The organism is Streptomyces sp. NPDC048560, assembly GCF_040650955.1.
Classification (GTDB): Bacteria; Actinomycetota; Actinomycetes; order Streptomycetales; family Streptomycetaceae; genus Streptomyces.
The window spans coordinates 90,229-318,264 of record NZ_JBEZIJ010000004.1; the positions used below are offsets into that span (position 1 = coordinate 90,229).

Here is a 228,036-nt window from a genome sequence, read left to right on the forward strand (position 1 = left end):
CAGTGCCCGCAGGAACGCGGGCCCCTGCCCGTACCGCTCCCAGCTGCCCGCCTCGGGCGGGGCGGGCGGCGGCAGGGGCTCCGGTGACGGCTTGGACTCCGCTCTGCCGTTCCTGGGCGGCACGGCGAGCTGGAGGACGTCGGCGAGACTGCCGGCGTACCGGTCGGCGACGGCGCGTGAGAGCGCGAGCAGTTCCGGGCCGAGCACCGGTTCCGGCGAGACGACGTACGCGAGGGCGGCGAGCGCGCCCTGGTAGTCGGATTCGGCGCGCCGCTCGATGAGGAAGCCGTCGATCAGACCGCCGCCCTCGCGGCGGCCGCCCCGGACGTTGCGCCCCCCGGCGCCGAACCGCACCCGCACCCGCACACCGGGCTGGGCCTCGGCGTCGAGCTCCTCGGGGACGGCGTAGTCGAAGTACTGGTCGAGATGGAGCACGCCCTTGTTGACCAGGACGCGGGCGACGGGCAGCTCCTTGGCCAGCGCGGCCCCGCGCCAGGTGCGCGGCTTGGCCCGCGGCACCTGCGCCTTGCGCACGGTCTCCCGGATCAGCGCGAGCTGCTCCGGCGCCCCTGCGTCGGGTTCGGCGGGTCGCTCGTCGTCGCTGCTCACAGCCAAATTCCTACCAGACGGCACTGACAGCGGCGCCGGACGTCACGACGCCGGGGCCCGGACACCGTGGTCGGTGTCCGGGCCCCGGTGCGAGCCGGACGGCTGCGGGCGGTCGTTACAGGCCCGCGGCCCTGCGCAGTGCTTCCACGCGGTCGGTGCGCTCCCAGGTGAAGTCGGGGAGCTCGCGGCCGAAGTGGCCGTACGCCGCGGTCTGCGCGTAGATCGGGCGCAGCAGGTCGAGGTCGCGGATGATCGCTGCGGGGCGCAGGTCGAAGACCTCACCGATCGCGTGCTCGATCTTCTCCGTGTCGACGGTGGCGGTGCCGAAGGTCTCGACGAAGAGGCCGACCGGCTCGGCCTTGCCGATCGCGTAGGCCACCTGGACCTCGCAGCGGGCGGCGAGCCCGGCCGCGACGACGTTCTTCGCGACCCAGCGCATCGCGTACGCCGCCGAGCGGTCGACCTTCGACGGGTCCTTGCCCGAGAAGGCGCCACCGCCGTGGCGGGCCATGCCGCCGTAGGTGTCGATGATGATCTTGCGGCCGGTGAGGCCGGCGTCGCCCATCGGGCCGCCGATCTCGAAGCGGCCGGTCGGGTTCACCAGGAGGCGGTAGCCCTCGGTGTCGAGCTTGATGCCGTCCTCGATGAGCTGCGCCAGGACGTGCTCGACGACGAACTCACGGATGTCCGGGGCGAGCAGCGAGTCCAGGTCGATGTCCGACGCGTGCTGCGAGGAGACGACGACCGTGTCGAGGCGGACGGCCTTGTCGCCGTCGTACTCGATGGTGACCTGCGTCTTGCCGTCGGGGCGCAGGTACGGGATGGTCCCGTTCTTGCGGACCTCGGACAGGCGGCGCGAGAGCCGGTGCGCGATGTGGATCGGGAGGGGCATCAGCTCGGGCGTCTCGTCGCACGCGTAGCCGAACATCAGGCCCTGGTCGCCGGCACCCTGCTTGTCGAGCTCGTCCTCGTCGCCCTCGACGCGCTGCTCGTACGCCGTGTCGACACCCTGCGCGATGTCCGGGGACTGCGCGCCGATGGATACCGACACGCCGCAGGAGGCGCCGTCGAAGCCCTTCTTGGAGGAGTCGTATCCGATCTCCAGGACCTTGTTGCGCACGAGGGTGGGGATGTCGGCGTAGGCCTTGGTCGTGACCTCACCCGCGACATGCACCAGACCGGTGGTGATCAAGGTCTCGACGGCGACGCGCGAGGAAGGGTCGTCGCGCAGGAGCGCATCGAGAATGGTGTCGCTGATCTGGTCAGCGATCTTGTCGGGGTGACCCTCGGTGACGGACTCCGAGGTGAAGAGACGGCGGGACACATCGCTCCCTGAGGTTGCAGCGGCTGCTGGCTGATCATTGATGGAACGTCCGGGAGCTGCGCCCGGCACATTCCGTCGGCCAGTTTATCGGTCGCTCCCGGTGGTTGGGCCACGCGTCTCGCCCCTTGGGAGTTCTGTGACATGCGGCACTGATGACACCAGTGTGACAATCCCTCCCGCTGAGCGGCGTAAACACCCACTTTCAGACACTTTCAGCCACCCGGAAGGGGGAATCCGAAATCTATCCGAAACGGGCCGCCACCAGGTCCCAGACCGTGTCGGCGAGGGCCTCCTTGGGTCCGTAAGGCACCGGGGTCTCGCCGCCGTCGGCCGCCAGCACGACGGCTTCGTTCTCCTCGGAGCCGAACGTCTTGCGCTCCCCCACCTCGTTGACGACCAGCAGGTCACAGCCCTTCCGACGGAGCTTCTCGCGGCCGTTGGACAGCACGTCGTCCGTCTCGGCCGCGAATCCGACGACGATCTGACCGGGCCGGGCCCGTTCGGCCGAGATCTCGGCGAGGACGTCCGGGTTGCGGACCAGGGCCACCGGCTCGGGCTCGTGTCCGTCCTTCTTCTTGATCTTGCCCGTCGCGTAGACGGCGGGGCGGAAGTCGGCGACGGCCGCGGCCATCACCACCACGTCGGCGTCGGCCGCGGCCTTCAGCACGGCCTCGCGCAGCTGCACGGCCGTCCCCACCCGCAGGACGTCGGCGCCCGCCGGGTCCGGCAGACCCGTGTTCGCCTCGACGAGGGTGACGCGGGCACCCCGGGCCACCGCCGTGCGGGCCAGGGCGTAGCCCTGCTTCCCGGAGGAGCGGTTGCCGAGGTAGCGGACGGGGTCGAGCGGCTCGCGCGTGCCGCCCGCGCTGATGACCACATGGCGGCCCGCCAGGTCGGGGGCGGCGGTCCCCCTGGCGAGGATCCGGCGGCAGACCTCGAAGATCTCGCCCGGGTCGGGCAGCCGGCCCTTGCCGGTGTCGGCCCCGGTGAGCCGGCCGACGGCCGGTTCGACGACGACGGCCCCGCGCCTGCGCAGCGTGGCGACGTTCTCCTGGGTGGCGGGGTGTTCCCACATCTCGGTGTGCATGGCGGGCGCGAAGACCACCGGACAGCGAGCCGTGAGCAGAGTGTTGGTCAGCAGGTCGTCGGCGAGGCCGTGGGCGGCCTTGGCCAGCATGTCGGCGGTCGCGGGTGCCACGACGACGAGGTCGGCGGCCTGTCCGGTGCGGACGTGCGGGACCTCATGGACGTCCGTCCAGACCTCGCTCGACACGGGGTGGCCGGAAAGCGCCGACCAGGTGGCGGCTCCTACGAAGTGCAGCGACGCCTCGGTCGGGACGACCCGGACATCGTGACCGGACTCGGTCAGCCGGCGCAGCAACTCGCACGCCTTGTAGGCGGCGATGCCTCCGCTGACCCCCAGGACGACCTTCGGCTTGTCCACTGCCTCTCCCCGCACTCGTGATCCCGGCGCACCCGGCTGCGTACGCACCGTTCCATAAGACACCACAGGCCCGGCGGTGGGACCGCCGGGCCTGTGGTGAAGGTGCTCTGTCCTGCCTACTGCGCGGGGCCCTCGATGGCCTCGGAGGTCAGCAGTCCCGCGTTGATCTCGCGGAGCGCGATCGAGAGCGGCTTCTCGTGCACGTGGGTGTCGACGAGCGGACCGACGTACTCGAGGAGACCTTCACCGAGCTGCGAGTAGTACGCGTTGATCTGGCGCGCGCGCTTGGCGGCGTAGATCACGAGGCTGTACTTCGAGTCGGTGGCCTCGAGGAGCTCATCAATCGGCGGGTTGATGATGCCCTCGGGCGTGGAAATGGAAGAGGACACTCTCTGCCTTCCGAAGGGGGTGGAGACCAAAGAGATCTTTGATCGCGCGGTTCCGTGATGTTCGTGCTTCGTGTCAGTCGCTGCTGCCACGGAGGCCGGAAGCCTGCAGCATCAAGGTTAGCAGCTCACGTGCTACGTCCTCGACTGAGGTGTTGACGAGCGTCGTATCGAACTCGGCCTCGGCGGCCAGCTCGATCTTGGCGGCCGCGAGCCTGCGCTCGATCACGTCGGGCGCCTCGGTCCCGCGGCCGGTGAGCCGGCGCACCAGTTCGTCCCAGCTCGGAGGGGCCAGGAAGACCAGCTGGGCGTCGGGCATCGACTCACGGACGAGCCGGGCACCCTGGAGATCGATCTCCAGCAGCACCGGTTCACCCGCCTCCAGGCGGTCGAGGACGGCGCGCCGCGGCGTGCCGTAGCGGTTGCCCGCGAACTCGGCCCACTCGAGCAGCTCACCGTTGGCGACGAGCTTGTCGAACTCCTCGTTCTCCACGAAGAAGTAGTGGACGCCGTTGCGTTCGCCGGGTCGGGGCTTGCGGGTCGTGGCGGATACGGAGAGCCAGACCTCGGGGTGGACCTTGCGCATATGCGCGACGACCGTGCTCTTGCCGACACCCGAAGGGCCGGAGAGCACGGTCAGCCGCGGACGTACGTCCGGGGGTACGGGGGACGTCCCCCGGGATGTTGCAGCCATGGAGCGATTATCCAGGTTCTCAGGAGTGCCTGAGAACGTCAGGCGGCGCTGCCGCCGAACTCACGCTCCAGAGATGCGATCTGGTTGGAGCCGAGACCCCGCACCCGGCGGCTCTCGGAGATGCCGAGCCGCTCCATGATCTGCTTGGCGCGGACCTTGCCCACGCCGGGCAGGGACTCCAGGAGCGCGGAGACCTTCATCTTGCCGATGACGTCGTTCTCCTGGCCCGTCTTGATCACCTCATGGAGCGAGGCGCCGGAGTGCTTGAGTCGATTCTTGACCTCGGCCCGCTCCCGGCGAGCCGCGGCGGCCTTTTCGAGCGCGGCTGCGCGCTGTTCAGGGGTAAGGGGCGGAAGAGCCACGCCTACGTCACCTCGGATGTCGATCTGTCGGATACGGACCGGTGAGGAACCTAGTCGCCCCACACCTCGTGAGCAACGGACAACCTGTGCTCGTTGACTCTCGACGGAGACTAGCGGCCAAGGGCGCCCGAGTCAGCGAGAACGACGGAAAAGTCCTGGTCAGCCTCAGCCTACCGGGACTTTTCCGGCATATTGACCCTGATTTTGGTCAGGAATTCGTCAACGCGCTGTTACGTGGCATGGTCAGCCTTCCGAGACGGCCGCACGGACCTCGTCCGCGAACCGCCCGGCGGCTTCGCGCAGCCCTGAAACGTCCGGACCGTGGCGCAGCACTCCCCGGCTCACGCTGGGCACCACGTTGCCCACCGCGGCGCCGAACACCCCGGGCAGGTCCGCCGGGGTCGCGCCCTGGGCGCCGATGCCGGGGGCGAGCAGCGGACCGTTGATCGCGAGATCCACCCCGGCGTCGCCGAGCGTCGCGCCGACCACGGCACCGACCGAGCCGAGCGGCGTGACTCCCTCGTTCTCCACGGCCATGTGGTCGAGCATCACCTGGGCCAGCGACCGGCCGTCGGCCGCGGTCGCGCGCTGCACCTCCGCGCCCTCGGGGTTCGAGGTGAGCGCGAGCACGAAGACGCCGGCGCCGGAGACCGCCGCCGCGTCGAGCGCCGGGCGCAGCGAACCGAAGCCCAGGTACGGCGAGACGGTGACCGCGTCCGAGAACAGCGGAGAGTCCTTGTCCAGGTACGTCGCCGCGTAGGCGCCCATCGTGGAGCCGATGTCGCCGCGCTTGGCGTCCATCAGGACCAGGGCGCCGGCCGCCCGCGCCTCCGCGACGGCCTTCTCCAGGACGGCGACGCCCCGGGAACCGAAGCGCTCGAAGAACGCGGACTGCGGCTTGAGCACCGCGACCCGGTCGGCCAGCGCCTCGACGACGGTACGGGTGAAGCGCTCCAGGCCCGCGATGTCGTCGTTCAGGCCCCAGGAGGTGAGCAGCGAGGCGTGCGGGTCGATGCCCACGCAGAGCGGCCCGCGGGTGTCCATGGCGTGGCGCAGACGTGCGCCGAAGGGTTCGGGGGTCACTTCCCGGCCTTCCTGGTCTCGGCGCCGACGGCTTCGGCGAGGGTCGTGTACGGGGAGGCGGCCAGGCGTGCGGCCAGGCCCTTGTGGATCGCGCGGGCGTAGAACGGACCCTCGTAGATGAAGGCGCTGTAGCCCTGGATGAGCGTGGCACCTGCGAGAACGCGCTGCCAGGCGTCCTCGGCGTTCTCGATGCCCCCGACGCCGACGAGCGTGAGCCGGTCGCCCACGCGGGCGTACAGACGGCTCAGGACCTCCAGGGAGCGGTCCTTGAGGGGCGCGCCGGAGAGGCCGCCGGTCTCCGCGGCCAGCGACGGCGAGGACTTCAGGCCGAGGCTGTCACGGGCGATGGTGGTGTTGGTGGCGATGATGCCGTCCAGGCCGAGCTCCACCGCGAGGTCGGCGACCGCGTCGACGTCCTCGTCGGCGAGGTCGGGGGCGATCTTGACGAGGAGCGGGACCCGGCGGTCCGTGACGGTGCGGTCGGCGGCCTCGCGCACCGCCGAGAGCAGCGGGCGCAGCGCCTCGGTCGCCTGGAGGTTGCGCAGGCCGGGCGTGTTGGGCGAGGAGACGTTCACGACGAGGTAGTCGGCGTGGGCGGCGAGGCGCTCGGTCGACTTCACGTAGTCGCCTGTCGCCTCGTCCTCGGGCACGGCCTTGGTCTTGCCGATGTTGACGCCGACGGTGGTGCGGAAGACGGGGTTACGGGCCGCCAGCCGCTCGGCCACGGCCGCGGAGCCCTCGTTGTTGAACCCCATGCGGTTGATCAGCGCACGGTCCTCGACGAGGCGGAACAGGCGCTTCTTGGGGTTACCGGGCTGGGGCTCGCCGGTGACCGTGCCGATCTCGATGTGGTCGAAGCCGAGCATCGACATGCCGTCGATCGCGACGGCGTTCTTGTCGAAGCCCGCCGCGAGCCCGAACGGGCCGTGCATCCGCAGGCCGAGCGCCTCGGTGCGCAGTTCCTTGTGCCGGGGCGCGAACACGGCGGCGACGAAGGTGCGCAGGCCGGGGACGCCGGCGGCCAGCCGGATCCAGCGGAAGGCGAGGTGGTGGGCCTGTTCCGGGTCCATGCGCTTGAAGACCAGCCGGAAGAAGAGTTTGTACATCAGAGGTGTCCTCATGAAGAGGGGGACACCGTTTCCGGTGTCCCCCTGCTGGGCTTCTTAGTCGCGGGCCGCGGTCAGATGTTCCGCGTGTTCCTGGAGGGAACGTACGCCGACGTCGCCGTGGTTGAGCGCGTCGATGCCCTGGACGGCGGCGGCGAGCGCCTGAACCGTCGTCAGGCAGGGTACGGAACGGGCCACCGCGGCGGTGCGGATCTCGTAGCCGTCGAGCCGGCCGCCGGTGCCGTACGGCGTGTTGACGATGAGGTCGACCTCGCCGTCGTGGATGAGCTGGACGATGGTCCGCTCGCCGTCCGGGCCCTCACCCTCGGACTGCTTGCGCACGACCTTGGCGTTGATGCCGTTGCGCTTGAGCACCTCGGCCGTACCGGACGTGGCGAGCAACTCGAAGCCGTGGGCGACCAGTTCACGGGCCGGGAAGATCATCGAGCGCTTGTCGCGGTTGGCGACGGAGATGAACGCGCGTCCCTCGGTGGGCAGCGGACCGTACGCGCCGGCCTGCGACTTGGCGTACGCCGTGCCGAAGACCGAGTCGATGCCCATGACCTCGCCCGTCGAGCGCATCTCCGGGCCGAGGACCGTGTCGACGCCGCGGCCGTGGATGTCGCGGAAGCGCGACCACGGCATCACGGCCTCCTTGACGGAGATCGGCGCGTCGAGCGGCAGGGTGCCGCCGTCACCGGTCTTCGGGAGCAGGCCCTCCTCGCGGAGCTCGGCGATGCTCGCGCCGAGCGAGATCCGGGCCGCGGCCTTGGCCAGCGGGACCGCGGTCGCCTTCGAGGTGAAGGGAACGGTGCGGGAGGCACGCGGGTTGGCTTCCAGGACGTACAGGATGTCGCCGGAGAGCGCGAACTGGATGTTGATCAGACCGCGTACGCCGACGCCCTTGGCGATGCCCTCGGTGGAGGCGCGCAGCCGCTTGATGTCGTAGCCGCCGAGTGTGATCGGGGGCAGTGCGCAGGCGGAGTCGCCGGAGTGGATACCGGCCTCCTCGATGTGCTCCATGACGCCGCCGAGGTAGAGCTCGGTGCCGTCGTAGAGCGCGTCGACGTCGATCTCGATCGCGTCGTCGAGGAAGCGGTCGACCAGGACCGGCCGGGTGGGGCTGATCTCGGTGGACTCCGCGATGTACGAGGAGAGGCGGGTCTCGTCGTAGACGATCTCCATGCCACGGCCGCCGAGCACGTACGACGGGCGCACGAGGACGGGGTAGCCGATCTCGTCGGCGATGGCCTTGGCCTCGGAGAAGGTGGTGGCGGTGCCGTGCTTCGGGGCCGGGAGACCGGCCTCGGCGAGGACGCGGCCGAAGGCGCCGCGGTCCTCGGCGGCGTGGATCGCCTCCGGGGGCGTTCCGACGATGGGCACCCCGTTGTCCTTGAGCGCCTGCGCCAGGCCCAGCGGGGTCTGGCCGCCGAGCTGGACGATGACCCCGGCGATCGGGCCCGCGAGGGACTCGGCGTGCACGATCTCCAGCACGTCCTCGAGCGTCAGCGGCTCGAAGTACAGGCGGTCGGAGGTGTCGTAGTCGGTGGAGACGGTCTCCGGGTTGCAGTTGACCATCACGGTCTCGTAGCCCGCGTCGCTCAGGGCGAAGGAGGCGTGGACGCAGGAGTAGTCGAACTCGATGCCCTGGCCGATGCGGTTGGGACCGGAGCCCAGGATGATGACCGCGGGCTTGGTGCGGGACGCGACCTCGCTCTCCTCGTCGTACGAGGAGTAGAAGTACGGCGTGTTCGCGGCGAACTCGGCGGCGCAGGTGTCGACCGTCTTGTAGACCGGGCGGATGCCGAGCGCGTGCCGGACCTCGCGTACGACGTCCTCGCGCAGACCGCGGATCTCACCGATCTGGGTGTCGGAGAAACCGTGGCGCTTGGCTTCGGCGATCAGGTCGGCGTCGAGGCGCTCGGCGCCGGCCAGCTCGTCCGCGATCTCCTTGATCAGGAAGAGCTGGTCGACGAACCAGGGGTCGATCTTCGTGGCGTCGAAGACCTCTTCCTGGGTGGCGCCGGCGCGGATCGCCTGCATGACGGTGTTGATCCGGCCGTCGGTCGGGCGGACGGCCTCGGCCAGCAGCTCGGCCTTGTCGCCGGGCTCGCCCACGAAGGTGAACTGCGAGCCCTTCTTCTCCAGGGAGCGCAGGGCCTTCTGGAGGGCCTCGGTGAAGTTCCGGCCGATCGCCATGGCCTCGCCCACCGACTTCATGGTGGTGGTGAGGGTGGAGTCGGCGGAGGGGAACTTCTCGAAGGCGAAGCGCGGGGCCTTCACGACGACGTAGTCGAGCGTCGGCTCGAAGGAGGCCGGGGTCTTCTCGGTGATGTCGTTGGGGATCTCGTCGAGCGTGTAGCCGACGGCCAGCTTCGCGGCGATCTTGGCGATCGGGAAGCCGGTGGCCTTCGACGCGAGCGCCGAGGAACGCGAGACCCTGGGGTTCATCTCGATCACGATGACGCGGCCGTCGACCGGGTCGATGGCGAACTGGATGTTGCAGCCGCCGGTGTCGACGCCGACCTCGCGGATGATCGCGATGCCGATGTCGCGGAGCCGCTGGTACTCGCGGTCGGTGAGGGTCATCGACGGGGCGACGGTGATCGAGTCACCGGTGTGCACGCCCATCGGGTCGAAGTTCTCGATGGAGCAGACGACCACGACGTTGTCGTTCTTGTCGCGCATCAGCTCCAGCTCGTACTCCTTCCAGCCGAGGATGGACTCCTCCAGGAGCACCTCGGTGGTCGGGGAGAGCGTCAGGCCCTGTCCGGCGATGCGGCGCAGCTCCTCCTCGTCGTGGGCGAAGCCGGAGCCGGCGCCGCCCATGGTGAAGGAGGGACGGACGACGACGGGGTAGCCGCCGAGGGTGTCGACGCCCTTGATGATGTCGTCCATCGTGTGGCAGATGACCGAGCGGGCGGACTCGCCGTAACCGATCTTCGCCTTGACGGCCTCGACGACGCCCTTGAAGAGGTCGCGGTCCTCGCCCTTGTTGATGGCCTCGACGTTGGCGCCGATGAGCTCGACGCCGTACTTCTCCAGGACGCCGTTCTCGTGCATGGAGATCGCGGTGTTGAGCGCGGTCTGGCCGCCCAGCGTCGGGAGCAGCGCGTCAGGGCGCTCCTTGGCGATGATCTTCTCGACGAACTCGGGCGTGATCGGCTCGACGTACGTGGCGTCGGCGATCTCCGGGTCGGTCATGATCGTCGCCGGGTTGGAGTTCACCAGGATGACGCGCAGGCCCTCGGCCTTGAGGACGCGGCACGCCTGGGTGCCTGAGTAGTCGAACTCGGCGGCCTGCCCGATGACGATCGGACCGGAGCCGATGACCAGGACGGACTGGATATCGGAGCGCTTAGGCACGCTGGCCCTCCATCAGGGAAACGAAGCGGTCGAAGAGGTACGCGGCGTCGTGCGGGCCGGCGGCCGCTTCGGGGTGGTACTGGACGCTGAACGCCGGCTGGTCGAGGAGCTGAAGGCCCTCGACGACCTGGTCGTTCAGGCAGACGTGGGAGACCTCGGCGCGGCCGAACGGCGTCTCGGAGACCTTGTCGAGCGGGGCGTCGACGGCGAAGCCGTGGTTGTGCGCGGTGACCTCGACCTTGCCGGTCGTGCGGTCCTGCACGGGCTGGTTGATGCCGCGGTGGCCGTACTTCAGCTTGTACGTGCCGAAGCCGAGGGCGCGGCCCAGGATCTGGTTGCCGAAGCAGATGCCGAAGAGGGGCGTCTTGCGCGCCAGTACGGCCTGGACGACGGTGAGGTCGACGGTGGAGGGGTCGCCGGGCCCGTTGGACAGGAAGAACCCGTCGGGGTTGACGGCGTAGACGTCCTCGACGCTCGCCGTCGCGGGCAGCACGTGCACCTCGATGCCGCGCTCGGCCATCCGGTGCGGCGTCATGCCCTTGATGCCCAGGTCCAGGGCGGCGACGGTGAACTTCTTCTCACCGATCGCGGGGACGACGTATGCCTCCGTGGTGGTCACCTGGTCCGACAGGCTCGCGCCCGTCATCTCGGGGGCCTGGCGCACCTTGGCGAGCAGCATTCCCTCGTCGGCGATGGCGTTGCCGGAGAAGATGCCGACGCGCATCGCGCCGCGCTCACGCAGGTGGCGGGTGAGCGCGCGGGTGTCGATGCCGCTGATGCCGACGACGCCCTGGCTCACGAGCTCCACGTCCAGCGAGCGCCTGGAGCGCCAGTTGGAGGGCACCCGGGCGGGGTCGCGGACGACGTACCCGGCGACCCAGATCCGCTTCGACTCGGCGTCCTCGTCGTTCACACCCGTGTTGCCGACGTGCGGGGACGTCATCACGACCACCTGCTTGTGGTACGAGGGGTCGGTCAGCGTCTCCTGGTAACCACTCATGCCGGTGTTGAAGACGGCCTCACCGAAGGTCTCCCCCACGGCCCCGTAGGCACGGCCGCGGAACACGCGGCCGTCCTCCAGGACGAGTACGGCGGGAGACACCTTTTTCCCCTTCGAGGCATTCCCCGGGTTGGAGATCGTCATCGTGCGGTGCCTTCCGTAGTGCTGTTCAGATGGTTGATCGCGTCGACCCACGCGCGGTGTTCGGCCGCGTGGTCGGAGCGGAAGCCTGAGTCGATCAGCTTGTCGCCGTGCGCCCAGGTGATGACGAGCAGGCCGCCCTCGGGGAGGACCTTGCCGGCCAGCGCCTTGTCGAGCCTGGCCTCACGCAGGGCCTCGGCCGGTACGAAGAAGTCCGCTGCTCCGGGGCGTACGACATCCAGTCCCTGCTCGCCGAGCGTGAGCTCGACACGGCTGCGGGTACCGAGCCCGTGGGCGACGATCCGGTCGAGCCACTGCCCGGCGGTCGTCGAGGCGTGGTAGCGGCCGGAGAGTGTGAGCAGTGTCCCGCCGTCCCCGAAGCCCTCCGGGGTGGTGGGCAGCTCGGGCAGGTCGGACTGGAGCTGTCCTCGCCACTTCCATCCCTGGCGCATCAGCCAGTAGACGAGGGCGATGAGGACGGCCAGTCCGAGGACCCAGCTGATCCGGGCGGACCAGTCGGTCACCTCGGCCGACTTCTGGTCGGCGGCCAGCAGGTACAGGGGGGTCAGTGTTGTCACGCGAGCTTCCCGTCGACGACCGTGGCACGGCCCCGCAGGAAGGTGTGGGTCACTCGACCCGGCAGCTCGCGACCCTCGTAGGGAGTGTTGCGGCTGCGGGACGCGAAGCCCGCGGGGTCCACGACTCCACGGTATGCCGGATCGACGAGGGTCAGGTTGGCGGGCTCGCCTGCCGAGACGGGCCGGCCATGGCCGTCGAGCCTGCCGATGGCCGCGGGGCGGAACGACATGCGGTCGGCGACACCCGCCCAGTCGATGAGGCCGGTGTCGACCATCGTCTGCTGGACGACGGAGAGCGCGGTCTCCAGGCCCACCATGCCCATGGCGGCCGCGGCCCACTCGCAGTCCTTGTCCTCGTGCGGGTGCGGGGCGTGGTCCGTGGCGACGCAGTCGATGGTGCCGTCGGCCAGCGCCTCGCGCAGGGCCATAACGTCGGCCTCGGTGCGCAGCGGCGGGTTCACCTTGTAGACCGGGTTGTACGACCGTACGAGCTCGTCCGTGAGGAGCAGGTGGTGCGGGGTGACCTCGGCGGTGACGTTCCAGCCCTTGGACTTGGCCCAGCGGACGATCTCGACGGAACCGGCGGTCGACAGGTGGCAGATGTGCACCCGGGAGCCGACGTGGGCGGCGAGGAGGACGTCGCGGGCGATGATCGACTCCTCGGCGACTGCGGGCCAGCCGCCGAGGCCGAGCTCGGCGGAGACGACGCCCTCGTTCATCTGGGCGCCCTCGGTGAGCCGCGGCTCCTGGGCGTGCTGGGCGACGACGCCGTCGAACGCCTTCACGTACTCCAGCGCGCGCCGCATGATCACGGCGTCGTCGACGCACTTGCCGTCGTCGGAGAAGACCTTCACTCCGGCGGCGGAGTCGTGCATGGCGCCGAGTTCGGCGAGCTGCCTGCCCTCGAGTCCGACCGTGACGGCGCCGATGGGCTGCACGTCGCAGTAGCCGGACTCCCTGCCGAGCCGCCAGACCTGCTCGACGACGCCCGCGGTGTCGGCGACCGGGAAGGTGTTGGCCATGGCGTGCACGGCGGTGAAGCCACCCACCGCGGCGGCCTTCGTGCCGGTGAGCACGGTCTCGGAGTCCTCGCGGCCCGGCTCACGCAGATGGGTGTGGAGGTCGACGAGGCCGGGGAGCAGGACCTGGCCCGCCGCCTCGACGACGGTGGCGTCGCCTGCCTCGATGTCCGTGCCGACCCGCTCGATGGTCTCGCCGTCGATCAGGACGTCCTGCGGCTCGCCACCGAGGATCTTCGCGCCGCGAATAAGGATCTTGCTCATGGTTACTTGTTCTCCTCGGTACGGGCGGGGGTGGCGGACTCGTTGCCGCCGAGCAGCAGGTAGAGCACGGCCATGCGGATCGAGACACCGTTGGCGACCTGCTCGACGACCGTGCAGCGGTCGGAGTCGGCCACGTCGGCGGTGATCTCCATACCCCGGACCATCGGCCCCGGGTGCATGACGATGGCGTGCCCGGGCATCTTGGCCATGCGCGAGCCGTCCAGGCCGTAGCGGCGGGAGTACTCGCGCTCGGTCGGGAAGTAGGCGGCGTTCATCCGTTCACGCTGCACACGAAGCATCATCACCGCGTCCGACTCCGGCAGCACCTCGTCGAGGCTGTAGCTGACGTCGCACGGCCACTGCTCGACGCCGACCGGGACGAGCGTCGGCGGGGCCACCAGCGTGACGTGCGCGCCGAGCGTGGTGAGCAGGTGGACGTTGGAGCGGGCCACCCGGCTGTGCAGGATGTCGCCGACGATCGTGATGCGGCGGCCTTCGAGGTCCTTGCCGAGGCCGGCGTCGGCTCCCACGAGCCTGCGCCGCATCGTGAAGGCGTCCAGCAGGGCCTGGGTGGGGTGCTCGTGCGTGCCGTCACCCGCGTTGACCACGGCGCCGTCGATCCAGCCGGACGTGGCCAGCCGGTACGGGGCACCCGAAGCGCCGTGCCGGATGACGACGGCGTCGGCGCCCATCGCCTCCAGGGTCAGCGCGGTGTCCTTGAGCGACTCGCCCTTGGAGACGGACGAGCCCTTCGCGGAGAAGTTGATGACATCGGCGGACAGGCGCTTGGCGGCGGCCTCGAAGGAGATGCGGGTGCGCGTCGAGTCCTCGAAGAAGAGGTTGACGACGGTACGTCCGCGCAGGGTGGGGAGCTTCTTGATCGGCCGGTCCGCGACCCGGGCCATCTCCTCGGCGGTGTCGAGGATCTGGACGGCGTCGTCGCGGGTGAGGTCGGCGGCCGAGATGAGGTGGCGCTTCATCTGGGGGTTCTCCGTGGTTGCTGAAGGGAGGGTGCGGGCACGCGGGCGTGCGGAAGCCGCTGTCCGGCCTGAATGGCGGTGTACGGGCCGGACAGCTACTTCTCTACCGCCGGGGCCGTCTGCTGGACGCCGAGCAGCACGGCGTCGCGGCCGTCCTCCTCGGCGAGCTGGACCTTGACCGTCTCCCGCAGCGACGTGGGGAGGTTCTTGCCGACGTAGTCGGCACGGATGGGAAGTTCTCGGTGACCGCGGTCGACGAGGACCGCGAGCTGCACCGCACGGGGGCGTCCGATGTCGCCGAGCGCGTCGAGTGCGGCGCGGATCGTGCGGCCGGAGAAGAGCACGTCGTCGACGAGGACGACGAGGCGGCCCTCGATGCCCTCGCCGGGGATGTCGGTACGGGCCAGAGCGCGCGCCGGGCGCAGCCTCAGGTCGTCGCGGTACATCGTGATGTCGAGCGATCCGACCGGCATTTTCCGGCCGGTGATCTCTTCGAGCTTGTCGGCGAGCCGACGGGCGAGGAAGACGCCTCGCGTCGGGATGCCGAGGAGCACCACGTCGTCGGCGCCCTTGGCGCGTTCGACGATCTCGTGGGCGATCCGGGTCAGTACCCGGGCGATGTCGGGAGCCTCGAGTACGGGGCGCGCCGCATTGCCGATGTCGTCGTGCTGTGTGTCCATAAGAAACGGACCTCCTTCTCCGCCTCACTGGACGGACGTTAAAGGACGTCGAAATTGCGTCACCCACGTTACCAGGGCTTGCACGAGCCGCTGGTCCTACCCCCGGGAGGCACCGGTCCGGACCATTCAGCTTGACGCATCCAAGTAACGCTGCGTAACCTCACAGTGAGTTACCAGCCACGCGGCGGAGCCGCAAAATGTTCCAGCGTCCGGGGAGCCTTATGTCCAGCGAATACGCAAAACAGCTCGGGGCCAAGCTCCGCGCCATCCGCACCCAGCAGGGCCTCTCCCTCCATGGCGTGGAAGAGAAGTCCCAGGGCCGCTGGAAGGCCGTCGTGGTCGGTTCGTACGAGCGTGGCGACCGCGCCGTGACCGTTCAGCGCCTCGCCGAGCTGGCCGACTTCTACGGGGTCCCGGTGCAGGAGCTGCTGCCCGGTACGACGCCGGGCGGGGCCGCCGAGCCGCCGCCCAAGCTCGTCCTGGACCTGGAGCGCCTCGCCCACGTCCCGCCGGAGAAGGCAGGCCCGCTGCAGCGTTACGCCGCGACGATCCAGAGCCAGCGCGGTGACTACAACGGCAAGGTGCTCTCGATCCGCCAGGACGACCTGCGCACCCTGGCCGTGATCTACGACCAGTCGCCGTCCGTACTCACGGAGCAGCTGATCAGCTGGGGCGTCCTGGACGCGGACGCGCGGCGCGCGGTCTCCCACGACGAGGGCTGATTCTTCCGCAGCAGAAACGTACCGCCGGGTGGGCGGGGGCCCTGGCTCCCGCCCACCCGGCGTTTGCGTACCCGCTCGCGCGGGGGTCGCGTACGCGCCTCCGCGGGGGTCGCGTGCCCGGTTCCAGCCTGTCCGGCGAGGACGAAGCCGAAGGGCCCACGGTCAGCGACCGTGGGCCCTTCGTGGCGAACGCCGTCGAGAGCTACTGCTCCCGGCGGAGGTTCGGCTTGAGGTCCTTGAAACGGGCCAGCAGCCCGTTCACGAACGACGGGGAGTCATCGGTGGAGAACTCCTTGGCGAGCTGCACCGCCTCGTCGATCGCGACGGCGTCCGGCGTCCCGTCCATCCAGATCAGCTCATAGGCACCGAGCCGCAGGATGCTCCGGTCGACGACCGGCATACGGTCGATCTCCCAGTCCACGGCATAGGTGACGATGAGGTCGTCGATGCGGTCCGCATACTGCGCGTACCCCTCGACGAGCTCCATCGTGAATTCGCCGACCGCAGGCTGTCGGTCGTCGGTCCGCGAGAGCCGCACCCAGTCCGCGAGGACCGTCTGCACGGACTCACCGCGCTGGTCGGCCTCGAAGAGGATCTGGAAGGCGCGCTTGCGGGCCTTGTTCCGGGCAGCCACGGTTAGCTGTTCACCCGGCCGAGGTAGTCGCCCGTACGGGTGTCGACCTTGATCTTCTCGCCGGTGGTGATGAAGAGCGGGACACCGATCTCGTAGCCGGTCTCCAGGGTGGCGGGCTTGCTGCCACCGGTGGAGCGGTCACCCTGGACACCCGGGTCGGTGTGCTGGATGGTCAGCTCGACGGCGGCCGGCAGCTCGACGTAGAGCACCTCGCCCTCGTGCTGGGCGACGGAGGCGGTGAAGCCCTCGATCAGGAAGTTGGCGGCGTTGCCGACAGCCTTGCGGTCGACCATCAGCTGGTCGTACGTGTTCATGTCCATGAAGACGAAGTACTCGCCGTCCATGTACGAGAACTGCATGTCGCGGCGGTCAATGGTGGCCGTCTCGACCTTCACGCCGGCGTTGAACGTCTTGTCGACGACCTTGCCGGAGAGAACGTTCTTGAGCTTGGTGCGCACGAAGGCCGGGCCCTTGCCGGGCTTGACGTGCTGAAACTCGACGACGGACCAGAGCTGGCCCCCGTCGAGCTTGAGCACCAGGCCGTTCTTGAGGTCGTTCGTGGAAGCCACGGTTGCGGAATCTCCTGGACTGAAGCTGGTGGACGACCGAGGATGCGCGCTAGAGCGCGAGCAGCTCCTTGGTCGTAATGGTGAGTAGCTCGGGTCCGCCGTCCGCCTCAGGGCGCACGACGAGCGTGTCATCGATCCGGACACCGCCCCGGCCCGGGAGGTGGACCCCCGGTTCGACGGTGACCGGCACACAAGCGTCCAGTTTACCCATGGCTGTCGGTGCCAGCTGCGGGTCCTCGTCGATTTCGAGCCCGACCCCGTGCCCGGTCCAGGGTGCGAGACCCTCCCCGTAGCCCGCCGAGACCAGCAGATGACGGGCCGCGTGGTCCACGTCACGGTAGGCAGCGCCAGGCACAAGTGCCTCCCGTCCAGCCCTCTGAGCGGCGAAAACGAGGTCGTAGAGCTCGATCTGCCAGTCCGCGGGAGTCGTCCCGATGACGAACGTCCGGCCGATCTCGCAGCGGTAGCCGCGATAGTTGGCGCCCAGGCAGACCGAGAGGAAATCGCCTTCCTCGACCCGTCGGTCAGTGGGTCTGTGGCGGCCCTGGCCCGCATGGGGGCCGGTGGCGACGGAGGTCGCGAAGGCGGGGCCGTCGGCGCCGTGGTCCACGAGGCGGCGTTCCAGTTCCAGGGCCAGGTGCCGCTCGGTGCGGCCCACGAGGATAGATTCGAGCAGTTCACCGAGGGCCTGGTCGGTGATCTCGGCGGCGATCCGCAGACAGGCGATCTCCTCCTCGTCCTTGACGATCCGCAGCTGTTCCACGGCGGAACCGAGGTCGGCCAGCCGCAGCCGGGGCGCGACGGAGCCCATGGCGCGGTGCCGGGCGACGGTCAGGTCGTGTTCCTCGACCGCCAGGGACTCCGCGTCCAGGGACGTGGCCAGATCGGCGGCCGCGACCACGGGGTCGCCGTCCGGCAGGGGAAGCACCTTCTGGCGCAGTGCCTCGTCGGGGCGCCCTTCGGCAGGGTCCCCGGTGGGGGCGCGTGGGCAGAGCAGGACATCCTCGGCGGGTCCGAGCAGCAGGACGGCCCCGAGGGGGGCTCCGCCCGCGAGATAGCGGACGTTGGCGGGGCGGGAGACCAGGGCGGCCGCGGACCCCGCGGCGGCGCACCGGTCGCGGAGCAGGCCACGGCGGACGGCGTACACCTCTGACATGCTCCGAGCCTACGAGCGGGCTGCCGGGACCGCCCGGCCAGCGCATCCGACCGGGGGGCCCTGCCGGGGAGCTACCAGGTCGGAGGACTGGCGATGGAGCGCGCCAGGACGTCGTCCAGGACCCGGGCCGTCGTCTCCACGTCGTAGGTGGAGTTGTCGATGATGGGCAGTCCCGAGCCGTACCAGCCAGCCATCCGGCCGTGGATGCGGGCCACTTCCTCGTCGGACAGCCGCCGGTTGCCGCTGCGGGCCGCGTTGCGCTCCAGGACGACCTCCAGGCCGGGCAGGAGGACGACGGGCAGGAGTCCGGGGCCGACGTGGCGCTTCCAGCCCCCGAGGCCCACGACGGGGCGGTCGGGGAACACGGCGTCGTCGAGGATGCAGGAGATGCCGTTGGCCAGGAAGTTACGGGCGGCGAAGCCGCAGGTGCGCCTGGCCAGGCGGTACTGGGCCTCGGAGTGGTCGTTCCACCCGGCCTGCGGGTCGGCGAATCCGGCGCAGACCCATTCGCGTACGTCGTCGAGGGAGACGTGGGCGGTGGGGACGCGCCGGCGGGCGGCCCAGAGCCGGGCCACGGTGGTCTTCCCGGCGCCTGCGGGGCCGATCAGGAGCACGGCGAGGGTCGCCGCACCCGTGCCGGGCTCGGCGGGAGCGGGCAGCGGGACGGGGCCGCCGGGGGGCAGCTGCACGTGCCCGGTGGTCTCGCGCGACGGCGGGACCGGGGCGTGCCGGGGCGCGGGGCCGGTCCAGCTCTGGCCCGGGGGCGGGGGTGGTATCGGCGGCCGTCCCGGGTGACCCGGAGGGCCGGGGTGCTGGGCCTGGTGCGACCATCCGGCAGGTCCGTTTCCGGGCCCTTGGGGCGGCGGCAGCGGGGCCCCCACTGCGTGCTGCATCCGGTGCCACTCCGTCTCGTACAGGCAACTGGCGCTGGTGGAACGGCAACCGTACCGTCCCCGGCCGCCGCGAGGTGAACGGACGGGGACGGCCTGGAGTGCCCGTCGGGCCGGGTGGCCGACGGATCAGACGTCGAGCTCGTCGGCCAGCGCCCGCAGGGCGAGGCGGTAGGAGCCGATACCGAATCCGGCCACGGTGCCGGTGGCCACGGGCGCGACCACCGACGTGTGGCGGAATTCCTCCCGTGCGTACGGATTCGAGATGTGGACCTCGATCAGGGGGGCGGTCCGCTGGGCGGCCGCGTCCCGCATCCCGTAGGAGTAGTGCGTGAAGGCACCCGGGTTGAGAACGACCGGAATTGAACCGTCCGCCGCGTCGTGGAGCCAGCGGATCATCTGGCCCTCGTCGTTGGTCTCGCGCACGTCGACGTCGAAGCCGAGCTCCTTGCCGAGCGCCTGGCAGGTCTCGATGAGCCCGGCGTAGGAGGTCGCGCCGTACACGTCGGGCTCTCGGGAGCCCAGGCGGCCGAGGTTCGGCCCGTTGAGCACGAGGACCTTACGGGTCACGCGGAGACCTCCCCGTACGCGGCGAGCAGGATGGCCGGGTCGGGTCCCTCCAGGACAGTGGGCTTGCCCAGGCCGTCGAGGACGATGAAGCGCAGGAGGTCGCCGCGGGACTTCTTGTCGACCTTCATGTTCTCCAGCAGCTTGGGCCACTGGTCGCCGCGGTAGGTGAGCGGCAGCCCGACGGATTCGAGAATGGCGCGGTGCCGGTCGGCGGTGGCGTCGTCGAGCCGGCCCGCGAGCCGGCCCAGCTCGGCGGCGAAGACCATGCCGACCGAGACGGCCGCGCCGTGACGCCACTTGTAGCGCTCGTTCTTCTCGATCGCGTGCGCGAGGGTGTGCCCGTAGTTGAGGATCTCCCGCAGGCCGGACTCCTTGAGGTCGCTGGACACGACCTCCGCCTTGACCCGGATCGACCGCTCGATCAGCTCGGCCGTGTGCTGTCCGGCGGGCGTACGGGCGCCTTCGGGGTCGGCCTCGACCAGGTCGAGGATGGCCGGGTCGGCGATGAAACCGGCCTTGATGATCTCGGCCATGCCCGACACGTAGTCGTTGACCGGCAGCGAGTCGAGGGCGGCGAGGTCGCACAGGACCCCGGCGGGCGGGTGGAACGCGCCCACGAGGTTCTTGCCCTCGGCCGTGTTGATGCCGGTCTTGCCGCCGACGGCCGCGTCGACCATGCCGAGCACGGTGGTGGGTACCGCGATCCAGCGGACGCCGCGCAGCCAGCTGGCGGCGACGAAGCCGGCCACGTCGGTGGTGGCGCCGCCACCGATGCCGATGATGACGTCGGTGCGGGTGAAGCCCGTCTGGCCGAGCGCCTTCCAGCAGTACGCCGCGACCTCGACGGTCTTGGCCTCCTCGGCGTTCGGGAGCTGGATGGCGATGGCCTCGTAGCCCTGGGAGGCGAGGTCCTCCCGGACCGCCTCGCCGGTCTCGGCGAGCGCCTCGGGGTGCAGCACGGCCACCCGCTTGGCGCGGTTGCCGATGAGAGTGGGCAGTTCGCCGAGCAACTGGCGGCCGACCAGTACCTCGTACGGGTCGGTGCCCGCGGTGCCCGCGACCTGGATGCGAGTGGGTGCCTGCTCCGTCATGCGTGTGTTCTCCCGGCCGTGCGGTGCGGGGCCGTCGCCCGTCCGCTCCGGCAGTTCCAGTGCGTCGATGATCGCCTGTGCGACCTCGTCGGGGGTGCGGTCGTCGGTGGCGACGGTCGTACGGGCCACCTCGTCGTAGAGGTGGCGGCGGGCTTCCATCAGCTCGCGCCACTGCCGGCGCGGGTTGACGGCGAGCAGCGGCCGGGCGGTGTTGAGCCCGACCCGCTTGACCGCCTCGTCGACGTCCATCGAGAGGTAGACGACGGCGTGGTCCGCGAGGAGTTCACGGGTCGTCCCGTCGAGGACGGCTCCGCCGCCGAGGGAGAGGACACCCGTGTGCTCGGCGACGGCGGCCCGTACGGCCTGCCGCTCCAGCGCACGGAATTGGTCCTCGCCCTCGTCGTAGAAGATCTCCGGGATCGGCTTGCCCGCGGCGTCCACGATGTCCGCGTCGGTGTCCCGGTAGGTGGTGCCCAGGCGGTCGGCGAGCAGCTCGCCGACCGTGGACTTGCCGACGCCCATGGGGCCGACGAGGACGACCAGGGGGCCACTCATCGGATCTGCAGGTGGTCGAGGTACGACCGCACGTTGCGGTGGGTCTCGGGGACGCTGTCGCCGCCGAACTTCTCCGCGACCGCGTCGGCCAGCACCAGGGCGACCATCGCCTCGGCGACGATTCCCGCGGCCGGCACGGCACAGACATCGGAGCGCTGGTGGTGGGCCTTCGCGGGCTCACCCGTCACGACGTCGACGGTGGCGAGGGCGCGGGGCACCGTGGCGATGGGCTTCATCGCCGCGCGGACCCGCAGGAGCTCACCGGTGGTCAGACCGCCCTCGGTGCCGCCGGCCCGCCCCGAGGCGCGCTTGATGCCGTCGTCGGTGACCAGGATTTCGTCGTGCGCCTTGGAGCCGGGCACGCGGGCCAGGTCGAAGCCGTCGCCGACCTCGACGCCCTTGATGGCCTGGATGCCCATCAGTGCGGCGGCGAGCCGGGCGTCGAGACGACGGTCCCAGTGCACGTGCGATCCGAGGCCGACCGGCACTCCGTAGGCGAGCACCTCGACGACTCCGCCGAGCGTGTCACCGTCCTTGTGGGCCTGGTCGATCTCGGCGACCATCGCCTTCGACGCGTCGGCGTCCAGGCAGCGCACGGGGTCGGCGTCGAGCTTCTCGACATCGGCGGGCGTGGGGTAGACACCGTACGGCGCCTTCGCGGCGGCCAGCTCGACGACGTGGCTGACGATCTCGATGCCCGCCGTCTCCTTGAGGTACGAGCGGGCGACCGCACCGAGCGCGACGCGGGCCGCGGTCTCGCGGGCGCTGGCGCGCTCCAGGATCGGACGGGCCTCGTCGAAGCCGTACTTCTGCATCCCCGCGAGGTCGGCGTGGCCGGGGCGGGGGCGGGTCAGCGGGGCGTTACGGGCCAGCTTGGCCAGCTCTTCGGGGTCCACGGGGTCGGCCGACATGACCTGTTCCCACTTGGGCCACTCGGTGTTGCCGACCATGACGGCGACGGGCGACCCCATGGTGAGGCCGTGCCGGACACCGCCCAGGAACGTGACCTCGTCCTTCTCGAACTTCATCCGCGCACCGCGGCCGTAACCGAGCCGCCGCCGGGCGAGCGCGTCCGCCACCATCTCCGTGGTGATCGGGACACCGGCGGGAAGACCCTCCAGCGTCGCCACGAGTGCGGGGCCGTGCGACTCCCCCGCGGTCAGCCAGCGCAACCTGCTCAACGGTGCTCCTCATGCTCGCGCCTGAAAATCCAACGGCGCGACCGGGTGCGCGGCCCTGGCCCGCCACCCCCGATCCTCCCACGACCGGGGCCGCGAACCGGCCGCCGGTCCAGCAGACGGACGGCCGGGCCGGCCCGGAGGAGGACTCAGCGGGCCGCGAGCGCCTGTTCTCCCGCGTGTCTCATGGCGGCGAGAGGAGCCGGAGCACGGCCGGTCATCAGCTCGACCTGCAGGACGGCCTGGTGCACGAGGAGGTCGAGACCTCCGACGACTGCACCCTGGCGAGCCGACCAGGCCGCTGCGAGCGCCGTCGGCCAGGGCTCGTAGAGCACGTCGAACAGTGTGCCCGGAGCCTCGGGTACGGCCGCGGCCAGCGCGTCCGTGCTCCCGGCCGGCGTGGTGGCGATGACCAGCGGGGCCCGCAGCGCCTGGGCACCGTCGGCCCAGGCGGCGATCCGCACGTCAACGGCGAGACGCTCGCCCCAGGCGCGCATCTCCTCGGCCCGTTCCGGGCTGCGGACGTAGGCCGTGACCGGTCCCGTGCAGATCTCGGCGAGGGCGGCGAGGGCGGAGGACGCGGTGGCCCCGGCGCCGAGGACGGCGGCCGACTCCACCTTCTCCACACCGCGCTCGCGAAGGGCCGCGATCATTCCGGGGATGTCCGTGTTGTCGCCGAAGCGCCGGCCGTCCTCGGTGAGGACCACGGTGTTGACCGCCTCGACCGCGGCCGCGGTCCCGCTGATCTCGTCCAGCAGAGGGATGATCGCGCGCTTGAGCGGCATGGTCAGCGAGAGCCCGGCCCAGGAGCGGTCGAGCCCCTCGATGAATCCGGGCAGCGCGGCCTCGTCCACCTCGAAGCGGTCGTACGACCAGTGGTCGAGGCCGAGCTCCGCGTACGCCGCCCGGTGCAGGACCGGGGAGAGCGAGTGGGCGATGGGCGAGCCGAGGACGGCGGCCCTGCGGGGGATGCTCACTGGCCGGCCTTCTCGTCCTCGTACTTCTGCCGGTTGCGCTCGTGCTCCTCGTTCGTCACGGCGAACACCGTCTTGTCCTCGGTCACGGAGACGAAGTAGTACCAGGGACCGGAAGCCGGATTCATCGCCGAATGCAGTGCGTCCGCGCCCGGATTGCTGATCGGACCCGCCGGAAGCCCCTTGATCTTGTACGTGTTGTAGGGGTCGTCGATCCTCCGGAGTCCGTCCACGGGGCCGAGGTCCAGTGTGCTCTGGCCCTTGATGTAGTTGACCGTGGAGTCGAATTCGAGCCGGCCGACCGTTTCGGTGTTCCCGGGCTTGAGGCGGTTGTAGACCACCCTCGCGACCTTGTCGAAGTCGTGCTTGTACTTGCCCTCGACCTGCACGAGGCTCGCGACGGTGATGAGCTGCCAAGGGTTCTTGAGGCCCAGCTTGGTGGCCTTCTCCTCGACCTGCGCCTTCCCGTACTCCTCGTTGGCGCGGGAGACCATCCGCTTCAGCGTGTCCTCGGGCTTCGACCCCTTGGAAACCGGGTAGGCGGCCGGGTAGAGGAATCCTTCCAGCGGATCCTTGACCTCGGGATTGTCCTCGGCCCAGTCCGGGAGCCCCAGACTCTCCGCATTCGTCTCGGCGACCTTGGCCGTGCTGCCCTTTTTGAGCGCGAGCCGTTTGTCGATCATGGCGTAGACCGTGACGTTCTTCGTTCCCTCAGGAATGACGAGGGGATTCTGGCTCTTCGGGTCCAGCATCATTTTCACGGCGTTGTCCGCTGACATCTCCGCCTTGAGGAGATAGACGCCGGCCTGAATGAATTTGCCGCGAGGATTGGCATTCTGTGCCGAAACAAAGGCGTCGACTGATTTGACCACGCCCTTGCTCTTGAGGATGTTCGCGATCTCACCGCCGAGCGCGCCCTTGGGGATCTCCACCTCGACCTCGCCGGAGCCGCCGCCCGCGTAGTCGGGCGCCGCGCCGAACTGGTCCTGGAAGTAGGAGTAGCCCAGGTACGCCACTCCCCCGAGGCCCCCGACGAGGACCACCGAGACGACCAGGCAGGCGCAGCCGCTGCGGTTCTTCTTCTTGCCCTTGCCCCGGCGTTCGCCTCCGCCGCGTCCGCCACGGCGGGACGCGCGCGAGTCGTCGTCCTCGTCGTCGTACTCGTCGTCCCTGGTGTCACGGCTGTCGGCCGGCTCGTCGGCGCCCGTGAAGAAGGGGTGCGTCTCCTCCTCGGGCACGTCCGGATTCCAGTCCGGCGCCTGCTGCTCGGGCACGGCCTCCCGGCGGCCGGGGGGCTGCGGCGGGGGGTAGGCCTCGGGCGTACGGTAGTAGTCCTGCTGTTCGCCGTAGCCCGCCGACTGCTGCCCGTACGGATCCTGGGGCTGCCCGCCGTACGGCATGGCGGCCTGCTGGCCGGTGTCCCATCCGCCGTTGTACTGGGGCTGCTGGGGCTGCGCGTACGGGTCCTGCTGAGTGCCGTACTGCTGCTGCGGGTACTGCTGCTGGCCCTGCGGGTACTGCTGCTGGTACTGGTCCTGCTGCGGGTACTGCTGCTGCTGGGCGTACGGGTCCTGGGGGTAGGGCTGCTGTTGCTGGCCGCCGTACTGGTTCTGGCCGGGGGCAGCCTGCTGGCCGTCCCATCCCTGGGCCCCGTACGAGGGGTCCTCGGGATGCCACGGTTCGGAGCCGGGGCCCCGGCCATACTCAGTCATCGATCCCCTAGTGCCGCGAGACGACGTTCCGCCTCTTTGCTGTGCGGTGTTTGTTCGAACACTGCCGCATCGCGCGGAACGTTACCGTATCGCGATCAGACAACCACTTCGACGCCCTCGCCCGGAGCTGTGCCTGACGCCCGTTCGGACTCCAGAGCGTTCTGAAGGATCACCACAGCGGCAGCCTGGTCGATGACAGACCGGCCCTTCTTGGACTTCACGCCCGAGGCGCGCAGTCCCTGAGTGGCCGTCACTGTGGTCATCCTCTCGTCCACCAATCGCACCGGAATGGGTGCGACCGCGCGGGCGAACACGTCGGCGAACGCCCGCACCTTGGCGGCTGCGGGGCCCTCGCCGCCGCCGAGCGAGCGAGGCAGACCGATGATGACCTCGATCGGCTCGTACTCCTCGACGATCTGCCCCAGCCGCCGGTGGGCGGCCGGGACGTCACGTCCCGGCACGGTCTCCACCGGCGTGGCGAGGATCCCGTCGGGGTCGCACGAGGCGACCCCGATCCGGGCGTCCCCGACATCGACCGCCAGTCGGCGACCACGGCGCATCTGCGGCATGTCCGGCGTCATGCCGTCTCGGTGACGAGGCGTTCGACAGCGGCGACGGCGTCACCGATGGCGTCCGGGTTCGTGCCGCCGCCCTGGGCGACGTCCGGCTTGCCGCCGCCACCGCCGCCGAGGGTCTTGGCAGCCGTACGGACCAGGTCACCGGCCTTGAGGCCGCGCTCGCGGGCCGCCTCGTTGGTGGCGATGACCGTCAGCGGGCGGCCGTTGGCCGTGGTGAACAGGGCGACGACGGCCGGGCGGCCCCCCTGGATGCGTCCGCGGACGTCCAGGACGAGCCTGCGCAGGTCGTCGGCGGACGTGCCGTCCGGGACCTGGCCGGTGACCAGGGCGACGCCCCGGACGTCCTTGGCGGACTCGACCAGACCGGCGGCGGCCTGGAGGACCTTCTCCGCGCGGAACTTCTCGATCTCCTTCTCGGCGTCCTTCAGCTTGCCGAGCATGGAGGCGATCTTCTCCGGGAGCTCCTCGGAGCGGCCCTTGACCAGCTCCTGGAGCTGGGCGACGACCGTGTGCTCCTTGGCGAGGAAGTTGTACGCGTCGACGCCGACGAGGGCCTCGATGCGGCGCACCCCGGAACCGATCGATGACTCACCGAGGAGCTTCACCAGACCCAGCTGGGCCGTGTTGTGGACGTGCGTACCGCCGCACAGCTCCTTGGAGAAGTCGCCGATGGTGACGACACGGACCCGCTCTCCGTACTTCTCGCCGAACTCCGCGATGGCGCCCTGCTTCTTGGCGTCGTCGATGGACATGACCTCGGCCTGGACGTCGAGTTCGCGGGCCAGGACCTCGTTGATCTTCTGCTCGACGTCGACGAGGACCGTGCCGGGCACGGCGGCGGGAGAGCCGAAGTCGAAGCGGAAGCGCCCGGGCGAGTTCTCCGAACCGGCCTGGGCGGCCGTCGGGCCGAGGGCGTCGCGCAGCGCCTGGTGCGTGAGGTGCGTGGCGCTGTGGGCTCGGGCGATGGCGCGACGGCGGGTGTTGTCGATGGAGGCGTAGGCAGCAGCGCCGACCGTGACCTCACCGACCTGGACGGAGCCCTTGTGGACGGAGACACCCGGGACCGGCTGCTGTACGTCGCGGATCTGGACGACGGCCCCGGTGTCGAGCCGGATCCGGCCCTGGTCGGCCAGCTGGCCGCCGCCCTCGGCGTAGAACGGGGTGCGGTCGAGGACGATCTCGACCTCGTCGCCCTCGGAGGCGGCGGGCGAGGGGACGCCGTCGACGAGCAGGCCGACGATCGTCGACTCGCCCTCGGTGCTGGTGTAGCCGGTGAACTCGGTGGTACCCGAGGAGTCGGCGACCGCGCGGTAGGCGGAGAGGTCGGCGTGGCCGGTCTTCTTGGCCTTGGCGTCGGCCTTGGCCTTGTCCCGCTGCTCCTGCATGAGGCGGCGGAAGCCGTCCTCGTCCACGGAGAGGCCCTGTTCGGCGGCCATCTCCAGGGTGAGGTCGATCGGGAAGCCCCAGGTGTCGTGGAGCAGGAACGCCTTGTCGCCGGCCAGGACCTGGCCGCCGGCGGCCTTGGTCTCGGTGACGGCGGTCTCGAGGATGTTGGTGCCGCCCTTGAGGGCCTTGAGGAACGCGGCCTCCTCGGCGAGGGCGACCGTCTCGACGCGCTTGCGGTCGGTGATCAGCTCCGGGTACTGCTGCCCCATCGTGTTGATCACGACATCGACCAGCTCACCGGCGACGGAGCCGGTGGCGCCCATCAGCCGCATGTTGCGGATGGCGCGGCGCATGATGCGGCGCAGGACGTAGCCGCGGCCCTCGTTGCCGGGGGTGACTCCGTCCCCGATGAGCATCACGGACGTGCGGATGTGGTCGGCGACGACGCGGAGCGAGACGTCCGTGCCGTGCTCGGCGCCGTACCGCACGCCGGTGAGCTCGGTGGCCTTGTCCATGACGACGCGCAGGGTGTCGGTCTCGTACATGTTCTGCACGCCCTGCAGGATCATCGCGAGGCGTTCGAGGCCGAGACCCGTGTCGATGTTCTGCGACGGCAGGTCGCCGAGGATCGGGAAGTCCTCCTTGCCGTCGCCGGCGCCCCGCTCGTACTGCATGAAGACCAGGTTCCAGATCTCCACGTACCGCTCGTCGTTGACGGCCGGGCCGCCCTCGACGCCGAACTCCGGGCCGCGGTCGTAGTTGATCTCGGAACAGGGGCCGCAGGGGCCCGGAACGCCCATGGACCAGAAGTTGTCCTTCTTGCCCAGGCGCTGGATGCGCTCGGCGGGGACGCCGATCTTGTCGCGCCAGATCTGCTCGGCCTCGTCGTCGTCGAGGTAGACCGTGATCCACAGACGCTCGGGGTCGAGTCCGAAGCCGCCGTCGGCGACGGAGTTGGTCAGGGCCTCCCAGGCGTACTGGATGGCCCCTTCCTTGAAGTAGTCACCGAAGGAGAAGTTGCCGCACATCTGGAAGAACGTGCCGTGCCGGGTGGTCTTGCCGACCTCTTCGATGTCCGGCGTGCGGACGCACTTCTGCACGCTGGTGACGCGGGGGGCGGGCGGCTTGACCTCGCCGAGGAAGTACGGCTTGAAGGGAACCATGCCCGCGGGGACCAGCAGCAGAGTCGGGTCGTCCGCGATGAGCGACGCCGAAGGGACGACGGTGTGACCGCGCTCCTCGAAGAAGCTCAGCCAGCGGCGGCGAATTTCAGCCGACTCCATTAGTGGTCCTCATTCCGGTTGTACGACGTGTAGGGGAGCGTGCGGTGTGGGGCGGCGGAGTCCGCCGTCTCGACGGCGAAGTGCTGCCGTACGGGGAGTTCGGGGTCGACCGGTGCCTCCAGGCCCAGCGCCCCGCCCAGTTCGGCCTCGCGCCGGACCATGCCCTCGCGCACGTCGAGGGCGAAGTCCTTGAGCTTGTGACCGGTTTCGATCGCCTTGTTCGCGGCCTGCGCCGCGAGGCTCTCGGGGGTCAGCTGCTTGATCTTGCGGTTGACCTTGGTGGTGGCCCAGACACCGGCTGCGGCGCCGGCTGTGAACCAGAACGTACGGCGGAACATCGCTGCGTCAGTCCTTCTGTCCGCGGGAACTTCGGCCGTTCCGCTTCTTGCCTCGGGCGGATGGCACTGTACGGCCGACGATCACCGTACGACGGGAGGGGCGGCGGGCCGGCTCCGGTTCGGGGGCGGACCTGCGGCCGATCGCCTGCCGTACCCCGTAGCCGAAGGCGGCGACCTTGACGAGCGGGCCGCCGAAGGTCGATGCGACGGTGGTCGAGAGCGCGGAGGCGTTGGAGGTGACCTCCTGGACGTCCGCCGCGATCGCGTCGACCTTGTCGAGCTGGGTCTGCGCGGAGCGGACCGTCGCGGACGCGTCGGCGAGCAGCGGGACTGCCTGTTCGGTCACGTCCGCCACGAGCTTCGTGGTCGCCCTGAGCGTCTGGGCCAGCCTCACCAGCACCACGGCGAGGAACGAAACCAGGATCGCCCAGAAGACGGCTACCAGGATCCCGGCCACCTCTCCACCGGACACAGTGCACCGCTCTCTGCTCGTCGCCTTCCCCGTTCGGGGCTTGTCCCTGCTCGGCCGACGATGCCCGTCATCACAGGCAATCGTCGTCCCACGAGCCTATCGCGCCGGGCGTCAGCCCCTGTACCGCATTACCGGGGGGCGGGGCAGGCGTTGCCGGGGAGAGATTGTACGGAGAGCTTCCGAGCCCGTACTCTGCGTGTTTTATGCGACGCCCTCAGCGCCCCTGCTCCGCACCCGACGACTCGGGCCCCCACTCCGCCGCCGCCCTGGGCAATCTGCCCGCGGAACTGAACAGATTCGTGGGCCGTGAAGACGAGCTGGCCGAACTGGCGCAGCTGCTGGAGGAGTCCAGGCTGGTGACGGTCGCGGGGGTGGCGGGGGCGGGCAAGACCCGCTGCGTGTCCCGGGTCGCAGCCCTGCTGGAGAAACGGTACTGCGATGGCGTCTGGATCGCGGAGCTGTCCGCCGTCCACGATCCGGGGCTGCTCGAACACGCGCTGGTCGAAGTGCTCGGGCTCACCGACCACACCAGCAGACCGCCGCGCACCACGCTCGTCGAACATCTTGCCGCTCGTCAACTCCTGCTCGTTCTGGACGGCTTCGAGCAGATGACCGAGGCGGTGGCCGACCTCGTACGGGACCTTCTTCGCCGCGCGCCCCGGCTCCGCGTCCTGGCGGCCGGGCGGCGGCCGCTCCGCGTGGACGGCGAGGTGACCTTTCCGCTGACGCCGATGAGCGAGCGGGACGCGGTGGAACTGTTCGCCGAGCGGGCCCGGTCGGTGCGGCCGGACTTCCGGCTGACGGACGGCAACCGGAGCACGGTGCGCGAGCTGTGCCGCCGCCTCGACGGGATTCCGCTGGCGCTCGAACTGGCGGCGGGACGGCTGCGCGCCCTGTCGGTGGAACAGATCCTGCTCCGCCTCGACGACCGGTTCCGGCTGCTGACCGGCGGGAGCCGGGGCGCTCCGGTCCGCCACCAGACGCTCCGTACGGCCATCGGCTGGAGCCACGAGCTGTGCGCACCGCAGCAGCGGCTGCTGTGGGCACGCCTCTCGGTCTTCGCCGGACAGTTCGACCTGGAGGCCGTCGAGTACGTCTGCAGCGGTCCCGACCTGCCGGCCGACTCGGTGCTCGACGTGCTCGACGAGCTCCTGTCGCAGTCCGTCGTGGTGCGCGAGGACGCGGCCGCCGGCTGCCGCTACCGGCTGCTGGACACCGTGCGCGAGTACGGCGCCGAGTGGCTGACCGCCACCGGGGACACGGAGCGGCTGCGCCGGCGGCACCGGGACTGGTTCCTGGGGCTCGCGACCTGGTGCGAGCTGGACTGGTTCAGCCCCCGCCAGAGCGAGGTGGCAGCCCGCATCGACAGTGAACTGCCCAATCTGCGGCGGGCGATGGAGTGCTCCATGGAGAGCCCCGACGAGGTTCATCTCGCCCAGTACCTGGCGGGCACGCTCTGGTTCTACTGGGTCGGCTGCGGCCGTCTCGCGGAGGGGCGGCACTGGCTGGAGCACGTGCTGGAGGAGGAGTCGCCGTACGACGCATCCCGGCTGAAGGCGCTGTGGGTGCTCGGGTACGTGGCCGTGCTCCAGGGGGACGCCGTGGCCGCCGTGTCCGCGCTCCAGGAGTGCCGTGAGGAGGCCGAGCAGGCGGGCGACGCGTCGGCTCTTGCGTACGCGGTGCACCGGATGGGATGCCTGGCGCTCGTCACGGACGACATGGCGCGGGCCGAGGAGCTGCTGCGCGACGCGCTGGCGCGCTACCGGGAGGCCGGTGAGCTCAACAGCAACGTGCTGATGGGGCAGGTCGAGCTGGCGATGGCGGTGGCCTTTCTCGGGGACCTCGACAGCGCCGTCGGGATCTGCGAGGAGGTGAGGGAGATCTGCGAGGACCACGGGGAACGGTGGGCGCTCGCCTACGCGCAGTACGTGCTGGCGTACGCGGCCCTGCAGCGGGGGGAGACTCCGCTGGCCCGTCGGATGCTCGTCGAGTGTCTGGGCATCGGCCGGACCTTCCACGATCTGCTCGCGACCGTGCTGACCCTGGAGCTGCTGGCCCTGGTCACCGCGGTCGACGGGGACGCGGACGAGGCCGCCGTGCTGCAGGGGGCCGCCGGACGGATCTGGCCTTCGGTGGGCCTGCCGCTGTTCGGCTCGGCCTATTACGGGCAGCCCCGGGCCCAGTGCGAGGAGCGCGCCCGCGCGGAGCTGGGCGAGGAGAGGTACGAGGCGCGGCGGCGTGCGGGTGAGCGGCTGGGCCTGGACGCGGCCGTGTCGAGGGCGCTGTCCGGGCAGCCGCCGGCCGGCCCGGCGGGGACCGGCATCTTCCCGGCGCCTGGGGAAAAGCGAAGGCCCGCCGCCTCCCGGACAACAGGGAGGGGCGGGCCCGAGCTCGGTTGAGTGAGCTACGCCTGGATCAGCGGGCGTAGTACTCGACGACGAGCTGCTCGTCGCAGATGACCGGGATTTCCTTGCGGTTCGGGTCCCGGTCCAGGCGGAAGGCCAGGGCCTTCAGGTTCACCTGGAGGTAGCGCGGGGTCTCACCGTCGGTGTCGTAACCACCCTCGCGGGCCACCTGGAAGGGGACCTTGGAGCGGCTGCGCTCGCGGACCATCACGACGTCGTCGGGACGGACGCGGAACGACGGCTTGTCGACCTTGCCACCGTTGACCTCGATGTGGCCGTGAACGACCATCTGGCGGGCCTGGTAGATGGTGCGGGCGATGCCCGAACGCAGGACCAGGGCGTCGAGGCGACGCTCGAGCTCGACGACCAGCGCCTCGCCCGTCTTGCCTTCGGCCTTCTTGGCACGGTCGTAGGCGCGCGCCATCTGGCGCTCGCTGATGTCGTACTGCGCGCGGAGGCGCTGCTTCTCGAGCAGACGGACCTTGTAGTCCGAGTTCTGCTTGCGGCCACGGCCGTGCTCGCCCGGCGGGTACGGACGAGCTTCGAAGTACTTGACAGCCTTCGGCGTCAGAGCGATGCCGAGGGCACGCGACTTCTTGACCTTGGGACGCGACTGGTTAGGCACGTTCTCCAGACCTCCGTTGTAGGTTAAGTTAGGTAAGGCTTACCTTACTCAAGGAGATCGCATGTCTCGCCCTGGGAACACCACAGACGTCACGGACAACACAGACAGCGGCGGCGCGCACGAGGGCGCCGCTACGACGGAAGGCCGATCTGATCGTGGTCAGCCGCGTCCCAGCGGGCTTGATAACACTCGGATGCCGTCAGCAGCCGAGCGCACACGAACTCTCGTACAGAGTACCTGCTCCGCGGCACTCGTCGTACCGGGGCTCGATGTGCCCTGCCCCGACCACCTGGTGCCCAGCTCCCGCGGCGTGGGCGCCGACGGGGATCTGTTCCTCGAATTCCCCGACGGTTCCCCGGCCGTACGGGCCGCCACGCGCGCTCAGGGCGACGAGCTCACCGCCGTGCTGGAGCTCACCGACGTCGCACCGGTCTCGGTCCCGCACCGCATCCGCGGCCGCGCCTGGATCTCCGGCTGGCTCACCGCCGTACCGGGACTCGCGCAGCCCGGCCGGATGATGCTGCGGCTGGAGACGGCGGAGGCGTACGTCGACGATCTGTGGGGCGCGCAGGACGTCGAACCCGACGCCTTCCGCGACGCGGGCCCCGACCCGCTCGTGGAGCACGAGGCGGAGCTCCTCCAGCATCTGCACGCGGCGCACAGCGACCAGATGGGGATGCTGCGCGCGCTGCTGGGCGAGCGCGCCACCTGTGAATGCGCCGCCCACCGGCCCTCCGCCGTCCCGGTGGCACTGGACCGCTTCGGTCTGCGGGTGCGCTTCGTCGAGGCACAGGGCTCGTGCTTCGACGCGCGTTTCGAGTTTCCCGAGCCGGTGCGGGACGTCGTCGAGCTGCGGCGGGCGATGTACACCCTCTTCGAGGCGGCGTCCTGCTGACCGGACCTTCGGTCAGCCCGGACCCTGGCTCCCGGCCGTGCCCTCGGAGCCGGCCCGGCCCAGTCGCTCCCTGACCCGGTCGGCCACATCCGCGTACCGCGCCTCGGCGCCGTACCGCGTGGGTGTGTAGTACCGCTTGTCCGCCACGGCGTCCGGCGCGTACTGCTGGGCGGCGATGCCGCCGGGGACGTCATGCGGGTAGACGTATCCCTGGGCGTGGCCGAGCTTGGCCGCGCCCTTGTAGTGGCCGTCGCGCAGATGGGCCGGAACGGGACCCGCGAGGCCCTTCCGCACGTCCTCCTGTGCGGCGGAGATCGCCAGCGTCGCCGCGTTCGACTTCGGGGCCAGCGCCAGCGCGATGGTGGCGTGGCTCAGGGTCAGCGCCGCCTCCGGGAAGCCGATCATGGCCACCGCCTGGGCCGCGGCGACCGCCGTCGGCAGCGCGGTCGGGTCGGCCAGACCGATGTCCTCGCTGGCGGAGATCATCAGGCGCCGGGCGATGAAACGGGGGTCCTCCCCCGCCTCGATCATGCGCGCCAGATAGTGCAGCGCCGCGTCCACGTCCGAGCCACGGATCGACTTGATGAGGGCGCTCGCCACGTCGTAGTGCTGGTCGCCGTCCCTGTCGTACTTCACGGCTGCCCGGTCGACGGTGTCCTCGACGGTCTGGAGGCTGATCTCCTGTTCGTGCGTGGCCAGGGCGGCACCGGCCGCCGCTTCCAGCGCCGTCAGTGCACGCCGGGCGTCGCCTCCCGCGATGCGCAGCAGATGCGCGTGCGCGTCCTCGGCCAGCGTCACCGCCCCACCGAGCCCGCGCTCGTCGGTCAGGGCGCGGGTGAGCAGCGCCGTCAGATCGCCGTCGGTCAGCGGTTCCAGGGTGAGCAGCAGGGAGCGCGAGAGCAGGGGGGAGATGATCGAGAAGTACGGGTTCTCGGTCGTGGCCGCGATGAGCGTCACCCAGCGGTTCTCCACAGCCGGGAGGAGCGAGTCCTGCTGGGCCTTGGAGAAGCGGTGGATCTCGTCGAGGAAGAGGACGGTCTCCTTGCCGTAACCGCCGGTGGCGCGGCGCGCGCCCTCGATGACCGCGCGGACCTCCTTGACGCCCGCGGTGATCGCCGAGAGCTCCACGAAGCGCTTGTTGGTCGCCTTGCTGACCACGTACGCCAAGGTCGTCTTGCCGGTGCCCGGCGGGCCCCAGAGGATCACCGAGGACGGTCCGGCGGGCCCGCCGGAGCCCTCCCCCACCAGGCGGCGCAGGGGTGAGCCCGGCTTGAGCAGGTGCTGCTGTCCGACGACCTCGTCGACCGTACGGGGACGCATCCGCACAGCGAGCGGGCTGGCGGACGGGTCCTTCTCCTGGCGGTCTTCGGCGGCTGCGGTAAAGAGATCGGGCTCCACGTCGTGAAGCCTATGTCACCCCACTGACAACGCCGCCGGGCCCGTCAGCTGGTCCAGAAGTCCCACCAGCGCGTCAGGATCAGCATCCCGATGATGCCGATCCAGAGCACCGGGGGCACCCAGTGGAACTCCAGCAGGCTGTTCCGCAGCCAGCTGGGAGCGGGCAGGACACCGTGCTTGATGTTGTGCGTGGTGACGTAGCAGAACATGACGATCGTGGCGACCCAGGCGAGGCAGCACCACAGGCAGAGCGAGTTGATGTTGTAGAGCGACTGGTACTGCAGCCAGGTGCAGAAGCCGACGCCGAACAGCGTGCCCGCGTTGAGGCCGAGCCAGAACCAGGGCCGGAAGCGGGCACCCGCGAGGAGCCCCATGCCGATGCAGACCACCATCGCGTACGTGACGAGCCCGAGCATCGGGTTGGGGAAGCCGAAGGCGGACGCCTGGTCGCTCTTCATGATGTTGCCGCACGCGACGACCGGGTTGAGGCTGCACCCGGGGGTGAAGCTGGGGTCCTCGAGCAGCTTGAACTTGTCGATGGTGATGACCCAGGCGGAGAGCAGTCCGGCCGCACCCGTGATCACCAGGAGCAGTGCCAGCGCGCGACTGCCCCCGATGGTCCTCTTCCCACCGTCCTCTGCCTGGCCCGAGGAGGGATGATCTACCGCTGCAGTCGTCATATCGCCGTTCCGTCACTGAGTAGCCAGCTGGGCACGGTCATTGTGCCGCACCACCCGTGCTGTCAGCTGTTCGATGGACACACGTATGTCCGCACGGCCGGCGTGGAACGCGCGGCCGCGCGGGGCGCCCGGTGCGTGACGGAACTCGCTGCCGAAGGTCACGGACCGCGCGGGCGCGACGGCCCCGTGACCGCGGTGGACGGCCTGGATCAGCGGATCATGCCTGGTGGGGTGTCCGGGATTCGCGGGCCGGACGGGGCGGGGAGGAGCGCCACGGCCGAGCTCCTCCGGGGCCACCGGAGCGGGGACGGGGGAACCGCGCCGGTCCTGGGCGCCGACGCGGCCGCGGCGGGCCGCCGTCATCGTTCCCGGTTCGGCGCCGTCCGGCAGGATGAACCGGCGCCCCGCCGAGTTGACGTCCGCCGGACGTGACGCCCGGTGTGAGGAGCCGCAGCGACGGATGACGGCCCGTTCCGCGCCGACGCGCGAGGGGCCCGGCACGTGATGTGCCGGGCCCCTCTCTCGTACCGTGGCGCTCCCGCGCCTACGCCAGGCGCGAGCGGATCACCTTGGTCACGTCCGCCAGGGCGACGGCTTCCTGGTCGCCCGACTCCATGTCCTTGAGCTGGACGTTGCCCTCGGCCAGGTCCCGCTCGCCCGCGACGAGCGTGAAGCGCGCGCCCGAGCGGTTCGCGCTCTTCATCGCACCCTTCAGGCCGCGGCCGCCGAACGCGAAGTCCGTCGCCACGCCTTCGCGCCGCAGCTGCGTGACGAGACCGAAGAGCACCCGGCGTGCCTCCTCGCCGAGCGGTACCGCGTACACGCTGGTGGCGGCGGGGATCGGCAGTTCGACGCCTTCGGCCTCCAGGGCGAGAACCGTACGGTCCACGCCGAGGGCCCAGCCGACGGACGGCAGCGCGGGGCCGCCGATCATCTCGGACAGACCGTCGTAGCGGCCTCCGCCGCCCACCGCCGACTGCGAGCCCAGACCGTCGTGGACGAACTCGAAGGTCGTGCGCGTGTAGTAGTCGAGGCCGCGGACGAGCTTCTCGTCGTCCTCGTACACCACACCGGCCGCCGTCAGCAGGCCGCGGACCTCCTCGTGGTACGCCTTGCAGGCGTCGCAGAGGTAGTCGCGCAGCATCGGGGCGCCGACGAGCTGCTTCTGGACGTCGGCCCGCTTGTCGTCGAGCACCCGGAGCGGGTTGATCTCGATGCGCCGACGCGTCTCCTCGTCGAGATCGAGGTCGCGGAGGAAGCCCTGGAGCGCCTCGCGGTACACGGGGCGGCACTCCTTGTCGCCGAGCGAGTTCAGCAGGATGCGGAACTGCGTGAGGCCCAGCGAGCGGTACGCCTGGTCGGCCAGGATGATCAGCTCGGCGTCGAGTGCCGGGTCCTCGGTGCCGATGGCCTCGGCACCGACCTGGGAGAAGTGGCGGTAGCGGCCCGCCTGCGGCCGCTCGTAGCGGTAGTACGAGCCGGAGTACCAGAGCTTGACGGGGAGGTTGCCCGCCTTGTGGAGGTTGGCCTCCAGCGCGGCGCGCAGCACCGATGCGGTGCCCTCCGGGCGCAGCGCGAGCTTGTCGCCGCCCTTGGTCTCGAAGGCGTACATCTCCTTGGACACGATGTCGGTGGACTCGCCGACGCCGCGGGCGAAGAGGTTCACGTCCTCGAAACCGGGTGTCTCGATGTAGCCGTATCCGGAGTTGCGCAGCGGTGCGGAGATCGCCTCGCGCACCGCCAGGAACTTCGCGGAGCGCGGCGGGGTCAGGTCGTACGTGCCCTTGGGGGCCTGGAAGGTACTCACGTGCTTCTCTCTCGTCACATTCCTCGGCGGGGCGCGTCCATACCGTGCAGATACGGATTGGAGGCGCGCTCACGGCCGATGGTCGTCTGGGGGCCGTGGCCCGACAGCACCACGGTCGAGTCGTCGAGCGGCAGGCACACACGGGCCAGCGACTCGAGCAGCTCGGCGTGGCTGCCGCCGGGCAGGTCGGTGCGTCCGACGGAGCCGGCGAAGAGCAGGTCGCCCGAGAAGAGGACCTGCGGAACATCCGCGGCCTCGGGCATCCTGAACGTCACCGACCCCTTGGTATGGCCGGGCGCATGCGCGACACCGAACTCCAGACCGGCCAGCTTCAGCACGGCGCCGTCGGTCAGTTCCTTGACGTCGTCCGGCTCGCCCACGGTGAGTTCGCCCATGAGAGGCATACCGAAGGAGCGGCCGAGGGCCTTCTCCGGGTCGCTCATCATGTACCTGTCCTCGGGGTGGATCCAGGCGGGGACGTCGTGCGCGCCGCACACGGGGACGACCGAGGCGACATGGTCGATGTGGCCATGGGTGAGCACGACGGCGACGGGCTTGAGCCGATGCTTCTTCAGCGTCTCCTCGACGCCCTGGGCGGCCTGGTGCCCGGGATCGATGATCACGCACTCCTCGCCTGCGGCGGGGGCGACCAGATAGCAGTTGGTCCCCCAGGCCCCGGCGGGGAACCCGGCAATGAGCACGATCGTCCTTAATGTTCGTCCGACGGGAGAGGGGTGGAGACAGATCCGGCAGATGAGAGCCTACCGGCGCTCCTCATCCCACAGCTAACCCATATACGGTACGGGGCAACCCAGGCCGGTCACACGACGTACAAGGAGATCACCCGGTGGTCAGCAGCGATCAGCGGCGGCGTCAGCTCGCCCGCGAGAAGTTCGAGCGGCAGCAGCAGCGCCGGGAGGAAGCCCGCCGGAGGACCAGGCGCCTGACCGCGGTCATCGCGTCGGCGCTCGCCGTGGTGGCGGTCATCGGCGCAGGTGCGTACATCTCCGTCGGCGACGACGACGACAAGAAGAACGACAAGGCCGACACGGCGGCGAGCCAGAGCCCCTCGGCCACGCCCTCCGCGAGCGAGAGCGCCGCTCCGGAGCCCGCGATGAAGATCGACAAGAAGGCGTCGTACGCGATGTCGCTCAAGACCAGCCAGGGCGACATAGCGTTCACGATGGACGCGGCGAAGACTCCGCACACGACGAACTCCTTCAAGGCCCTCGCGGACAAGGGGTACTTCGACGCCACGAAGTGTCACCGGCTGACCACGGAGGGCATTTTCGTTCTCCAGTGCGGCGACCCCAAGGGCGACGGCACCGGTGGTCCCGGTTACAACATCCCGGACGAGAACCTGACGGCGCTGGGCAAGGCGGGCACGGACGGCACCGTCACCTTCCCGGCGGGCACGGTGGCGATGGCCAACACCGGCCAGCCGGGGACCGGCGGCAGCCAGTTCTTCCTCGTGTACAAGGACACCAAACTCCCGCCCACCTACACGCCGTTCGGCACCATGGACGACGCCGGGCTGAAGACCGTCAAGAAGGTCGCCGAGGCGGGCGTCGCCGGCGGCGCGGGCGACGGTGCGCCGAAGAAGACCGTCACCGTGGAGAAGGCCACGGTCGACAAGGCCTGACCCGGCCGGGCGGCCGGCCCACCCTCGCGCGCGGACCGAAGAATTTCAGCCGCGCTGAGTGCGGACAGCCGGGTGGCCGGTCGCCTAGATTGACGTTGTGCAGGGCGGGCGATGCCCGCCCCAGGAAACTGTGGACGATGCCCGGGGGGCGAACCCCCTCGCAGGCATCAGGTGGAGGAGGCGCTGTGAGCAGCGACCCGTGGGGCCGTGTCGACGAGACAGGCACCGTGTACGTGCGTACAGCCGATGGCGAGCAGGTCGTCGGATCGTGGCAGGCCGGGACTCCCGAGGAGGCTCTGGCCTACTTCGAGCGCAAGTACGAGGGCTTGGTGGTCGAGATCGGCCTCCTCGAACGGCGGGTGAAGACCACCGATCTCTCGTCCAAGGACGCGATGGCCGCGATCGATCACCTGCGCACGCAGGTTGACGAGCATCACGCCGTCGGCGACCTCGCCGCGCTGCGCACCCGGCTGGACGCGCTCGTCGCGACGGTCGACTCGCGGCGCGAGGAGCGCAAGGTCCAGAAGGCGAAGCAGACCGACGAGGCGCGTCACGCCAAGGAGGCGCTCGTCGTCGAGGCCGAGGAGCTGGCGCAGAGCGAGCAGTGGCGCTCGGCGGGCGAGCGGCTGCGTGCGCTCGTCGACACGTGGAAGGGGCTTCCGCGCCTCGACCGCAAGTCGGACGACGAGCTGTGGCACCGCTTCTCCCACGCCCGTTCGGCGTTCTCCAAGCGTCGCAAGGCCCACTTCGCGGCGCTGGACGCTCAGCGCGAGGACGCCCGCAAGGCCAAGGAGAGGCTGGTCGCCGAGGCCGAGGCGCTCTCCGGTTCCACGGACTGGGGCACGACGGCCGCCCGGTACCGCGACCTGATGACCGAGTGGAAGGCCGCGGGCCGTGCGCAGCGCGAGTCCGAGGACGAGCTGTGGAACCGCTTCCGCGGTGCGCAGGACGTCTTCTTCGCGGCTCGCAGCGGTGTCTTCGCCGAGCGTGACGCGGAGCAGGGCGAGAACCTCAAGCTCAAGGAGGAGCTCGCGACCGAGGCCGAGAAGCTGGTGCCGGTGAAGGACCTGAAGACGGCCAGGGCCGCCTTCCGTGCCCTCAACGAGCGCTGGGAGGCCATCGGTCACGTACCCCGTGACGCCCGCCCGAAGGTCGAGGGGCGGATGCAGGCGGTGGAGCGTGCGCTCCAGGAGGCCGAGGAGAACGAGTGGCGCCGCTCGAACCCGGAGGCGCGGGCCCGCGCCGAGGGTCTGACGGGTCAGCTCCAGGCGGCTGTCGACAAGCTGCACAAGCAGATCGACACGGCGCGCGCCTCGGGCAACAACGCAAGGGCCGACAAGCTGGCCAAGGAGCTGGAGGGCCGGCAGGCACTGCTGGACCAGGCGCTGAAGGGCCTGGAGGAGTTCAGCGGCTGAATTCCGGCCACCGCGTGCGCGGTCGCAGCAGTCGTACGGAAGGGAGAGGGCCCCCGCACTTCGTGTGCGGGGGCCCTCTCCTGTGCTGTGCCGTGGCTCGCGGCTACGGCCTGCGGGCCGAGGTCACCCGGTACACGTCGTAGACGCCCTCCACGCCCCGCACGGCCTTCAGTACATGGCCGAGGTGCTTCGGGTCGCCCATCTCGAAGGTGAAGCGTGAGGTGGCCACCCGGTCCCTGGACGTCTGGACGGCCGCCGACAGGATGTTCACGTGCTGGTCGGACAGGACGCGGGTGACGTCGGAGAGCAGCCGGGAACGGTCCAGGGCCTCGACCTGGATGGCGACCAGGAAGACCGAGGACTGGGTGGGCGCCCACTCGACCTCGAGGATGCGCTCCGGCTGCTGGGACAGCGAGTCGACGTTGACGCAGTCGGCGCGGTGCACCGAGACGCCGCTGCCCCGCGTGACGAAGCCGATGATCGGGTCGCCGGGCACGGGGGTGCAGCAGCGGGCCAGCTTGACCCAGACGTCCTCGACGCCCTTGACGACCACACCGGGATCGGCGTTGGCACGGCGCTTGCTGCGTCCGCGCGAGGGCGGGGCGCTCTCGACGAGGTCCTCGTTGGCCGCGTCCTCGCCGCCGAGGGCCTGGACGAGCTTCTGGACGACGCCGGCGGCGGCGACATGGCCCTCGCCGATCGCCGCGTACAGCGAGGAGATGTCGGGGTAGCGCATCTCGTGGGCGAGCGTGACCAGCGAGTCCCCGGTCAGGATCCGCTGGATCGGCAGGTTCTGCTTGCGCATCGCGCGGGCGATGGAGTCCTTGCCCTGCTCGATCGCCTCGTCGCGGCGCTCCTTGGAGAACCAGGCGCGGATCTTGTTCCGGGCACGGGGTGACTTGACGAAGCCGAGCCAGTCCCGGGAAGGTCCGGCGCCGGTCGCCTTGGACGTGAAGACCTCGACGAGATCGCCGTTGTCCAGCGTCGATTCGAGCGGTACGAGGCGCCCGTTGACGCGCGCCCCTATCGTCCGGTGGCCGACCTCCGTGTGGACCGCGTAGGCGAAGTCGACGGGGGTGGCACCGGCGGGCAGCGCTATGACGTCGCCCTTGGGTGTGAAGACGAAGACCTCGTTGCGCGAGAGGTCGAAGCGCAGGGACTCCAGGAACTCGCTGGGGTCCTCGGTCTCCTTCTGCCAGTCCAGCAGCTGGCGCAGCCACGCCATGTCGTTGACGGTGTCCTGGCCGCGGCCGGTGTTCTTGGGTACGTCCGTGCGCACCTTGGAGGCGCCCGCGGACGGCTCCTGCTTGTACTTCCAGTGCGCGGCGATGCCGTACTCGGCGCGGCGGTGCATGTCGAACGTACGGATCTGGAGCTCGACGGGCTTGCCGCTGGGGCCGATCACCGTGGTGTGCAGTGACTGGTACATGTTGAACTTCGGCATCGCGATGTAGTCCTTGAACCGGCCGGGGACCGGATTCCATCGCGCGTGCACGGTGCCGAGGGCCGCGTAACAGTCGCGGACCGTGTCGACCAGGACACGGATGCCCACCAGGTCGTAGATCTCGGCGAAGTCCCGGCCTCGCACGATCATCTTCTGGTAGACGCTGTAGTAGTGCTTCGGCCGTCCCGTGACGGTGGCCTTGATGCGGGCGGCCCTCAGGTCGGACTGGACCTCGTCGGTCACTATGGCGAGGTACTCGTCGCGCTTGGGGGCCCGCTCGGCGACGAGCCGGACGATCTCGTCGTACATCTTGGGGTAGAGGATCGCGAAGGCGAGGTCCTCCAGCTCCCACTTGATGGTGTTCATGCCCAGGCGGTGGGCCAGGGGCGCGTAGATCTCAAGGGTCTCGCGGGCCTTCTTCTCCTGCTTCTCCCGCTTGAGATAGCGCATGGTGCGCATGTTGTGCAGCCGGTCGGCGAGCTTGATGACCAGGACCCGGGGGTCCTTGGCCATGGCGACGACCATCTTGCGTACGGTCTCGGCCTGCGCGGCCTCGCCGAACTTGACCTTGTCGAGCTTGGTGACGCCGTCGACCAGCAGCGCGACCTGGTCCCCGAAGTCCTTGCGCAGGGTGTCCAGGCCGTACTCGGTGTCCTCGACCGTGTCGTGCAGCAGCCCGGCCATCAGCGTGGCGGGGTCCATGCCGAGTTCGGCGAGGATCGTCGTGACCGCGAGCGGGTGCGTGATGTACGGGTCGCCGCTCTTGCGCTTCTGCCCGCGGTGCCAGCGCTCGGCGACCTGGTAGGCGCGCTCGATCTGGCGCAGCGTCGCCGACTCGATCTTGGGGTCGTTGGAGCGGACGGTCCGCAGTAGCGGTTCCAGTACGGGGTTGTACGGGCTGGAGCGCTGGACGCCGAGGCGGGCCAGGCGGGCCCGGACGCGGTTGGAGGAGCCGCCGGAGCGGGGCACCGCACCTGCCGGGACGACGGGCTTGGCGGCGGGCTTCGCCGCCTGTGCCGCCGGGGGCGTGGGGGCCGCGGGAGCGGCGGCCTCGGTGGGCTCGGCAGCCTTCGCGGGCTCGGCCGGTGGCTCGGCCGCGGGCTCGGGCGGCTGGGCGGAGCCGGGGGCCGGCTCGGTGTTCGCGGGGTCCGGGGCCTTCGGGCCGGCCGCGGACTCTCGCGCGGCAGGCTTCGGCGTGCCCGTCGGCTGCGCCTTCTCGGGCGTGGCTTGGTCCGCCGCGGGCTTGTCGGGCTGCGGGGCGGCGACTGGCTGGGCCTCGTCTGGCAAGAGCGCTCCTCGTGCGGAACCGGGGTACCCGGAAAGCCCATGGTATCGACCCCGTGGCTGATCGACGCCCGGGGACCGTGGGACCGCTCACAACGCGGGACGGGCACCCGGATGTTCCCGGGTGCCCGTCCTGTGTGCGGCTGTCCTGCGCCGGCTCGTCCCGCCGTCGGTCAGACGGTGATCAGGGCCTCCAGCGGGGCGCCTCGCAGCGCCGGCTCCAGGCGTGCGCGGCCCGGGAGGAAACCGAGCTCCATGAGGACCGCGACGCCCGTGACCTGGGCGCCGGCCCGCCGGATGAGCTCCAGCGAGGCCTCGGCGGTGCCACCGGTGGCGAGGACGTCGTCGATGACCATGATGCGGTCGTCGGGCGAGAGGTCCTCCGCGTGGATCTCGATCTCGGCGGTACCGTACTCCAGCTCGTACGCCTGGCTGAGCGTGGCTCCGGGCAGCTTGCCGGCCTTGCGGACCGGTACGAAGCCGAGGCCCGCCCGGACCGCGACCGGTGCCGCGAGGATGAAGCCGCGCGCCTCCAGACCGACGATCTTGGTAGCGCCGTGTCGTACGCACAGCTCCGCGAGGGTGTCGGTCAGCAGCGTGAACGCCACCGGGTCCGCGAGCAGCGGCGTGATGTCCTTGAACATCACGCCGGGCTTCGGATAGTCGGCGACATCGCGGATGCGACTGAGCAGCAGCTCGCGGGTGGATCCCGTGGTGCTGGTCATCGACGGTGCCCCTGAGTGCGGCCGTGGCCCCTGCGCTGACCCGCGACGGCACCCGCGGTCTCGGCCTCGTCGGCGTAGTCGTCCTGCGGCTGGTCGTCACCCTCGTCCTCGACGGACTCGCCCTTGGCGGCGGCTGCCGCGCGCTTGGCGAGGATCCGCTTCTTCAGCGCCTTCATCTGCGGCTCGCGTTCCTTGAGGTCGGCGACCAGCGGAGTGGCGATGAAGATCGAGGAGTACGCGCCGGCGGCCAGGCCGACGAAGAGCGACAGCGAGATGTCGTTCAGCATGCCCGCGCCGAGGACACCGCCACCGATGAACAGCAGACCGGCGACGGGCAGCAGCGCGACGACGGTGGTGTTGATCGAGCGGACCAGGGTGCTGTTGATCGAGCGGTTCGCGACCTCGCTGTAGGTCCAGCGGGTCTGCTTGGTGATCCCCTTCTGGCCCTCCTTGAGGCTGTCGAAGACGACGACCGTGTCGTAGAGGGAGTAACCGAGGATCGTCAGCAGACCGATCACGGTGCCCGGGGTGACCTCGAAGCCCACCAGGGCGTAGATGCCGACCGTGATCGTGATGTCGTGGATCAGCGCGACCAGGGCCGCGATGGCCATGCGCCACTCGAAGGCGATGGCGAGGTAGATGACCACGAGGATCATGAAGATCCCCAGACCGGTCCACGCCTTGTTCGCGATCTGCTCACCCCAGCTGGGGCCGACCAGGTCCGCGTTGATCTTCGCCTCCGGCACTCCGAGGTCCTCGGAGAGCTGGGTCTTGATCTGGTTGGCCTTCTCGGTCCCGACCTCGGTGATCTGGATCCGCATGTTGCCGTTGCCGAGCTCCTGCACGATCGCCTCGTGGCCGGAGGCCTCGACCGCGCTCTCGTGGGCCTGGGAGACGGAGACCTTGGGCTTCTCGTCGGTCGTGAAGACCGCGCCGCCCTTGAACTCGATACCCATGTTGAGGCCGCTGACCGCCAGGCCGACGATGGCCGTGATGGTGATCAGTATCGAGACGCCGTACCAGATCTTGCGCTTGCCGATGAAGTCGTAACCGACCTCGCCACGGTAGAGCCGGGCGCCGAGATTGCCGAGTCGCGACATCTCACGCCTCCTTCGGGTGGTCGGTGGGGACGTTGATCCGGCGCGAGCGGCGCAGCGGCGGCTTGGCACCGAGACGCTTCGGGTCCAGCCCGGACCACGGATGCCCGCTCGAGAAGAACTTCGTGCGGCCCATCAGCGTCATGAGGGGCTTGGTGAAGAGGAACACCACGACGACGTCGAGCAGGGTGGTCAGGCCGAGCGTGAACGCGAAGCCCTGGACCTTGCCGACCGTCACGAGGAAGAGCACCGCGGCGGCGAGGAACGACACGAAGTCGGAGACCAGGATCGTGCGCCGGGCACGGGGCCAGGCGCGCTCGATGGCCGGCCGCAGGGTGCGGCCCTCACGGATCTCGTCACGGACGCGCTCGAAGTACACGATGAACGAGTCCGCCGTGATACCGATCGCCACGATCGCTCCGCAGACCGCGGGCAGGTTCAGCGCGAAGCCGATGGCCGGGCCGAGCAGGGCCATGATCGTGTACGTCAGGATGCCGGACACCGCGAGGCTGAGGAGCGCGATGAGCGCCAGGCCGCGGTAGTAGGCGACCAGGTAGATGACGACCAGGGCGAGACCGATGGCGCCGGCGATGAGACCGGCCTTCAGCTGCTCGTCACCGAGGGCGGCGGTCACCGTGGTGACGCTCTGCTGCTCGAAGGAGAGCGGAAGGGCACCGTAGGACAGCACGTTGGCCAGGTCCTCGGCGGACTGCTGGGTGAAGCTGCCGGAGATCTCGGCGCTGCCGCTGAGGGTCTCGTTCACCTGGGGTGCCGAGACGACCTCACCGTCGAGGGAGATCGCGAACTGGTTCTGCGGCGACTGCTGGGCCGACAGCTTCTGGGTGATCGTCTGGAACTTCTTGGAGCCCTTGTCGGTGAACTCCATGGAGACGAGCCAGATGCCCCGCTGCTGGTCGAACTGGGCCTTGGCGTCATCGACGTCCGTACCGGAGACCTCGGCCGGGCCGAGGATGTACTTCGCGTCACCCTCGGCGCTGCACGCGACCGTGGGGTCCTCGGGCTTGACTCCCTCACCCGCCTTCACGCGGGCCGCGGCGTCGGTGCAGTCGAGCTCGGTGAACTTCTTCTGCAACGCGGCGGTGGCCGGGTCGGGCGTCTCCGCGGCGGGCGGCTCCGTCGACGCCGGGGCGTCCGTGGTGCTCGCGCCGGGGGTGGGCGTCTTGTCCTTCTTCAGGCCGTCGGTGACCGCACGGCCCTGGGAGGTGGCGCTCGCCGAGGGAGTGGCCTTCGAGCCGGAAGCGGTCTCGTCGTCGCCTGCCTTCGCGCTGGGCGTGGCCTTGGGCGTGCTCGAACCGGTCGCCGAGGGGCTCTCGGAACCCGTGGGCGTAGGCGTTCCGGCGGTGACCGTGACCACGGGCCGGAAGTAGAGCTGGGCGGTCGTGCCGACCTGGTCCTGCGCCTGCTTGGAGTTCGTCCCCTTGGGGATGTTGACGATGATGTTGCGCTCGCCCTGCGTCTGGACCTCGGCCTCGGAGACACCCAGACCATTGACACGGCGCTCGATGATGCTGACCGCGGTGTCCATGTTGGTCTTGTTGATCGCGTTCGGCTTGCCGGGCTGGTTCTTGGCCTCGAGCGTGATCGATGTCCCGCCGGCCAGGTCGATACCCAGCCGGGGGGTGGTGTGACCGGACAGGAACGTCCCGCCAGTGAGCGCGACCATGGCGATCAGGATCAGAACCAGGGCACGCCCCGGCCTGCTCTGACCGCCCGCCGGCCCTCGGCCCTTCTTCGGTGCTGCCACCTTCTCGTTTCTCCCTGTCCAACCGCCCCGCGCCGGGTACGCGCCCGAGCGGCCACGAAGTGATGTGGGGACCTGCCCCCGCAGAAGACCGCACGCTCCGTGGGACGCCGCGTACCTGTGGGCGCGCGCCGTCCCCGGATCGTGAACTACTTCGTGTCGCCCTCGCCGTCGGCCTTGGCGTCCTTCGGGTCGACGTCCTTCTCCTCGGCGTCGCCGGCCTCGGCCTTCTTGCCGAGGTCGATCTTGGCGTCCGAGGCGTCGACGTCGGAGTCCGTGGTGAGCGAGGAGGCGTCGTCGGGCACGATCGTGCCCTCGGCCTTCAGGTCCTCGTCGTCGCCGTGGACGATGCGGTTGTACTCCGCGTCGTCGAGGACGGCACCGATCGAGTTCTTGGCGTAGACGGCGTGGACGCCGGGCGCGACCTCAAGGAGGACCGTGTCGTCGTGAAGCTCCTTGACGGTGGCGTACATGCCCCCGATCGTCCGGACGCCGGTGCCGGGCTGCATGTCGTTACGCATCTGCGCAGCCGCCGCCTGCTTCTTCTTGGCGGACCGGGTCATCAGGAACATGGCCCCGATGAGCACGATGAAGGGGAGGAGAGTCACGATATTCACGGGACGGAAATTCCTTCGCACGACCGCGTTGGGATGCGGCCTGGTCTACGGGGGTGGGTACGCCGCCTGTACGGGCGGCATCGGCGGAGTCTAAGCGAGTCCGCATCGTTGGAACAACGCCCAGCATCGCACCCAGGTTCCTCTTCGGGCCAACCTGTGATTCTTCACGCCCCGAACAGGCCCTGTTGTCCCTTTCCGCCTTGCTGTGGCGGAACGAGGCCCAGATGTGCCCAGGCCGCGGGGGTGGCAACCCTGCCGCGCGGGGTCCTCGCCAGCAGTCCCTCGCGTACGAGAAAGGGCTCGGCGACCTCTTCGACGGTCTCCCGCTCCTCCCCCACCGCGACGGCGAGGGTGGACAGACCCACGGGCCCTCCGCCGAACAGTTTCAGCAGGGCGCCGAGGACGGCCCGGTCGAGGCGGTCCAGGCCGCGGGCGTCGACCTCGTACACCTTGAGGGCGGCCGATGCGATGTCCTGGTCGATCCGGCCTTCGGCCTTGACCTGGGCGTAGTCCCGGACCCGGCGCAGCAGCCGGTTGGCGATGCGGGGCGTGCCCCGGGAGCGTCCGGCGATCTCCTCGGCGCCGGCCACGTCGATCTCGACGTCGAGGAGGCGGGCGGAGCGGTGGATGACGCGCTCCAGTTCCGCGGGGGCGTAGAACTCCATGTGACCGGTGAACCCGAAGCGGTCGCGCAGCGGCGGCGGCAGCAGGCCGGCCCTGGTGGTGGCGCCGACCAGGGTGAAGGGCGGCAGTTCCAGGGGGATCGCGGTGGCGCCGGGCCCCTTGCCGACGATCACGTCGACCCGGAAGTCCTCCATGGCCATGTAGAGCATCTCCTCGGCGGGCCGCGACATGCGGTGGATCTCGTCGAGGAAGAGGACCTCGCCCTCCTGGAGGGAGGACAGGATCGCCGCGAGGTCGCCCGCGTGCTGGATGGCGGGGCCCGAGGTGATCCGGATCGGGGCGTTCATCTCGGCGGCGATGATCATGGAGAGGGTGGTCTTGCCGAGGCCGGGGGCGCCGGAGAGCAGGACGTGGTCGGCGGTGGCTCCGCGGGCGCGGGCGGCCTTGAGGACCAGGTCGAGCTGCTCCCGGACCTTCTCCTGGCCGACGAACTCGTCGAGGTCCTTGGGGCGCAGCGCCGCTTCGACCGCGGTGTCCTCGCCGTCGGCCCCGGCGTCGACCAGCCGGTCGTCCAGCCGCTCGTCGACGAGGTGCGCGCGCTCGTCGGTGTCGGGTCCGGTCTCGTCCCAGTTCATTCGGTCAGTCCCGCCTCGGGTGTCTCGGTGCCGGGCCGTGCGGTGCCGGGCCGGTGTGGTGCCGGTCGTGTCCGCAAGGTGTCGCCGTCCGCCGAAGGGCGGGGCGCGCGAGACTTTGCGGATACGACCTGGTCAGCGTGCGCGGTTGAGCGTCTGGAGGGCGGCGCGCAGCAGTTGGGGTACGGGTGGCTGGGCGCCTTCCGCAATCGCGGCCTCGGCCTGCGGGGCCACAGCCGTGACGGCCTCGTCGGCCTCGCGGGTCGCGTACCCGAGTCCGATCAGGGCGGCCTGGAGCTGGTCTCGCCAGCCGGAGGTGACCGCGGTGCCGATGCCCTGCTGGCCGATGTGGGCTCCGACCGGCTCCCCGAGTCTGTCCTTGAGCTCAAGGAGCAGCTTCTGGGCGCCCCTCTTACCGATGCCCGAGACGGCGGTGAGCGCCTTCTCGTCGCCGGTCGCGACGGCGATGCGCAGGGCGTCGGGGCTGTGCGTGGCGAGCATGGCCTGGGCGAGCCGGGGGCCGACTCCGCTGGCCGTCTGGAGCAGCTCGAAGACCTGGCGCTCGTCGTCGTCGGCGAAGCCGTAGAGCGTGAGCGAGTCCTCCCGCACGACGAGGGAGGTCGCCAGTCTGGCCTCCTTGCCGATTCGCAGGCCGGCGAGGGTGTGGGGGGTGCACTGGACGGCCATGCCGACGCCGCCGACCTCGATCACGGCCGTGGTCGGAGCGAGGGCGGCCACCGGGCCCGATACGAAGGCGATCATGCGGTACGGCCTTTCAGGGTGCGATGGGCTGCGACGGCTTGCTGGAGCCGGTTCTGCGCGGGGGCCCGCCAGATGTGGCAGATGGCGAGCGCGAGGGCGTCGGCGGCGTCGGCCGGCTTCGGTGGCGCGTCGAGCCGCAGGAGCCGTGTCACCATCGCGCCGACCTGGTCCTTGTCCGCGCGTCCGGAGCCGGTGACGGCGGCCTTGACCTCGCTCGGGGTGTGCAGGGCCACGGGGATGCCGCGCCGGGAGGCGCAGAGCATGGCGACCGCGCTGGCCTGGGCGGTGCCCATCACCGTACGCACGTTGTGCTGGCTGAACACCCGCTCCACGGCGACGAATTCGGGCCGGTAGGTGTCGAGCCACTCCTCGATGCCGCGCTCGATGGCGACGAGCCGGTGCCCGAGCTCCGCGTCGGGCGGGGTGCGCACGACGCCGACCCCGACCATCGTCAGGGGGCGTCCCGCCAGGCCTTCGACGACTCCGACCCCGCACCGGGTCAGCCCCGGGTCCACGCCGAGTACACGCATGAAGCGCCCCCTCCCTCCGCCGACTTCACCGATCGGTCAACTGTTCCCGCAGGCTATCGGCTCGCACTGACAATGCGACGGGCCGACGGGGTGTGTCCCCGTCGGCCCGTCGGCCCCGCCTGTGCGGCGACTGCCCGGATGTCAGGCGTCGACCTTCTCCATGACCTCGTCGGAGACGTCGAAGTTGGCGAAGACGTTCTGCACGTCGTCGCTGTCCTCCAGCGCGTCGATGAGCTTGAAGATCTTGCGTGCGCCCTCTTCGTCGAGGTCGACCTGCATGGTGGGCAGGAAGTTGGCCTCGGCGGAGTCGTAGTCGATACCGGCCTCCTGGAGCGCGGTACGGACCGCGACCATGTCGGTGGCCTCGCTGACGACCTCGAACGTCTCACCGAGGTCGTTGACCTCCTCGGCACCCGCGTCGAGCACGGCACCGAGGACGTCGTCCTCGGACAGCTCACCCTTGGGGACGATCACGACGCCCTTGCGGTTGAAGAGGTACGAGACCGAACCCGGGTCGGCCATCGAGCCGCCGTTACGGGTCATGGCGACCCGCACGTCGGAGGCGGCGCGGTTCCGGTTGTCGGTGAGGCACTCGATGAGCACCGCGACACCGTTCGGACCGTAGCCCTCGTACATGATCGTCTCGTAGTCGGCGCCGCCCGCTTCGAGACCGCCACCGCGCTTGACCGCGGAGTCGATGTTCTTGTTCGGGACGGAGCTCTTCTTCGCCTTCTGGATGGCGTCGACGAGCGTCGGGTTGCCCTCGGGGTCGACACCGCCGGAGCGGGCCGCGACCTCGATGTTCTTGATCAGCTTCGCGAAGAGCTTGCCGCGCTTGGCGTCAATCACGGCCTTCTTGTGCTTCGTCGTAGCCCATTTAGAGTGGCCGGACATCTGCCTTCTCCTTCGCGTCACCAAAATCGATCCGAACCCGAGAGATCCTACCGGGGTCGAGTCAGCGGACTGCGCGCACCATGTCGACGAAGAGTGCGTGAACCCGGTGGTCCCCGGTCAGTTCCGGGTGGAATGACGTGGCAAGGGCGTTTCCCTGCCGTACCGCCACGATGTGACCGCCGTGCTCGGCGATCACCTGGGCCTGCGCCCCGACGGATTCGACCCAGGGTGCCCGGATGAACACGCCTTCGACCGGCCCGTCCGCGATGCCGTCGACGGCGACGGCAGCCTCGAACGATTCGTTCTGTCGTCCGAAGGCGTTACGGCGCACGATCATGTCGATCCCGCCGACGGTCTCCTGACCCGAGCGGGGGTCGAGGATCTTGTCGGCGAGCAGGATCATGCCGGCGCAGGTTCCGTAGACCGGCATTCCGGCACGGACGCGCTCACGCAGCGGGTCCATCATGCCGAAGAGCACGGCGAGCTTGGACATGGTGGTGGATTCGCCGCCGGGGATGACGAGACCGTCGACCTCGGCGAGCTCCTCGGGACGCCGGACCGGCCTGGCCAGGGCGTCCGCCGAGGCCAGGGCGATCAGGTGTTCCCGTACGTCGCCCTGGAGAGCCAGGACTCCGATCACAGGGGTGTCGCTCATCAGTGAACTACCAGCCGCGGTTGGCGTAGCGCTCGGTCTCGGGGAGGGTGTCGCAGTTGATGCCGACCATGGCCTCGCCGAGGTTGCGCGACGCGTCCGCGATGATCTTCGGGTCGTCGTAGAACGTGGTGGCCTTCACGATGGCGGCGGCACGCTTGGCCGGGTCGCCCGACTTGAAGATGCCGGAGCCGACGAAGACGCCCTCGGCACCGAGCTGACGCATCAGCGCGGCGTCGGCGGGGGTCGCGACGCCGCCCGCGGAGAAGAGGACGACGGGCAGCTTGCCGAGCTCGGCGACCTCCTTGACCAGCTCGTACGGGGCGCGGAGCTCCTTGGCGGCGGCGTACAGCTCGTTGTTGTCGTAGCCGCGCAGCCGGGCGATCTCGTTCTTGATCTGGCGCAGGTGGCGGACGGCCTCGACGACGTTGCCGGTGCCGGCCTCGCCCTTCGAGCGGATCATGGCCGCGCCCTCGGCGATACGGCGCAGGGCCTCGCCCAGGTTGGTGGCGCCGCAGACGAAGGGGGTCGTGAAGGCGAACTTGTCGCTGTGGTTGACCTCGTCGGCCGGGGTCAGGACCTCGGACTCGTCGATGTAGTCGACGCCGAGGGACTGCAGGACCTGGGCCTCGACGAAGTGGCCGATGCGCGACTTGGCCATGACCGGGATGGAGACGGCCTCGATGATCTCTTCGATCATGTTCGGGTCCGACATCCGGGCCACGCCGCCGTCCTTGCGGATGTCGGCGGGCACCCGCTCCAGCGCCATGACGGCCACGGCGCCCGCGTCCTCGGCGATCTTCGCCTGCTCGGCGTTGACGACGTCCATGATCACGCCGCCCTTGAGCTGCTCGGCCATACCGCGCTTGACGCGGCTGGTGCCGATGGCCGGGGAGTCGGTGGACTGCTGGGTGCTGGGAAGCGTGGACACGGATCGACCTCACTGGGAGAAGACGCGGACTGGAGCAAGCCTGAGCAAACGCTCCGGGACCAGTCCACAGCAAGGGCCAATAAGTAGCCCGTGGATCGTTTTGGACCCCGTCTCAGGATCCGGGACGGTCCGCGAGTGCCACCGGTGGCTCGTCGTCCATCTCGAAGGCGAGGGGGAAGGGCGCGTGTCCGGCCAGCCTGAAGAGGCGCACCGTGCGGTGTCTGCGCAGTGCGCGGGCCGCGCGCACCGCGTCGTTGTGGAAGCGCCGTGCCATCGGCACCCGCCGCACCGCGGCGGCCAGTTCGGCCGCCGCCTCGACGCCGCCCGGGATCTCCTTCACGGCGTCGACCTGGGCCGTCTCACCGAAGACGGCCCGCAGCGCGGTGCTCAGCTCGCTCTCGGTCACCTCCCGCTGCTCCTCCTCGGCCTGCCGGGCGGCGTGCGCCGCCTCGTACAGGACGATGGAGGCGGCCGGGTCGAGGACACCGGAGGTGGCCAGTTCCTGGGTGACCGAGGCGCGGCGCAGCAGTTGGGCGTCGAGCGCGGCCCGGGCCGCGTCGATCCGGGCGTGCAGCCGGTCCAGCCTTCCGGCGGTCCAGCTGAGGTACAGGCCGATCGCGACCAGCGCGACGGCGATCCAGATGAGGGTTTCGGTCACGGGCGGCAAGGCTACCGTCGTACGGCCCGGTTCCAGGCAGCCCCCCGCGCCCCGACGGCCGGACCGGCGTCACCCACGGCGGCCGGGGCCGGTGAACGGGCCGCGGCACAACGGGAGTTGGGGTGCGGCGCGGAACGTCCGCCGCCGCTGTCAGTCCCGGGCCAGCCCGAACCGCGCCCGCAGCCCCGTGCGCTCGTCCGTGGCCACCGAAGCCGCCCCGTCCGCCACCGTCTCGTAGACGGCGAGGATGTCGGCGCCCACGGTCGTCCAGTCGAAACGGCGCACGTGTGCGCTGCCCCGCTCCCGGAGCCCGGCGCGCCGCTCCGGGTCGCCCAGGAGGCGGATCGCGGCCGTGGCCAGCGCGTCCGCGTCCTCGTTGGCGAAGAGCTCACCCGCGGAGCCCTGGTCGAGCACCTGGGCGAAGGCGTCCAGGTCGCTCGCGAGCACGGGCGCCGCGGCCGAGAGCGCCTCGACGAGGATGATGCCGAAGCTCTCGCCCCCGGTGTTCGGCGCGATGTACACATCCACGCTGCGCAGCAGGCGCGCCTTGTCCTCGTCGCTCACCATGCCGAGGAACTCCACGCGGTCACGCAGTTCCTCGGGCAGGGAGGCGACCGCTTCCTCCTCGTCACCCCGGCCCGCGACCAGCAGCCTGGTCTCCGGGCGGGCTGCGAGGATGGCGGGCAGGGCCCTCATGAGGACCGGGAGGCCCTTCCGGGGTTCGTCGATGCGCCCTATGAACCCGATGGTCCCGCCCTGCCACTCGGCCTTGGGCTCCGCACGGGCGAAGAACTCCACGTCGACACCGTTGGGAATGACGACGGCGTCGCCGCCCAGGTGCTCGACGAGGGTCCGGCGCGCGTACTCGCTCACCGCGATCCGTGCGCGGATCTTCTCCAGCGCGGGCTGAAGGATCGGATAGGCCGCGATCATCGCCCGGGAACGCGGGTTGGACGTGTGGAACGTGGCGACGATGGGCCCCTGCGCCGCCCAGCACGCGAGCAGCCCCAGCGAGGGCGAGGTGGGCTCGTGGATGTGGATCACGTCGAACGTGCCGTCGTGCAGCCACCTGCGGACCCGTGCGGCCGACAGGAAGCCGAAGTTCAGCCGTGCGACGGACCCGTTGTACGGGACGGGGACGGCCCGGCCGGCCGAGACCACGTACGGGGGCAGCGGGGTCTCGTCGTCCGCCGGTGCCAGCACGGAGACCTGATGGCCGAGGCGGATCAGGTGTTCGGCGAGGTCACGGATGTGGAACTGCACGCCGCCGGGTACGTCCCAGGAGTACGGGCATACGATGCCGATCTTCACGGCTGTTCCCCCTGGGGGTCGAGATCGGAGACCCACAGGCGCTGGAGCATGTGCCAGTCCTCCGGATGCTCGGCGATACCGACGGCGAAGGCATCGGCCAGCGCCTGGGTCATCACCGACGTCTTCTCGGTGCGGTCGCCCGTCTCCGGCTCCTCGACGGGCGGGTGGATGCGCGCCTTCATGACCGGGGTGCCGTCGCACCAGAGCGTGACGGGGAGCAGCAGCGCCCCGGTCTGCTGGGCCAGCAGCGCCGGGCCCGCCGGCATCCGCGCGGTGTCGCCGAAGAACGTCACCTCGACGCCGGAGGCCGACAGGTCACGGTCGGCGACCAGGCAGACGAGGCCGCCGGCCCGCAGCCGCCGGGCCAGCGTGCCGAAGGCCGCTCCGCCGCTGTGCGGCAGGACCTCCATGCCGAGGCCCTCGCGGTAGGCGACGAAGCGGTCGTAGAGCGATTCGGGCTTCAGGCGTTCGGCGACGGTGGTGAAGCCGACCTTGAGGTCCGTGGTGACCCAGGCACCGGCCAGGTCCCAGTTCCCCAGGTGCGGGAGGGCGATGATCACGCCCCGTCCGGCGTCGAGGCCCTCCGTCAGACGGTGGACGTCCCGCACGTCGATGCCGTCCTTGATCCGCCGGGGGCTCCAGGTGGGCAGCCGGAACGACTCCATCCAGTAGCGCATGTACGAGCGCATACCGGCCTTGGACAGCTCGGCGAGACGGGCCGCGTCGGCGTCGGGCACGACCCGCGCCAGATTGGACTCCAGCCGCAGCACGCTCTTGCCGCGGCGCTTCCACACCTGGTCGGCGAGAGTGCGGAAGAGCGCCCGCGCGGCCGGCTCGGGGAGCATCTTGACGGCACCCCAGCCGAGGCCGTAGAGCCCGTCCGTCAACCGGTCCCGCAGGCTGTTGTCGGTGCCGCTCACTGACCGGCCCCGCTCCCCTGCTCCGCCGCCGCGGCGGCCGCGTCGGCCTCGGCGGACTCCCGGCGCACGGTCACCACGCGCTGGATCAGCGTCACCAGGCTGCCCACGGCGACGATCCACAGGGCGATCGGCAGCAGGATGTCGATCCCGGGCACACCGAAGGCGTGGAGACCGGCGAGCCCGGCCGCGACCAGCGAGATCACCAGCCGCTCGGCGCGCTCCACCAGACCGTTCACCGCGACCGGCAGGCCGATCGATTCTCCACGTGCCTTCGTGTACGAGACGACCTGGCCGCTCGCCAGGCAGAAGATCGCCACGGCGCACAGCACGTTGTCGTCACCGCCGCCCGCGTACCAGAGGGCGAAGCCGCCGAAGATCGCCCCGTCGGCGACGCGGTCGAGCGTCGAGTCGAGGAACGCGCCCCACCGGCTGGAGATGCCGGCCTGCCGGGCCATGTTCCCGTCGACGAGGTCCGAGAAGACGAAGACCGTGATGACGATCGTGCCCCAGAAGAACTCTCCCATCGGGAAGAAGACCAGCGCTCCTGCCATCACTCCGGCCGTACCGACGAGCGTGACCGCGTCGGGGCTGACCCCCAGGCGGAGCAGCAGAGCGGCGAACGGTGTGAGGACACGCGTAAAAAATGCACGCGCGTACTTGTTCAGCATGGCCTTCCCGAGGTTCGGCGGGCCGTGCGGCCACTGCGGCCACCGGCTGGCCCATCGTAGTCACGACCCGTGTGCTCCACGGGCGGGGCACCCGCTCCAGGTGTGTGTCGCTGTCCCGGGCGCCGGCGCGCGACGTATGGACGCCGCCCGATGTGAGTGGAAAGCTCGGAATTACCCGCGGGCGTCGACGAAGCCGCCGTGACGGCTCCCCCGTGCCCGTGCACAGCCATCTCCCCTCATCGCGCGGCGCTCCCCGCGCCCCGCGCACCCCAACGGGAGGCACACATCATGGGCGACAGAGCACACACCCACACCGGGGCCGCCGGCAGGGCGGCGACGGCCGACCGGCCCACCTCCATACGCAACGTGGTACTGGTCGGCCACAGCGGATCGGGCAAGACCACCCTGGTCGAAGCGCTCGCGCAGACGGCGGGAGCCGTCAACCGGGCCGGCCGGGTCGAGGACGGCGGGACCATCTCCGACTACGACGAGATCGAACAGCACAGGCACCGCTCCGTACAGCTCTCGCTGGTCCCCGTCGAATGGAACGGCTACAAGATCAACTTGCTGGACACCCCCGGCTACGCGGACTTCGTCGGGGAGCTCAGGGCCGGTCTGCGCGCGGCGGACGCGGCCCTCTTCGTCGTCTCGGCCGCCCAGGAGGCGGACGCCGTCGAGGGCACGACCCGCGCCGTGTGGGACGAGTGCGCGGCCGTGGGAATGCCGCGGGCCATCGTCGTCACGCACCTCGACACGGCCCGTACCTCCTTCGACGACATGACCCAGGTCTGCGCGGCACTCTTCGGCGGCGACGACCCCGACGCCGTGGTGCCGCTGTACCTGCCCGTACGCGGCCCCCAGGCACCGGACGGGCACGCGCCCCTCACCGGGCTCACCGGACTGCTCTCGCAGCGGATCTTCGACTACTCGTCCGGCGAACGGCGGGAACATCCCCCGGCCGACGGTGAGCGGGAACCGCTCGGCGACGCCCGTAACCGGCTCATCGAGGGGATCATCGCCGAGAGCGAGGACGAGACCCTGATGGACCACTACCTCGGGGGCGGTGACATCGACGTCAAGACCCTCGTCGACGACCTGGAACGTGCCGTCGCGCGCGGTGTCTTCCACCCCGTCCTCACCGCCGCACCCGCCGCCGACGGCTCCCGTCAGGGTGTCGGAACCGTCGAGCTCCTGGATCTCGTCACCGGCGGCTTCCCCAGCCCGGTGGAGCGCATACTCCCCGCCGTCACGACCCCGGCGGGCGCACCACGCCCCGCTCCCGTCTGCGATCCGCAGGGGCCGCTGCTCGCGGAGGTCGTCAAGACGGCGTCCGACCCGTACGTCGGCCGGATGTCGCTGGTACGCGTCTTCTCCGGAACCCTGCGCCCCGACGACACCGTCCACGTCTGCGGCCACGGCCTGACCGACCCGGGTCACGAGGAGCGCCCCACCCATGAGGCCGAGATCCGGGTGGGCGCTCTGACCTCGCCCTTCGGCAAGCAGCAGCGGCCCCTCACCCGGTGCGTCGCGGGAGACCTCGCCTGCGTCGCCCGGCTCGGCGCCGCCGAGACCGGGGACACCCTCTCCGCCAAGGACGATCCGCTGCTGATGGAGCCGTGGACGATGCCCGACCCGCTGCTGCCGGTCGCGATCCGCGCCCACAGCAAGGCCGACGAGGACAAGCTCTCGCAGGGCCTGTCGCGGCTGGTCGCCGAGGACCCGACCATGCGCCTGGAACAGAACCAGGACACCCACCAGGTCGTCCTGTGGTGCATGGGCGAGGCACACCGGGACGTCGCCCTGGAACGGCTGCGCAGCCACTACGGCGTCCAGGTCGACGCGGTCCCCCACCGCGTCCCCCTGCGCGAGACGTTCGCCACCCGGTGCAGCGGACGCGGCCGGCACGTCAAGCAGTCAGGCGGTCACGGCCAGTACGCGATCTGCGAGATCGAGGTGGAGCCGCTGCCGCCCGGCGCGGGCATCGAGTTCGTCGACAAGGTCGTCGGCGGCGCCGTGCCGCGCCAGTTCATCCCGTCCGTCGAGAAGGGCATAAGGGCCCAGGCCGCCCGGGGGGTCGCCTCGGGCCACCCTCTCGTGGACGTACGCGTCACCCTGCTCGACGGGAAGTCCCACTCGGTGGACTCCTCCGACGCGGCCTTCCAGACGGCGGGGGCACTGGCCCTGCGCGAGGCGGCGGCGGACACGCGCATCCAGCTGCTCGAACCGGTGGCCGAAGTCAGTGTCCTGATCCCCGACGACTACGTCGGAGCCGTCATGAGCGATCTCTCCGGCCGGCGCGGCAGAGTCGTGGGAACGGAACAGGCACCGGGCGGACGCACCGTCGTGCGGGCCGAGGTGCCCGAACTGGAGATCGGCCGGTACGCCGTCGACCTGCGGTCCCTCGCGCACGGCACGGGGCGTTTCGACCGGGCCTACGCCCGCCACGAGGCGATGCCGCCCCAGCTCGCCGAACGCGTCCGTGCGGAACGGGAAGGGGTGTCGGACTGACCGCCGCCGCACCGCCGGAACGTCGCGGGACGCCGATCCGGTCAGAACGATACGCTGTGGGCCCAGCTCAGAAGGTGTGCCGCGTACGGTAGTTGGGAAAAGCGCCAAGGGCAGAACCGTGCGGCGAGTGGGGGCGGCAGTGGCCAACGACGGATTCGATTTCTCTCCCGGAGCACAGATCCCGCTCCAGGGGTCGGCCGGGCAGGCGGTGGCGACCAACGCCCTCGCCTCCGCCGCGTACCGCGACAGTCCGGTGGAGGAGATCCTCAAGGCCAACAACGAGTGGCACAAGTCGGAAGTGCAGGCAGGCAGCTCCAAGCTCTTCAAGTCCGCCTACTTCAAGCCGAATCTCGGCGAGGCCTTCTCGCGCGCCGTCCGGGAACGGATGCTGGGCGGCGACCGCAAGGCGCTCATCCAGTCCTTCGGCACCGACCCGCAGACCGTCGTCGAGCACTGCCTTTCCGCGACCGGCCTCCGCAAGACCAGGGACACCAGGCTGACCCTGGTCACCGTGGTGTGCGGCTTCGTGTTCCTGCCCGGCCTGCTGCTCTGGGTGCTCGCGTTCCGGCTGCGGGACGCGCTCAACAAGTCGAAGGACACCGCCTTCCGGGCGCTGGGCGGCATCCTGCTCGCCGCCTTCGGCATCGGCGCCCTGGTCCTCCTGATAAGGCTTCCCGTCACCGGGGTGCTCGCGCTGTACCTGCGCGGAATGATCATCGCGCCCGTCATCGGCTGGCTGCTCGCCAAACGGATCGCGGAGACCTCGGCCAAGGACATGCGGACCCGCTGGGAAGGGCTCCTGTCCGGTGCCGGCGTCATCGCCAAGATCCCTGACTCCGTACCGAAGAACCCCAACGAGACCTCCCGCGAGGCACTCCGCCAGGGGCTGGAGAAGCTCTCCGCCGAGCAGCAGTCCAACTCCGTCTTCTACGCGGGCCCCAAGGGCGTCCTCGGCATGGGCACCCGCTGGGGCAGCTGGCAGCTCGCCGAGAACCTCGTGGCCAAGGATCCCGCGAAGGAGATCCACCAGTTCCGCAGCTGGGACCTGATACGCGTCATCCACGACCAGCTGAAGATGCTGGAGCGCGGCCCGCTCAACACCGGCGGCTTCCCGACGCCTTCCGTGAAGCACTGGATCGTCTCCCCCGTCGGCGAGAACGCGGACTCGGTCTCCCGTCCCGAGGGCGAGGACGTCGCCACCTTCCAGGTCAAGCCGCACGAGATACAGCGCATCTGCAACCACCAGCAGTTCGGCAGCGGCGACCGGCACTACCTGGGCGTCCAGTTCACCCTCTGGGACGGCCAGCTGGTCATCACCATGCTGATCACCGTGACCGTGCTGCACGAGACCCTGCGCATCGAGGTCACCGGTCACGCGCTCGGCCCCGTGCACGGGCTCTTCCTCACCAAGCCGGAGGCCGAGACGAAGACGGTCAAGAAGGCCGTCAGGTTCTGGGAGACCCGCAAGATCACCCTGCCGCTCGTCAAGGCCGACGAGGTGGTCAGGCTCGCCCTGCGCGCCCCGCTGACCTGGTACCCGCCGCTCCTGGACTACCTGGGCGGCAAGATCGTCCTCCCCGAGCCCTTCGGCCTCCGACACGCCTGGGCGGCGCAGCCGTGGAACCACCGGTTCATGGCGGACGACGCCCTGCGCGCGGCCGCTCCCGTGCTGCGCGCCGTGCACTCGGCGGCGATCCGGGTGCTGGAGGAGAACGGCGTCGACACCGAGCGCTTCGACAACCGCTCCATGGTCCTGAGCGGACTGGTGCAGGACGCGGCCCCGAGGAAGGCCGACGTGTACGACGCGTAGCAGCAGGAGGGGCCCAGGACATACGGAAGGGGCGCTCCCGGCACATGCCGGGAGCGCCCCTTCCGCGCAGGAGCCGCGCGATCAGCCGGCCGGCAGCGCGGCGGGCCAGGCGCCGGCGAGCATCGCGCGGGTGTCCCCGAGCAGCTGCGGCAGCACCTTCGTGTGACCGACCACCGGCATGAAGTTGGTGTCCCCGCCCCAGCGCGGCACCAGATGCTGATGCAGATGGGCGGCGATGCCGGCGCCCGCCACCGCGCCCTGGTTCATCCCGATGTTGAAGCCGTGCGCTCCCGATGCCACCCGCAGCGCGACCATCGCACGCTTGGTGAAGTCGGCGAGCTCGGCTGTCTCCGCGGCGTCCAGGTCCGTGTAGTCGGCGACATGCCGGTACGGCACGACCATCAGATGGCCGCCGGTGTACGGATAGAGGTTCAGCACCGCGTAGACGCGCTCACCACGCGCCACGACCAGCCCGTCCTCGTCCGATTTGGCGGGGATCACGCAGAACGGACACCCGTCATCGGCCCCCGGGCCGCTGGGCTTGTTCTCACCCTGGATGTAAGCCATCCGGTGGGGCGTCCACAGGCGCTGGAACGCGTCGGGCGTTCCCACTCCGATCTGCTGCTCCGGCTCACTCGTCATGCCGGTCAGCATATTGCTTCGGTCCCGCGAAGCGTGTCGCCGGGGCCCCGCCCGACAGCGGCCCGCAATGCTGTGGCCATGAGCGACCGCCCCACCGATTCCGCCCCCGACAGGCTCACATACTGGGAGAAGCGCACGGAAGTGCCCCTCTTCCTGGCCTCGCTGCTCTTCCTCGCCGGATACGCGGTCCGCGTCCTCGCGCCCCGGGACACCGAACCTTGGCGCGATCTCGCTCTCACCCTGGTCGGCGTCACCTGGCTGCTCTTCCTCGTGGACTACGTGGTCCGGCTCCGGCTGAGCGGCCTGGGGTTCCGGTTCCTCCACACCCACTGGCTGGACACGGTGGTCCTCGTCCTGCCGCTCCTGCGCCCTCTGCGGGTCGTCCGGATCTACAACGCCGTCCAGGACCGACGGGACCGGCCGCGGCTGGACCTGTACGCCCGGGTGATGGCGTACGCCGGCCTCTCGTCGCTGCTGCTCGGCTTCTCCGCCGCGCTCGCCGTCTACCACCAGGAGCACGGCGCGCCCGGCGCCACGATCCTCACCTTCGGTGACTCGGCCTGGTGGGCGTGCGCGACCCTCACGACGGTGGGGTACGGCGACGTCACCCCGGTCACACCGAGCGGCCGGGCGATCGCCGCCCTGCTGATGGTCTGCGGGCTGGCGCTGCTGGGCGCGGTGACGGGTTCGTTCTCCTCGTGGCTGCTCCAGGTGTTCACGCAGGAGGACGAGAAGAAGCCCCCGCAGCGGGGTTAGCGCTCCGGGGGCCTCTCACAGCGTGCGGATCAGACCTGGACGCGGTCCTCGACGGCCTTCGCGATCTTGGCGAGGGCTTCCTCGACCGGAATGCCGTTCTCCTGCGAACCGTCGCGGTAGCGGAAGGACACGGCGCCGTTGGCCATGTCCTCGTCACCCGCGATGATCATGAAGGGGACCTTGGCCTTCTGGTGGTTGCGGATCTTCTTCTGCATCCGGTCGGAGGAGGCGTCGACGTCCACGCGCAGCCCCTGCTTCCGTGCCTTCGCCGCGAACTCCTGGAGGTACGGGATGTGCGCGTCGCCGATCGGGATGCCGATCGCCTGGACGGGCGCCAGCCACACCGGGAACGCGCCCGCGTAGTGCTCCAGGAGCACCGCGAAGAAGCGCTCGATGGAACCGAACAGGGCGCGGTGGATCATGACCGGGCGCTGCTTGGTGCCGTCGGGGCCGGTGTACTCCAGGTCGAAGCGCTCCGGCAGGTTGAAGTCGAGCTGCACGGTCGACATCTGCCAGGTGCGGCCGATGGCGTCCTTGCACTGCACGGAGATCTTCGGGCCGTAGAACGCGGCGCCGCCCGGGTCGGGAACGAGCGGCAGGCCCTGCTTCTCGGCGACCTGACGCAGCGTCTCGGTGGCCTCGTCCCAGACCTCGTCCGAGCCGACGAACTTCTCCGGGTCCTTGGTGGAGAGCTCCAGGTAGAAGTCGGTCAGACCGTAGTCACGGAGCAGGTTCAGGACGAAGGTCAGCGTCCTGTCGAGCTCCTCCGCCATCTGCTCCTTGGTGCAGTAGATGTGCGCGTCGTCCTGCGTGAAGCCGCGCGAGCGGGTGAGGCCGTGGACGACACCCGACTTCTCGTAGCGGTACACCGTGCCGAACTCGAAGAGGCGCAGCGGCAGTTCGCGGTACGAGCGGCCACGCGCGTCGAAGATCAGGTTGTGCATCGGGCAGTTCATCGGCTTGAGGTAGTAGTCCACCCCGTCGTCGAGCTGCATGGGCGGGTACATGCCGTCGGCGTACCAGTCCAGGTGGCCGGACTTCTCGAAGAGCTTGCCCTTGGTGGCGTGGGGGCTGTAGACGAACTCGTAGCCCTCCTCCTCGTGGCGGCGCCGCGAGTAGTCCTCCATGGCCCGGCGGATGACGCCGCCCTTGGGGTGGAAGACGGCGAGGCCGGGGCCGATCTCGTCGGGGAAGGAGAAGAGGTCCAGCTCGTTGCCGAGCTTGCGGTGGTCGCGCTTGGCGGCCTCCTCCAGGAACTCCAGGTGGGCCTTGAGCTCGTCCTTGGTGGGCCAGGCGGTCCCGTAGATGCGCTGGAGCATCGGGTTCTTCTCGCTGCCCCGCCAGTACGCCGCGGCGTTCCGCATCAGCTTGAACGCCGGGATGAACCGGGTGGTGGGCAGGTGCGGACCCCGGCAGAGGTCCTTCCAGCACAGCTCGCCGGTCTTCGGGTCCAGGTTGTCGTAGATGGTCAGCTCGCCGCCGCCCACCTCGACGTCCGCGCCGTCGTCCGAGGACGCCGAGCCCTTGATGCCGATGAGCTCCAGCTTGTACGGCTCGTCGGCGAGCTCCTCGCGGGCGGCCTCGTCGCTGACGACCCGGCGGGAGAAGCGCTGGCCCCGCTTCTGGATCTCCTGCATCTTCTTCTCGATGGCCTTGAGGTCCTCGGGCGTGAACGGCTTCTCGACGTCGAAGTCGTAGTAGAAGCCGTCCTTGACCGGCGGGCCGATGCCGAGCTTGGCGTCGGGGTGCAGTTCCTGCACGGCCTGCGCCATGACGTGCGCGGTGGAGTGCCGCAGGATGCTGAGGCCGTCCTCGGAGGAGATCTCGACGGGCTCGACGGTCTCGCCGTCCCGGAGCTCGTACGCGAGGTCCTTCAGCTCGCCCTCGACACGCGCGGCAACGACGGTGCGCTGACCGGGGAAGAGCTCGGCCGCCGTAGTCCCCGTCGTCACCACGCGCTCTTCCCGCTCGGAATCGCGTTGGATGATCACACGGACGTCTGACACCGGTCTCTCCTGACTGAGGGGGTGCGCGCCTCGTATCGCGCGCGCAAGACGAATCGTACCGAGCCAGGGGCCCCCTTAGCGAAAGGGATACCGCTACTCCTCCCCCGTGCACGCCTCCTCGAAGAAGTCCAGGTTCTCCTGGAGCGACTTCATCAGCCGGTCCCGCTCCGTCTCGTCGACCTGGACGGGAGCCACCTGCGAGGCGCCACTCAGGCGCCGGAAACCGCCCCGGCTCTCCAGCCGTCCCTCCACCTGGATCGGCAGGCCGACGAGATGGGCGTGGCCCGCGATGCGGTACGCCTCCTCGTCGAGCTGCATCCGCACATGGGCGACCTCCGCCCCCGCCAGCACGCTCAGCCGCACGATTCCGGCCCCGCGCGGGCCCGAGCGGCGCATCCGGACGACGGCGCCGGTGATCCGTACCGCGACGGCGGGCTCGTCCTGGAGGTAGCGGGCTCCCGCCAGGCGCAGGGCGGGCAGGTCACCCGGTGAGAACTCGACGGGTTCGGGGCGGGCGGGGCAGCCGTCGGGCGTACCCGCGGCGGGCGCCCACTCCAGGGCGATCCCGGCTCCCTCGGATCCCCGGACCAGAGCGATGACCGCCTCGGTCAGTTCCCGGCTGACACCCGCGGCGACTGCGGCGTCGAAGGCGTCCATGCCTCCGGTGGCCCGCTGGTAGTCGACGGCCTCACGGGTGGCGTGCAGGGCCTGGTAGAGCTGTACGGCGACGGCCCGGCCCGAGGCGACGGGCACGAAGACGGTGAGCCTGCGGCCGCCCGGCGCGGGTCCGACCAGGGTGCCGTCCAGTGCCGCCCGGGCCTTCCGGCGGTGGCGGCTGCCGTGGTAACCGGCCGGGGCGCGGACGGCCAGCGCGCCGGCCAGCAGCGTCTGCCGGGCCGCCGAGCGCAGATGTTCGTCCTCGGTCCAGCCGGCCGCTCCCGCGGCCCCGGCGGCCGACTCGGGAACGTCCCGCCACCACCGGATCTCGTCGCTGGGCACCGTGAGGGCGACGAGGACGTCCCTGGCGGAGGGGGCCCCGCTCCGGGCGAGCGCGGTGAGGGCCTCCCCGATGAGGTCCTCACTGTCCGGGAAGGCCGCGGTCACGGGCACGAGCAGGCTCGTGGCGCCACCGGTCGGTCCGGGCGGGGTCCAGCGGCTGTAGCGTCCGGCCGCTCCGCCGTGCCTGCGCCAGCCGTGCCGGTCCAGCAGCGCGCCGAGGACGGCGGGGTCGACGAGGGCGGGGTCGGGGATGTCCCCGGCGGCCCCCAGCACGTCCGGGTGGCCGGCCGGGTGTCCGTCCGGGTGCGGCCGTGGGCCCGCAGGCCTCGCCCGGTGGAACGGTTCGTCCGTAGACCGGTGCATCAGGGTCTCCCTCCCGCCCCGACCCGGGCCATGATCTCGCAGAGTGCTCGGTCGTCGAAGATCCGCGAGGTCGGGATGCGCACGGTGGTCCTGTGCCGGCCCGTCACCGCGTGGCCCGCCAGGTTGGTCCAGTAGCAGCAGTGCCGGAGGTCGAGCTGTTCGTGTCCGGCGCGCAGCCAGTCCTCCTGGCTGCGGGGCACGAGCATCACGACCAGGATCTTGTGCACCGACACGGGCGTCCGGGCGAGCTTCACGAGGTGGGCGTTGTCGAGCGTGAAGGAGAACGCCGGGCCGGGCGGGTGCGGGGCGATCTGGTAGGTGCACTTGAGCTGCACCTTGATGGTCACCTCGTCGTCGACGGTGTGGTCCGGGGCACCGTGGCTGACGTGCCAGTCGATGCCGTTGTCGGGGAACGGCTGCGACAGCGAACATCCCGCCGCCGCGGCTACCGCGTGCAAGTAGCCCACCTGGAGGGTCTCCATGCAGGCGGTGGTGGCGAGGGTGCCGCGCAGCGGTGTGATCCGCTGCGGTGGCAGTACTCCTCCGTGGTCATCGGCGCGGGAGGTGCCCCCTGGGTTCGGCTGCGCGAGCGCCATGGCTCCGTGTGCCTTCCGGGCTGTGCCGACCGGTCGCCCGGCCTCTGCCGACGGGCAGGTCAACTTCCGTTCCCGTCAACAGTGTTGTCACCGCAGGAGAGGGGTCGTAAACGGCGTATCCGGCAAACACCCCGGGTATCACCGTTGCGGGCAGAGGAATCACTCCATCTGCCGTGCAGGTGCGAGGAGTTCGGGGATGATGCACTGGTTCGAAGGGCCCATGGCCGCTTTTGACACCGAGACGACAGGCGTGGACGTCGAGGAGGACCGGATCGTTTCGGCCGCTCTCGTCGTCCAGGACACCGCCGGCGGGCGCACACGGGTGACCCGCTGGCTGGTCAATCCGGGGATTCCGGTGCCCGCGGGCGCCACCGAGATCCACGGTCTGACGGACGATCACCTCCAGCGCAACGGCCGTTGGCCCGCGCCGGTGGTGGAGGAGATAGCCCGGGCACTGGCGGAACAGTGCGCCACGGGGCGCCCGCTGGTCGTGATGAACGCGCCGTTCGACCTGACGCTGCTGGACCGGGAGCTGAAACGGCACCGGGCGTCGTCGCTCGGCCGCTACCTCCAGAACTCACCGCTGTGCGTGCTGGATCCACGCGTGCTCGACAAGCACCTGGACCGGTACCGCAAGGGCCGTCGCACCCTGACGGATCTGTGCGAGCTGTACGGGGTGGCGCTGGACGGGGCGCATGACGCCGCGGCCGACGCGGCCGCCTCGCTGGAGCTGGTACGGGCGGTGGGACGGCGTTTCTCCGGACGGCTCGAGCGGCTGACACCGGCGGAGCTGCACACCCTGCAGGCCGTGTGGCACGCGGCGCAGGCGCGGGGGCTGCAGGCGTGGTTCGCGAAGAGCGGGACTCCGGAGGTGGTGGATCCGGCGTGGCCGCTGCGCCCGGAGCTGCGCGCCGCGGCCTGAGAGGCGGTGGTTCCGGCTCCCCGGCGTTCGGGAACGCGAAAGCCGGTCCGTCATCGGTGCTGACGGACCGGCTCTTCCCGGTGGGCGATACTGGTTTCGAACCAGTGACCTCTTCGGTGTGAACGAAGCGCTCTCCCACTGAGCTAATCGCCCGGGAACGGGTTGAACCATACAGGGCTCTGCGGGTCGGGTTCAAACTCCTCGCAGCCGGGCCGCGAGACCGCGGCGTCCGGAGCGCATCATCAGCGCGTGGTTCGCGCGGAAGAAGAGGCGTCCGGGCACGGCGAGGCGCCGCATCAGAGCCCGGCGGACGACCACCTCCTGGTGGTAGGTGGCCCTGCTCCCACCGGCGCGCGGGTCGACGGTCCAGCGGGCCCAGCCCTCCAGATCGCCGGTCATCGTCACTTCGAGGACCCGGGAGTCCGGGTCGCGGTGGCTCTGGCGTGCGGTGACGACCAGCTCGTACGGCAGGAAGGAGCGGAAGCGCGCGGTGCCGCTCGTCTCGTCGACGGCGGTGACCGCACGGACCTGGGGCCACCACTGCGGGTAGTCCTCGACGCGTTCCAGTGCGGCGTAGACGGTGTCGGGCGGGGCGGGGATGTCCCAGACGCTCATGAAGCGGTAGTGGCTCCAGTCCATGGGTCCAGTCTGCGCGTTCCGGCGGGTACTCAGTCGGTCGGCGTCGGGGAACTTCATAAAATCTGAGTATCCGCGCGCATGTACGAGCGTGTGGTGGGCGCCACACTCGCGTACATGGAACATGTGCCGCCACCCGCCGAGGAACTGGCGCTCCTCGACCGCGAACTGACACAGCTGGACGCCCGACGGGTCCAGCTGATGAACCGGCGCGCCTGGCTGCTGACAGTGCTGCAGCAGCAGGCAGCGCCGCTCCCGCCCTTCCCGCCGCGCCCTCCGGCGCAGCCGTCCGGCCCGGGGGGTCCGGGCCGGACGGCTCCGCCGCGCAGCGCACAGAATGTGCTGCTCTCGCTCGGTGGTCTGCTGCTGATCATCGCCGCGATCGCGTTCACCCTGGTCAGTTGGGGCGCCATGGGGATCGGCGGCCGTTCCGCCGTACTCACCGCCGTGACGGTCGGCGCCCTGGTGGCGCCGGCCGTCCTGCTGAAGCGCGGGCTGTCCTCGACGGCCGAGTCGCTGGCCGCGCTGGCCCTCGTGCTGACGGTGCTCGACGCGTACGCGACACACGCGGTGGCGGCCCCCGACGCGGACGGGCTCGTGTTCGCAGCCGTCGCCTCGGCGGTGCTCGCCGCGGGCTGGGCGGCGTACGGGCTCGCGCTGGGCGGGCTTCGGCTGCCGTTGCCCGCGGCCGTGGTGGCCGGACAGCTGCCGCTGCTGCTGGCGGCGTGGGCGGCCGGTGCATCGGCACTCGGCTTCGGATGGGCTCTGCTGGTGACCGCTGCCGCGGACACCGCGCTCGTGCTGTGGGGCAAGGGCCGCGGGGTGAGGGTCACGGCGGGCGTGGGCGTGGTGGCGACCGGGTCGATCGCACTGCTGGTGGGTCTGGTGATGTCGGTGTCGGCCGACGGACCGCTGTCGGCCCTCCGGGCCGGGCTGCTGCTGCTCGCGGGTGCCGCGGTGGCGCTGTTCGGGGCATGGCGGGCACGGAAGGAGTTCGCGCTGGTCGCGGGCGCCCTGTCGGGGCTGGCCGCGGTGGCCGCGGTGGGCGGTGTGCTGCGGACCGCGGTGCCGCCGCACTGGTCGGTCGTGGCGTATCTGGGATGCGCTCTGGTGCTCCTTGCCGCACTGAGGGCCCGGGTCGCGCGTCCCGCCGAGCAGGGTGTGCTGGCCGCCGCCGGAGTGGTGGTGGCGGGTTCGGTGCTCGTCGCTCTGCCCCCTCCGGCCGCGACACTGCTGGGTCCGCTGTCGCGGCTCAGGGACATCTGGTCGGGCGCTCCTGACGGTGTCCGGGAGGCGATGGGCCTTTCGGTGCCGTGGTCGGGCATGGCGGCTTCGCCGGTGGTGCTCGGGATCGTGGCGGGTGTGCTGTTCGTGGCGCACCGGTCCGGGCCCGCGGGTGCGCCGGGGGCGCCGGTCACGGCCGGTTCGGGGTGGCGTGGCGGAGCGGCGGCCGGCGCGCTCTGTCTCGGCTGGGGTGCGCTGCTGGTGCTGCCTGCCGCGCTGGACGCCCCGTACGTCGCCGCGGTGGTCGTGCAGGTGGTGCTGGTGGCGGGGCTGCTGCTGGTGGCGGTCCGTGGTCTGTCGGGGGCGCCGGCCGCCTCGCTGTCCGGAGTGACGGTGACCGCGCTGGTGTGCGCGTCGGCCGGGGCGGCATCGGCCGGGATGCTGGCGCTGGCCTCGGAGGCTGCCACGTACGCGGTGTTCGTGGTGCTGCTGGGCCTGTTCACGGGTGCGGCGGTCCGGTCGCGGGTGGCTGCACCGCGCGCGGCGCTCGCCTGCGGAGCGGTGCTGTGCGGGATCGTGCTGGCCTCGGCGGTCGCCACGTCGCTGGGCCTGTCCGCCCACGAGGGTGCGCCGGTCCTGCTGGTCGTCCCCACGGTGACCGTGCTGCTGGGGTTCCGGCTGCGGGGTGGCCCGGTGGTGCCGGCGGTCGAGCTGACGGGGGCCTCGGCCGCGGTGCTCGCGGTGGCGATGGCGGCGTCGGACGCGCCTTTCCTGGCTCTGGTGCTGGCGTTGTGCGGGGTGCTGGCCGCGGGTACGGCGGTGCGCCCCGAGCGCAGGCGGGCCGCCGGGTATCTGTCGGCCGTCCTGTTCGTGGCGGCGATGTGGGTGCGGCTGGCCGCGTCCGGGGTATCGGTCCCGGAGGCGTACACGCTGCCGGTGACGGTGCCCGCCCTGGTGGTGGGCGTGCTGAGGCGGCGCCGTGATCCGGCGGCTTCCTCGTGGACGGCGTACGGACCGGGTCTGGCTGCGACGCTGGTGCCGAGTCTGTTCGCCGCGTGGGCGGACACGGAGTGGGTGCGGCCGTTGCTGCTGGGAGTGGCCGCACTGGTGATCACCCTGCTGGGTGCGCGGCTCCGCCTCCAGGCGCTGCTGCTCCTGGGCGGTGCGGTGCTGGCGCTGGTCGCGCTGCACGAGCTGGCGCCCTACGTGGTGCAGGTGGCGGGGGCACTGCCCCGCTGGCTGCCGCCGGCGCTGGCCGGGGCGCTGCTCCTGGTGGTGGGGGCGACGTACGAGCAGCGGCTGCGCGATGCGCGGCGGCTCAGGGACGCCCTGGGCCGGATGCGGTGACGCGCCCGGGCCCAGGGATCCCGGGGCGTCACGACGGCAGACGGTCGCCGAGGAGGGCGAGGTTCTCGATGGCGGCGATTCCGTACAGGGCGGTGTCGTTGGTGTAGACCCAGCCGGCCTCGCTGCCGGGCACGGTGGTGACGGGGCCGGTCAGCTTCTCGGTCTTCCAGGGGGCGGATTCACGGTATCCGTCGCTGTTGTAGAACTTCTCCCAGGCACGGGCGGCGAGTTTCTCGTCGCCCGTCTGCACGGCGGCGTACGCGTCGAGGCGTGAGTGTCCCTGGAAGAGGAGCAGGGAGCCGAAGTTGGAGCCGTAGCGTGCGGCCTGCTCCGCCTTGGTGGCGTTGAAGTACCGGCAGTAGTCGAGGTAGGCGCTCTTGAACTCCGGCATGTCCACGAGGTCGATGAGTTCGGCGCACAGTTCGTTCAGGCCGAAGACCGCCGAGAGGTGCGAGACGCTCACGGCGGGCTTCTCGGCGATGGCGAACCTGCCGGTGTCGAGGTCGTACAGGCCGGTGCCCTGGACGAATCCGTTGGGCTGGGCCGCGATGGTCTCCATGGTGGCGAGGACCCTGGCCCTGGCCTTGTCGGCCTGCGGGCCGCCGCGTTCCCATTCGGTGAGCCAGGCCGAGACCAGTCCGCTCCAGTCGGTTCCGAAGCCCACGGAGAGGGCGTGCCGGTCCTGGGTGTAGGGCTCGGTGCGGATCTTGCGGATCGGGTCCAGGATGAGGAAGGTCTCGTCGGAGTCGACGTTGGCCCGCATCAGGTCGCCCACGCGTTCGTCCGCGGTGAGGAAGTAGTAGACGCGCCGGTAGGTGGTGTTGGCGATGCGCTGCTGCTTGGCACTGTCGGCGTAGTGCTGGATGCCGTGGCGGGTGCCGAGTCCGGCCCACCGGCCGAGGTGGTAGACGTCCACCTCTCCGGTGTGGCGGGTCATCGCCTCGGCGAAGCGGAAGATGTCGGCGCGGCCGGAACGCAGGTAGGCGTACCAGAGCCAGAGGTCGGGCGAGAGCTCGGAGTTGTCCCAGGCGTAGCCGCCGACGTCGTAGCGCCACTGGTGGCGGACCGGGTCGTAGGAGTGCATGACGTCGCCGTAGTCCCAGAAGCCGTACCAGCGCCGCATGTCGACCTGGTCCTTGTAGTACGTGAAGAGGAAGTCGAGGTGGTCCTCGATCTTCGTCCTGGCGGGCGTGGAGCGGTCCACCGGGGAGAAGAGGCCGCCGAAGACCTTGGCGTCGATGAGCTGGGACGGCGGGGCGGCGAGCTGGGGCAGGGTGCGGACGGCCTGGGTCTCCCGGCCGAGCGCTTCGGCGCCGGGGGTGGAGTCGTGGGCCCAGAAGAGGAGTTCACTGGTACGGGCGATGCCGTACGGGGTCCCGAAGCCGGGCTCGTAGTCCTCGTAGGTGATGTTGAGGCCTTCGAGCTGTTCGGCGTACGTGTCCTGGCCGAGGCCGTCGTGGTAGAAGCGCAGGTCCATCGGTTCGGCCTCGGGAGACCACAGCCAGAGGGTGACTTCGGCGGCGTCGGTGTGGGCGTCCCGGATGTCGAGCTGGGCGGGGTGCTTCTCCCAGAAGTCCCGCAGCCCGAAGGAGAGTCCGCCGCTCGGACCGCCGACGTATCCGAATCCCGAGGCGCGCCGGCCGCCGCCCGCGGGGATCCAGCCGTGGCCCTTCTTCGTGCGCTTGCGCAGTGAGAAGCCGTCCGCGGAGAGCTGGCTGAGGGTGTAGTCGCCCCAGGTGGGGATGAGGTGGAGGCGGCTGGTGACGCGCTGGTCCCAGGTTGCCGGGTCGGGGAGCTTCGTACCTTCGAACTGGGCGGCCTGGACGGCGGCGCCCGGGTCCCGGCGGAGTCCCGTGATGCCCTTGACGGCCTCGCGGAGCATTCCGTTCTCGTCGCCGCCGATGCGGATGTGCCGGTCGTACGCCTCGTCGCGCATCGGAACGGTGAACCGGACTCCGAGGCCGCGGATGAAGTCGCCGTCGGCCTTTCCTGGTTCCTGGGTGCCGTCGAAGGTGATGGTGTGCACCATGCGGAAGGATTCCGCGCCCGCGTAGAAGTAGAGGCGTACGGAGAAGGGGAGCCAGGAGCGGCTGCCTCTGCGGTGTCTGCCCTCGACGCGGACGACGGCGCGGACGGGGCCGCTCTGCTCGACCTCGGTCCGGGTGATGGCGCTCTCGAAGCGCTCGTACTTCTCCTGGCCCTGGTCGCCGTCCGCCAGCTCGCCCTGGCGGATCAGGACGAGCTTGCCGTCCTTGGCGATCTCGGTGGAGCCGCGGGTGACCGAGGAGATGAGGTGGGCGCCGCTCCTCCCGATCCTGGCGGAGATCACGCCGGTCGAGACGGTGATGGTGGAGCCGGTGCTCCTGACGCCGACCTGATGGGCCGGAGCGGCGGGCTCACCGGTGGTCAGGGTGAACTTCCGGCCGGCCGCCGCCTCGGGACCGACGGCGTGGGCCGTCCACTTGAGGGAGCCGTCGGGCCAGGTGGCGGTGGCCCAGGTCTGGACGGGGATGTCCTTGCCGTCGGCGGTGGCCAGCGCGAACCTCTGATCGGCGGGGAACCGCCCCTTGGCCCAGGGCACACCGAAGGTGGAGCCGGGGGCCGCCCCGAGCCCGGCCTCCTCCAGCCAGCCGATCTCGACGGGGCCCTGCGCGGTCTCACCCGCCGCGGCGGTTCCCGCGGCGGCGGCCGGCTGGGCGGTGCCGTTCAGCACCCAGGGCAGGGAGGTCGCCGCGCCGGTGACGGCAGCGGCCTTGAGCACGGTACGACGAGGGATCGGGGACATCACGACTCCAGTTCGATCAGAAAGTGGACATGCCGGATCGCGCGTTGGTACGGGGTGGGTGAGTCCGGGGAACGGGCCGGTCAGCGGCGGTCGACGGCGACGGCCGCCGCCGCGAGCGCGCCGAGGGCGGGGGCGGCGAGCGGCGGTACCTGCCAGGCGGTCAGGGCCACGGCGACGAACCCGCCGACGAGCAGCAGCGAACCGGCCGGGTCCGTCAGGGTCCGGCGGGCCGCCGTCCGGACGAGGGGTGCCCAGTCCACGGTGCCGGGCCGCCAGGCGGCGGCCACGCGCAGGGCCGCGACGGCGAGTGCGAGCAGGCCGAGCACGCTGACGGCGGCGAGCGGTCTGCCGCCGGGCAGCACACCGGATCTGGCGACCTGCCAGTCGAAGGCGAGCAGGGCGAGCGCCACCCACCACAGCAGGGCCGCCCGCCGGCCGGTGCGTACGGCCTCCCGCAGATCGGCGGTGAACTCCCGCAGCCCGCCGCGCCGGCCTTCGAGCTGCCGGCGCAGGTGGGCGCAGCCGGCCGCGCACGCGGGCAGCAGGGTGATCAGCGGCAGCGCGGCGACGGTGATCCACACCCCGGTGAGCAGGCACTCGGCGAAGAGCGCGAAGCGTGCGAACTTCTCCGGGCGCTCCGCGCCGCGTACCGGGTGCCCGGCGGACCGTACGGCCATGGCGTTCCTCAGCCCTTCAGTCCGGAGGTGGCCGCGCCCTCGACGAGGTAGCGCTGGAAGGCGAGGAAGAAGGCGAGCACCGGCAGGAGCGCCAGGAGGGACATGGCGATCATTCCGCCGTAGTCCGCAGCGCTGTCCTGGTCGATGAACATCTTGAGGCCCATGGAGACGGGGTACTTCTCGGGTTCGTTGAGATAGAGGAGGGGACCGAGGAAGTCGTTCCATGACCAGATGAAGGTGAAGATCGCGCTGGTGATCAGGGCGGGCCGGCAGAGCGGCAGCATGATGTGCCAGTAGATCCGGGGGTGTCCGCAGCCGTCGAGCCGTGCGGCCTCGTCGAGTTCGCGGGGCAGGTTACGCATGAACTGCATCATCAGGAAGACGAAGAAGGCGTCCGTCGCCAGATACCTGCCGAGCAGCAACGGCACGTAGGTGTTGATGAGTTCCATCTTCTGGAACAGAACGTACTGCGGAATGATCAGCACGTGGTACGGCAGCAGCAGCGTGCCGATCATCAGCGAGAAGACCACGTTGCGCCCGCGGAAGTTGATCCGGGCGAAGGCGTAGGCCGCCAGCGAACACGAGATCAGTACGCCGATGACCGAACCGAAGGCCAGCACGAGCGAGTTGACGAAGAACGTCGAGACCGGGATGTCGGCGATGCCGTCGGCGAGGCGTTCGTAGTGGGTGAACACCGGCTCCGTCGGGAAGAGTTCGAGTCCGCCGACGATCTCCTCGTTGGGCTTCAGCGAACCCCCGATCACCCAGAACAGTGGATACAGGACCACCACGAGCACGGCGAGCGCCCCGATGTGCCAGAGGCCCGAGCGCATTCCGCGCCGCCGCCCCGGGTGGATGAGCGCGCTCATCGGGCGTCCTCCTCGTAGTGCACCCAGCGGCGCTGGGACCAGAACAGCACGGCCGTGACCAGGCCGACGGTGATCAGCAGCATCCACGCCATCGCGGAGGCGTAACCCATCCGGAGGTTGGTCCAGCCCTGTTCGTACAGGTAGCAGGTGTAGACGAGCCCGGCGTCGGCCGGACCGCACTTGCTGTTGGTGACGACGTAGGCGGAGGCGAAGATCTGGAAGGAGTGGATGGTCTCCAGGAGCAGGTTGAAGAAGAGCACCGGCGAGATCATCGGCAGGGTGATGGAACGGAAGCGACGCCAGGCCCCCGCCCCGTCCACCTCCGCCGCCTCGTACAGCTCGCGCGGCACCTGCTTCAGTCCGGCCAGGAAGATGACCATGGGGGCGCCGAACTGCCAGACGGTGAGTGCGACCAGCGCGTAGATCACCATGTCCGGGTCGCCGATCCAGCCGCCGACGTCGACACCGAAGATCTTCTGGGTACGGTCCACGATCGCGTCGTCGGAGAAGAGTGCCCGCCACACGATGGCGATGGAGACGCTCGCGCCGACGAGGGAGGGCGCGTAGAACGCGGCCCGGTAGAAGCCCTGCCCGCGCCGCTTCTTGGTGAGCAGCAGGGCCACGCCCAGGGCCGCCGCCAGTTTCAGCGGGGTGCCGACGACCACGTACGAGGTGGTGACCTCGACGGACTTCTGCCAGCGGGGGTCACCGAACATCTCGGTGAAGTTGTCCAGTCCGACCCACTGCGGAGTGTCGAACAGGTTGTAGTCGGTGAAGGCCAGGTAGAGCGAGGCGAGCATGGGGCCGGCGGTGAGGAGGAGGAAGCCGGCGATCCAGGGGGACATGAACAGATAGCCGGCGAGGGTCTCCCCGCGGGCCCGCCGCCGCGCGGCGGCGGGCCGTCGTCCGGACTTCCTGGGCTGCTCGGAGCTCTCGTCCCGCATCGGGGGCGCGGGGGCCTGGAGGTCAGTCATTGCCGTTCCCATCAGGAGCCGAGTGCCGTCTTCGCCTCGGTGAAGAACTGCTTCACGCCGTCGTCGACGGACGTCGTGCCCATGACGACGTCGGTGGCGATGCGGAGGAACGCGGCCTCCGCGATGTCGGCGCCCGCGGGGTGCGGAGTGATCGGCTCGACGTTGTCGGCGACCTTCCTCTCGTACTCGGCGATCTGCGCGGAGACACCCACGGGCTCGTACGCCTCGAACTGTTCGTTCGTCGCGAGCACGCCCCGGTCGTAGCCCATGATCTTGCCGACCTCGGGGTCATGGACCATGAAGTCGATGAACTGGGCGACTTCCTCGGGGTGCTTCGTACGGGCCGAGCCGCTGAGCATCAGGGAGGAGATGTACTGGCCGGTGCGCTTGCCGTCCGTCGTGGGGACCGGGGCGAGGGCGAGGGGGACCTTGGTCTCGGAGGTGTACCTGACCAGGAAGTTGTCCCAGGTGAACTCGCCCGCGGAGAGGTCCTTGGAGAGGGCGGACGTGGGCTTGGCCTGCTCGGCCTTCTTCGGGTCGGTGTACAGCCCGGCCTTGGTCCGGTCGTGGTGTTCGGTCCACCAGTCCTTGAGGTCGGCCTCGGTGAAGCCGAGCCCGTCCTCGGTGAAGAACGCCTTGTCCTGCTGGCGGAGCACCAGGTCGTAGAGGTACATGATGCCGCCGTGGCCGCTGTCCCCCGCGAGCTTGCCGCCCTCGCTGATCTTCTTGATGGTGGCGTTGTACTGGTCCCAGGTCCAGCCCTCCGCGGGAGTCACGCCCACCTTCTCGTACTCGGCGGGGTTGTAGACGAGGGCGAAGGTGTTGCCGCCCACGGGGACGCCCAGGAGCTTGCCCTCGACGTCACCGGCCTTCTCCAGGCCGGCCCGGAAGTTCTCCATGCTGAGGTTGCCCGCCTTGACCTGGGCGTTCAGGTCGAGCAGTACGCGCTTGTCGTCGTACTTGCGCAGGAAGGCCACGGAGTTCTGGAAGACGTCGGGGGCGTTGCCCGCGGACGCCTGGGTGTTGAACTTCTTCCAGAAGGCCTCGTAGTCCTGGAAGTCGGTCTTGACGTCGATGTCCGGGTTCTTCTTCTCGAACAGCGCGATCGTCTTGTTGATCATCTCGGCCCGCTCCTGGCCGCCCCACCAGGAGTAGCGGATCTCGACCTTTCCACCGGCCCCCGCTTCCCCACCGTCGCCGCCGCAGCCCGAGGCCAACAGCCCCAGAACCGCCATGGACACACCGGCCGCACACAGCCTCTGGGCACTCCGTCGTGACCTCATGACATACCCCTTCCGGGCAGGCTGCACCCGCTGCCGCGGTCGATTGAATCGTTTTAGAAAGCGCTTGCTGGGACAAGCTAAGGACCCGATGCCGCGACGTCAACGGTTGAGACGGAATCGCTTGAAGCGCTTCGACGGAACACGGGAGTGAGCGCGACGCAACAACGCAGGTGGGAGGGGTCGGCACGCCCACGGGAAGACTCCCCGGGAAGACGCCGAGGGGCACCGCGGGCAAGAGGGCCGCCGCTCGGCGGCCCGGCCCCGGGGAACGGCGGAGGCCCGTGAGTCTTTTCAATCTCACGACCCCTGGAACGCCAGAGGCCCGTGAGACTTCTCAGTCTCACGGGCCTCTGTCCGGGTGGGCGATACTGGGTTCGAACCAGTGACCTCTTCGGTGTGAACGAAGCGCTCTCCCACTGAGCTAATCGCCCGGGCGCATCGCAAACATTACCCCATGTCAGCGGCGCTCCGGGACCATCCCGGGAGACCTCAGGTCACTGGGCGATCTTCCACGGCATCGTGATCCCGAACTTCCAGACGTACACCGCGACCAGGACCGCGATGATCACGAGCCCGATGGTGGTGAGGATGATGTTGCGCCGCCGCACCTTGGGGTCGAGTGCCTTCTGCGCTGCCTCCGTGACCTTGACCCGGGTCCAGCGGAGCACCAGCTGCGCCCAGACGAACTCGGTCGCCCAGATCGCCATGCCACCGAAGATCACGAGCCAGCCGGGGCCCGGCAGCGGCAGCATGACGACGCCGGCGGCCACCACGGCCAGCCCGACGACGAACACACCGACCTGCCAGCTCACGTGCAGGGGCCTCGACGACTTGATGAAGGCCGGCGCCCGCGATCCCAGCTCCCGCTCGGCCTTCACCGCATCCCCCGCAGCGGGCCCCGGGGCCTGTGCGGTGGCCCCACGCCGCTCGTCACTCTCCGCATTCATGGTCCCAACCTACCTGAACGGACTTCGTCACCGGAATGGCCGCATAACTCAAAGTTACACACCGCTGTACGAGGGACCCGAAGAGCCACAAATGGGTCAGAGGGGTTTACAACGCCACCGTAGGTGGCATGTCGATTTCGCCGACGTGCGAATCCCCGAGCGCACACTGAGCGAAAGGCCCTGGCGCTTATGAACACCACGGTCAGCTGCGAGCTGCACCTGCGCCTCGTTGTGTCGAGCGAGTCGTCACTGCCTGTACCTGCGGGCCTGCGGTATGACACGGCCGATCCCTATGCCGTGCACGCCACCTTCCACACCGGAGCGGAGGAGACGGTCGAATGGGTATTCGCCCGCGACCTCCTTGCCGAAGGGCTGCACAGGCCCACCGGCACCGGAGACGTCCGCGTCTGGCCATCACGTAGTCACGGTCAGGGCGTCGTCTGTATCGCGCTGAGCTCCCCAGAGGGCGAAGCCCTGCTCGAGGCGCCGGCGAGGGCCCTGGAGTCGTTCCTCAAAAGGACCGACGCCGCGGTTCCGCCGGGCACCGAGCATCGTCACTTCGATCTCGATACGGAGCTCTCACACATCCTGGCCGAGAGCTGAGCCAGGCGAGAGCTGCAGGACGCCGTCCGACTCGGGGCGACGGCGTCATGCGGACAACCTCATAGGGCAGATACCGGCGCCGTCACCGCGGAATCCACCGCGGTGACGGCGCCGGCGCACGTTTGCGGCCGCCCCGGCGCACGGCGTGGGCACGGAGCCGCCAGGTCCCGCGTCCGTACCCTCGGGCAGGCCGCCCGTGAGCCGGCCTCGGGCCCGCCGGGCGGCGCGGCGGGCCCGAGGCGGTCCAACCGGCACTTCCGGGCCCTGGGCCCGCTCCCGGGCCGGATGAGCCCTTCGTGAGCCAGTAGAGTCAGCCGCCATCGGCGGGCGCCCGCCCGCCGGATTCCAGGGGAGCCAAGCGTGCTGATCCCACACGACACCCGGATCGCCCTCGACACGGTGGTCGATCTGGTCAACACCGCGCCGGAGTCCGAGCTGCCCGCGAGTGAGCGGACCGACGGACTCGCCGACGTCGGGGCGCTGTACGACTTCGCGGAGCGGCACCGCATAAGCGGCGTCGGCGAACTCGCCGAGAAGGACCTGCGGGCCGTGCAGGACGTACGGGGCCGGTTCGCGGAGATCTTCGCGGCACCCGACGCCCGCACCGCGGCCGAGCTCGTCAACCGGCTGGTGGCCGCCGCGGGGACCACTCCGCAGCTGAGCAACCACGACGGCTACGACTGGCATGTCCACTACTTCTCCCCGGACGCGTCGATCGCCGACCATCTCGCGGCCGACTGCGGCATGGCCCTGGCGTTCATCGTCGTCGCGGGCGAGCAGGAGCGGCTGCGGCGCTGCGAGGCACCGGACTGCCGGCACGCCTTCGTCGACCTGTCCCGCAACCGCTCCCGCCGCTACTGCTCCAGCCGCACCTGCGGTAACCGGCTCCACGTCGCCGCGTACCGGGCCCGGCGCAAGGAAGCGTCCCGCTGACTCCTCCCGCCCGGGAGCCCCGGGCGCGGAGGCGCTCGACGCGGCCCGGCCGCCCCCGGCGGCGGGACGGGCCTGGACGCGGCTCCGGGGCTCACAGCAGGAAGAGATCGTGCAGCGCGGCCATCAGCAACAGGCTGCCGATCACCGTGAGGAAGATCATCAGGGGTGGCTGGGAAAGCGCGAAGAGGCAGCCACGCGGCTCTTCGACAGGGGGTGCGGGGGCTTCGCCCCGGGATGTGTCCACCATCTCGGCTTGATCATGACGCAGCGGGGCCCGCCTTGGCGATCAACACGCTTTTTCCGGAAGGGAGTTCACCCTTTCCGTGACCGGAAGGATTCGCTACGGCGTCCGATCGGCCGTCACGCTTTCGGGGCAGGTGATTCTCTGTCCCACACCCCGGTCCGCTCAGGCGAGATCGCGCAACGCGCGCAGCTGGACGCCCACTTGGACTGCGGAGCCGCCCTCGTGGTTGTTCCAGGGGTAGACCTGGACCTCCTTCGGCCCCGCCCAGTGGTTGTAGGCGGCGAACACCGTGGACGGCGGGCAGACCGTGTCCATGAGCGCCACCGAGTAGAGGGCGCGGGTACGGGCGCGCGCCGCGAAGTTCATCCCGTCGAAGTACGAGAGCGTGCGGAAGACCTGCTCGGCGGCGTCGTGCTGGGTGGAGAGGAAGCGGACGATCTCCTTGTAGGGGTCCTGGTCGGTGATCTCGACGGCTCGCCTGAAGTGGCTGAGGAAGGGAACGTCGATGAACGCGGCGGACACGTCCGGGCTCAGCGCCGCGACGGCCTGCGCGATGCCGCCGCCCTGGCTGCCGCCGTACACGACGACGCGCGCCGGATCGACGGACGGATGGGTGCGGGCGGCCTCCACGGCCCGCACGGCATCGGTGAACACACGCCGGTAGTAGTACTCGGCGGGGTCGAGGATGCCCCTGGTCATGAAGCCGGGTGACTGCGGGTTGGCGCCGCCGTGCGGGTCAGGGGTGGCGCCCGCGGTGCGGCTGTTGACGGCCCCCTGACCGCGGGTGTCGACCACGAGGACCGCCCAGCCGCCCGCAGGCCAGGTCAGATGCTCGTGGGGCAGGCCGCGGCCGCCGCCGTAACCGAGGTAGTTGACCACGCACGGGAGCGGGCCCCGGGCGCCGGCCGGGACGTTGAGCCAGGCCCGGACGCGGTGGCCGCCCCAGCCGGCGAAGGACACGTCGTAGACGTCGACCTGGCTCAACGCGGCGTCGTGGGGGTCGAATTGGGCATCGAGGGGATAGTCGGCGGACTCCTTGAGCGTGCCCTCCCAGAACGCGTCGAAGTCGTCCGGCTCCTCACGCTCGGGCCGGTAGGCGCGGAGTTGGTCCAGAGGCATGTCGAACAGGGGCACTGCGACTCCGTATCAGGGCATCGGGGCGGAGGAGGGGCGCGCGAGGATCCCGCCGGAAGTGTGAGCGCGGGGGCAGGCGTGGGGAGGTCCGAGGGGGCCGGTGTGGGGAGTTCAGCGCGGGGAGGCGCTGGAGGCACGCACGACGAGTTCCGGCTGGAGCACCACACTGCGGTGCTCGTGGGTGCCGTCGTCGTCGGCCTCCTCCAGAAGGAGTTCCGCCGCCATCCGTCCCATCACCACGGCGGGCTGACGCACCGATGTGAGCGGTACCGCCGCCGCGGCGGCGAACTCGATGTCGTCGTAGCCGACGATGGCCACGTCCTGCGGGACGCGCACCCCGGCCGCGTAGAGCGACTGCAGGACGCCGAGGGCGAGGAGGTCGTTGGCACAGAAGACGGCGGTCGGACGGGGTACGAGGCCGAGCAGCCTGGCTCCGGCGTCGCGGCCCGCCGCGACGTCCAGGCGGTCGGACGGGATCTCCACGAGGGCCTCCGGCGGGAGACCCGCCTCGGCGAGCGCGGCCAGCGCGCCCTCGCGGCGGTCCCTTATCTGGTGGAGGTCGCCGGGGCCGCTCACATAGGCGACGGAGCGGTGGCCCGCGGAGACGAGGTGCCCGACGGCGAGTGTGCCGCCGCGGACGTCGTCGACGGAGACGGCGCAGGACTCGCCTCCTGAGGACACGCGGTCCACCAGGACGAACGGGATCCGGTGGCGGGCGAACGCCTCCAGATTGCGCCCGGTGGCATCCGCCGGGGTCACCAGCACGCCGCAGACCCGCTGCTCGGCGAAGAGTCCCAGGTAGTCGGCCTCCTCGGAGGCGCTCTGGCCGCTGTTGCAGACCATGACGCCGAGTCCGGCCTGGCGTGCGGCCCTCTCGGCGCCGCGGGCCACGTCCACGAAGAACGGGTTGCCCATGTCGAGGACGAGCAGAGCCATGATTCGACTCCGGCCGGCCCTGAGCTGCCTGGCCGACTCGCTGCGTACGTATCCGAGGTCCTCGATCGCGGCCAGCACCCGGGCCCGGGTCTCCGGCAGCACCGCCTCGGGCCGGTTGATCACATTCGAGACCGTGCCCACCGAGACTCCGGCTTGCCGGGCCACGTCCTTGATCCCTGCCACACGCCCCACTTGCCCTGCCCCACTGACGCTCATGGCCGCCGCGCACGGGCGCGGGGACTCCCCCATCGTACGGACGGTGATGCCCGGTGATCCCGCATCATCGCCCGGATCCGGTGTCCCTGTCGGCATCGGTGCGCACCTTCGCGCCTCGACGCGCTTCACATCAGGGGCGCGGCACCCGCCGACCGCGGTTACCGAATGAATTGTTTCAATCCGCTCGGGACGGTAACTCCATCCCCGCGTGGCGTCCAGCGGACATGAATCGATTCATCTCCGCCTTCATGCGCGACTCAGAGGCCATGCTTCTTCAGGATGGCCTCGATGTCGCTGAAGTCGTCGCCCGGGGCGGCGGCCTGCTCCTTCTTCGGCTTCGAACGGGGACGCTCCGCCGAAGCGCCCGACGGCAGCGGGGGCGCCGACGCGGCGGGCGCGATCGCCTCGCCCTGCGATGCGCGGGCCGCCTTGCGCTCCCCCCGGGTGATGCCGCGCCGGCGCTCCACCACCCGCGTGGTCATGAACAGCAGCCAGGCCAGTCCGAGCACCCCGAAGCCGAGCCAGACGCTGGGCTTGAAGGCGATGTCGGACACCCACTCGACGACTCCGGTCATCACCAGGCCGACCGGGACGAGGGAGTAGGCGGCGATCCGGGTGGCTGTGAGGAACCGCTTGCGGTAGGCGGTGACCGCGGCGATACCCAGGCCCGCCGCCGACGCCGCGGAACAGATGGTCTCGGCAAGCATCGGGGCCTCCAAGCAAGGGGAAACGTCCCTTCCATCCTGCACCGCCGCCCGTGCCGGGGCCACGACCCGCGGCCACATCAGGGACATTTCAGGGCCGCACTCCTCCGCAGGTGCCGATTGGGAAGCTCCCTCCTGGCCTGAAAGACTGATTTCATGAGCGAAACCACACCCCCGGCACCGGTCGTCCTCGACGTCTGGTGCGACCTCCAGTGCCCCGACTGCCTCCGGGCCCTCACCGACGTACACGCCCTGCGCGCCCGGTACGGCGACCGGATCGACGTGCGGCTGCGGCACTTCCCGCTGGAGAAGAACAAGCACGCCTACGCCGCCGCACAGGCCGCCGAGGAGGCGTACGCGCAGGGCGAGCACTGGCCGTACATCGAAGCCCTGCTCGCCCGCACAGCCGATCTGTCCCGCGCGGGTGAATCCGTGCTCCTCGACGTGGCACGGGAACTCGGCCTGGACGTCGAGGAGTTCGACACCGCGCTGATCGACGGCCGGCATCTCCTGATCGTCGACGCCGACCAGGCCGAGGGCAAGGCCATCGGCGTGACCGGAACTCCGACCTATGTGATCGGCGACGAGCGGCTGGACGGCGGGAAGAACCAGGAGGGGCTCCGCGAGCGGATCGAGGAGATCACCGACCGGCTGCTCGCCGCGCGGGACTGACCGCCGGGCCGCCTAGAGCGGCTTGGCCAGGTTGTGGTTGGTCGTCTCGTAGCCGAGGGACTCGTACAGGCGGAGCGCCGGTGTGTTGGCGGCGAAGACGTGCAGTCCGAGCCGGTCCACACCGGCGGCCAGCGCCATGCCCTCCGCCTCCAGCATCAGCGCCCGGCCGTAGCCGCGCCCCCGGTACTCCTCGCGCACCTCTACGTCGTAGACCCAGCCGACCGAGGAGCCGGGGTCCTTCTCGAACCGTGCCACCCAGATGTGGCCGACCACTTCCCCGTCGTGGACCAGGACATGCAGACGCACGCCTTCCGAGGACAGTCCCTGCGGCAGCAGCCGGGCGTGGTCGGCCTCGGATTTCCGGAGAGCCTGGTCGGCGGGGACGCCGCGGCCGATCCACTCCTGGGCGTAGGCCGCGATGGCGGTGCCCTCCCACCGCGTGAACTCATCCTCGGACATCGGGCGCGCGACGAGTCCGCCGGGCAGCGCGGGAGGGGTCTGCGGCAGTGACTTGATCATGTTCCGGCTGCGCTCGGTGTAGCCGAGCGCGGCCGCGAGACGCCCGGCCGCCTCGTTGTCCGAAGGGACTTCCAGGCGGACCTGGACGCAGCCCCACCCCCGCAGCACCTCCTCGGCGGCGAGCGCCGCGATGACGCCGCGGCCCCTCCTGCGGTGCGAAGCGTCGATCCGCAGTGAGCGGAGCACCCCCGCCGTCGCCCCGAACGCCGGATCGGTGGCGATCTCGACGGCGCCGACGGGACGCCCGTTGTCACACACGTCATAAGCGCGTGCCCGTGCGCCGTCGGCGCCTTGCTTGCTCGGCCCGGTCGGCCGCAGGGTGGTGGTCATCATTGGTGTTCTATCCGCTGCGCGGCCGCCCGTCACCCTCTTTTACGGCTTTACGGCTTCACGGGTCGAGGTCGTCGCCCGCGCGCTCGTCGAAGACGCGCATGGCCTTGGCGGTCACCGGACCCGGGGCTCCCGGGAGCTCCCGGTCGTCGACCCGGTGGACGGCCTGTACGTCACGCGTGGTGGAGGTCAGGAAGATCTCCTCGGCACGGCCGAGCACCTCCGGCGACAGTTCGGCCTCCTGGGCGCCGGTCCACTCCACGGCCAGGGCTCGGGTGATGCCGGCGAGGCAGCCGGAGGTGAGCGGCGGGGTGTGGATCTGCCCGTCGATGACGACGAAGACGTTGGAGCCGGTGCCCTCGCAGAGCTGCCCCGCCGTGTTGGCGAAGAGCGCCTCGGAGGCGCCGCGCTCCCGGGCGCGGGCGAGCGCGACGACGTTCTCGGCGTACGAGGTGGTCTTGAGCCCGGCGACCGCGCTGTGTTCGTTGCGCGTCCAGGGCACGGTGATCACGGCCGTCGAGTCGGGGCGGCGGTCCACCTCACCGAGGGCGACGACGAGCCCCGGTCCGTTGTCGCCGCGGTCCGAACCGAGCGGGGAGATCCCGCCGGTGAACGTGATGCGCAGCCGGCCGAGCGGCAGGGGCGTGGCGTCGATCACCGCGCGGGCGGCGCGGCGGATCTCGTCGTGGTCCGGGTCCGGGAGGCCGAGCCCTCTGGCCGAGCGGGTCAGCCGGTCCAGGTGCCGGGTCAGGGCGAAGGGCCTGCCCTCGACGGTCTTGACCGTCTCGAAGACACCGTCCCCGACGGTGAGCCCGTGGTCGAGCACGGACACCCGTGCGCCGTCGGCGTCGCGCAGTTCGCCGTTGACCCAAATCATCATGGTGCGGTCCTTCCGGTCTCCTCGTAGGTGCCCGACGCTACAGCGAGCAGCCTGGACGCCTTCAGCTCGGTCTCGTCCCATTCGCGCTCGGGGTCGGAGCCCCAGGTGATGCCCGCTCCGGTGCCGAAGCGCAGGAGCGGTGCGGCGCCGGTGCGGTCGATCCAGAACGTCCGTATACCGACGGCGAGGCCGGCGGTGCCCCGGTCGGCGTCCACCCAGCCGATCCCTCCGCAGTACGGCCCGCGCGGCGAGGTCTCCAGGGCTTCGATGATCCGCAGCGCGCTGGACTTCGGTGCCCCCGTGACGGAGCCGGGCGGAAACGCCGCCCCCAGCAGCCCTGGCCACCCCACGCCGTCCGGCAGCTCTCCCCGCACGGTGGAGACGAGGTGGACGAGCCCGGGGTGCTTCTCGACCACGCAGAGATCGGGCACCGTGACGCTTCCGGTCGCGCAGACCCGTCCGAGGTCGTTGCGGACCAGGTCGACGATCATCACGTTTTCCGCGTAGTCCTTCTCCAGCAGATCGGACTCGGTGCGTCCCGTGCCCTTGATGGGCCCGGACTCGACGGTCCGGCCTTCGCGCTTCAGGAAGAGCTCGGGAGACGCGGTGGCTATCTCGACACCCTGCGCGGGCAGCCGGATCGTTCCCGCGTACGGAGCGGGGTTGCCGCGCGCGAGGAGCGCGGTCAGGGCGTCCACATCACTGACCGACGGGTCGGGCAGAGGCGCGGACATCACCCGGCACAGGTTGGCCTGGTACACCTCACCCGCCGCGATGTGTTCACGGATGCGCCGGACACCGGCCATGTAGGCGGCCTTGTCCAGGGACGAGGACCAGTCCCCCGCCGCGGGCCCGCGCCAGGCCCCGGGCAGGGGCGCGGGCACCTGCTCGGTCCGTACCTCGGAGAAGCGGGCGCAGACCAGACCGCCTTCGAAGTCGGCGCTGACGGCCCAGAAGCCGGAGGAGTCGAGGGCCGCGGGATCACTGGTCACATCCCGCAGACCGGAGGCGACGAGGCCGCCGAAGCGGGCCATGGGAGCGAGGTCGTACACGCTGGTGAGTCTAGGACGGCGCGCCGTGACCTGCGTCGTGACGGGTGCACGGCGGCAAGCTGCGCAAACGCGTTTTTGTACTGGCCCGGGAATCCGCTAGAGTTCAACACGTCGCCGGGACGCGCAAGCGGTCCGGGAATGACAAGCGGACGTAGCTCAGTTGGTAGAGCGCAACCTTGCCAAGGTTGAGGTCGCCAGTTCGAACCTGGTCGTCCGCTCGCAGAAAGTGAGGGATCTTCCCGAACCCTCACTCCTGGTGGAGTGGCCGAGAGGCGAGGCAACGGCCTGCAAAGCCGTCTACACGGGTTCAAATCCCGTCTCCACCTCCAAGGACGATTAGCTCAGCGGGAGAGCACTTCCCTGACACGGAAGGGGTCACTGGTTCAATCCCAGTATCGTCCACCGGTCCGCAAGGATCCCCGCGCGATTAGCTCAGCGGGAGAGCGCTTCCCTGACACGGAAGAGGTCACTGGTTCAATCCCAGTATCGCGCACGCAGTACACGCAGGGTCACCCTGCGCGATTAGCTCAGCGGGAGAGCGCTTCCCTGACACGGAAGAGGTCACTGGTTCAATCCCAGTATCGCGCACCGTCCGAAAGCCCCGGTCGTCTCGACGACCGGGGCTTTCAGTGTTCTCGGGAGTCGTACCCGGCGGGCCCGGACGCCGTGCGTCCGGGCCGTGATCCGGGCGTACCCGGCCCTGGCTCAGGAGGAGAAGAGCATCCGGCCGAAGCTCTTCTGGCGGTGGTGGCCGTAGTGCCCGCCCTGGTGCTGCGGGGCGCCCCACGCGGGAGCGTGACCACCGGCGGCGGGGTAGGCCTGCGGGGGGACCGGCGGCGCGGGAGCGGGCGGGGCCTGCTGCGACCACTGCGACTCCAGGCGGGTCAGGGACTCCAGCTCGCCGTAGTCGAGGAATATCCCGCGACATCCGCTGCACTGCTCGATCTGGACACCGTTGCGGGTGTACGTGTGCATCTGTGCGTGGCACTTGGGGCACTGCATCATCTGGTCGGCTCCTCGCCGTCGGTTACCCGTCGCCGGAATTCATGCCCGGCTGCGGTCGGTTCACCCTACGACGAGCGCTGGACGGCCAACTCGGGCGGGAGGGAGGCAATTCGGGCACATGCGTCGATCATCATCTGTTCCACCTCATCCGGACTGCGCCCCTCCGCGGCGGACTTGGCGAAGGCGAGTGCGGCGGTCTGCACGGTCAGCGCCCGCGCCGGTACATCCAGGTCGGGCCACGGGTCGCCCTCGGCACGCACGGCCGGGCCGCCCGCCCGGCGGTAGGCGTCGAGGAAGCGGTGCCAGATGTCGGGCGGCAGCAGCCCGGCCGCGTACCAGGCCGCAGGCCGCGCGAGGTCCCAGGCCGCGTCACCGAGTCCGGCGTCGTCGACGTCGATGAGCAGCCAGGGGCCGTGCGGCGCGGGGTGGCGGACCAACTGGCCCAGGTGCAGGTCCCCGTGGCAGAGGAGCCCCGCGCGGTGCGCGGGCGCGGGTGTCTCGTCGCGGGCCCAGGGGGGCAGTCGCCGCCAGGCGGCCAGTACCGCGTGGGTGGCCGGGTCACCGGGGCGGGCGGCGCACATGCGGGCGACGGCGAGAGCGGCCTTGAGGGGCCCTCGCATCGGCGGGAGGGGCAGCGGCGGCCGGGTGCCGTGGAGCCGGGCGAGGAGGACGGCCGCCTCCTCCCACGGGGCGGCGTCGGGGTCCGACGGATCGACCGGTGAGCCGTGCGGCCAGAGCGTGACCGGACGGCCTTCGAGGACCGTCTGCGAGGGGCCCGGCAGCGGGCCCGGCGGGGAGGGGGCCGTCCGCGAGGGGTCCTGCCCTGAGGGCCGATGCTCCGGCGGTTGTCCGGCGTTCGTGGGTGCGTGGTCCGCCGCCGGGCGGTGGGGCCGGTGCGGGCCGACGGGTCCCGGACCGGTCGTCGACGACGGTCCTTCGGCGCGTGGTGCGGGAAGCGGCGGGAGGAGGATGCCGGCCAGGGCGGGCGTCGCGGCCAGCGCCAGGCGGGCCGCCAGGGCCGGTCCGTCGGTGTCCGGGGCGTGGGCCTTCGCCACGATCCCGCCTCTGCGCACGACCGTGCCGTCCGCACGGTCCGCCAGCACCTGCGCCGGGGCGCAGTCGCACGCCGCGGTCCGTGGGTGGACGCCGTCGTGCGCGAGGTCGCCCAGTGCGCGTACGACCGTGGTGGTGGTCATGGACTCCCCCGGCGGTGACGGGTCCGGCCGGTCACCGGGCCCGGTGCACGAGCCTACGGGCCGGACGGGTCCGGACAGCGCGATGTCCGGCCAGCTCCCCAGCTGGCCGGACAAACGCTGCCGTCCGCCGCACCCCCGTCCCCACGGGGTTGTTGGCCGGATGTCCCGGTCCGGACCGCTCTTCCGGACCCGGGGCGCCGCTCAGCGCCCCAGCATCACGCCCACGGACGACGCCTGAGTGACCACCGCGTCCCAGCCGCCGAAGACGACTACGAGCAGGGCCGCCAGGGGAAGAACCATGGCCGTCGCCACCAGCGGGTGGCGCGTACCGGACGGACGCGCACCGAACGAGGCGTATGCCTTGCGTCCCTGCGTGCGGATCATGGTCCGCGTAGCCGTGTCCGACATGGTTCCTCTCCTGACCTGATGTGGAGCGGCGGGCGTGTGACCTCGGGGGACGAGTGCTCGCCTGCCGCTTGACCTCAACATTAGGTAACCCTGTGGCACGGGTCGTCATGCCCGCGTACCGATTGCCGGGCCTCCCGGAGGATGAGCTGTCGGTAGTCGGCGTACTCCCCTGGGTGGAGACGCGGCGCTACACCTTGGGGTCATCCCGGAGGGGACGCTCGGATGCGTCCTCCCTCGGAACCGGCTGTTCCACGAGTGCCAGCACTCTGGTCGCCATGAAGCGGGCGGTACGGACGACTGAACCGCTGCGCGTGACTTCACTCACTTCGACCACCCCCCTGCGGACAGCCGTTTCCACCCGGCGGCCGGCCCTGGAGGCCACCACCTCGTACGTCCTCGTCGTGTCTCCCGCGTCCACGACTATCTCCACGCGATCGCCCTTCACTGATCCAATCCCCCTTCTGCGACGGTCCATTGAGATCTCGCACGGGCCGGGGCGCCTGGATCCACCGCTCCCTGACCACTCCTCAAGTTTCCCACCCGGCACTGACAATCGATTCTCGGGCGAGGGCGCGGCCTCTGAGCGTGCCGGGCGGCGGGTACGTAAGCTGTGCCTCGTCAGGCGGACCAGGCAGCGGGGATGGGCAGACATGGCGATGATGCGGCTCCGGCGCGAGGACCCGCGTCTCGTCGGCTCGTTCAGGCTGCACCGGCGGCTGGGTGCGGGCGGCATGGGTGTCGTCTATCTGGGCTCGGACCGGCGGGGCCAGCGCGTGGCCCTCAAGGTGATCCGGCCGGATCTGGCGGAGGATCAGGAATTCCGGTCGCGTTTCGCGCGCGAGGTGTCGGCTGCCCGGAGGATTCGCGGCGGCTGTACGGCGCGCCTGGTGGCCGCCGACCTCGACGCCGACCGTCCGTGGTTCGCCACGCAGTACGTGCCTGGCCCCTCGCTCCACGACAAGGTCGCCGAGGAGGGGCCGCTGTCGGCCGCCGAGGTGGCCTCCATCGGTGCGGCGCTCTCCGAGGGACTGGTGGCCGTCCACGAGGCCGGTGTCGTACACCGTGACCTGAAGCCGTCGAACATCCTCCTCTCCCCCAAGGGTCCCCGGATCATCGACTTCGGTATCGCCTGGGCGACCGGGGCGAGCACGCTCACACACGTCGGCACGGCGGTGGGCTCACCCGGCTTCCTCGCGCCCGAGCAGGTGCGCGGCGCCGCCGTGACCCCCGCCACCGATGTCTTCTCCCTGGGAGCCACGCTGGCGTACGCGGCGATGGCCGATTCGCCGTTCGGACACGGCAGTTCCGAAGTGATGCTGTACCGCGTGGTCCACGAGGAGCCTCAGCTGTACGACGTGCACGACGCACTCGCTCCGCTGGTCCGCGCCTGCCTGGCCAAGGACCCCGAGGAGCGGCCGAGCACGCTGCAACTGTCCATGCGGCTCAAGGAGATCGCGGCGCGCGAGGCGCAGGGACTGCACGACAGCAGGCCGCCCGCGCAGCGGTCCGCACCTGACCCCGACCGGCCCACGGGCCGGATGGACGGCCCGTACACCGAGCAGCAGACCCGGCGTGCGGGCGACGGCGCCGAAGCGGCGTCCCGGCCGCAGGGGAAGCGGTCCGCTTCCTCCCGGTCCGCCGCGTCCAGGACCGGAGGCGGGCGGCCGCCCGCGGCGCGCAGTACGACGCGGTCGGGCAAGCGCCCGCAGGGGACGAACGGTACGCAGGGACGCCCGGGCACCCGGCCCGGCGCCCGGACCACCTCCACCGGACGGCGGCCCGCCAATCCGCGCCTGCTGCGGCAGCGGCTGGTCGTCTTCGTGGTCGTGACGTTGCTGGTGGCGCTGGGAATCGCGGCGGCCCAGGGGTGTCAGGGGCCCGCACGCGGGCTGGGTGACGACCGGCAGACGTCGGACCGGGCGTCCGCCGAGGCCGCGACCCAGTCGCAACGGGTTCAGCCGTAGGCGATTCCCGTCAGTTCCCGGGGCGCCCGGTCGCCACGGCGTAGAAGGCCACGGCGGCCGCCGCACCCACGTTGAGCGAGTCGACGCCGTGCGCCATGGGGATGCGGACCCATTCGTCGGCGGCCATGAGCGCCCGGGTCGAGAGCCCTTCGCCCTCCGCGCCGAGCATCAGCGCCACCCGCTCCAGCCGGTGGGGCGCGGCGTCGTCGATGCTCGACGCCTTCTCGTCCGGGGTGAGCGCGAGGAGCTTGAAGCCCGCCTCCCGTACGCCGTCCAGGCCCTTGGGCCACGTGTCGAGGCGTGCGTACGGGACGGAGAACACGGCGCCCATGGACACCTTGACGGAACGACGGTAGAGCGGGTCCGCGCAGTCGGGGGAGAGCAGCACCGCGTCCATGCCGAGGGCGGCGGCGCTCCGGAAGATCGCACCGATGTTGGTGTGGTCGTTGACCGACTCCATGACGACGACGCGCCGCGTGGAATGCAGGAGTTCGTCGGCCGTGGGCAGCGGTTTGCGCTGCATGGACGCGAGGGCGCCACGGTGCACGTGGTATCCGGTCACCCGCTCGGCGAGTTCGGGCGTCACGGCGTACACCGGGGCGGGCACCTCGTCGATGACGTCGCGCATCACGTCGACCCACTTGGCGGAGAGCAGCATGGACCGCATCTCGTACCCGGCGTGCCTGGCACGGCGGATGACCTTCTCGCCCTCGGCGATGAAGAGGCCCTCGGCGGGTTCGCGCCGACGCCGGAGTTCGACATCGGTCAGGCCGATGTAGTCGCGCAGGCGAGGGTCGTCGGGGTCGTCGATGGTGATGAGATCAGCCACAGGGTGATACTGCCTTGTCCGGTGTGAGGTGCCAACGGCTCGGATGAAGATCCATGGCCGCCTGTCACTCGGCGGGGACCACTACGGGGCCGGGGCCGACGTCGACGACGTCTCCGATGACGATCACCGCCGGCGGGCGTACGTCCTCGGTGACGGCCCGTTCGCCGACGGTCGCGAGGGTGGCGTCGACCCGGCGCTGGGCCGCCGTGGTGCCCTCCTGGACCAGGGCGACGGGGGTGTCGGGGGACTTGCCGTGGGCGATGAGCGCGGCGGCGATGGAGCCGATCTTGTCGACCGCCATCAGGAGGACGAGGGTGCCGCGCAGCTGCGCGAGCGCCGCCCAGTCGACCAGGGAACGCGGGTCTTCGGGGCCCACGTGACCGCTGACCACGGTGAACTCGTGGGCGACGCCTCGGTGGGTGACGGGGATGCCCGCGGCGCTCGGGACCGAGATGGAGCTGGAGATGCCGGGCACGACCGTGCAGGGGATCCCCTCCGCGGCCAGTGCCTGCGCCTCCTCCATGCCCCGTCCGAAGACGAACGGGTCGCCGCCCTTGAGACGGACGACGGCTTTGCCCGCCTTGGCGTGCTCGATCAGCGCCTGGTTGATCGCCTCCTGCGCCATGAAGCGGCCGTACGGGATCTTGGCGGCGTCGATCACCTCGACGTGCGGCGGGAGCTCGTCGAGCAGGTCGCGGGGGCCGAGGCGGTCGGCGATGACGACGTCGGCCTCGGCGAGGAGGCGGCGGCCGCGGACCGTGATCAGGTCGGGGTCACCTGGACCACCGCCGACGAGTGAGACGCCCGGGGTGTGCGTGCGGTGGTGCGGGGCGGCGAGGGTGCCGTCGCGCAGGCCCTCGACGATGGCGTCGCGCACCGCGGCGGAGTGGCGCGGGTCGCGGCCCTGGGAGGTGGTGGTGAGCACGGCGACGGTGACGCCTTCGCTGCGGCCGGTCGCCGGGGTCCAGGCGGTGGCGGCCTCGGCGTCGTCACTGCGGACGCACCAGGTACGGGTGCGCTCGGCCTCGGCGGACGCGGCGTCGTTCGCGGCGGCGTCGGTGGAGGCGATGAGGGCGTACCAGGTGTCGGTGAGGTCGCCGTCCTGGTAGCGGCGGCGCTCCCAGCGGATCTCTCCGGCGTCGGCCATGGCCTCTACGGAGGGGGTCGCGGACGGGGAGACCAGGGTGATGTCGGCGCCGGCCGCGATGAGTGCGGGAAGGCGGCGCTGCGCGACCTGTCCGCCGCCGACGACGACTACGCGGCGCCCACGCAGGCGCAGTCCGACGGGGTAGGCGGGGTGCTCGGCGTGCTCGGCCATGGCTGTGCGGGCTCCTCGGGCAGGGTGCGGTGCAGTGCGTGTGCGTACGCAGTGCGGGTGCACTGCGGTGCAGGTGCGGTGTGCTGCGGGCCGCTGCGGCGGTGGAGCGGCTGTGACGTGCGGGTTCTGGGGTGGTGAGGCGTGGGACCACGATACGGGGTGTGGGGGTGGGGCTCCGGTCGTGCGGGCGGAGTGGGTGCGGGGATGGGGCGGGCCTGTTCCCCTACCCGCCCCATCCCGTGACCGGGGCTCCGCCCGGGACCCCGCTCCTCGGACGCCGCGGAAGTGCCCGGAACCGGTCGCCCTGGTCGCCGGGCGGGCTGTGGTGCAGTCCGCCCGGCGCAAGGTGCTACTTCTCCGTCACGCCGGCCGAGTCGAACGTCGCCACCTCGTGCATCGCGCGGGCCGCGCTCTGCACGATGGGGAGCGCGAGAAGCGCTCCCGTGCCCTCGCCCAGGCGCAGGTCCAGGTCGACCAGGGGGCGCAGGCCCAGCTTGTTCAGGGCCGCGACGTGGCCCGGCTCCGCGCTGCGGTGGCCGGCGATGCAGGCGGCCAGGGCCTCCGGGGCGATCGCCCTGGCGACCAGTGCCGCCGCTCCCGCGCTCACGCCGTCCAGGATGACGGGAGTGCGCAGCGAGGCACCGCCCAGCAGGAACCCGGCCATCGCCGCGTGCTCCAGTCCGCCGACCGCGGCCAGTACGCCGATGGGATCGGACGGGTCGGGCTGGTGGAGGTCGAGGGCGCGGCGGACCACGTCGACCTTGCGGGCGTGCATCTCGTCGTTGATACCGGTGCCGCGACCGGTCACCTCGGCCGGGTCGCTCCCCGTGTACACGCAGATCAGCGCCGCGGAAGCCGTCGTGTTGGCGATGCCCATCTCGCCGGTGAGCAGGCCCTTGTTGCCCGCCGCCACGAGGTCGCGGGCCGTCTCGATACCCACCTCGATGGCGGCCAGGACCTCCTCGCGGCTCAGGGCCGGGCCGGTCGTGAAGTCGGCCGTCCCCGCACGGACCTTCCGGGGAAGGAGACCGGGCGTCGCGGGCAGGTCGGTGGCGACGCCGACGTCGACCACGCACACCTCGGCGCCCACCTGGGCTGCGAAGGCGTTGCACACGGCTCCGCCACCGAGGAAGTTCGCGACCATCTGGGCGGTGACTTCCTGCGGCCAGGCCGTGACGCCCTGGGCGTGCACCCCGTGGTCGCCGGCGAAGATCGCGACGGCCGCGGGCTCGGGGATCGGCGGCGGGCACATCCGGGAGAGCCCGGACAGCTGCGCGGAGATGATCTCCAGCATTCCGAGGGCGCCCGCCGGTTTGGTCATCCGCTTCTGGCGTTCCCACGCCTCGCCGAGCGCCTTGGCGTCCAGCGGGCGGATGTTGGAGATGGTCTCCTGCAGCAGGTCGTGCGGCTCCTCGCCGGGCAGGGCGCGACGGCCGTACGTCTCCTCGTGCACGACCCACGACAGGGGGCGTCGCTTGGACCAGCCCGCCTGCATCAGCTCGGGCTCCTCGGGGAACTCGTCGACGTAACCGACGCACAGGTACGCCACGACCTCCAGGTGCTCGGGGAGACCGAGGGCGCGGACCATCTCGCGCTCGTCGAAGAAGCTGACCCAGCCCACACCGAGGCCCTCGGCCCTGGCCGCGAGCCAGAGGTTCTCCACGGCCAGGGCCGAGGAGTAGGGGGCCATCTGCGGCTGGGTGTGCCTGCCGAGCGTGTGGCGGCCACCGCGCGTCGGGTCGGCGGTGACGACGATGTTCACCGGGGTGTCGAGGATGGCCTCGATCTTCATTTCCTTGAACTGCTTGGCACGGCCCTTGGGAAGCGACTGGGCGTACGCCTCGCGCTGGCTCTGTGCCAGTTCGTGCATGGAACGCCGGGTCTCCGCCGAGCGGATGACGACGAAGTCCCAGGGCTGCGAGTGGCCCACGCTGGGCGCCGTGTGAGCGGCCTCCAGCACGCGGAGCAGCACCTCGTGCGGGATCGGGTCGCTGCGGAAGCCGTTACGGATGTCGCGGCGCTCGCGCATGACACGGAGCACCGCCTCGCGCTCGGCGTCGTCGTAGGCGGGGGCCGGCGGGGAAAGGGGGGCGGGTTCGGGTTCGGGGACGAACTCGGCGGTCTCCTCGGCCGGCTGGAGCTCCTCGGTCGCGTCGACCTCATCGGTCGTGGGGAGCTGATCGGTCGTAGGGAGCTCTTCGGGAGCCTCGGGGGCCTCCGCCGCCGCTGCCACCGGTGCGGCTTCCTCGGTGGGGAACTCGGCCGCAGGTGCCGCCGGGGCGGCGGTCTCCGCAGGTGACGCCGTCTGTTCCGGCGTCTCGATGATCTCGGGGCCGGTGACGGGCTCCGGTCCCGCCTCGAATGCGGGCTCAAGCACCTCGGCCGGTTCCGGTTCCGGTTCCGCGATCGGTGCGGGTTCGGCCGTCGCGGTCGGCTCGACGACCGATTCGGGCGCCGGCACCGGAACCGTATCGGCCACAGCTACGACAGGTTCGGGCGTGGCCGGAAGCTCCGGCTCCGGCTGGGCCTCGGCCACGGGCTCGGGTACCGGGGCGGGGGCCACGGCCTCCGGCTGCGCCAGCTGCTCGGCCACGGGTGCCGCCTCGGTGGCAACGGGCTGCTCGGGGGCCACTGTGGGCGCCAGGTGCGGCGCCGAGGGTACGGAGCCGTCCACCGCCACGAACCGGCCCAGGGTGTCGCCCTCGGCCACGGGGGCCGGGGCCGGGTCGGCGGCCGCCGCGGCGGCCGCGGTGGCGAAAGGAGCGTGTTCGGTAGCGGGGATGACGGGGGGCGCCACTTCGGCAGCCGCCGCCTCGGCGGGGGCGGCAGGCGCATCGGCCACCGGGGTCTCCACGATCGCGGCCTCGGCGACCTGAGCCACGACGGGCGCCACGGCCGGTTCGGGCAGAGGCTCCGCCACCGGCTCGGGGACGACCGTTTCTGCTGGGGCGACGGGGGCGACGGGGGCAGCCGGGGCCACGGGGGCCACCGGGGCGGCCTGCTCGGCCACGGCTTCGACCGGGGCAACCTCGTGCTCCTGGGCCGTCCCCTCGGGCTCAGATGCCTGCGCTGCGACGGGCTGCTGGGGCTCGGCCGTCCACGGGCCGGGGGCCTGCGGCGGGATCTCGCTCAGCTGCGGACCCGCCTGCGGGGCCTCCGCGGCCGGCTGGTCGAAAGCCGGCTGGTCGAAGTATTCGGGGCCCGGCGTCGGCGGGCTCGCGTGCCGCGCCGGCGCGGGCGCCTGGGGTGGCGCCGTGGGGCCGCGATCGGCCAGCGAGCGGACCACTCCCCCGCTCGGCGTGCCGCCACTCGGCGTACTGCCGAAGGACGGTGCCTCGGTGGAGGCGGGGCCCCGGTGCAGCGGGCGGCGGGTGGGGGCGGCAGCGGCCTGGGCGCCCACCTGGACCGGCACGGGGGCCTGGAACTGGGCGGGGGCGGCGGCCGGTACGGGCGCCGGGACGCGTACCCCGTTGAGGTCGACGGAACCGGTGTCGCGGCCGCCGGACTCGTGCGTGCCCGCGACCTGCTCGGCCGGCTGCGCGGCCTGGACCTGGTGGCCGTACGCGTAGTCCTGCGGGGGCGCCTGAGCGGCGGTCTGCGCCGGGGCCTGCGCGTAGGACTGCGGCTGGTACACGGCCTGCTCGGGCGCCGGTGCGTACGCCGCCTGCTCGGCCGGGGCCGACTGCGGGTCGCTCCAGGCGCCCTGGGAAGTGGGCATCAGGAGAAGGTCGTCGTCCTCGGGTGCGTGCGCGGAGGGATCGAGGAAGGTGTAGGCGTCCGGGGCGGGTACGCCCGGCTGCTCCACCATGCCTGCGTTCTCCGGCAGTCCCTCGCCCGGGATCTGGCCGGTGTCAGTCATGCGTACCCCTCGCCCATCGTCAGTGCTCCTTCGGCCCTTCGCCCGGGGCGCCCGAACCACGGCACGCCGGTGCTCGTCAACAAGAACGAGCGGGCTCGCCGCGCGGCACGAATCGCCCGCGGAGATACACATTCTCGCGGCCGTTCGCCGCCGCGCCAGCCACTTCTGCCACGGCTCGCTGTGGACTGCGCCACGTTGCGCGTCCCCCGGTCATGCCGTACCACAGCCGGGACCAAAACAGTCCCCTTTTCCGGACATTGACGAACGAAGCGACGAACGGCCGGGCGCGGTACAACGATCGGCCAGCCTACCTCCCGTCGTCTGCGACCGGGTCAGGGGGCGAGGTCCGAACGCACGCCGGAGAGCAGGAAGACGACAGAACGTTCGCGCTCCGACCAGGCGGACGTGTCGAGTTCGACGGTCTGGAGGAGGGCGCAGTCGATCCGGTATCCGTTCGCCGCGAGCGCGCCGCCGAGCGCTTCCGCCTCGTCCCGGGTGGAGGCGTGCGTGACGATGCGTTCGGGGCGGCGGTCCGCCACGGCGGTGACGACGGGGACGCCGCCGCCTCCGATCCGTACGACGTCGGGTTCGGGCAGGCGTTCCAGGACGTGCGGGGCCCGGCCCTGGACGACCTGGACCGGAACGCCGAAGGCGCGGGCCGCGGCTGTCGTGCGGGCGCAGGCCGCCGGGTCGCTGTCCACGGCCAGGACGGCCGCGCCGAAGCGGGCCGCCTCGACGGCGAGGGCGCCGCTGCCGGATCCGATGTCCCAGACGAGGTCGCCGGTGCGCGGGCCGAGACGGGCCAACTGGGCGGCGCGCAGGCCGGGGAACTCGCCCTCACCTGTCTCCGCCACGGGTTCCGCCGCCCCGTCGCGGTAGGCGTCGGCGGGCAGCGCCCAGCCGCGTACGCCCTGGGGGTACGCGGGTGGGCGGCCGGCGATCCAGGCGCCGCCGGCGGTGGCCTCGGGGCCACCGCCGATGACGATGACGACGTTGGGATCGCGCCAGGTGTGGTCGGCGGCCTTGTCGGACGTGAGGACGGTGACCTGTTCGCTGCCGGTGCCGAGTTCCTCGCAGATCACGAAGGTGCGGTGCACCCCGTCGAGGAGGAGGGCGAGTTCGGCGGGGCCCGCACCGGGCGAGGTGAGGACGGCGACCTTGTGGTGGGCGCGGCAGACGTTGACGGCGCGGCGCAGGGTGCGGGGGTGGGCGACGACGACCTGGGCGTCGTCCCACGGCATCCCGGCACGGGCGAAGGCGGCGGCGACGGAGGAGACGGCGGGGACGACTTCGACCTCCAGGCCGTGCTCGGGTGCGTGGAGGGTGCGTACGACGCCGAAGAAGCCGGGGTCGCCGTCGGCGAGGACCACGGCGCTGCCCCGGTGGCCGGCGATCCTGCGGGCGGCGAGGTCCACGCTGCCGAGACGGATGCGTTCGGCGCGTTCGGGGACTTCGGGGAGGGCGAGGTGGTGCGCGGCACCGGCGACGAGCGTGGCGGCCGAGAGGGCGGCGGTGGCGGCCCTGCTCAGAGGTGAGCCGTCCCAGCCGATCACCGTGACCCGGTCGGCCATCGTCGTCAGTCTCCTGGATGTCGCGGGGCGTGGCTGCCCGGGGGTGGCGGGCACGGTGAGATTACCTGGTCCGTACCTGGCCGGGTCCGGCGGCTTCTCGTTGTCAGTTCCAGTCGTTGTAGCTGCCGTAGCCGCCGGCGTCGGCGAGCTGCTCGGCGACCCCTTCGAGGTCCTCGGGGAGCAGGCCCCAGACGATCAGGTCGGTCCTGATGTCGGTCCAGCCGCCGTCGGTGCCGTTCTCGGTCCGCGTACGCGCTATCCGTGCGTTGCGCAGGACGCCTTCGCTGATGCAGCCCAGTTTCTGGGCGACCTGCTGCGATGCGGTGTTGTCGGCGGGGGTGCGCAGCTCGATGCGTTCGAACCGCTGGTCGCGGAAGAGCCATTCGGCGAGGGCCAGCACGGACTCGGTGGCGTATCCCTCGCCGCGTGCCCAGGGCGCCGTGATGTAGCGGACCTCGGTCGCGAGGGTGCGCCAGTCGGTGTTGAGGAGCCGGACGGATCCGACGAGGCGCTGGGTGAGGAATTCGGTGACGGCGAAGACGATGCCGCTGCCCTGGGTCCGCTCGCCGGGAGCGATCCTGCGCACCCACCGTTCGGCGTCGACCTGGGTGTAGGGGTGGGGGCTCTCGGTCCATGCGGTGACGAGTTCGTCGTTCATCATCTCGATGTACGCGGGCACGTCGGCCATGTCGAAGGGGCGCAGCACCAATCTGTCCGTGCTGATGGAGATGGACGGAAAGGTGGTAGTCATGCGCAGCTCCATGCCGAAGACCGTGTAAAGGCACAGCATGCAGCATCTGCCCGGCGTTGCGCATGGCCGGGTCGGTACGGCGGAGCCCCGCACACCCGGTGGGGGTGTGCGGGGCTCGGCGAGCAAGTGCCGTCCGGGTGTCAGGACTTGGCGGGGGCACCGAAGGCGGGGACGATCGAGCCCTGGTAGGTGTCCTCGATGAACTTCTTGACCTCGTCGGAGTTCAGGAGCTTCGCGAGCTTCTGGACACGGGCGTCCTTCTCGTTGCCTTCCTTGACGGCGAGGAAGTTGGCGTACGGGTTGTCCTCGGCCGCTTCCAGGACGAGGGAGTCCTTGCCGGGCTTGAGGTCGGCCTCGATGGCGTAGTTGCCGTTGATGACGGCGGCGTCCACGTCGCTCAGGGCGCGCGGCACGGTCGCGGCCTCCAGCTCCTTGAACTCCAGGCCCTTCTTGTCCGTGATGTCGCTGAGCTTGGCGCTGGTGCCGACACCGGGCTTGAGGGTGATCAGGCCGTTCTCGGCGAGGAGCTGGAGGGCGCGGCCCTCGTTGGTGGTGTCGTTCGGAACGGCGATGGTCTGGCCGGACTTGATGTCCTTGATGTCCTTGACGCTCTCGGAGTACAGGCCGAGGGGTTCCAGGTGCACGTTGACGACCGGGACGATGTGGGTGTCGTTCTGCTTGTTGAAGTCGTCCAGGTACGGCTTGTGCTGGAAGAAGTTGCCGTCGACCTGGCCGGTCTCGGTCGCGGTGTTCGGCAGGACGTAGTCCGTGAACTCCCTGACCTCCAGCTTGAGGCCCGCCTTGTCGGCCAGGTTCTCCTTGACGAAGTTCAGGATGTCGCCGTGCGGCGTCGGGGACGCGGCGATGACGAGCGCCTTGGAGGTGTCGGCCTTGGAGCCGGTCCCGCTCTTGGCCGCCGGGTCGGAGTCCGTACCGCAGGCGCTGAGGCCGAGGGCCAGGGCGGCGGTGGCGGCGGCAGCTGCGGTGATCTTGATGTTCTTACGCACGAAGAGTGCCTCTTTCGGTGGAGAAGGTGGAGCGCCCGGACAAGGAGTTCGGGCTTGGTGGGGAGGAAAGCTCAGGTGGTGCGGCCCCGGCGGGCGAGGAGGCGTACGGCCCCGTCGCCGATCAGCTGGACCACGGTGACGATGACGACCAGGAGCACGACGGTGACGAGCATGAACTGGTTGTCGAAGCGCTGGAATCCGTAGGTGACGGCCTTGGAGCCGAGTCCTTCGCCGCCGACCGCGCCGGCCATCGCGGAGTAACCGATGAGCACGATGACGGTGGTCGTGATGCCCGAGACCAGCGAGGGCAGGGCCTGCGGGAGGAGGACCTTGCGGACGATGGTCGGGATGGACCCGCCCATCGACTGGACGGCTTCGACGAGGCCGTGGTCGACCTCGCGGATCGCCGTCTCGACGAGTCGGGCGAAGAAGGGGACCGCACCGACGGCGAGCGGGACGATCATCGCCGTGGGGCCGATGAACGTGCCGACGACCCAGGTGGTGAAGGGGATCAGCGCGATCAGCAGGATGATGAAGGGCAGCGAACGGCCGATGTTCACGATCACGCCGATGACCTTGTTGACCGGGGTGTTCGCGAGCAGTCCGCCCTTGTCCGTGAGGACCAGCAGGACACCGAGCGGCAGGCCCGCCAGGACGGTGACGAGCGCGGACCACAGCACCATGTAGAGGGTGTCGACGGTGCCCTGGGTCAGCAGTGGCTGCATTTCGGACCAGGTCACTTGACGGCCTCCTTGGCGAGCGGGGCGGGCTTGGTGAGCGGGGAGGGGGTCTGGGCGGGCACCCCGGGGGCGTCGGACTCCACGACCTCGGCCTGGAGGCCCTGCTCGCGGAGGAAGCCGATGGGGACGACGTTCTCCTCGAAGCGGCCGGGGAGCTCGATGCGCATCCGGCCGATCTGGTTGCCGCCGACGGTGTCCATGGCGGCGCCGAGGATCGAGATGTCGATGTTGTACGTACGGGAGAGCTGGGAGATCACCGGCCGGCCGGCGGCCTCGCCGTGGAAGGTGACGTCGACGACCGTGCTGTCCGGGCCGGATGCCGTGCCGCCGACGGGGAACAGCTCGTGGGCCAGCTCGGAGCCGGGGGTGGCGAGGAGCTCCCGGACGGTGCCGGACTCGATGACCCGTCCGCCGCGCATCAGCGCGGCCGAGTCGCAGACCGTCTTGACGACGTCCATCTCGTGCGTGATGAGCAGGACGGTCAGGCCGAGCTGCCGGTTGAGGTCGCGCAGCAGCTGGAGCACCGAGCGGGTGGTCTCCGGGTCCAGTGCGGAGGTCGCCTCGTCGGAGAGCAGCACCTTGGGGTCGCCGGCGAGGGCGCGGGCGATGCCGACGCGCTGCTTCTGGCCTCCGGAGAGCTGTCCGGGGTAGGCCTTCGCCTTGTCGGAGAGCCCGACGAGGTCGAGCAGTTCCGAGGCCTTGCGGGCGCGCTCGCGGCCGGAGACGCCGAGGATCTCCAGGGGGAGCTCCACGTTGTCCTGGACGGTGCGGGAGGCCAGCAGGTTGAAGTGCTGGAAGACCATGCCGATGCGGCTGCGTGCCGCCCGGAGCTCCTTGCCGGCACGCGGGCCGCGGCCCGCGAGTGCGGTGAGGTCCTGGCCGGCGACGGTCACGGTGCCGGAGGTGGGTCGTTCCAGCAGGTTGACGCAGCGGATCAGGGAGGACTTCCCGGCGCCGCTCTGTCCGATGACGCCGTACACCTCACCCTCGCGGACGTGCAGGTCGACGCCGTCGAGGGCGGTGACCTCTCGGCCGCGCGACTGGTAGACCTTCGTGAGGCCCGTAGTGGTGATCACAGGGTTTCCGTCACTGTCGAGTGCGCGGCGCGGTGTCCGCCGGGCACGGGGCGTTCGTCTGATGAGAGCGTTCGCGGTGGGTGGACCGGACGGGTCTCGGCGCAGCTGATCGCGGCGGACGGCCGGAAGGCAGCGCATGGGGCAGCCACGTTCCGCTGGGTGGCGGAGGTACGGGCTCGGTCTCGCTTCGGGGCGTGAGACTCAGGCGGGGGCCCTCAGAAGGCGCGCATTCGACACATACAACGAGCACCGGGCGTGGTGATCGCCTCGGTCGCAGGGATGCGGCAGCTCGTCGTGGTCATGGGTGAAGTAAAACAGACATGGCGCCGCCGGCGATCAGCCTGTCCGGATAGCGGACAAGCGTGGATGCTCGCTCCGGCCGCTGGGCCGAGCGGCGTGAGATTCCGGCGGCAGGGCTGTGACCTGCACCGACAGAGGAAAAGGAACGCGGCTGAGCGGGTCCGGTCCTGGCGGGTGGCGGGCCGCCTCTGTGGCCAAGGCCACGATCTTGGCCACGATCACGGTCCTCGGCCTTCCGGAGGTCCCGGCCCCGGGCCCGGAGGGGGCTCCGCGCGGGGGCCCGTCCGGTACGTAATACCCTCGCTTCATGCTTGTCGCCCTGACGGTCGCGGTCGCCGTGTCCGCGCTCGCCCTCGCCGCCTGGTGCGGATTCGCCGCTTTCCGGGACCAGCCGACGAAGGACTGGCACTTCATCGGAATGGCCGTCGTCTCCCTGCTGGCGCTGGCGCAGCTGGTCGTGGGCATCGTGCAGCTGGCCCTCGGCGAGCGGCCCGAGCAGGGGATGACGGTCTTCATCGCCTATCTCATCGGCGCCTTCGCCGCCGTGCCCGCGGCCGGTTTCCTGTCACTGACGGAGCGGACCCGCTGGGGTTCGGTGACGGTGGCGGCCGGGGCGGTCGTGCTGGCCGTCCTGGAAGTACGGCTCTACGACATCTGGGGAAGCTGACCGTGACCGACACCGAGCGCACCACCGAGGTTCCCCGCAAGCAGCCGTTCGAGCTCGGCACCGGGCCGGGGCGCGTACTGGTCTGGTTCTACGGGGTGTTCACCGTGGCCGCCGCCTCCCGGTCGGTCGTCCAGATGATCCTGGACTTCGACAGGGCGCCGCTGGCGTACGTGCTGTCCGCCGTCGCGGCCGTCGTGTACGGCTTCATCACGTACTCGCTGGTGCGCGGCGGGGAGAAGGCACGCAGGGCGGCGCTGGTGTGCTGCGCCGCCGAGCTCGTGGGCGTGCTCGTCGTCGGTACGTGGACGATGGTGGAACCGTCGGCCTTCCCCGACGCCACCGTCTGGTCGGACTTCGGTACGGGCTACCTGCTCATCCCGGTGATCCTGCCGGTCACCGGGATGATCTGGCTGCGACGCGCGAAGCGCGCGTAACGACCCCCGTGCGGCGGCCTGTCAGGCGCTCGCCACGTAGGCAGGTGCGGCGGCGTCCTTCTCCAGCAGGATCAGCCGGACGCCGTCCTGCCCGGTGGTGTCCCCCACCCGTGCGTAGCCCTCCCTGCGGTACAGCCGCAGGTTGCCCTCGCTCCGGTGTCCCGTGTGGATACGGAAGCGGGTGGTCGCGCGGCCTGCCGTGAGGCCCGATTCCGCGGCGCGCAGCAGACGGGCGCCGAGGCCGTGTCCCTGGAGCCTGGGATGGACGCAGAGCTTGGCGATCTGCCCGGTGCCGTCGGGGCCGGTGAAACCGCGTACCGAACCCACGACTTCGTCGCCGAGCCTGGCCACGAACACGAGGTCCGTGTCGACTTCCGCGCGTACCGAGTCGAGGGTCTGCACGAGCGGGTCGATCCGGTAGTTGCCATAGAGCTCCGCCTCGCTCTGGAAACAGAGGTATCGGAGTTTGAATATCTGCTCGGCGTCCTGTGTGTCCGCCGCCGAGATGGTCACGCTCATGCCCATGTGTGCATGCCTCCCGCTCACCTGATCCGCCGGTTGTCTACCGCTCCTTTCCCCGCAGTTCAGGAGCTACAACCTCCGCCGCGAGCATTCTGCGCAGACATCCAAGGCATCGGGAACGCATCGGACCCAAACTCCCCTGTGACATACCCAACCTTCCTGCGATTTCCCGGTAGGTCGGATCGGCGGGGGACAGCATCGCGTCCAGCAGCCGCGCGCACCCGTCGGGCAGCCGTTCCACGGCCGTGCGTAACACCCGCCGGGTGTCGGCGCCGAGGGCCGTGCGCTCCGGGCAGCCGTACGGGCCCGCGGCGGGCTCCGCGCTGCCGTACGGGTATTCGTGACGGGCCGTCCGCCGGGTCCTGCGCGCCTCCGCCCGTACGGCGTCGCGCACCCAGCGGGCCGGTTCGGCGGGCGCGCCCTGTGCGTCGAGGCGCTCGAAGAGCCGCAGCCACACGGCCTGTTCGAGATCTGCGGGGTCGGCCGACGCGGACTGGGCCTCGGCCCTCGCCTCTGCGCGGATCAGTGGGAGCAGCGCGCGGACGACGGCCGGACCGGCCGGGGGCGGGGCATGATCGATAAGCGTCATGCCCCACCCGACGTGCCGGATCGGCGGCCGGTTGCCGTCCGCGCGCGGTGCCACCCGACCGGGGTCCGGCCGGCCGGGTGCTGACGCCGCGTGACGGCGTCTCGCTCCGCCGGGGATCAGTCCCGGGCGAAGTCGGCGGCGGCGAGCAGCGCGGTGTCCGGGTTGTCGGAGAAGACGCCGTCGATGCCCGCCTCGAAGTACGTGCGGAGAGCGCCGAACGCGTCGCCGTACGCGGCGGGGTCGCTGCCCCGGCGGAACTCGGCGGGCAGGAAGCTGTTCTCGTTGCGCATCGTGTAGGGGTGCAGGATCAGGCCCTCCCGGTGTGCGTCCCGCACGAGGGTGGTCGGCGTGGTGAGCCGTCCGGCGCCGTCCCTGGGGATGATCAGGTCCAGCGTCGGGCCGATGCCCTGGGCGAAGGAGGCCATCCACTTCAGGCCGGCGGGCCGGACAAGCTCGGCGACGGTACGCGGGTCGCCGGTCTCCACGAAGTCCCAGGGGCGCGTCGCGGCACCCGACAGCAGGACGACACGCGGGGTGGCGACGAGCTTCGCCAGCCGCTGCATCGAGCTCGGCTCGAAGGACTGGAGGATGAGCGGGGAGTTGGCGCGGTGGCGGCCGTGGCGGCGCAGCAGCCGGGCCAGCGGCTCCTCCAGGCCGAGGCCGAGGGACCGGAAGTACGTGGGGTGCTTGGTCTCGACGTACAGCCAGACGGGCGCGCCGCGCCTGCGTCCTTCCCGGTCGGCCCAGCGAAGGACCTCCTCGAAGGTGGGAACCTCCCAGCGGCCGTCGTAGAGGGTGTTCTCCTGGCGGGTGCCGGGGATGCGCTCCTTGGCCCGCAGCGTCTTGAGCTCGGCGAGGGTGAAGTCCTCGGTGAACCAGCCGGTGAACGAGACGCCGTCGACCGTCTTCGTCGCTCTGCGGCTCGCGAACTCGGGGTGCTCCGCCACGTCCGTGGTGCCCGTGATGTCGTTCTCGTGGCGGCAGACGAGGTGCCCGTCCTTCGTCGGCACGAGGTCCTGCTCGATGATGTGCGCGCCCATGTCCAGGGCCAGCTGATACGCGCCGATGGTGTGCTCGGGCCGGTAGCCGCTCGCTCCCCGGTGGCCGATCACGGTCGGGACGGGCAGCTCGCGGTAGCCGCCCCGGCCCGTGGCCCGCCCGTCCGTGCCGCGCTCGGTGGCGGCGGCCGTCCCGGTGATGCCGAGGGCTGCCGTGCCGAGCACCGCGGCCCCCAGGAGGGTCCGCCGGCCGGGGCTCGTGTGCGCACGCTCTGTCATGAATGCTCCTCGCTGTGAAGTCCGGCACCTGGTCCAGCGAGGCCCGATCGTAGGCAGCTACGCCATCCGGGGGGCAGCGTCTGGACGAACGTGGCGGAAACACACGTCAACACTGCGTATCCGGTTCGTGAACCCGATGTGCGATCAGGCAGTACCCGCGAGTATCGTCCTCACCTGCACGGACCTTCATTCGCACCCGCCCCGGCCGCCCGGCCACGACACCGGAGGAACCGTTGTCCCGTCTCACGGTCATCAAGGCAGTGCTCGGACCGATCCTGCGCCTGTTGTTCCGCCCACAGGTGGAAGGCGCCAAGAACATCCCCGGGACCGGGCCGGTGATCCTCGCGGGCAACCACCTCACGTTCATCGACTCGATGATCATGCCGATCTGCTGCGACCGGCCGGTGTTCTACATCGGCAAGGACGAGTACGTCACCGGCAAGGGTCTCAAGGGCAAGCTGATGGCCTGGTTCTTCACGGGCTGCGGAATGATCCCGGTGGACCGGGACGGCGGTCGCGGCGGTGTCGCCGCGCTGATGACGGGCCGCCGGATCCTGGAGGAGGGCCACGCCTTCGCCATCTACCCGGAGGGCACACGCTCCCCCGACGGCCGCCTCTACCGGGGCCGTACGGGCATCGCGCGGCTGACCCTGATGACGGGCGCGCCCGTGGTCCCGTTCGCGATGATCGGCACCGACAAGCTTCAGCCGGGCGGCGCCGGCCTTCCCCGCCCGGGCAAGGTCACGGTGCGCTTCGGTGAGCCGATGGAGTTCTCGCGCTACGAGGGCATGGACCGCGACCGCTATGTGCTCCGTGCGGTGACCGACTCGGTGATGGCCGAAGTGATGCGGTTGTCCGGTCAGGAGTACGTCGACATGTACGCCACGAAGGCCAAGGCCGCGTGAGCTGACAGGCTCCGCGTCGTCCGTACGTGAGGGCCCGTACCCCGGTCGGGGGTACGGGCCCTCACGAGTTTGCGGCGTCGCCCACCCGGCGGTTCGCGGACACCGTCTACGGGTGCTCGACACCGTCCTCCAGCTTCTGGTCCCTCAGCAGGAACCAGGCGGCCACGGCCGTCGCCAGGAGGACGGCGGCGCCGATGCCCGCTGCATACCTCAGCCCTTCGACGAAGGCCTCCTGGGCGGCGGCCACCAGGGGTCCCGCCTGGGCGGCGGGAAGGCTGGAGGCCGCTTCGACGGCGCCGCCCAGCGATTCGTGGGCGGCCGACGCCGTATCGGAACCGACGCCCGCCGGGGTCTCGAAGCCCTGGTAGACGCCCGTGACGATGGAGCCGAGCAGGGCGATGCCGAGGGCGGCGCCGAGTTCGTACGCGGTCTCCGACACGGCGGACGCGGAGCCGGCCTGCTCCTTGGGGACGGTGGAGAGGATGACGTCGGCGGTCACGGTGAAGGCGAATCCGGCGCCGACTCCCACGACCAGCAGCATCGCGCCGAGCATCGGGTAGCCGGTGTCCTTGCTCAGGAGCGTCACCGAGGCGAGCGCCACCCCGACGGCGGCCAGTCCGCCCGTCACCACCGAGCGTACGGAGTAGCGGCGGGCCGCCACTCCGGCCATGAGCCCCGCGGCCACCGCGCCGATGGCCGCGGGCAGCTCGGCGAGACCGGCCTCCAGCGGCCCGCGGCCCTGGACGAGCTGCAGGAACTGCGAGAGGAAGAAGACCAGTCCCGCCAGACCGAGGATGGTCAGCAGGTCGGCGAGGACCGCGCCGGAGAAGCCCCGGTGGTGGAAGAGCCGCATGTCCAGCAGCGGCGCGGGGAGCTTCAGCTGCCTGCGGACGAACCAGGCGAGCGCCGCCGCTCCGACGACGGCCGAGGCGGCCACCTCCAGGCTCCCGCCGTGGGCGGCCAGCTCCTTGATGGCGTACACGATGCCGATCATGCCGACCAGCGAGAGTCCGACACTGACGAGGTCCCACGGGCCCGGTGCCGGGTTCTTGGATTCGGGGATCAGCTTGATGCCGACGACCACCAGAACCGCCATGACCGGAAGGTTGATGAGGAAGACCGAGCCCCACCAGAAGTGTTCGAGCAGGAAGCCGCCCATGACGGGGCCGACCGCCGCGCCTGCGGAGGCCATGGCGCCCCAGATCCCGACGGCGAGGCTGCGCTCGCGCGGGTCGTGGAACAGGTTGCGGATCAGGGCGAGCGTGGAGGGCATCAGGGTGGCGCCCGCGACCCCGAGCAGCGCCCGGGCCAGGATCATCATCTCCGGGCTGGTCGCGTAGGCGTTGAGGACCGAGACCGCGCCGAAGGCGACGGCGCCGGTGAGCAGCAGCTTCTTGCGGCCGATGCGGTCTCCGAGGCTGCCCATGGAGACCAGCAGTCCGGCGATGACGAAGGAGTAGACGTCACCGATCCAGAGCAGCTGGGTCCCGGTCGGCGCGAGGTCCTCGCTGAGAAACGGCGTCGCCAGGCCGAGGACCGTGGCGTCGACGGCCACCAGCAGCACGGCGAGGACGAGGACGGAGAGCGCGATCCACCGTCCCGGGCGGCGCACGATCTCCGCGGTGGGCGGTGTCCGGACGATGCTGCTCATTGCTCCACGCTCCGGCGGGCTCCGCCGAGCAACAGCTCGACGATCATGTACTGGAAGTCCTTGGGTGCGACTCTGCCGACCTGTACGGCCCAGGCGCCGGTGCCGATCAGCCCGTAGAGGGCCTCGGTCAGCCAGGCGGGCGTGAGGTCGATGCGGAACTCGCCGCGTTCCTGGCCGCGCCGGAAGAAGGCGGCGACGCGGGCGTCGAGCCGGTTCCATCCCTCGTTCACCTCGTCACCCTCGAAGAGCTGGTTCTCGGTGACGAGGAAGGAGAGGAGGCCGGCGCTGGGTTCGACGGCGGCCACGAAGCGGCGCAGGCCGTCCTGCGCGCTGCCCTCGTCCAGTGCCGCGGCGTCCAGGGCGGCCTCGAACTCCTGGATGCCCAGGTTCTCCAGCGCTTTGACCAGGGCGTCCCGCCCGGCGAAGTGGCGGTGCAGCGTGGCGCGGCCGATACCGGCGGCCTTGGCGACCTCGTCCATGGTGGCGGTGGATTTGTGGGTCAGCAGTGCGGCGGCGCTGCGCAGCACCTGCTCACGGTCCAGAGTCATGAGACAACCATAACCCGTATGAGACATAACTGTCTCATTGATTGTTCGGCGGCCTCGCCGTGGGGCGCCCTGCCGTGCGGCTGCGGGCACCATGGGGCCATGAAGCCGCTGTTGCTCATCGACATCGACGGTCCGCTCAACCCGTATCTCGCCCTGTCCCGTCCAGCGGCGCCTGACGGCTTCCGCAAGTACCTGATGCGGCCGTCCGGGTGGACGGAGGGCCCCGCGCTGCCGGTCCTCCTCAATTCCGGGCACGGCGGCGCACTGCTGGACCTGGCCGACCGGTACGAACTGGCCTGGGCCACGACGTGGATGGCCGAGGCCAACGAGTGGATCGCCCCGCTGCTCGGGCTGCCCGAGCTGCCGTACATCCGGTGGCCCTCGTACGGCGCCGGCATCGCACCCGCCGGCGTCTACTGGAAGACGCCTCCTGTCGTGGAGTACGCGGCCGGGCGGCCGTTCGCCTGGATCGACGACGAGATCACCGAGCCGGACCGGACGTGGGTGGCGGCCCATCACCCGGCCCGGTCGCTGCTGCGGCGGATCGATCCGTGGGTCGGTCTCGAACAGGACGACTTCGACGAGCTCGCCGCGTGGGCCGCGGACTGACCCTGCGGCGGGCTCGGTACGGACGCGGGCTCAGCTCCAGGGCAGCGAGGCGCGATGGCGCCAGTACGCCTCGGGCTCCTCGACCAGTGCGTCGAGCCGGGCCCGCCGCTCCTCGTCGAGGTCGACGAGGGCGGCGTGGAGGTTTCCGGAGAGCTGGGCGACCGTGGCCGCGCCGGAGAGGACGACACCGGCCCACGGCTGGTGCAGGATCAGCGCGAGCGCGACGGCGTCACTGTCGAGACCCGCCTCGGCCGCGATCTCCCGTACGACGGCGGGGGCTTCGGTGCCCGCGAGCCGGCCGTTGGCCATGCCCTCCTTGACGATCACGGTGAGCCCGGCGTCATGGGCCTCGGCGAGCGCGGCTCCCGCGGAGGTCTCCAGCACGTTGTAGGTGGCCTGGACGGTACGGAAGAGGGGCGCGCCGTCGACGGTGACGGCGAGCGCCGCCCGGATGGTCTCGGCCTGCCCAGGCCCGCTGGTGGAGAGTCCGACGGTAAGACCCTCGGCTGCGTGCTCGGCGAGGCGCGTGTGCAGTTCCTTGTCGGTGAGGGCCGGACTGTCGGCGGTCACGGAGTGGATCTGGTAGAGGTCGAGCCGGTCCCCCAGCAGGGCCCGGGTCTCGGCATGCTGGCGCTCGTAGGTGGCGAGGCCGTGGTCCTTGGTCTCGTGCTCCTCGGCGTCCACCCGCCAGCCGGCGGTGTAGGTGTAGCCCCACTTGCTGCCGATGACGACGTCGGTGACCTCGGGCCTGGCCGTCAGCCAGTCGGCGAGGAACTCCTCGGAGCGGCCGTAGGAGCGGGCCGCGTCGTAGTAGCGGACGCCCTGGGCGTACGCGGCGTCGAGGAGCTCGTGCGTACGGGCCCGCAGGGCCTCCACGCCGCGGTCCTCCGGGAGGTCCCGGTCGCGGTGGAGGTTGATGTAGCCGGGTCTGGCGACGGCGGCCAGGCCCAAACCGAAGTGGGCGGTCGGGGTCGTGGCGGTGGCCAGCCTGGCGAAGGGCATCGCGGGCTCCTCGTTGTCGGGTCGGTACTCCTTCCCGTCCAACGTAGCCCGCGACGCCGTTCCTACACCTGGGGTCTTTCGTTCGTCTCACCCCGCGAGCCCGGGTGAGCCGAACGAGAGGACCTAACGGCGGGCGGCCGCCCAGGCGTGCTGTGTCGCGAGGTCGTCCTTCACCTCGGCGAGCTGGACCGCCACGGCTGACGGCGCCGTACCACCGCGGCCGTCACGGGAGGCGAGGGCGCCCTTGACGTTGAGGACACCGCGGACCTCGGGGGTGAGGTGCTCGGAGATCTTCGCGAACTGCTCGTCGGTGAGCTGGTCCAGCTCGATGCCGTGCCGCTCGCACTCCTTGACGCAGCCGCCCGCGACCTCGTGAGCGACCCGGAACGGGACGCCCTGCTTGACCAGCCACTCGGCGATGTCCGTGGCGAGCGAGAAGCCGGCCGGGGCCAGCTCCTCCATGCGCTCCCGGTTGACGGTGAGCGTCGCCATCATGCCGGTGAAGGCGGGGAGCAGGACTTCGAGCTGGTCGCAGGAGTCGAAGACCGGCTCCTTGTCCTCCTGGAGGTCGCGGTTGTACGCGAGCGGGAGGGCCTTGAGCGTGGCCATCAGGCCCGTCAGATTGCCGATGAGACGCCCCGACTTGCCGCGCGCCAGCTCGGCGATGTCCGGGTTCTTCTTCTGCGGCATGATCGAGGAGCCGGTGGAGAAGGCGTCGTGCAGGGTGACGAAGGAGAACTCCTTCGTGTTCCAGATGATGACCTCCTCCGCGATGCGCGAGAGGTTGACGCCGATCATCGCGGTGATGAAGGCGAACTCGGCGACGAAGTCCCTGGAGGCCGTGCCGTCGATGGAGTTGGCGACGGAGCCGCGCTCGAAGCCGAGGTCGGCCGCGACGGCCTCCGGGTCCAGGCCGAGGGAGGAGCCGGCCAGCGCGCCGGAGCCGTACGGCGAGACGGCGGTCCGCTCGTCCCACTGCCGCAGCCGCTCGGCGTCCCGGGACAGGGACTGCACGTGGGCGAGGACGTGGTGGGCGAAGAGGACGGGCTGGGCGTGCTGGAGGTGCGTACGGCCGGGCATCGCCACGTCCGGATGGGCCTCGGCGAGACCGACCAGGGCGTCCTGGAGTTCGGCGACGAGGCCGCCGATGATCCGGGCGTGGTCGCGCAGGTACATCCGGAAGAGCGTGGCGATCTGGTCGTTGCGGGACCGGCCGGCGCGCAGCTTGCCGCCGAGGTCCGGGCCGAGGCGCTCCAGGAGGCCGCGCTCCAGCGCGGTGTGGACGTCCTCGTCGGCGATGGTGCCGGTGAACGAGCCGTCGGCCACGTCGGATTCGAGCTGGTCGAGGCCGCTCTGCATACGCGAGAGCTCGTCCGCGCTGAGCAGGCCCGCCTTGTTGAGGACGCGCGCGTGGGCGCGGGAGCCGGCGATGTCGTACGGCGCGAGCCGCCAGTCGAAGTGGACGGAGGCGGACAGCTTCGCCAGCGCCTCGGCCGGGCCGTCGGCGAAGCGGGCGCCCCAGAGGCGTACGTCGCTGGTGTTGCTGCTCACGGTTGCTCCTTGTTGTGCGATGGGGCGGGGCGGGGACTTCTCCCCACCCCGCCCCTTCCCGAATCGGGGGCTCCGCCCCCGGACCCGCTCCTCGGACGCAGGAGGGGCTGAAAGTGTGTCAGGCCAGGTCGCGCCGGGCCGCGATCTTCGAGGAGAGTCCGAAGATCTCGATGAAGCCCTGCGCCTTGGACTGGTCGAACGTGTCGCCCGAGTCGTAGGTGGCGAGGTTGAAGTCGTACAGCGACTGCTCGGACTTCCGGCCGCTGACGACGGCGCGGCCGGCGTGCAGGGTCATCCGGATGTCGCCGGTGACGTGCTGGTTGGCCTCGTTGATGAAGCCGTCCAGGGCGCGCTTGAGCGGGGAGAACCACAGGCCGTCGTAGACCATCTCGCCCCAGCGCTGCTCGACCTGCCGCTTGTAGCGGGCCAGCTCGCGCTCGACGGTGACGTTCTCCAGCTCCTGGTGCGCGGTGATCAGCGCGATCGCGCCGGGGGCCTCGTACACCTCACGGGACTTGATGCCCACGAGCCGGTCCTCGACCATGTCGATCCGGCCGATGCCCTGGGCTCCGGCGCGCTCGTTGAGCTGCTGGATGGCCTGGAGCACGGTGACGGGCCTGCCGTCGATGGCGACCGGGACGCCCTCCTTGAAGGAGATGACGACCTCGTCGGCCTCGCGCGGGGTGGCCGGGTTCTGCGTGTACTCGTAGATGTCCTCGATCGGCGCGTTCCAGATGTCCTCCAGGAAGCCCGTCTCGACCGCGCGCCCGAAGACGTTCTGGTCGATGGAGTACGGGGACTTCTTGGTGGTCGCGATCGGGAGGTTCTTCTCCTCGCAGAAGGCGATCGCCTTGTCACGGGTCATCGCGTAGTCGCGGACCGGGGCGATGCACTTCAGGTCGGGACCGAGCGCGGAGATGCCGGCCTCGAAGCGGACCTGGTCGTTGCCCTTGCCGGTGCAGCCGTGGGCCACGATGCCGGCGTTGTGCTTCTTGGCGGCGGCGACCAGGTGCTTGACGATCGTCGGCCGGGAGAGCGCCGAGACCAGCGGGTAGCGGTCCATGTAGAGGGCGTTGGCCTTGATCGCCGGGAGGCAGTACTCGTCGGCGAACTCGTCCTTCGCGTCCGCGACCTCGGCCTCGACGGCGCCGCAGTCGAGCGCGCGCTTGCGGATGACGTCCAGGTCCTCGCCGCCCTGGCCGACGTCCACGGCAACGGCGATGACCTCGGCGCCCGTCTCCTCGGCGATCCAGCCGATGGCGACGGAGGTGTCCAGGCCGCCCGAGTAGGCGAGTACGACGCGCTCGGTCACGGGTTTCTCCTTACGGTGCAATCACTGATGGGTATAACTATGCAGTGCACCGTATGCTTTGTCAAAGCTCCAGGTCAGGGAGGTAGGGATAGCGGGGCGGTCGCCGGACTCGGCGAGTGGGGCGCCCCGGACGCCAGCCCGTTCGATGAGCGCCGGCTACGCGCCCGCCTCGCTCCGGAGCGGCAACCGGCCCAGGCGGCCGCACAGCGCCTGCTGCCTGCACGCGACCGGTGCGGCGATCGTCCCGCGGGCCGAAGTGCGCCTGACCGGGCGGCCGTCGGGCACGATAATGCCCGCATGGGAAAAACATACGAACGTATTGACGGACGGCTCAGGGCCTTCATCGAGGAGCAGCACATCTTCTTCGCGGCGACCGCCCCCCTCGACGCGGAGGGCACGGTCAACCTCTCCCCGAAGGGGGTGAGCGGATCGTTCGCCGTACTCGACGAAAGGACCGTGGCGTACCTGGACTTCGCGGGGAGCACGGCGGAGACCATCGCCCACCTCCGGGAGAACGGCCGCGTCACGCTGATGTGGTGCGCGTTCCAGGGGCCGCCGAACATCGTCCGGGTGCACGGCCGCGGGGAGCCGGTGTTCCGCGACGACCCCCGCTTCGGCGAGCTGCTGAGCCACTTCCCTACCGTGGACCCCACGGCGCACGGACTGCGGGCGATCATCGTGGTGACGGCCGGGATGATCCGGGACTCGTGCGGGTTCGCTGTGCCGTACATGTCGTACGACGAGGACCGCTCGCTGCATGCCGACCGTTTCCGGCGCGACGACGACGCCAGTCTCAGCGCCTACTTCGAGAAGAAGCCGGACATCGCCACGAGCATGGACGGACTGCCGGGGCTTCCGTTGCCGCTGCCGCCCCTGCCGGTGCCGGTGCCGCCCGCCGGGTGACGCACTGGGCCGTACGGAGCAGGCGCGGTGGGGGGCCGGCCGCCGCGCCCGTACGGTCCGGATCATGCGCAGACTTCTGGTCAACGGTTCGCTGGTGCTGGCTCTGCTGGGCTCGGTCGCGGCCGCCGGTCCCGGCGCGCCGCCGCTTCCGGAGCGGCTGGCCGACACGGGCGGCGGCTCCCAGCTGATCACGGCCGAGGCACCGTCCGAGGGTTCCACCACCGGCACGGTGACCTGGTGGGAGCGGCGGCGGGGCGGGTGGACAGAGGCGGGGTCGGCGCCCGCACGCTTCGGCGCGAAAGGCCTGACCGAGGGCAGCACGCGCACCCAGGGCACGAACACCACGCCCACCGGTCTGTACGACCTGCCGTACGCCTTCGGGATCGAGCCGGCCCCGGCCGCGACCCGCTATCCGTACCGTCGTGTCAACGACCGTTCCTGGTGGTGCCAGGACAACGGCGCCCGCGCCTACAACCGGTGGGTGGAGCCGCGGCCCGACGACTGCCGGGCCGCCGAGGCCGAACATCTGGTCACGTACGGCACGCAGTACGCGCACGCGCTCGTCATCGGGTTCAACTACGAGCAGCCGGTGCGGGGCCGTGGCGCCGGAATCTTCCTCCATGTCAACGGCCGCGGAGCGACCGCCGGTTGTGTCTCCGTACCGGCGGACGCCATGCACCGGATCCTCGCCTGGGCGGATCCGGCCCGCCGTCCTCACATCGCGATCGGGACCCGCTCGGGGCCGACGGCGATCACGCGCTACTAGGCCTGTCGTCAGCGGTCGTTCTGGGCGAGGCGCAGGAGGTGGTCGGCCAGTGCCTGGCCGCCCGCCGGGTCGCGGCTGATCAGCATCAGGGTGTCGTCGCCCGCGATGGTGCCCAGGATGTCGTGCAGTTCGGCCTGGTCGATGGCCGAGGCGAGGAACTGTGCCGCCCCCGGCGGCGTACGCAGCACCACCAGATTGGCCGAGGCCTCCGCCGAGATGAGCAGTTCGGCGGACAGCCGCCGCATCCGCTCCTCCTTGGCGGAGCCGCCCAGCGGTGCCTGCGGGGTGCGGAATCCGCCCTCGCTCGGCACCGCGTAGATCAGTTCGCCCCCGGTGTTACGGATCTTCACCGCGCCCAGCTCGTCGAGGTCGCGGGAGAGCGTCGCCTGGGTGACGCTCAGCCCGTCGTCGGCGAGGAGCTTGGCCAGCTGGCTCTGCGAGCGCACCGGCTGCCGGTTCAGGATGTCCACGATCCGGCGGTGGCGGGCCGTGCGGGTCTGCGGCACGGACGGCCCGCCGTGCTCGGTTTCCTGCGCCTCGGTCATCGTCGTCGCCTCATTCTCCGGATCGTCATGCTCCGGATCGTCCGTCCCCGTATGCCGCGTCGAGAGCACCTGGCAGGACCCGCAGGAACGCGTCCACCTCCGCGTCGCCGATGATCAGCGGCGGCATGAGCCGTACGACATCGGGGGCGGGCGCGTTGACCAGGAGTCCGGCTCTCTGGGCCGCCTGCTGCACCTGCGGTGCGAGGGGTCCGGTGAGCACGATACCCAGCAGCAGGCCGGAGCCGCGGACGTGGGAGACCAGGGGGTGGCCCAGGCCCTCCACCGCGTCCCGGATCTTCTCGCCGAGCCGCTTCACGTTGTCCAGGGTGCCGTCGGCGGCGAGCGTGTCCAGGACGGCGAGTCCGGCCGCGCAGGCGATGGGGTTGCCGCCGAACGTCGTGCCGTGGTGCCCGGGCTTCAGCAGGCCGGCCGCAGGACCGAACGCGACGGTGGCGCCGATCGGCAGACCGCCGCCGAGGCCCTTGGCCAGGGTGACGAGGTCGGGCTCGACCCCCTGGTGCGCCTGGTGCTCGAACCAGTGGCCGCAGCGGCCGATACCGGTCTGCACCTCGTCGAGCACGAGCAGGGTGCCGGTGGCCCGGGTGATCTCCCTGGCGGCCTCCAGATAGCCCTTGGGCGGGACGACGACGCCGATCTCGCCCTGGATCGGCTCGATGATCAGCAGCGCGGTGTCGGTGGTCACCGCGGCCCGGAGCGCCTCGACATCGCCGTACGGGACGTGGGTGACGTCACCGGGCAGCGGGACGAACGGCTCGCGCTTCTTGGACTGGCCCGTGAGGGCGAGCGCGCCCATCGTCCGGCCGTGGAACCCGCCGTCGGTGGCCACCATGTGCGTGCGTCCGGTCAGCCGGCCGATCTTGAAGGCGGCTTCGTTGGCCTCGGCTCCGGAGTTGGAGAAGTAGACCCTGCCCGGGCGGCCGAGGAGCTGGAGCAGCCGTTCGGCCAGCGCGACGGGCGGTTCGGCGATGAAGAGGTTCGACACGTGTCCGAGGGACGCGATCTGGGTGGAGACGGCCTCGACGACGGCGGGGTGGGCGTGGCCCAGCGCGTTCACCGCGATACCGCCGACGAAGTCGAGGTACTCGGTGCCTTCGGCGTCCCAGACGTGGGCGCCCGCGCCGCGGACCAGGGGCAGTTGCGGGGTGCCGTAGTTGTCCATCAGCGCGCCCTGCCAGCGCTGCGAGAGTTCCTCGTTGCTCATGACTCCCCCTCGGTGTCCGTCGGTGCGTCGGGCACGACCATCGTGCCGACCCCCTCATCGGTGAAGATCTCCAGCAGGATCGAGTGCTGGACCCGGCCGTCGATGACGCGGGCGGTCTCGACGCCGTTGCGTACGGCGTGGAGGCAGCCCTGCATCTTGGGGACCATGCCGCTCGACAGGCTGGGCAGCAGCTTCTCCAGCTCCGTGGCGGTGAGCCTGCTGATCACGTCGTCGCTGTTGGGCCAGTCCTCGTAGAGGCCCTCCACGTCGGTGAGGACCATCAGTGTCTCGGCGTTCAGCGCGGCGGCGAGCGCGGCGGCGGCGGTGTCCGCGTTGACGTTGTAGACGTGGTTGTCGTCGGCGGAGCGCGCGATGGAGGAGACGACCGGAATCCGGCCGTCGTCCAGGAGGGCCTGTATGGCGCCCGTGTCGATCGCGGTGATCTCGCCGACCCGGCCGATGTCGACGCTTTCGCCGTCGATGACGGGCCGGTGCTGGACGGCGGTGATGGTGTGGGCGTCCTCGCCGGTCATGCCGACGGCGAGCGGGCCGTGCTGGTTGAGGAGACCGACCAGCTCGCGCTGGACCTGTCCGGCGAGCACCATCCGTACGACGTCCATCGCCTCGGGCGTGGTGACCCGGAGACCGGCCTTGAACTCGCTGACGAGGCCCTGCCTGTCGAGCTGGGCGCTGATCTGCGGGCCGCCGCCGTGCACGACGACGGGCTTGATACCGGCCTGGCGCAGGAAGACGACGTCCTGGGCGAAGGCCGCCTTGAGCTCCTCGTCGATCATGGCGTTCCCGCCGAACTTGATGACGACGGTCTTGCCGTTGTGCCGGGTGAGCCAGGGCAGCGCCTCGATGAGGATCTGCGCCTTCGGGAGTGCGGTGTGCTTCCGCGCCGGGGTGCTCATGAGCTGTACGCGCTGTTCTCGTGGACGTACTCCGCGGTCAGGTCGTTGGCCCAGATGACGGCCGACTCCGTGCCTTCGGAGAGGTCCGCGGTGATCCTGACCTCGCGGTACCGCATGTCGACGAGCTCACGGTCCTCGCCCACGCTTCCGTTCTTGCAGACCCAGACGTCGTTGATGGCGACGTTCAGCCGGTCCGGTTCGAAGGCTGCCCCGGTGGTGCCGATCGCGGAGAGGACGCGGCCCCAGTTGGGGTCCTCGCCGTGGATGGCGCACTTGAGGAGGTTGTTACGGGCGATGCTCCGGCCGACCTCGACGGCGTCGTCCTCGGTGGCGGCGTTGATCACCTCGATGCGGATGTCCTTGGAGGAACCCTCGGCGTCGCCGATCAGCTGACGGGCGAGGTCGGCGCAGACGGCCCGTACGGCCTCGGCGAACTCGTCCTGCGGGGGCGTGATCCCGCTCGCCCCCGAGGCGAGCAGCAGCACCGTGTCGTTGGTCGACATGCAGCCGTCGGAGTCGACCCGGTCGAAGGTGGTACGGGTCGCGTCGCGGAGCGCGGCGTCGAGCGCCGGGGCCTCCACGTCGGCGTCGGTCGTGAGGACGACCAGCATGGTGGCGAGGCCGGGGGCGAGCATTCCCGCGCCCTTCGCCATGCCGCCGACCGTCCAGCCGCCCTGCGTGGCGACACCGGTCTTGTGCACCGTGTCGGTGGTCTTGATGGCGATGGCGGCCTTCTCGCCGCCGTGCTCGCTGAGTGCGGCCGCGGCCTGCTCGATGCCCGGCAGCAGTTTGTCCATGGGGAGCGGCAGGCCGATGAGGCCGGTCGAGGCGACCGCGATCTCTCCCGCGCTGTGCCCTTCGAGCACCTCGGCCGCCTTCTCGGCGGTGGCGTGGGTGTCCTGGAAGCCCTGGGGGCCCGTGCAGGCGTTGGCGCCACCGGAGTTGAGGACGACGGCGGTGACCTCGCCGCCCTTGAGCACCTGCTCCGACCAGAGGACGGGGGCGGCCTTCACGCGGTTGGAGGTGAAGACGCCCGCGGCGGCGCGACGCGGCCCGTCGTTGACCACGAGGGCCAGGTCCGGCTGGCCGCTCTCCTTGATTCCGGCGGCGATGCCGGCCGCCGAGAATCCCTGTGCTGCCGTGACGCTCACGGTGCGACTCCGATCGTGGAAAGACCTGTGTCCTCGGGGAGCCCGAGGGCGATGTTCATGCTCTGCAGGGCGCCGCCCGCGGTGCCCTTGGCGAGGTTGTCGATGGCGCTGATCACGATGATCCGGCCCGCGGCCTCGTCGTGGGCGACCTGGATCTGTACGGCGTTGGAACCGTGGACGGACGCTGTGGCGGGCCACTGCCCCTCGGGGAGCAGATCGACGAACGGCTCGTCCGCGAAGGCCTTCTCGTAGGCGGCGCGCAGCGACGCGGCGTCCACGCCCGGCTTCGCCTTCGCGCTGCAGGTGGCGAGGATGCCCCGGGGCATGGGGGCGAGGGTCGGCGTGAAGGAGACGGTCACCGGCTCACCGGCGGCGGCGCTGAGGTTCTGGATCATCTCGGGCGTGTGCCGGTGGCCTCCGCCGACGCCGTACGGGGTCATGTTGCCCATCACCTCGGAGCCGAGGAGGTTCGGCTTGAGCGCCTTGCCCGCTCCGGAGGTCCCGGACGCCGCGACGACGACGGCCTCGGGCTCGGCGAGCCCGGCCGCGTACGCGGGGAAGAGTGCGAGGGAGACGGCGGTCGGGTAGCAGCCGGGCACCGCGATGCGCTTGGAGCCCCGCAGCGCGCTGCGGCCGCCGGGCAGCTCGGGCAGCCCGTAGGGCCAGGTGCCGGCGTGCGGCGAGCCGTAGAACGTCTCCCAGTCGGCGCTGTTCCTCAGCCGGAAGTCGGCGCCCATGTCGACGACGAGCACCTCGTCCCCCAGCTGCTCGGCGACGGCCGCGGACTGGCCGTGCGGGAGGGCGAGGAAGACGACGTCGTGCCCGGCGAGCACCTCGGCGGTGGTCGGCTGGAGCACCCGGCCGGCGAGCGGCCGCAGATGCGGCTGGAGGGACCCGAGCTGCTGCCCCGCGTTGGAGTGCGCGGTGAGGGCCCCGATCTCGACCTGGGGATGGGCCAGCAGGAGTCGGAGCAGTTCCCCGCCCGCGTATCCGCTCGCCCCTGCCACCGCTGCGCGTACCACCATCGAAATCCTCCTCGTCGATGGCATGACTATACGCAGCGCTGCACTTTTATGCAAAGATCCGGTCGTTTACGCACTCCGGGCGGATCGGGACGAGGGCTCCCGGCAGCCGCCCAAGGCTCGCGCTCCTGCGGACGGTCGGCGTGGGGTTCACCTCGGCGAGCTGTCTCGCGACGGCTCGCCGAGATGAACCCGAGCGGTCGGCGATCAGTCGCACCGGCCGCACGGGTAGCCGCGCCGCGCGGCGGACCGGAACCTCGCCGGCGCCGGTACGGGCGCCCACCGGCCGCGGTGCGACCGGTGCGGCGGCGGGCCGTACGGCGACTGCCAGGCCGGCCGTCGGGGTCGCACGGATGGCACGCTCATCCGCCGGGCGGCGGTGAGCTCGGTGGTGTCCCCGTGGTCGGTACAGAACGCGAGGAGTCGGGTATCGAGGGACGTGTGGTCCGCGTCGAGGCGGAATGGGCCGTTCCCCGGGACGCGCTCGGAGGCGCACCCGTGGCATCGGCGGAGAACGGTCAGCAGGCGGGTGGGCACGGCCACCCGGTTCTTGGACACAGAAATACACCGGTTCCGGTGAGAGGACCGCAGCGGAAAGGAGCGCGGCGCACGGGTGCGACGCGCGACGGATCAGCGCTCGGGTGGTCTCACTCTGTGTACAACGGACGTCCTCATTCAGGGCGACTGCGGGCGGGAGCACCGTAACGGCATACGCGCGTGCGGCTCCACCGATTTCCGGGCGGGCGGCGATCCCGTGTCGGCCTGGGTCCCGATCGCACGGCGACGCACCCGGACGGGAGGCGGTCCGCGATCACCGTCCCGTCAGCCGGCGCCGCAGGTAGGCGGTCAGGTCCGCGGCCGGAACCTCGGCCCAGGTGGCGCCGGGCTCGCCGACGCGTACCTCGTAACGCTCCCCCGGTGGCCCGTCGCCCGGGTCCGCCACCAGGACCTGCCGGCTCGTCGCGTCCAGCCCGTCCACCTGGAGACGGACGGCACGGTGCGAGATGTCGGGATAGAAACCCCGGAGCGTCACGTCGGCACGGAGCAGGCGCAGGAGATCCCACTGCTCGCGGTGGAATTCGGTGGCCAGGAGGCGGGACCACTGCGAGGCGGCGGGCTCCCCGGCCGCGAGCGCGCCGGTGAGCCCGGCGAGGTCGAGGAACGCGAACTCCGCCTCCAGCGCGTCGAAGGGCATACCGGCCCGCCATGCGGCGACCGCGTCCACGAGCAATTCGAGGTCGCCCGTCGCACCGATCGCCCACGCGAAGCCGGGAATGCCGGTGCTCAAGCGGAACAGCCGCTCACCTGCCGCCGGATCGATCGACACGTAGCCTCTCGTCGTCTCGGTCACGGCGCCGTCGGGAGTCGGGGACAGCGATCCGATGTCGCGTCCGCGCAGCGTCGCGGCTTCCCTCATGGCGGCCGCGAGGCCGCCACGGGCGGTCACCTCCGGGTACGGGTCCGGCCGGGGCGTACTCACGTCCCGCACCCCGGCCGCAGCCCTCGCGCGGACCGATCGGTGCGGGGCGAGCGGGCCGGCAGAAGGGGGACGCACCGACCGGCCCGGTCGGGGTTCCGGTCGTGGGAGAGGGCGCGCACAGCGGCTCCTGTATACGGGAGGGCTCCGGCCGGGGGCGGCCCGCCGGGGCGTTCGGGGTCAGTATCCGGCCGGGCGCACCAGACCGGTCTCGTACGCGTGGACAGCTGCCTGGGTGCGGTCGCGCAGGGACAGCTTGACGAGGATCCGGCTCACATGGGTCTTCACCGTCTGCTCCGCGACCACCAGGCGCGCCGCTATCTCCGCGTTCGACAGTCCGTGCGCGATCAGGGACAGCACCTCCGTCTCGCGCTGCGTCAGATCCCCGACGCGGTCCTTGAGAGGGGCGCGGGGCGCTTCGGCCAGGCGGGAGTACTCGGCGATCAGCCGCTTGGTGATGTTCGGGGCGAGCAGAGCCTCCCCCGCCGCCACCACCCTTACCGCATGGGCGAGTTCGGCCGCCGAGGCGTCCTTGAGGAGGAAGCCGGAGGCGCCCGCGCGGAGCGCCTCGTACACGTACTCGTCGAGGTCGAAGGTCGTCAGGACGAGCACCTTGACGGTGGCGTCGTCCGGCGCCGTGACGCGGCGGGTCGCCTCGATTCCGCCGAGTCCTGGCATCCGTATGTCCATCAGGACGACGTCGGGGCCGAGTTCGGCCACCTTGGCGACCGCGTCGAGGCCGTCCACGGCCTGGCCGACGACCTCGATGCCCGGTTCGGCGTCGAGCAGCACGGTGAAGCCCTGGCGGACCATCATCTGGTCGTCGGCGATCAGGACGCGGATGGTCATGCGGGGTCCTCCAGGGGGAGCGTGGCCACTACTTCGTAACCGCCTTCGGCGGTGGGCCCGTTGGCGAAGTCTCCGCCCAGCATGACGGTACGTTCCCTCATGCCGAGCAGTCCGTGGCCGGCCCCCCTCGACGGGCCGGCCGCGCGGTCGGGCGCGGTGTTGGTGACGCGGACGGTGACCGCCGACGAGTGGTAGCCGGTCTCCACCCGTACGCGCGCTCCGGGCGCGTGACGCATCACGTTGCTCAGCGCCTCCTGGACGATGCGGAACGCCGACAGTTCGACGCCCGGCGAGAGGGGCCGCCGCTTGCCCGTCGACTCGCTGACGACGGTGATCCCGGCGCCCCGCACCGTGCCGACCAGTTCGTCCAGCCGGTCGAGCGTGGGCTGCGGTGCGTGGGCACCTTCGGCGAGGGTGTCCTCCGTGCGCAGCACGCCCAGCACGCGGCGCAGCTCGGTAAGGGCGTCGACGGCGTTCTCCCGGATGGAGGCGAGGTTCTCGCGCAGGGCGTCCGAGGGGTCCTCGACCAGGTGCGGGGCGACCTGTGCCTGGATGGAGATCACGGTCATGTGATGGGCGACCACGTCGTGCAGCTCGCGGGCGATCCGGTTGCGCTCCTCCAGGAGGGTGCGCCTGGCGCGTTCCTCCGCGGTGAGTTCCGCCTGGACCACCAGCTGGCCGCGGGCCACCCGGATTCCGCGCAGCGAGCCGCCGAGCACCGTCGCCACGACGAAGAAGGGCACCGCCCTCTCGACGTCGTAGTTGTGCGGCTGGGTGGTGAAGGGGAGGCAGGCCACTCCTGCCAGGACGGTGATCACCAACGCCCGTACGGCGGTCCACGGCCGCACCCGCGAGGCCACCAGGAACAGCAGCACGCAGTTCAGGGCGATGGCCGGGATGTCCCACGGGTACAGCCTGTCCTTGCTGATCAGGGGCTCCCAGATGACGGTCCCGACGGTCATCAGGATCATCGATGCCCACCAGGCCGGCATGGGCCGGGACATCGCCGCGATGAGCGCCGCCGACTGGAGCCCGGAGAGCAACAGGGCCTGCCAGGTGACCGCTTGTCCGTCTCCGCCGTTCACATTGCTCACGGCGATGGTCACCGCGAGCACCACCAGCACCATCCAGGACACCGGCCGCCAGACCGGCCAGCCCGGCTCCCCCATGCGCGGCAGCGGATCGGCGGCGCCCGTCCCCATGCCCTCGTACAAGGTGCGCGGCAGCTTCCGCACCGCCGCCTTCAGCCGCTTCCCGCTCCCTGCCCCTGCCCCCGTCAGCTTCACTTGATCCACCCTAGGCACTGTGAGCCTCCACGGTTCGTTCGGGGCGGGCCTCGCGGACCACCCGGGAGGAGCCGGATCGCCCCTGTTCGTACGAGCGGAACGCCGACCGGCACACCAGCAGGGCCAGCGCGAACACCGGCAGCCAGGCCAGCCGGGCCAGCACCCAGACCGGCCCGTCCGGGACGGTGTGGAGCCCCGGCAGGGGGCCGCCCGCCGACAGGCCGGTCGCGGCGACCGCCATCATGGCGGTCTGGTGCCAGAGGAAGAGGGTCATCGCGGAGAGGTTGGCCAGGGCCACGGCCGCCCAGAGCGCGGGCCGCGCGAGCAGCCTGCGCAGCGGACCGAGGAGCAGCAGAGCCGCGCCGCACTGGGCGAGCCCGAAGGTCACGACGGCGAGGGTGGGCGGGTCGAGGTTGGAGACGGCGGCTCCCGGGACGCCGACCATGGACGCCGGGTAGCCGGCGAACAGGACGAGGAGGACCGTGGTGGCGGCTCCCCCGGCCAGCAGGACCCGGCCGGTCGTCCGGATCGGCAGTCCGCCCCGGGCCCAGGCCGCGCCCAGGCAGTACGGGACCAGCCACCCGGCCACGACGTTGACCGAGCCGAGCCAGGCAGGTGCGTCGGCCCCGAACCTCAGCAGGTCGACGTGGAGCACGACGGCGAACGGCCACAGCGGGTGGATCCGTGCCACGAGCGGGGTGGCGGCGGTGAGCGCCGCGAAGACCAGCAGGAACCAGAGCGGCGAAAGGACCAGTTTGCACAGCGTGTGGAGGGTGGCGTGGCCTACGCCCGCCGCCGCCATGACGCCGACCGCTACCGCCCAGACCGTCAGCAGGGCGGCGACCGGCCGGAACAGCCTCGCCATACGTCCGCCGAGCCAGCGCCGGTAGGACGTACCCCGCGCGCGGGCCGATGCGTAGCCCTGTGCGCCCATCCGCCCGCCGACCAGGAAGAACACGGCAAGGGTCTGGAACGCCCAGGATATGGGCGCCAGTTGGGGCATGTACCCCAGGGGGCTCGCGGCGCGCACCGTGCCGCTGTCGGCGACCAGGGCGGTCACCAGCCAGTGGCCCAGGACGACGCCGAGGATGGCGAGGGCGCGCAGCGCGTCGACGGCACGGTCGCGGCCGGGCGGCGTGGCGGACTCGACAGCCCGCACGAGGTCACCCATGGCGGCGCTCCTCGTCCGTGGTGTGCCCGTTCACGATCCGGGCCAGGTTGCGCAGGGGTACGGACCCGGGGCGCAGATAGTCGCTGTGGCCACCGGCGCCCGCGTCGAACACCCGGGCTCCGAAGTCGGCGGACACGGGGTCGGTCCCGAAGCCGAGGGTCACGAAGCCGAGCCGGAGCCGCGCGTTCGGGACGTCGGCGATCCAGTCGTCGGCGCCTCGTCCCGCCCAGACGGTGGCCGGCGTGCGCAGGCTCTCCACGTTGTCGGCTCCGGTGCCGGGGCTTCCGTAAAGCACGATGTTCGCGACGGGGAGGTCCGCGGCGGCCCGGGTGCAGACGACCGAACCGTAGGAGTGGCAGAGCAGCGTCGTCCGGGCGCCCGGTGCGGATGAGGCCAGTTCCCTGACGAAGCCGGCGAGTCCGGGAGCGGCTTCGGCGGCGCTCCGGTCCGTCAGGATCTGACGGCTGACCGTCCCCGGGGTCCGGTAGCCGAGCCAGGCGATGACCGCGGCGCCGTCGCCCAGTTCGCGCCGCAGAGCCCGGGCGCCGTTGGCGAGACGTCCGTACGAATCGAGGCTGGTGTCCGAACCGGGCACGAGTACGGCGATGCGTCCGGCGTGCGCGAGGTCGCCGAAGACCTCGGTGGTGCGGCCGCCGTCGCGGCCGTCGAAGGAGAGGAACCGGCGGCCCGGGTCCGCCATGCCGCGCAGCACGGCCGCCCGCCGCCGGTCGCCGTGGTCCGCGGCGGTCCGTTCCGCGGCCAGGATGTCCGCACGGCCTGCGGCGTACCTCTTGTCGAGTGCGGCCGTGGTCGCGGGCCCGAGCGGCCCGAGCTCGGCCGGGGCGGGCGCGGGGACGGCCGCGGGCCCGGCCGCGCCCGACACCGGAACCGCCACCGATGCGGCGACGAGGGCGGCGAGGAGGGTGCGGCGCAGACGGCTGGTGCGCGGGCGGGTCGCCATGGAGGGTGGTCCTTCCGTACCGGATGCGGTGTGTGCTTCCGGTACGGAAGGTATGGATCACGCCTTGTGGTCGGCGTCCCGCTGGAGGATGCACCTGGCGGGTAGCTCTCGGGTACTACGGGTAGGGGGCCGGCCGCCGGGCCGCGCCGGTGTGTCCGGGGGCCGGGCCGCAGGCCGTCGAGGGCGGGCCGCCGGTGCCGTCCGGGGGCCGGGAGCCGGAATGGGCGGGCGGCGTCGGAGCCGGCGCCGCGTCTCGGCAGCCCGTCGGGTACGGCGGTGGCGCCGGAGGCACGAGCCCCGGCGCCAGGACCGTCACAGTGCGTCGTACACCGCCTCGACCAGCGCCATCTTGCGGGGGTCATCGGCGATGTTCGGGCCCATCCGGTTCATGACGTATCCGAGCGCGACCCCGGCCTCCGGGTCGGCAAGGCCGCAGGAACCGCCCGCGCCGTCGTGGCCGAAGGCCCGGGGGTTGGGACCGTAGGAGCGGTTCGGGCCGCTGAGCCAGAGGCCGAGTCCGATCTCCGTCTCGTGTGCGAATCCCGCGCCCAGCACCAGGTCCCGGCAGCTGCCCTGCCCCTCGCGGACCCGCTCGGCGGCCTCCTCGGACAGGATCCGCCGGCCGTCGAACGTGCCGCGCCCGGCCAGGATCCCGTACAGTGCGGCCACCGCACGGGCCGTTCCGTGGCCGTTGGCGGCGGGGATCTCGGCGGCGCGCCATTCGGGCGTGTTCGCGGCGGCAGCGCCCGTCGGCGGGTTGGCGATCGAGGCGATGGCGACCGGCTCCATCTGCGCGAAGAACGCGGCCGCGGCAGCCGTCGGCGGGGACGTGACCAGCTCTGCGACGCGCCCCTCCTCCTTCTCCGGGAGGCCGACCGTGAAGTCGATGCCGAGCGGGCCCGTGACCTCCTGGTGCAGGAAGGCGCCGGGCAGCAGTCCGGTGATCCGGCGGACGACCTCGCCGACGAGGAAGCCGTACGTGAGCGCGTGGTACCCGGAGCGGGTTCCCGGCTCCCACCAGGGCTCGGTCGCGGCCAGCCGGGCGGTGGTCAGTTCCCAGTCGTAGAGCTCGGCCAGCGCGTGCGGCTCCCGGATCCCCGCCAGGCCGGCACGGTGCGAGAGCAGGTCCCGTACGCGGACGGATTCCTTGCCCGCCGCGGCGAATTCGGGCCAGTACGCGGCGACTGGGGCGTCGAGGTCGAGCAGACCCCGGTCGGCGAGGATGTGGGCGCAGAGCGCGGTCGGGCCCTTGGTCGTGGACCAGACGTTGACCAGGGTGTCCCGCTCCCAGGGGCGGGTGCGGGCCCCGTCGGCCCAGCCCGCCCACAGGTCGGCCACCGCCACTCCGTCGACGAGGACGGTGACGGCCGCGCCCAGTTCCTCGCGGTCGGTGAAGTTCTCCTCGAAGGCGGCACGCACCGCGGCGAATCTGTCGTGGCAGTGACCGTGGATCTGCGGCACGTGGGCTCCTCGTCTCGCGCACAGCCTGATGGCTTCCGTGAGCCGCAACATACCGACTGGTCGGACCGGCCGGAAGAGGTGTGCGCGATTCCGGAAGAGGTGTGCGTGACTCCGGTCAGCGCGAACCCGCTTCCAGGCTCAGACTCCAGCGGCCCGGCGACCCGGTGAGCGTGACCGTGGACAGCGGGCGGACGTCGACGTTCCAGTACGTGGAGGGCGGAGCCTTGAGCGCGTAGACGAGTGCGGCCCGCACGACCGAGGGTTCGGCGACCGCGACGATGAACCCGTCGCACGCGGGCCGGGTGTCGAGCCAGCCCCCTATCCGCGAGATGAACGCCAGCAGGGACTCGCCGCCGTGCGGGGCGGAGCGCGGATCGGCCAGCCAGGCGTTCACCGCGGCCGGTTCACCGGCGGTGACCTCGGCCAGGGTCCAGCCCCGCCAGCGGCCCATGTCGCAGTCGCGCAGCGCGGGCTGCGCCATCGGCGCGAAGCCGAGCGCGTCCCCCGTGGCACGGCTGCGCGGTGTCGGCGAGCAGTAGCGCAGCTCGGCGGCGCCGAGCGGCAGGAGCGTGTGCGCGGTGAGCTGGATCTCGTGCCAGCCGGCGTGATCGAGCGGCCGGTCGTCCTCGAAGCGCTCGGCGAGCAGGGCGGAGCTGCGCGCCGCAGCGACCAGGGAGACTCGAACACTCATGGCCGCGATCGTGGAGCCGAACGCCACGCCGGTCAAGGGGACGGATCGGGCGGCACGTTCTCGCGGGGCGCCGGACCGCTGTTCACCCGGGCGGGAGCGATGCCCCGTCCGGGCCGTCACGGAGCTCGTCGCAGGCGGTGCGCAGCCGTCGTACGCCCTCCGCGATCTCGGCCGGGCCCGAGACCGCGGCGAAGCTCAGCCGGATGCGGCCCGCCGGCGCCTCCGCGCAGAAGTACGGGCGGCCGGGCGCGACGGCGACCCCCGCGCGCAGCGCCCCCGAGACCACCGCGGACTCCTCGGCACCGGTCCACGCGTCGGGGAGCCCCAGCCAGAGACTGCCGCCGCCCGACGGGATGTGCGGCAGGGCGAAGTCGGGCAGTTCCAGCCGGAGGGCGGTCGTCATCGCCGCGCGGCGGTCCTTCAGCGCGGTCGCGACGGCCCTCAGGTGGCGGCTCCAGGACGGTGAGCCGACCAGTTCGAGCGCGGCCTCCTGGAGCGGCCGGGGGACGAAGAAGCTGTCGACGACCTGGATGGCGCGCAGGCGCTCCAGTACGGGTCCGCGGGCGGCCAGGGCGCCGACGCGGAGGCTGGGCGAGGTGACCTTGGTGAGGGAGCAGACGTGGACGACGACGCCGTCCTCGTCCTGGGCCATGAGGGGTGCGGGCAGCGGGCCCGCGTCCTCGTGCACGAGACGGCGGGCGAAGTCGTCCTCGACGACGAACGCGCCCGCCTCGCGGGCGATCCGGACGACCTCCCCTCGGCGGTCGGGGGCCAGGACGGCGCCGGTCGGGTTCTGGAACAGCGGCTGGCAGACGAACACCCGGGCGCCCGTCGCCCGGAACGCGGCGGCGAGCAGATCGGGCCGTACGCCGTCGGCGTCACCGGGCACCGGCACGGGGCGCAGACCGGTGGCGCGCGCCGCGGCGAGCATCCCCGGGTAGGTGGGCGACTCGACGAGGACGGGGGCGCCCGGCGGAGCGAGCGCGCGCAGGGCGGTGGCCAGGGCGGACTGGCCACCCGCGGTGATCAGCACGTCGGCGGCGCTCACAGCGGGACCGATCTCCCGGGCGAACCAGGCCCGCAGTTCGGGGAGCCCGTCCGTGGGCGGGCGGCCCCAGGCGCCGGGCCGGCGCCCGGCCCGGGCCAGCGCGGCGGCCATGGCGCGTTCGGGCTGCAGGGAGGTGTGGAGGTAGCCCCCGTTGAGCTCGATGACGCCGGGCGAGGGGGCGGCGAGTGTGACCAGCACGCCGGAGGCGTCCACGGTGCGGGGCACCACCTCGGGGCCCCCGCCGGCACTGAGCGACACCTCCTGCCAGGACGTGTCGCCGGGCGGGCGTACGGCGCCGGGAGGCTGCGCCCTGAAGGCTCCGGCACCGGGGCGGGTGACGACCAGGCCCTCGGCAGCGAGCTGCGCGATGGCCCGGGAGACGGTCACCGGGCTCACCCGGAAACGCTCCACCAGGGCGCGACTCGACGGCAGCTTTCCACCTGGTGAGTAGCGGTCGAGCTCGCCCCGCAGCGATTCTGCCAGCTCTGCCACACTGCTACGCTCATGCATGACAGCAGAGAATAGCGCTACTCACCGTACCGCGATAGCGGTTGCCTCTCCGGCCGACGGTCCCGCGCAGGCCGGATCCGGGACCGCGGCCGATGCCGATGCCGGACCCGGAGTGGCCGCACAGGCCCCCGCCGGTGGCAGCGGGACCCTTCTCGCCATGTTCGGCGTGGTCGCCTTCTCCCTGACCTTCCCCTCCACCGCCTGGGGCCTGGAGAGCTTCGGCCCCTGGTCGCTGGTCTCCCTGCGCAGCCTCCTCGCCGCCGCCGTCGCCGGCGGTGTGCTGGCGGGCCGGGTGCCGGTGCCCGCGCGCCGGCACTGGGGCGGCCTCGCCGTCGTCGCCGGCGGTGTGGTGGTGGGCTTCCCGCTGCTGACCACGCTGGCCCTCCGGACGACGACGACCTCGCACGCGGCCGTGGTGGTGGGCCTCCTGCCGCTGACCACCGCCGTGTTCTCCTCGCTGCGCACCGGCTCGCGCCCGCCGCGCGCGTTCTGGGCCGCGGCCGTGGCGGGCGCCGCGGTGGTGATCGCGTTCACCGTGCAGCAGAGCGGCGGGGCGCTCTCCGCCGGTGATCTCTACTTGTTCGGCGCCCTGCTGGTGTGCGCCGCCGGATACACCGAGGGCGGCAGGCTGGCCCGCGTCATGCCGGGCTGGCAGGTGATCGGCTGGGCCCTGATCCTCGCCCTGCCGGCGGCCGTGGCGGGCGCCGCGATCGCGCTGCCCTTCGAACCGGTGCGGCTGACGGCGCACGGCGTGGCCGGACTCGTCTGGGTGGCCGTCGGCTCGACCTTCGTCGGCCTCTACGTCTGGTACCGGGGCATGGCCGAGATCGGGGTGGCACGGGCCAGCCAGCTCCAGCTCGCGCAGCCGCTGCTGACCCTGGCCTGGTCGGCCCTGCTGCTCGGCGAGGAGATCCCGACCGCGGCCCCGGTGGCCTCGGTGGCGGTGCTCGTCTGCATCGCGGTCACCCAGCGCGCAGGGGTCGAAGCCGCTCGCCGGTCATAGACTTGTCGACAGGGACCACCACCTGTGAGGAGGTCACTCCCGATGGAGGCACACACCGGCGACCGGCTGCTGATGCACGGCAGAACCGTGGGACAGCACGACAAAGTCGCAGAGATCATCGAAGTGCTCGGTGCCGCGGGCGCTCCTCCCTACCGGGTGCGCCACGACGACGGACACGAATCCATCAAGTCTCCCGGCCCCGACTGCGTCGTGCGGCACACGTCCCCGCAGGACGAGAAGCGGTAGAGCCGGGACCGCACGCCGGGGACCTCCGAGCGGGGTCCCCGGCCCATGTGCGGCGCCGCCCCGGGTGACGGGGGTCACGTCCGGCCGCCGAGAGGACGCCCCCCAGGTCACCGGCCCCGGATCACGGAGTAACGTCGTGGGGTCGAGGCGGGCACCGGAACCGGACGGGAACCTGCGACACAGGGATCAGCGAAAGGCACGAGGTGACGGACTCTATGGCCGACATTGCACGCGTCGGAGTGGTGGGCTGTGGCCAGATGGGCGCAGGAATCGCGGAGGTGTGCGCCCGCAGCGGCCTTCAGGTCATGGTGGCCGAGACCACCGGCGAGGCGCTGGAGATCGGCCGCACCCGGCTGCACAACTCCCTCTCGAAGGCCGCCGAACGCGGCAAGATCACCGAGGAGGAGCGGGACGAGACCCTCGGCCGCCTGAGCTTCACCACCGACCTCGGGGAGTTCGCCGACCGCGATCTCGTCATCGAGGCCGTCGTGGAGAACGAGCAGGTCAAGACCGAGATCTTCCAGGTGCTCGACCAGGTGGTGACCCGGCAGGACGCGATCCTCGCCTCCAACACCTCCTCCATCCCGCTGGTGAAGCTGGCCGTCGCGACCTCGCGCCCGGACCGGGTCATCGGCATCCACTTCTTCAACCCGGCGCCTGTGCAGAAGCTCGTCGAGCTGATCCCCGCGCTGACCACGTCGGACGACACGGTGAAGCGGGCCGAGGCGCTGGTCCAGGACGTCCTGGGCAAGCACCCGATCCGAGCCCAGGACCGCTCCGGCTTCGTCGTGAACGCGCTGCTGATCCCGTACCTGCTCTCCGCGATCCGGATGTTCGAGTCGGGCATCGCCAGCCGCGAGGACATCGACAACGGCATGGAGATGGGCTGCGCCCACCCCATGGGCCCGCTGAAGCTGGCGGACCTGATCGGCCTGGACACCGTGGCCTCGGTCGCCGACTCCATGTACGCCGAGTACAAGGAGCCGCTGTACGCCGCTCCCCCGCTGCTCCAGCGCATGGTGGACGCGGGCCGCCTCGGCCGCAAGACGGGGTCGGGCTTCTACCCGTACTGACCGTCCTACCGACAGGCCCGGTGCCCGACGCCGTCGGGCCTGTCGGGGGCACGTTTGCCTGAGGTCAGGGCCATGTGCGGCTCGAAGAGTCTCGCCCCCTACTGCCGACCCAAAGCCGTTCCGGAGCGACGGCGCGAATGCGCGGGCCCGAAGCCCTGGGCCTTTCAGCGCTGTCGCAGCCTTCCGTGCTTGTACTGCGAAAGCTCCCTCGGGTGTCCCTCCGACAGAGCTGAAAGTCCCTGAAAAGTCCCTGCTGACTCAGACCCGGGACCTAGCATTACGAGTTGTCCCATCTTGCTCCACGGGCATCCGCCGGCGTTCTCCAGCACGGCGAACTTCCTTTCAGATCGCCTCACGGCCCTGCGCGGACGCGGATAGACGACTGCGGCTACAGCGACCATCGAGACCAAGACTGAGACTGCTTCGTCCGGAAGCAACTCCGGCGGCTCCGCGTAGAGACGGCGCGGTCCCGTGGGCCTCCCCTCGTAGAGACCCTGAGTGCAGTGGAAGTTGGGAGTCATGGCGGAGAAGAGGCGGAAGTTCGATGCGGAGTGTCGTGAGGGAGCTGTGCGGATCGTGACGGAGGCCGGGAAGCCGGTCGCGCAGGTCGCTCAGGACTTGGGGATCATCAAGACGACGCTCAACAGCGCGATGTCCTCAAGCGATGCATGGTCATCTGGGTGAAGTAGCCGAGGCAGACCCCGCGGCGCCCGTCGGGGCGATCAGTAACCAGAAGACCGAGCACAACATCCCGCATCGCGCCTCCTGCCGGGCACTCGGCGTGTCGGAGGCATGGTTCTACAAGTGGCGCGCCGAGGCCCCGCTGAGCCAACAAAGCGCGAGGTCAGACGCATAGAGCTGGAAGGACGGGGTGCCTGCTTCTTTCGTCTCTCGGGCGAGACCTACGGGTCGCCAAGAATCACTCTGGACCTGTGGGCCGAGAGCTGGAAGGTATCGATGAACACGGTCGCGGAGGTCATGGCCGACCTCGGTCTGCAATGCCGCAAGCCCCCGCGCCAGAGAAAGTCACTGACCCGGCAGGGTGAGCGGAGAGCCAGCGCTGACCTGGTGCATCGACGCCTCGGCGCCGTCGCACCTGACCTGCTTTGGTACGGCGACATGACCGAGATCGAGACCGGCGAGGGCAAATCTATCTTGCGACGGTCATCGACGCGTTCTCCCGCCGCTGCCTCGGCTACGCCATGGGCGAGCACCACGACGGCCCTGGTTCAGGCATTGTTGCGGATGGCGACGGGCGAGCCGGGGTGGCGGGAGAGACAGCACGATCTTTCACGGCGACAGGGGCAGCGAATACACGTCCGAGGTGTACAAAACCCTCTGCGACCACCTGGGCGGGGTGCAATGGGACGGGTGGGATCGGCCCTGGACAACGCCGCCGCGGAGTCGTTCAACTCGCTGATCAAGGTCGAGTACATTCACCGCCTCCGGTTTGCGACCCGCACCGAGGCCCGCCTGTAGATCGCCACCTGAATCACCGGCTTCTACAACCCGCGCCGAAGGCCCAGTGCGGCTGGCGGGCTACCACCGGAGGAGTTCGAACAGGTCATCAGCGAAGCACGCAAACCACAGGGCCGACAACAGCAGGCCGCATAACCAAAGTCTCTACGGGGCCAGGGAATTGACAAGGCGCCGGACGGGACCTACCACTGCGCTTACGCCGCGACGAGGGTCGAAACTAAGCTGCGTTGGGACCTCGCCGTAGACGACGCCGAGCGCCAGGGTCTCCTCGGCACGGCCGAGGACTGCCCCGGCATCACCGTCACCTACGAAAACGCCTCGTAACTCCTGGCGCGCCGCTCGGTGGCAGGGTGTCCAGCCAGCGGATGCCCGTCAGCCTGCGGTCCAGTCTGTGGTCAGTACTCCCGTCAGGACCACGAGCTCATCGTGGTCCAAAGGTGTCCGGTGAGACAGGGTGTTGCGGGCTGTGTGCAAGGCGCGTAGGCGGTGACGTTGCGAGGTGGTCAAGTCGAGCATGTAAGCGGCGTAAGAAAGGCCGCCGATCTCGAGCTCGTCGAGATCGGGCACGGCAGCCTCCTCAGCGTTCTCCCAGTGCTGGGAGCGGGCCCGCTCGCAGAATTCCCGCAGGGTGAAGCGCTGTTTCCGCAGCATTCCGGGCACGAGGCGAATCAAGGCGGTGCGGGCTTCCTCGATGAGCGGAAGGAGGACACGGTTCTGAGCGTGGCAGACGAGGACCCGCAGTTCCTGGGAGTTGGAGATCAGGAGGGAGCGGCCGTGGGTGGGGCGGATGCGTCCGTCCCAACTGTCGACGGCGCCACGGGCCCAGGCACCGTGGATCTCGGCGTCGGGGGTGGAGGCATGGGCGGTGGACAGGCGTCTGGGCAGCACGGGCTCAGCGGAGCCGATAGGGTGTTCGGGCATGACTCGACCGAGGGCGCAGCGGAGTGTGCCGAGGTCGCCGCCGTCCCAGGCGTCGCGGAGGGCGAGGGCACGATCGATGTCCGGGCCGCAGACTTCGGCGACGACGGCGTCGGTGACGCGGCGGAAGAGGGTGCCGACGGCGTCAGCGGCCTCTGAGCGGGAACGCCAAGCCATGAGGACCTCGGTGTCGAGACGGGTCCAGACTCTCCACCACCAGTGGACGGCGGTACGGCCCTGGCTGCCGAGTGTGGCGCGGGGCAGGTCGTCGGCACGGGCGGTGAGGAGGAAGCGCGGCCGCGCGCGGCCAGGCAGACCGGCTTCGTGGAAGGTGGCCTGGGCGACGCGGAGGAGTCGGGCGGCCTCTTCGGGGGAGATCTCGTCCCAGCAGCGCACGACGATCACGTGGGGCGCTTGGCCAACGGCCGCTTGTTCGGCAAGGGCCTCTATGGGGTCGCCCGTGACTCCGAGTTCCTTGGCGAGGCGTTCCTCCAGGGTTGTGGTCCTCACCGGAGCAGCTGAAACGACGTTGGTCCGGACGGTGCGGCTGGGTGCGGCGAGCTGGCCCAGGAGGCTGCTGTAGGGGTCGTTGGGCAGGTCTCTATCCCACCCGTCGTCCGTGTCCGCCCAGGGTTCGTGTGACTCGGCGATCGGTGCGCGCTGTGCTGGCAAGGACGATGGGCCGACGCAGCCTTCAGCGAGAGAGACAACGCCGGGAACGGAGATCACCGCCTCGAGACGGTGGACAAGTTCGCGCACAAAAAAATCGGCGCGGCCGGATTTCACGACGGGGTCGGGGAAGTACCAGACGCAACTGCGGCCGGCCCGCAGGTCAGCCTCGAGCACGTCGAGGTGCCGACGAAGCCCGGGAAGCCGGGCAATGTCCTCGTCCATCAGCTGTCGGCCCGTTCCGCCAGTGACCGGCACCGGTGCCGTGGACTCCGCAGGATCGGTGTCCACGGCGCTCACTGAGAGGGCTCGATGGTCTTCAGCGCCCGGAAGGTGACCGGGTCGAGACGAACACCTTCGGGCCTGTTGGGGTCGAGGACCGCCAGGCCATCGAGGCGCTTCAGGAGCTGCTCGGCGGCCTGAAGGACATCGTCGTCGCTCTCGTCGAAGAACGCGGCGGCGAGGTCACCTGGAGTCATGGCTGCCTTACCGGCCGAATACTCCTCGTCGCTGTAAAACTGGGCCCAAGCCGCCAGGCGGGAGAGGTCGCTGGGAGTGAAACCGACCGCCTCCAGGTGGGCTGCTGCGGCGGCGGGGGTTCCCAGAAGCTCGCGCAGGCCCTGGAGGACCTCCTTCTGCCTCATGCCGGAACGCACGTTGTGCATCGCGATCTCGACCAGGCCGGGCCACCCCCCGGTGGAGTCCATGAGGCCACGCCGTTCCTGCGGGGAACCGAACGGCGACTCCGGCCAGGCACGCACGCTGTCGACGGTCCACCGCTGCGGCGGGACGAGGCCAGCTCCTGTCCTCTCCGCTTCGACCGCAGCATCCGGGGTGCAGAGGACCACAGCGTACCGGCGGGGCGCGCTGGGAGTCGCGTCCGTGTCGGGTGCCGTTCCACCCGTGTGCTTGACAAGCCGCTCGGCAGTCTCCCTGACCTGGTCGCCGTTCCGGCCGCGCAAGTCCACGAAGAGGAGGCGGGAGCCTTTGCGGCGTGAGTTGGCGGTGATCACGTCGATGAGGTTGTCGTCCGGTCCGACGCTGACGATGTCGAGGCCGTACCCATCACCGTACAAGCGCAGCCCGCGTTCGACGTGGTCGTCGCCGAGCGCCCGGGTACAGGGCACAAGCGTGGTGCGGGTGGGATGGACGAGCATGTCGCCGAGCTGGCCTTCGGTGAGCGGGCTCATTTGCTGGACCCCGCCCCGGGTACCGATGGAGCGACGGGCTGCGCGCGGGTTGTAGTCGTAGGGCAAGTCGAACTCGGTGTCGTTCAACTCACTCTGCAGCTCGTTCTGGGTGCCCAACATGTTGACCACGTTGGGGCTGCGCATGGCGTAGGCGCGTTCCTCGCCGGGAACTCGGATGAGCAGGCCAAGGCCGACCATCTCGTCCAGGAAGATTGTCAACTGACGTTCGCTGTTGAGAGGGAAGCCGTCTTCCCAAATCTCGTGGGCAGCCTCCAGCAGTTCGCCGGGCCGGGACGCGTGCGCATAGCCGTGCTCGAGGCTGCGCAGGGCGACCAGGAGAGTAAGGACGCGGTAGCGGTCCTCCAGGTTGATGGTGTAGCGCAGGCGTTCCGCGATGAGCTCGCGGACCCGCTCCAAGTTCGCGACCGCCTGGACGTCGTCCCAGGTGATGGCGGCGTGACGGCCACTGGCGGGCATGGCGCGCTGCTGCATGTAAGCGACGAGGTGGTCGCAGAAGATCTGCACCAGGTTGGCCTGGTAATTGGTGACACCCAGGATGTGCCAGACCAGGTCGGGAGTCTCGAAGGTGAGGCCGACGGCGGCCAGGGGTTCTTCGACGAGTCCGACGGCGGCCCGCGGCTTGAGCGGACCGACCAGGACGCCCGGCCCACCGTGCGCGGTGACCACATTGGTGAGGTGATTGAAACGTTGCACCTGATGCAGACCAGCGAAGACGACCTTGAACGACCGGCTGGTGATCTCCATCAACCTCTGGAGCCGCTTGACGGTGCGGAAGGTCGACTGGCCGCCACCGGTGTAGACGGCGTGGGCGTCAGCGGTTAGGAAGGCGTCGGCCTCGTCTGCGAGCAGGAGGATACGGCGGCCGGGCTCGGCCTCGATCCACTGCCGGACCGCGTCGGCGATCACGTCGACGCCGGCGGCACGATCGGAGATGTTCGCCCCGATGACGCCGCGGCGCTTCAGCTCTGCCAGGAGGACCCGCCAGATGCCCTCCGGGGGTTCGGCGTGTCCGATGTCGGCCTTGAGGAGATCTACGTAGACGGCGATGTGGCGGTTCGAGTCGGCCTTCTGGAACACCTCGACCGCCTGCCGCAGAAGGGACGACTTGCCGAGCTGGCGACCGCCGAAGAGGAAGATGGACCCGTCGGGGCTGAGGATCTCCTGCATCTCCTCGGCCCGGCCCTTGAAGACTTCCGGTGGAACGAGCCCTGCTACGTGCGGGGTGTAGGGGGTGTAGCCGGTCCAGGGCAGGGTTACTCGCTGCGTCACCCTGAACGAGCGCGGGGCGCGGGCAGCGACCCAGCCGACGACGGCCGGGTCGACGACCAGGGCTTGCTGGCCACGGCTGCGGGAGGCGAGGGCGAGCTGGCGGCGCCCTTCTATGCCGATGGGCTGCAGGTAGAGGATCAGGTTGGCGCCGATGGCCGATTCGGGAAGGTGACGCAACGGGCCTTCGCCGCGCAGTTCGTCGGCGATGACAACGACCTTGTACATGCGGCGCGCCTGGGAGCCGAGGGCGGCGACGTAGCCGGAGGTGCTTTCGGTGATATCGGCCCGCACGCTGAGCCGGGTGACGCCGTGTCGGGCCTCCTCGACGTTAGCCTCGTTCACGGTCAAGCCGAGCAGGCGCAGGGCGCTCTTGACGAGGCCGCGGATCTTCCGTTGGTCCCGCTCGCGGATCAGCCCTTCCCAGGAATCGAGTCCGGCGACCGCGTTCTGAACCAGCGAGTCGTCGCCCGCGTAATGCTGGGCCCACCAGCGGGCGCTGACGCCGTGGCGGGTAGGCTGAGGAGACTCGGAATGGGCGACGCCCGTCAGGAAGCGGGCCAGTTCCTCGCCGGCCGGTTCGGCGGGGGCGGGCAAAGCCTCCCCGCGGCGGGCGAACGACAGGAGCTCCTCGGCGGCAACGGTTTTGCCGCCGTCCAGCAGCCGGCGGATGCGCTTGCACTCGACATCGGGCAGGCTGGCGGCGTCGAGCTGGCTGTAGAGCTTCTCGGTTTGCTGCTTTTCCAGGTCACGCAGGTCGTTGCCGATCGCGGCGATGGCGCGGAAGCGCTCCCCGAAGCGGTCACCGTGGCCGCCGTCCTCCAGGTCGAGGAGCCGAGCGGTGAAGTCGTGTTCTTCCTCCGGCTTCAACAGGTTCTGCACCCGGATCTGGGCGAGGATCAGCTGGGCTCCTCGGTGTTCCTCAGCGCACCTGTGACTCCACGTGACGGCCGCGTCGGCGAGACGCTGCCGCCACTCGGCGATCTGTGCGGTCGACATGGCGGCACCGACGATCCGCCCGCGCTCGAGCCGCTCGAGCAGACGGGTGGCGAGGTGGAGGTCGCCCTCGTCCCGGTGGCGTCGCAGCGCGACGGCGGGGTCGGCCGGGCCGAGCAGGCCCAGCAACGCCCCGAGCGCGTCCGGATGTTCGAGGTCGGGTTCGTCCTGTTCCTCGCGGACGTGCCAATGCAGCATGGGCAGGTGAAGCAGGCCGTCGGCGGGCGGCCAGAATCCCGTATCGCGCGGTTCGGGGTTGTAGGAGCCGTCGAGCCAGCGCAGCAGAAGCCCGAGGAGGGCTCCGCCCACGCCGGGCAGCGGTTCGGCCTGACGTGCGGCCGCGATCGCTCGCATCAGATCCCGGCCGATGTCGCGACCACTGGACGGGCGCGGTGACAAGGCGATGCGCAGAGCCGTCGTCAGCAGGTCCCGAACGGTCTTGATATGGGCGCGAAGCTGTTCACGGGCCGCCGAGTGAATGGTGTTCTTCGACTGCTTGGGCGTTCGCTTGGCCCGATCGGTGGTGTCGATGATCCGGTCGGCGGCGTCGGAGCGCTTGTAGTGCTCCTCCATCTCCTTGAAAAGTTCCTCCGCCTCGACCCGCCCCTCACCCCAACCCTGGATCAGTTGCAAGGTGTGTCCGAGCCGACCGTCGGGCGCGGCGAGGGCCTGCAGGACGATCGTGCCGCGCTGGTACTTGATGGTCCGCAGCGGCAGGTCGAGTGCGAGCTGCCGCGCCCGGTCACCGATCTCCTCACGCCGGTCCGTGAGGGGCGTCGCCGTCGGCATGCCCAGGTCGCCCGGCTGTATCTCGACGGCCTGCCTTACCGCGTAGACCAACTCGTCCATCACCGTTGCCCACGGCTCGAGCAGGCCTGGCAGCGAGGTAAAGTCGGTCAGGACACTGTTCGCCCAGCGCGCCGACAGGCCGCTGCGGATGGCTGCGGCCAGCAGGACCAGATAGGCGTCACGGTCGTCGTCCCAGGGGTGTCCGTCGTCCGCCGCCTCGATGAGCTCCTCGGCCTGAACCTGAAGGTCGGACGCCCCTGCCGGAGACGTGTGGAAGGCGGCGTCCGCGAACGCGAGCGCAAGGGAGCGGTGAGCAGGGGCGCCGGCGGCGCGGGACAGCCAGGAGGACTCGGCCAGTCGACCCTCGGCGATAAGGGTCTCCACCGGGGCGGGAGCGCCCGACCAGACGTCCGACGCGGAGGGGGTGGAGGGGGCGGAGGGCTCTTCCGCCGCCGTCTCTTGGGAATCGGCGGGGCGTCGCGGGACCGGCACAGTGGCCGGGGTATAGACCGCTGGCGTCGCCTTCTCCGCCGGCGCGCCAGTGAACGGCTCAGCGTGCTGCTCGGCCTCGGGCCGTGACGCCTCGTGCGTCGGCGCGGGTTCGCCGGCCTCGGCCACCGCGACAATGCCGCCGCCTGGCGAGGGCTCCTCGGACTGGGCCGCTTCCCGTTCCTGGCGCCCGCCCGGTGCCACCGCCAGCTCCGCTTCCGTAACGGAGTCGGACACCTCTCGGACGACAGGCCCGGCCTCTCCCGCTGTGCCGGACGTCGACTCAGCGCCATCAGCATGTGCGGCCTCGAATTTGGTCGTTTCAGGGGGCCCTTCGAAGGAGGCGCTGGCCGGTTCTGGGTCGGCCTCCTGCTCGTTCTCGGACCCCGTCTCCGTCCCATCGTCGGCGTCACCTGCCTCCGCGTCAGCGGGCCGCGCGGCCTCGGTGCCCGCCGCGTTCCCGCGGAGCTCTCGGAGGCGCTGCTCGAACTGCGCGATCTGGTCGCGGAGGCTCTCCCGCACCAGATCGTTGGTGACCATCTCGAACATGGCACGGACCTCGTCCAGCGCATGCACGGTCGCCCTGATCTCTCTGTCGGCCGCCAGCCGACGACGTTGGTCCTCCCGCAGCCGCTCGACGAATGCCTGAGCTTCGGACCAGTCCGCGTCGTCGCCCCACGGCTCTTCTGCGGCGGCGTCCGCGAAGGCACGGTCCAGAGCTCGACGTTCCCGGACCCACGACACAGTGTCGCGCAAGAGCCCCCGGCCGTCGGTCAGCCGTCCGTCGCGGACGTTCGCAGCGAAGGCGTCTAGCCGTCCAGCCAGCGCCGCTCCAGCCTCCTTCAGCCGTGCGATCTCCAGCTCGATGCCGTCGGCGTCCAGTTCCACCACGACCTCACTTCCGTGCCCGTGCTCTTCTCGAGGAACGGCCGTCTCCCCGTTGGCTCCCGACTGGGTCGCTTCGGTTTCCTTCCAGACCTGGTTCACACATGACAACCGCTCATAATCAGCTTCCGCGAGAGGAGCGGCATCGCTCATCGCGGCCTCCAGGAGCTCTTCCGCGTTGCTGTGCGCGAATTGGTGGGCAGGCGCGTCGGAGAGGAGAGAGAGGCCATGGAACATAAGCTGCGCCAGGTCCGGCGGCAGGTCCCTCAGCATTCGCGTGAGCTGTTCGAGATCGGGATCCTGGATCTGGTCGTCGTACCCCAGCTCACGTAGCCGCGAGTTGGCGAGCCTCGTGCCGCACCGGCAGACGTTGAGCAGCAGTCGCTCCGGTGCCCGGGTAACCCACATTCGGGCACCAGACGTCCTGCGCAGCTTCGAGGGTGCCGGGCCGCCGTGGTAATGCAGGGCAGTCGAGCCATGCATCTTCTCAACATGCCGGAACAACGAGAACACCAGCTCGGGCCTCTCCTGCAGCCATTGCCGGAACGACGACACCGAGAACACCATAAAAGCCCCCCTCGTCATGCGCCTGGCACGCACCTCAGCCCGGATCCACCGGGTGATGTCCGATCGCACTCCCCCTGCGGCCTGTGATGATGGTAGTTCCCTACGCTTCCGGCACGCACGATCGGCAGAGCACTTCCGAGACGCAATCTTCCATGCAACGGCAGGGCACTGTCACGTCGTTGAGCGTGCGAGTTGCATGATGGCGTGTCGGTGTGGCAGGGCCGGGTTCTCGTTCCCTGTTCTTTGTGCGCCAGGCAGGCCTGTGCCACCGGTGACCTGTCAATCCCCCGCTTTCGTAGAGACTTTGGTTATACGGCCTGCTGTTGTCGGCCCTGCGGTTTGCATGCTTCGCTGATGACCTGTTCGAACTCCTCCGGTGGTAGCCCGCCGGCCGCGCTGTGCCTTCGGCGCGACTGTAGAACCCGGTGATCCAGGTGGCGATCCAGCAGGGTGAACGCCCGGCGTCCCCAGCTCCGCCCGCCGCCACCGGTCCTAACCGCGGGCGTGCCGCTCGGCGTGTGCGGCCATCCACGTCGAGACGTGCTCCTCAACATGCGAGCCCACGAGTCCCGGGGCTGGATTCGGAGCTCAGGACATGTCCCTGCCGACCCAGCGGTCCCGGAACCAGGTCAGGGTCTCGGCCAGCGCGTCGCGGTTCCCGTCCTTCTCCAGCAAGGCCAACCGGAAGTTGGGACGCAAGTCCAGCTTCCCCTCCGGGATGTCGACGCCGTCCAAACCGTTGACGCGGCCGAGGAGCTCCGCACGCAGCGGGCGGTCAGTGAAGGGCTCGCGGGTGGCGAGGTACTGGAAGACCACCTCCGCCGAACCACCGCGTCCGCCGCCGGGGTAGAGCACCAGCGGCCAGATCCCGGCGCCGGGGAGACCTGCCGCGCCCAGCATCAGGAAGGCGCTGGTGGTGACCTGGCCAGCCCCGTAGCCGACCCAGCCGCCCAGCTCCTCCCACCGGGCGAGGAGAGTACGCACCGCGCCCACGGTCTCGGGGGTGTCGTCCGCGGCTAGCTGGCGGAAGAACCGCTCGGCCCGGGTCTCCCCCTCTGGCTCCGCTCCGTCTCGCCCCGCCGCGACCGCGACCTCCGAGGACTGCTCCTGGGCGGGGTCGGCCAGCAGCAGTGCCAGGTCGCTGCTGGTCAAGCGTTGTGCGGGGTCCGCAGCCCCGGTCTGGGTGAAGTGGATGCCGTCGGCGCTCAGTCGCGCCCGTACGTCCTCACCCTCCGGCTGCGGGCCGGCCCAGCGAAAGCCGTCGGCGATCCGGCCCTCCGCGTTGAGGACGCGGTAGGCCTGCACGACGCCCGCGGTCTGGGCAAGGTGGTTGCCCACCGCCTGGGCGCCGGAGCCGATGTACGCGGCGAGGTCACCGTACGACGTCCAGGTGCCGTGCGGCAGGGCGGCGAGGACCTGGTGGACGAGCTGCCAGTCGCGGCTCCGCTCGGCCCGGCCCACCCCGCGCAGCGGGGACGGCCACAGCGCGAGCGCCCGCTCGGCCAACTCGTCGGCACGGGCGCCGATCTCGCGGGCGCCCCAGCGGTCGGTGGCGGCGATGCGGCGGTTCATCGCCAGGTGGCTGCTGTGCAGCAGGTCCTGCTTGCGGTCGAAGGGGTGGTTGGAGAGCTCGGAGTTCTGAGCGGTGAGGGTCAGGTTGCCCAGGGTGTGCTGGAGTCGGGCGTGCACGTCCTGTGGGGTCTCGCCGTCGGTGGCGTCCTCGGCGAGAACTTGGAGCCAGTCGTCGCCCGCCGACTGCGGCAGGACGTGCTCGATGGTGAGTTTCGCGGCGGCGAAGTCCACAGGCTCGGGGTGGTCGTAGCTCTCCTCCAGCCGCTGGAGGACCAGTTTGCGCTGCTCCGGCCGGCCGTACAGGTAGAAGGGCGCGGTCCTGAACATCTCGCGCAGTTCGTCGTCGTCGGGCCAGTAGCGGTTGCTGGCGGAGAGGAGCTGACGCAGCCCGTCGGCGACGGGGACGTCCAGCGGAAGCTGGGCGGGAACCGACTGGAAGATCCGGTTGAGGTTGTTTGGCGGTACGCGACACACGGTGCGGCGTACCAGAAAGCTCTCGATGTACGACAGGGCGCGGGCCGTCTCCGCCGAGTCGGTCTCTCCACGTTCACGGCGGTCGAGCAGCAGCATCAGCGCCGGGTACGTCGCCGCGGCCTCCCAGGCGTCGAGTCGGCGAAGGTGGGCACGGACGGCCGGATCGCCCTCCTCGTCGGGGCGGACCACCTTACGGAAGTGCATGGACCGCCGGTGCAGTTCTTTCACGTACGCCTCGATGTCCGCTTCCCTGACCTCGGTCTGCTCGAAACGGTGCTGCTGAGCCGCGTACAGGTCCTGGCGGCGGACCCGGTCGTCGCCGTCAAGCACGAGCTGCAGCCACATGAGCTGTTCGAGCTCTTTGTTGCTCAGGCTTGCCTGGAGCGGCAGCCAGTACGTCTCGTAGACCAGTTCGCCACGGGTCGGCAGCCGCATGAAGAGGTAGTTGCGCAGCAGGTCGGCCTGGCTGAGCTTGAGACCGGTGTTGTTGAGGGACTCGAAGATGCGGTGGACGTTGTCACCGGCCTCGGCGGTCACTGCGACCAGCGTGAGCCGGGAGGTGATCGCCTGCTCGATCCGGAGGACGTCCTGCGGGTCGGCGGGGTCCTCCGCCTCGACGAGCTTGCGGCGGAAGAAGCGGTAGGCGACAGAAACGTTGTCCCCCGCCGCTTGCCCCTCGTGGGTGCCTCGGATGTGCGCGGCGTAGTTCGGCCGGTCGGCCTGGGTGGGCAGGAGACGGAACCGGTCGTTCTCGTTCTTCCGCTTGTTGATCAGGTATTCCTCGTCAATCCGCTCGGCCTCGTCCGGCCGGCTCTGGGCGAGGTGGTCCCGGATGGCGGCGAGCGCGAGAGAGATCGTAGTCAGCCGCTGCTGGCCGTCGACCACCAGCCAGCGAGGGAACGTCGCCTCGTTCTGCGGGGACGGGGCAAGCACCACAGAGCCGAGGAAGTGCGCGCTCGCTTTCTCCCCGGTCTCCAGTAGGCCCACCTGATCGAGGATGTCGCTCCACAGCTGGGCCAACTGCTTGTCTGTCCAGGAGTACGTCCGCTGGTAGAGCGGCACCTGGAACTGTTGAGCCCGCCCCTGCACGAGGTCGGCGAACAGCGTCTCTTTGGCCTGCACAGTGGTACCCGCTCCCCTTGGATTCCCGCGACCCCGCACCCATACGCTCCGCACTGCGGTGCCTGGAGGACCGACAATAGGGCGTGCCACCAACGCTCTTCCGCAAAACGATCGAGATCGGGCAACGAGACGTGGGAGCGGCGACGAGCAGGGCTCGGGCGTCGCGGTTGTCCGGTGGGTCGCGGTCTCCGGATCGGGCGCCGAAGGGGCGAGGGACTGTCCGTTAGCGCCCTCCCTGCTGGGCGCGGCGCCGGGCCGAGGGTACGGGCGCCGGTGGCGGGGCTCGGAGCTGTCCTTCATCAAGTCCAGCAGCCGGAATGCGCGTCCGCTGGTCTCGCGGGGCGCGCGCAGCGCGGTCAGGAGCAGGACTCCGACGGTGGCCGGTCAGGCGGTGAACAGCACCGCGTCCTTGTCTGTGTCCACTGCGTGCTGGTCTGTGGTCTTCATCGGCGTTCTTCCTGTCATAGAGCCGACGCCTGGCATGCCGGGCGTACGGGCTCAGGGTCTACGGTCGTCGAGCGTGAAGGGCCTCGTCGAGGCCACGATCATTCCGTCTGGGCTACGGTTCCGCTGCGGATCCCGGGGCCTGTTGAGGGAGCTGCGTGAGGCCTGTCTGTGGTTCTTGCACCGGCGGGCTGTCACCCTCCGCCAGGGCGCGGTCTGCCGTCGGGCAGATCCCCGGGGCACTGCCTACGCGGCCTCGGCAAGACCGCCGTCAACGGCCGATCCGGCCTCGCTGATACCCACGACCTCAAGCAAGACGCCGCGCGCGGCCAGCGCCTTCGCGGTCTGAGCGAGGGTGATCTGGGAGAAACCGAAGAGGGAATCAGGGGTGAGTTCAGGTGGATGGCGAGGACGAGGCGCTTGGGGAGGAAGTCGTTGGGCAGCGTGCGCCGGCCGTCGCTCGCAGTGCGAACGCGCTGGGCGAAGTTCGCCGTTGGCGACCGCGGAGTCGTACAGAACCTCGACGGCTACCCGGTCCTGGTTGTAGTACGCCGAGTACAAGGAGCCGCTCCCCCGCCGCTCCCTCGCTGCTCCCCCGCTGCTCCCCCGCTGCTCCCCCGCTGCTCCCCCGCTGCTCCCCCGCTGCTCCCCCGCTGCTCCAGCGCATGGTGGACGCGGGCCGCCTCGGCCGCAAGACGGGGTCCGGCTTCTACCCGTACTGAGTCACCCGCACGTCCGCGAACTGACTCACCGCACACGAGCGAAGGGCCGGCCGGGATCTCCCGGCCGGCCCTTCGCGTTCCCGGCCGCGTCCGATGTCCCTCAGCCCAGCCGCAGGTGATGGAGCATCAGCAGCCCGGCCGCCATGTTGGCCGCCGGTATCTCGCCGCGGGCGATCATGTCGGGCACCAGTTTGAGCGGGACCCACGCGCGGCGCGAGGACTCGAAGTCGTCCTCGGGATGGCCGGTGTACGTGGCCTCCCGGGACCAGTAGAGATGGTGCCGGGCGTCGATGAGGCCGTTGGCGGGCTCCACGGTCATCAGTGGCTCCAGCTCGCCGGGGCGCCAGCCGGTCTCCTCCTCCATCTCGCGGGCGGCGGCGGACGCGATGTCCTCGCCGTCCTCGACCACACCCGCCGCGAGCTCCCAGCCCCAGCTGTCGGTGATGAAGCGGTGCCGCCAGAGCAGCAGCACCTCGTTGGCCTCGTTGACGACGGTCGCCGCCGCGACCGGGCGGAGCCGGATGACGAAGTGATCGAGGTGCCGCCCATCAGGGAGGACGACATCCGCCAGATTGACCCGGAACCAACGGTTCTCGTACACCGTGTGCTCATTTAAGTTCGTCCACTGCACAGTATTGCCACCTTCCGACAGGTCGATGGCAATATCGGAGCAGGGACAGCCCTCCAGGGGAACGGACGGCGGGGCCGCGGGGCGGAGCTCACAGAGGCACGCGCAGCGCTCCGTCGATGATCCCGGCCGCCTCTTCGGCCTCCGCGCAGCCGCTCGCCGCCAGCTGTTCACGGACCGAGCTGAGCCGGTCGCGCAACCGCCTGGACTCCATTCCCCTGGCCCGTTCGGCCATGTCGGAGGCCGTGCGCGCCGCCCGGTCCGGCTCCCCCTGCAGCAGCTCGATATGGGTGAGCATCGCCAGCCGGTGTACCTGACCCCGGTCGTGCGCCGGGACGCGAACCGCCGCCGCCGCGTGCTCCCGGGCACCCGTGAGGTCCCCGAGTCCGAGCAGCGCCTCGGCCACCTGGACGTTGACCAGGCCCGGCTGGACGTATCCCGTCTCGTCCGGTTCCCGGCCCGGATGGATGCGGCCGGCCTCCGACTCCGCGCGGCGGATGCACGTACGGGCGCCGGCGCCGTCTCCGAGGTGGGCGTACGCCTTGGCCTGCATCGCGTACAGATCGGCCGCCAGCGCCGGGGTGATGTGGGTGCCCGCGGCCCGCAGAGCGGCTTCGGCGAAGGCGACCGACCGGCGGTACTCGGCCAGGAAGAGCGACTGGTTGACCAGCAGCGCGATCACGTAACCGCCCAGCCCCCGGTCGCCGCTGGCCTTGGCGAGACGCAGCGCCTGATGGAAGTAGCGCTGGGCCAGACCGTGGGCGTCGGAGTCGTACGCGCAGATCCCGGCGACCGCCACCAGGCCGCCCGCCGCCCGGTACAGCCGACGGCCCGTCATGTCGCTGTAGCCGCCGCGCAGCAGGGGTGCCGTCTCGGCGTTGAGGAAGCCGACGACGCGCGAACGGGTCGCGATACCACCGGCCTTGCGGTACATCTGCTCGTAGTGGGCGCGGGCCGCACGCAGCATCACGATGTCCGCCGGACCGACGCGGGCCGGACCGGGCCGGGAGACGTCGGCGTCCTCCGGAGGGTTCTCCCACTCCCAGACCGGCATCACCGCCGTCGTGCCGGTGACGGCGGGCGCTCCTACGACCTGCGGGCGCCGCTGTTCGTCGGAGCGCCACAGCGCGGTGGCACGCTCGACGAATCCGGTGAGGGTGGAACCGTGCACCGCCGTGCTCCCGCCGGAGGCTCCCATGCCGATGTCGTCGAGTGCGAGCGCGCGGCCCAGGCGCTCGCCGAGCACGTCGCAGATCAGATCCGGCACCTGACCGCGTGGGCGCTGCCCCTTGAGCCAGCGGGCCACCGCCGTGTGCTCGTACCGCAGTTCCAGTCCTCGGGCCCGGCCGGCCCGGTTGACGTGACAGGCGAGACCGGCTCGGGACACACCGGCCTCGTCGATCAGGGATTCGAGCAGGATGTTGGGCTCCATTGCCCCCCCAGTTGTGCTTCGCACCGAGCCTAGTGCAGCACGATTCACACGGGGTGTGAACGGAATGCCCGAACCGCCCGGCTACGCACTCTGTCGCGCGGTGGGGCGAATCGGTTGACTGGGTCGTCTCGCAAGAGGCGGCCGGGTCGTCGGCTCCCCCTCGTACAGTCGACGACCCGCACCCGCGCCGTCCGCTCTGCCGACCTGCCCAACACTCCGTGGCAGCGCGGACGGCGCCGGGCCGCACGACCCACTGCCCACGGATCGGAGGGTGGCTGCGGGGTCGGCCCGCAACCGGGTTCCCCCCGGCCCCGGGCCGGGCCCGCGTGCGGTCCCCCGCCTCGCAGCGAGCATGGAGGAGGGGCGTATCCGGTGGCCGGATACGCCCCTCCTCACTGGCTTGTCCCGTCGGCATGACCCGCCGGGCAGTCCCTACACGCCGCGCAGCACCGCACCGGTCCGCTCGGCGGCCAGGGCGACCGCCGTGCCACGGGCGGCCGAGGCCTCCTCGACGGTCAGCGTGCGGTCCGGGGCACGGAACCTCAGGGCGTACGCCAGGGACTTCTTGCCCTCGCCGATCTGGTCGCCGGTGAAGACGTCGAACAGCCGCAGCGATTCGAGGAGTTCACCCGCGCCCTCGCGCAGCGCACGCTCCACGTCGGCGGCGGTCACGTCCTGATCCACGATCAGCGCGACGTCCTGGGTCGCGACCGGGAAGGCCGAGATCCGGGGTGCCTGGAGGGCACCGTCGACGGCCTGCTCCAGGACGTCGAGCTCAACCTCCATGGCACAGGCGCGCTCGGGCAGGTGGAGGTCCTTGATGACCCGCGGGTGAAGCTCACCGGCGTGGCCGAAGAGCGTCTCCTCGCCGTTCACCGTGACGAACAGCGCGGCGCAGCGGCCGGGGTGCCACGGGGCGTGCTGGTCGCTGCGGACGATGAGCTCCACGCCCGCCTCGCCGGCGATCGTGCGAGCCGCCTCGATGGCGTCCGCCCAGTCGGCCGGGCGGCCCTTGCCCCACCAGCCGGCCTGCTCGCGGGCGCCCGCGAGGACGACGGCGGCGCGGCGCGGCTGACGCGGCAGGGCCGCGTCGAGTCCGGCGATCTCCTCGTCGGTGGGACGACGGTCGACAGGCAGCCGGACGGCCTGCGTCTCGGTGCCGGTCGGCCGGAAGACCAGACCCGTCTCGAAGAGCGCAAGGTCGTGGCTGCCGCGGCCGTCGTTGCGCCGCAGCGCGCCGAGGAGACCCGGCAGCAGCGTGGTGCGCAGCGACGGCTCCTCGTCGGAGAGCGGGTTGACGAGCGTGACCGTGCGGCGGCGGGCGTCGTCCTTGTCCAGACCGAGCTGGTCCAGGGCGGCGTCGCCGATGAACGGGTAGCTGAGCGCCTCGACGTAGCCCGCTCCGGCGAGCGCCCGGCCGATGCGGCGGTGCAGCCGCTGGCGGTCGGTGAGCCCACGGCCGGACGGCGGCGTCGGAAGGGTCGACGGAAGGTTCTCGTAGCCCTCCAGCCGGATGACCTCTTCGGCCAGGTCGTTCGGCTCGGCCAGGTCGGGGCGCCAGGACGGCACCGTGACGATCAGCTCGTCCTGCCCGTAGACGTCGCAGCCGACCTGCTGGAGGCGGCGTACGACGGTCTCCCGGCCGTACGCGACTCCGGCCACCCGGTCGGGGTGGTCGGCCGGCATGGCGATGGTGTGGGGCGCGGACGGGGCGCTGATCTCGGTGACACCCGACTCCGCGGTGCCGCCCGCGAGGAGGACCAGGAGGTCCACCGTGCGCTGCGCGGCGGCGGCGGCCGCGGCCGGGTCGACGCCGCGCTCGAAGCGCTTGGACGCCTCGGAGGACAGCTTGTGACGGCGCGCGGTGCGGGCGATGGAGATCGCGTCGAAGTGCGCCGCCTCGATGACGACCGAGGTGGTGGTGTGCTCACCGGCCGCGGCGTCCGCGATCTCGGTGTTGGCGCCGCCCATGACACCCGCGAGGCCGATCGGCCCGCGGTTGTCGGTGATGACGAGGTCCTCGGCGTCCAGGACGCGCACGGTGCCGTCGAGCGTGGTGAGCTTCTCGCCCTGCTGGGCGCGGCGCACGCCGATCGGTCCGTCGACGAGGGTCCGGTCGTAGGCGTGCAGCGGCTGGCCGAGTTCGATCATCACGTAGTTGGTGACGTCGACGGCGAGCGAGATCGGGCGCATCCCGGCCTTCTGCAGACGGCGCTGCAGCCAGATCGGGGAACGCGCCTCGGGCTCGAGACCGACCACGGTGCGCGCGGTGAAGCGGTCGCAGCCGAAGGGGTCGGACACCTGCACCTGGTAGCCGAACGCGTTCGGCGCGGGGACGTCCAGGAGGGCCGGGTCGCGCAGCGGCAGCCCGTACGCGATGGCCGTCTCGCGGGCGACTCCGCGCATGGACAGGCAGTAGCCGCGGTCCGGCGTGACGGCGATGTCGAGGACCTCGTCGACGAGCTCCAGGAGCTCGATCGCGTCGGTGCCGACCTCGTGCTCCGGCGGCAGCACGATGATGCCGTGCGTGCCGTCGTCGCCCATGCCGAGCTCGTCGGTGGAGCAGATCATGCCGTGGGACGTCTTGCCGTACGTCTGACGTGCGGCGATGGCGAAGTCACCGGGCAGCACGGCGCCGGGGAGTACCACGACGACCTTGTCGCCGACGGAGAAGTTGCGGGCTCCGCAGACGATCTCCTGCGGTTCGCCGGTGCCGTTGGCCGTGCCGACGTCGACCGTGCAGAAGCGGATGGGCTTCTTGAAGCCCTCCAGCTCCTCGATGGTCAGGACCTGTCCGACGACCAGCGGGCCCTTGAGGCCGGCACCGATCTGCTCGACGGTCTCGACCTCCAGTCCCACGGCGACGAGCTTGGCCTGTACGTCACGGCCGGTCTCCGTCGCCGGCAGGTCGACGTACTCCCGCAGCCAGGAAAGCGGGACGCGCATCAGATCTCCATCCCGAACGGCCGGGTGAACCGGACGTCACCCTCGACCATGTCTCGCATGTCTTCGACGTTGTGGCGGAACATCAGCATTCGCTCGATGCCGAACCCGAAGGCGAATCCGCTGTACTTCTCGGGGTCGACCCCGCAGGCGATGAGCACCTTCGGGTTGACCATGCCGCAGCCGCCGAGCTCGATCCAGCCCTCGCTGCCGCAGGTGCGGCAGGGGCGGTCCGGGTTGCCGACGGACTCGCCGCGGCAGACGTAGCAGACCATGTCCATCTCGGCGGACGGCTCGGTGAACGGGAAGAAGTTCGGCCGCAGCCGGGTCTTCATGTCCGGGCCGAAGAGCGCCTGGACCATGTGGTCGAGGGTGCCCTTGAGGTCGGCCATGGTGAGGCCCTCGTCGACGGCCAGCAGCTCGATCTGGTGGAAGACCGGGGTGTGCGTGGCGTCGAGCTCGTCGGTGCGGTAGACCCGGCCGGGGCAGACCACGTAGACGGGGGGCTTCCTGCTGAGCAGGGAGCGCGCCTGGACCGGCGAGGTGTGCGTGCGCAGCACGATGCCGGACTCGTCGCCCGTGGTCGCCTTGCCGTCGGGCGTGGTGCCCTGGACGAAGAAGGTGTCCTGCATCTGCCGGGCCGGGTGGTCGGGCACGAAGTTCAGGGCGTCGAAGTTGAACCACTCCGCCTCGACCTCGGGGCCCTCGGCGATCTCGTAGCCCATCGCCACGAAGACGTCGGCGACGCGCTCCATGATGGTGGTCAGCGGGTGCCGGGCGCCCGCGGGTGTCCTGTCGTACGGCAGCGTGACATCGACTGCCTCCTCGACCAGGACCCGGGCGTCCCGCTCCGCCTCCAGCTCCGCCTGACGGGCGGCGAAGGCCTTGGAGACGGCGCCGCGGGCCTGGCCCACGCGCTTGCCCGCCTCTGCCTTGGCCTGCGGCGGCAGTGCGCCGATCTCCCGGTTGGCGAGGGACAGGGGTGAGGTACCACCGGTGTGCGCGGTCTTCGCCTGGGCGAGCGCGTCGAGGTCGTCGGCGGCGGCGAAGGCGGCGAACGCCTCGTCCCGCATACGCTCGATCTCTTCCGGTTTCAGTGCCTCGACCTCGACTGGGTCGTACGACTTGTTCGGTGCCGACATCTCTTCCCGTGCTTCCGATTGGCTGGTGGCGCGGCCCCGCTCGACGACTGGAGGACGCAAAGGTGCCAAAGGTCGAGTCTAAGGGCCGCAGGGAGGCGAAGAAGCCCGTGGGCAGCTCAAGCCCTCCCGTCGCCCGCCGCCGCCCTGTCTGATTCGCTGCGCGAAATTCCTTATGTCAAGTAGGCCGGGGTGCTCACAGGCAGGATAAATCGGAACTGGGCCCCGCCGCCGGGTGCCCGGTCGACGGTGATCGTGCCGCCGTGGGCCTCGACGATGCCCTTGACGATGTACAGGCCCAGGCCCGTACCGCCGCGCTTGCTCCCCCGCCAGAAGCGGGTGAAGACACGGCCCATCGACTCCTCGGGGATGCCGGGACCTTCGTCGCTCACGGTGACTGCCGTTCCTGTCTCGTCACTCTTGGCCGGCGCGGATGCGGGGGCGATCTCAATGGTGACGGTTCCCTCGCCGTGGCGCACCGCGTTTTCCAGGAGGTTGCCGAGGACCTGGTCGACCTTGTCGGGGTCGGCCCACAGCGTGGGCAGCGGCTGCTGGGTGCGGACGAGGAAGCGGCCGGGAGCCTGACCGGTCGCGATGTGGGCCTGTACGTGGCGTTCGACGGCGGCGGAGATGTCGACGGGCTGGCGGCGCAGCTCCAGACGGCCCGAGTCGATCCGGGAGATGTCGAGCAGCTCGGCGATGAGCCGGGTGACACGGTTGGCATCGGCGTCGACCGTCTCCAGCATCAGCCGCTTCTGGTCGTCGGTGAACCGCTCCCACTTCGCCAGCAGGGTCGCGGTGAAGCCCTTGACCGAGGTCAGTGGGGAGCGCAGCTCGTGGGCGACGGTGGCGATGAGCTCGGCGTGGCTGAGTTCGGTACGGCGGCGGGCCTCGGTGCCCCGCAGGGAGACCACCAGCCGGCGCACCGGCCCGGTCGGGCTCTCGCGGACGTACCGTGCGGAGACGAGGACCTCGCGTCCGCCGGGCAGGAGGAGATTCCGCTCGGGCTGGCCGACGCGGATGGCCAGCCCCCCGTACGGGTCCGTCAGGGTCCACCAGCGCCGGCCCTTGAGGTCTTCGAGGGGCAGCGCGTGTTCGAGCTGGCGGCCCAGCGCGGCGGCGCGCGGAACGGCGGTGATCCGGGCCGCGGCGGAGTTGAAGCAGACGACCCTGCCGGTCTCGTCGGCGATGACGAGACCGTCGGGCAGGTCGTCCGGGTCCAGGTCACCGGCGCCGAGGGCGAGGTCGCCGACCGGCCCTTCCGGCGGTGCGGGTTCGGCGGCTGCGGCGCGCACGACGGCCGTGTGTGTCTCTCGCGGCCTGCTCATGCCGACTGCCATATTGCCGTACCCCACCTCTCGAACCGGTGCAGTGGGCCCCCGAGTTCGTCACCCTACTAGTCGTCGGTGAACGAGCGACACCCTGCGGGATCGAAAGGCCCTAGCCGTCTGTGCGGCGCGGGCGCTGGGCGCGGGCGGAGGCGTACAGGCATACGGCCGCCGCCGTCGCGAGGTTGAGGCTCTCCGCCTTGCCGTGGATCGGCACCCGGACCACCGCGTCGGCCAGGGCCCGCGTCTCCTCGGGGAGCCCCCAGGCCTCGTTGCCGAAGACCCAGGCTGTCGGCCCGCCCATGGTGCCGGCGTCCAGTTCGTCGTCGAGGTCGTCGTCGCCCGCGCCGTCCGCGGCGAGGATGCGTACGCCCGCGTCCCGCAGCCCGCGCACGGCCTGCTCGACGGGCACGCCCACGGCCACCGGCAGGTGGAACAGCGAACCGACGGACGCCCGCACCGACTTGGGGTTGTAGAGGTCCACGGACGCGTCGGTCAGTACGACGGCGTCGGCTCCCGCCGCGTCGGCGCAGCGCAGCACCGTGCCGGCGTTCCCGGGGTCCCTGACGTTGGCGAGCACGGCGACGAGTTTCGGCTTCGCGGCGAGGATGTCCTCGAACGGCGAGTCGAGGAAGCGGCAGACCCCGATGAGGCCTTGCGGGGTGACGGTCTGGGACACGTCGGCGAGTACGTCGCCGTCGGCGAGATGGACCCGGGCGCCCGCGGCGTGGGCGGCGTCGACGATGTCGGCGTACCGCTCGGCGGCCTCCACGGTGGCGAAGAGCTCGATCAGCGTCGGCTCACCGTCGCCGCCCCGGTGCCCTGCGGCCTCGCGCACGGCCTGCGGCCCCTCGGCGATGAACCTGCGCTCCTTGCCCCGGAAGTTTCGCCGGGCCAGCCGTCGGGCGGCTGCGACGCGCGGCGACCGCGAGGAGATCAGTTCGGGGATGCCCATGGTCGGCGGCGCGCCTCTCTGCGTACGGCGGAACGAGAACGGGGGTGCAACGCACCGGACCCGCAGACGGCTGGCGCCTGCGGGTCCGGCTCGATACCTGGAAGGACTGCCTGGATCAGGCGGCCTTCGGGGCGTTGACGTCGCTCGGGAGGGCCTTCTGGGCCACCTCGACGAGCGCGGCGAACGCGTTGGCGTCGTTGACCGCGAGCTCGGCCAGGATCTTGCGGTCCACCTCGATGTTGGCGGCCTTCAGACCCTGGATGAGGCGGTTGTACGTCATGCCGTTCTGGCGGGCAGCGGCGTTGATGCGCTGGATCCACAGCTGACGGAAGTCGCCCTTGCGCTTCTTGCGGTCGTTGTAGTTGTAGACCAGGGAGTGGGTGACCTGCTCCTTGGCCTTGCGGTACAGGCGCGAACGCTGACCGCGGTAACCCTTTGCCGCCTCGAGAATTGCCCGGCGCTTCTTGTGGGCGTTGACTGCCCGCTTGACGCGTGCCACTTGTTAACTCCTTGTAGCGGGGCCGTGGTCGGTACTCACACGGCCCGGAAACGAATTGGTCCCGGTCGGATCGAGATCGCGCCCCCTGATGAGCGGGGGCGACGACTCACTTGCCGAGAAGCTTCTTGATCTTCTTGGCGTCGGCCGGAGCCACGACGACCGTGCCGGACAGCGAGCGGGTCTTCTTGGACGACTTGTGCTCGAGCAGGTGGCGCTTGCCGGCCTTCTCGCGGAGCACCTTGCCGGAGCCGGTGATCTTGAAGCGCTTGCTGGCACCGCTGTGCGTCTTGTTCTTCGGCATCGCGCCGTTCTCTCCTCGTCAGTGGCGCCCCTCGCGGTGCGGGGCACCGGACTGCAGGGGCGTCAGATCTTTGGTGGGATATTCCGCGGGGACCTGGGGGCGCCTGGATGGCGACCCCCAGAGGTCACGCCTCGGAAGGTGTCTCTGCCTGGGCCTCGGCAGCTTCGGCCGGAGCCTCGGCTGCGTCGCCCTCGGACTCGGCGTCGTGGGCGTAACCCTGACGCTCCGCCTTGCGGGCGGCCTGGGCCTCACGGGCCTCGGCCATGGCTTCGGTCTTCTTCTTGTGCGGGCCCAGAACCATGATCATGTTCCGGCCGTCCTGCTTCGGGTTGGACTCGATGAAGCCGAGGTCCTCCACGTCCGAAGCGAGACGCTGGAGCAGTCGGAAGCCCAGCTCGGGGCGGGACTGCTCACGACCACGGAACATGATCGTGATCTTGACCTTGTCACCCTGCTTGAGGAACCGAACGACGTGACCCTTCTTGGTGTCATAGTCGTGCGGGTCGATCTTCGGCCGGAGCTTCATTTCCTTGATGACCGTGTGCGCCTGGTTCTTGCGCGCCTCACGGGCCTTCATGGCCGACTCGTACTTGAACTTCCCGTAGTCCATGAGCTTGCACACGGGGGGACGGGCTGTCGCCGCCACCTCGACCAGGTCGAGGTCATACTCCTGTGCGAGCTCCAGGGCCTTGGCAAGCGGAACAATCCCGACCTGCTCGCCGCTGGGACCGACAAGTCGCACCTCGGGAACGCGAATCCGGTCGTTGATGCGGGGCTCGGCGCTGATGGATCCTCCTCGGTAGCACCACGTGGCCGCCTGGCGGACAGCCACGTAACGTCTGTTTCGAAAGACCAACCGTGACGGGACACGAAAAATGCCCCGGACGGGACACAGGCGGGGCTCCTGGAAATACCGGAACACCGCCGCGTCAACCGCGGGGCGCATCGGGCAGCTCCATCGTCCGTACGGAACGATGGGCGCCACCTGACCGGTGACCCGCTGTCCCGGAGGACAGTCAGGTGGGAGATCGGAGCCTCCACTTGTGGGCCGAGCACATAGGTGTCCGGCCGGTCGTTACACAAGGTTAGCAGCTCCGGCCGGGTGCCGCGAACCCATGAGGCGTCGCCGGCCGGGGCAGGGCGTGGAGCCTCTCCCGCAGTCGGGGGCGCCTGAGCATGGCCTTATCGTGTGGGACATGAGTGACGCGACCCCCCGCAGTGAATCCCCCGGCTTCGACGACATGGCCCGCGATATCGCGGAGGTCCCCGCGGTCGAGGTGATCGTGACGGTCGCCGTGAACCTGATGAGCGCAGCCGCCGTGAAGCTCGGCCTCACCGAGGACGGCGACGAGCACAAGGACCTGGACGAGGCCCGCAAGCTGGTGCACGCCCTGGCGGGCCTGCTCGACGCGAGCACGACCGAGATCAGCACCTTCCACGCGTCCCCGCTGCGTGACGGCCTGAAGTCGCTCCAGCTGGCGTTCCGCGAGGCGTCCTCCGTACCGGACGAGCCCGGTCAGGGCCCGGGCGAGAAGTACACGGGACCTGTCTACGGCTAGTCCCTGCCCTCGGCCGTCCGCCCATTCCTCCCTACGACGCGAGCCCGCAGCCTGTGACAGGTTGCGGGCTCGCCTCATACGTGTGCGGGGTCAGCGGGTGAACAGGGGTGCGTTCGGGGCGGCGGCGCCGGCCGGCAGCAGTGCCAGGTCCAGTCCGCGTACCAGGCGGGCACGCAGCGCCTCACTGGCCGCCAGCGCCCCGGCCAGCCGCTGCGCGGCCTCGGCGGGAACGGCGTCCGGGGTGAGGACCACCGCCACGATGCCGTCGGCCGGTCCGGGGCCCAGGTGGGCCCGGACCACGGCGGGTTCGGCGGCGACGACGTCCCGTACCGCCGCGACGACGGCCGGATCGTCGAGCGGGTCGGCGCTGGCACGGTTCTCGGCGAGGGCACGCAGCGCGGAACCGGTCAGCTCGAACGCGACGGGGCCGGCGAGGTCGAGCACCACGGTGTCCGCCTTCTCGTGGGCGGCGGCCTGGAGCGCCTGGTGCAGGGGTACGGCGACGGGCCGCGCCTCCGGGTCCCAGAGGGCCAGCGAAGCGGTGGAGGTGAAGGCGGGCAGAGCGCGCCGGTCACCGGCCTGGAGGGTGGGGACGGCCATGTCGCTCGTCTTCTCGCGGCGCAGCCCGTTCTCGTCCTCCTCCACCTCGCCGAGCACGGCGACGACCGGAACGAGCAACCGGGCGCCCAGCAGCGCCTCGAGGACCGGGCCGACGGCCTTCCGGTCCTGTGACCAGGCGGCGAGTGCCGCGGTCAGCTCGGGAGATGCCGTGCCGTCGTCGTCGGAGAAACCGGGGTCCGGAATGTTCTTGAGCGCCACGGGACGAGCGTAGTCGGTCGGCTTCCTCCTGCCGGCGACAGGTCGGGTCCTCCTCCCGATGACAGGCCGGACACGTCGGACACAGATGCTGCCTGGTGCCCTCGACGACGTGCGGAGCATGACCCGCCACAGGATGCGCGGCTCCATGGGCTCCACCTCCGTGACCGGTGCTGCTCGCGGGCCCGGCCCGCTGGTTCGGCCGCGGGGGCGCGTTCCCGGTGGGTCGGCCGCCCGGTCACGGAGCCGTCGCTCCCTCGTCCGTATCGTCCGCTGCGAGTCCGCCGGCAGCGGCGGCGACGAGCGAGGGAGGCCGGGGTGGATCTCGACGCGGAACTGAAGGATGCGGTGGCGCCACTGATCGGTGGCGGAGCGGTGTCGGTGGCCGTGGACGGCGGGAGCGGTGCCCTCGCGGTATACGGGGACGCGGCCACGTACGACACCGCCAGCATCGTCAAAGTGAACGTGCTGGTGGCCCTCCTGCTCCTCGTCCAGGACGAGCGACGTGAGCTGAGCGGCGCCGAGCACGGCTTCGCGGAGGCGATGATCCGGCGCAGCGACAACACGTCGGCCACCCGGTTGTGGCGGGTGATCGGCGGTGCGGAGGGGCTCGACGCGGCCAATGCCCGCCTCGGGCTGACGTCGACGACCGCCGCGAACGCGTGGGGGCTGACGCGGACGACCGCGTCGGACCAGGTGCGTCTGCTCCGGGCGGTCTTCGGTCCGGCCGGGGAGTCCCCGCTGTCCCCGGATTCCCGGGCGTACGTGGGGGAGCTGATGGGAGAGGTCGAGGCGGACCAGCAGTGGGGGGTGTCGGCTGCGGGCACCGGCTGGTCGCTGAAGAACGGCTGGATGCCACGGACCACGACCGGGCTGTGGGACGTCAACAGCATCGGCCGGGTCGTCGCCGACGGGCGTAGCCATCTGGTCGCCGTGCTCTCCGACGGGCACGCCACGAAGGAGGCGGGGATCGCGCTCGTCGAGTCGGTGGCCCGGGCGGCGGTCGGGGTGGTCGCGAAGGCGGCCGGCGGCACGGCCTAGGGCCACTCCTTCGGACCAGGCGGGACCAGGCCGGAACAGGGAGCGGGGTCCGGTGCCTGCGGCTGCGGGACGGAGCGTGGGTGATGGACGACGACGCCGCAGGCGCTCGTGCCGGACTTCCTGCGCCCGGCACGAGCCGGACGACAGGGCCTGGCTAGGCGCCCCGGCCTTCCCTGGCCCGCCACAGGGCGACGGCAAGAGCCAGCAGCACGGCGCCGAGTCCGCCGGCGGTGGGGGCCAGCCAGCTCGCCGGGCCGTCGTCCTCGGTCCGTTGCGTGGGGCCGGGGCCGAAGTACTGCTTGGCGTAACCGGTCGCGGCGGAGTCCGGGTTCCTGGCGGTACGGATGCGCGATCCGGCCTCGATCGCGGCGGCCGGGTCGACGAGTCCGTATCCCCTCGCGTCGTCGCGGCCTTCCGGTGGCGAGTTGCGGGCGGTGTCCGCGAGGAGCTTCTTGATCTGGGCGGGGGTCAGGTCCGGGTGGGCGGCGCGAACCAGGGCGACGGCCCCGGAGACGAACGCGGCGGCCGCGGAGGTGCCCCACTCGATGTAGTAGTGACGGTCCGGGTTGGCCACGACGACGTCGACACCGGGTGCGCTGACGGTGGCGTACCACCGGCGGGTGGAGAACGCGGCGTGCGTGCCGTACTTGTCGACGGCCGCGACCGCGATCACGCCGGGATAGGCGGCCGGGTACGAGATGCGGTCGCCCTTCTCGCCGCTGTTGCCGGCCGACGCGACGACGGAGACGCCCTTGGCCAGGGCGTACTGGACGGCGGCGTCCTCGCTGGGGTCGGGGTGAGCGGACTTGCTGTCGTCGCCGAGGGAGAGGTTGATGACGTCCGCGCCCTGGTCGGTGGCCCAGCGGATGCCGTCCGAGAGGGCGGTACCGCGTGATGCGCGTGCCTTCGCGCGGGACCGGTCGCTGGACTCCAGGATCACCCGGCCGGGCAGGATCTTGGCTTCGGGGGCGATACCGAGCACGCCGCTGCCCCTGCCCGGGCCGTTACCCCGGCCCGCGATGATTCCGGCCATCGCGGTGCCGTGCAGCGCCCAGGCCCGGTCGCCGCGCTCGGCGCCGAAGCCGATCAGGTCCTTGCCGGGCAGTACCTGGCCCGCGAGGTCGGGGTGCTCGGCGTCGACACCCGTGTCCAGGACGGCGACCTTGATGCCCTCGCCCTTGGTCGTCTGCCAGGCCCGCTCGGTGTGGAGCGCTTCGAGCCCCCACTGCTGGTCACGGATGCCGTCGGCGTGGGCGGGTGCGGCGGGGACCAGGGTGAGAGCGGTGGCGGCGCAGGCCGCCGCGAGGGCCCGGCGGCGGCGTCCGGGCGGGCGTCGGCGGTTCATTCGGGCTGCTCCGTGAGCTCGGTGACGGTCTTGCGCAGGCCGCGCTCCACCCGGTCCGCGACACCCTTCGCCTCGTGGCCGAGCCCGGCCTGCGCGACGGCCGTCGTCGCGCCCGCGGCCATGGCCTCGGCGGCGGGCTGCGGCTCGGTGACCGGGCGTCCGTCGGCGAAGCCGGAGACGGCGAAGACGACGACGGGCACCTCGGTCAGGACGTGCACGGTCCAGCTGGCACGCTGCCGGTCGCCGAAGCCGGCGGCGACGGTCCCCTCGGGGGCGTACGTGCGGGGCATCAGGTCGGCGCGCCCGTCGAGTCGCTGGCCCGTGAACCGGGTGCTCAGCGCCCTCATCCCCTCGGAGTCCGCCTCGGTGAAGACCATTCCGACGGTGACGACGCTGCTGTTGGTCGCGTCGGTGTAGGTGGCCCGCACCATGCGGTCGCAGCCGACGGGGCGCAGCGTCTTCAGGAGCAGTGGGTCCAGCCCTTTGGCGCAGGTGCTGTCCGGGGCGACGGCGACCCGGGTCCAGACGCGGTCCGTGGCCCCGGGGCCCGCGCCGTCGCCCTTGAGCGTTGCCGGGAAGAGGGTGCCGACGGGCACGCTGTGCCAGGCGGTGCGGCCCTCGCTGTACGCGGTGCGGGCACCGGAGTCGGCCGAGGAGTCCCCGGTGAGCCAGGCCCCGGTGACCGCGCCCCCGATCAGCCCGAGCCCGAGCACGACACAGGCCGCGGCGCCCAGGGTCCGCGCGGGGTGGCGCGGGCGCACGGGGCGCAGCCGGGTGGTGGTCTCGACGGGCGTCTCGGGGAAGGTGTAGCGGGGCGGGGCGAAGGTGTTGGGGTACGGGTGCGGTTGCTGGTGCGCGTGATGGTGCGGGTAGGGCGCCGGGGCGGATCCGGGCGCCGCGGAGAGATCCACGGCTCCTACGGGCCTGCGGCGCGTGACGGGGGGCGGCGGCCCTGCGGGCACCCCGGGATGCGGCCCGGCTGCGGGGCCGGCTCCGAACCCCGCGACCGGGCCGGCCGGAGGCACGGGCCGCAACCGCGTGGTCGTCTCGACGGGCGAGGGCGGGGCGGGCGGGACCTGCCCGGGCTGCGGCCGGCTCGGGGGCTGGTTCGGAGGCTGGTTCGAAGGCCGGCTCGGCGCGGGGCGGGCGGGGGGCTGCGGCTGAGCGGGGGTGGGCTGCTGGTGGGGGGCGTGCGTGGGTGGCTGCGGCGTGGGGGCGGAAGCGGGTGCTGGGGCCGGTGCCGGAGCCGGCTGCTGGTGCACGGCGGGGGACGGCTTCGCCTGATCCGAGGCGGAGGGCTGCTGCCGCGGTGCGGGAGCCGACGGCTGGGGCTGCTCCTGCCGCTGTGCCGGGGCGGACGGCCGGGGCTGCGAGGGCTGCTGGGCCGGAGCCGATGTCTCGGGCTGCTCCTGCCGCTGTGCCGGGGTGAACGGCCGGGGCTGTGAGGGCTGCGGCGATGCGGCAGGTGCCGTCGGCTGAGGCTGCGTGGGAGCGGGAGCCGGAGCGGGCGACCGCTGCTGCTGCGGGGCGCGGGTGGGCGGTTCCTGGCGGGGTGCGGCGGCCGGCGGCTGCCCGCGATCCGGTGGCGATGCCGGAGCCGGCGGCTCCTGCCCGGCCGGTGTGTTCCGGTGGGAGGGCTCCGGGGGCTGCGGTGCGTCGTGACGGGCCGTCGCCGGAAGGGGCGGCGTGGTCGGGCGGGGCGGCACGGGAGCGCGTTGCGCCTCGGTACTCATCCGGCCCCCTGGTTCGCGTCCTCGTACCGCCCGCGGACCACCCTCACGGGCGGGCCCGTTGGTCAGCGCGTGACGGTCACTCTACGGGTTCGCGGGCGCCCCTCGGGAACGGACTCCACGGCTCGGGGGATCTGCCCCGATCGTCCCCCTACCCAGGGGTACGGGTGTCTGGCAAGCTGCGGCCATGACTGCCCGAGCCGCTGACCGGACCCGCTACGACCGGGCCACCGCCCATCTCGACGCCCCGCTCGCCGTGGTCGATCTGGAGGCGTTCGACGCCAACGCGGACGATCTGGTGAGCCGGGCCGCGGGCAAACCGGTCCGGGTGGCGAGCAAGTCGGTGCGCTGCCGGGCCCTCCTGGAGCGGGTGCTCGCACGTCCCGGTTTCGCGGGGATCATGTCGTTCACCCTGGCGGAGTCGCTGTGGCTGGCCCGTGCCGGTTTCGAGGACGTCCTGCTGGCGTATCCGTCGGCCGACCGGGCCGCCTACGCCGAGCTGGCCGGGGATCCGAAACTCGCCGGGGCGGTGACCGTCATGGTCGACGACGTGTCCCAGCTGGAGCTGATCGACGCCGCGCGGGCCGGTGGCCGGGAGGAGATCCGGGTCTGTCTCGAGCTGGACACCTCGCTGCGGCTGCTCGGCGGCCGCGTCAGGATCGGGGCGCTGCGCTCGCCCCTGCGCTCGCCCGCCCAACTGGCGGATCTGGCGCGCTCGGTGGCCCGCAGGCCGGGCTTCCGGCTGGTGGGGCTCATGGCGTACGAGGGCCATGTCGCCGGTGTCGGTGACTCCGTCGCAGGGCGGCCGCTGCGCTCACGGGCGGTGCGGCTGATGCAGACCGCGGCCCGTAGGGAACTGGCGGCGCGGCGGGCCGAGGTGGTGCGCGCGGTCCGCGCGGTCACCCCGGACCTGGAGTTCGTGAACGGTGGCGGCACCGGCAGTGTGCAGCACACGGCCGCGGAGTCCGCGGTGACGGAGATCGCGGCCGGATCGGGTCTCTACGTACCGCGGCTCTTCGACAACTACACGTCGTTCACGGGCCGCCCGGCCGCCCTGTTCGCCCAGCCGGTGGTCCGGCGGCCCGGCGTCGGTGTGGTGACGGTGCTCGGTGGCGGCTATCCGGCGTCCGGGGCCGCGGGGCCCGACCGGCTGCCCGTCCCGTATCTGCCGGAGGGGCTGCGCTACGACCCGCAGGAGGGTCCCGGTGAGGTGCAGACCCCGCTGATCGGCTCCCCCGCCGACGATCTCCTGATCGGCGACAAGGTGTGGTTCAGGCACGCGAAGGCCGGTGAGCTCTGCGAGCGCTTCGCCGAGCTCCAGCTGATCGAGGGGGACCGGATCACGGCCACCGTGCCGACGTACCGAGGAGAGGGCCGGACGTTCCTCTGACCGGCCGGTGGCCGAGGTCGGGGGATCAGGGAGCGATCGAGCTGCCCACTCCCCCGCTCGTCGCGCTGTCGCCGATCGGGCGGATGCCCCTGGTGATGGTGTCCATGAGGGTGAGCGGCAGGTCGTCCTCGCCCGCGTCGAAGGCGAAGCGCACGACGACGGGTGTCTCACTGCCCACGGCCGAGGGGAAGACGAGGGACTGCACATAGCCGCCCGGCCCCTTGCCCGTGGTGACCCGCCAGCGCACCAGATAGCCACTGCGCCCGGCCACGGCGACCGAGGTGGACGCGAGCTCCTTGTGGGACACGATGCCGCCGTGGATGCGGCTGCCGAGGGAGTTCTCGTCGTACGCGTTCTTCGCGGCGGTCCTGATGTCCCGCTTCGCCAGCGCCTCGACGGAGGTGAGATCGCCGGTCGCCGTGCTGCTGCTGACCGTGCCGTGGTAGCAGAGGCTCCCCGAGTTGCCGGGGCAGCGGTAGGAGACGAGCGTTCGCATCGCCGTCGTCGCCTGTTCCAGGGTGTTCTCCGGCTTCCCCCACCCCTCCGGCACGGGCAGGGTGATGCCGTTGAGCTGGTCGACGAGGACCTCGGGGTCGTCCGTCGGCGTGGCGCCGGGCGTCGGCGCGTCCGATGACGCGCTGCCCGTGGGGGCGGGGGCCGAACTGCTCGGCGCCGGCTTCGCGTCCCCGCCGCCGTCGTCCTTGCCGAGCAGTACGGCGCCGGTGACCACCGCACCGACGACGACAAGGCCCGCCAGGGCCGTGGCGATGATTCGGGTGCTGCCGCCGGGGCGCCGCGGCTGCGGTACGCCGGACGCCCCCGTGGCGTACGCCTGGTGCGCACCGGGCGCGACGGTGCCGGGCAGGCGGGTGTGCGCGGTCCAGGCGACGCCGTCCCACCAGCGCTCGGTGCCGGGTGTTGCGGCGTCCGGATACCAGCCGGGCGGTGTCGCGTTGGTCATCCGCCCACTCTAGAGTCCGCGTTCGAGGCCCGGTCGGCCCCCCTGCGGGGGCCTTTCGAAGGACCTGACGGCCCGGGGACCGGTCAGGCCGGTGTCACGTAGGCGCCCGAGATTCCGCCGTCGACGAGGAAGTCCGTGGCGTTGACGAACGAGGAGTCGTCGCTCGCCAGGAAGGCGACGGCCGCCGCGATCTCGGTCGCCTCGGCGAACCGGCCGACGGGGATGTGGACGAGTCGGCGTGCGGCCCGCTCCGGGTCCGCGGCGAACAGCTCCTGGAGCAGCGGGGTGTTCACCGGGCCCGGGCACAGTGCGTTGACCCGGATCCCTTCGCGGGCGAACTGCACGCCCAGCTCGCGCGACATGGCGAGGACGCCGCCCTTGGACGCGGTGTACGAGATCTGGCTGGTCGCAGCCCCCATCCGGGCCACGAACGAAGCGGTGTTGATGATCGAGCCCCGGCCCTGGCGGCGCATGTAGGGGAGGGCGGCCTTGCAGCAGAGGTAGACGGAGGTGAGGTTGACGTCCTGGACGCGCTTCCATGCCTCCAGGCCCGTGGTGAGGATGGAGTCGTCCTCGGGCGGGGAGATGCCCGCGTTGTTGAAGGCGATGTCCACGGAGCCGTAGGTGTCGTACGCGGCCGCGAAGAGCGCATCGACCTCTTCGGGATCGGTGACGTCGACGCGTACGAACAGGCCGCCGACCTCGTCGGCGGCGGCCTTGCCCGCCGTTTCGTCGATGTCGCCGCAGACAACGTGCGCTCCCTCGGAGGCCAGCCTGCGGGCCGTCGCGCGGCCGATGCCGCTGCCGGCACCGGTGATGACGGCGGTGCGGCCGACCAGACGGCGGCACTGGGGGGTGGTGTCGGTCATGGGGTTCAGGCCTCCGTGTTGATGAAGACGTTCTTGGTTTCGGTGAATGCCGTCAGGGCGTCGGGGCCCAGTTCGCGGCCCAGACCGGACTTCCCGTAGCCGCCGAAGGGGGTCGAGTAGCGCACGCTGGAGTGCGAGTTGACCGAGAGGTTGCCCGCGCGCACGCCCTTCGAGACCCGCAGCGCGCGGCCGACGTCGCGGGTCCAGATCGAGCCGGACAGGCCGTACTCGGTGGCGTTCGCGAGACGGACCGCGTGGTCCTCGTCGTCGAAGGGGAGGACCACGGCGACCGGTCCGAAGATCTCCTCGGTCGCGGCGGGCGAGTCCGGGGCGGCGTCCGTGAGGACGGTCGGCGGGAACCAGAAGCCGGGGCCGGCGGGCGCGCTGCCCCGGACCGCCGCCGCGTTCTCGGGGACGTGGGACCGTACGCGTTCCAGCTGCGCCCTGGAGATGAGCGGGCCCATCTGGGTCTTCTCGTCCGCCGGGTCGCCGACCACGACCGACTCGACGGCCGGGGTGAGCAGGGCCAGGAACCGGTCGTACGCCTCGCGCTGGACGAGGATGCGGGTGCGGGCGCAGCAGTCCTGGCCCGCGTTGTCGAGGAAGGACATGGGTGCGGCGGCGGCCGCCGCTTCCAGGTCGGCGTCGGCGAAGACGATGTTAGGGCTCTTGCCGCCCAGTTCCAGGGTGACCCGCTTCACCTGGGTCGCGCAGCTCGCCATGATCTGCCTGCCGACACGGCCGGAGCCGGTGAACACGATCTTGGCGATGCCGGGGTGCTCGACCAGGGCGGCGCCCGTGATGTCACCCGCACCGGGGAGCACCTGGAAGAGGTGCTCGGGGAGGCCGGCCTCCAGGGCGAGGCCGGCCAGTCGCAGAGCGGTGAGCGGGGTGGTCTCGGCGGGCTTGAGGATGACGGCGTTGCCGGCTGCGAGTGCGGGGGCCGTGCCCCACGCGGCGATCGGCATCGGGAAGTTCCAGGGGGCGATCACGCCGATGACGCCGAGCGGTTCGAGGAACGTGATGTCGAGGCCGCCCGCGACCGGGATCTGACGGCCGGTGAGGCGCTCCACTCCCCCGGCCGCGTAGTCGAGCAGGTCGCGGACGTTGCCCGCCTCCCAGCGGGCGTTGCCGAGGGTGTGTCCGGCCTCGCGGACCTCCAGCGCGGCCAGCTCCTCGACGTGTTCGTCGACGACGGTGGCGAACCGGCGCAGCAGCCGGGCCCGGTCGGCGGGGGCGGCGGCCGCCCATCCGTGCTGGGCACGACGGGCCCGTACGACCGCAGCGTCGACCTCGGCGCGGCTGGTCGCGGGGACGGTGGCGATGACCTCTTCGGTCGCCGGGTTGAGGATCTGGTGCACGCTAGAGCCTTTCGAACGACCTGCGGAGTTCCCAGTCGGTGACGGCGGCGTCGAAGGCTTCCAGTTCGACGCGGGCCATGTTGCGGTAGTGGTCGACGACCTCGTCGCCGAAGGCCGTCCGGGCCACTTCGCCGTGCTCCCAGAGTTCCGCGGCTTCGCGCAGGGTGGTGGGGACGTGTGCGTAGTCGCCCGTGTACGCGTTGCCGTCGCAGGCGTCGGGGAGTTCGAGTTTCCGCTCGATGCCGTGGAGTCCGGCGGCGACCAGTCCGGCCACGGCGAGGTACGGGTTGACGTCGCCGCCGGGCAGCCGGTTCTCGAAACGCATCGAAGGGCCGTGTCCGACGACGCGCAGGGAGCAGGTGCGGTTGTCGTGACCCCAGGCGACGGCGGTCGGGGCGAAGGAGCCCGGCTGGAAGCGCTTGTACGAGTTGATGTTCGGTGCGTAGAGGAGAGAGAACTCGCGCAGGGCGGCGAGCTGCCCGGCGAGGAAGTGGCGCATGAGCGGCGACATGGCCCCGTCCTCCCCCGCCATGACGCTCCGGCCTTCGGCGTCCTGGAGGGAGAGGTGGATGTGGCAGGAGTTGCCCTCACGCTCGTTGAACTTCGCCATGAAGGTGAGCGCGACGCCTTCCTGCGCGGCGATCTCCTTGGATCCGGTCTTGTAGACGGCGTGCTGGTCGCAGGTGACCAGGGCCTCGTCGTAGCGGAAGACGATCTCGTGCTGCCCGGGGTTGCATTCGCCCTTGGCGGACTCGACGGTCAGGCCCGCGGCCGTCATGTCGTTGCGGATGCGGCGCAGGAGGGGTTCGATGCGGCCGGTGCCGAGGACGGAGTAGTCGACGTTGTACTGGTTGACCGGTGTGAGGTCGCGGTAGTTGCGGTCCCAGGCCTGCTCGTAGGTGTCCTTGAAGACGATGAACTCGAGCTCGGTGCCGACGTGGGCGGTGAGGCCGTGTCCGGCGAGGCGCTCCAGCTGACGGCGGAGGATCTGGCGGGGTGCGGCGACGACGGGCGAGCCGTCCTCCCAGGCGAGGTCGGCCATGACCATGGCCGTGCCCTCGTTCCAGGGGATTCTGCGCAGCGTGCCGAGGTCGGGGCGCAGGACGAAGTCGCCGTACCCGTTGTCCCAGGAGGACATGGCGAATCCGTCGACGGTGTTCATGTCGGTGTCGACGGCCAGCAGGTAGTTGCAGCCCTCGGTGCCGTGCTCCAGGACCTCTTCCAGGAAGAACGTGGCGGCGAACCGTTTGCCCTGAAGCCGTCCCTGCATGTCGGGGAAGGCGAGGACGACGGTGTCGATCTCTCCGCCCGCGACGAGGACGCGCAGTTCCTCGGTCCCGAGCGGGGGTGTTCGGTCTGCCACGGGATGCTCCTCCTTGGGCCAGCCGGAAGGCTTAAGGTATGGGAATGAACCATTGATGGGAAGGGGATCGGGACGTGGCCGAGCAAACCGGCGGAATCGGATCCGTCGACCGGCTGACATCGGTGCTGCGACCGGTCCGCGCGGGCAACGGCTTCGAGGAGGCACTGGAGCAGATCCTCCAGGTGGTCAGGCTCGGTCTCGTGCCCGGCGGAGAGCGGCTTCCCGCGGAGCGCGAGCTGGCCGAACTCCTCGGGATCAGCCGCGTGACGCTGCGCGAGGTGCTGAAGGTGCTCCAGGAGCAGGGGCTGCTGGAGAGCCGGCGCGGACGGTACGGAGGCACGTTCGTGCTGCCCCGGACCGGCGCGGCGGGCGAGGGCGAGCTGCGCCGCCGGGTCGCGGCCGTCGACATCGAGGACGTCCTGCGCTTCCGCGAGGTCCTGGAGTCCGGGGCGGCCGGCCTGTGCGCCACACGCGGGCTCGACGACGAGGGCAGCGAACGGCTGCGCAGGGCTCTGACGGCGACACACGAAGCACCTCTGCCCGACTACCGAAGACACGACACCCTGCTGCACCTGACACTTGCCGAACTGTCCGGGTCGCCCTCGCTCACCGCGCAGTACGCCGCGGTCCGTGCGACCGTGAACGACCTGCTGGACTGCATACCCGTGCTCGTCCGCAACCTCGAACACGCGCAGCATCAGCACACGGCGCTCGTCGAAGCCGTACTCGACAGGGACGAGGAGGCCGCACGTGCCGTGATGCGCGAACACTGCGCGGGCACCGCGGCGCTGCTCCGGGGATTTCTGACCTGACGGCGACGACGTCTTGCGTCACGCCACCCACCGCGCAAAGGTGTGCGGCAACACCATTGGACCGGGCCGGCCGGGCAGCCGGCGGGCCGGAGGGAACGCACCATGCCCGAACCTCTCATCGGCCTCACGACCTATCTGGAGCCCGTCGCCCGCTGGGGTGTGTGGGAGCTTCCCGCCGCTCTCCTGCCCCTCGGCTATCCGCGGCTGGTCCAGGACTGCGGCGCCCTGGCCGCGCTGCTGCCCCCGGACGCTCCGGAGAGGGCGGCGGCGGCGGTGGCCCGGCTGGACGGCCTGCTCGTGGCGGGCGGCGCGGACGTGGACCCCGGACTTTACGGCGCGGAGCGGGACGTCAGGACAGGACCCGCCGCGACCGAACGCGACGCCTGGGAAACGGCCCTGCTGCGTGCGGCTCTGGAGTCGGGCATCCCGGTGCTCGGGATCTGCCGCGGGATGCAGCTGCTGAACGTGGTGCTGGGCGGCACCCTGGTCCAGCACGTCGACGGACACGCGGGGCCGCCCGGGACGGCCGGAGTGCTCGGCGAGCACACGGTGAGGCCGGTGCCCGGTACCCGGTACGCGTCGATCGCGCCCGAGGAGTGCGCGGTGCCCACCTACCACCATCAGGCGGTGGACCGGCCGGCTCCGGGCCTCGTCGTCTCGGCCCACGCGGCCGACGGCACGGTCGAGGCGGTCGAGGTCCCCGGCGACCCGTGGGTCCTCGGGGTGCAGTGGCATCCGGAGATGGGCACGGACCAGCGGGTGATGCGCGCCCTGGTGGCGGCATGCACGGCCCGTACGGCCGGGAATCGGCCTCCGGCTCCCACTCCGGCTCCGGCTGCCGCCGCCGCTCCGGCCCACGCCACCGCGCACGCACGCGGCGCCCTCCGCTGAGACGGTCTACGGCTCCCGGCCCGTCAGCGACAGCAGATCGCGGGCCGGGCCGGTGGGACGGTGGCCGGTGGGCCAGACCGCGCGGAGCTGGCGCCGGAGCCGTACCCCCGCGATGGGGATCTTGACGAGGCGGCGGGCCGACAGTTCCTCGCCGAGCGCGAGTTCGCTCAGGACACAGGGTCCCGCGCCGCTCTCCGCCGCGCCCTTCACCGCCGTGGTGGACGAGAGTTCCAGGAGCGGCTGCGCCAGACCGCCGTGTACGGCGAGTGCGGCGTCCAGGACCTGGCGGGTGCCGGAGCCGTACTCACGCAGGATGAGCGGGGTCGCGGCCAGTTCCGCGGGGGTCAGGGGGGTGCGCCGGCGGGCCCACGCATGGCTGGGGGCGACCACGACGACGAGCCTGTCGTGGGCGATGACCGTGCCGTCGAGCCCCTCCGGTATCGAGAGGCCCTCCACGAACCCCAGATCGGCCTCGCCGGCGAGCAGGCGCCGCGCGACCGCAGCCGAGTTCCCAGCGAGCAGCGACACCGCCGTGTCCGGCCGTTCGGCGCGCAGCGCGATCAGCCAGCCGGGCAGCAGGTACTCGGCGATCGTCATGCTGGCGGCGACCCGCAGCCGGGAGTCGCGCCGGTCGCGCAGCGCCTGTGCGCCCACGTCGAACGCCTCGGCCGCTTCCACGATCCTGCGGGCCCAGTCCGTGACGAGCGCTCCGGCGTCGGTCAGCCGGGAGCCGCGGGGCGAGCGGTCCAGGAGTGCGACACCGAGCTGTCGCTCCATCGAGCGCACGCGGCTGGACGCGGCGGGCTGGGTGATGCCGACGTCCCGGGCCGCCCGGCCGAGGCTGCCGTGCCGGGCGACGGCGAGAAGCAGCTCCAGCGCTCCGAGGTCGGGGACCCGGTGGGACAGGGGCGCGGGCCGTGACTCGTGCTGATCGCTGGACATAAAGGCAGCTTATGACCTCATAGGGCAGGCCTCCCTGGTGGGGGACCCCGCACGTCACGAGAATCGTGCCATGGCCATCTATCTGCGGACCCAGACAAGCGCCGGTGCGTACCGCCCGGCCGCCCTGCGGCTTCCGGCGCTGCGGTACGTCGGACCCAACTGGTACGCGACGGTCATGGGGACCGCGATCGTGGCGAGTGCGGGCGTGGCCCTGCCCGGCGACCCCGGCTGGCTGCGGGCGGCCTGCACCGTCGTGTGGGCGCTCTCCGCCGTCCTGCTCGCCGTCGTCCTCGCGGCCCGCGCCGGCCACTGGCTGCTCCACCGCGACCAGGCACGCGCCCACCTCCTGGACCCCGCGGTCGCCCCGTTCTACGGCTGCCTCTCCATGGCGCTGCTCGCGGTCGGCGGGGCCACGATGGTGGTCGGCGGGGATGTGATCGGGCACGAGGCCGCGGTCGCCGTGGACGCGGTGCTGTTCGTCCTCGGCACGGTGACCGGGCTCGCCATGGCGGTCGTGGTCCCGTACCTGATGGTCGTACGCCACCGCCCGGCGCCCGGCACGGCCTCGCCGGTCTGGCTGCTGCCGCTGGTGGCGCCCATGGTCTCCGCCGCGCTCGGTCCGCTGCTGGTGCCCGAACTGCCCGCCGGGCAGTGGCGGGAGGCGCTGCTGCTTGCCTGCTACGCGATGTTCGGGGTGTCGCTGCTGGCGACGCTGGTGGTGCTGCCGCTGGTCTTCGGCCGGCTGGTGCACCACGGGCCGCTGCCCCTGGCCCTGACGCCCACGCTCTTCCTCGTGCTCGGGCCGCTGGGGCAGTCGACGACCGCCGTGAATCAGCTGGCCGACGTGGCCCCGGGGGCGGTCGGTGCGCCGTACGCCTCCGCGTTCGCCGCGTTCGCGGTGCTCTACGGGGTGCCGGTGATGGGGTTCGCGCTGCTGTGGCTGGCGCTGGCGGGAGCCATGGTCGTACGGGCGGTGCGGGGCGGGATGACGTTCACGATGACCTGGTGGGGTTTCACCTTCCCCGTCGGTACGTGTGTCACCGGCGCCGCCGGGCTGGCCCGGCACACGGGGCTCACGGCCTTCACCTGGCTGGCCGTCACGCTGTACGTGTTCCTCGTGGCGGCCTGGGCGGTGGCCGCCACGCGGACGCTGCGGGGGCTGGCCGGCGGAACGTTGTTGGCGGCGCCGCGGGCGCCGCTGCCGGTGACGGTCCCCGCCGCCTGACCGGCCGGCCCCGACGCCTCAGCGCCGGGCGTCGAAGGTGGCGTCGATGTGTTCCGCCACCGCGACGACCAGCAGCCGGGTGCCGGGGACGGTCGCGCGCCAGCGGTGCCGTACGCCGCCGGAGAGGAACAGCGTGTCGCCGCGGTCCAGCCTGTACGCCTGGCCCTCGGCCTCCACCTCGGCGGCGCCCTCCACCACGTACATCACCTCGTCGTTGCGGTGCTGGAACTCCTGTCCGAGATCCACCTCGCCGGTGAACTCCAGGGCGCTGAGCTGATGTCGGCCCCGCACCACTCGGCGTACCCCGTCGCCCTCCCCCGCCCGCACCACGTCGACGGCGCGCGCCGAGTCGGCGGCGGCCCTCAGCCGGGCCGTCGTCGTCTCCAGGGCTTCCGCGACGCGGTCCAGGGACTTGGCGCTCGGTCTGGCCCGTTCGTTCTCGATCTGGCTGAGGAAGGGCACGGACAGCCCGCTGCGCACGGCGACCGCGGACAGGGTGAGCCCGAGGCTCCTGCGCCGTCGTCGGATCGCGGCACCTACCCGCGGTGTGTCCTTGTCGTCCATGTCCGGCTCCCTCCCGCCTGGCCATCCTCGCGGCTGCGAGCACCCTACGCATGTCGTTCGCCGTACGGCGCCGAAGCGAATGGTGCGAAACCTACCGGGGAGTGACCGGGAGCACACCGAAAGGGACGGTCCCGGTGCGATCCCGGGGCCGTCCCTTTCGGTGTGCTGCGGTGTACTACGGGGTGAATCAGCCGCCGACGGGCGCCATCTCGTCGATCACGTCCGGGTTGGCATCCATCCAGCGACGGGCGGATTCCTTCTCCTCGCCCGCGCCGCCCTTCTGGATCTCCACCTCGAGCGAGGCCAGCTGCGCCTCACTGAGCTTGAACTCCTTGAGCCAGCCGGTCAGCTCGGGAAAGTCCTTGGGGAAGTCCTTCTTGGCGACGGTGTGGATCTGCTCGCCCTCGCCCCAGGCACCCTTCGGGTCCTTGAGCTTCTTCAGGTCGTGCTTGCCGTAGGCCCAGTGCGGCGACCACAGGGTCACCACGACGGGCTCCTTCTTCTTGATCGACCGGTTGAGCTCGGCCAGCATCGAGGAGGTGCTTGAGGAGACGACCTCGTACTCACCCTCCAGGCCGTACTCCTTGAGGACCTTCTCGTTCAGCGTGCCCATCATCCCGGCGCTCGACTCGATGCCGATGATCTTGCCGTTGAACTTCTTGCCCTGACCCTTGAGGTCGTCGAGCGAGTCGATGCCCTTGACGTACGAGGGAACGCTCAGCTCCAGCGAGGTCGGCCCGTACCAGGAACCGAGATCGGTGAGGTCGTTCTTGTAGCGGTCCCAGTAGTCCTTGTGCGTGGTGGGCAGCCAGGAGTCGAACTGGACGTCCATCTGGCCCTGGGCGAGACCGGTGTACAGCGGGCCGGGGTCGAGCTGCTTGACCGTCGTGCTGTACCCGCGGTCCTCCAGCACGTTCTGCCACAGGTACGTGCTGGCGATGGCCTCGTCCCAGGGGAAGTACCCCAGGTTGACGGTCTTGCCCGCGTCCTTGCCCTGCGCCGTGCCGCCGGCACCGGCCGGCAGCGGGGCCAGCTTGTCGACGAGGCCAGGGTTCTTCTTCAGCCAGGCGCGGACGCCCTCCTGCTCCTCGCCCTGACCGGCCGCCTGGATCTCGTTCTCCAGGCCGGTGAGCTGCTCCTCGGTGAGCTTGAACTTCTTCAGCCAGTCGGCGACCGGGGGAGCCTTCTTGGCGAAGCCCTTGTGCGCGACGGTGTGGACGTCCTCGCCCTTGCCCCAGGCGCCCTTCGGGTCCTTGAGCTTCTTCAGGTCGTGCTTGCCGTAGGCCCAGTGCGGCGACCACAGGGTCACCACGACGGGCTCCTTCTTCTTGATGGAGGCGTTCAGCTCGGCCAGCATCGAGGAGGTGCTGGAGGAGACGACCTCGTACTCACCCTGAAGGCCGTACTCCTTGAGGACCTTCTCGTTCAGCGTGCCCATCATCCCGGCACTGGCCTCGATGCCGATGATCTTGCCGTTGAACTTCTTGCCCTGACCCTTGAGGTCGTCGAGCGAGTCGATGCCCTTGACGTACGAGGGAACCGTCAGCTCCAGCGAGGTCGGCCCGTACCAGGAACCGAGGTCGTCCAGCTTGTCGCTGTACTTGTCCCAGTAGTCCTTGTGCGTGGTCGGCAGCCAGGAGTCCGTCTGGAAGTCGATGTCCCCGCGTGCGACGCCGGAGTAGAGCGGACCGGCGTCGAGCTGCTTGATACCGGTCGTGTAGCCGCGCTGCTCCAGGAGTTCCTTCCAGAGGAAGGTGGAGGCGATGCCCTCGTCCCAGGGGATGTAACCCAGGTTGATCTTCTGGCCCTGGCCGACGTCCGTACCGTCGGCCTGCGCGGTACCGCCCTTGTCGCCGCCCGTGAGGTTCAGGCCGCCCGCGATCAGCGCCAGGACGACCACGCCGACCATCGCGACCGCGGTGCCGGGCTTGTAGTGCGTGAACTTCAGGCGGCGCGCACCGGCGGCGGCCTTGGCCGCGGCGCGGCGGCCGAGCGGGGAGACGCGCTCGTTGAGCGCCCCGGTCATCCGGTCCAGGTACATGGCGAGGATGACGACGGCGATACCGCTCTCGGCGGCCAGGCCGACCTGGAGCTGGGTGATCGCGGCGTAGACCTTCTCGCCGAGACCGCCGGCTCCGGCCATGCCGCCGATGACGACCATCGACAGCGCCAGCATGATGACCTGGTTGATGCCGGCCATGATCGTCGGCAGCGCGAGCGGCAGCTGCACCCGGGTCAGGGTGTCCTTGGGCGTGGTGCCGAACGCCTCGGCGGCCTCGACCAGTTCGCCGTCCACCTGACGGATGCCGAGCTCGGTCATGCGTACGCCGGGCGGCATCGCGAACACGATGGTGGCGATGACGCCGGGGGTGACGCCGACGCCGAAGAACATGACGCCGGGGATCAGGTAGACGAAGGCCGGCATCGTCTGCATGACGTCGAGCACCGGCCGCAGCGTGGCGCTGACCTTGTTGTTGCGGGCGGCCCAGATGCCCAGGGGCACCGCGATCACGATGGTGATGACCGCCGCCACGACGACCAGCGACAGGGTCGCCATCGCCTCGTCCCAGAGGGCGAGGGAGTCGATCAGGGCGAAGCCCACGAAGGTGAGCGCGGCCGGGACCACACCGCGCAGCCAGAAGGCCAGGACGGCGAAGATGCCGGCCATCAGCAGCGGTTCACCGCCGCCGAGCACGGCGTCGACGCCGTCGTACATGCCGCCGAGCACGGCCTTGATGGCGTCGAAGATCCAGGTGAGGTTCGACTGGAGCCAGTCGACCGCGCTCTCGACCCATTCGCCGAAGGTGAACCTAGGCACCGGCGGTCACCTTCTCGACGTCTCGCGGAGCGGGGAGCACCGTCTCGATCTGCGGTTCCTCGCCCAGGGCGGCGAGGAGCCGGTCGCGGGGTACGACGCCGATGACGTCGCCCTCCGCGTCGGTCACGGCGACCGCGACACCACTGGTGGAGCAGGGGGTGAAGAGCTCGGCGATCGGCGTCTCGGCGGACACCGTCGCGGGTGCTCCGGCCAGCAGTTCCGCGTCGGAGCGGCCCTTCTCGGGCTGCTCCATGATCGACCCCGCGGTGAGCACACGCGAGCGGTCGACGTCCTGGATGAACGAGGCGACGTAGTCGTTGGCCGGGCGGACGAGGATGTCCTCGGCGGTGCCCTGCTGGACGATCTTCCCGTCACGCATGACGGCGATACGGTCGCCGAGGCGCATGGCCTCGTTGAGGTCGTGGGTGATGAAGACGATGGTCTTCTTCAGCCGCTTCTGCAGTTCGAGGAGCTGGCTCTGCATGTCGCGGCGGATCAGCGGGTCCAGTGCGCTGAAGGACTCGTCCATCAGCAGCAGGTCCGCGTCCGTGGCGAGCGCGCGGGCCAGGCCGACGCGCTGCTGCATTCCGCCGGACAGCTCGTCGGGCCAGGACTTCTCCCAGCCGGCGAGGCCGGTCATCTCCAGCGCCTCGGCGGCACGCTTCTCACGCTCGGCGCGCGGCACACCCTGCACTTCGAGGCCGTACGCGGCGTTCTCCAGGACACTCCTGTGCGGGAAGAGCGCGAAGTGCTGGAACACCATGCTGATCTTCGTGGAGCGGACCTTGCGCAGCTCCCGGGGGCTCAGCGCCGTCAGGTCCTGGCCGTCGAACAGCACGCGTCCTGCCGTGGGGTCGAGCAGTCCGTTGAGCATCCGCAGCAAGGTGGACTTGCCGGAGCCGGACAGCCCCATCACGACGAATATCTGACCCGGTTCCACGGTGAACGATGCGTCGATCACCGCTGCGGTCGTTCCGTCCGCGCGCAGCTCGTCGCGGTCGGTGCCGCTTTCGAGTTCGAGCACGGCTTGATCGGGTCGTCTGCCGAACACCTTGTACAGGTGCTCAGCTTGCAGCCTTGACACATACACCTCACGCGTTGAACCGAAAACGGTCTGCCACCCCCGCCGGCAGACCGTGGAGCGGTGCGGATTCGGTCCGCACTGCACGCGCATCGGTTGGCCATGCGACGTGGTCCGCTCCGGTGGCCCGCCTGCCCTCACTTACGTAACCCAAACACGAGAGTGACCCAGTTCACTTTTCATCCCGGCGTACGGCGCGGCCGCGCGGCCTCGACCCGGGGAGGCCCTCGCCGCGGTTCGGCGGGCCCTGCGGTGGCGTGCGGCATCCGTGTCAGTGGCGTGCGGCATCATCGGGGTGTGACGCGACGCCTGATGCTCCTCGACACCGCTTCCCTCTACTACCGCGCCTATTTCGGCGTCCCGGACTCGGTGCGCGCACCGGACGGCACGCCGGTCAACGCCGTGCGGGGACTGCTCGACTTCATCGGACGACTGGTGCAGGACCACCGTCCGGACGATCTCGTCGCCTGCATGGACGCCGACTGGCGGCCCCACTGGCGCGTCGAGCTGATCCCCACCTACAAGGCACACCGGGTGGCGGTGGAGACGCCCGCGGGCACGGCCGACGAGGAGGACACCCCCGACACGCTGGCCCCGCAGGTCCCGATCATCGAGGACGTCCTGGACGCTCTGGGGATCGCCCGGGTGGGCGTCTCGCCGTACGAGGCGGACGACGTGATCGGCACGCTCACGGGCCTGGCGACCGGTCCCGTGGACATCGTCACAGGCGACCGTGACCTCTATCAGCTGGTCGACGACGCCCGCGAGGTGCGGGTGCTCTACCCACTGAAGGGCGTCGGCTCGCTCCAGGTCACCGACGAGGCGTGGCTGCGCGAGAAGTACGGGGTGGACGGCTCCGGGTACGTCGACCTGGCCCTGCTGCGAGGCGACCCGAGCGACGGCCTGCCGGGCGTTCCCGGCATCGGCGAGAAGACGGCGGCGAAGCTGCTGGACGCGTTCGGGGACCTGGCCGGGATCATGGCGGCGGTCGACGACCCCGCCGCCCGGCTGACCCCCTCGCAGCGCAAGCGCCTGTACGAGGCACGCGACTACGTGGCGGTCGCACCGAAGGTCGTCCGGGTCGCCGCCGACGTGCCCCTGCCCCCCTTCGATCCCGCGCTGCCCCGCGAGCCGCGCGATCCGGCGGCCCTGGAAGCGCTGGCGGAGCAGTGGGGCCTGGGCGGCGCCCTGATGCGGCTGCTCTCCACACTCCGGAGCTGAGGTGCTAACTTAGGTAACCCTAAGCATCTCGAACCAGGGAGACCCTCGTGGCAGAACGTCCGGCACGCCAGGCACCCAAGGCTCAGGGGGCCGAGGTACTGCGCACCGAGCAGATCACCCCGCACATGGTGCGGGTGGTGCTCGGCGGTGACGGTCTCGCCGACTTCGCCCTCTCCGGGTTCACCGATCACTACATCAAGCTGTGCTTCGCACCCGAGGGCGCGGAGTACGCCCATCCCTTCGACATGGCGTCGATCCGCGAGGAGTGCCCCCGCGAGCTGTGGCCGACCACCCGCACCTACACGGTGCGCGCGTGGGACCCGGTCGCCCGGGAGATGACGGTCGACTTCGTGGTGCACGGCGACGAGGGCCTGGCGGGTCCGTGGGCGATGCGCGCGACCCCGGGTGACCAGGTGACGTTCCTGGGCCCCGGCGGGGGGTACGGCCCCGACCCGTCGGCCGACTGGCACCTGCTGGCCGGCGACGAGAGCGCCCTTCCGGCGATCGCCGCGACGCTGGAGCAGATGCCCGCGGGCGCTGTGGTCCACGCGTACGTCGAGGTACCGGACGCCTCGGAGGAGCAGAAGGTCGTCACGCCCGACGGCGTGGCCATCACCTGGCTGCACCGCGGTGACCGACCGGTCGGCGAGGCCCTGACGGCAGCTGTGAAGGACCTGGACTTCCCCGCCGGCGACGTACAGGCGTTCGTACACGGTGAGGCCGGGTTCGTGAAGGAGATCCGCCGCCACCTGCGCCTCGAACGGCAGATCCCGCTCTCCCAGCTGTCGATCTCCGGGTACTGGCGCGCGGGGCAGAGCGACGACGCCTGGCGCGCGGTCAAGCGCGAGTGGAACGAGCAGGTGGAACGCGAGCAGGAGAGCGCCGCGTAACACGAACGCGCTGAACCCCGGTCACCGTCGTGGACGCCGACCGGGGTTCAGGCGTTTCCGGGAGCGGCCGGCTCCCCCATGGCGCCGGCCGCCCCCTCCTCGCCCTCCCCGTAGACCCGCGCCGACGCGTCCACGTGCGCGAGCCGCCGCAGCGCGCCGAACATCGCCTCTCCCAGCACAGTGCCGACGACCACGCTCTCCACCAGTTCCTCCCGCGCCACCATCCGCCCCACGTAGTCCAGGTCCGCCCGGGCCACCGGTTCGGCGGCGGCCGCGTAGGCGTCGAGCAACCCGACGAATCCCCCGTGCCCGGCCCGTCGCAGCGCGACCAGCACCGCGGCCAGGGTCTCGCCCGCGGGGCAGTCCGCGTCGGCCTTCCAGCCGCGCCGCGCGAGGAGCTCCGCCACGTCCTCGCGGGCGTCCTCCAGTTCGGGCCCGGCCTCACCGCCCTCCAGCGGCGCGATCCAGTCCGTCGCGGCACCCAGCATCTTGTGCACCGGCTGCTCGGGGTCGCCGATCGAGCGGATGACCTCCCCGATCGACGCGAGCGAGAGCCCGCCGACTTCGAGCAGGGCCCGGATCAGCTTGAGCCTGCGCTCGTGCCCGGAGTCGTACGTCGCCTGGTTCGGGCTGGTCAACTGCCCGGCGGGCATGAGCCCTTCTCGTACGTAGAACTTGATCGTCGGTACCGGAACTCCCGACCTGCGACTCAACTCACCGATGCGCAACGCGTGTTCACCCTTCCGCCCTTGCCAATCACGGAACCCATGATAGATAGTTCCACTACCGGATAGCAGACAGTTCCACTATCCATAATGACTCTTGATCCATACGGGGGTACTCCTATGACGTCCTGGCGTTCCTGGCACCGTCCCTTAGTCCTCTTCGCCGCGGCGATGGCCGTCACGGCGCTCGTCGCCGGCATCGGGATCCTGGTCGACGACCGGGTCCTCGTGGGTGCGCCCATCTGGGCCAAGCCCTTCAAGTTCGCCGTCTCGTTCGTGGCGTACGCGCTCTCGCTCGCCTGGATGCTGACCCTGCTCACACGCGGCCGACGCGTCGGCTGGTGGGCCGGGACCGTCGTGGCGGTGGCGAGCCTGATCGAGATGGTGATCATCGTCGCGCAGGTGATCCGCGGGAGGCGCAGCCACTTCAACGCCGCCACCCCGCTCGACTCGAACCTCTACAACGCGATGGGCGCCACCATCGTCATCCTCTGGGCAGGCACCCTCGTCATCGCGGTCCTGCTGACGCGTGCCCGGATCGCGGACCGCGCCTCGGCCTGGGTGATCCGCGCGGGCATCGCCATCGCCCTGGCCGGAGCCGGCCTCGGCTTCCTGATGACGCAGCCGACCGCCGGGCAGCGGGCCGCGGGCGGTCTCGACACCGCCGACGTGGTCGGCGCCCACGCCGTCGGCGTGCCGGACGGCGGCCCTTCGATGCCCCTCACCGGCTGGTCGACGACCGGCGGCGACCTGCGCGTCCCGCACTTCGTGGGGATGCACGCACTCCAACTGCTCCCGCTGCTCCTCCTGGTGCTGGTCGCGCTCGGGTCTCGCCTTCCCCGGCTTGCCGACCCACGGACCCGGCTGCGTCTGGTGCTCGTGGCCTCCGGTGCGTACGCGGCCGCCGTCGCCCTGCTCACCTGGCAGGCCCTGCGGGGACAGCCGCTGATCCACCCGGACGGAGCGACACTCGCCACCGCCGCCCTGATCCTGGCCGCCACCGCCTGCGGGGTGTACGCCGCGCTGCGCCCGGCCCCCGCACGCCCCGGCAGCCATTCCCGCACCCCCGCCGACAGCGATTCCCACACCTCCGCAGAAAAGGAGCACACGGCATGACCGGCGCACTCTTCGAAATCGCGTTCCTGCTCGCCGCGCCCTTCTGGCTGCTCATGATCCTCGCGCCGCGCTGGCAGTCCACCGCGCGCATCGCCGCATCCCCGCTCACGGTCCTGCCGGTGCTGGCCGTCTACCTCGTCATGGCGGTGCCCGTCTTCCCCGAACTGTGGACCGCGGTGCGCAGCCCCGACCTCGACACGTTCCGCGATCTGACGGCACTGGCCAACGGAGCGGGCGCGGTCTGGGCGCAGGTCATCGCCTGGGATCTGCTGCTGGGCCAGTGGATGTATCTGGAAGGGCGCCGGCTGGCGCTCTCGCCGCTGGTGATGGGGCCTCTGCTCGTGCTGACGGTTCTGCTCTCGCCGTTCGGGCTCCTGATCTTCCTGGCCCTGCGCGCGGCGAGGATCCGGGCGGGAAGGAGGAGCCGCGCGGACGAACCGCTTCCCGCTGCCACCGCGTCCGACGTACCCGGCGTCTGAACACGCCTCCGGCGTAGGCGTGCCCGGGGATTTCCCGGAGGGTGGAAGAATTTCCGCGGACCGACCAATCCGTGCGGGCGACGGCTCCGAATCACACCAGGGAACCGATGCGCCGACCTGGAGGAAGCCCGCGTGAAAGAAGCCGTCCACATCAGCGGAGCCCCCTCCGCGGGGCCCGATCTCCAGGAGCTCCTGGTGAGGGTCGCCCGGGGTGATCAGCAGGCCTTCGCCTCCGTGTACGACGCGGTCTGCGGACCCGTGCTCGGCCTGGTGCGCAGTGTCCTGCGGGACCCGGCACAGTCCGAGGAGGTGGCGCAGGAAGTGCTGGTGGAGGTGTGGCGCACGGCGCCCCGCTTCCAGCCGGCCCGCGGCAGCGCCATGAACTGGGTGCTCACCCTGGCCCACCGCAGAGCGGTGGACCGGGTCCGTTCGGTGGAGGCCGCGGCGGCCCGCGAGCACAAGGCCGCCCTCCTGGACCGCAGACCCGACTTCGACGAGGTGTCGGAACAGGTCGAGACGCGGCTCGAACGCGAACAGGTACGCCGCTGCCTGCGGACCCTCTCCGAACTGCAACGCCAGTCAGTGACCCTGGCGTACTACCAGGGTCACACCTACCGCGAGGTGGCGGAGCTGTTGTCCGTGCCCCTCGGGACCATCAAGACACGGCTCCGTGACGGACTGATCCGACTGCGCGACTGCCTGGGGGTGAACGCATGAGCACGGCCGACCTGCACACGCTGACCGGGGCCTACGCCCTGCACGCGCTGCCCGAAGACGAACGTGGTGAGTTCGAACGGCATCTGGAGGCGTGCGAAGCGTGCTCCCAGGAGGTACGGGAGTTCACCGCGACCGCCGCCCGGCTCGGTCTCGCGGTGTCCCGTACACCGCCGGCGGCACTGCGCGACCGTGTGCTGCGCGAGGTCGCGACGGTACGTCAGGAGCCGCCGCCCCACGGGCGGCTCGACCGGGCCGCCGGAGCCGGTGACGGGGCCCGGCGGCGGACCACCAGCTATCTGCTCGCCGCCTGTGTCGCCGCCGCTGCCGCGCTCGGAGGGGTCGCGGTGTGGCAGAACCAGGTGGCCCAGGACGCACGGGAGGAGGCCGGCCGGGCTGAGCGGCAGAACGCACAGATGGCGGAGGTCATCGCGGCGCCGGACGCGAAGACCAGCTCGGGAACGCTGAAGGGCGGCGCGCGCGGCACCGTCGTCGTCTCGCAGAGCGCGGACCGGGCGGTGTTCCTGGCCTCGGGGATGGAACGGCCCCCGGCCGGCAAGGTCTACCAGCTGTGGTTCGACGAGGGCGGAACCATGCGTTCCGCCGGTCTGATGAACCCGTCCGCGACGGACGGCGCCGTGCTGATGGAGGGACCGGTCGGCGAGGCCTCCGGAATGGGCATCACCGTCGAACCCTCCGGCGGCTCCGAGCAGCCGACCTCCGCGCCACTGGCGCTGATGACCCTGCCGGCCTGAGCGAGCGGCCGAGGGACGGACGGGCGGCAGCCGGTCGCGAACGGCCGGGCGGGAAGGCGGGCTGGCTGGCTGGCTGGCGCGAACGGGCAGGCGGGAAGGACCCGGTGGCGCACGGCGCCACCGGGTCCTTCGCGTGCGGAGCACCGGCTACGGCGGGAGGTGGGCCTGTCCCCGGCCGACGCCGGGCGAGGCCGGTCCGCCGGGTGCCGGGCCGGGCGGGTTGTAACCCACCGGGTGCCGGGCCGGGCGGGTGCTGGCCCGCCCGGTGCCTGGACCGTCTGCTCAGTCGCGGCGCGGTGGCCGAGGGAAGAACCCGCTGGTCCTCGCCCGGTACGCCGCGTATCCCGGCCGCTCGGCCATGTGCCGCTCCAGGAGTGCCTTGCCGCTGCCCTTGATCAGCAGCAAGCTCATCACCACGGGCGCCACGATCGTCACAGCCGACACGGCAGGTTCCTCGCAGACGAAGAGGAACAGGCCCCACCAGACGCAGAAGTCGCCGAAGTAGTTCGGGTGCCTGGTCCACGCCCACAGTCCGCGGTCCATGATCTGCCCGCGGTGGGCAGGGTCGGCCCTGAACCGCGCCAGTTGCCGGTCCCCGACCGCCTCGAAGCAGAGGCCGACCGCCCACAGCGCCGTACCCGCCCAGGCCCACCAGGTCAGCGGCCCCGAGACGTACTGCGCCGCCTGGACGGGCAGGGAGACCAGCAGCACCAGCGCCCCCTGGAGGAGGTACACCTTCCAGAAGGCGTACAGGGCCGTGCTCCCGCGCGCCTTGGCGAGCATCGCCGCGTAACGCGGGTCCTCCCCGTGCCCACGCCCGCGCAGGGCGATGTGGACGGCCAGCCGAAGCCCCCAGACCACGGTCAGGGTGGTCACCAGGAGACGGCGGCCGTCGTCCCCGTACTCCGAGGACAGGGCGTACGAGACCAGCGCGACGGCGGCGAACGCGACGCCCCACGCCACGTCAACGATGCGGTGCACCCCCTTGCGCAGGGCGATCGCGAACGTGACGAGCATGACGCCGAACGCGGCGCCCGCGCCTGCACCGGTCCCCCGCGCGAACGCCACCCAGTCGAAGGCGTTCACCGGCCGGGCCCCGAGGTGACGGCCGAGGAGCCGCCCGCGCGCCGGGCGCTGTCGTCACTCCCGGCGCCGTGGGTCAGCAGTATGTGCTGCACGTCGAGATAGCCAGACCGGAATCCGGCCTCCGAATAGGCGAGATAGAAGGTCCACATCCGGCGGAACGTGGCGTCGAAACCGAGCGCCTCGATCTCCTCGGCCCGTGCGGTGAAGCGTTCCCGCCAGAGCCGCAGGGTCTCCGCGTAGTGCGTTCCGAAACGGGTGACCTGCTCGGTGAGCAGCCCCGTGTGGGTGCCGGCCGCCCGTTCCAACGCGTCGGCGGAGGGCACCAGACCGCCGGGGAAGATGTACTTCTGGATCCAGGTGTACGTGCCCCGGGCGGCGCGCAGGCGCTCGTCCCGCATGGTGATGGCCTGGAGCGCGATCCGGCCGCCGGGGGCGAGCCGCTGCTCCAGCGTCCTGAAGTAAGCCGGCCAGTACTCCTCGCCGACGGCTTCGATCATCTCGACGCTGACGATCGCGTCGTACTCCCCGGTGACCTGCCGGTAGTCGAGCAGGCGGATCTCGACCCGCTCCGAGAGGCCGGCCTCGTCGACCCGGGCCCTGGCGAGTGCCTGCTGCTCCTGCGAGAGCGTGACGGTGACGACCCGGGCGCCCCGCTCCGCGGCCCGGATGGCCAGCTCGCCCCAGCCGGTGCCGATTTCGAGGAGACGGGTGTGGGGCCCCACGCCCGCCATGTCCAGCAGCCGGTCGATCTTGCGGTGCTGGGCTGCGGGGAGGAGGTCCTGCTCGGCGGGGAAACCGCGGAAGACGGCCGCGGAGTACGTCAGCGTCTCGTCGAGGAAGGTCGCGAAGAGGTCGTTCGAGAGATCGTAGTGGTGGCTGATGTTGTCCCGGGCACCGTCGGGGGTGTTCGCCTGCTCCGGGGGCCGCCGAAGTGCCCACAGCCCTCGCAGGCGTTGCAGCGGCCGGGGGACGAGTTCTGTGGCGTGAGCGGCGAGGACGGTCAGGACGCCGACCAGGTCGGGCGAGTCCCACTCCCCCGCCATGTAGGACTCGCCGAAGCCGATGAGTCCCTCCGCTCCTATCCGCCGGAAGAACGCGCCGGGTTCGCGGATCTCCATCAGCGGTCCGCCGAGGCCCACGCTCTCACCGCCGGCGAGCCGGGCCCGCAGCGGCAGCCGCGAAAGCGCCCGGCGCACGAGGCGTTCGGCGACCGCGGTACAAACCCGGGATGCCTCGGGCAGGGTGACGACACCCGGCCAGCGCACGGGATCGGGGCCCTCGGTCACGTACGGCGCGGGGCGGGCGGGAGCGGGGAGCGGGGATGGGTGCGTCTCCGAGGGGGAGGGGTGCGTCTTCACTGCATGCCTTTCTGGGCGTGGTGACGGGGGCGGGGCTGCACGGGGGTTCGGCGCAGGTACAACCGGACGCCGTGCAGCCGGATCGCGGCGGAGACCGCCAGGGTGGACAACGGGTGACGCACCGCGAGCCGGAGCAGCGAGGCCGCGGTCGCCGGGAGCCTGGATCCGCGGACGGTGGAGGTGAACGGGCGTGCACCGTGCCGTTCCAGATGGATCGTCAGGTCGAGCCGCGGGCCCGGTTCGGGCAGCCTCATCCGGTATCCGCCGTCGACCGGGAAGAACGGCGACACGTACAACTCCTTGACGGCCTCCGCCCGCCCGTCCGCGTCAGGGCGCAGCAGGTAGCAGTGGCGTTCGCCGTACGTGTTGTGCACCTCGGCGACGACGCAGAGCGGGGTGCCGTCGCTCCGGCGGCACCAGTAGACGGTCAGTGGGTTGAAGACGTGGCCGAGGACCCGGGCGTGGGTGAGCATGGTGACGGTGCCGTCGGCGAGTTCGATGCCTCGCGTGGCGAGGAAGCGTTCGAGCCCGGCCCTGATGGTGGGGGCGCTGCCGCCGAAGTGGTCGCGGGCGTCGAAGCGGGCCAACGGGCGCAGGACGGCGGGCAGGCGGGGTGGCCTGTCCGGGTCGATGAGCCACAGGTAGGTGCGGTGGCGGAGCGCGTAGCGGCTGGGCGTGGTGCGTACGTGGGCGATCGTGCAGGGGTAGACGGAGTTCACGTGCGCCCTTCTGCGCCCGCCCGCGTCCAGGCCGGCCGTCGCCCTCCCGCCCGCGTCCACGCCCGCCGTGTCGCTTCCGCGGGCGTTCACCACCTCACGCCCAGCGCCTCGGCGGCCTCGACGCCCGAGCGGCAGCCGTCCTCGTGGAAGCCCCAGCCGTGGTACGCCCCGGCGTAGGCGACGACGGGCCCGGACAGGGCGGGCAGCCGGCTCTGCGCGGCGACCGACTCCGGGGTGAACACCGGGTGCTCGTAGACCATGCGGGCGCGGACCCGGGCGGGGTCGACACGGTCGGCGCCGTTCAGCGTGACCACGAAGGTCTCGGGGGCGTCGAGGCGCTGGAGCCGGCTCATGTCGTAGCTCACGGTGACCCGGTCTGCGTCGGCGGAGCAGGCGGGCATCAGGTAGTTCCAGGAGGCCCGGGCACGTTGCGCGCGCGGCAGCAGGCCGGTGTCGGTGTGCAGCAGCGTCGGGTTGCGCGAGTAGCGGAACGCGCCGAGCGTGCGCCGCTCCTCGTCGGTGGGCTCGGCGAGCAGCCGCAGCGCCTGGCCGGGGTGGGTGGCGACGACCACCGCGTCGTGCTGCTCGGTACCGCCGTCCTCGGTGACGATGTCCACGCCGTCGCCGTGCCGGCGTACCGTCCGCACCGGCGTCGAGGTCCGCACGGCGGACAGCTCCTTGGCGACGCGGTCGACGTACGTACGGGAACCCCCGGTGACGGTGCGCCACACCGGCGAGCCGCCTATCGAGAGCATCCCGTGGTGTTCCAGGAACCTGAAGAGGTGGCGGGCCGGGTAGCGCAGGGCGGTCACGGGGTCGCAGGACCAGACGGCGGAGACGACCGGGGTCAGGAAGTGGGCCCGGAAGTACGGGGAGAAGCGCGCGCGATCGGCGAACTCCCCGAGGGTGGGGCCGGCTTCCGCACCGGTCCCGCCGTGCCCGTCCACGTCCGCGCCACTGTCCGCGCGTGCCAGCAGCGCGCGGGCCGCGCGGTGGAAGCGCGGGACCTCGGCCAGCATCCGCAGGTACGGTCCGCGCAACGCGGCGCGCGGCTGGGCGAAGACACCTGTCGCACCGCGCGCCCCCGCGTATTCGAGGCCGCACCCCTCGCACCGTACGGACATGCTCATCTCCGACTCCTGGGTCGCCACTCCGAGTTCGGAGAAGAGGCGCAGCAGATGCGGGTACGTACGCCGGTTGTGCACGATGAATCCCGAGTCGACGCGGTGCACACGGCCGTCCGAGGCGGCCAGGTCGTGGGTGTGGGCATGGCCGCCGAGCCGCTCGTCCGCCTCGTACAGCGTCACGTCGTGTGCCCGTCCGAGGACGTAGGCGGCGGTCAGACCCGCCACCCCGCTCCCCACCACGGCTATCCGTCGTCGTTCCCCTGACATTCCGGCTCCCTCCGGTCCTGCTCCGTGCCGGGGCGCTGATCACGTGCCCCTTCGCGGTCATTCGTGGCCGGTGGCGCGAAGGATTGGTCAAAAGGAGAAATTCATTCGATCGGGTGAGTGACCAATCCGGGGCCCCGTCCGGGACCGAATGACCTGTGTGAAAGCAGATCAGAACGATTCGCAGCCGCACAGGGCCTCCGGGTCCCGGCGATCCTCCTGGGCGCGCGCGGCCTTCGCCGCGCTCAGTGGTCTGATCGCCGGGTTCAGCGCCCTGTGCGTCGCCGAGTTGGTCGCGGCTGTCGTACGACCCGAGGCGGGACCGGTCACGGCGGTGGGCGGTGCGGTCATCGACCGGACTCCCGCGGCGGTGAAGGACTTCGCCGTGAGGAACTTCGGCACCGCCGACAAGCTGGTGCTTCAGCTCGGCATCCTCGCCCTCCTGGCGGTCTTCGCCCTGGCGGTGGGAGTGCTGGCGCTGCGGCACCGGAGGCTCGGCGCTGCGGCAGTCCTGGTCTTCGGTGTGGTCGGGGCAGTGGCGGCGACCGGACGGCCCGAGGGCCGGCCGGGCGACGCGCTGCCTTCGGTGGTGGGTGCCCTGGTTGCCGCAGGAGTGCTGTATCTCCTGGTCGGACGGCTTGCGCCCAGGACTCTTCCGTCTCCCGCGGCTGGGGAGACGGAAGTCCGGGCGGACCGGGGCACCTTCGACCGGCGCGGATTCGTGATCGCGGCGACCTCGGCGGCGGCGGCCTCGGCCGGTGCCGGCTACCTGGGGCGCCGGGTCACGGCGTCCGGGCAGGCGGGGGCGTCCGCCTCACGCGGTGCGGTGACCCTGCCGGTCCCCGGCTCGGCGGCGCCCGCGGTCCCCCGCGGCGCCGATCTGGACCTCCGGGGGCTCAGCTCCTTCATCACACCGAACAAGAGCTTCTACCGCGTGGACACCGCTCTGGTCGTACCGCGCCTCGACGCCGGCCGCTGGCGTCTCCGCATTCACGGGAAGGGAGTGCGGCGTCCGCTCACGGTCGGCTTCCAGGACCTGCTCGAACGGGAGCTGATCGAGCGGGACATCACGCTGACCTGCGTATCCAACGAGGTGGGCGGCCCGTACGTCGGCAATGCCCGCTGGATCGGCGTACGGCTCGCCGATCTGTTGCGCGAAGCAGGAGTGAAACCGCCGTCCGAGGGCGGAAGCGCCGACCAGCTCGTGTCCCGGTCCGTCGACGGCATGACCATCGGCACCCCGGTCGAGGACGTCATGGACGGGCGCGACGCGATGCTCGCACTCGGGATGAACGGCGAACCGCTCCCCTTCGACCACGGCTTCCCCGTCCGGATGCTCGTTCCCGGGCTGTACGGCTATGTGTCCGCCTGCAAATGGATCAAGGACATCGAGCTGACGACCTTCGACGCGTACGACGCGTACTGGGTCAGGCGCGACTGGTCGCAACGGGCGCCCGTCAAGACCCAGTCGCGCATCGACACCCCCCGCCCCTTCGCCTCCCCGAAGGCGGGCACGGTGCCGGTCGCCGGGGTCGCCTGGGCCCAGCACCGCGGCATCGCCCGGGTCGAGGTCCGGGTGGACGGGGGCCCGTGGCAGACCGCCCGGCTGGCCGCCGAGGACAGCAGGGACACCTGGCGCCAGTGGGTCTGGGACTGGCCCGCCACGAGCGGTGGTCACACCCTCGAAGTCCGCGCGACGGACCGAACGGGCGCCACACAGACCGCCGAGCGCGCCGGCACCGTCCCGAACGGGGCGACGGGCCGGCATTCGGTGGTGGTCGACGTGCCCTGAACCCTCCTCAGCCCCGCGCATGAACACCTACCTGACCTCATCAACACCATCCGAACCTGGAGAACACCATGAACACCCTCCGCTTCCGTCGCGCCGCCATCGCCGTCTCCGCCGCGGCCGTACTGCCGCTCGCCCTGACCGCGTGTTCCAGCGACACCAAGGACTCCGCGTCCGGATCCACCCCCTCGGCGGCTTCCTCCGAGCCCGCGGCTCCGGCCGACGACGCGATGGACACGGACAAGCCGTTCGGTCCGGGCTGCGCGTCCGTACCGGCGGACGGTGCGGGCTCGTTCGACGGCATGGCCAAGGACCCGGTCGCGACGGCCGCCTCGAACAACCCCGACCTCTCGACGCTGGTCACGGCCGTCAAGCAGGCGGGTCTGGTCGACACCCTCAACAACGCGCAGAACATCACGGTGTTCGCGCCTACGAACGATGCCTTCGCCAAGGTTCCGAAGGCCGACCTGGACGCGCTCCTGGCCGACAAGGCCGCGCTCACCAAGGTCCTCACCTACCACGTCGTCGGTCAGAAGCTGACTCCGCAGCAGCTTGAGAGCGGCTCCTTCGACACTCTGGAGAAGAGCAAGCTGACGACGGCCGGTTCGGGTGTGGAGTACACCGTCAACGACTCCTCGAAGGTGGTCTGCGGCAACGTGCCGACGGCCAACGCCACGGTCTACATCGTCGACTCGGTGCTGATGCCCCCGCAGTAGCGGGGCAGCGGCGGTGAGCACTTCGGCGCCGCCCGGACACGGCCGTGTGACGCCCCCGAAACAGCTCGTCCCTAATTTCTGTCGCCTGACAGGAAATCGGCGACAGGGGCTCACATGACTGCCACCGCACCACCCGGAGTACGGCCGGACGAGGCCGGGACCGGCCCGCGCGACTCGGTCGCGCTGGCCGGTTTCGGCTACCGGCAGGAGCTGCACCGGACGATGGGGCGGTACGCCTCCTTCGCAGCCGGGTTCTCCTTCATCTCCGTCCTCACCACGGTCTTCCAGTTCTTCGCCTTCGGCTTCTCCTTCGGTGGCGCCGCCTTCTTCTGGACCTGGCCCGTCGTGCTCGTCGGTCAGCTCCTGGTCGCCGCCTGCTTCGCCGAACTCGCCGCGCGCTACCCCTTGTCGGGGGCGATCTACCAGTGGGCGACCCGGCTGAGCACCCCCGCGTTCGGCTGGTTCGCGGGCTGGATCATGGTGATCGGGCAGATCGTGGTGGTCGCCGCCGCGGCGCTGGCCCTCCAGGTGGTGCTGCCCGCGATCTGGTCGGGCTTCCAGCTGCTGGGCGGCGATCCGGCTCCCACGACGCCGACGGGCGCGGCCAACGCCGCTCTCCTCGCCGTGGTGCTGCTCGCTCTCACGACCACGGTGAACCTGCTGGACAACCGCATCATGTCGCTGGTCAACCGGGTGGGCGTCACGGCCGAGATCATCGGCGCGGTGCTCATCGTGGTCCTTCTGTTCACGCACGCCGAACGGGGCCCCGGCATCACGCTGCACACCGGCGGCGAGGGCGGCGCGATCGGCGCTCTGCTGGTGGGGTCGTTCACGGCGGCGTACGTCCTGATCGGCTTCGACAGCGCGGGAGAGATGAGTGAGGAGACCCGCTCCCCGCGCCGCACGGCGCCCCGCACCATCCTGCTGTCACTGGCCTCGGCGGGCGTGCTCGGTGGGCTGCTGGTCCTGGGCGGGGTGCTGGCCGCACCCGACCTCACCGACGGCCGGCTGGCCACGGAAGGTCTCTCCTACGTCCTGACGAGCAGTCTCGGGGACGGGGTCGGCCGCGCGCTGCTCGCCGATGTCGCCGTGGCCATCGCCGTCGCCACCCTCGCCATCCAGACGTCAGGCTCCCGGATGCTGTTCTCGATGGCGCGGGACGGGGTGCTGCCCTGCTCGGCCCTGTTCTCCAAGGTCTCCCCGCGCACCGGTATGCCCGCTGCGCCCGCGCTGCTGGTCGGCGGGGCGGCTGCCGCGCTCGGGCTGCTGAACCTGGCGTCGCCGGAGGCGTTCCTCGCGATCGGCACCACGTGCATCGCGATGCTCTACCTCGCGTACACGATGGTCACCGGTCCGATGCTGTGGCGACGGCTGCGGCGCATCCCGCCCGCCCCGGCCGACGGCCCGGTCCACGACGAGACTGGCCGGCCGCTCTTCTCGCTGGGCCGGTGGGGCCTGCCGGTCAACGCGCTGGCCTTCGTGTACGGGGTCTCCATGACGGTCAACCTGGCCTGGCCCCGCGCCGCGGTCTACGACCCGGCCGGCGGCCACTGGTACTTCCAGTGGTTCACGGTCCTGTTCCTGGCGGTGACCGTGACGCTCGGATCGGCGTACCGGTTCCGCCTCGCCCGGAAGGGAGCCGCGGCGGCGGCCTCTACCCTGACCGGATGAACCGTACGGAGCGGGCGGTGGGCGCGGTGGTCGGATCGGCGGTGGGGGACGCACTGGGGGCACCTTTCGAGTTCGGGACGGCGGGCGTCCTCACCGAGCGCTTCCCCGACGGGGTCGCGACCATGTGCGGGGGCGGCGGCTGGGATCCCGGCGAGGCCACCGACGACACTCAGATGGCGGTCCTGGTCGGGGAGTCCCTCCTGGAGCGGGACGGACTGGACCTGCCCGACATCTTCGACCGGTTCCGGCGCTGGGCAGCGGGCGGACCGAAGGACATCGGCCTCCAGACCGAGGACGTGCTGACGAGCGGGGAGCCGTGGGATCTGGCGGCCGCACTACATTTCCAGATCAACGCCCGGGCGGCCGGGAACGGTTCGCTGATGCGGGCCACCCCGTCCGCCGTCCACTTCGCGCGGGCGGGCCGGGCGGCGACGATGGACGCGGCCCGGCGGATCGCGGCGCTGACGCACGGCGACCGGGCGGCCTGGGAAGGCACCGCCGTATTCCACGAGCTGGTACGCGTCGCACTGGACGGCGACGACCCGCTCGCCGCCGTCCCCGCAGCACTCGCGGAGGTGCATTCCGACCACCGGGCCCGCTGGGCGACGGTCCTCGCGCCCGGCTGGCATCCGGACGACGCGACGGAGTTCAACGGGGCGGTGTGGCCGTGCCTGGGCACCGCGCTGTGGGCGCTGCGCACGACGCGTACGTACGAGAGCGCTCTGGCGGCGGCCATCGACGTGGGCGGTGACACCGACACCGTGGCGGCCGTGACCGGCGGCCTGGCGGGCGCGGTGTACGGGGCGGGCGCGGTCCCGCGGCGGTGGGTCCTGCCGCTGCACGTCCCGATGCCGGGTTCGGGTGACCGTGTACTGCGGGCGGCGGAACTGGCCTCACTGGCCCGGCAGCTGAACGGTGACGAGCCGCCGGTGAATTCACCTCGATAAGTGGACCGGAAAACTACACATAAGGGAAAGGTAAGCGCAGAATGGGCGTGTGACAGGCGCCCACCGCGGCCATTCGTCCGGCGGTCGGGCACGCAGGACCGAAGGAGACGAATCTGATGAGTAACGTCTCGCACACCCGGAGTGACATGGGCACGCACCCCGACGTGTCCGAAATGCAAGCACGGCACGACCGCATCGCCGGCGGCCGGGACGTGGCCCTGGTCGAGGCACCGGTACTCCTGGTCGGGCTCTACTGCGCCGTTTCGCCGTGGGTGCTCCACTTCACGACGAGCCAGCCCGCTCTGGTGACGCACAACCTGGTCCTCGGCATCGCCATCGCGGTGCTGGCCCTGGGATTCACCATGATGCCGGAGCGGATGTACGGACTGAGCTGGGCCATGTGCGCGATCGGCGCGTGGCTCATCGTGTCGACCTGGATCGTGGGCTCCAGCCCGGACGCCGGAGTCATCATCAACAACATCATCGTCGGCGCACTGACCGTCCTGCTGGGCCTTGCCTGCGCGGGTACGGCGATGAGGAATCAGAGAAGCTGACGAGCCGGCAGCGGCTGTGGCCCCGGACAGCACCGACGTGCCCGGTCCGGGGCCACACCCCTGTCAGACCGCGGCCCGCGCGGTCCGCAGCACGTCCTCCGGCACTCCGGCGATCCGCAGCGCCGCGTCGGCCGTCGCCTCGGCGAACGCGGCCACCGGCCGGTCCGGCTCCGACCGGTGCACCAGGATCACTCCTTCGATCAGCCCGAAGACCAGATCCGTGCGGAGCTCCGCCTCGTGCCCGCCGAAGGCCGCACCCGCCTTCGTCGCTGCCAGCAGCCGCCCGTAGGCCCCCTTCAGCTCCGCCCGCACCCGGTGGAAGGCGGCGAACCGCTCGGCCCGCACCTCGGGCAGGACGTACAGGGCACCCAGGTTGTACGGGCCGCCGCACAGCAGCGCCACGTCCGAGCGGCACAGTTCCCACAGACGCGCCTCCGCGGCCGCCCCGTCGTCGGCGAGAAGCCGCCGGGCCAGCGCCAGCGACGGAGTGACCGTCGACTCCAGCAGCTCGGCGAGCAGATCCTCCTTGCCGGACACGTAGTGGTACATCGTCGCCTGACGCATCCCCGCCCGTTCGGCGACGGCCCTGGTGGTGGTCGCCGCGTATCCGCGGGTGGTGAACAGTTCGGCGGCGGCCGACAGCAGTTCCTCGCGTGCGGACAGACCGCTGTCGGGCCGCTGCTGAGCGCGCGGCCTGCCGACCCTTCTCCCGGTGGTGGACATGGGGCCGATCGTCGCACATCCGCCTCCTGCCCGATCTTGGTGAGCAGTCGGTAACTCCCCCGCAACGGACGGGCAATGGCCCCGACTCCACGGCGCCCTAATTTCTGTCGGGCGACAGAAACGACCGGAGGGGTCAGCCATGGCGACAGCGACGACATACGGAGCACGGGACCACGCCCGCGCCCAGCACGGCACCCGGACAGAGGCCATGCCCGTGGTCCCGGCGGGCGACTGGCCCGCCGCGCTTCCCGGCACGCCGGTCTGGGCCGAGACGGTGGCGGGCGGCAACTACACCCACCGCGTCCTCGCCCGGGGTACGGAACTGCGGCTCACCGACCTCGTGGGCGACGCGTGCGCGCATCTGCTGCTCCTCGTCGACGGGCGCCCCTGGGAGCGGCTCAACACCGCCGACACGGTCAAGGTCCAGTGGAACGCCTACCTGGGCGCGGACCGGCTGCTCCTCTCCGACCAGGGGCGCGTCCTGGCCACGGTCACCGCCGACACCTCGGGGCGCCACGACGCGCTGTGCGGCACCTCGTCGCTCCTGCGCAACACCGCGCGCTACGGGGACGGGACCCCGCAGTCGGACTCCCCCGCCGGGCGGGAGCTCCTGAAGCTCGCCGCGGCCAAGCACGGCCTGCGGCCGCGTGACCTGCCGCCCTCGCTCTCCTTCTTCCAGGGGGTGGAGGTACGGGAGGACGGCGCCCTGGACTTCACCGGTTCGGCCGGGCCGGGCACGGCGGTGACGCTCCGCGCCGAGCAGGCCCTGACCGTACTGATCGCGAACGTGCCCCACCCGCTGGACCCGCGCCCCGCCTACACCAGCACCCCGCTGGAGCTGCTCGCCTGGCGGGCGCGCCCGACGGATCCCGGCGACCCGCTCTGGGACGCCACCCCGGAGGGCCACCGGGCCTTCCTGAACACGCTCGACTTCCTCACCGCCAGGGGGCTCGCATGACCGCCGTCCGCTCCACCACCGTGATACCCGCCCGCGCCGCCTGGTCCGCCGTCGTCCGCGCGGGCGAGTCACTCACCCTCACCGACCTGCACGGCAACCAGGCCGTCGACTTCCTGGTGTACGACGCCCACGACACGTCCGTCCGCTACAGCGCCCCGGACACCCTCCAGGCCCAGGGCAGCATCTTCCTCACCACGGGCAGCGTCCTCATGTCCGGTGAACACACCCCCCTGATGACGGTCACCGAGGACACCTGCGGACGCCACGACACCCTGGGCGGCGCCTGCTCCAAGGAGTCCAACACCCTGCGCTACGGCCACCACACCTGGTCACAGCACGCCTGCGTGGACAACTTCCTGGCGGAGGGCGCCCGGCACGGCCTCGGCAAACGCGACCTCGTGTCCAACATCAACTGGTACATGAACGTCCCGGTGGAGAAGGACGGCACGCTCGGCATCGTGGACGGCCTCTCGGCCCCCGGCCTGAAGGTCACCCTGCGCGCCGAGACGGACGTCCTGGTCCTCGTCTCCAACTGCCCGCAGATCAACAACCCGTGCAACGGATTCGACCCCACCGAGGTCGAGGCCACCATCAGTGAGGCGGGCCGATGACCTTCGACACCCTGCTGGTCGCCAACCGGGGCGAGATCGCCGTCCGCATCATCCGCACCGCACGGCGCCTCGGTCTGCGTACCGTCGCCGTCTTCTCCGACGCGGACCGCGCCGCGCCCCACGTACGCCTCGCCGACGAGGCCGTACGTCTGGGTCCCGCCCCGGCCAAGGAGTCCTACCTCGACGCCGATCTGGTCCTGAAGGCCGCGAAGGACACCGGGGCGGGCGCCATCCACCCCGGATACGGATTCCTGTCGGAGGACGCGGAGTTCGCCCGGCGCTGCGAGGACGCGGGCATCGTGTTCGTCGGCCCGACCGCCGGGCAGCTCGACCTGTTCGGTGCCAAGCACACCGCACGCGCGGCGGCCGAGGAAGCAGGCGTTCCGCTCGCTCCCGGGACGGGTCTGCTGTCCGGCCTGGAGCCGGCGCTCGCGGCGGCGCGGGACATCGGCTATCCGGTGATGCTGAAGGCGACGGGCGGTGGCGGCGGAATCGGCATGTCGGCATGTCGGTCCGCGGCCGAACTGACCGACGCCTGGGAGCGGGTGCAGCGCGTCGCGGCGGCCTCGTTCTCCTCGGCCGGTGTCTTCCTGGAACGGCTCGTCGAGGACGCCCGCCATGTCGAGGTGCAGGTCTTCGGGGACGGGCGGGGCGGGGTCGTCACCTTCGGCGACCGTGACTGCTCCCTCCAGCGCCGCAACCAGAAGGTCCTGGAGGAGGCCCCGGCGCCCGGCCTCCCGGGCCACGTCCGCGCCTCGCTCGCCTCGGCGGCCCGCACGCTGTGCGCCTCGGTCGGCTACCGCTCGGCCGGCACGGTGGAGTTCGTGTACGACGCCGCGCGCGAGGAGGCGTACTTCCTGGAGGTCAACACCCGCCTCCAGGTGGAGCACCCGGTCACCGAGGAGATCTTCGGCGTCGACCTCGTCGAGTGGATGCTGCGCCTGGCGCAGGGCGAGACGGAGGTCGTACGGGAGCCGGGCGCGCCGAGCGGCCACGCCGTCGAGGCACGCGTCTACGCGGAGGACCCGTCCCGGGACCACCGCCCCGGCGCGGGCCTGCTGACCCGCGTGGCGTTCCCCGAGGACAGCGGCGTACGCGTGGACACGTGGGTCGAGACGGGCACGGAGGTGACGACCTCGTACGACCCGATGCTGGCGAAGATCATCGTGCTGGGCGACGACCGCGCCGACGCCCTCGCCCGTCTGGACGCCGCGCTGGCTGCCACCCGGATCGACGGCATCGAGACGAATATCGGCCTCGTCAGGGCGGCCCTCGCCGATGACCGGGTCCTTGCCGCCACGCACTCCACGGCGACGCTCGCCACCGTCACCGACCCGACTCCGCGGATCGAGGTGGTCTCCGGCGGGACCCTCACCACGGTGCAGGACTGGCCGGGCCGCACTGGCTACTGGCAGGTCGGCGTGCCCCCGTCGGGCCCGATGGACGACCTCTCCTTCCGGCTCGGCAACACCGCCCTGGGCAACGACCCGGGCGCCCCCGGACTCGAATGCACCCTCCAGGGCCCCACCCTCCGCTTCAGCCACCCGACGACGGTCTGCGTCACCGGCGCCCCCGCCCCGGTGACGGTCGACGGCGAACCGGTGGCGCAGTGGGAGCCGCTGAACGTACCGGCGGGCGCCACGCTCAGCGTCGGCACCCCGCCCGGCCACGGGCTGCGCACGTACGTCCTGTTCGCGGGCGGCGGTCTGGACGTCCCCGCCTTCCTGGGCAGTTCGGCCACCTTCACGCTCGGCGGATTCGGCGGTCACGGCGGCCGTGCACTGCGTACGGGCGACGTCCTGCACGGCGGCTCCGCCTCGCACACGGGGGCCGGCGTCCCGGAGGCCGAGCGGCCCGCGTTCGGTTCCGCCTGGATTATCGGAGCGACCGAAGGCCCGCACGCCGCGCCGGAGTTCTTCACCGAGCAGGACATCCTCGACTTCTACGCGGCCGACTGGAAGGTCCACTTCAACTCGGCCAGGACCGGGGTCCGGCTGATCGGCCCCAAGCCGCGCTGGGCAAGGACCGACGGCGGCGAGGCGGGCCTGCACCCCTCCAACATCCACGACACCCCCTACTCCGTGGGAGCCGTCGACTACACGGGCGACATGCCGGTCCTGCTCGGCCCGGACGGGCCCTCCCTGGGCGGCTTCGTCTGCCCGGCGACGGTGGTGACCCGTGAACGCTGGAAGCTCGGCCAGCTGCGCCCCGGCGACACCGTGCGCTTCGCGCCGGTGACCGTCACCGGCGCTCCCCGCCCGGAGATCGTCGACGGCGGCATCCTCTTCAAGGACGCCACCCGTACGTACCGCCGGAGCGGCGACGACAACGTACTGGTCGAATACGGTCCGATGCAGCTGGACCTCGCCCTGCGCATGCGGGTCCACGCCCTGATGGAGGCGCTGGCCGCGGAGTCCGTCCCCGGGATCACCGGCCTCACCCCCGGCATCCGCTCCCTCCAGATCCAGACGGACCCGACGGTCCTCTCCCAGCCCCGGCTGCTGGAACTCCTGCACCGGACGGAGGCGGCGCTGCCTCCCACCGACGCCCTCGTGGTCCCTTCCCGCACCGTGCACCTGCCACTGTCCTGGGACGATCCCGCGACCCGCGAGGCCATCGCCCGCTACATGGCGGGCGTCCGGGACGACGCCCCCTGGTGCCCCTGGAACATCGAGTTCATACGCCGCGTCAACGGCCTGGACTCTGTCGACGACGTGTACCGCACGGTCTTCGACGCGGAGTACCTGGTGCTCGGCCTCGGGGACGTCTACCTGGGCGCGCCGGTGGCGACCCCGCTGGACCCCCGCCACCGCCTCGTCACCACCAAGTACAACCCGGCCCGTACCTGGACCGCGGAGAACTCGGTCGGCATCGGCGGCGCCTACCTCTGCGTCTACGGGATGGAGGGTCCGGGCGGCTACCAGTTCGTGGGCCGTACGACGCAGGTGTGGTCGGGCTGGCAGCAGCGCGGGGCCTTCGAGCCGGGCTCCCCGTGGCTGCTGAGGTTCTTCGACCGCATCAAGTGGTATCCCGTGGGAGCCGACGAACTGCTGGAGCTGCGCGCCGACATCACCTCGGGGCGCTTCGTACCGAAGATCGAGGCGGGCGAGTTCTCCCTCGCGGAGTACGAGGCGTTCCTCGGCACGAACGCGGCGTCGATCGCGGAGTTCCGCGCCACCCAGAGCACGGCGTTCTCGGCCGAGCGGTCCGCGTGGGAGGAGGCGGGCGAGTTCACCCGCGCCGAGGCGGCGTCGGATCCGGCACCCGTATCCGAGGAAGTGACCGTCCCAGCCGGAAGCCACCTGCTGGAGGCCGAGTTCGCCGCCTCCGTTTGGCAGCTGAACGTCGCTCAGGGGGACACCGTGACGGCGGGGCAGCCGCTGCTCGCCCTGGAGGCGATGAAGATGGAGTCCCGGGTGCACGCCCCGGCCGCCGGCACGGTCACCCGCATCCTCACGCGGCCGGGCGCCCAGGTGGAACCGGGCACGCCCCTGCTGATCCTGACCCCGTGAACGCCACACCCTCCCCAGGACGGAGCACGATGCACCTCACCCTCACCCGGGTCCGCGCCGCGTACGCCCGCATCGAGGCGGTGGACCGCCGTGAGATCTGGATCGGCCTGCGCCCCCTCGCCGAGCTGGAGGCGGAAGCAACCGCGCTGGACGACCGGCTCTCAGCCGGCGAACAACTTCCCCTCGCGGGGCGGCTGCTGGCGGTGAAGGGCAACATCGACGTGGCCGGGCTCCCCACCACGGCAGGCTGCCCGTCGTATGCCTACGAGCCCACCGCCGACGCCCCGGCCGTGGCCCGGCTGCGCGCGGCCGGAGCTCTGGTGATCGGCACGACGAACCTCGACCAGTTCGCCACCGGACTCGTGGGGACCCGCTCCCCGTACGGCGCCGTGCGCAACGCCCACGATCCGGAACGCGTCAGCGGCGGTTCGAGCTCCGGTTCCGCGGTGGCGGTCGCGCTGGGCATCGCGGACCTGGCCCTCGGCACGGACACGGCGGGTTCGGGCCGGGTCCCGGCGGCGTTCAACGGCATCGTGGGACTGAAACCGACGTACGGTCTCGTCCCCACGGAAGGCGTGGTGCCGGCCTGCGCGAGCCTGGACTGCGTCACCGTCTTCGCCCGTACGCTCCCCGAGGCCGAACAGGCCCTCGCACTGATGTCCACCCCCGTCCCGTACCAGGCCCCCGCGCGGGCGCCCGGGCCCTGGCGCGTCGCCGTACCGCCCACCACGCAGCTCGGCGAACTGGCGCCGGGCTGGGCGGCGGCCTACGAGGCCGCGGCCGAAAGGCTCCGGGCCGCGGGCGCGGTGCTCCAGCCCCTGGACCCGGCCCCGTTCCTGGAAGCCGCGGCCATGCTCTACGAGGGGGCGTTCGTCGCCGAGCGGTACACCGCGGTCGGTCCGTTCATCGACGGCGCACCGACGCCCCCGGACCTGGATCCGACGGTGGCGGGCATCATCACATCGGCCCGCGACATCCCGGCCCACCGTCTCTTCGCCGACCAGGCGAAGCTGGTGGGCCTGCGCGCGGCCGCACTGGCCGCGCTCTCGGACGCGGACGCACTCCTGCTCCCGACGACACCCCACCACCCCACCCTCGCCGAGGTGGCCGCCGATCCCCTGGGCGTCAATGCCGCCCTGGGCCGCTTCACCAACTCCACCAACCTCTTCGACCAGTGCGCGGTGGCAGCCCCCGCGGGCGAGGTCGACGGCCTGCCGTTCGGCGTCATGCTGATCGGTCCGGCCCACACCGACGAACGCCTGGCCCGCCTGGCCGCGCTCCTGACCCCGCCGGTGCCCCTGGTCGTGATCGGCGCGCATCTGACGGGCGAACCGCTGAACCCCCAACTGCTCGCCCTGGGCGCCCGCTTGATCGGCCCCACCGCCACGGCTCCGCACTACCGCCTGCACGCCCTGTCCACCACGCCGCCGAAGCCGGGCCTGGAGTACGTGGGCGAGGGCGGCTCCCCCATCGAAGCGGAACTCTGGGAACTCCCGGCAGAAGGCCTGGGCCGCCTGACGGCCGCCCTCCCCCACCCGATGACGCTGGGCCGGATCAACCTGCCTGACGGCACGTCGGCCCCGGGCTTCCTGTGCGAGCCGTACGCGGTGCGGGAATCGAAGGACATCACGTCGTACGGAGGCTGGCGCGCATACACCAACGCGCCCGAGGTTTGAGGACATCCCACTCAGCACGCCCCACGCTTGGAGGGCAACCTCTCAGCCCGTCCGGCGCGCTTGAGGGCAACCTCTCAGCCCGCCCCTCGCTTGAGGGCCGCTCCTCAGCCGCGCGGCGCTTGAGGGCAGCTCCTCAGCCCGCCCCACGCTCAAGGGCAACCTCTCAGCCCGCCCGGGCTTGAGGGCAACCTCTCAGCCCGCCCCTCGCTTGAGGGCGGCCTCTCAGCCCGTCCGGCGTTTGAGGACCGGGGTCCGGGGCGGAGCCCCGGTTTCGGGAAGGGGCGGGTAGGGGACAAGGCCGCCGCAGGCACCACCCGCCCGCACCCCGAGCAGACTCCCACCCGGACACCGCCCCTCCCCGGACGGCCCCGCCCCCACGTCTCCCCGTCTCACCTCACCCCACGGAGCTGTAAGCCACCACGCCCCGCAACACGGCATCAACCGCCTTGTGCGCATTCTTCGCCACAGACCCGCCCGCCCCCTCACGAGGCGCCGCGGCCGCGATCTGCCCCAGCACGTCGATCACCTGCTTGCACCACCGCACGAAGTCCCCCGCAGGCATCTCCGCCTCGCGCAGCACCTCGTCCAGCGTCCGCCCGGAGGCCCACATGTAGACCGCCCAGGCGAACCCGAGGTCGGGTTCACGCTGCCCGACACCCTCCGCCTGGTGGATCCTGAAGTCCTCCTCCAGCGCGTCGAGACGGCCCCAGATCCGCACCATCTCGGCCATCGCCGTCTTCGCGGGCCCGCTCGGCAGCTTCGGCGCCACCGCGTCGTCCGCCTGCCGCGCCTCGAACACCAACGCCGATACGCACGCGGCGAGTTCAGCCGGATTCAGGCCTTCCCAGACGCCTTCGCGCAGGCACTCGCTGGCGAGCAGATCGAGCTCTCCGTAGAGACGGGACAGCCGCCGCCCGTTCGTGGTGACCTCGTTGTCCCGCAGGTAGTCCAGCTCGGTCAGGAGCGCCACGATCCGGTCGAACGTGCGGGAGATCGTGTTCGTACGCCCGGCGATCCGGCTCTCCAACTGCCGCGTGTCACGCTGCAGCCGGTGGTACCGCTCCGCCCACCGCGCGTGGTCCTCACGCTCGTCGCACCCGTGGCAGGGGTGCGCCCGCAAGGCCGCGCGCAGCCGGGCGATCTCGCGGTCGTCGGCCGCGGCAGCCCGCTCCCTGCGGTGCCGGTCGGGCACCAGGTGCCCGGCCTTCGACCGAAGCGCCGACGCCAGATCACGCCGCGACTGCGGCGACCGCGCGTTGAACGACTTCGGCACCCGCATCCGGTCCAGCGCCTCCACCGGCACCGGGAAATCGATCGAAGCCAGCCGCTTGACCTGCCGCTCCACGGTCAGCACAAGCGGCCGGGGCCCTTCGGCGTACTCCATGCCCCGGTGCGCGTTGGCCCGTCCCGCCGGCAGTCCCGGGTCGAGGACGAGCGCCAGTCCGGCGAACTTGCCGGTCGGGACGTGGATGACGTCACCCGGCTTCAGCTTCTCCAGGGACGTGGCCGCCGCGACCCGTCGCTGCGCCGCCCCCTGCTTGGCCAGCTCGGTCTCACGGAGCTTGAGGTCACGCCGCATCTCCGCGTACTCCTCGAAGTCACCGAGGTGGCACGTCATGCCCTCGCGGTAGCCCTCGAGGCCCTCCTCGTTCCGCTGGACCTGCCGGGAGATCCCGACGACCGACCGGTCGGCCTGGAACTGTGCGAACGAGGTCTCCAGCAGCTCGCGCGAACGGTGCCGCCCGAACTGGTGCACGAGGTTCACGGCCATGTTGTACGAGGGCCGGAAGCTGGACCGGAGCGGATACGTACGCGTACCGGCGAGCCCGGCCAGGGCGCCCGGGTCCATGCCGCGCTGCCACAGCACCACCGCATGACCCTCGACGTCGATCCCCCGGCGGCCGGCCCGTCCGGTGAGCTGGGTGTACTCACCGGGGGTGATGTCGGCGTGCTGCTCGCCGTTCCACTTGACCAGCTTCTCCAGGACCACCGAGCGCGCCGGCATGTTGATCCCCAGCGCCAGCGTCTCCGTCGCGAAGACCGCCTTGACGAGCCCGCGTACGAACAGCTCCTCGACGACCTCCTTGAAGGTCGGCAACATGCCCGCGTGGTGCGCGGCGATGCCCCGCTCCAGGCCTTCGAGCCATTCGTAGTAGCCGAGGACGTGGAGGTCCTCCCCCGGGATGGAGGCGGTCCGCTCCTCGACGATCTCCCGCACCAGCCGGCGCTTGCTCTCGTCGTTCAGCCGGAGCCCGGCCTGCAGGCACTGCTGCACGGCGGCCTGGCAGCCGGCCCGGCTGAAGATGAACGTGATGGCCGGCAGCAGCCCCTCGTGGTCCAGCCGGTCGATGACCTCGGGCCTCGACGGGGTCCAGATCCGGCTGCGCTGGCGCCGCTCGCGCTCGCGGTCCGCCTCGCGCACCATCTTGCCGCGGCGCCGGTCGCGGGGGTTGTACCCGCCCGCCTGGTTCTCCATGCGGGCGAGCCTGACGAGATCCGGGTTGACCTCGCGGCGGCCCGTTCCCCGGCCGCCGTGGTCGGTCTCCTCCTCGAAGAGGTCGTACATCCGGCGCCCGGCCAGCACGTGCTGCCAGAGCGGCACGGGGCGGTGCTCGGAGACGATCACCTCGGTGTCGCCGCGGACGGTGCCCAGCCAGTCGCCGAACTCCTCGGCGTTGGACACGGTCGCCGACAGGGAGACCAGGGTCACGGACTCCGGCAGGTGGATGATCACTTCCTCCCACACCGCACCCCTGAAGCGGTCGGAGAGGTAGTGCACCTCGTCCATCACGACGTAGCCGAGGCCGGTCAGGGACTGCGAACCCGCGTACAGCATGTTCCGCAGGACCTCGGTGGTCATGACGACCACAGGTGCCTCGGAGTTGACGCTGTTGTCGCCGGTCAGCAGGCCGACCTTGTCCGCACCGTAGCGCCGGGCGAGGTCGGCGAACTTCTGGTTCGACAGCGCCTTGATGGGGGTCGTGTAGAAGCACTTGCGGCCCTGCTGGAGCGCGAGATGCACGGCGAACTCGCCGACGATCGTCTTGCCCGAACCGGTGGGCGCCGCCACCAGTACGCCCTTGCCCGCCTCCAGGGCTTCACATGCCTCGACCTGGTAGGGGTCGAGGCCGAATTCGTACATCTCGCGGAAGGGTCCGAGGGCCGTGGCCCGCTCGGCCGCACGAACGCGAGAAGCCTGGTATCGCTCAGCTGGTGAGAGGTCCTCTGTCATCTTGCTACGAGCCTACCCGCCCCCTCCGACAGTCAGGCGATCTTTATTTCGCCGGACAGAGGACCCTCACCGCACCCGGCACGGCGGTGACCGTGAGGGGCAGCGGGCCGAGCGGTTCACCGTCCGCGTAGGCCGTGACACCCGCCGCCGCGAGCTCGATCGAGGCGACCCGGTGCACGGTGACCGCGGGGTGGCCGAGGTGCGTCCCCTTGTACACCCTGGGGAACACTCTCAGCAGCGTCGCCCGGCTGCAGTCCCCGACCACGGTCACGTCGAAGAGCCCGTCGTCCATGACAGCGTCCGGACAGATCCGCATCCCGCCGCCGTACGTGCTCCCGTTGCCGACGGCGATCAGCGTCGCCTCGATCTCGCGCACGGGGCCCCCGTCGATCCGGACGCGGTACGGGACCGGCTCGAACGCGGCCAGTTCGGCGAGGATCGCCAGGTCGTACTTGAAGCGGCCGCCCCAGCGCATCCGGTTGCCCCGGTCGTTCACCCGCGAGTCGAAGCCGGAGGCGAGCACGGAGCCGAACCACCGCTCGCCGGCCCTTCCGAGGTCGATGTCCCGGACGTGGCCCTCCTTGAGCGCCCGGGCGGCCAGCCGCCCCGCGGCGCCCGGGTCGCGCACCGGCAGCCCGAGCGCCCGGGCGAAGTCGTTGCCGGTACCGACGGCGACGACACCGAGGGGGGTCTCGGTCCCCGCGACCGCCTGGAGGGCAAGGGACGCCATGCCGTCGCCGCCCACGGCGATCAGTGCGCCGGTGCCGGCGGCCACGGCCTCGCGTGCCCGGCGCAGCGCGTCGGCGGCGTCCTCACCGAGGACCGTGCGTACGGAGAATCCGGCGTACCGGAACGCGGAAGCGGCCGGCTGCGCGGCGTGCGCGCCCCGGCCGCGTCCTGCGGTGGGATTGACGAAAAGGGTGATCTCGCTGGTCACCCGCCGGACCTTACAAGGTCAGGTGATGTCGTCGTAACCGTTGAGCCGGTGCGAGCGCGCACCGTCCGACTCCCCGGTTGCCTGCTCCGGCAGCGGGGCGCGCGAGGCGGACACCGCTTCCGGTGTGAGGTCGAGCTGCGACGCCTCGTCGTCGTCCAGTTCGGCGTCGGGGTTGGCCCGTCGCCTGCGGGCGTCGTTGAGGAGGGAGAAGCCCGTCGCGATGAAGTAGAGGACGGCCAGCGGTCCCGCGAGGAGCAGCATCGAGAGCGGCTCGCCACCGGGGGTGGCGATCGCCGCGAAGCCGGTGAGGCCGACGATCATGCCCCGCCACCAGCCCAGCATCCGCTTGCCGGAGACGATGCCCGTCATGTTCAGGGCGATGAGGAGGAGCGGCAGCTCGAAGGCGAGACCGAAGACGATCACCATGCGGGTGAGCAGATCCAGATAACTGTCGAGCCCGATCTGGTTCTGCACGTCGCTGGGGGTGAAACCGAGCATGATCTCCGCGGTCTGCGGCAGGATCGAGTAGGCCAGGTACCCGCCGGCGAGGAACAGCGGCGCTCCGATGACCGCGAAGCCGTAGGCGTACCGCTTCTCACCCTTGTGCAGCCCCGGAGCCACGAAGGCCCACAGCTGGTAGAGCCAGACCGGGGCGGCCAGCAGCACACCCGACATCAGGGCGACCTTCAGCGCGTTGGTGAAGGGACCCATCAGGGTGTCGGTCTTCAGCAGGGCGCAAGGACTCCCGTTCTTCGCGACGACCACCGCGCCCTCACAGCCCACCGAGCTGATGAGCGGGTTCAGCAGGAAGTCGTAGATGTCCTTCTGGTAGAAGGCGGCGACGATCGTCACCACGACAATCGCCGTTACGGCCTTCAGCAGCCGGTTACGCAGCTCACGCAGGTGATCGAGGAGGGGCATACGCCCCTCTTCGTCCTTCTCCTGCTTGCGGGCAGACTTGAGCAACCCACTTCCCTCGTCTCGTGCGGCAGCTGTGGGCGGAGCCCGTCAGCTGTCAGCTCTGGGTGGTGGGCTTGGCCTCGCTGACCGGGCGGGAGCTGGTGACGTCTCCGGGCGCGGCCTGGATGGTACGGGTGGGAGTGGCCTGCGGAGTCTGGTCCGCGACGGTCTCCGTCGTGGGCGCCGCGGGCTCCGCGTCGTCCTTCTTCATGGCCTTGGCCTCGCTCTTGAGGATGCGGGCCGACTTGCCGAGCGAACGGGCCATGTCGGGAAGCTTCTTGGCACCGAAGAGAAGAAGGATGACAGCGATGATCAGAATGATCTCGAGGGGCTTCAGATTGCCGATCATGTGCGACTTCCTTCTCACTGAGGCGACTGGAGGGTGGGCTCGCTACCCGTTCGATCGGACATAGGTCCGACCTGTGCGCTGGCAGCGATCGTATCCCGCAGGAGTAAACGCGAGGCAATGCCCGTGCGTACTCCCGGTTGCGACCCGCCCTCCGCGCCTGGGCCGACCTCAAGAGCGTACCCCCCGAACTTCCGGAACAGCAGGCCGCGATCCTTCTAACGCAGGGCCTCACCGGTGGCGGCGAGGCCGGTCGCGGCATGTTCGAGGTCCTCCGCAGCCCGGTTGATCCGCTGCGTGGTCGCGGAGACCTGGCGACCCAGCCGCTGGGCCTCGACGAAGACCTTGACGGCGAGTACGCCGAGTACGGCGATCCCCAGGAATCCCAGGGCGATGGCGAGCATGGGCCAGAACATGCGGCGGTGCCTCGATGTCGTCGTGTCCTACAGGGCGGTGTGGAGGCGCAACGTCCGCACCCCTCCACCGGTGAGGAGTTCGATGATGCGCTCCCCGGCGGGCTTGCGGACGGCGGCGCCGCACTCGGGGCAGGTGAAGGTGTAGAAGGTCGTGCGGCTGCTGGCGCCGATCGCGAGGCGCAGGGCGCCCGCCGGGAGTTCGAAGCGCTCACGGCAGTCGGGGCAGGCGGCCCTGAACCGGACGGCGGCGGGTACCGGCACCGGCGTGACGGCCGACAGCGGGGCCGACAGGACCGAAACATCGGACATTACGGACGTCTGGTCCATTTCGTCTCCGCTCTCCCTTACCGCTCAGGCCACGTCGTCGTACGCGGCGAGCGCGTCCCGGGCCGCCTCCCGCGCGCTGCGCGCGAGCTCCGGCGGGGAGACGATCCGCCCTTCCCCGCCGAGCCGCAGAGCGAGTCTGCGCAGCGAGGCGGGGTCCGGGGTACGCAGAGTGATCCGCAGGCCACCGTCGGCGAGCTCGTCCGCGCTGTCGTGCGGGTAGTACTCGGCGACCCAACGGCCGGCGGGTCCCACCTCGATCACGACCTCCGGGTCCTCGGCCGCGGGCTGGACCAGCCCCTCGGAGAGATCCCGCAGCTCCAGCTCCGGCGGGGCGGCCGGGGCGTCCAGGAGGCGGATCTCGGCGACCCGGTCCAGCCGGAACGTACGCCTGGCCTCGGACAGTCTGCACCACCCCTCCATATAGGTGTGGCCGACGGCGAACAGCCGGATCGGGTCCACCTCGCGCTCGGTGAGCTCGTCGCGTGCCGGGGAGTAGTAGCGCAGCCAGAGCCGCCGCCGCTCGGAGATGGCCCGGTCCACGTCGGCGAAGACCCCGCCCTCGGCCTCGAAGGTGACCGAGAGCCGCGAGCTGGCCGCCCCCACCTCGCCGGCGGCCGTCTCCAGCTTGGCGGTCGCGCGGACCAGCGCGAGGCGGTCGCTCTCACGCAGCCCGGGCAGGGTCGCGACGGCGCGCGCCGCGACGAGCAGGGCGGTCGCCTCGTCCGAGGCGAGGCGCAGGGGCGCGGCGACGTCGTCCGGGTTGTGCCACCAGATCCGGTCGCCGTCGGTGTCGATGTCGAGGAGGTCCCCGCCGCGGAAGCTCGTCCCGCACATGGGGAGCACGTCCAGGTCGGAGATCAGCTCGTCCTCGGTGATCCCGAAGGCCCTGGCGACGTCCTGGACGTGGGCGCCGGGGCGCTCACGCAGATAGGTCACCAGGGAGAGCATCCGGCGGGTCTGGTCGATCGCGTTCGTGGCCATGAGCTACGGGTCCCCTCAGTCCTTGGCCACGGCGCGCAGCCGGTCCACCACATCGGCCCGCAGATCGGCGGGTTCCGTCACGACGACGTCCGGGCCGAACTCGACGAGCCAGGCATCCAGCCCGTGTCCGTACGGGATCTCCAACTCGTCCCAGCCGTTCCCGAGTTCCCGGACCGATATCGCCCGGGACCGCAGCGGGTAGCCGGAGCCGGACCGCAGCCTGATCCACGCGGTCCTGGTCGCGGTCTCGCCGGCCCAGCTCTCCACGGTCTCGCGCACGGTGACGACGTCCGGCACGGGGGCGCTGAACGCCCCGGCGCGCGAGCGGACCCGGCCTGCGATCCGCGAGAGGCGGAAGACCCGCTCGGCGCCGCGGTCGCGGTCCCAGCCGGCCAGATACCAGTGGCCGCGCCAGCACTCCAGGGTCCAGGGCTCGACCTGGCGCTGCTCGTGGCGGGCGGCGTTGCCCTTGCGGTAGTCGAACGTGACGGGACGGCGGTCCCGGCAGGCGAGCATCAGCGGCTCGAACGCGGCCTCGTGCACCGGGATCCGGGGTTCGAGGGCGCTGTGCACCTCGTAGGCGTCCTCGGCCTCCGGCATACCCGCGGCCCGCAGCTTCTGCAGGGCGCCGCTGGCCGCTCCGGCGAGGCGGGCCTGCTGCCAGACCTTGGCCGCGAGTCCGAGGGCTGCGGCCTCCTCGGCGTCCAGCGTGATGGGAGGCAGCCGGTTGCTGTCGCGACGGGCGAGGTAGCCGGTCTCTGCGTCCAGGTTCTCCACGGTCTCGATGACCAGACCGAGTTCGCGCAGATCGTCCTTGTCGCGCTCGAACATCCGGTTGAAGGAGTCGTCGTTCCCCGCTTCCAGGTACGCCTCGATGGACTCGCGCAGCTCGCGCTTGCTGAGCGGGCGCCGGGTGCCCAGCAGGCACAGCGCCAGGTTCATCAATCGCTCGGCCTTGGCAATCGCCATCGACGCCCTTTCTCTACGTGCTCTCCGACCCTCGACCGTACCGCCCCGGGGTGTCCGGACAAAAGCGAGGGCCCGTGCCTCACGGCACGGGCCCTCGTTCACGCGCGACTGTGGATCAGACGCCCATCAGGTCGCAGACGAAGATCAGCGTCTCGCCGGGGGCGATGGCACCGGCGCCGGCGCCGCGGTCACCGTACGCGAGGTGCGCGGGGATGATCAGCTGGCGACGGCCGCCGACCTTCATGCCCTGCACGCCCTGGTCCCAGCCCGCGATGACCTGACCGGCACCGAGCTGGAACTTGAGCGGGGTCCCGCGGTTCCACGAAGCGTCGAACTCCTCGCCGGTGGAGTAGGCCACGCCCACGTAGTGGACGGAGACGGTCTGGCCGGCCTGGGCGACCTCGCCCTCGCCCTCCCAGATGTCCTTGATCTCCAGGTCGACCGGCGGCTCGCCACCCGGGAAGTCGATCTCGGGCTTCTCGATGCTCACTGAATTGCTCCTCTAAATGATGAACTGGGCAACCGGGACAGTCTTACATCTTTGCCAGGACGTCGACTGCGAACACCAGCGTCGAGTTGGCGGGGACGGTCTGCTGCGCCTTGTCACCGAACGCCTGGTCCGGCGGGATGACGAGCAGCACACGGCTGCCGACCTTCTTGCCGATCAGACCGTCCTTGAGGCCCTTGAGCGTGATCTGGGCCAGCGGGAAGGTCGCGGTCTTGCCCGTCTGGTAGGTGCTGTCGAACGGCTTGCTGCCCTTCCACACCAGACCCACGTAGTTCACGACGACGCTGTCGCTCTCCTTGATGACCTCGCCGTCGGACTCCAGGATGTAGTTGGAGACCAGTTTCTTGGGCGGGTCGGTCTTGGGGATCGTGACGGTCGGCGCCTTGCCGTCGGTCTTGGTGCCCACCTTCGGCAGATCGATGTTGTCCTGCGCGACCTCGGTGCCCTTGGCGGAGGCCGGGATCTGCGTCGCCTTCAGGATGTCGACGACGAAGACGAGCGTGGCGTTGGGCTTGATGTCGCCCTGGCCCTGCGCGCCGTAACCGAGCTCGGGCGGAATCACGAGCTCCACACGGCTGCCGACCTTCTGACCGACCAGGCCCTTGTCCCAGCCCTGGATGACCATGCCCGCACCGAGCGTCAGGTCGAACGGCTGCTTGCGGTCGAAACTGTTGTCGAACGGCTTGGTGGAGTCCCACGCCTGTCCGAGGTAGTTGACCTGGATCGCGTCGCCGTTCTTGAGCTTCGCGCCGTCTCCCTCACTGACGACCTCGGTCTGCAGCTCCTTGGGCGGGTCACCCTCGCCCTTCGCGAGCGTGGGCTTCTCGCCGAACTTCGCACCCGCGGTGATCGCGGGCACTCCGTTCTTGGACGAGGCGGAGTCGGAGCCCTTTTCGTCACCGCAGGCCGCTGTCGACAGCAGCAGGATGGGGACGACTAGAAGGCCGGCAAGTCGGCGCACTGGTTCCTCAGATCTCAGACGGCACGTTGGTTGAGTCCCCGACACTCTAGGGGGTAGGCAGCCTTTCGGGCCGGAACAGGGAGCGGGGCCCGGTGCCCGCGGAGGCGGGGCGGGGGCCGGAGCACTGCCGTGCCTCCCTCGCCCCGGCGAAGCCGAAAGACCACGGAAACGCGGGAATCGGCGGCGTCGGCGCAGGTGCGCGTGCGGACCCGCGCGCCGACGGCCGGGCACACGGCACGCGGACAGGGCCCCGTACGAGGAACGTACGGAGCCCTGCCGTCAGCCGCGATACCGAGGCGTCCCGCGCCCCGGTCACATGCCGGCGATCAACTTCTCCACGCGGTCGTCCACGGACCGGAAGGGGTCCTTGCACAACACGGTGCGCTGCGCCTGGTCGTTGAGCTTGAGGTGGACCCAGTCGACGGTGAAGTCCCGCCGTTGCTCCTGGGCCCTGCGGATGAAGTCCCCGCGCAGCCGCGCCCTGGTGGTCTGCGGGGGCACCGATTTGCCCTCGAAGATCTTCAGGTCGTTGCAGATGCGGGCCACCTGCCCCTTGCGCTCCAGCAGGTAGTAGAGACCTCGCCGGCGGTGGATGTCGTGGTAGGCGAGGTCTATCTGCGCGACCCTCGGATTCGACATGGTCATGTTGTGCTTGGCCCGGTACCGCTCGATGAGCTTGTACTTCATGACCCAGTCGATCTCGGTGCCGATCCGGTCGAGGTCCTCCGCCTCGATCGCGTCGAGGGTGCGGCCCCACAGTTCGAGCACCTGGTCGACGGTGCCGGTGCGGATGCCCCGGCGCTCGACGAAGTCGACCGCCTTCTCGTAGTACTCGCGCTGCACCTCGATGGCCGAGGCCTCGCGGCCGCTGGCCAGGCGCACCTTGCGCTGCCCCGTGAGGTCGTGGCTGACCTCGCGGATGGCCCGGATCGGGTTCTCCAGGGTCAGGTCGCGCATCACGGTGCCCGCTTCGATCATGCGGAGCACCAGGTCGGTCGCGCCGACCTTGAGCAGCATGGTCGTCTCGGACATGTTGGAGTCGCCGACGATGACGTGGAGGCGGCGGTACCGCTCGGCGTCTGCGTGCGGTTCGTCCCTGGTGTTGATGATCGGACGTGAGCGCGTCGTCGCGGAACTGACGCCCTCCCAGATGTGCTCGGCACGCTGGCTCACGCAGTAGACCGCTCCGCGCGGGGTCTGAAGCACCTTGCCGGCACCACAGATCAACTGCCTGGTGACGAGGAACGGAATGAGGATGTCCGCGAGCCGGGAGAATTCTCCGTGCCGGGCCACGAGGTAGTTCTCGTGGCACCCGTAGGAGTTTCCCGCCGAGTCGGTGTTGTTCTTGAAGAGATAGACGTCGCCCGCGATTCCCTCCTCGTGCAGGCGGCGTTCGGCGTCGACGAGCAGTCCTTCGAGAATGCGCTCGCCGGCCTTGTCGTGCGTGACCAGCTCGGTCACGTTGTCGCATTCGGGGGTTGCATATTCCGGATGCGATCCCACGTCGAGGTAGAGGCGGGCGCCGTTCCGCAGGAAGACATTGCTGCTGCGGCCCCATGACACAACACGGCGGAAGAGGTAGCGCGCCACTTCGTCAGGTGACAGTCGGCGCTGTCCCCTGAACGTGCACGTGACGCCGTACTCGTTCTCCAGCCCGAAAATGCGGCGGTCCATGACTGAACATTACGCCTTATGGCCTGAGCTGAAACCGGGTTCGACGGCCCCGTTTCGATCATTTTCCGAACCCGTCACAACAGTGGCCGTACGCACGGGAACTGCGAGGACCCTTCCGGTGGCCAGAAGGACCACCAGCGCGGCCACTCCGCCGGCCCCGGCGACGGCGAAACTCGACGCCGTACCGCCGAGCTCGACGGCCGGGCCCGCCAGGGCCGTTCCGGCCGCCGCGCCTACGCCGAACGTGGTCACGAGCCACGAGAACGCCTCCGTGACCGTGCCGCGCGGCGCGTGCCGGTCGACGACGATGAACGAGCAGGCGATCGCGGGAGCGAGGAACACACCGGCGAGTGCGGCCAGGCCGGTCATGGCGGCGACGCCGGGGGTGAGCGTCAACGGCAGGTAGCCCAGCGCCAGCAGGGCGACGATGACGCGCAGCCGCCGCTCGGGCGCACCGGCCCACTGCCGGGCCCCGTAGACCACTCCGCCGATCAGCGCGCCGAGGCCGAGGGCCGCCATCAGCCGGCCGTACACCGACGCGTCGCCGTGGTCGTCGGCGTAGGCGATGCCCGCCACGGTGATCGAGCCGAGTGCCATGCCGACGAAGAAGAAGGAACCGAGCAGCGCGAGCAGTCCGGGCGAGCGCAGGGCGCCGAGCCAGTGGGCCTCACGGGGTGCGGAGCGCCAGGTGCGGGAGGGTTCCGACAGGACGACGGACAGGGCGCCCAGGACCCCTATGGCGTTGATGACGAGCAGGGCCACGGCGGGCGACCAGAGCGCGACGAGGACGGTGACGAGCAGCGGTCCCAGGGTGAACATGACCTCCTGGGCGACGGCATCCATGGCGTACGCCCGGTGGACCCGGTCCTCGCGTCCCAGGACGGTCGGCCACAGGGCGCGCAGGCCGCCCTCCAGCGGGGGCGTGCACACCCCGGCGATGACGACGGCGAGGCAGGCCAGCGGCAGCGGTTCGAGGCCCACGAGGGCGAACAGTGCCATGCCGAGCGCCGAGAGGACGGCGGCGGGGAGCTGGACGCGCGGCTGGCCGTGGAGGTCCACCGCACGGCCGAGGAGTGGCTGTCCGACGGCGGTGGCGAGCCCGTACGCGGCGGCGAGGGCGCCGGCCAGCGTGTAGCTGCCGCCCTCCGCGCGGGTGAACAGGACGATCGCGATGTGGGCGGTGCCGCTCGGCAGCCGTCCCACAAGCGTCCCCGTCAGCAGCCGCGTCGCGTGCCGCGCCCGGAGGACGTCCAGATATCCCGCGGCCATTCCTGCCCCTCTCACTCGGACGGGCTAGCGACCCGGACCGAGGTTTTACGTATAACGTCGAGTCTCATACGTACCATGTGCGCAGTCCCCGGTCCACCTCACGGTGTCCGGGCACCACGGCACCAGTGAGCACGGAGGCTCGAAGTGACCAGCGCGCAGCAGCCCGCCCCGGCACGGCCCACCAGCCGGGACGTGGCACGGGCGGCGGGTGTCTCCCAGGCCACCGTGTCCCTCGTGCTCGGCGACAAGTGGCGGGGAAGGGTGTCGGAAGCCACAGCGGTACGCGTACGGGACCGGGCGGCCTCGCTCGGATATCGGCCGAATCTCGCCGCCCGCAGCCTCCGCCTCGGCAGCACCCGGACCGCCCTCCTCGTGGTCCCGGCGCTCACCAACGAGTTCTTCGCCCGGGTCTACACGGGCGCGGCCGGTGTCGCCGCCGCCCACGACTTCGGCGTCGTGCTGTACCCGTCACCCGACGGCACCGGGCCGGCCAGGGACCCCTTCGCCTCGGCCCGTGCGTCGCTGGACGGCGTGATCGCCTCGTCCATGGCCGCCGGCGCCCTGGGCGCCCTGCGCGGCGCCGGGCTCCCTCTGGTGATGCTGGACAGCGACCCGGCCGATCCTGGCGCGGCGGCTCAGGTGAACCTCGACATCGCGGACGGGATGCGCCAGGTGACGGAGCATCTGCTCGGTCTGGGCCACCGCCGGTTCGTCCACCTCGCCTCGGCCGTGGACTCCTGGACCTTCGCGGTCCGTGCGCAGGCGCTGCACGACACGGTGCGGGGGGTGCCGGGCGCGGTCGTGCGCACGGTCCCGGCCGCACTGGACGTCACGGCCGGGCGGGAAGCCGCGGAACAGGCACTGGCGGGTCCCGGACCCCGCCCGACGGTCATCGTCTGCGACGACGACATCCTGGCCGCGGGGGCCTGCAAGGCGGTCCGCAGGCTCGGGCTGCGGGTGCCGGAGGACGTCTCCGTGACGGGCTTCGACGATCTCGCCCTGGCGACGGCCGTGGAACCGGAGCTCACCACGGTGCGGCTCCCCGCCGAGCGGGTGGGCGAGCGCGGCATGGAGGCGCTGCTCGCCGTCCTGGACGGCCGGCCCGCGGCGCGGGGAAGTCTGCCCGTGGATCTGGTGGTGCGCGGCTCGACCGCCCCTGCGGCCCGGTCCTGACCGCCCTCGCACGACCGTGCCCCGGCCCGCCTGCTGTGGCGGGACGGGGCACGGCGAAGGAGCGTCGAGCCGGAGGACCCTAGTCCTCGGCGGGGGGCTCCGTGGTCCCACCGGAGCCCTTGGTCCCGGTGCTCCCGGTGTCCGTATCGGTGGTGTCGGTCTCGTCGTCGGAGGGAGCGTCCGTCGGGGCCCCGCCGCCGTCCGCGTCGAGCAGGCGCGCCAGCTGACGTCCGACGATCCGCTTGAACTTGCGCTGCTGCGGCCTCGTGCGGTCCAGGACCGCGACCTCCAGCCGTTCCGCGGGAATCTCCCGCTCGCCACCGTTGGGCTCACGCGACAGCGCCTGGACGGCCAGCTTCAGCGCCTCGGCGAGCGTCATGCCGTCGCGGTGCCGCTGATCCAGGAAGCTGCTGATCTGTTCGGAGTTCCCGCCGACCGCGACCGAGCCGTGCTCGTCCACGATCGAACCGTCGTGCGGCAGCCGGTAGATCTGATCACCCTCGGGCAGTGCGCCGACCTCGGCGACCACCAGTTCCACCTCGTACGGCTTCTCGGCCGCGCTGGAGAAGATGGTGCCGAGCGTCTGCGCGTAGACGTTGGCCAGGCCACGCGCCGTCACATCGTCACGGTCGTAGGTGTATCCACGGAGATCCGCGTAGCGCACCCCGCCGATACGGAGGTTCTCGTACTCGTTGTACTTGCCGGCGGCCGCGAAACCGATCCGGTCATAGATCTCGCTGAACTTGTGCAGCGCACGGGACGGGTTCTCGCCGACGAACACAATGCCGTCGGCGTACTGCAGCACAACCAGGCTGCGACCACGGGCGATGCCCTTCCGGGCGTATTCCGCCCGGTCGGCCATGGCCTGCTGAGGTGAGACATAGAACGGCGTCGACACCGGCTATCCGTCCCTTTCTGTCAGTGACGAGTGCATCGAAGAAGCTGGGACCCGGTCAGAGCAGCGCCGCGCGCGGTCCGTCGGGCTCCTCCATCCGGCGTTCCAGCACGGCGCCGGCGATCTCGGCGGATTCCACGTCCGTGAGCCTGCGGAAACCCTCGTCGGTGATGACGGTGACGATCGGATAGATCCGGCGCGCCACGTCCGGTCCGCCGGTCGCCGAGTCGTCGTCCGCCGCGTCGTACAGCGCCTGCACCACCAGGGTCAGCGTCTGCTGCTCCGTCAGGCTGTCGCGGTAGAGCTTCTTCATCGATCCACGGGCGAAGAGGGACCCCGAGCCGGTGGCCGCGTAGCCGACCTCCTCGGAACGGCCGCCCGTGACGTCGTACGAGAAGATGCGGCCCTTCTCGCGGTCGACGTCGTAGCCCGCGAACAGCGGGACCACGGCGAGACCCTGCATGGCCATCGCCAGGTTGCTGCGGATCATCGTGGAGAGCCGGTTGGCCTTGCCCTCCAGGGAGAGCGTGGCACCCTCGACCTTCTCGAAGTGCTCCAGCTCCAGCTGGAACAGCTTGACCATCTCCACGGCCAGACCCGCCGTACCGGCGATGCCCACCGCCGAGTACTCGTCGGCCGGGAAGACCTTCTCGATGTCGCGCTGCGCGATCATGTTCCCCATGGTCGCCCGCCGGTCACCGGCGAGTACCACGCCACCGGGGAAGGACGCCGCGACGATGGTCGTCCCGTGCGGTGCCTGAATGGCCCCCTGGAGGGGCGGCAGGCTCCGCTTGCCGGGCAGCATGTCGGGTGAGTGGTCGGACAGGAAGTCCATGAACGAGGACGAACCCGGCGTCAGGAAGGCAGCTGGTAGACGCCCGGTGCTACGAGTGTTGGCTTCCACGCGTTTCCCTCCAGGTATGCGATGGCCCTGCGCAAGGAGTCAGGATCATCCCCCAACTTGCCGATGGCCGAATTGCAGTTGAAGCAGTACGTCCCGGACCCTACCCGTCCTGTGGTGGTGATCCACATGGAGTTGCAGTCCGGGACGCACTTTCCCACCCCGTTCACATGTGTGGACTACTGTCCACCCTTCTGAACGAACGAGCGAACGAAGTCCTCCGCGTTCTCCTCGAGTACGTCGTCGATCTCGTCCAGGACCGAGTCGACGTCGTCGCTCAGCTTCTCCTGCCGCTCCGCGAGGTCCTCTGAAGCCTGCGCTTCCTGCGCCTGCTCCTCGACCTCCTCGTTGGAACGCGTCGCCTTCTGCTGTCCGCCGCCGGTGTCCTTGGTCGCCATGTAGCTCACCCCGCTCGGTTCGAAGCACTTGATCAGACCCTACCCATGGGGTCCGACATTGGCCCGGTACTTGTCTCAACGTCCGGAGGTCATCGGAATGATTCCCAGCCGGGAGCCCTTTCAGCCGCCCGAGAGCACCCGGACCAGCTCTTCCGCGGTGCGGCAGCGGTCCAGGAGCCCTTCGACGTGTTCACGCGTCCCGCGCAGCGGTTCCATGGTCGGCACCCGCTGCAGGGAGTCGTGGTCGGGCAGGTCGAAGATGACCGAGTCCCAGGAGGCCGCGGCGACGTCGTCCGCGTACTGCTCCAGGCACCGGCCCCTGAAATACGCCCTCGTGTCCTCAGGAGGCTTCGTACGGGCCCGCTCGACGTCGCTCTCGTCCAGCAGGCGCTTCATCTTCCCGCGGGCCGCCAGGCGGTTGTAGAGGCCCTTGTCGGGCCGCACGTCCGCGTACTGGAGGTCCACCAGGTGCAGGCGCGGGGCGTCCCAGTCCAGGCTGTCGCGGCGCCGGTAGCCCTCCATGAGCTCCTTCTTCGCGACCCAGTCCAGCTCGCCCGAGAGGCTCATCGGATCGTTCTCCAGCCGGTTGAGCGTGTCCTCCCACCGGATCAGGATGTCCTTGGTCTGCTCGTCGGCGTCCGCGCCGTACCTCTCCTCGACGTACTTGCGGCCCAGCTCGAAGTACTCCATCTGGAGCTGCACAGCGGTGAGTGTCCGGCCGCTGCGGAGCGTGATCAGCTGTTTGAGGGTGGGGTCGTGCGAGACCTGGTGCAGGGTGCGCACCGGCTGGTCGACGGCGAGGTCGACGTTGATGAAGCCGTCCTCGATCATCGAGAGGATCAGTGACGTGGTGCCGAGCTTCAGATAGGTCGAGATCTCCGACAGGTTCGCGTCGCCGATGATCACATGGAGCCGGCGGTACTTCTCGGCGTCGGAGTGGGGTTCGTCGCGGGTGTTGATGATGGGGCGCTTCAGCGTCGTCTCCAGGCCGACCTCGACCTCGAAGTAGTCCGCCCGCTGACTGATCTGGAAGCCGTGCTCATGGCCGTCCTGGCCGATGCCGACCCGGCCCGCGCCGGTGACGACCTGCCGGGAGACGAAGAACGGCGTGAGGTGGCGCACGATGTCCGAGAACGCGGTCTCCCGCTTCATCAGGTAGTTCTCGTGCGTGCCGTACGAGGCGCCCTTGTTGTCGGTGTTGTTCTTGTAGAGGTGGATCGGCTGGGCGCCCGGGATCGCGGCGGCCCGCTCCGCGGCCTCCGCCATGACCCGCTCGCCGGCCTTGTCCCAGAGCACCGCGTCGAGCGGGTTGGTGATCTCGGGTGAGCTGTATTCGGGGTGCGCGTGGTCGACGTAGAGCCTGGCACCGTTGGTGAGGATGACATTGGCCAGGCCGATGTCCTCGTCGGTGAGCTGGCTGGAGTCGGCGGTCTCACGGGCGAGGTCGAAGCCTCGCGCGTCACGCAGCGGATTCTCCTCCTCGAAGTCCCAGCGGGCGCGGCGCGCCCGGTGCATCGCCGCCGCGTAGGCGTTGACGATCTGGGACGAGGTGAGCATGGCATTGGCGTTGGGGTGACCGGGAACGGAGATTCCGTACTCGGTCTCGATGCCCATTACTCGCCGTACGGTCATGCGGCCCTCCTTGCCCGGCGGCGCTCCCCTCCGGGGGCGGCGCTCAAGTACCGCTGCTTGTCCGGTGGGCGTGCGGTGCCCGTCCCCGCACTGCGCGACTCGGCGGTACGGCAGAGCCTAGAGCGCCATTGCGCCGGTGGGGAGATCAATTACGTCATTGCTCGGATATGGCCGGAGCAGCCGGGAAAACAACCGGCTGCGGATGCCCGGCCGGGCATCCGCAGCCGGTCTGCGTTTTACAGGTACTGCCCGGTATTTGCCACTGTGTCGATGGAGCGTCCGGTGTCCGCACCCTGCTTTCCGGTGACGAGCGTGCGGATGAAGACGATCCGCTCGCCCTTCTTTCCGGAAATCCTGGCCCAGTCGTCCGGGTTCGTCGTGTTGGGAAGGTCCTCGTTCTCCTTGAACTCGTCCACGCAAGCCTGGAGGAGATGGGAGACCCGAAGGCCCTTTTGGCCGTGTTCGAGGAATGCCTTGATGGCCATCTTCTTTGCCCGGTCGACGATGTTCTGAATCATCGCGCCGGAGTTGAAGTCCTTGAAGTACAGGACTTCCTTGTCACCGTTGGCGTAGGTGACCTCGAGGAAGCGGTTCTCCTCGGACTCGGTGTACATCCTCTCCACGACGGACTGGATCATGGCGTGGGTGGCAGCCGGCCTGGAGCCCGCGTGCTCGCCCAGATCCTCCGTGTGGATCGGCAGCGAAGGCGTCAGGTACTTCGCGAAGATGTCCTTCGCGGCCTCCGCGTCCGGGCGCTCGATCTTGATCTTCACATCGAGCCGGCCGGGCCGCAGGATGGCCGGGTCGATCATGTCCTCGCGGTTGGAGGCGCCGATGACGATGACGTTCTCCAGGCCCTCCACACCGTCGATCTCGGCGAGCAGCTGGGGGACGATGGTGTTCTCCACGTCCGAGCTGACACCGGAACCACGGGTGCGGAAGAGGGATTCCATCTCGTCGAAGAAGACGATGACGGGGGTCCCCTCGCTCGCCTTCTCCCGGGCACGCTGGAAGACCAGGCGGATGTGCCGCTCGGTCTCACCGACGTACTTGTTGAGGAGCTCGGGGCCCTTGATATTGAGGAAGTAGCTCTTCCCCGCGGGCTGTCCCGTGACCTCGGCGACCTTCTTGGCCAGAGAGTTGGCCACTGCCTTGGCGATCAGAGTCTTGCCGCAGCCGGGCGGACCGTAGAGCAGGATGCCCTTCGGCGGCCGCAGTTCGTGCTCCTTGAAGAGATCGGGGTGGAGGTACGGAAGCTCGACCGCGTCGCGGATCAGTTCGATCTGGTCGCCCAGGCCGCCGATCTTGTCGTAGTCGATGTCCGGAACCTCTTCGAGGACCAGTTCCTCGACCTCGCTCTTCGGGACCACTTCGTAGACGTAGCCGGACCTGGGTTCCAGCAGCAGGGAGTCGCCGGGCCGGATGGTCATGTCCATCAGCGGCTCCGCGAGCCGCACCACCCGTTCCTCGTCGGTGTGCCCGATCACCAGGGCACGCTCGCCGTCCTCCAGGATCTCCTTGAGGGTGACGATGTCCCCGGCCCGCTCGAACGCCATGGCCTCGACCACGTTGAGCGCTTCGTTGAGCATGACTTCCTGACCTCGTCTGAGGTCGTCGAGGTCGACGCTGGGGCTGACGTTCACCCGGAGCTTGCGGCCCCCGGTGAAGATGTCGCAGGTGCCGTCCTCGATTGACTGCAGGAAGACACCGAAGCCGGCCGGCGGCTGTGCGAGCCGGTCGACCTCCTCCTTGAGGGCCACGATCTGGTCTCGGGCCTCACGGAGCGTATTGGCGAGCCGCTCGTTCTGAGCGGACACGCCGGCCAGGTTGGTCTGCAACTCGACGATCCGCTCTTCGAGAATCCTCGTATGACGCGGAGAGTCGGCGAGCTTACGTCGCAGGACGGCGATTTCCTGCTCGAGATAGGCAACCTGGCCGGCTGGGTCTTCTGACCCCCGCCCGGGCCGGATGCCGCGGTTGATGTCGTCGTCGTGGGCTGCCACGGTCCTCACCTCCTCCAAGGGGAGCTGGACGCTTCCTGACCCTACCTGGGTGGGTGATGATTGAAACCCCTAGATCACAAAGACTCCGGGGTGTGTCCGATCTTCACCCTTGCGCTCTCCCTCACGCCAAGGGAATACCCACTTTGAGCACCGGAAAGCCGCCGGTTGTATCGTCGAAGCGTTCAACACCCGTCAGGGCTGGCTTCATTTGGTTCGGATACGCAGGGAACGGCAGGACATATGACCGTGCGGCAGGACACTCCGGGCGACAGCGGGACGCAGGATCTGGAGGTCTGGATCGACCAGGACCTCTGCACCGGCGACGGCATCTGTGTGCAGTACGCACCCGAGGTGTTCGAGCTGGACATCGACGGTCTGGCGTACGTGAAGAGCGGCGAGGACGAGCTCCTCCAGGACAAGGGCGCCACGACGCCGGTGCCGCTGCCGCTCCTCCAGGACGTGGTGGACTCGGCCAAGGAGTGCCCTGGCGACTGCATCCACGTACGACGTGTTTCGGACAGCGTCGAAGTTTTCGGTCCGGACGCGGCGTAACGGCTCAGGCGCCGCGCGCGAGGTCCTGGCCGGACCTGACGAAGGCGTTGCCCTTCCAGCGCCAGCTGGCCTTCTCCGTCTCGTCGGGGCAGCAGCGCGGCACGTCGGGCGAGGAGTAGCCGAGCAGCGTCGCCGAGACCGTTCCGCCGCGCACCGTGAAATCGGTGACCGTCGTCCTCGAAGCGGGGTCCACCAGGGTCGCGACGACCCTGGGTGCGGCTCCGCTTCCGTGTGTCAGGACGTAGACGCCGCTGGGCGGGGTGCCCATGCCCGCGTCGCAGTGGACCACCGCGACGGTCTCGGGGCGGCCGTCGCCGTCGAGGTCTCCGGGGGCCGCGTCGGCCACCACGTTCTTCGCACCGCCGCAGTCCAGCGGGTAGTCCGCCGCCGCCGCGTCGGGGGCGGCCACGGGCGCACTGCCGGACCGGGAGGCCACGTCCTTACCGGAGGCCGTCGCGGTTGCCGTGCCGGGCTGCAGCAGGCCCGCACAGGCGACGACGGCTGCCATGGCCGTGGCCGTCGCGAGCCAGTGCACCGGCTTCGTGGCGGTGTGCGCGAGGTCCGGGAGCGCGGAGGTCTGCACGCGGTATGTCTCCTGTGGTTCCTGGGGGCCTGGGTAGGCGGTGCCGGCTGCGCGTCGGCGGGCGGGGGGTGGCCAGCATCGTGCCACACCTCACACGGAAGCGGAACGGTGGGGTCGGCGCCGGCTTGCAGGGCAACGAGAAGGCGCCGCCGTCCACTTCCCGGGAGGTCCTGGGAACTGGGCGGCGGCGCCCGGGCGTTGTTACGGGATCAGGCGCGCGACGAGGTGCTGCCCGGGCCCGAGTAGTCGTCGCCGTAGGCGCCCTTGGAGGGGCGGCGGCGGCGCAGCGGCGCCTCGACGCCGTCCGCCAGCCGACGAGCGGTGACGAGGAAGCCCGTGTGGCCGATCATCCGGTGGTCGGGACGGACGGCCAGGCCCTCGACGTGCCAGTTGCGGATCATCGACTCCCAGGGCTGCGGCTCGGCGAAGCAGCCGATCTCGCGGATGGACTCGACGGTCCGCGAGAGCTGGGTGGTCGTGGCGACGTACGCGCAGAGGATGCCGCCGGGCACGAGCGCCTTGGAGACGGCTTCCAGGCACTCCCAGGGGGCCAGCATGTCCAGGACGACGCGGTCGACGTCGGTGTCGGAGAGGTTGTCCTGGAGGTCGCCGATGGTGAGCTGCCAGGCGGGGTGCGGGGAGCCGAAGTAGCGCTCGACGTTCTGCTGGGCGATCTCGGCGAAGTCCTCGCGGCGCTCGTAGGAGTGCAGCATTCCCTGCTCGCCGATGGCGCGCAGGAGGAACGTGCTGAGCGCGCCCGATCCGACGCCGGCCTCCACGACGCGGGCGCCGGGGAAGATGTCGCCGAAGGCCAGGATCTGCCCCGCGTCCTTCGGGTAGACCACGGCGGCACCGCGGGGCATGGACAGGACGTAGTCGGGGAGCAGGGGGCGCAGCGCGAGGTAGGCGACGTTCCCCGTGGTGCGGACAACACTGCCCTCGGGAGCACCGATCAGCTCGTCGTGCGGGAAAGAACCCTTGTGGGTGTGGAAGTTCTTTCCGGCTTCGAGCGTGAAGGTGTAGTGGCGTCCCTTGGGATCGGTGAGCTGTACCTGGTCCCCGACCTTGAAGGGCCCGCGACGTCGGGCGGCACCGGTCGGTTCAGACATGTGGCCAGCGTACCGGTGTTTTCGGGGGCTCCGACCGCCCGGCCGGGGCCCGACGGTGTCTCAGGCGCCCGGGCGGGCCATCGCGGCGACGAAAGCGCGTTCGACGTCGATGGTGGACAGCACTCCGTAGATCTCGCCGGTCTCCTCGACGACGAGGTACTCGGTCGCCGGTGTGGCCTTGAGCCGGTCCAGGAGGGCTTCGCCGGCCAGTTCGGCCGGGACCCTCATGCCGTCGGTGAGGTCCTGGGCGAGGCCGCTGACGGCGACCCAGGGGCGGCGGTGCTCGGGGACGCCGACGATGGCGGCCTCCCGGACGACGCCCTTCGGATTGCCCTGTCCGTCGACGACGACGAGGGCGCGGGCTCCCGCCTCGTTGGCCCGGCGCAGCGCCTCGGAGAGGGGGGTGGCGGACTCGACGGGGACGGCTCGCCGGGTGAGGGTGCGGGCGCGCAGGTCGGGGAGGTGCTCGCGCAGGCGGGCCATGCGCAGGCTGTTTCCGGCGCCCGTCCAGATGATCCCGGCGAGGATCGCGGCGAGCAGTGCGTCGGTGACGGTCTCCACACCGCTGATCTCTTCGGTGGCGTTGCCGAGCGCTCCGGTGTGGGTGAGGAGCGGGAGCCCGATGAGGACGGCGACGGCGAGACCCCGGCCGACCCAGGCGGCGGCGATGGTGCCGCTCATCGGCTTTCCGGTGATCTTCCAGACCACGGCACGCAGCATCCGTCCGCCGTCGAGCGGGAGGCCCGGGAGCAGGTTGAAGGCGGCGACGAGGAGGTTGGAGATCATCAGACCGGCGAGGAGCACGCCGGGGACGGTGGGGGGATCGACGAACTGCATCCCCGCGTAGAAGACACCGGCGAGGACGAGCGAGAGCAGCGGGCCGACGAAGGCGAGGACGAACTCGCGGCCGGGGGTCTCGGACTCCTTCTCGATCTCGGAGACGCCGCCGAAGAACTGGAGCTGGATGCGCCGGACCGGGAGCTTGTAGCGCAGCGCCGCGACGGTGTGCGCGAGCTCGTGGACGAGCACGGAGGCGTAGAAGGCGATGGCGAAGAAGAGCGAGACCAGGTAGCGGGTGTTCCCGAGCTCGGGAAGGACGCGCTCGAGCTGGCCGCCGAAGACCCAGGTGATGAGCGCCGCGACGATGAACCAGCTGGGCGCGACGTAGACCGGTACGCCGAAGGGGCGGCCCATGAGGATGCCGCCGCCCGGTTCGGCCGGTCGCTTCGGTGCGCCCTTGTCGGGTGCGGAGCCCGGGTCCGGGTCCGTGCCTCCTGCGCCTGGCTGCGGCCGCCCGCTGTCGCCGCTGTCGTCCACGGGGTCCCTTCGGTCGGTGGCGTCTGTCACGATCATGCAGTGTGCGAGGGTCTGTCGTCGATGGTATTCCGCCCGGTGTCAGTGGCGGGCCGTAGGGTCTTCGACATGACCTCCGTACCCCGGCCGCCTCAGCCACCCACCTCGTTGTCGCCGTCGCGGGCGAGCGACTTCATGCAGTGTCCCCTGCTGTACCGGTTCCGGGTCATCGACAGGCTGCCCGAGAAGCCCAGTGAGGCTGCTACCCGGGGCACCCTGGTCCACGCCGTCCTTGAGCGCCTGTTCGACGACCCGGCCGTGGAGCGTACGGCGCCGAAGGCGCGGGCACTGATTCCCGGCCAGTGGGACCGGCTTCTGGAGTCGAAGCCTGAGCTGACGGAGCTGTTCTCGGGTGACACGGAGGGTGAACGTCTCTCGCGGTGGCTCGGCGAGGCGGAGCAGCTGGTGGAGCGGTGGTTCTCGCTGGAGGACCCGACCCGGCTGGAGCCCGCCGAGCGCGAGCTGTTCGTCGAGACGGAGCTGGAGTCCGGGCTGCGGCTGCGCGGGGTGATCGACCGGATCGACGTGGCGCCGACGGGCGAGGTCCGGATCGTGGACTACAAGACGGGCAAGGCACCGCGTCCGGAGTACGCGGAGGGTGCGCTGTTCCAGATGAAGTTCTACGCGCTGGTCATCTGGCGCCTCAAGAACGTGGTGCCGCGGCGTCTCCAGCTGGTCTACCTCGGCAGCGGTGACGTCCTCACGTACGACCCGGTCGAGGCGGACCTGGAGCGTGTGGAGCGCAAGCTGCTGGCGCTGTGGGAGGCGATCCGGGAGGCGACGGAGAGCGGCGAGTGGCGCCCCCGGCCGACGAAGTTGTGCGGCTGGTGCGACCACCGCGCCGTCTGTCCGGAATTCGGCGGTACTCCCCCGGTCTACCCCCTGTCCGTACGCCCGGCGGAGTTCGCGCAGGACGTCCAGGGCAGAATGGGACAGGTCCGGGCCGAGGCCGGCCAACCGGTGGCCCTCGAAGGCCCTTAAGGAGATTTCGTGGCGATCCGCGTCCTTCTGGTCGATGACCAACCGCTGCTGCGCACCGGCTTCCGGATGATCCTGGAGGCGGAGGGGGACCTCGCGGTGGTCGGTGAGGCCGGTGACGGTCTTCAGGCCATCGATCAGGTGCGGGCGCTGCAGCCCGACGTCGTGCTGATGGACATCCGGATGCCTCGGATGGACGGCGTCGAGGCGACCCGGCAGATCACGGGGCCCGGCCGCGACGGTCCGGCGAAGGTGCTGGTGCTGACCACCTTCGATCTCGACGAGTACGTGGTGGAGGCGCTGCGCGCCGGTGCCAGCGGCTTCCTGCTCAAGGACGCTCCGGCCAATGAACTGGTGCAGGCCATCAGGGTGGTCGCGGCGGGCGAGGCGATGCTGGCGCCCAGCATCACGCGCCGGCTGCTCGACAAGTACGCGGACCATCTGCCGTCCGGCGAGGACCCCGTTCCGGACGCCCTGCACACGCTGACGGACCGTGAGGTCGAGGTGCTGAAGCTGGTGGCGCGCGGACTGTCCAACGCGGAGATCGCCGCCGACCTGTTCGTGAGCGAGACGACGGTCAAGACGCATGTGGGCCATGTGCTGACGAAGCTCGGCCTGCGCGACCGCGTACAGGCCGCCGTGTACGCGTACGAGAGCGGACTGGTGCGCCCCGGCGCGCAGTAAGCCGGGCTTCCGTCGTGCGATCCGGTCCGGGGCGTGTCGCCCCGGACCGGATCTCCGTCGTCACGCGGTGCCGCGTCCCAGCTCCCAGAGGTGGAGGTCGGCGGAGGCGTTGACCGCCCACTCCACTCCTGTGAGGCCGTCGCGGGAGGCGATGTACTGCTTGCCCTGCCAGACCGGGAGTACGGGAACGTCGTCGGCGACGATGTTCTGGAGCCGCTCGAAGGTCTTGGACGCGGCGCTGCGGTCCGTCTCGCGGCGGGACTGCGGGATGAGGGTCTTCTCCGCCACGACCGAGCGGTAGGGCGAGTTGAGGAAATCGTTCTTGTCGAGGAACGGCGCGGTGTAGTTGTCAGGATCCGGGAAGTCCGGGAACCAGCCCATGCCGTAGACGTCGTAGTCGCCGCGCTTCTGCGCCGGACGGTAGTCCGACCAGGGAGTGCCCTCGACGGTCACGTCGAACAGCTTCGAGTCGTTCAGCTGCTGCTTCAGCGTCTCGAACTCGGTGGCGGTCGCGGGCCCGTAATGGTCCGTCGTGTAGTGCAGGGTGAACTTCACGGGTGTGTCGATCCCCGCGGCCCGCAGGGTGTCGGCCGCCTTGGCCGCGTCGGGCTCGCCGTACTTGTTGAAGAACGAGTTGGTGTGGCCTGTGATGGTGGACGGGATCAGCGAGTACAGCGGCTCGGCGGTCGCGCCGTACACCTTGCTGGCGATGGCGCCGCGGTCGATGATCCGGGCCATCGCCTGACGGACGGCCTTGCTCTTCACCGAGGGGGCGTCCGTGTTGAAGCCGAGGTAGCGGATGGCGAGTCCGGGCATCTCGGTGAGCTTGACGCCGTCCTTCGGCTCCACGAGCATCCGGCCGGCCTGCTCGGGCGACATGGTGCGGGTCATCATGTCGACCTTCTCGTCGTCGAGCGCCCTGCCCATCGCGGCGGCGTCCGGGAACAGGTCGAGCTCGACCTTGTCGTTGAGTACCTCCAGGTCACCCTTGTACTTCGGGTTCCTGGTGAAGACGACCTCGGTCACCTGGCCGTCACTGACCTCGGGCTTCATCGTGTACGGGCCGGAGCCGTCGACCTGGAAGCCCTCGCGGGGGCCCTTCGCCGGGTACTTTCCCCGCGGAACGATGCCTGCGGCGGGGGTGGCGAGCTTGTAGGGGAAGGTCGCGTCCGGCGTGCGCAGGTGGAAGATGATCTCGTCTTCGCCCTTGGTCTCGATCATGTCGATGTTGTCGAGCAGACCGGCGGGGCCACTGTCCGAGTTGATGTCCAGGACACGCTGGATGGAGTAGCGCACGTCCTCGGGGGTGAGCGCCGTGCCGTCGGCGAAGGTGAGTCCCTTGCGCAGGGTGCAGCGGTAGCTCTCGTTCTCCGTGTCCGTGAAGACGCAGCTCCTCGCGGCGTCGGGGACCGGTTCACCGCCGCCGCGCGGGACGTGCATGAGGGTCTGCACGGTCTGCCTGAGAACGTTCCAGACGCCCGCCTCGTAGCCGATCGCAGGGTCGAGCGGCGCCGGGTTGTCCTTCGTGGCGATGAACTGGTCCGTGGTGCCGACGACGATGGCTTCCTTGCCCTCGTCCCCGCCGCCCGTCGCGCCGCAGGCGGCGAGTACGGGCGCGAGCAGGCCGGCCACGGCCGGCAGCACCAGCGTCTTGCGGTTCATCTGGTCGTTCTCCCTCATTCCGGCATGTGAGAAAACGAGATTAGTAGGGATAGTCACCGGCCCCTGACGGACGGGTATCCGTCACCCGATCCACGGCCCTCCGGAATTGACGGCACGAGGAATTATCGGCTGGGTCATATATCGCACACCGCGTGAGGCACACCCACAACCAGGGGTTGAAACCGGGGCACAGCACCCGATTTCACCGACGATCAAATCGCCCAGCATCGGACATGACCCATGAAAGGTCAGTTTTCGACTGATTGACATGGACCTGATTCGCCCACACCGGAGGGCGATATTTAGCACACGCTCTACGACCGGGAGCTTTTCCGTACATTCACAGGAATACTCTCGGTGTGCGCCTCAGAGGATTCCGGTGACCAGACCCCGGAGAAATGCGAGATCGACATCCTCGAGCGACCCCACGACGACCCTTCCCGCCGCCGGTGCGATCGGGGCGACGGACGGCACGGCCACCACACGGCACCCCGCGGCCTCCGCCGCCGCCACACCCGTGGCGGTGTCCTCGATGACGGCGCAGCGCAGCGGGTCGGCCCCGAACCCGGACGCCGCGAAGAGGTAGGGCTCCGGGTGGGGCTTGGTGCGGGTCACCTCGTCGCCGGCGACCGTGAGGCCGAAGTGGTGGTGACCGACCGAGTCCAGGACACGGTCGATGATGCGCCGGTGCGAGGCCGAGACGAGGGCCGTGGGCATGTCGTGCGCCGCGAGCTCGGCGAGCAGCCGTGCCGCACCCGGCATCAGTGGCACCCCGCGGTCGATGCGCTTCTCGAAGCAGTCGTTGAGCAGCACCGTGAGCTCGTCCAGGCGGATGTCAGCACCGGTCACGTCGATGAGGTAGCCCGCACTGCGGGTCATCGGGCCGCCGACCACCACGTCGCGCCATGCCTCGTCGAGCCGGTGACCGAGGCCTGCGAAGACCTCCACCTCCGCATCCCACCAGAATCCTTCGGTGTCGACCAGGGTGCCGTCCATGTCGAGAAGGACGGCCTGCAACGTGGAGCCATCGGCCGTGCGGGTCAGGGACGCGGGGATCGTACTGGTCATCCGTACTCCTCCGTAGGGACGAGAAGGCCGACCGCCATTCCCCGAAGGGAACAGCGACCGGCCTCACTGGACCGACCAGTCTACGACGTGACCGGGCGCGATGCGTCGAACGGCGGCTTACCGCGCGTTGAAGTACTTCGCCTCGGGGTGGTGGATGACGATCGCGTCGGTCGACTGCTCCGGGTGCAGCTGGAACTCCTCGGAGAGCTTGACCCCGATGCGCTCCGGCTCCAGGAGCTCGGCGATCTTCGCCCGGTCCTCCAGATCGGGGCAGGCCCCGTAGCCGAGCGAGAAACGCGCTCCCCGGTACTTCAGCGCGAACATGTCCTCGACCCCGGCCGGATCCTCCCCTGCGAAGCCCAGCTCGCTGCGGACCCTGGCGTGCCAGTACTCGGCCAGCGCCTCGGCCAGCTGGACGGACAGGCCGTGCAGCTCCAGGTAGTCGCGGTAGGAGTTGGCCGCGAAGAGTTCGGCCGTGGCCTCGCCGATCTTCGAGCCGACGGTCACGACCTGGAGGCCGATCACATCGCGCTCGCCTGACTCCTCGGGCCGGAAGAAGTCCGCGAGGCACAGCCGGCGCCCGCGGCGCTGGCGGGGGAAGGTGAAGCGGGTGCGCTCGGAGCCGTCCTCGTGCAGCAGGATCAGGTCGTCGCCCTTGGACACGCAGGGGAAGTAGCCGTAGACGACGGCGGCCTCCAGCATGTTCTCCGTGTGGAGCTTGTCGAGCCAGCCGCGCAGGTGCGGGCGTCCCTCGGTCTCGACCAGCTCCTCGTACGTCGGTCCGTCACCGGCGCGGGACTGCTTCAGGCCCCACTGCCCCTTGAAGAGGGCGCCCTCGTCGAGCCAGGATGCGTACTCCTTGAGCGGGATGCCCTTGACGACCCGGGTGCCCCAGAACGGCGGCTCGGGGATGCGGTTGTCGGTGGCCACGTCCGAGCGCACACCGGTCTCGGGCTCGTCCACTTCCAGGACCGCCGTGTCCTTCTTGGCCACCCGGCGCTGCTTCAGCTCCGGCAGGACCGCGCCGGGGACGCCGCGCTTGATGCCGATGAGGGCGTCCATGAGCCGCAGCCCCTCGAACGCGTCGCGGGCGTAACGGACCTCGCCCTCGTAGATCTCGTGGAGGTCCTGCTCGACGTACGCCCTGGTGAGCGCGGCCCCGCCCAGGATGACCGGGAAGTCGGCGGCCATCTTGCGCTGGTTGAGCTCCTCCAGGTTCTCCTTCATGATCACGGTCGACTTCACCAGGAGACCGGACATGCCGATGACATCGGCCCGGTGCTCCTCGGCGGCTTCCAGGATCGCGGAGACGGGCTGCTTGATGCCGAGGTTGACGACGTTGTAGCCGTTGTTGGTGAGGATGATGTCGACGAGGTTCTTGCCGATGTCGTGGACGTCGCCGCGCACGGTGGCGAGCACGATCGTGCCCTTGCCCTCCGCGTCGGACTTCTCCATGTGCGGCTCCAGGTGGGCGACCGCGTTCTTCATGACCTCGGCGGACTGGAGCACGAACGGCAGCTGCATCTGGCCGGAGCCGAAGAGCTCACCGACGACCTTCATGCCCTCCAGGAGGGTTTCGTTGACGATGTCCAGGGCCGGGCGGGTCAGCAGGGCCTCGTCGAGGTCGGCCTGGAGGCCGTTCTTCTCGCCGTCGATGATGCGGCGCTGGAGCCGCTCGTCGAGCGGGAGCGCGAGGAGTTCCTCGGCGCGGCCCTCCTTCATCGACTTCATGTTGACGCCCTCGAAGAGCTCCATGAGCTTCTGGAGGGGGTCGTAGCCCTCGGCGCGGCGGTCGTAGATCAGATCGAGGGCGACCTTGACCTGCTCCTCCTCCAGGCGCGCGATCGGCAGGATCTTGGAGGCGTGCACGATCGCGGAGTCCAGTCCGGCCTTGACGCACTCGTCGAGGAAGACGGAGTTCAGGACGACGCGGGCGGCCGGGTTGAGGCCGAAGGAGATGTTCGACAGGCCGAGGGTGGTCTGTACGTCGGGGCGGCGGCGCTTGAGCTCGCGGATGGCCTCGATGGTCGCGATGCCGTCCTTGCGGGACTCCTCCTGCCCCGTACAGATGGTGAAGGTCAGGGTGTCGATGAGGATGTCCGACTCCTGGACGCCCCAGTTGCCCGTGAGGTCCTCGATGAGGCGCTCGGCGATGGCGACCTTGTGCTCGGGCGTCCTGGCCTGGCCCTCCTCGTCGATGGTCAGCGCGATCAGCGCGGCGCCGTGCTCCTTCGCCAGTGCGGTGACCTTGGCGAAGCGGGATTCGGGGCCGTCGCCGTCCTCGTAGTTGACGGAGTTGATGACCGCGCGGCCGCCCAGCTTCTCCAGGCCGGCCCGGATCACCTCGACCTCGGTGGAGTCGAGCACGATGGGGAGCGTGGAGGCGGTGGCGAAGAGTCCGGCCAGCCGCTCCATGTCGGCGACGCCGTCCCGGCCCACGTAGTCGACGCAGAGGTCGAGCATGTGCGCGCCCTCGCGGATCTGGTCACGGGCCATCTCCACGCAGTCGTCCCAGCGCGCCTCCAGCATGGCCTCGCGGAACTTCTTCGAGCCGTTGGCGTTGGTGCGCTCGCCGATCGCCATGTACGAGGTGTCCTGGCGGAACGACACGGTCTGGTAGAGCGAGGAGGCGCCCGGCTCGGGGCGCGGGTCTCGCGGGCCCGGCGTCATGTCGCGGACGCGCTCGACGACCTGGCGCAGGTGCTCGGGGGTCGAGCCGCAGCAGCCGCCGACCAGCGAGAGGCCGTAGTCGCGTACGAAGTTCTCCTGCGCGTCGGCC

The 228,036-nt window shown here is 70.8% G+C and carries 200 protein-coding genes, 7 tRNA genes and 3 pseudogenes (2 of these 210 cut by a window edge); 56 read left to right on the plus strand and 154 right to left on the minus strand.

Translation table 11 applies throughout. The annotated features are described in order from the left end of the window. From AB0C82_RS13180 to pyrR, 14 genes are all read right to left on the minus strand, one after another. Positions 1–609: the beginning of a primosomal protein N' gene (locus tag AB0C82_RS13180; RefSeq protein WP_362840066.1), read on the minus strand. The gene continues 1,536 nt to the left of window position 1, outside the view; 609 of the gene's 2,145 nt are visible here — the first part of the coding sequence; its start codon is at positions 607–609; its stop codon lies beyond the left edge, outside the window. A 115-nt stretch (positions 610–724) separates the two neighbouring features. Continuing rightward, entirely contained in the window at positions 725–1,933 is a 1,209-nt protein-coding gene (metK, locus tag AB0C82_RS13185) for a methionine adenosyltransferase (RefSeq protein WP_362840069.1), read from the minus strand. Between the two features lie 241 nt (positions 1,934–2,174). Beyond that, entirely contained in the window at positions 2,175–3,377 is a 1,203-nt protein-coding gene (gene coaBC, locus AB0C82_RS13190; RefSeq protein WP_362840072.1) for a bifunctional phosphopantothenoylcysteine decarboxylase/phosphopantothenate--cysteine ligase CoaBC, read from the minus strand. Positions 3,378–3,493: 116 nt separating this feature from the next. After that, entirely contained in the window at positions 3,494–3,766 is a 273-nt protein-coding gene (gene rpoZ, locus AB0C82_RS13195) for a DNA-directed RNA polymerase subunit omega (RefSeq protein WP_028814064.1), read from the minus strand. 73 nt (positions 3,767–3,839) lie between these two features. After that, complete coding sequence (gene gmk, locus AB0C82_RS13200; RefSeq protein WP_362840075.1) at positions 3,840–4,457, minus strand: guanylate kinase; 618 nt, start codon at positions 4,455–4,457, stop codon at positions 3,840–3,842. 38 nt (positions 4,458–4,495) lie between these two features. Beyond that, a complete protein-coding gene (locus tag AB0C82_RS13205; RefSeq protein ID WP_328909038.1) occupies positions 4,496–4,819 on the minus strand; it encodes an integration host factor in 324 nt (107 codons plus the stop codon). Between the two features lie 243 nt (positions 4,820–5,062). Next, positions 5,063–5,902 carry an orotidine-5'-phosphate decarboxylase gene (pyrF, locus tag AB0C82_RS13210; protein WP_362840078.1) on the minus strand — a complete coding sequence of 280 codons (840 nt, stop codon included), beginning with the start codon at positions 5,900–5,902 and terminating at the stop codon, positions 5,063–5,065. Beyond that, on the minus strand, positions 5,899–7,008 hold the full coding sequence (locus AB0C82_RS13215) for a quinone-dependent dihydroorotate dehydrogenase (RefSeq protein WP_362840965.1): 1,110 nt from the start codon (positions 7,006–7,008) through the stop codon (positions 5,899–5,901). Before AB0C82_RS13215 ends, pyrF begins: the two co-directional genes overlap by 4 nt. A gap of 57 nt (positions 7,009–7,065) precedes the next feature. Beyond that, positions 7,066–10,374 (minus strand): carbamoyl-phosphate synthase large subunit, encoded by a 3,309-nt coding sequence (gene carB / locus AB0C82_RS13220; protein WP_362840081.1) that lies wholly within the window; start codon positions 10,372–10,374, stop codon positions 7,066–7,068. After that, positions 10,367–11,518, minus strand: coding sequence for a glutamine-hydrolyzing carbamoyl-phosphate synthase small subunit (gene carA, locus AB0C82_RS13225; protein ID WP_362840084.1), 1,152 nt, complete (start codon positions 11,516–11,518; stop codon positions 10,367–10,369). Before carA ends, carB begins: the two co-directional genes overlap by 8 nt. After that, the gene (locus AB0C82_RS13230) at positions 11,515–12,093 is read right to left on the minus strand and encodes a hypothetical protein (RefSeq protein WP_362840087.1); all 579 of its coding nucleotides are present in this window, start codon (positions 12,091–12,093) and stop codon (positions 11,515–11,517) included. Before AB0C82_RS13230 ends, carA begins: the two co-directional genes overlap by 4 nt. Continuing rightward, positions 12,090–13,376 (minus strand): dihydroorotase, encoded by a 1,287-nt coding sequence (locus AB0C82_RS13235; protein WP_362840090.1) that lies wholly within the window; start codon positions 13,374–13,376, stop codon positions 12,090–12,092. Before AB0C82_RS13235 ends, AB0C82_RS13230 begins: the two co-directional genes overlap by 4 nt. Before the next feature lie 2 nt (positions 13,377–13,378). Further along, positions 13,379–14,356: an aspartate carbamoyltransferase catalytic subunit gene (locus AB0C82_RS13240; protein WP_362840093.1), complete on the minus strand. Its 978-nt coding sequence runs from the start codon at positions 14,354–14,356 to the stop codon at positions 13,379–13,381. Positions 14,357–14,451: 95 nt separating this feature from the next. Beyond that, positions 14,452–15,036, minus strand: coding sequence for a bifunctional pyr operon transcriptional regulator/uracil phosphoribosyltransferase PyrR (gene pyrR / locus AB0C82_RS13245; RefSeq protein WP_362840096.1), 585 nt, complete (start codon positions 15,034–15,036; stop codon positions 14,452–14,454). A gap of 221 nt (positions 15,037–15,257) precedes the next feature. On the opposite strand from pyrR, the gene bldD reads away from it, so the two are divergent. Next, entirely contained in the window at positions 15,258–15,758 is a 501-nt protein-coding gene (gene bldD, locus AB0C82_RS13250) for a transcriptional regulator BldD (RefSeq protein ID WP_003970358.1), read from the plus strand. A 202-nt stretch (positions 15,759–15,960) separates the two neighbouring features. Here bldD and nusB read toward each other — a convergent pair whose 3' ends face one another. The 13 genes from nusB to AB0C82_RS13315 form a co-directional block, all read right to left on the minus strand. Next, positions 15,961–16,392 (minus strand): transcription antitermination factor NusB, encoded by a 432-nt coding sequence (gene nusB, locus AB0C82_RS13255; protein ID WP_362840100.1) that lies wholly within the window; start codon positions 16,390–16,392, stop codon positions 15,961–15,963. Positions 16,393–16,394: 2 nt separating this feature from the next. After that, complete coding sequence (gene efp, locus AB0C82_RS13260; protein WP_205021949.1) at positions 16,395–16,961, minus strand: elongation factor P; 567 nt, start codon at positions 16,959–16,961, stop codon at positions 16,395–16,397. A gap of 49 nt (positions 16,962–17,010) precedes the next feature. Then, on the minus strand, positions 17,011–18,117 hold the full coding sequence (locus AB0C82_RS13265; RefSeq protein WP_362840103.1) for a M24 family metallopeptidase: 1,107 nt from the start codon (positions 18,115–18,117) through the stop codon (positions 17,011–17,013). Positions 18,118–18,188: 71 nt separating this feature from the next. Next, complete coding sequence (locus AB0C82_RS13270; RefSeq protein ID WP_362840106.1) at positions 18,189–19,010, minus strand: Pro-rich N-terminal domain-containing protein; 822 nt, start codon at positions 19,008–19,010, stop codon at positions 18,189–18,191. Between the two features lie 126 nt (positions 19,011–19,136). Beyond that, on the minus strand, positions 19,137–19,577 hold the full coding sequence (gene aroQ / locus AB0C82_RS13275; protein ID WP_362840109.1) for a type II 3-dehydroquinate dehydratase: 441 nt from the start codon (positions 19,575–19,577) through the stop codon (positions 19,137–19,139). Then, the gene (gene aroB, locus AB0C82_RS13280; RefSeq protein WP_362840111.1) at positions 19,574–21,223 is read right to left on the minus strand and encodes a 3-dehydroquinate synthase; all 1,650 of its coding nucleotides are present in this window, start codon (positions 21,221–21,223) and stop codon (positions 19,574–19,576) included. The genes aroQ and aroB overlap by 4 nt, the downstream gene beginning before the upstream one ends. Continuing rightward, positions 21,220–22,404 (minus strand): chorismate synthase, encoded by a 1,185-nt coding sequence (gene aroC, locus AB0C82_RS13285; protein WP_362840114.1) that lies wholly within the window; start codon positions 22,402–22,404, stop codon positions 21,220–21,222. Before aroC ends, aroB begins: the two co-directional genes overlap by 4 nt. A gap of 146 nt (positions 22,405–22,550) precedes the next feature. Continuing rightward, complete coding sequence (locus AB0C82_RS13290; RefSeq protein ID WP_362840117.1) at positions 22,551–23,378, minus strand: shikimate dehydrogenase; 828 nt, start codon at positions 23,376–23,378, stop codon at positions 22,551–22,553. Further along, positions 23,375–25,087 (minus strand): endolytic transglycosylase MltG, encoded by a 1,713-nt coding sequence (gene mltG / locus AB0C82_RS13295; protein ID WP_362840120.1) that lies wholly within the window; start codon positions 25,085–25,087, stop codon positions 23,375–23,377. The genes AB0C82_RS13290 and mltG overlap by 4 nt, the downstream gene beginning before the upstream one ends. Positions 25,088–25,182: 95 nt before the next feature. Further along, positions 25,183–25,668, minus strand: coding sequence for a Holliday junction resolvase RuvX (ruvX, locus tag AB0C82_RS13300; protein WP_362840123.1), 486 nt, complete (start codon positions 25,666–25,668; stop codon positions 25,183–25,185). Continuing rightward, on the minus strand, positions 25,665–28,334 hold the full coding sequence (gene alaS, locus AB0C82_RS13305; RefSeq protein WP_362840125.1) for an alanine--tRNA ligase: 2,670 nt from the start codon (positions 28,332–28,334) through the stop codon (positions 25,665–25,667). The genes ruvX and alaS overlap by 4 nt, the downstream gene beginning before the upstream one ends. Further along, a complete protein-coding gene (locus AB0C82_RS13310; protein WP_362840128.1) occupies positions 28,334–28,672 on the minus strand; it encodes a DUF6167 family protein in 339 nt (112 codons plus the stop codon). The genes alaS and AB0C82_RS13310 overlap by 1 nt, the downstream gene beginning before the upstream one ends. Positions 28,673–28,679: 7 nt before the next feature. Next, positions 28,680–29,129 carry a DUF948 domain-containing protein gene (locus AB0C82_RS13315; protein WP_362840131.1) on the minus strand — a complete coding sequence of 150 codons (450 nt, stop codon included), beginning with the start codon at positions 29,127–29,129 and terminating at the stop codon, positions 28,680–28,682. A gap of 218 nt (positions 29,130–29,347) precedes the next feature. Between AB0C82_RS13315 and AB0C82_RS13320 the strand changes: the two genes are divergently transcribed. Beyond that, on the plus strand, positions 29,348–31,543 hold the full coding sequence (locus tag AB0C82_RS13320) for an AAA family ATPase (RefSeq protein WP_362840134.1): 2,196 nt from the start codon (positions 29,348–29,350) through the stop codon (positions 31,541–31,543). 16 nt (positions 31,544–31,559) lie between these two features. On the opposite strand, the gene rpsD is transcribed toward AB0C82_RS13320, so the two are convergent. Beyond that, positions 31,560–32,174: a 30S ribosomal protein S4 gene (rpsD, locus tag AB0C82_RS13325; RefSeq protein ID WP_018960518.1), complete on the minus strand. Its 615-nt coding sequence runs from the start codon at positions 32,172–32,174 to the stop codon at positions 31,560–31,562. Between the two features lie 193 nt (positions 32,175–32,367). Between rpsD and AB0C82_RS13330 the strand changes: the two genes are divergently transcribed. Continuing rightward, positions 32,368–33,069: a DUF2470 domain-containing protein gene (locus AB0C82_RS13330; protein ID WP_362840138.1), complete on the plus strand. Its 702-nt coding sequence runs from the start codon at positions 32,368–32,370 to the stop codon at positions 33,067–33,069. Positions 33,070–33,081: 12 nt separating this feature from the next. Here the strand turns inward: AB0C82_RS13330 and AB0C82_RS13335 are convergent, their stop codons facing one another. The 5 genes from AB0C82_RS13335 to AB0C82_RS13355 are packed head-to-tail and all read right to left on the minus strand — an operon-like array spanning position 33,082 to position 37,655. After that, positions 33,082–34,467, minus strand: coding sequence for a replication-associated recombination protein A (locus AB0C82_RS13335; RefSeq protein WP_362840141.1), 1,386 nt, complete (start codon positions 34,465–34,467; stop codon positions 33,082–33,084). A gap of 44 nt (positions 34,468–34,511) precedes the next feature. Beyond that, positions 34,512–35,147, minus strand: coding sequence for a vitamin K epoxide reductase family protein (locus tag AB0C82_RS13340; protein WP_362840144.1), 636 nt, complete (start codon positions 35,145–35,147; stop codon positions 34,512–34,514). 12 nt (positions 35,148–35,159) lie between these two features. Further along, positions 35,160–35,648, minus strand: coding sequence for a hypothetical protein (locus AB0C82_RS13345; protein WP_362840147.1), 489 nt, complete (start codon positions 35,646–35,648; stop codon positions 35,160–35,162). 43 nt (positions 35,649–35,691) lie between these two features. Continuing rightward, a complete protein-coding gene (hisS, locus tag AB0C82_RS13350; RefSeq protein WP_362840150.1) occupies positions 35,692–36,954 on the minus strand; it encodes a histidine--tRNA ligase in 1,263 nt (420 codons plus the stop codon). 14 nt (positions 36,955–36,968) lie between these two features. After that, positions 36,969–37,655, minus strand: coding sequence for an MBL fold metallo-hydrolase (locus AB0C82_RS13355; RefSeq protein WP_362840153.1), 687 nt, complete (start codon positions 37,653–37,655; stop codon positions 36,969–36,971). A 146-nt stretch (positions 37,656–37,801) separates the two neighbouring features. Here AB0C82_RS13355 and AB0C82_RS13360 point away from each other — a divergent pair, with 146 nt between their 5' ends. Together AB0C82_RS13360 and AB0C82_RS13365 are read left to right on the plus strand one after the other, a co-directional pair. Further along, a complete protein-coding gene (locus AB0C82_RS13360; RefSeq protein ID WP_362840156.1) occupies positions 37,802–38,596 on the plus strand; it encodes a peptidylprolyl isomerase in 795 nt (264 codons plus the stop codon). 185 nt (positions 38,597–38,781) lie between these two features. Then, on the plus strand, positions 38,782–40,011 hold the full coding sequence (locus tag AB0C82_RS13365) for a DUF349 domain-containing protein (RefSeq protein WP_362840159.1): 1,230 nt from the start codon (positions 38,782–38,784) through the stop codon (positions 40,009–40,011). Positions 40,012–40,114: 103 nt separating this feature from the next. On the opposite strand, the gene AB0C82_RS13370 is transcribed toward AB0C82_RS13365, so the two are convergent. From AB0C82_RS13370 to pgsA, 15 genes are all read right to left on the minus strand, one after another. Further along, positions 40,115–42,742 carry a RelA/SpoT family protein gene (locus AB0C82_RS13370; RefSeq protein WP_362840162.1) on the minus strand — a complete coding sequence of 876 codons (2,628 nt, stop codon included), beginning with the start codon at positions 42,740–42,742 and terminating at the stop codon, positions 40,115–40,117. A gap of 170 nt (positions 42,743–42,912) precedes the next feature. Then, the gene (locus AB0C82_RS13375; RefSeq protein WP_362840165.1) at positions 42,913–43,464 is read right to left on the minus strand and encodes an adenine phosphoribosyltransferase; all 552 of its coding nucleotides are present in this window, start codon (positions 43,462–43,464) and stop codon (positions 42,913–42,915) included. Then, on the minus strand, positions 43,461–44,564 hold the full coding sequence (secF, locus tag AB0C82_RS13380; RefSeq protein WP_362840168.1) for a protein translocase subunit SecF: 1,104 nt from the start codon (positions 44,562–44,564) through the stop codon (positions 43,461–43,463). Before secF ends, AB0C82_RS13375 begins: the two co-directional genes overlap by 4 nt. Position 44,565: 1 nt before the next feature. After that, positions 44,566–46,326, minus strand: a complete 1,761-nt coding sequence (secD, locus tag AB0C82_RS13385) for a protein translocase subunit SecD (protein ID WP_362840170.1) — start codon at positions 46,324–46,326, stop codon at positions 44,566–44,568. Between the two features lie 146 nt (positions 46,327–46,472). Continuing rightward, the gene (gene yajC / locus AB0C82_RS13390; protein ID WP_362840173.1) at positions 46,473–46,940 is read right to left on the minus strand and encodes a preprotein translocase subunit YajC; all 468 of its coding nucleotides are present in this window, start codon (positions 46,938–46,940) and stop codon (positions 46,473–46,475) included. 164 nt (positions 46,941–47,104) lie between these two features. Next, positions 47,105–48,199: a Holliday junction branch migration DNA helicase RuvB gene (ruvB, locus tag AB0C82_RS13395; RefSeq protein ID WP_362840176.1), complete on the minus strand. Its 1,095-nt coding sequence runs from the start codon at positions 48,197–48,199 to the stop codon at positions 47,105–47,107. A gap of 132 nt (positions 48,200–48,331) precedes the next feature. Further along, positions 48,332–48,958 carry a Holliday junction branch migration protein RuvA gene (ruvA, locus tag AB0C82_RS13400; protein WP_362840179.1) on the minus strand — a complete coding sequence of 209 codons (627 nt, stop codon included), beginning with the start codon at positions 48,956–48,958 and terminating at the stop codon, positions 48,332–48,334. Further along, the gene (gene ruvC, locus AB0C82_RS13405; RefSeq protein ID WP_362840182.1) at positions 48,955–49,488 is read right to left on the minus strand and encodes a crossover junction endodeoxyribonuclease RuvC; all 534 of its coding nucleotides are present in this window, start codon (positions 49,486–49,488) and stop codon (positions 48,955–48,957) included. Before ruvC ends, ruvA begins: the two co-directional genes overlap by 4 nt. Positions 49,489–49,629: 141 nt before the next feature. Continuing rightward, positions 49,630–50,382: a YebC/PmpR family DNA-binding transcriptional regulator gene (locus AB0C82_RS13410; RefSeq protein WP_266929230.1), complete on the minus strand. Its 753-nt coding sequence runs from the start codon at positions 50,380–50,382 to the stop codon at positions 49,630–49,632. A 61-nt stretch (positions 50,383–50,443) separates the two neighbouring features. Further along, positions 50,444–51,037, minus strand: coding sequence for a pyridoxal 5'-phosphate synthase glutaminase subunit PdxT (gene pdxT, locus AB0C82_RS13415; RefSeq protein ID WP_362840186.1), 594 nt, complete (start codon positions 51,035–51,037; stop codon positions 50,444–50,446). Between the two features lie 7 nt (positions 51,038–51,044). Continuing rightward, the gene (pdxS, locus tag AB0C82_RS13420; RefSeq protein ID WP_362840188.1) at positions 51,045–51,965 is read right to left on the minus strand and encodes a pyridoxal 5'-phosphate synthase lyase subunit PdxS; all 921 of its coding nucleotides are present in this window, start codon (positions 51,963–51,965) and stop codon (positions 51,045–51,047) included. Between the two features lie 112 nt (positions 51,966–52,077). Beyond that, positions 52,078–52,623: a hypothetical protein gene (locus tag AB0C82_RS13425; protein WP_362840191.1), complete on the minus strand. Its 546-nt coding sequence runs from the start codon at positions 52,621–52,623 to the stop codon at positions 52,078–52,080. A 150-nt stretch (positions 52,624–52,773) separates the two neighbouring features. After that, positions 52,774–53,934 carry a glycosyltransferase family 4 protein gene (locus AB0C82_RS13430; protein ID WP_362840193.1) on the minus strand — a complete coding sequence of 387 codons (1,161 nt, stop codon included), beginning with the start codon at positions 53,932–53,934 and terminating at the stop codon, positions 52,774–52,776. Beyond that, positions 53,931–54,854 carry a phosphatidylinositol mannoside acyltransferase gene (locus AB0C82_RS13435; RefSeq protein ID WP_362840195.1) on the minus strand — a complete coding sequence of 308 codons (924 nt, stop codon included), beginning with the start codon at positions 54,852–54,854 and terminating at the stop codon, positions 53,931–53,933. The genes AB0C82_RS13430 and AB0C82_RS13435 overlap by 4 nt, the downstream gene beginning before the upstream one ends. Next, on the minus strand, positions 54,851–55,522 hold the full coding sequence (gene pgsA, locus AB0C82_RS13440; RefSeq protein ID WP_362840198.1) for a phosphatidylinositol phosphate synthase: 672 nt from the start codon (positions 55,520–55,522) through the stop codon (positions 54,851–54,853). Before pgsA ends, AB0C82_RS13435 begins: the two co-directional genes overlap by 4 nt. Positions 55,523–55,810: 288 nt before the next feature. Between pgsA and AB0C82_RS13445 the strand changes: the two genes are divergently transcribed. Both AB0C82_RS13445 and AB0C82_RS13450 read left to right on the plus strand, forming a co-directional pair. Beyond that, on the plus strand, positions 55,811–58,030 hold the full coding sequence (locus AB0C82_RS13445; RefSeq protein ID WP_362840201.1) for an elongation factor G-like protein EF-G2: 2,220 nt from the start codon (positions 55,811–55,813) through the stop codon (positions 58,028–58,030). A 139-nt stretch (positions 58,031–58,169) separates the two neighbouring features. Next, positions 58,170–59,840: a hypothetical protein gene (locus AB0C82_RS13450; RefSeq protein ID WP_362840968.1), complete on the plus strand. Its 1,671-nt coding sequence runs from the start codon at positions 58,170–58,172 to the stop codon at positions 59,838–59,840. 81 nt (positions 59,841–59,921) lie between these two features. Here the strand turns inward: AB0C82_RS13450 and AB0C82_RS13455 are convergent, their stop codons facing one another. Continuing rightward, entirely contained in the window at positions 59,922–60,494 is a 573-nt protein-coding gene (locus tag AB0C82_RS13455; protein ID WP_362840204.1) for an HIT domain-containing protein, read from the minus strand. A 66-nt stretch (positions 60,495–60,560) separates the two neighbouring features. On the opposite strand from AB0C82_RS13455, the gene AB0C82_RS13460 reads away from it, so the two are divergent. Beyond that, positions 60,561–61,238, plus strand: a complete 678-nt coding sequence (locus tag AB0C82_RS13460) for a potassium channel family protein (RefSeq protein WP_362840207.1) — start codon at positions 60,561–60,563, stop codon at positions 61,236–61,238. 29 nt (positions 61,239–61,267) lie between these two features. Here AB0C82_RS13460 and thrS read toward each other — a convergent pair whose 3' ends face one another. From thrS to AB0C82_RS13475, 3 genes are all read right to left on the minus strand, one after another. Then, positions 61,268–63,244, minus strand: coding sequence for a threonine--tRNA ligase (gene thrS, locus AB0C82_RS13465; protein ID WP_362840210.1), 1,977 nt, complete (start codon positions 63,242–63,244; stop codon positions 61,268–61,270). 93 nt (positions 63,245–63,337) lie between these two features. Next, positions 63,338–64,606: a hypothetical protein gene (locus AB0C82_RS13470; RefSeq protein WP_362840213.1), complete on the minus strand. Its 1,269-nt coding sequence runs from the start codon at positions 64,604–64,606 to the stop codon at positions 63,338–63,340. After that, the gene (locus AB0C82_RS13475; RefSeq protein ID WP_362840216.1) at positions 64,606–65,202 is read right to left on the minus strand and encodes a DUF4365 domain-containing protein; all 597 of its coding nucleotides are present in this window, start codon (positions 65,200–65,202) and stop codon (positions 64,606–64,608) included. Before AB0C82_RS13475 ends, AB0C82_RS13470 begins: the two co-directional genes overlap by 1 nt. Positions 65,203–65,398: 196 nt before the next feature. Here AB0C82_RS13475 and AB0C82_RS13480 point away from each other — a divergent pair, with 196 nt between their 5' ends. Next, positions 65,399–66,124: a 3'-5' exonuclease gene (locus AB0C82_RS13480; RefSeq protein WP_362840219.1), complete on the plus strand. Its 726-nt coding sequence runs from the start codon at positions 65,399–65,401 to the stop codon at positions 66,122–66,124. 81 nt (positions 66,125–66,205) lie between these two features. On the opposite strand, the gene AB0C82_RS13485 is transcribed toward AB0C82_RS13480, so the two are convergent. Continuing rightward, a tRNA-Val gene (locus AB0C82_RS13485) sits at positions 66,206–66,277 on the minus strand. A gap of 39 nt (positions 66,278–66,316) precedes the next feature. Next, entirely contained in the window at positions 66,317–66,763 is a 447-nt protein-coding gene (locus AB0C82_RS13490; RefSeq protein WP_362840222.1) for an SRPBCC family protein, read from the minus strand. 114 nt (positions 66,764–66,877) lie between these two features. Between AB0C82_RS13490 and AB0C82_RS13495 the strand changes: the two genes are divergently transcribed. Then, a complete protein-coding gene (locus tag AB0C82_RS13495; protein WP_362840971.1) occupies positions 66,878–69,331 on the plus strand; it encodes a hypothetical protein in 2,454 nt (817 codons plus the stop codon). 28 nt (positions 69,332–69,359) lie between these two features. Here the strand turns inward: AB0C82_RS13495 and AB0C82_RS13500 are convergent, their stop codons facing one another. The 7 genes from AB0C82_RS13500 to AB0C82_RS13530 all read right to left on the minus strand — a co-directional run bounded on the left by AB0C82_RS13500 (position 69,360) and on the right by AB0C82_RS13530 (position 76,866). Next, positions 69,360–72,116: a Tat pathway signal sequence domain protein gene (locus AB0C82_RS13500; protein WP_362840225.1), complete on the minus strand. Its 2,757-nt coding sequence runs from the start codon at positions 72,114–72,116 to the stop codon at positions 69,360–69,362. Positions 72,117–72,196: 80 nt separating this feature from the next. Then, positions 72,197–72,793 (minus strand): hypothetical protein, encoded by a 597-nt coding sequence (locus AB0C82_RS13505; protein ID WP_362840228.1) that lies wholly within the window; start codon positions 72,791–72,793, stop codon positions 72,197–72,199. An 8-nt stretch (positions 72,794–72,801) separates the two neighbouring features. Continuing rightward, complete coding sequence (locus AB0C82_RS13510) at positions 72,802–73,662, minus strand: carbohydrate ABC transporter permease (protein ID WP_362840231.1); 861 nt, start codon at positions 73,660–73,662, stop codon at positions 72,802–72,804. Next, positions 73,659–74,606: a sugar ABC transporter permease gene (locus AB0C82_RS13515; protein ID WP_362840974.1), complete on the minus strand. Its 948-nt coding sequence runs from the start codon at positions 74,604–74,606 to the stop codon at positions 73,659–73,661. Before AB0C82_RS13515 ends, AB0C82_RS13510 begins: the two co-directional genes overlap by 4 nt. 41 nt (positions 74,607–74,647) lie before the next feature. After that, positions 74,648–75,919: an extracellular solute-binding protein gene (locus AB0C82_RS13520; protein WP_362840234.1), complete on the minus strand. Its 1,272-nt coding sequence runs from the start codon at positions 75,917–75,919 to the stop codon at positions 74,648–74,650. Positions 75,920–76,278: 359 nt separating this feature from the next. After that, a tRNA-Val gene (locus AB0C82_RS13525) sits at positions 76,279–76,350 on the minus strand. Between the two features lie 63 nt (positions 76,351–76,413). After that, complete coding sequence (locus AB0C82_RS13530; RefSeq protein WP_362840237.1) at positions 76,414–76,866, minus strand: TIGR02611 family protein; 453 nt, start codon at positions 76,864–76,866, stop codon at positions 76,414–76,416. Positions 76,867–77,055: 189 nt separating this feature from the next. On the opposite strand from AB0C82_RS13530, the gene AB0C82_RS13535 reads away from it, so the two are divergent. Both AB0C82_RS13535 and AB0C82_RS13540 read left to right on the plus strand, forming a co-directional pair. Next, entirely contained in the window at positions 77,056–77,469 is a 414-nt protein-coding gene (locus AB0C82_RS13535; RefSeq protein ID WP_003959770.1) for an SsgA family sporulation/cell division regulator, read from the plus strand. 360 nt (positions 77,470–77,829) lie between these two features. Further along, positions 77,830–78,402: a CGNR zinc finger domain-containing protein gene (locus AB0C82_RS13540; protein ID WP_362840240.1), complete on the plus strand. Its 573-nt coding sequence runs from the start codon at positions 77,830–77,832 to the stop codon at positions 78,400–78,402. 91 nt (positions 78,403–78,493) lie between these two features. Here AB0C82_RS13540 and AB0C82_RS13545 read toward each other — a convergent pair whose 3' ends face one another. The 4 genes from AB0C82_RS13545 to AB0C82_RS13560 form a co-directional block, all read right to left on the minus strand. Then, the gene (locus tag AB0C82_RS13545) at positions 78,494–78,649 is read right to left on the minus strand and encodes a hypothetical protein (protein ID WP_362840243.1); all 156 of its coding nucleotides are present in this window, start codon (positions 78,647–78,649) and stop codon (positions 78,494–78,496) included. Between the two features lie 159 nt (positions 78,650–78,808). Further along, on the minus strand, positions 78,809–79,780 hold the full coding sequence (locus tag AB0C82_RS13550) for an acetylxylan esterase (protein WP_362840246.1): 972 nt from the start codon (positions 79,778–79,780) through the stop codon (positions 78,809–78,811). A 111-nt stretch (positions 79,781–79,891) separates the two neighbouring features. After that, complete coding sequence (locus AB0C82_RS13555; RefSeq protein ID WP_362840249.1) at positions 79,892–80,908, minus strand: LacI family DNA-binding transcriptional regulator; 1,017 nt, start codon at positions 80,906–80,908, stop codon at positions 79,892–79,894. 281 nt (positions 80,909–81,189) lie between these two features. Then, the gene (locus tag AB0C82_RS13560; RefSeq protein WP_362840252.1) at positions 81,190–81,639 is read right to left on the minus strand and encodes a hypothetical protein; all 450 of its coding nucleotides are present in this window, start codon (positions 81,637–81,639) and stop codon (positions 81,190–81,192) included. 153 nt (positions 81,640–81,792) lie between these two features. On the opposite strand from AB0C82_RS13560, the gene AB0C82_RS13565 reads away from it, so the two are divergent. Beyond that, positions 81,793–82,308, plus strand: coding sequence for a DsbA family protein (locus tag AB0C82_RS13565; protein WP_362840255.1), 516 nt, complete (start codon positions 81,793–81,795; stop codon positions 82,306–82,308). 12 nt (positions 82,309–82,320) lie between these two features. Here the strand turns inward: AB0C82_RS13565 and AB0C82_RS13570 are convergent, their stop codons facing one another. From AB0C82_RS13570 to AB0C82_RS13580, 3 genes are read right to left on the minus strand one after another with little or no spacing between them, the layout of a single operon-like run. After that, entirely contained in the window at positions 82,321–83,157 is an 837-nt protein-coding gene (locus AB0C82_RS13570; RefSeq protein WP_362840258.1) for a GNAT family N-acetyltransferase, read from the minus strand. 58 nt (positions 83,158–83,215) lie between these two features. Next, positions 83,216–84,037 (minus strand): aminodeoxychorismate lyase, encoded by an 822-nt coding sequence (locus AB0C82_RS13575; RefSeq protein ID WP_362840261.1) that lies wholly within the window; start codon positions 84,035–84,037, stop codon positions 83,216–83,218. Next, complete coding sequence (locus AB0C82_RS13580; RefSeq protein WP_362840977.1) at positions 84,034–85,071, minus strand: chorismate-binding protein; 1,038 nt, start codon at positions 85,069–85,071, stop codon at positions 84,034–84,036. Before AB0C82_RS13580 ends, AB0C82_RS13575 begins: the two co-directional genes overlap by 4 nt. A 163-nt stretch (positions 85,072–85,234) precedes the next feature. Between AB0C82_RS13580 and AB0C82_RS13585 the strand changes: the two genes are divergently transcribed. The 5 genes from AB0C82_RS13585 (at position 85,235) to AB0C82_RS13605 (ending at position 85,677) form a co-directional block, all read left to right on the plus strand. Continuing rightward, positions 85,235–85,307: transfer RNA gene (locus AB0C82_RS13585), tRNA-Gly, on the plus strand. 37 nt (positions 85,308–85,344) lie between these two features. Then, positions 85,345–85,418 (plus strand) — tRNA-Cys (locus AB0C82_RS13590). Between the two features lies 1 nt (position 85,419). Further along, a tRNA-Val gene (locus tag AB0C82_RS13595) sits at positions 85,420–85,491 on the plus strand. 19 nt (positions 85,492–85,510) lie between these two features. Next, positions 85,511–85,582 (plus strand) — tRNA-Val (locus tag AB0C82_RS13600). Positions 85,583–85,605: 23 nt separating this feature from the next. Next, positions 85,606–85,677 (plus strand) — tRNA-Val (locus tag AB0C82_RS13605). A gap of 117 nt (positions 85,678–85,794) precedes the next feature. Here the strand turns inward: AB0C82_RS13605 and AB0C82_RS13610 are convergent. From AB0C82_RS13610 to AB0C82_RS13625, 4 genes are all read right to left on the minus strand, one after another. Next, positions 85,795–86,094 carry a zf-TFIIB domain-containing protein gene (locus tag AB0C82_RS13610; RefSeq protein WP_362840264.1) on the minus strand — a complete coding sequence of 100 codons (300 nt, stop codon included), beginning with the start codon at positions 86,092–86,094 and terminating at the stop codon, positions 85,795–85,797. A 65-nt stretch (positions 86,095–86,159) separates the two neighbouring features. Continuing rightward, positions 86,160–87,290: an aminoglycoside phosphotransferase family protein gene (locus AB0C82_RS13615; protein WP_362840267.1), complete on the minus strand. Its 1,131-nt coding sequence runs from the start codon at positions 87,288–87,290 to the stop codon at positions 86,160–86,162. A gap of 201 nt (positions 87,291–87,491) precedes the next feature. Next, entirely contained in the window at positions 87,492–87,698 is a 207-nt protein-coding gene (locus AB0C82_RS13620) for a hypothetical protein (protein WP_073729377.1), read from the minus strand. Between the two features lie 187 nt (positions 87,699–87,885). Next, positions 87,886–88,143 carry a hypothetical protein gene (locus AB0C82_RS13625; protein WP_362840270.1) on the minus strand — a complete coding sequence of 86 codons (258 nt, stop codon included), beginning with the start codon at positions 88,141–88,143 and terminating at the stop codon, positions 87,886–87,888. Between the two features lie 205 nt (positions 88,144–88,348). Here AB0C82_RS13625 and AB0C82_RS13630 point away from each other — a divergent pair, with 205 nt between their 5' ends. Beyond that, the gene (locus tag AB0C82_RS13630; RefSeq protein WP_362840272.1) at positions 88,349–89,662 is read left to right on the plus strand and encodes a serine/threonine-protein kinase; all 1,314 of its coding nucleotides are present in this window, start codon (positions 88,349–88,351) and stop codon (positions 89,660–89,662) included. Positions 89,663–89,672: 10 nt separating this feature from the next. Here the strand turns inward: AB0C82_RS13630 and AB0C82_RS13635 are convergent, their stop codons facing one another. The 8 genes from AB0C82_RS13635 to AB0C82_RS13670 form a co-directional block, all read right to left on the minus strand. After that, on the minus strand, positions 89,673–90,491 hold the full coding sequence (locus AB0C82_RS13635) for an RNA methyltransferase (RefSeq protein WP_362840275.1): 819 nt from the start codon (positions 90,489–90,491) through the stop codon (positions 89,673–89,675). Positions 90,492–90,555: 64 nt separating this feature from the next. Beyond that, positions 90,556–91,809 (minus strand): uroporphyrinogen-III C-methyltransferase, encoded by a 1,254-nt coding sequence (cobA, locus tag AB0C82_RS13640; RefSeq protein WP_362840277.1) that lies wholly within the window; start codon positions 91,807–91,809, stop codon positions 90,556–90,558. 349 nt (positions 91,810–92,158) lie between these two features. Then, positions 92,159–95,668, minus strand: a complete 3,510-nt coding sequence (gene cobT, locus AB0C82_RS13645; RefSeq protein ID WP_362840279.1) for a nicotinate-nucleotide--dimethylbenzimidazole phosphoribosyltransferase — start codon at positions 95,666–95,668, stop codon at positions 92,159–92,161. Between the two features lie 332 nt (positions 95,669–96,000). Beyond that, positions 96,001–97,239, minus strand: coding sequence for a precorrin-6y C5,15-methyltransferase (decarboxylating) subunit CbiE (gene cbiE / locus AB0C82_RS13650; RefSeq protein ID WP_362840282.1), 1,239 nt, complete (start codon positions 97,237–97,239; stop codon positions 96,001–96,003). 103 nt (positions 97,240–97,342) lie between these two features. Continuing rightward, positions 97,343–98,029 (minus strand): GNAT family N-acetyltransferase, encoded by a 687-nt coding sequence (locus AB0C82_RS13655; RefSeq protein WP_362840285.1) that lies wholly within the window; start codon positions 98,027–98,029, stop codon positions 97,343–97,345. A 101-nt stretch (positions 98,030–98,130) separates the two neighbouring features. Then, complete coding sequence (locus AB0C82_RS13660; RefSeq protein ID WP_362840288.1) at positions 98,131–98,997, minus strand: MetQ/NlpA family ABC transporter substrate-binding protein; 867 nt, start codon at positions 98,995–98,997, stop codon at positions 98,131–98,133. Between the two features lie 71 nt (positions 98,998–99,068). After that, the gene (locus AB0C82_RS13665; RefSeq protein ID WP_362840291.1) at positions 99,069–99,737 is read right to left on the minus strand and encodes a methionine ABC transporter permease; all 669 of its coding nucleotides are present in this window, start codon (positions 99,735–99,737) and stop codon (positions 99,069–99,071) included. Then, on the minus strand, positions 99,734–100,813 hold the full coding sequence (locus AB0C82_RS13670; RefSeq protein ID WP_362840294.1) for an ATP-binding cassette domain-containing protein: 1,080 nt from the start codon (positions 100,811–100,813) through the stop codon (positions 99,734–99,736). The genes AB0C82_RS13665 and AB0C82_RS13670 overlap by 4 nt, the downstream gene beginning before the upstream one ends. 607 nt (positions 100,814–101,420) lie before the next feature. Here AB0C82_RS13670 and AB0C82_RS13675 point away from each other — a divergent pair. Continuing rightward, a complete protein-coding gene (locus AB0C82_RS13675) occupies positions 101,421–101,780 on the plus strand; it encodes a hypothetical protein (RefSeq protein ID WP_362840297.1) in 360 nt (119 codons plus the stop codon). A gap of 2 nt (positions 101,781–101,782) precedes the next feature. Further along, complete coding sequence (locus AB0C82_RS13680) at positions 101,783–102,214, plus strand: hypothetical protein (protein WP_362840300.1); 432 nt, start codon at positions 101,783–101,785, stop codon at positions 102,212–102,214. A 21-nt stretch (positions 102,215–102,235) separates the two neighbouring features. Here the strand turns inward: AB0C82_RS13680 and AB0C82_RS13685 are convergent, their stop codons facing one another. The 3 genes from AB0C82_RS13685 to AB0C82_RS13695 form a co-directional block, all read right to left on the minus strand. Next, complete coding sequence (locus AB0C82_RS13685) at positions 102,236–102,739, minus strand: GNAT family N-acetyltransferase (RefSeq protein WP_362840303.1); 504 nt, start codon at positions 102,737–102,739, stop codon at positions 102,236–102,238. Positions 102,740–102,776: 37 nt separating this feature from the next. Next, on the minus strand, positions 102,777–103,325 hold the full coding sequence (locus AB0C82_RS13690) for a sigma-70 family RNA polymerase sigma factor (protein WP_362840306.1): 549 nt from the start codon (positions 103,323–103,325) through the stop codon (positions 102,777–102,779). Positions 103,326–103,441: 116 nt separating this feature from the next. Then, positions 103,442–104,602, minus strand: coding sequence for a glycerophosphodiester phosphodiesterase (locus tag AB0C82_RS13695; RefSeq protein WP_362840309.1), 1,161 nt, complete (start codon positions 104,600–104,602; stop codon positions 103,442–103,444). A 233-nt stretch (positions 104,603–104,835) separates the two neighbouring features. On the opposite strand from AB0C82_RS13695, the gene AB0C82_RS13700 reads away from it, so the two are divergent. Next, positions 104,836–105,507, plus strand: coding sequence for a lysophospholipid acyltransferase family protein (locus AB0C82_RS13700; protein ID WP_362840312.1), 672 nt, complete (start codon positions 104,836–104,838; stop codon positions 105,505–105,507). 106 nt (positions 105,508–105,613) lie between these two features. Here the strand turns inward: AB0C82_RS13700 and AB0C82_RS13705 are convergent, their stop codons facing one another. Together AB0C82_RS13705 and AB0C82_RS13710 are read right to left on the minus strand one after the other, a co-directional pair. Beyond that, positions 105,614–107,158: an MFS transporter gene (locus tag AB0C82_RS13705; RefSeq protein WP_362840315.1), complete on the minus strand. Its 1,545-nt coding sequence runs from the start codon at positions 107,156–107,158 to the stop codon at positions 105,614–105,616. Then, on the minus strand, positions 107,155–107,706 hold the full coding sequence (locus tag AB0C82_RS13710; RefSeq protein WP_362840318.1) for a helix-turn-helix domain-containing protein: 552 nt from the start codon (positions 107,704–107,706) through the stop codon (positions 107,155–107,157). The genes AB0C82_RS13705 and AB0C82_RS13710 overlap by 4 nt, the downstream gene beginning before the upstream one ends. A gap of 99 nt (positions 107,707–107,805) precedes the next feature. On the opposite strand from AB0C82_RS13710, the gene AB0C82_RS13715 reads away from it, so the two are divergent. Next, positions 107,806–108,315 (plus strand): hypothetical protein, encoded by a 510-nt coding sequence (locus tag AB0C82_RS13715; protein ID WP_362840321.1) that lies wholly within the window; start codon positions 107,806–107,808, stop codon positions 108,313–108,315. Between the two features lie 30 nt (positions 108,316–108,345). Here the strand turns inward: AB0C82_RS13715 and AB0C82_RS13720 are convergent, their stop codons facing one another. The 3 genes from AB0C82_RS13720 to AB0C82_RS13730 form a co-directional block, all read right to left on the minus strand. Then, a complete protein-coding gene (locus AB0C82_RS13720; RefSeq protein ID WP_362840323.1) occupies positions 108,346–109,317 on the minus strand; it encodes an aldo/keto reductase in 972 nt (323 codons plus the stop codon). Positions 109,318–109,440: 123 nt separating this feature from the next. Beyond that, positions 109,441–110,868, minus strand: a complete 1,428-nt coding sequence (gene argH, locus AB0C82_RS13725; protein ID WP_362840326.1) for an argininosuccinate lyase — start codon at positions 110,866–110,868, stop codon at positions 109,441–109,443. 118 nt (positions 110,869–110,986) lie between these two features. Continuing rightward, entirely contained in the window at positions 110,987–112,180 is a 1,194-nt protein-coding gene (locus AB0C82_RS13730; RefSeq protein WP_362840328.1) for an argininosuccinate synthase, read from the minus strand. Positions 112,181–112,477: 297 nt separating this feature from the next. On the opposite strand from AB0C82_RS13730, the gene AB0C82_RS13735 reads away from it, so the two are divergent. Beyond that, the gene (locus AB0C82_RS13735; protein ID WP_362840331.1) at positions 112,478–113,083 is read left to right on the plus strand and encodes a pyridoxamine 5'-phosphate oxidase family protein; all 606 of its coding nucleotides are present in this window, start codon (positions 112,478–112,480) and stop codon (positions 113,081–113,083) included. A 64-nt stretch (positions 113,084–113,147) separates the two neighbouring features. Next, the gene (locus AB0C82_RS13740; protein WP_362840333.1) at positions 113,148–113,849 is read left to right on the plus strand and encodes a L,D-transpeptidase family protein; all 702 of its coding nucleotides are present in this window, start codon (positions 113,148–113,150) and stop codon (positions 113,847–113,849) included. An 8-nt stretch (positions 113,850–113,857) separates the two neighbouring features. On the opposite strand, the gene AB0C82_RS13745 is transcribed toward AB0C82_RS13740, so the two are convergent. The 13 genes from AB0C82_RS13745 to AB0C82_RS13805 all read right to left on the minus strand — a co-directional run bounded on the left by AB0C82_RS13745 (position 113,858) and on the right by AB0C82_RS13805 (position 128,157). Then, positions 113,858–114,394 carry an arginine repressor gene (locus tag AB0C82_RS13745; RefSeq protein ID WP_018515284.1) on the minus strand — a complete coding sequence of 179 codons (537 nt, stop codon included), beginning with the start codon at positions 114,392–114,394 and terminating at the stop codon, positions 113,858–113,860. 25 nt (positions 114,395–114,419) lie between these two features. Beyond that, on the minus strand, positions 114,420–115,616 hold the full coding sequence (locus AB0C82_RS13750) for an acetylornithine transaminase (protein WP_362840336.1): 1,197 nt from the start codon (positions 115,614–115,616) through the stop codon (positions 114,420–114,422). Next, on the minus strand, positions 115,613–116,530 hold the full coding sequence (gene argB, locus AB0C82_RS13755) for an acetylglutamate kinase (protein ID WP_362840339.1): 918 nt from the start codon (positions 116,528–116,530) through the stop codon (positions 115,613–115,615). Before argB ends, AB0C82_RS13750 begins: the two co-directional genes overlap by 4 nt. Next, positions 116,527–117,681, minus strand: a complete 1,155-nt coding sequence (gene argJ / locus AB0C82_RS13760) for a bifunctional glutamate N-acetyltransferase/amino-acid acetyltransferase ArgJ (protein WP_362840342.1) — start codon at positions 117,679–117,681, stop codon at positions 116,527–116,529. Before argJ ends, argB begins: the two co-directional genes overlap by 4 nt. After that, positions 117,678–118,706 carry an N-acetyl-gamma-glutamyl-phosphate reductase gene (argC, locus tag AB0C82_RS13765; protein ID WP_362840345.1) on the minus strand — a complete coding sequence of 343 codons (1,029 nt, stop codon included), beginning with the start codon at positions 118,704–118,706 and terminating at the stop codon, positions 117,678–117,680. The genes argJ and argC overlap by 4 nt, the downstream gene beginning before the upstream one ends. A gap of 808 nt (positions 118,707–119,514) precedes the next feature. Then, positions 119,515–120,183 (minus strand): hypothetical protein, encoded by a 669-nt coding sequence (locus AB0C82_RS13770; RefSeq protein ID WP_362840347.1) that lies wholly within the window; start codon positions 120,181–120,183, stop codon positions 119,515–119,517. A gap of 177 nt (positions 120,184–120,360) precedes the next feature. Next, positions 120,361–121,029 (minus strand): response regulator transcription factor, encoded by a 669-nt coding sequence (locus AB0C82_RS13775; protein WP_362840348.1) that lies wholly within the window; start codon positions 121,027–121,029, stop codon positions 120,361–120,363. Then, positions 121,026–122,324 carry a sensor histidine kinase gene (locus tag AB0C82_RS13780; protein WP_362840351.1) on the minus strand — a complete coding sequence of 433 codons (1,299 nt, stop codon included), beginning with the start codon at positions 122,322–122,324 and terminating at the stop codon, positions 121,026–121,028. The genes AB0C82_RS13775 and AB0C82_RS13780 overlap by 4 nt, the downstream gene beginning before the upstream one ends. Before the next feature lies 1 nt (position 122,325). Continuing rightward, on the minus strand, positions 122,326–123,486 hold the full coding sequence (locus tag AB0C82_RS13785; RefSeq protein WP_362840353.1) for an acyltransferase: 1,161 nt from the start codon (positions 123,484–123,486) through the stop codon (positions 122,326–122,328). Then, on the minus strand, positions 123,479–124,447 hold the full coding sequence (locus AB0C82_RS13790) for an alpha/beta hydrolase (RefSeq protein ID WP_362840356.1): 969 nt from the start codon (positions 124,445–124,447) through the stop codon (positions 123,479–123,481). The genes AB0C82_RS13785 and AB0C82_RS13790 overlap by 8 nt, the downstream gene beginning before the upstream one ends. Before the next feature lie 312 nt (positions 124,448–124,759). Then, entirely contained in the window at positions 124,760–125,959 is a 1,200-nt protein-coding gene (locus AB0C82_RS13795; RefSeq protein WP_362840359.1) for a serine hydrolase domain-containing protein, read from the minus strand. Between the two features lie 64 nt (positions 125,960–126,023). Next, positions 126,024–126,599, minus strand: a complete 576-nt coding sequence (locus AB0C82_RS13800) for a histidine phosphatase family protein (RefSeq protein ID WP_362840362.1) — start codon at positions 126,597–126,599, stop codon at positions 126,024–126,026. A gap of 82 nt (positions 126,600–126,681) precedes the next feature. Continuing rightward, entirely contained in the window at positions 126,682–128,157 is a 1,476-nt protein-coding gene (locus AB0C82_RS13805; RefSeq protein WP_362840365.1) for a PLP-dependent aminotransferase family protein, read from the minus strand. Here AB0C82_RS13805 and AB0C82_RS13810 point away from each other — a divergent pair. From AB0C82_RS13810 to AB0C82_RS13830, 5 genes and pseudogenes are all read left to right on the plus strand, one after another. After that, entirely contained in the window at positions 128,156–129,160 is a 1,005-nt protein-coding gene (locus AB0C82_RS13810; RefSeq protein WP_362840368.1) for a DMT family transporter, read from the plus strand. The two genes, AB0C82_RS13805 and AB0C82_RS13810, sit on opposite strands and share 2 nt — an antisense overlap. 42 nt (positions 129,161–129,202) lie before the next feature. Next, positions 129,203–129,406 (plus strand): DUF1918 domain-containing protein, encoded by a 204-nt coding sequence (locus tag AB0C82_RS13815; RefSeq protein WP_362840372.1) that lies wholly within the window; start codon positions 129,203–129,205, stop codon positions 129,404–129,406. 215 nt (positions 129,407–129,621) lie between these two features. After that, entirely contained in the window at positions 129,622–130,479 is an 858-nt protein-coding gene (locus tag AB0C82_RS13820; protein ID WP_362840375.1) for a 3-hydroxybutyryl-CoA dehydrogenase, read from the plus strand. Positions 130,480–130,998: 519 nt separating this feature from the next. Beyond that, complete coding sequence (locus AB0C82_RS13825; protein WP_362840378.1) at positions 130,999–131,163, plus strand: transposase; 165 nt, start codon at positions 130,999–131,001, stop codon at positions 131,161–131,163. A gap of 108 nt (positions 131,164–131,271) precedes the next feature. Further along, positions 131,272–131,484: pseudogene (locus AB0C82_RS13830) on the plus strand (IS3 family transposase); the annotation flags it as partial. Positions 131,485–132,330: 846 nt separating this feature from the next. Here the strand turns inward: AB0C82_RS13830 and AB0C82_RS13835 are convergent. The 3 genes from AB0C82_RS13835 to AB0C82_RS13845 form a co-directional block, all read right to left on the minus strand. Further along, complete coding sequence (locus tag AB0C82_RS13835) at positions 132,331–133,386, minus strand: hypothetical protein (RefSeq protein ID WP_362840381.1); 1,056 nt, start codon at positions 133,384–133,386, stop codon at positions 132,331–132,333. A 455-nt stretch (positions 133,387–133,841) separates the two neighbouring features. Continuing rightward, the gene (locus tag AB0C82_RS13840) at positions 133,842–139,748 is read right to left on the minus strand and encodes a hypothetical protein (RefSeq protein WP_362840384.1); all 5,907 of its coding nucleotides are present in this window, start codon (positions 139,746–139,748) and stop codon (positions 133,842–133,844) included. Between the two features lie 588 nt (positions 139,749–140,336). Beyond that, positions 140,337–142,916, minus strand: coding sequence for a DUF262 domain-containing protein (locus tag AB0C82_RS13845; RefSeq protein ID WP_362840387.1), 2,580 nt, complete (start codon positions 142,914–142,916; stop codon positions 140,337–140,339). A gap of 1,085 nt (positions 142,917–144,001) precedes the next feature. Between AB0C82_RS13845 and AB0C82_RS13850 the strand changes: the two are divergent. Continuing rightward, positions 144,002–144,082, plus strand: a pseudogene (locus AB0C82_RS13850) (3-hydroxyacyl-CoA dehydrogenase family protein); the annotation flags it as partial. Between the two features lie 100 nt (positions 144,083–144,182). Here AB0C82_RS13850 and AB0C82_RS13855 read toward each other — a convergent pair. From AB0C82_RS13855 to infC, 9 genes are all read right to left on the minus strand, one after another. Continuing rightward, a complete protein-coding gene (locus tag AB0C82_RS13855; RefSeq protein ID WP_362840390.1) occupies positions 144,183–144,713 on the minus strand; it encodes an NUDIX hydrolase in 531 nt (176 codons plus the stop codon). 88 nt (positions 144,714–144,801) lie between these two features. Then, positions 144,802–146,142 carry a transcriptional regulator gene (locus AB0C82_RS13860; RefSeq protein ID WP_362840393.1) on the minus strand — a complete coding sequence of 447 codons (1,341 nt, stop codon included), beginning with the start codon at positions 146,140–146,142 and terminating at the stop codon, positions 144,802–144,804. A gap of 432 nt (positions 146,143–146,574) precedes the next feature. Then, the gene (gene pheT, locus AB0C82_RS13865; RefSeq protein ID WP_362840396.1) at positions 146,575–149,088 is read right to left on the minus strand and encodes a phenylalanine--tRNA ligase subunit beta; all 2,514 of its coding nucleotides are present in this window, start codon (positions 149,086–149,088) and stop codon (positions 146,575–146,577) included. Then, the gene (gene pheS / locus AB0C82_RS13870) at positions 149,088–150,227 is read right to left on the minus strand and encodes a phenylalanine--tRNA ligase subunit alpha (RefSeq protein WP_362840399.1); all 1,140 of its coding nucleotides are present in this window, start codon (positions 150,225–150,227) and stop codon (positions 149,088–149,090) included. Before pheS ends, pheT begins: the two co-directional genes overlap by 1 nt. Positions 150,228–150,397: 170 nt before the next feature. Then, complete coding sequence (locus tag AB0C82_RS13875) at positions 150,398–151,564, minus strand: ATP-binding protein (protein ID WP_362840402.1); 1,167 nt, start codon at positions 151,562–151,564, stop codon at positions 150,398–150,400. Positions 151,565–151,664: 100 nt separating this feature from the next. Next, positions 151,665–152,507, minus strand: a complete 843-nt coding sequence (locus AB0C82_RS13880; RefSeq protein ID WP_362840404.1) for an RNA methyltransferase — start codon at positions 152,505–152,507, stop codon at positions 151,665–151,667. 115 nt (positions 152,508–152,622) lie between these two features. Next, entirely contained in the window at positions 152,623–153,006 is a 384-nt protein-coding gene (gene rplT / locus AB0C82_RS13885; protein ID WP_007457565.1) for a 50S ribosomal protein L20, read from the minus strand. Positions 153,007–153,112: 106 nt separating this feature from the next. Continuing rightward, the gene (gene rpmI / locus AB0C82_RS13890; RefSeq protein WP_173311612.1) at positions 153,113–153,307 is read right to left on the minus strand and encodes a 50S ribosomal protein L35; all 195 of its coding nucleotides are present in this window, start codon (positions 153,305–153,307) and stop codon (positions 153,113–153,115) included. A gap of 124 nt (positions 153,308–153,431) precedes the next feature. After that, positions 153,432–154,139 (minus strand): translation initiation factor IF-3, encoded by a 708-nt coding sequence (gene infC / locus AB0C82_RS13895; protein ID WP_362840407.1) that lies wholly within the window; start codon positions 154,137–154,139, stop codon positions 153,432–153,434. 364 nt (positions 154,140–154,503) lie between these two features. On the opposite strand from infC, the gene AB0C82_RS13900 reads away from it, so the two are divergent. After that, a complete protein-coding gene (locus tag AB0C82_RS13900; RefSeq protein ID WP_362840409.1) occupies positions 154,504–154,866 on the plus strand; it encodes a DUF1844 domain-containing protein in 363 nt (120 codons plus the stop codon). Positions 154,867–154,956: 90 nt separating this feature from the next. On the opposite strand, the gene AB0C82_RS13905 is transcribed toward AB0C82_RS13900, so the two are convergent. Further along, complete coding sequence (locus tag AB0C82_RS13905) at positions 154,957–155,685, minus strand: SseB family protein (RefSeq protein WP_362840412.1); 729 nt, start codon at positions 155,683–155,685, stop codon at positions 154,957–154,959. A 315-nt stretch (positions 155,686–156,000) separates the two neighbouring features. On the opposite strand from AB0C82_RS13905, the gene AB0C82_RS13910 reads away from it, so the two are divergent. After that, positions 156,001–156,723 carry a serine hydrolase gene (locus AB0C82_RS13910; protein WP_362840414.1) on the plus strand — a complete coding sequence of 241 codons (723 nt, stop codon included), beginning with the start codon at positions 156,001–156,003 and terminating at the stop codon, positions 156,721–156,723. 154 nt (positions 156,724–156,877) lie between these two features. Here the strand turns inward: AB0C82_RS13910 and mycP are convergent, their stop codons facing one another. Together mycP and AB0C82_RS13920 are read right to left on the minus strand one after the other, a co-directional pair. Beyond that, on the minus strand, positions 156,878–158,068 hold the full coding sequence (gene mycP / locus AB0C82_RS13915) for a type VII secretion-associated serine protease mycosin (protein WP_362840417.1): 1,191 nt from the start codon (positions 158,066–158,068) through the stop codon (positions 156,878–156,880). Then, positions 158,065–158,979 (minus strand): hypothetical protein, encoded by a 915-nt coding sequence (locus tag AB0C82_RS13920; protein WP_362840420.1) that lies wholly within the window; start codon positions 158,977–158,979, stop codon positions 158,065–158,067. The genes mycP and AB0C82_RS13920 overlap by 4 nt, the downstream gene beginning before the upstream one ends. A 1,006-nt stretch (positions 158,980–159,985) precedes the next feature. Between AB0C82_RS13920 and AB0C82_RS13925 the strand changes: the two genes are divergently transcribed. Then, positions 159,986–161,188, plus strand: coding sequence for an amino acid deaminase/aldolase (locus AB0C82_RS13925; protein ID WP_362840423.1), 1,203 nt, complete (start codon positions 159,986–159,988; stop codon positions 161,186–161,188). A 25-nt stretch (positions 161,189–161,213) separates the two neighbouring features. Here the strand turns inward: AB0C82_RS13925 and AB0C82_RS13930 are convergent, their stop codons facing one another. The 4 genes from AB0C82_RS13930 to AB0C82_RS13945 all read right to left on the minus strand — a co-directional run bounded on the left by AB0C82_RS13930 (position 161,214) and on the right by AB0C82_RS13945 (position 165,742). Then, positions 161,214–162,149 carry a DUF2510 domain-containing protein gene (locus tag AB0C82_RS13930; protein WP_362840426.1) on the minus strand — a complete coding sequence of 312 codons (936 nt, stop codon included), beginning with the start codon at positions 162,147–162,149 and terminating at the stop codon, positions 161,214–161,216. 83 nt (positions 162,150–162,232) lie between these two features. After that, complete coding sequence (locus AB0C82_RS13935) at positions 162,233–163,018, minus strand: 3-oxoacyl-ACP reductase (RefSeq protein ID WP_362840429.1); 786 nt, start codon at positions 163,016–163,018, stop codon at positions 162,233–162,235. A gap of 5 nt (positions 163,019–163,023) precedes the next feature. After that, positions 163,024–164,379: an aldehyde dehydrogenase family protein gene (locus AB0C82_RS13940; RefSeq protein ID WP_362840431.1), complete on the minus strand. Its 1,356-nt coding sequence runs from the start codon at positions 164,377–164,379 to the stop codon at positions 163,024–163,026. 1 nt (position 164,380) lies between these two features. Beyond that, the gene (locus tag AB0C82_RS13945) at positions 164,381–165,742 is read right to left on the minus strand and encodes a glutamine synthetase family protein (protein WP_362840434.1); all 1,362 of its coding nucleotides are present in this window, start codon (positions 165,740–165,742) and stop codon (positions 164,381–164,383) included. 74 nt (positions 165,743–165,816) lie between these two features. Here AB0C82_RS13945 and AB0C82_RS13950 point away from each other — a divergent pair, with 74 nt between their 5' ends. Continuing rightward, the gene (locus AB0C82_RS13950; protein ID WP_362840437.1) at positions 165,817–166,554 is read left to right on the plus strand and encodes an FCD domain-containing protein; all 738 of its coding nucleotides are present in this window, start codon (positions 165,817–165,819) and stop codon (positions 166,552–166,554) included. A 102-nt stretch (positions 166,555–166,656) separates the two neighbouring features. Continuing rightward, a complete protein-coding gene (locus AB0C82_RS13955; RefSeq protein ID WP_362840439.1) occupies positions 166,657–167,445 on the plus strand; it encodes a gamma-glutamyl-gamma-aminobutyrate hydrolase family protein in 789 nt (262 codons plus the stop codon). 6 nt (positions 167,446–167,451) lie between these two features. Here AB0C82_RS13955 and AB0C82_RS13960 read toward each other — a convergent pair whose 3' ends face one another. After that, positions 167,452–168,387, minus strand: coding sequence for a LysR family transcriptional regulator (locus tag AB0C82_RS13960; protein ID WP_362840442.1), 936 nt, complete (start codon positions 168,385–168,387; stop codon positions 167,452–167,454). Between the two features lie 70 nt (positions 168,388–168,457). Here AB0C82_RS13960 and AB0C82_RS13965 point away from each other — a divergent pair, with 70 nt between their 5' ends. Beyond that, the gene (locus AB0C82_RS13965) at positions 168,458–169,612 is read left to right on the plus strand and encodes a TDT family transporter (protein WP_362840445.1); all 1,155 of its coding nucleotides are present in this window, start codon (positions 168,458–168,460) and stop codon (positions 169,610–169,612) included. An 18-nt stretch (positions 169,613–169,630) separates the two neighbouring features. On the opposite strand, the gene AB0C82_RS13970 is transcribed toward AB0C82_RS13965, so the two are convergent. The 3 genes from AB0C82_RS13970 to AB0C82_RS13980 form a co-directional block, all read right to left on the minus strand. Further along, positions 169,631–170,176 (minus strand): helix-turn-helix domain-containing protein, encoded by a 546-nt coding sequence (locus tag AB0C82_RS13970; RefSeq protein WP_362840448.1) that lies wholly within the window; start codon positions 170,174–170,176, stop codon positions 169,631–169,633. A gap of 187 nt (positions 170,177–170,363) precedes the next feature. Continuing rightward, complete coding sequence (locus AB0C82_RS13975; protein ID WP_362840451.1) at positions 170,364–172,994, minus strand: ABC transporter permease/substrate binding protein; 2,631 nt, start codon at positions 172,992–172,994, stop codon at positions 170,364–170,366. Beyond that, the gene (locus tag AB0C82_RS13980) at positions 172,987–174,078 is read right to left on the minus strand and encodes a glycine betaine/L-proline ABC transporter ATP-binding protein (RefSeq protein ID WP_362840454.1); all 1,092 of its coding nucleotides are present in this window, start codon (positions 174,076–174,078) and stop codon (positions 172,987–172,989) included. The genes AB0C82_RS13975 and AB0C82_RS13980 overlap by 8 nt, the downstream gene beginning before the upstream one ends. Positions 174,079–174,387: 309 nt before the next feature. Between AB0C82_RS13980 and AB0C82_RS13985 the strand changes: the two genes are divergently transcribed. Then, positions 174,388–175,296 carry a 5'-3' exonuclease gene (locus AB0C82_RS13985; RefSeq protein ID WP_362840980.1) on the plus strand — a complete coding sequence of 303 codons (909 nt, stop codon included), beginning with the start codon at positions 174,388–174,390 and terminating at the stop codon, positions 175,294–175,296. A 47-nt stretch (positions 175,297–175,343) separates the two neighbouring features. Then, positions 175,344–176,186, plus strand: coding sequence for a siderophore-interacting protein (locus AB0C82_RS13990; protein WP_362840457.1), 843 nt, complete (start codon positions 175,344–175,346; stop codon positions 176,184–176,186). A gap of 47 nt (positions 176,187–176,233) precedes the next feature. Here AB0C82_RS13990 and AB0C82_RS13995 read toward each other — a convergent pair whose 3' ends face one another. Further along, the gene (locus tag AB0C82_RS13995; RefSeq protein WP_362840459.1) at positions 176,234–176,914 is read right to left on the minus strand and encodes a MerR family transcriptional regulator; all 681 of its coding nucleotides are present in this window, start codon (positions 176,912–176,914) and stop codon (positions 176,234–176,236) included. Positions 176,915–177,082: 168 nt separating this feature from the next. Here AB0C82_RS13995 and AB0C82_RS14000 point away from each other — a divergent pair, with 168 nt between their 5' ends. The 4 genes from AB0C82_RS14000 (at position 177,083) to AB0C82_RS14015 (ending at position 179,975) form a co-directional block, all read left to right on the plus strand. Next, a complete protein-coding gene (locus AB0C82_RS14000; protein ID WP_362840983.1) occupies positions 177,083–178,027 on the plus strand; it encodes a hypothetical protein in 945 nt (314 codons plus the stop codon). Then, positions 178,024–178,506, plus strand: coding sequence for an ABA4-like family protein (locus AB0C82_RS14005; protein WP_362840461.1), 483 nt, complete (start codon positions 178,024–178,026; stop codon positions 178,504–178,506). The genes AB0C82_RS14000 and AB0C82_RS14005 overlap by 4 nt, the downstream gene beginning before the upstream one ends. Before the next feature lie 132 nt (positions 178,507–178,638). After that, positions 178,639–179,223: a sigma-70 family RNA polymerase sigma factor gene (locus AB0C82_RS14010; protein WP_362840464.1), complete on the plus strand. Its 585-nt coding sequence runs from the start codon at positions 178,639–178,641 to the stop codon at positions 179,221–179,223. Then, positions 179,220–179,975, plus strand: coding sequence for an anti-sigma factor (locus tag AB0C82_RS14015; RefSeq protein WP_362840466.1), 756 nt, complete (start codon positions 179,220–179,222; stop codon positions 179,973–179,975). Before AB0C82_RS14010 ends, AB0C82_RS14015 begins: the two co-directional genes overlap by 4 nt. Before the next feature lie 282 nt (positions 179,976–180,257). Here the strand turns inward: AB0C82_RS14015 and AB0C82_RS14020 are convergent, their stop codons facing one another. The 4 genes from AB0C82_RS14020 to AB0C82_RS14035 form a co-directional block, all read right to left on the minus strand. Further along, on the minus strand, positions 180,258–181,061 hold the full coding sequence (locus AB0C82_RS14020; protein WP_362840468.1) for a DUF1295 domain-containing protein: 804 nt from the start codon (positions 181,059–181,061) through the stop codon (positions 180,258–180,260). Continuing rightward, positions 181,058–182,347 (minus strand): class I SAM-dependent methyltransferase, encoded by a 1,290-nt coding sequence (locus tag AB0C82_RS14025; protein WP_362840986.1) that lies wholly within the window; start codon positions 182,345–182,347, stop codon positions 181,058–181,060. The genes AB0C82_RS14020 and AB0C82_RS14025 overlap by 4 nt, the downstream gene beginning before the upstream one ends. Positions 182,348–182,415: 68 nt before the next feature. Further along, entirely contained in the window at positions 182,416–183,138 is a 723-nt protein-coding gene (locus AB0C82_RS14030; protein ID WP_362840989.1) for a DUF1365 domain-containing protein, read from the minus strand. Positions 183,139–183,224: 86 nt separating this feature from the next. Then, complete coding sequence (locus tag AB0C82_RS14035; RefSeq protein ID WP_362840471.1) at positions 183,225–184,532, minus strand: FAD-dependent oxidoreductase; 1,308 nt, start codon at positions 184,530–184,532, stop codon at positions 183,225–183,227. A gap of 250 nt (positions 184,533–184,782) precedes the next feature. On the opposite strand from AB0C82_RS14035, the gene AB0C82_RS14040 reads away from it, so the two are divergent. The 5 genes from AB0C82_RS14040 (at position 184,783) to AB0C82_RS14060 (ending at position 190,206) form a co-directional block, all read left to right on the plus strand. Then, on the plus strand, positions 184,783–186,321 hold the full coding sequence (locus AB0C82_RS14040) for a sulfite oxidase (protein ID WP_362840992.1): 1,539 nt from the start codon (positions 184,783–184,785) through the stop codon (positions 186,319–186,321). A 68-nt stretch (positions 186,322–186,389) separates the two neighbouring features. Then, the gene (locus tag AB0C82_RS14045; RefSeq protein ID WP_362840473.1) at positions 186,390–187,034 is read left to right on the plus strand and encodes a fasciclin domain-containing protein; all 645 of its coding nucleotides are present in this window, start codon (positions 186,390–186,392) and stop codon (positions 187,032–187,034) included. A gap of 114 nt (positions 187,035–187,148) precedes the next feature. Continuing rightward, positions 187,149–188,705 (plus strand): amino acid permease, encoded by a 1,557-nt coding sequence (locus AB0C82_RS14050; RefSeq protein ID WP_362840476.1) that lies wholly within the window; start codon positions 187,149–187,151, stop codon positions 188,703–188,705. After that, on the plus strand, positions 188,702–189,652 hold the full coding sequence (locus tag AB0C82_RS14055; RefSeq protein ID WP_362840479.1) for an ADP-ribosylglycohydrolase family protein: 951 nt from the start codon (positions 188,702–188,704) through the stop codon (positions 189,650–189,652). Before AB0C82_RS14050 ends, AB0C82_RS14055 begins: the two co-directional genes overlap by 4 nt. Before the next feature lie 116 nt (positions 189,653–189,768). Then, a complete protein-coding gene (locus AB0C82_RS14060; RefSeq protein ID WP_362840482.1) occupies positions 189,769–190,206 on the plus strand; it encodes an SPW repeat protein in 438 nt (145 codons plus the stop codon). 63 nt (positions 190,207–190,269) lie between these two features. Here AB0C82_RS14060 and AB0C82_RS14065 read toward each other — a convergent pair whose 3' ends face one another. After that, positions 190,270–190,929: a helix-turn-helix domain-containing protein gene (locus AB0C82_RS14065; RefSeq protein ID WP_362840484.1), complete on the minus strand. Its 660-nt coding sequence runs from the start codon at positions 190,927–190,929 to the stop codon at positions 190,270–190,272. 139 nt (positions 190,930–191,068) lie between these two features. On the opposite strand from AB0C82_RS14065, the gene AB0C82_RS14070 reads away from it, so the two are divergent. From AB0C82_RS14070 to atzF, 4 genes are read left to right on the plus strand one after another with little or no spacing between them, the layout of a single operon-like run. Then, positions 191,069–191,887: an urea amidolyase associated protein UAAP1 gene (locus AB0C82_RS14070; protein ID WP_362840486.1), complete on the plus strand. Its 819-nt coding sequence runs from the start codon at positions 191,069–191,071 to the stop codon at positions 191,885–191,887. Continuing rightward, positions 191,884–192,498 (plus strand): urea amidolyase associated protein UAAP2, encoded by a 615-nt coding sequence (locus tag AB0C82_RS14075; protein ID WP_362840488.1) that lies wholly within the window; start codon positions 191,884–191,886, stop codon positions 192,496–192,498. Before AB0C82_RS14070 ends, AB0C82_RS14075 begins: the two co-directional genes overlap by 4 nt. Then, positions 192,495–196,010, plus strand: coding sequence for a 5-oxoprolinase/urea amidolyase family protein (locus AB0C82_RS14080; RefSeq protein WP_362840491.1), 3,516 nt, complete (start codon positions 192,495–192,497; stop codon positions 196,008–196,010). Before AB0C82_RS14075 ends, AB0C82_RS14080 begins: the two co-directional genes overlap by 4 nt. 29 nt (positions 196,011–196,039) lie before the next feature. Next, positions 196,040–197,686 (plus strand): allophanate hydrolase, encoded by a 1,647-nt coding sequence (gene atzF / locus AB0C82_RS14085; protein WP_362840995.1) that lies wholly within the window; start codon positions 196,040–196,042, stop codon positions 197,684–197,686. 394 nt (positions 197,687–198,080) lie between these two features. Here atzF and AB0C82_RS14090 read toward each other — a convergent pair whose 3' ends face one another. The 12 genes from AB0C82_RS14090 to AB0C82_RS14145 all read right to left on the minus strand — a co-directional run bounded on the left by AB0C82_RS14090 (position 198,081) and on the right by AB0C82_RS14145 (position 210,266). Beyond that, the gene (locus tag AB0C82_RS14090) at positions 198,081–200,918 is read right to left on the minus strand and encodes a DEAD/DEAH box helicase (RefSeq protein WP_362840493.1); all 2,838 of its coding nucleotides are present in this window, start codon (positions 200,916–200,918) and stop codon (positions 198,081–198,083) included. Positions 200,919–200,961: 43 nt separating this feature from the next. Continuing rightward, positions 200,962–201,855 (minus strand): diacylglycerol kinase, encoded by an 894-nt coding sequence (locus tag AB0C82_RS14095; protein ID WP_362840496.1) that lies wholly within the window; start codon positions 201,853–201,855, stop codon positions 200,962–200,964. A gap of 18 nt (positions 201,856–201,873) precedes the next feature. Further along, positions 201,874–202,821 (minus strand): twin-arginine translocase subunit TatC, encoded by a 948-nt coding sequence (gene tatC, locus AB0C82_RS14100; RefSeq protein ID WP_362840499.1) that lies wholly within the window; start codon positions 202,819–202,821, stop codon positions 201,874–201,876. Positions 202,822–202,870: 49 nt separating this feature from the next. Continuing rightward, positions 202,871–203,164 carry a Sec-independent protein translocase subunit TatA gene (gene tatA, locus AB0C82_RS14105; protein WP_362840502.1) on the minus strand — a complete coding sequence of 98 codons (294 nt, stop codon included), beginning with the start codon at positions 203,162–203,164 and terminating at the stop codon, positions 202,871–202,873. Between the two features lie 215 nt (positions 203,165–203,379). Further along, positions 203,380–203,577: a hypothetical protein gene (locus tag AB0C82_RS14110; RefSeq protein WP_362840505.1), complete on the minus strand. Its 198-nt coding sequence runs from the start codon at positions 203,575–203,577 to the stop codon at positions 203,380–203,382. Between the two features lie 27 nt (positions 203,578–203,604). After that, on the minus strand, positions 203,605–203,886 hold the full coding sequence (locus AB0C82_RS14115; protein ID WP_362840508.1) for a hypothetical protein: 282 nt from the start codon (positions 203,884–203,886) through the stop codon (positions 203,605–203,607). A 42-nt stretch (positions 203,887–203,928) separates the two neighbouring features. Beyond that, a complete protein-coding gene (locus tag AB0C82_RS14120) occupies positions 203,929–204,885 on the minus strand; it encodes a WYL domain-containing protein (RefSeq protein WP_362840511.1) in 957 nt (318 codons plus the stop codon). A 15-nt stretch (positions 204,886–204,900) separates the two neighbouring features. Further along, entirely contained in the window at positions 204,901–205,854 is a 954-nt protein-coding gene (locus tag AB0C82_RS14125; protein WP_362840514.1) for a WYL domain-containing protein, read from the minus strand. 115 nt (positions 205,855–205,969) lie between these two features. Further along, positions 205,970–206,344 (minus strand): FKBP-type peptidyl-prolyl cis-trans isomerase, encoded by a 375-nt coding sequence (locus AB0C82_RS14130; RefSeq protein WP_362840517.1) that lies wholly within the window; start codon positions 206,342–206,344, stop codon positions 205,970–205,972. Between the two features lie 43 nt (positions 206,345–206,387). Beyond that, positions 206,388–207,323, minus strand: a complete 936-nt coding sequence (locus AB0C82_RS14135) for an FKBP-type peptidyl-prolyl cis-trans isomerase (RefSeq protein WP_362840519.1) — start codon at positions 207,321–207,323, stop codon at positions 206,388–206,390. Between the two features lie 312 nt (positions 207,324–207,635). Beyond that, on the minus strand, positions 207,636–208,997 hold the full coding sequence (gene pafA, locus AB0C82_RS14140; protein WP_362840522.1) for a Pup--protein ligase: 1,362 nt from the start codon (positions 208,995–208,997) through the stop codon (positions 207,636–207,638). 9 nt (positions 208,998–209,006) lie between these two features. Then, the gene (locus AB0C82_RS14145; RefSeq protein ID WP_362840525.1) at positions 209,007–210,266 is read right to left on the minus strand and encodes an MFS transporter; all 1,260 of its coding nucleotides are present in this window, start codon (positions 210,264–210,266) and stop codon (positions 209,007–209,009) included. Positions 210,267–210,410: 144 nt separating this feature from the next. On the opposite strand from AB0C82_RS14145, the gene AB0C82_RS14150 reads away from it, so the two are divergent. Then, positions 210,411–211,439: a LacI family DNA-binding transcriptional regulator gene (locus AB0C82_RS14150; protein WP_362840528.1), complete on the plus strand. Its 1,029-nt coding sequence runs from the start codon at positions 210,411–210,413 to the stop codon at positions 211,437–211,439. Positions 211,440–211,518: 79 nt separating this feature from the next. Here the strand turns inward: AB0C82_RS14150 and prcA are convergent, their stop codons facing one another. The 6 genes and pseudogenes from prcA to arc form a co-directional block, all read right to left on the minus strand. Then, positions 211,519–212,337 (minus strand): proteasome subunit alpha, encoded by an 819-nt coding sequence (gene prcA, locus AB0C82_RS14155; RefSeq protein ID WP_362840531.1) that lies wholly within the window; start codon positions 212,335–212,337, stop codon positions 211,519–211,521. 55 nt (positions 212,338–212,392) lie between these two features. Next, positions 212,393–213,238 carry a proteasome subunit beta gene (prcB, locus tag AB0C82_RS14160; RefSeq protein ID WP_362840534.1) on the minus strand — a complete coding sequence of 282 codons (846 nt, stop codon included), beginning with the start codon at positions 213,236–213,238 and terminating at the stop codon, positions 212,393–212,395. Continuing rightward, a pseudogene (locus tag AB0C82_RS14165) lies at positions 213,190–213,367 on the minus strand (endonuclease domain-containing protein); the annotation flags it as partial. The gene prcB and the pseudogene AB0C82_RS14165, both read right to left, overlap by 49 nt. Before the next feature lie 47 nt (positions 213,368–213,414). Beyond that, on the minus strand, positions 213,415–213,633 hold the full coding sequence (locus AB0C82_RS14170) for a ubiquitin-like protein Pup (protein WP_362840537.1): 219 nt from the start codon (positions 213,631–213,633) through the stop codon (positions 213,415–213,417). Positions 213,634–213,753: 120 nt separating this feature from the next. Next, entirely contained in the window at positions 213,754–215,265 is a 1,512-nt protein-coding gene (gene dop / locus AB0C82_RS14175; RefSeq protein WP_362840540.1) for a depupylase/deamidase Dop, read from the minus strand. 236 nt (positions 215,266–215,501) lie between these two features. Further along, positions 215,502–217,268, minus strand: coding sequence for a proteasome ATPase (gene arc / locus AB0C82_RS14180; RefSeq protein WP_362840543.1), 1,767 nt, complete (start codon positions 217,266–217,268; stop codon positions 215,502–215,504). Between the two features lie 240 nt (positions 217,269–217,508). On the opposite strand from arc, the gene AB0C82_RS14185 reads away from it, so the two are divergent. Further along, positions 217,509–217,820 (plus strand): ferredoxin, encoded by a 312-nt coding sequence (locus AB0C82_RS14185; RefSeq protein WP_362840546.1) that lies wholly within the window; start codon positions 217,509–217,511, stop codon positions 217,818–217,820. Positions 217,821–217,824: 4 nt separating this feature from the next. On the opposite strand, the gene AB0C82_RS14190 is transcribed toward AB0C82_RS14185, so the two are convergent. From AB0C82_RS14190 to AB0C82_RS14200, 3 genes are all read right to left on the minus strand, one after another. Further along, positions 217,825–218,403 carry a hypothetical protein gene (locus AB0C82_RS14190; protein WP_362840548.1) on the minus strand — a complete coding sequence of 193 codons (579 nt, stop codon included), beginning with the start codon at positions 218,401–218,403 and terminating at the stop codon, positions 217,825–217,827. Positions 218,404–218,612: 209 nt separating this feature from the next. Further along, positions 218,613–219,512 carry a tRNA (adenine-N1)-methyltransferase gene (locus AB0C82_RS14195; RefSeq protein WP_362840550.1) on the minus strand — a complete coding sequence of 300 codons (900 nt, stop codon included), beginning with the start codon at positions 219,510–219,512 and terminating at the stop codon, positions 218,613–218,615. Between the two features lie 60 nt (positions 219,513–219,572). Then, the gene (locus AB0C82_RS14200; protein ID WP_362840997.1) at positions 219,573–220,829 is read right to left on the minus strand and encodes a site-2 protease family protein; all 1,257 of its coding nucleotides are present in this window, start codon (positions 220,827–220,829) and stop codon (positions 219,573–219,575) included. Positions 220,830–221,000: 171 nt separating this feature from the next. On the opposite strand from AB0C82_RS14200, the gene AB0C82_RS14205 reads away from it, so the two are divergent. After that, positions 221,001–221,846: a PD-(D/E)XK nuclease family protein gene (locus AB0C82_RS14205; protein WP_362841000.1), complete on the plus strand. Its 846-nt coding sequence runs from the start codon at positions 221,001–221,003 to the stop codon at positions 221,844–221,846. A gap of 9 nt (positions 221,847–221,855) precedes the next feature. Further along, positions 221,856–222,527, plus strand: a complete 672-nt coding sequence (locus AB0C82_RS14210; protein ID WP_103517407.1) for a response regulator transcription factor — start codon at positions 221,856–221,858, stop codon at positions 222,525–222,527. Positions 222,528–222,587: 60 nt separating this feature from the next. On the opposite strand, the gene AB0C82_RS14215 is transcribed toward AB0C82_RS14210, so the two are convergent. The 3 genes from AB0C82_RS14215 to metH all read right to left on the minus strand — a co-directional run. Beyond that, on the minus strand, positions 222,588–224,189 hold the full coding sequence (locus AB0C82_RS14215) for an ABC transporter substrate-binding protein (protein ID WP_362841003.1): 1,602 nt from the start codon (positions 224,187–224,189) through the stop codon (positions 222,588–222,590). Positions 224,190–224,555: 366 nt separating this feature from the next. After that, the gene (locus tag AB0C82_RS14220) at positions 224,556–225,257 is read right to left on the minus strand and encodes an HAD family phosphatase (protein ID WP_362840553.1); all 702 of its coding nucleotides are present in this window, start codon (positions 225,255–225,257) and stop codon (positions 224,556–224,558) included. Positions 225,258–225,374: 117 nt separating this feature from the next. Further along, positions 225,375–228,036, minus strand: partial view of a methionine synthase gene (metH, locus tag AB0C82_RS14225; RefSeq protein WP_362840556.1) — the 3' portion only. It continues 851 nt past the right edge of the window; the window shows 2,662 of its 3,513 coding nt (coding positions 852–3,513); its start codon lies beyond the right edge, outside the window; its stop codon occupies positions 225,375–225,377.

What these genes read in the sequence shown, in the direction of transcription:
- AB0C82_RS13475 (WP_362840216.1), bottom strand. Translation starts at nt 65,202, where the DNA reads ATGGCGCTCGCGCAGCCGAACCCAGGGGGCACCTCCCGCGCCGATGAC.
- AB0C82_RS14205 (WP_362841000.1), top strand. Translation starts at nt 221,001, where the DNA reads ATGCAGTGTCCCCTGCTGTACCGGTTCCGGGTCATCGACAGGCTGCCC.
- gmk (WP_362840075.1), bottom strand. Translation starts at nt 4,457, where the DNA reads ATGGCTGCAACATCCCGGGGGACGTCCCCCGTACCCCCGGACGTACGT.
- AB0C82_RS14145 (WP_362840525.1), bottom strand. Translation starts at nt 210,266, where the DNA reads ATGGCCGCGGGATATCTGGACGTCCTCCGGGCGCGGCACGCGACGCGG.
- AB0C82_RS13515 (WP_362840974.1), bottom strand. Translation starts at nt 74,606, where the DNA reads ATGCGGGACGAGAGCTCCGAGCAGCCCAGGAAGTCCGGACGACGGCCC.
- AB0C82_RS13215 (WP_362840965.1), bottom strand. Translation starts at nt 7,008, where the DNA reads ATGTACAAACTCTTCTTCCGGCTGGTCTTCAAGCGCATGGACCCGGAA.
- AB0C82_RS13470 (WP_362840213.1), bottom strand. Translation starts at nt 64,606, where the DNA reads ATGCACCGGTCTACGGACGAACCGTTCCACCGGGCGAGGCCTGCGGGC.
- pafA (WP_362840522.1), bottom strand. Translation starts at nt 208,997, where the DNA reads ATGGACCGCCGCATTTTCGGGCTGGAGAACGAGTACGGCGTCACGTGC.
- AB0C82_RS13330 (WP_362840138.1), top strand. Translation starts at nt 32,368, where the DNA reads ATGCCGTCAGCAGCCGAGCGCACACGAACTCTCGTACAGAGTACCTGC.
- AB0C82_RS13750 (WP_362840336.1), bottom strand. Translation starts at nt 115,616, where the DNA reads ATGAGCAACGAGGAACTCTCGCAGCGCTGGCAGGGCGCGCTGATGGAC.
- AB0C82_RS13510 (WP_362840231.1), bottom strand. Translation starts at nt 73,662, where the DNA reads ATGAGCGCGCTCATCCACCCGGGGCGGCGGCGCGGAATGCGCTCGGGC.
- AB0C82_RS14120 (WP_362840511.1), bottom strand. Translation starts at nt 204,885, where the DNA reads ATGGCCACGAACGCGATCGACCAGACCCGCCGGATGCTCTCCCTGGTG.
- AB0C82_RS13695 (WP_362840309.1), bottom strand. Translation starts at nt 104,602, where the DNA reads ATGACAGAGCGTGCGCACACGAGCCCCGGCCGGCGGACCCTCCTGGGG.
- ruvB (WP_362840176.1), bottom strand. Translation starts at nt 48,199, where the DNA reads ATGAACTGGGACGAGACCGGACCCGACACCGACGAGCGCGCGCACCTC.
- AB0C82_RS13825 (WP_362840378.1), top strand. Translation starts at nt 130,999, where the DNA reads ATGGCGGAGAAGAGGCGGAAGTTCGATGCGGAGTGTCGTGAGGGAGCT.
- AB0C82_RS13495 (WP_362840971.1), top strand. Translation starts at nt 66,878, where the DNA reads ATGGAACATGTGCCGCCACCCGCCGAGGAACTGGCGCTCCTCGACCGC.
- AB0C82_RS13655 (WP_362840285.1), bottom strand. Translation starts at nt 98,029, where the DNA reads ATGCTGTGCCTTTACACGGTCTTCGGCATGGAGCTGCGCATGACTACC.
- dop (WP_362840540.1), bottom strand. Translation starts at nt 215,265, where the DNA reads ATGACCGTACGGCGAGTAATGGGCATCGAGACCGAGTACGGAATCTCC.
- AB0C82_RS14015 (WP_362840466.1), top strand. Translation starts at nt 179,220, where the DNA reads ATGAGCACGGCCGACCTGCACACGCTGACCGGGGCCTACGCCCTGCAC.
- AB0C82_RS13775 (WP_362840348.1), bottom strand. Translation starts at nt 121,029, where the DNA reads ATGACCATCCGCGTCCTGATCGCCGACGACCAGATGATGGTCCGCCAG.
- AB0C82_RS13565 (WP_362840255.1), top strand. Translation starts at nt 81,793, where the DNA reads ATGAGCGAAACCACACCCCCGGCACCGGTCGTCCTCGACGTCTGGTGC.
- AB0C82_RS13900 (WP_362840409.1), top strand. Translation starts at nt 154,504, where the DNA reads ATGAGTGACGCGACCCCCCGCAGTGAATCCCCCGGCTTCGACGACATG.
- AB0C82_RS13410 (WP_266929230.1), bottom strand. Translation starts at nt 50,382, where the DNA reads ATGTCCGGCCACTCTAAATGGGCTACGACGAAGCACAAGAAGGCCGTG.
- AB0C82_RS13580 (WP_362840977.1), bottom strand. Translation starts at nt 85,071, where the DNA reads ATGGCCCGCTTCGGCGGCCTCGTCGCCTCCGGTCTGCGGGATGTGACC.
- AB0C82_RS14000 (WP_362840983.1), top strand. Translation starts at nt 177,083, where the DNA reads ATGGCCGTCACGGCGCTCGTCGCCGGCATCGGGATCCTGGTCGACGAC.
- AB0C82_RS14005 (WP_362840461.1), top strand. Translation starts at nt 178,024, where the DNA reads ATGACCGGCGCACTCTTCGAAATCGCGTTCCTGCTCGCCGCGCCCTTC.
- argC (WP_362840345.1), bottom strand. Translation starts at nt 118,706, where the DNA reads ATGGTGGTACGCGCAGCGGTGGCAGGGGCGAGCGGATACGCGGGCGGG.
- AB0C82_RS13745 (WP_018515284.1), bottom strand. Translation starts at nt 114,394, where the DNA reads ATGACCGAGGCGCAGGAAACCGAGCACGGCGGGCCGTCCGTGCCGCAG.
- carA (WP_362840084.1), bottom strand. Translation starts at nt 11,518, where the DNA reads ATGACGATCTCCAACCCGGGGAATGCCTCGAAGGGGAAAAAGGTGTCT.
- AB0C82_RS13310 (WP_362840128.1), bottom strand. Translation starts at nt 28,672, where the DNA reads ATGTTCCGCCGTACGTTCTGGTTCACAGCCGGCGCCGCAGCCGGTGTC.
- AB0C82_RS13965 (WP_362840445.1), top strand. Translation starts at nt 168,458, where the DNA reads ATGGCCATCTATCTGCGGACCCAGACAAGCGCCGGTGCGTACCGCCCG.
- AB0C82_RS14075 (WP_362840488.1), top strand. Translation starts at nt 191,884, where the DNA reads ATGACCGCCGTCCGCTCCACCACCGTGATACCCGCCCGCGCCGCCTGG.
- AB0C82_RS13985 (WP_362840980.1), top strand. Translation starts at nt 174,388, where the DNA reads ATGCTCCTCGACACCGCTTCCCTCTACTACCGCGCCTATTTCGGCGTC.
- pdxT (WP_362840186.1), bottom strand. Translation starts at nt 51,037, where the DNA reads ATGAGCGACACCCCTGTGATCGGAGTCCTGGCTCTCCAGGGCGACGTA.
- secF (WP_362840168.1), bottom strand. Translation starts at nt 44,564, where the DNA reads ATGTCGCGACTCGGCAATCTCGGCGCCCGGCTCTACCGTGGCGAGGTC.
- AB0C82_RS13570 (WP_362840258.1), bottom strand. Translation starts at nt 83,157, where the DNA reads ATGACCACCACCCTGCGGCCGACCGGGCCGAGCAAGCAAGGCGCCGAC.
- AB0C82_RS14115 (WP_362840508.1), bottom strand. Translation starts at nt 203,886, where the DNA reads ATGTCCGATGTTTCGGTCCTGTCGGCCCCGCTGTCGGCCGTCACGCCG.
- AB0C82_RS13840 (WP_362840384.1), bottom strand. Translation starts at nt 139,748, where the DNA reads ATGGTGTTCTCGGTGTCGTCGTTCCGGCAATGGCTGCAGGAGAGGCCC.
- AB0C82_RS13880 (WP_362840404.1), bottom strand. Translation starts at nt 152,507, where the DNA reads ATGGGCATCCCCGAACTGATCTCCTCGCGGTCGCCGCGCGTCGCAGCC.
- AB0C82_RS13505 (WP_362840228.1), bottom strand. Translation starts at nt 72,793, where the DNA reads ATGGCCGTACGGTCCGCCGGGCACCCGGTACGCGGCGCGGAGCGCCCG.
- argB (WP_362840339.1), bottom strand. Translation starts at nt 116,530, where the DNA reads ATGAGCACCCCGGCGCGGAAGCACACCGCACTCCCGAAGGCGCAGATC.
- AB0C82_RS13960 (WP_362840442.1), bottom strand. Translation starts at nt 168,387, where the DNA reads ATGTCCAGCGATCAGCACGAGTCACGGCCCGCGCCCCTGTCCCACCGG.
- AB0C82_RS13490 (WP_362840222.1), bottom strand. Translation starts at nt 66,763, where the DNA reads ATGGACTGGAGCCACTACCGCTTCATGAGCGTCTGGGACATCCCCGCC.
- AB0C82_RS13620 (WP_073729377.1), bottom strand. Translation starts at nt 87,698, where the DNA reads ATGTCGGACACGGCTACGCGGACCATGATCCGCACGCAGGGACGCAAG.
- AB0C82_RS13970 (WP_362840448.1), bottom strand. Translation starts at nt 170,176, where the DNA reads ATGGACGACAAGGACACACCGCGGGTAGGTGCCGCGATCCGACGACGG.
- AB0C82_RS13875 (WP_362840402.1), bottom strand. Translation starts at nt 151,564, where the DNA reads ATGGCAGTCGGCATGAGCAGGCCGCGAGAGACACACACGGCCGTCGTG.
- AB0C82_RS14110 (WP_362840505.1), bottom strand. Translation starts at nt 203,577, where the DNA reads ATGTTCTGGCCCATGCTCGCCATCGCCCTGGGATTCCTGGGGATCGCC.
- AB0C82_RS13795 (WP_362840359.1), bottom strand. Translation starts at nt 125,959, where the DNA reads ATGTTGCGGCTCACGGAAGCCATCAGGCTGTGCGCGAGACGAGGAGCC.
- AB0C82_RS13480 (WP_362840219.1), top strand. Translation starts at nt 65,399, where the DNA reads ATGATGCACTGGTTCGAAGGGCCCATGGCCGCTTTTGACACCGAGACG.
- AB0C82_RS13615 (WP_362840267.1), bottom strand. Translation starts at nt 87,290, where the DNA reads ATGACCACCACCACGGTCGTACGCGCACTGGGCGACCTCGCGCACGAC.
- AB0C82_RS13720 (WP_362840323.1), bottom strand. Translation starts at nt 109,317, where the DNA reads ATGCCCTTCGCCAGGCTGGCCACCGCCACGACCCCGACCGCCCACTTC.
- AB0C82_RS13240 (WP_362840093.1), bottom strand. Translation starts at nt 14,356, where the DNA reads ATGAAGCGCCACCTCATCTCGGCCGCCGACCTCACCCGCGACGACGCC.
- AB0C82_RS13690 (WP_362840306.1), bottom strand. Translation starts at nt 103,325, where the DNA reads ATGACGCTTATCGATCATGCCCCGCCCCCGGCCGGTCCGGCCGTCGTC.
- AB0C82_RS13820 (WP_362840375.1), top strand. Translation starts at nt 129,622, where the DNA reads ATGGCCGACATTGCACGCGTCGGAGTGGTGGGCTGTGGCCAGATGGGC.
- AB0C82_RS13460 (WP_362840207.1), top strand. Translation starts at nt 60,561, where the DNA reads ATGAGCGACCGCCCCACCGATTCCGCCCCCGACAGGCTCACATACTGG.
- AB0C82_RS13500 (WP_362840225.1), bottom strand. Translation starts at nt 72,116, where the DNA reads ATGTCCCCGATCCCTCGTCGTACCGTGCTCAAGGCCGCTGCCGTCACC.
- AB0C82_RS14065 (WP_362840484.1), bottom strand. Translation starts at nt 190,929, where the DNA reads ATGTCCACCACCGGGAGAAGGGTCGGCAGGCCGCGCGCTCAGCAGCGG.
- AB0C82_RS13610 (WP_362840264.1), bottom strand. Translation starts at nt 86,094, where the DNA reads ATGATGCAGTGCCCCAAGTGCCACGCACAGATGCACACGTACACCCGC.
- AB0C82_RS13630 (WP_362840272.1), top strand. Translation starts at nt 88,349, where the DNA reads ATGGCGATGATGCGGCTCCGGCGCGAGGACCCGCGTCTCGTCGGCTCG.
- AB0C82_RS14050 (WP_362840476.1), top strand. Translation starts at nt 187,149, where the DNA reads ATGACTGCCACCGCACCACCCGGAGTACGGCCGGACGAGGCCGGGACC.
- AB0C82_RS13340 (WP_362840144.1), bottom strand. Translation starts at nt 35,147, where the DNA reads ATGACGACTGCAGCGGTAGATCATCCCTCCTCGGGCCAGGCAGAGGAC.
- AB0C82_RS13935 (WP_362840429.1), bottom strand. Translation starts at nt 163,018, where the DNA reads ATGACCGACACCACCCCCCAGTGCCGCCGTCTGGTCGGCCGCACCGCC.
- AB0C82_RS14035 (WP_362840471.1), bottom strand. Translation starts at nt 184,532, where the DNA reads ATGTCAGGGGAACGACGACGGATAGCCGTGGTGGGGAGCGGGGTGGCG.
- AB0C82_RS13790 (WP_362840356.1), bottom strand. Translation starts at nt 124,447, where the DNA reads ATGGCGACCCGCCCGCGCACCAGCCGTCTGCGCCGCACCCTCCTCGCC.
- AB0C82_RS14090 (WP_362840493.1), bottom strand. Translation starts at nt 200,918, where the DNA reads ATGACAGAGGACCTCTCACCAGCTGAGCGATACCAGGCTTCTCGCGTT.
- rpmI (WP_173311612.1), bottom strand. Translation starts at nt 153,307, where the DNA reads ATGCCGAAGAACAAGACGCACAGCGGTGCCAGCAAGCGCTTCAAGATC.
- AB0C82_RS13860 (WP_362840393.1), bottom strand. Translation starts at nt 146,142, where the DNA reads ATGGAGCCCAACATCCTGCTCGAATCCCTGATCGACGAGGCCGGTGTG.
- cobT (WP_362840279.1), bottom strand. Translation starts at nt 95,668, where the DNA reads ATGACTGACACCGGCCAGATCCCGGGCGAGGGACTGCCGGAGAACGCA.
- pgsA (WP_362840198.1), bottom strand. Translation starts at nt 55,522, where the DNA reads ATGCTGAACAAGTACGCGCGTGCATTTTTTACGCGTGTCCTCACACCG.
- AB0C82_RS14170 (WP_362840537.1), bottom strand. Translation starts at nt 213,633, where the DNA reads ATGGCGACCAAGGACACCGGCGGCGGACAGCAGAAGGCGACGCGTTCC.
- AB0C82_RS13445 (WP_362840201.1), top strand. Translation starts at nt 55,811, where the DNA reads ATGGGCGACAGAGCACACACCCACACCGGGGCCGCCGGCAGGGCGGCG.
- AB0C82_RS14080 (WP_362840491.1), top strand. Translation starts at nt 192,495, where the DNA reads ATGACCTTCGACACCCTGCTGGTCGCCAACCGGGGCGAGATCGCCGTC.
- tatA (WP_362840502.1), bottom strand. Translation starts at nt 203,164, where the DNA reads ATGATCGGCAATCTGAAGCCCCTCGAGATCATTCTGATCATCGCTGTC.
- AB0C82_RS14060 (WP_362840482.1), top strand. Translation starts at nt 189,769, where the DNA reads ATGAGTAACGTCTCGCACACCCGGAGTGACATGGGCACGCACCCCGAC.
- alaS (WP_362840125.1), bottom strand. Translation starts at nt 28,334, where the DNA reads ATGGAGTCGGCTGAAATTCGCCGCCGCTGGCTGAGCTTCTTCGAGGAG.
- AB0C82_RS13560 (WP_362840252.1), bottom strand. Translation starts at nt 81,639, where the DNA reads ATGCTTGCCGAGACCATCTGTTCCGCGGCGTCGGCGGCGGGCCTGGGT.
- ruvC (WP_362840182.1), bottom strand. Translation starts at nt 49,488, where the DNA reads ATGCGTGTACTCGGCGTGGACCCGGGGCTGACCCGGTGCGGGGTCGGA.
- AB0C82_RS13930 (WP_362840426.1), bottom strand. Translation starts at nt 162,149, where the DNA reads ATGACCAACGCGACACCGCCCGGCTGGTATCCGGACGCCGCAACACCC.
- AB0C82_RS13715 (WP_362840321.1), top strand. Translation starts at nt 107,806, where the DNA reads ATGAAGCCGCTGTTGCTCATCGACATCGACGGTCCGCTCAACCCGTAT.
- ruvA (WP_362840179.1), bottom strand. Translation starts at nt 48,958, where the DNA reads ATGATCGCCTTCGTATCGGGCCCGGTGGCCGCCCTCGCTCCGACCACG.
- AB0C82_RS13530 (WP_362840237.1), bottom strand. Translation starts at nt 76,866, where the DNA reads ATGAATGCGGAGAGTGACGAGCGGCGTGGGGCCACCGCACAGGCCCCG.
- mltG (WP_362840120.1), bottom strand. Translation starts at nt 25,087, where the DNA reads ATGACTGAGTATGGCCGGGGCCCCGGCTCCGAACCGTGGCATCCCGAG.
- aroB (WP_362840111.1), bottom strand. Translation starts at nt 21,223, where the DNA reads ATGAGTGGCCCCCTGGTCGTCCTCGTCGGCCCCATGGGCGTCGGCAAG.
- AB0C82_RS14220 (WP_362840553.1), bottom strand. Translation starts at nt 225,257, where the DNA reads ATGACCAGTACGATCCCCGCGTCCCTGACCCGCACGGCCGATGGCTCC.
- AB0C82_RS13545 (WP_362840243.1), bottom strand. Translation starts at nt 78,649, where the DNA reads ATGGTGGACACATCCCGGGGCGAAGCCCCCGCACCCCCTGTCGAAGAG.
- ruvX (WP_362840123.1), bottom strand. Translation starts at nt 25,668, where the DNA reads ATGACGCCGGACATGCCGCAGATGCGCCGTGGTCGCCGACTGGCGGTC.
- AB0C82_RS13735 (WP_362840331.1), top strand. Translation starts at nt 112,478, where the DNA reads ATGGGAAAAACATACGAACGTATTGACGGACGGCTCAGGGCCTTCATC.
- AB0C82_RS14125 (WP_362840514.1), bottom strand. Translation starts at nt 205,854, where the DNA reads ATGGCGATTGCCAAGGCCGAGCGATTGATGAACCTGGCGCTGTGCCTG.
- AB0C82_RS14055 (WP_362840479.1), top strand. Translation starts at nt 188,702, where the DNA reads ATGAACCGTACGGAGCGGGCGGTGGGCGCGGTGGTCGGATCGGCGGTG.
- AB0C82_RS13520 (WP_362840234.1), bottom strand. Translation starts at nt 75,919, where the DNA reads ATGAGGTCACGACGGAGTGCCCAGAGGCTGTGTGCGGCCGGTGTGTCC.
- AB0C82_RS14185 (WP_362840546.1), top strand. Translation starts at nt 217,509, where the DNA reads ATGACCGTGCGGCAGGACACTCCGGGCGACAGCGGGACGCAGGATCTG.
- cbiE (WP_362840282.1), bottom strand. Translation starts at nt 97,239, where the DNA reads ATGGCCGACCGGGTCACGGTGATCGGCTGGGACGGCTCACCTCTGAGC.
- AB0C82_RS13675 (WP_362840297.1), top strand. Translation starts at nt 101,421, where the DNA reads ATGCTTGTCGCCCTGACGGTCGCGGTCGCCGTGTCCGCGCTCGCCCTC.
- AB0C82_RS13685 (WP_362840303.1), bottom strand. Translation starts at nt 102,739, where the DNA reads ATGGGCATGAGCGTGACCATCTCGGCGGCGGACACACAGGACGCCGAG.
- AB0C82_RS13955 (WP_362840439.1), top strand. Translation starts at nt 166,657, where the DNA reads ATGCCCGAACCTCTCATCGGCCTCACGACCTATCTGGAGCCCGTCGCC.
- AB0C82_RS14195 (WP_362840550.1), bottom strand. Translation starts at nt 219,512, where the DNA reads ATGTCTGAACCGACCGGTGCCGCCCGACGTCGCGGGCCCTTCAAGGTC.
- mycP (WP_362840417.1), bottom strand. Translation starts at nt 158,068, where the DNA reads ATGAACCGCCGACGCCCGCCCGGACGCCGCCGCCGGGCCCTCGCGGCG.
- AB0C82_RS13320 (WP_362840134.1), top strand. Translation starts at nt 29,348, where the DNA reads ATGCGACGCCCTCAGCGCCCCTGCTCCGCACCCGACGACTCGGGCCCC.
- pyrR (WP_362840096.1), bottom strand. Translation starts at nt 15,036, where the DNA reads ATGGACACACAGCACGACGACATCGGCAATGCGGCGCGCCCCGTACTC.
- AB0C82_RS13815 (WP_362840372.1), top strand. Translation starts at nt 129,203, where the DNA reads ATGGAGGCACACACCGGCGACCGGCTGCTGATGCACGGCAGAACCGTG.
- AB0C82_RS14045 (WP_362840473.1), top strand. Translation starts at nt 186,390, where the DNA reads ATGAACACCCTCCGCTTCCGTCGCGCCGCCATCGCCGTCTCCGCCGCG.
- AB0C82_RS13375 (WP_362840165.1), bottom strand. Translation starts at nt 43,464, where the DNA reads ATGACCAGCACCACGGGATCCACCCGCGAGCTGCTGCTCAGTCGCATC.
- AB0C82_RS13265 (WP_362840103.1), bottom strand. Translation starts at nt 18,117, where the DNA reads ATGTCAGAGGTGTACGCCGTCCGCCGTGGCCTGCTCCGCGACCGGTGC.
- pheS (WP_362840399.1), bottom strand. Translation starts at nt 150,227, where the DNA reads ATGTCGGCACCGAACAAGTCGTACGACCCAGTCGAGGTCGAGGCACTG.
- AB0C82_RS13925 (WP_362840423.1), top strand. Translation starts at nt 159,986, where the DNA reads ATGACTGCCCGAGCCGCTGACCGGACCCGCTACGACCGGGCCACCGCC.
- AB0C82_RS14215 (WP_362841003.1), bottom strand. Translation starts at nt 224,189, where the DNA reads ATGAACCGCAAGACGCTGGTGCTGCCGGCCGTGGCCGGCCTGCTCGCG.
- pheT (WP_362840396.1), bottom strand. Translation starts at nt 149,088, where the DNA reads ATGCGCGTCCCGCTTTCCTGGCTGCGGGAGTACGTCGACCTGCCGGCG.
- AB0C82_RS13705 (WP_362840315.1), bottom strand. Translation starts at nt 107,158, where the DNA reads ATGAGCAGCATCGTCCGGACACCGCCCACCGCGGAGATCGTGCGCCGC.
- AB0C82_RS13810 (WP_362840368.1), top strand. Translation starts at nt 128,156, where the DNA reads ATGACAGCAGAGAATAGCGCTACTCACCGTACCGCGATAGCGGTTGCC.
- AB0C82_RS13535 (WP_003959770.1), top strand. Translation starts at nt 77,056, where the DNA reads ATGAACACCACGGTCAGCTGCGAGCTGCACCTGCGCCTCGTTGTGTCG.
- AB0C82_RS13575 (WP_362840261.1), bottom strand. Translation starts at nt 84,037, where the DNA reads ATGATGATTTGGGTCAACGGCGAACTGCGCGACGCCGACGGCGCACGG.
- AB0C82_RS13235 (WP_362840090.1), bottom strand. Translation starts at nt 13,376, where the DNA reads ATGAGCAAGATCCTTATTCGCGGCGCGAAGATCCTCGGTGGCGAGCCG.
- cobA (WP_362840277.1), bottom strand. Translation starts at nt 91,809, where the DNA reads ATGGCCGAGCACGCCGAGCACCCCGCCTACCCCGTCGGACTGCGCCTG.
- AB0C82_RS14070 (WP_362840486.1), top strand. Translation starts at nt 191,069, where the DNA reads ATGGCGACAGCGACGACATACGGAGCACGGGACCACGCCCGCGCCCAG.
- AB0C82_RS13740 (WP_362840333.1), top strand. Translation starts at nt 113,148, where the DNA reads ATGCGCAGACTTCTGGTCAACGGTTCGCTGGTGCTGGCTCTGCTGGGC.
- AB0C82_RS13785 (WP_362840353.1), bottom strand. Translation starts at nt 123,486, where the DNA reads ATGGGTGACCTCGTGCGGGCTGTCGAGTCCGCCACGCCGCCCGGCCGC.
- AB0C82_RS13805 (WP_362840365.1), bottom strand. Translation starts at nt 128,157, where the DNA reads ATGCATGAGCGTAGCAGTGTGGCAGAGCTGGCAGAATCGCTGCGGGGC.
- atzF (WP_362840995.1), top strand. Translation starts at nt 196,040, where the DNA reads ATGCACCTCACCCTCACCCGGGTCCGCGCCGCGTACGCCCGCATCGAG.
- AB0C82_RS13270 (WP_362840106.1), bottom strand. Translation starts at nt 19,010, where the DNA reads ATGCAGCACGCAGTGGGGGCCCCGCTGCCGCCGCCCCAAGGGCCCGGA.
- AB0C82_RS13455 (WP_362840204.1), bottom strand. Translation starts at nt 60,494, where the DNA reads ATGCTGACCGGCATGACGAGTGAGCCGGAGCAGCAGATCGGAGTGGGA.
- bldD (WP_003970358.1), top strand. Translation starts at nt 15,258, where the DNA reads ATGTCCAGCGAATACGCAAAACAGCTCGGGGCCAAGCTCCGCGCCATC.
- AB0C82_RS13710 (WP_362840318.1), bottom strand. Translation starts at nt 107,706, where the DNA reads ATGACTCTGGACCGTGAGCAGGTGCTGCGCAGCGCCGCCGCACTGCTG.
- AB0C82_RS13800 (WP_362840362.1), bottom strand. Translation starts at nt 126,599, where the DNA reads ATGAGTGTTCGAGTCTCCCTGGTCGCTGCGGCGCGCAGCTCCGCCCTG.